Source organism: Prauserella halophila (genome assembly GCF_024171895.1).
Lineage (GTDB): Bacteria > Actinomycetota > Actinomycetes > Mycobacteriales > Pseudonocardiaceae > Prauserella > Prauserella halophila.
This window is the reverse complement of record NZ_JAMTCQ010000011.1, coordinates 171348-400160: the sequence shown is the minus strand read 5'-3', so window position 1 is coordinate 400160 and position 228813 is coordinate 171348. Positions and strand designations below refer to the sequence as shown.

Below are 228813 nucleotides of genomic sequence, written 5' to 3'. Positions count from 1 at the left end.
GTGGGCCTGCTCGGGGTCGCGCTGCCGGAGCAGGCCGGTGGGGGAGGCGGGGACTTCCTCGACGCGCTCGTCGTGACCGAGGAGATCCACTACGCGGGCGGGTCCGGCGGCCTCGTCGCCTCGCTGCTGACCTGCGGCATCGCCGTGCCGCACATGGCGGCCGTCGGCGATCCGGACCAGCTCGAGAACTGGGTCAAGCCGGCGCTCGCCGGTGACAAGGTGTGCTCGCTGGCGATCACCGAACCCGACGGCGGCTCCGATGTGGCCGGCATCCGCACCACGGCGCGGCGCGACGGCGACGAGTACGTCATCAACGGCGCCAAGACGTTCATCACCTCCGGCTGCCGCGCCGACTTCGTCACCACCGCCGTGCGCACCGGCGGCGACGGTGCACACGGGCTCTCCCTCATCGTCGTCGAGAAGCCCACGCCGGGGCTCACGGTGGGCCGCAAGCTCGACAAGATGGGCTGGCGCTGCTCCGATACCGCCGAACTGTCCTACGAGGACGTCCGCGTGCCCGCAGCCAACCTGGTCGGCCCGGAGAACAGCGGGTTCTTCCAGATCGCCACGCAGTTCGTCAGCGAACGGTTGTCGCTGGCGATCCAGGCCTACGCGACCGCGCAGCGGGCGCTCGACGTGACCGCCGAATGGTGCCGCACGCGCGAGACGTTCGGCCGTCCGTTGATCTCCCGCCAGCTGGTGCAGCACAAGCTCACCGAGATGGCGCAGAAGGTCGACGTGGCGCGCACGTACACGCGCGAGGTCGCGACACGGCACGCCGCGGGTGAGGACGTGATCACCGAGGCGTGCTTCGCCAAGAACACCGCCGTCGAAACCGGTGAATGGGTGGTCAACGAAGCGGTGCAGCTGCACGGCGGGCTCGGCTACATGAGCGAGTCCGAAGTGGAACGCCATTACCGTGACATCCGCATCCTCGGCATCGGCGGCGGCACCACCGAGATCCTCACCGGACTGGCGGCCCGGCAGCTCGGCTACACGAGCTGACAGCCCGTTCCGGTGCCGCCCTCGCACCGCTTCCGGACGATACGACACCCGCACGGGCTCCGGCACTCACCGGACGGAACGCATTCCCGGCCCGTCCCACACGCAGGAAGGAAACCGCACATGGTGGGCTTCACCGAATCCGAGGAGCGACAGGCACTGCGGCAGGCCGTCTCGGAGCTGGCAGGCAAGTACGGCCACGAGTACTACCTCGAGAAGGCCCGCGCGGGAGGGAAGACGGACGAGCTGTGGAACGAGGCGGGAAGCCTCGGCTACCTCGGCGTGTCGGTACCCGAAGCCTACGGCGGAGGCGGGGCCGGCATCGGCGATCTCGCCGCGGTGTGCGAGGAGTTCTGCGCCGCGGGCACGCCGATGCTGCTGATGGTGGTGTCGCCGGCGATCTGCGCGACCGTCATCGCCCGCTTCGGCACCGAGGAGCAGCGTCGCACGTGGCTGCCTGGATTCGCCGACGGCAGCGTGCGGATGGCGTTCGGCATCACCGAACCGGACGCCGGCTCGAACTCGCACCGCATCACGACCACGGCCGCCAGGGACGGCGAGGACTGGATCCTCAACGGGCGCAAGGTGTTCGTCTCCGGTGTGGACGAAGCCGATGCGGTGCTGATCGTCGGCCGCACCGAGGACGCCAGGACCGGCAAGCTCAAACCGGTGCTGTTCATCCTGCCCACCGACACGCCCGGGTTCGAGTACAAGGAGATCCCGATGGATCTCGTCTCGGCGGACAAGCAGTTCGGCCTGTTCCTCGACGACGTGCGGTTGCCCGCGAACGCGCTCGTCGGCTCCGAGGACGCCGCGCTGGCGCAGCTGTTCGCCGGACTCAACCCGGAACGCATCCTGGGCGCGGCCTTCTCGGTCGGCATCGCCCGCTACGCCCTCGACAAGGCCGCGGCCTACGCGAACGACCGCAACGTGTGGGGCGCCCCGATCGGCTCGCATCAGGGAATCTCGCACCCGCTGGCCGAGGTCAAGATCGAGACCGAGCTGGCCAAGCTGATGGGGCAGAAGGCCGCGGCACTGTACGACGCCGGTGACGACCACGGCGCGGGCGAGGCGGCGAACATGGCAAAGTACGCGGCGGCCGAAGCCGCGACCCGCACCGTGGACCAGGCCGTGCAGACACACGGCGGTAACGGCCTGGCCTCCGAGTACGGCCTGGGTACGTTGCTCGCCGCCGCGCGGGTGGGCCGGATCGCGCCGGTCAGCAGGGAGATGGTGCTGAACTTCGTCGCCCAGCACAGCCTGGGCCTGCCGAAGTCGTACTGAGACACGGAGCGATCCCACCCACGGGAGACGAGGAGCCGATGCCGATGAACGCGGCCGCGGAGGCCGGACCTGTCCCCGCAGCCGGAGCCCCGGACGACGGAGCCCCGGACGACGGGCCGGCAAGCGACACCGCCGGCGGCGAACCGGCCGCGGCCGACGGCCGCAGGCGGCAGGCCCGCGGCCGCACCACCCGGCGCAAACTCATCGGCGCGGCCGTCGAGTCGCTCGCCGAACGCGGCTGGCACGCCACGACGATGCTCGAGGTCGCCGAACGGGCAGGCGTGTCACGCGGTGCGGCGCAGCATCACTTCCCGACCCGCGAGTCGCTCGTCGTCGCGGCCGTCGAACAGCTGGGGGAGGAGCAGATCGCCGAGCTGCGGCGGCGGGCGGACGAGCTGCCGCAGGGGCGGGCGCGGACGCCGGTGGTGGCCGAGATGCTGCTCGACCTCTACACGGGCGTGAAGTTCCGCGCCGCGCTGGACCTGTGGGTGGCCGCCTCGCACGACCCGGGGCTGCGGGAGGTGCTGGTGCCGCTGCAGGCCCGCGTCGGCAGGGAGGCGCACCGGGTCGCCGTGGAGCTGCTGGGCGCGGACGAAACCCGGCCCGGTGTACGCGAAGCCGTGCAGGCCACGCTCGACCTGGCGCGCGGGCTCGGGTTGGCCAACCTGCTCACCGACGACGGCCCGCGCCGGGCACAGATCGTCCGGCAGTGGGCCGGCATGCTCGACGCGGCCGTGTGATCCCGGCTCGGGCCCGGCGGACCTCCAACAGGAAGCAGCCGTGCTTCACGGCGCGCACGGGGACGGCGATGCGCTCCGGCTCGACCGCCGCGGCAGGCCTCGCTGCGGCGCGCGAGGTGGTCAGCCCTCGTCGGCAGGCGTGCCGATGTCCTCGAACCACAGGGCGGGCCGCTCGCGGATGAACGTCTCCATCAGGGCGGTGCAGTCGACGTCGTCGAGGATCGTGACGTCGACGCCCGCCCCGGCGAGCCAGTCGTGACCGCCGGAGAACGTGGTGGCCTCGCCGATGACGAGCCGGCCGATGCCGAACTGGCGGACGAGTCCGCTGCAGTACCAGCACGGCGAGAGCGTGGTGACCATGATCGTGTCCCGGTAGTGCGGCCGTCGGCCCGCGTTCCGGAACGCCGCCGTCTCGGCGTGCATGATCGGGTCGTCGTCCTGGACCCGCCGGTTGCGGCCGCGGCCGAGCAGGGTGCCGTCGAGGTCGAACAGGGCGGCGCCGATCGGTATCCCGCCTTCGTCGGCGCCGGACCGGGCCTCGGCCTTCGCGGGAACCAGTAGCGCGTGCGGGTCCGGCAGCGGGTTCGCGTGCGGGGCCATGGGCTTTCCTCGGTACGTCGACGGGGCGGCGGTGCGTCCACTCCGGACCAGGGGTGAGGGCGGATACACCAGGGTAGGTCAGGGTGCGGTCCGGTCGTGAGGTCGATGCCGACCTGCCCTGGTGCATCAGGTGAGCGGTTGCTTAGGATGGGGCGTACGGACCGCGACGACAGTGCTGTCGCAGAACTCGGGAGGTGAGCGGTCGTGACTCGGACGCGGGCGACTCGCCACCGGCCTCACGGCCGTTCCCCGGTCGCCGCACCGAGCATGCGCAGGACGAGGTGGCCGTACTCACGGCCGAGCTCCTCCGGGGTGAGCCGCGACCGGTCGGTGTACCAGCGCGCGACGTCCACGCCGAGCGAGAGCACCGCACGCGCCGCCGTACCGGCGTCGCCGACGGTGAACACCCCGTCGGCGACGCCGCGGTCGAGGACGTCGCGCACCAGCCGTTCGATGTCCTTGCGCAGGCTCGCCACGACGCCGTACTCCTGCTCCGGCAGCGCCTCCAGCTCGTACTGCACCACACGCGCGATCGTGTGCCGCTGCGCATGCCAGGTCGTGAACCGCTCCACGAGATCGTGGATCGCCGTCGCGGGGTCGCCCGCCTCGTCGATCGCCTGCTGCGCCAGGCCCAGCACCTGCTCGTGGCCGCTGCGGCTGATCGTGAACAGCAGCGCCGCCTTCGACGGGAAGTGCACGTACAGCGCCGCGGGGCTCATCCCCGCCGTCGCCGCAATATCGCGGGTGGTGGTGGCGTGGTATCCGCGGCGCGCGAACGACTCGACGCCGGCCAGCATGAGCCGGCGCGCCGCATCGGGTTGCACCTCCGGCCACAGGTCGGCCGGTTGCGGGCCGGCGGACGGGATCCCAGACATGTCAGCAGTGTAAGCGAGCGCTCAGCGCGGATTGGAGAACGACATGACGAGCACCGCAGGGTCGGGCGATCTCACCGGCACCGTTGCCGTGGTGACCGGCGCCAGCAGAGGCATCGGCCTGGGGATCGCACAGGATCTGGTGGATCGCGGCGCGAAGGTGTGCATCACCGCGCGCAAACCGGATCCGCTGGCCGAGGCGGTGACCCAGCTCGGTGGTGAGGGCGTCGCGATCGGCGTGGCGGGTCGCGCCGACGACGCCGAACACCGGCAGGAGGCGGTCTCCCGGACGATGGAGGCCTTCGGCCGGATCGACTACCTGGTCAACAACACCGGCATCAACCCGCACTTCGGCTCGTTGCTCGACTGTGACGACGACGCCGCCGCAAAGACCTTCCAGGTCAACGTGCTCGCACCGCTGGCGTGGATCCGGGCGGTGCGCGATGCGTGGATGGGTGAGCACGGCGGATCGGTCGTCAATGTCGCGTCCGTGGCGGGTATCCGCACGTCACCGGGCATCGGCATGTACGGCGTGAGCAAGGCCGCGGTCATCCGTGCGACCTCGGAGCTGGCCGGGGAGCTGGGCCCGAACATCCGCGTCAACTGCGTGGCCCCCGCGGTCGTGAAGACGCAGTTCGCCACGCAGCTCTACGAGGGCAGGGAGGCGGAGGTCGCCTCGTCGTACCCGCTGAAGCGCCTAGGCGTGCCCTCGGACATCGCGGGCGCGGTGACGTTCCTGCTCTCCGATCGGGCGGCGTGGCTGACCGGCCAGACGCTCGTGCTGGACGGCGGCGTGACGCTCGGCGGTGGCTTGTGAGCGTCGAACTGCAGAATGCGGGCGTGGTGGTCACCGGTGCAGGCCGCGGCATCGGTGCGGCGCTCGCGCGGAGCTTCGCCGCCGAGGGCGCCCGCCTCGTGCTGGCAGATACCGACGGTGCGGCCGTCGAATCGGTCGCGCGGGACCTCGGGGTGGTGGCCGTACCGGGCGACGCCGCGAGCGAGGACGGGGTCCGAGCCCTCGTCGAACGTGCCCGTGAGGAACTCGGCGAGGTCGACCTGTACTGCGCGAACGCAGGTGTCGCCGAGCACGGCGGACCCGAGGCACCGGAAGAGGCGTGGGCCCGGTCGTGGGAGGTCAACGTGATGGCCCACGTGCGGGCGGCCAGGGAGCTGGTGCCGCACTGGCTCGAGCGCGGCAACGGTCACCTGCTCGTCACCGCCTCGGCGGCCGGGCTGCTCACGAACCTCGGCTCCGCGCCGTACTCGGTCACCAAACACGGCGCGGTGGGGTTCGCGGAATGGCTCGTGGCGACCTACCGGCACCGGGGTGTCGGCGCGCAGGTCGTGTGCCCGCAAGGGGTGCGCACGGCACTGTTGGAGGACGCCGGTGCGGCAGGGCAGGCGCTGCTCGGCGCCGGCGCCGTCGAACCCGAGGACGTCGCCGCGGCCGTCATGGAGGGTCTGCGGGACGGGCGGTTCCTGATCCTGCCGCATCCGGAGGTCGCCGAGTACTACACGAAACGCGCCACCGATACCGACCGGTGGCTCGGCGGGATGAACAAGCTGCAGCGGCAGCTCGAGGACGCCGTCGGCGGGCCGGCTTCGTGACCGAGTGGTGACAGCGGTCCCGGGGAGCGGTTCCCGTTCCCCGGGACCGCTGTTCTCGGTCCTGCGGTTCCCGGCCCACTACTCCCGGGCCTGCTGTTCCCGGTCCTGCTGCTCCCCGGCCCCGCTTCCCCGGCCTCCTCGCTGTCCGGCCACGGCCGCCTAGGGTGGGCGCATGACTCACGAACACGTCGTCGTCGTGACCACCACCGATTCCGAGGAGGCCGCCCGGGGCCTGGCCGCCGCGGCCGTGGAGGCGAGGCTCGGCGCCTGCGCGCAGATCGTCGGCCCCATCACCAGCGTGTACCGCTGGGAGGGCGCGATCGAGACCGATTCGGAGTGGCGGGTCGAGGTGAAGACCGCGGGCGACCGGTCGGAGAGTCTCGTCGCGCTGCTCACCGAGCGCCACACCTACGACGTGCCCGAGGTGATCGTCACGCCCGTCACGGGTGGCCACCCGGATTACCTGTCCTGGCTGGTCGACGAGACCCGCTGACGACCACGACGCGCGGGTGGAGACGCTCCACCTCCCGGAGCGTCTCCACCCGCGCCGGCAGGTCAGGCGGGCAGGTCCACGAGATCGCCCAGCACCGCCCGGTGCCTGCCCGGAGCGCCGAAGGCGACCTGACTCGCCTTCGCGCGCTTGAGGTACAGGTGTGCCGGGTGCTCCCACGTCATGCCGATGCCGCCGTGGAGCTGGATGCACTCCTCGGCCGCGTGCACGGCCGTCTCGGCGCAGTACGACTGGGCAGTGGCCACCGCGACGGGCGCGTCGGCGTCACCGCGGGCCAGCGTGTCCGCGGCGTACCGTGCCGCCGCCCGCGCGCCGACCAGCTCCAGCCACAGGTCGGCCAGCCGGTGCTTGAGCGCCTGGAACGAACCGACCGGCCTGCCGAACTGGTACCGGTTCTTGAGGTACTCCACGGTCTCGTCGAGACACCACTGAGCGAGGCCGAGCTGTTCCGACGCCAATAGCCCGGCACCGGTCAGCAGGGCTCCGGTCACCGCATCGGGGGCGCGGTCCGGTCCTGCCAGGCGGGTCGCCGCGGCACCGTGGAACGTGACGTCGGCGATCGGGCGGGTCAGGTCGAACGAGACCGGCGCCGAGACGTCGGCGGCGGCCGCGTCGACCGCGTACAGGCCGGGACCGTCCGGGCCGGTCGCCGCGACGACGAACACGTCCGCGGCCGTGCCGTCGGCGACGGACCGGACGGTGCCGCTCAGCGTGCCGTCGGCGCCGGCCGTGACGTCACCGGGGAACCCGGCGTCGGTCATCGTCGACAGCGGCACGGCGAGGGCGCCGACGGCTTCTCCCGTGGCGAGCCTGCGCACGAGATCCGCGACCGCGTCCGCCGCCGTGTCACAGCCGAGCAGCGCCGACGTGGCGAGCACGGCACTGCCGAGGAACGGCACCGGCGCCGCCGACCGGCCGAGCTCCTCCAGTACGAGCGCGACCTCGCGCGCCGACGCGCCCTGACCGCCGAGCTCGTCGGGCACCGCGAGCCCGGCGGCGCCGAGTTCGCCCGCGAGCGTCCGCCACAGCGCCCGGTCGTACGGCTCGTCGCTCTCCACCCTGGCGAGCAGGGATGCGGGCTCGCAGTGGTCCGTGAGCAGATCGCGCACGCTCGCGCGCAGGTCGGTCTCGACATCCGAGTAGAGCAGGTCGGCGTCGGTCATCGGGGCAGGTCCTTCCAGGCGACGTCCTTGTCGGTGCGCGGTTCTGCCGGCAGGCCCAGCACCCGCTCGGAGATGATGTTGCGCAGCACCTCGGAGGTGCCGCCCTCGATCGAATTCCCCTTGCTGCGCAGGTACCGGTAACCGGCTTCGCGGCCGGTGAAGTCGACGAGCTCGGGTCTGCGCATGGACCAGTCGTCGTAGCGCAAGGCGTCCTCACCGAGGATTTCCAGTTCGAGCGCGGCGAGTTCCTGTGCCACGGTGGCGAACGCCAGCTTCATGCCGGAGCCCTCCGGACCGGGCTGGCCGACGGCGAGCTGCTGGCGCAGTCTGCTGCCGGCGAGCCGGAACGCCTCCGCCTCGGCCCACAGTTTCACCAACCGGTCGCGCAGCTCGGGTGTGCGCAGTTCGGGCCGGTCGCGCCAGGTCCCGGCGACCTTGCCGGCCATGCCGCCCTCCCGCGGCTGGGCGTTGCCGCCGATCGCGACGCGTTCGTTCATCAGCGTGGTCTGGGCGACCTGCCAGCCCGCACCGACCTCGCCGAGCCGCTGCGCGTCCGGGATCCTCGCGTCGGTCAGGAACACCTCGTTGAACTCGGCCTCGCCGGTGATCTGGCGCAGGGGCCGCACCTCGACGCCGGGCTGGGTCATGTCCAGCACGAAGTACGTCATGCCCCGGTGCTTCGGCACGTCCGGATCGGTGCGGGTGACGAGAATGGCCCACTGGGCGGTGTGGGCACTCGAGGTCCACACCTTCTGCCCGTTGACGATCCAGTCTCCGGTTCCTTCGTCCCGCACGGCACGGGTGGCGAGTGCGGCCAGGTCGGACCCCGCCCCCGGCTCGGAGAACAGCTGGCACCACACCTCCTCCCCGGTCCACAGCGGACGGAGGAGTCGCTGTTTCAGTTCCTCGCCGCCGAACTTCAGGATGGTCGGTGCGGCCATGCCGAGGCCGATCCCGATGCGGCGCGGGTTGTTGTCCGGCGCGCCGGCCGCGGCGAACTCGGCGTCCACGGCCGCCTGCAGCTCCCGCGGAGCGTCCAGCCCGCCGAGGCCGACGGGGAAGTGCACCCAGGCCAGGCCGGCGTCGAACCGTGCCCGCAGGAACTCGAGCCGGTCGGTCGTGGCGGGATCGTGGGTGGCCAGGACGTCGGCGACACGGGCGCGCAGGCCCTCGGCGTCGAGGCTCTTCTCGGAGATCGTCAAGATTGGTACCTCTTCAGTTCTCGGCGGGCGAGGGAGCGCTTGTGCACTTCGTCGGGGCCGTCGGCCAGCCGCAGCGTGCGGGCCGAGGCCCACAGCGAGGCGAGCGGGAAGTCCTGGCTCACGCCGCCGGCTCCGTGCAGCTGGATCGCCTTGTCCAGAATGGACTCGACGGCCTGCGGGGTGGCGATCTTGATGGCCTGGATCTCCGTGTGTGCGCCCTTGTTGCCCGCCGTGTCCATGAGCCACGCCGTCTTCAGCACCAGCAGCCGCAGTGATTCGATGGTCACGCGGGCCTCGGCGATCCACTCCTGTACGACACCCTGCTTCGCCAGGGGAGCGCCGAACGCCTCCCGCTCGGCGGCGCGGGTGCACATGAGCTCCACCGCCCGCTCGGCCATGCCCAGCAGCCGCATGCAGTGGTGGATGCGGCCCGGTCCCAGGCGGGCCTGGGCGATGGCGAATCCGCCGCCCTCCTCGCCGATGAGGTTCTCGGCGGGCACGCGCACGTCGTCGAAGACGACCTCGGCGTGCCCGCCGCCGGAGCTGTCGTCGTAGCCGAACACCTGCATGCCGCGCTTGACGTGCAGCCCCGGCGTGTCCCGCGGCACCAGGATCATGCTCTGCTGCCGATGCGGCTCGGCGTCGGGGTCGGTCTTGCCCATCACGATGAAGATGCGGCAGTTCGGGTTCATGGCCCCGGAGATGAACCACTTGCGTCCGTTGAGGACGTAGGTGTCGCCGTCCTTGTCGATGCGGGTGGCGATGTTGCGGGCGTCGGACGAGGCGACATCCGGCTCGGTCATCGCGAACGCCGAGCGGATCGTCCCGTCCAGCAGCGGCTGCAGCCACGTGCGCTGCTGTTCGGCGGACCCGAACATGTGCAGCACTTCCATGTTGCCCGTGTCCGGCGCCGCACAGTTCAACGCGGCCGGCGCCAGTTCGGGACTGCGGCCGGTGATCTCCGCCAGCGGCGCGTACTGGAGGTTGGTGAGCCCGCCGCCGTCGGATCCGGGCAGGAAGAAGTTCCACAGGCCGCGGTTACGTGCCTCGGCCTTGAGATCCTCGACGACGGGCGGAACCGACCACGGATCGCTGCGCTCGGCGAGCTGTTCGTGCAGCACCGGCTCGGCCGGATAGACGTGGGAATCCATGAATTCGCGAAGTCGCCCCGCGAACTCCTCGGTGGTGCTGTCGGCCGCGAAATCCATCAGTTCCCTTTCAGCGCGGCGTTACCGCGCGCGACGAGCGGGGCAACGCCGGCCCCGATACGGTCGAATCCCTCGCCAACGGTCTGGCCGTGGCTGTAGCGGTAGTAGATGCCCTCGAGGATCACCGCGAGCTTGAACAGCGCGAACCCGAGGTACCACCCCATCGCGGACACGTCGCGGCCGGAGGCGCGGGCGTAGGCATCCCCGAGCTCCTCCGGCGACGGGTGTCCCGGTGCGGCCCCGACGTCGCTGACCGTGTCGAGGTCGAGCGTGTGCAGCTGTGAGTAGGCCAGGAGCAGCGCCACGTCGGTGAGCGGGTCGCCGAGTGTGGACATCTCCCAGTCGAGTACCGCGGCGATGCGGTCGTCGGAGTCGACGAGCACGTTGTCCAGGCGGTAGTCGCCGTGCACGATCGAGGGTGCGGGCGAGTCGGGAATGCGGGCCGCGAGCCGGTCGTGGAGTTCGTCGATACCCGGAACGTCGCGGCTGCGGGAGGCGGCCAGCTGTTTCGACCAGCGCCGGAGCTGGCGTTCCAGGAAGCCGTCGGGTTTGCCGAAATCGCCGAGTCCGACGGCATGCGGATCCACGGCGTGCAGATCCACGAGGGTCTCGACGAGCCGGCCTGCGATCGCCCTCGTCCGCTCCTCACCCCGCGGCTGCAGCTCGTCCGCGGTCCGCAGCGGCGATCCCTCGACGAAGTCCATGACGTAGAACTGCGCGCCGAGGACGTTGTCGTCGGTGCACAGCGAAAGGGCGCGCGGAACCGGCACCGCCGTCTCGTGCAGTCCGCTGATGACGCGGTGCTCCCGGCCCATGTCGTGGGCCGTCGGCAGGACATGGCCGAGCGGTGGACGCCGCAGCACCCACCGGTGCGTGCCGTCACCGATGATGTATGTGAGATTCGACCGGCCGCCTTCGATCAGCCGTGCCGTCAGTGGGCCGGTGACGGCTCCCGGCAGTTCGCGGTCCAGGTAAGGGCGCAGGCGCGCCAGGTCCACGCCGGGGGGATCTGCGTCGCTCATCCGACCTCCTTGTGCTCGAGCGAGTGTTGTGCCGGCTCGGAGTGCCGGCTCGGGGTGCGGGGACGGCCGGTGCCTCACGGCACCAGGATGCTGACCGTCTCCGCGATGCAGGCGGGTTTCGCTTCGCCGTCGATCTCGAGCTTCCACCGCACGACGGCTTGCGTGCCCTGATCGACGGGGGTGACCTCGGCGAGCTCGGCACTCGCGCGGATCCGCTGGCCGACCTTCACCGGTTGCGGGAACCGCACCTTGTTGAGGCCGTAGTTGATGCCCATGCTCAGCCCGTCGATCCGGTAGATGTCCTTGGTGAGCCGGGGGATGAGCGAGAGCGTGAGGAACCCGTGGGCGATCGGCGCGCCGAACGGTCCCGCCGCGGCGCGCTCGGGGTCGACGTGGATCCACTGGTGGTCGAGGGTCGCGTCGGCGAACAGGTCGACCTGCTCCTGTGTGATGGTGTGCCACGCGCTGTGACCGAGGTGCTCGCCGACGACGGCGGTGAAGCTGTCGAGGTCGGGGAAGACGCGGGCGGGTTCGGGCGAGTTCGTGGATTCGGCTGCGCTCATGCCTTCGGCCCTCCCGCGACGTAGATCACCTGACCGGACACGAACCCGGCACCGTCGCTGACGAGGAACGACACGGTGTGGGCGATGTCCTCGGGCTCGCCGACCCGGCGTACCGGGATCTCCTTCGCCGCGGCGGCCTTGAAGTCGTCGAAGCCCATGCCCAGCCGCTCGGCGGTGGCGGCGGTCATGTCGGTGGCGATGAAGCCGGGTGCGATGGCGTTGGCGGTGATGCCGAACTTGCCGAGCTCGGCGGCCAGCGTCTTCGTGAAGCCCTGCAGCCCGGCCTTCGCGGTCGAGTAGTTGGCCTGGCCACGGTTGCCGAGCGCCGACGTGCTCGAGAGGCTCACGATCCGGCCCCAGCCCTGGTCGGTCATGTGCTTCTGCACCGCACGCGACATCAGGAAGGCACCGCGCAGGTGTACGCCCATCACCGAATCCCAGTCGGATTCGGACATCTTGAACAGCAGGTTGTCCCGCGTGATGCCGGCGTTGTTCACCAGCACGGTGGGCGGTCCGAGTTTGTCGGCCACCGTGGCGACGACGCGTTCGACCTCGTCGGCATCGCTGATGTCGGCGGCCAGTCCGACCGCCTTTCCGCCCGCGGCGGTGATCGCGTCCGCACTCGCCGTGGCGCCGGCCTCGTCGAGATCGATCAAAGCGACTGCGAATCCGTCCTCGGCGAGCCGCCGGGCGATCGCGGCTCCGATACCGCGGCCTGCGCCGGTCACGACGGCAACGCGGGACGGAGAGTTGGGAACAGGGTTGTCCACCGACACGAAAGTCCTCCTCATCGAGTAAGCGTGCGCTTAGGAAGTTACCAGCCAGGAGGCCGGTGCGGGAGAGGCGAGGACCGCGGGAGTCGAATGCCGGCCCGGCGCCGGGTGTCAGCTCACGACCTGGGCGAGCACCGTGCGGAAGGCCCGGACATCCACAGTGGAGGGATCCTCGGCCAGCCACGCCCCGGCATCGCGGACGAACCGTTCCGGGGTCAGCACGGCGACGTCGGCCCCGGCCGCGTCGAAAGTGTCGGTGGGGGCGACCGTGATCGTGCCCGCGCGACTCGGATAGAGCACCAGCGCACCGCGGACGTCGATGCCGGGAAGGAGGTCGTCGAACGCGTCGAGCGCCTCGGCGAGCCTGCTTCCCCCACCGCCGAATCTGCGCCCGTTGCGCAGGAGGACGCCGCCGTCATCGGTGGTGTAATGGCCGGGAAGCCAGCGTTTGGACTCGACGAGCAGGAGCCGCCGCCCGCACAGGACGGCGTGGTCGATGTCGGCGAACACCGAACCGGGCCAGGCCAGTCCGTGGAAGATGCGTGCCCCGGGCAGGCGGGTCAGATACCGGCCGAGCAGGTCCGCCGTGCGGCGTTCGGCGATCTGGTCGTCATCGGCGCCGGGGCGGCCGAACACCAGGGTCCGAACCTCGGCGCGGGCGGCGCGCAGGGCCACGTGCCGCTGGCGGAGGAACGCCGCGGCGAATCCGGTCGCGGCGACGGCGGCCGCCACTCCGGCGACGAGTGCCGGTGCCGGCGCGCCGGCGAGGACGAGGAGCGTGGCCGCGGCGACCGTGAGGGCCGGGACGAGCAGCGGTACGGCGTGTCCAGGGGCCTTGCCGGGGGAGAGGTGGGTCCGGGGGTCCGTGGCCGCAGGCTGCCACCAGGGGATCGTCGCGGGGTCGAGCCGCACGCGCGGCGGCCGGAACGACGGATCGTCGCCGAAGGCGCGGGTGCGTGGCGGGCCCGCTCCGGGAGCCGTCGCCGCGACGGGGCCGCCGGGAACGACCGGGTCGCCGTCGCCCGGTTCGTCGCCGCCGGGGTCCTCGTCCGGGTCGGTACCGTCGTAGACGGCGCGCCGCGCCGGGTCGGTGAGGGTGTCGTAGGCCTCGCGCAGCAGCGCGAACCGGTCCGCGTCGCCGCCGGCATCGGGATGCCACGACCGTGCGCGGGCGCGGAACGCCGATTTGATCTGCGCCGGTGTCGCGTCGTCGGCTACGCCGAGCAGTGCGTAGAAGTCGACGTCGTCGGCGTCCGTCACGTCTGTGCCCGTCCCCTCTCCGTCGGCCACGGCATCCCGGGCGGCGGGCCGCAGCGGTCGTCGTCGGCCATGCCGGACCTCCTGCAGCCGCCTCTCGGATACCGTCCGGATCACCCGCGGATCCGCCCACCGTCGGCGCCATACTGTAGGCCGCCGGATGCGGTCGGTGACGCCTCCCCGGGGTGCGGAATCGCGGGGGCCGGGGCGAGCGGGTGACCGTCGTCGGAGTGAGCTGCCGTCACCCCGACGAGGGGCATGCGAACCCGACGCGACGAAGCGGGCGGGCGCGGCGACCCGGCCCCGAAGCGGTGACACCGGCCGGTCGGGACGACACGGGAGGTCACCGCCGACCCCGCCGTGGTGTGTCCGGACAGTGGTCAGCGCGGGGATGTGACAGCGTGTCAAGAGGCTGACCGGACCACTGGCTCCCTCGACCGGGTGGTCCACCGGGGGTCAGCCCGAGTGTGGTTCGGGGGTGGCTCGCGGGCGGATTCGGCCTGCGGAAACGGCGGAGATTGCGAAACTGGTTCGGAACTGCGGGGTATCCCCCGATCGGGGACAGTGGGCGATCTCGAAAGGCGCCCCGCTAATGCGCGTGTGAGCCTCATTTTCCGGGTAGTCCGCAACCACCCGGAAAGGATGGTACCGGCGATGAATATTGGTGATTCATTCCGCAACGTCTTGGACACGGTGATCAACTTCCTGCCGAACCTCGCCGTGTTCTTGGTGATCCTCGTCGTCGGCTGGATCGTGGCGAAGGCGCTGCGCAAGGTCGTCGACATGGTGCTCGAGCGGCTGCATTTCGATCGCGCGGTCGAGCGCGGTGGTATCAAGCGGGCGCTCGCACGCTCGAAGTACGACGCGAGTGATCTGATCGCGGCGATCGTCTACTACGCCGTACTGCTGATCGCCCTGCAGATGGGCTTCGCGGTCTTCGGCCCGAACCCGGTGAGCACGCTGCTCGCCGATGTGGTCGCCTGGCTGCCGATGGCCGTGGTCGCGATCGTCATCGTCGTGGTGGCTGCCGCGATCGGTAACGCGGTCAAGGACATCGCGAGCGCCGCGCTCGGTGCGTTCAGCTGGGGCAACTTCGTGGCCCGGTTGGCGCAGGTCTTCGTCGTCGCGCTCGGTGTGATCGCCGCACTGAACCAGATGGGCGTGGCCACCACGGTGACGACGCCGGTGCTGGTCGCGGTGCTGGCCACGGCCGGTGGCGTGATCGTCGTCGGTGTCGGCGGCGGCATGGTGCGGCCGATGCAGCAGCGGTGGGAGCGCTGGCTCGGCCGGGCCGAGTCGGAACTGCCCGCGGCGGCCGGTTCGGACGAGGCGTACCAGCGTGGTCGTGAGGACACCGCGCGCGCCCAGTCCGGTGCGGCCGCGACCGCCCAGCACGAGCCGGCGACCGGGCCGATCCCGACGGCGCAGGGCGCCTCTGGGATGCAGTCCGAGCAGCCCCGGCCCGACACGGGTGACTACCCCGGGTAAACGTCGACGAGTAGTTCCCTCATCGCGGCGGGTGCGTCCTCGGCAGGATCGAGGCGCACCCGCCGTCGTGTGTGGAGGTCGCCGTGCGCGGAGGTTGCCGTGTGTGGAGGTTGCCGTGTGTGCAGACCGGTGAGCCCGCGCCGTACTCGCGGTGCGGCGCTCCCGGCGGCAGGATCCGGGTCAGGAGAACAGCGCGGGATCGAGGTCCGCGCCCATCGCGGCGCCCGCGGTCGCCAGTAGGCAGACGGCTGCCAGCCGGAGAACGACCCAGTCCGTGGCCGCGCCGTCGGCCGACGGCGGGGTCCAGCCGGCGTCGCGGGCGGCGTCGTGTACTCCGCGGGCGTAGTAGGCGAGCTGAGCCTGGGAGAGGCCGCCCGCGCCGAGGGTCAGAATGTCGCGGATCGCCGCCGCGTGCTGATCGACCGCCGCCAGCCTGCCCGCAGGCAGGAGAGCGGGTGTTGCACCCATCCGGCCGAGCCGGTCGGTGAGCGCGGTGAGTTCCCGCCTGGCGGCAGACTCCCGCCACGTGTTCATCAGCCAACCCATGGCCCCGTAGTCTATCCACCCGTTCGGGTGGATCTTCAGGCAGTTCGTGACACCCGGTCGTCGTCGGATGCGGCCGCCGCCGGGCCCGGTGAGGGCGGAGGGGCGCCCCGGTCTTCCGTGTGAGGTGCAGTCCGCTTACCCGGTTGTGCCGTGCGCGGCGGCGCGGGCATCTACGCTGTGGCGGACCATGCAGATCCTGCCAGCTCGCCGGAACCCAGGAGCCGCCGTTGAGTGACGACGAAGGCCGCTTGATTGCGGAGCGTTACCGCCTGCACTCCAGAATCGGTACCGGCGCGATGGGCGTGGTCTGGCGGGCCGTCGACGAACGGCTCGACCGGACGGTCGCGGTCAAACAGCTCCTCCTGCCTCCCGGCCTGAACCAGCGCGAGGCGGAGACCACGCGACAGCGCGCATTCCGCGAGGGGCGGATGGCCGCCCGGTTGCAGCACCCGAACGCCATCACCGTCTACAACGTCGCCGAGGACGCGGGTCAGCCGTTGCTGGTCATGGAGTTCCTGCCGTCGCGGAGCCTGGCCGACCTGCTGTCCGAAGGGCGGCTGCTCGCGCCCACCGAGGTCGCGCGGCTCGGCGCACAGGTCGCCTCGGCGCTCGGTGCCGCGCACGCCGCCGATGTGGTGCACCGGGACGTCAAGCCGGGCAACGTGCTCATCGCCGAGGACGGGACCGCGAAGATCACCGATTTCGGTATCTCCCGAGCGGCCGGAGACGTCACCCTGACCAGCACCGGCTTGTTCGCCGGTACACCCGCGTACCTGTCACCGGAGGCGGCCCGCGGGGCGGACCCGGGGCCGGCATCCGACGTGTTCTCGCTCGGCGCGACGTTGTACTCGATGGTCGAGGGCGAGCCGCCGTTCGGCACGATCGACAACGAGATCGCGCTGTTGCACAAGGTGGCCACGTCCACAGCCGCCCCACCGCGCCGGGCAGGGCCCCTGGCGGGGCCGCTGCAGGCGATGCTGCACCAGGATCCGGCTCGGCGGCCGTCGATGGTGCAGGTGGAGGCCACGTTGCGGGAGGTGGCCACCGGAGTCGCTCCGCAACTCGAGCCGCCGACGGTCCCGGCCGTCGCTCCCGTCACCGCCGGCCCCGTCACCGCGCCGATTCCGGTGGTCGCGGATGCGCACGCGGCCGCTCCGGCGGGCGGACCCGCGGCGGAGCAGCGGCCTGCCACCCGGATCGGACTGCCGGCCGTCGCGCAGGAGGCACCCGCAGGCCGGAGGCGGGGCGCGATGATCGCTGTTGCGGTCGTGGCCGCCGTCGCGGCCGGCGTGCTGGTGTCCGAGATCCTGGTACGCACGCTCGGCGCATCCGGTTCGGAAGCCGAGGCGGCCCCGGCCACCGCGTCCGCCCCGGCCACGACGTCCCCGCCGACCTCGACGACGACTGCGCCGACCTCGACGACGAGTACCCCGCCGCAGCCGTCGCGGGCGGAAATGGAGGCGGCCGTCGCGCACTACTACGCGCTGGTGCCGTCCGACCTCGACGCGGCGTGGGGCTCGCTCGGCCCGTCACTGCACGCGCAGGGCAAGGAGCAGTACGAGGAGTTCTGGGACGGCATTGCGACGGTGAGGATCAGCGGGGGACCCCGGGCGGTCGACGACGAGACCGTCAAGGTGCGGTTGGACTTCACGACCTCCGACGGAGAGCGGACCCGCGAGATGCACCGATTGGGGGTGACCGTCCACGCATCGGGCAAGCCGTTGATCGACACCGACGAGGTCCTCAACACCCGCGAGCTCGGCGGGCGGGGTGACGGCAAGAAGGACGACAAGGGCACAAAGAAGGACGACAAGGGCACAAAGAAGGACGACGAGAAGGGCAAGGACGACGAGAAGGGCAAGGACGACGAGAAGGGCAAGGACGACGAGAAGGACGACGAGGAATACGAGGACGAGGACGAATAGCGGTGGCGCGCGAGCAGGCGAGGTGCCTGCGGTCGTCCTCGCGCCCTGCGGTAATTTTGTCCCGATTGCCGCAGCTGACCCCTGCAGAGGAATGCCTTGGCCCACGACGACGACTCCGTGACTCCCGACCCGGTAACGCCCGACCCGGTAACGCCCGACCCGGGTGACCGTCCGGACCGGACGCCGAGTACCGGGTCGACGTCCGGTGAAGTGTCCGGTGAAGTGCCGGAGGCGACCGAGACCGACGTCACGCCGCCCGCCGTCGACCCGGGCCCGGCCGAGCCCGCGTGGCCCTCGGAGAGCGACGCCGCGGCCCTCGGGGTTGCCGACGGCCCCGTGGTCGATGGCCCCGCCGTCGATGGCCCCGTCGCCGAGGGCACCGCCGCCGAGGGCACCGCGGCCGACGATTCCGAGGCCGACGCGGACGGTGCCGTCACCGGTGATGCCGACGATGCCGTCACCGAGCCCACTGCCGGAGCGTCCGGCAGCCGGTTTCCGGTTGCTGTGCCGTGGCGCAGAGTCGGTGTGGTCGCGGCGGCGGTGGTCGGTGTGCTGGTGGTGCTCTACGGCCTCGATCTACTGATCAGCCAGGGTGATGTCGCGCGGGGCCGCACGGTCGCCGGGATCGACGTCGCGGGCCAGAGCCGGGACGAGGCCGAGCGGACGCTGCGCAGCGAACTCGACTTGTCCTCGCCGGTCGACCTCCGCGGGGGCGGTGAGCACACGCTCGACCCCGAGTCGGCCGATCTGGCCGTGAACTGGCAGGCGACGCTCGACACGGCCACCGACCAGCCGCTGAATCCGTTCACGCGCCTGGCGTCGTTGTTCACCAGCGAGGACATCGGCCTCGTCTCGACCGCCGACGCGGCGCAGCTCGACGTCGAACTCGAACGTGTCCGCGGCGACATCGACCGGAAGGCGTCCGAAGGCACGGTGCGGTTCGAGGGCGCGACACCGGTGGCGGTGGACCCGGTCGAAGGCCGGGAACTCGACGTGGCGGGTGCGAAGTCGGCGATTCTCGCCCGCTGGGCCGCGCCGGGCGCGGTCGACGTGCCGGTGCGGACGCTCGAGGTGCGCTCGACACCGGAGACGGTGCGTGCCGCGGTGACCGCCCTCGCCGCCCCCGCCGTCTCCGGGCCGGTGACGATCCGGGGTGAGGGAGCGGAGGCCACGGTGCGGCCGCGGGGCATCGCGCGCTCGCTGACGTTCGAGGTGCGCGACGACGGCTCGCTCACGGCGGGGATCGACGAGGAGACGCTGCGCGAGGTCGCCGGGTCGCAGCTCGCCTCGACCGAGGATCCCGGCAGGGACGCGCGATTCACGTTCGAGGGCGGGGAGCCGAACATCGAGCCGTCGACGGACGGCTACGGCGTCGACTGGGCAGCTGTGGCGAAGGAGCTTCCCGACGTGCTGACCGGTGACGGCGAGCGGGCGGTGACGGCGCCCTACGGTGACCAGCCCGCCGAACTGACCACCGAGGAGGCCGAGGGCCTCGGGATCGAGGAGGTCGTCGGGGAGTTCACCACCTCCGGGTTCGCCTACGATTCGGGCCTCAACATCAAGCAGGTCGCGAAGGAGGTCGACGGCGCGGTCGTCGAACCGGGCGAGACCTTCAGCCTGAACGAGTACACCGGCCCGCGCGGTACCGAGCAGGGCTACGTGGCGGCGGGTGTCATCTCGGGCGGACAACCCGACCGGGCGGTCGGCGGGGGCATCTCCCAGTTCGCGACCACGCTGTACAACGCCTATTACTTCGCGGGCCTCGAAGACGTCGATCATCAGGAGCACAGCTACTACATCAGCCGTTACCCCGTGGGGCGTGAGGCCACGGTGTACCAGAAGGCGGACGGCTCGAGTCTCATCGATCTGAAGTTCAAGAACGACTCGCCCGACGGCATCGTCATCCAGACGATCTGGACGCCCAGCGACATCACCGTGAAGCTGTGGGGCACCGAGCGGTACGAGATCGACTCGGTCAACGGTGGCAGGTACAACTACACGGCGCCGCCCACCGAGGTCGTGCCCGCGAGCGAGTCCTGCGTGCCGAGCAGCGGTTCCAGCGGTTTCAGCACCGACGACACGCGGATCTTCAAGGACCCGGACAGTGACGAGGTGCTCCGCAAGGAGAAGCGGGACGTCAGATACCGGGGCCAGACCGCCGTCGTGTGCCTCGAGCCCGAACCCGAGCCCGACCCCGGACCGTCCGACGGCGGCGACTCCGGTGACGATGGCGGCGACTCCGGTGACAGCGGCGACGGCGATGGCGGCGATGGCGGCAGTGACGGCGGTGGCTCCGGCGACAGCGGCGGCGGTGGTGACGGCAGCGACGGTGGTGACGGCAGCGGCGACGGTGGGTAGCGGTGCCCGCGGAGCCGACTGCGGCGAGAGCGAGTCCGGTAGCCGGGGACAGAGCCGCGTGTCCCGGGCGGGGCCCGGCCGGACCTGCGGGACGCCGGGACGCCGGGACGGATCAGCGCACGACGACCGTGTGCTCCCCGCGCGGCCGTAGCTCGCCGATGACGGGTGCTCCCGGGATCTCGCCCGCGACCACCAGGCCGCCGGAGGTCTGCGCGTCGGCCAACAGCAGTGCCGTGTCACCGTCCACGCCGGACAAATCGGTGTGCGGGCGCACCCAGTCGAGATTGCGGGTGCTGCCACCGGGAACGAACCCGTCGGCCAGTGCCTGCCGGGCACCGTCCGCGTAGGGCACCGCCGCGGCATCGATCACCGCGGTGACACCGCTGGCCCGCGCGAGTTTGTGCACGTGCCCGAGGAGCCCGAATCCCGTGACGTCGGTGGCACAGCTGATGCCCGCGTCGAGTGCGGCGCGGGCGGCTGCGTCGTTGAGGGTGGTCATCACGGCGACCGATTCGGTGTTGGGCTCGCCGGTCGCCTTGTGGCGTGCGTTCAGGACTCCCAGGCCGAGCGGTTTCGTCAGGGAGAGCGCCGTGCCGGGCGTGCCGGCGTCGTTGCGCAGCAGTCGGTCGGGGTCGGCGAGGCCGGTCACGGCGAGTCCGTACTTCGGTTCCGGATCGTCGACGCTGTGCCCGCCCGCGAGGTGACACCCCGCGGCCGCGCAGACGTCGGCTCCGCCGCGCAGCACCTCCGTCGCCAGTTCCGGTGCCAACAGCTCGCGGGGCCAGCACAGCAGGTTCAGCGCGAGGAGCGGTGTGGCGCCCATGGCGTAGAGGTCGGACAACGCGTTCGTGGCCGCGATACGGCCCCAGTCGTAGGCGTCGTCGACGACGGGCGTGAAGAAGTCCGTCGTGGCGACGATCGCCTGTCCGCCGGTGATGCGCACCGCCGCGGCGTCGTCACCGCTGTCGAGCCCGACCAGCAGGTCGCCGGCGGCGCCGGTCGGGCCCGAGGTGCCGAGTCCGCGGACCATGTCCTCGAGTTCGCCCGCCGGGATCTTGCAGGCACAGCCACCGCCGTGGGCGTACCGGGTGAGTCGGAGAGTCATACCCCGATCCTGCCCGTGCGGGCCGTGATCGTCCTTGCGAGGATGACGGCATGTCGGCGATCGCGGCATTACTGCAGGGAGGCGCTTCCGGCCTGGTGACCGGCCCGGTCTTCAACACCGCGGAACGGCAGGCACTGTCGTTGGCGGGTTCGATTCCCGTTCGCCTCCGCCGGGACCGGTGCGGGGATGCGTCGTGACCGATCCACGGCGGCGCATCCCCCGCACCGACGTCCTGCTCGCCGATCCTCGGCTGGCGAAGGCCGCCGAGGAGCTGGGCCGCGAGCCGGTGAAGGCGGCGATCGTGACTGCGCAAGACCGCGTGCGGGCCGGTGACATCGTGCCGGAGGCCGTGGCCGACGTCGCGCTGGCTGCGGTCGACGAGCCGGCACCGCATGCGACGAGTCTGTCCCCCGTCGTGAACGCGACCGGTGTCGTCGTGCACACCAACCTGGGCAGGGCGCCGTTGTCGGACACCGCGCTCGAGGCGGTGCGCACCGCGGGCGGCTACACCGACGTCGAATTCGATCTCACCGGCGGGCATCGCGCCCGCAGGGGTAGGGGAGCGCTGGCCGCCCTCGCCGACGCGGTGCCGGATGCCGGCGACGTGCACGTGGTGAACAACAACGCGGCGGCGCTGCTGCTGTGTGCCCTCACGCTCGCGCCCGGCAAGGAGATCGTCCTGAGCCGGGGAGAGCTCGTCGAGATCGGCGACGGGTTCCGGATCCCCGAGTTGCTGACCGCGGCGGGCGCGAGACTGCGGGAGGTCGGCACGACCAACCGGACCGGCGTGGCCGACTACGCCGCGGCGATCGGCCCGGACACGGGCTGTGTGCTCAAGGTGCATCCGTCGAACTTCCGGGTCACGGGCTTCACCGCGGAGGCCTCGATCGAGGAGCTGACGGAGCTCGGCGTCCCCGTCGTCGTCGACGTCGGTTCGGGCCTGCTGCGGCCGCATCCGCTGCTGCCGGAGGAACCGGATGCGAGCACGGCGTTGCGTGCGGGCGCGGCCGTGGTCACGGCGAGCGGCGACAAGCTGCTCGGCGGTCCGCAGGCCGGTCTGCTGCTGGGCGACGCCGCGCTTCTCGAACGGCTGCGGCGGCATCCCGCCGCTCGGGCGCTGCGGGTGGACAAACTGACGCTCGCCGCGCTGGAGGCCACGTTGCTCGGCGAAGCCCCGCCGGTGGCGGCGGCGCTGGACGCCGATGTATCCGTCCTGCGGTCGCGGGCGGAACGGATCGCGGCCGAGCTGTCGGCGCGGGGCGTGACGGCGAGCGCGGTCGAGTCGGTCGCCGCGGTCGGGGGCGGGGGAGCCCCCGGGGTGGAGCTGCCGAGCGCGGCGGTGAGCCTGCCGGAGCCGTACGCCGAGCCGCTGCGGTCGGGGTCACCGGCCGTCGTCGGCAGGCTCGATCGGGGCCGGTGCCTGCTGGATCTGCGGACCGTGCCGGACAGCGACGACCGCGCGCTGGTCGAGGCGGTGCTGGGATGCGCGTCGTAGCCACCGCAGGCCATGTCGACCACGGCAAGTCGACGCTGGTCCGTGCCCTGACGGGAATGGAACCCGACCGGCTGGCCGAGGAGCAGCGGCGTGGCCTGACCGTGGAACTCGGTTTCGCGTGGACCACGCTGGAGGCCTCCGGCGACGGGAGCGACGGTGCCGCCGGGGCCGGCGAGGCGGTGGCGTTCGTCGACGTGCCGGGGCACGAACGGTTCGTGCCGAACATGCTCGCCGGCGCAGGGCCGGTGACGGCCGCGATGTTCGTGGTGGCGGCCGACGAAGGGTGGCAGGCCCAGTCGGCGGAGCACCTCGCCGCGCTGGACGCCTTCGGGGTCTCGCGTGGACTGCTCGTCGTCACGAAGGCGGACCGGGCCGATCCGGGAGAGGTGATCGCCGACGCCCGGGCGCGGCTCGCCGTCTCCACCCTCGGCGACGTTCCCGCGGTGGCGGTGAGCGGGCGGACCGGCGCGGGGCTCGCCGAGCTGCGGCACGCGCTCGCGGAACTCGTGCGCGACCTGCCCGTACCCGATACCACCGCGGATGTCCGGTTGTGGGCCGATCGCGTGTTCACGATCCGCGGGGCGGGCACTGTCGCCACGGGGACACTGGGCGCGGGCAGGATCACCGTGGGCGACGAGCTCGAGGTGTCCGGTTCGGGCAGTCGGGTGACCGTGCGCGGGGTGCAGGCACTCGGGCGCGAGCGTGGTTCGGTGGATGCGGTCGCGCGGGTGGCGGTGAACCTGCGGGGCGTCGACCGGTCCGGGGTGGGCAGGGGCAGGGCGCTGTTGACTCCGGGAGCATGGCGGCCCTCGTCGGAGGCCGATGTGCGACTGCGCGGTGACGGGGCGGCCGAACTGCACCGCGAGCTCGTCGTGCACGTCGGTGCGGCCGCCGTGCCGTGCCGGGTGCGTCCGCTCGGCGACGACACGGCACGGTTGACGCTCCGCGAACCGTTGCCGCTGCGCCGTGGTGACACCGGACTCCTGCGGGATCCCGGTGAGCACCGCGTGCCCGCGGGCGTGGAGGTCCTCGATCCGGACCCGCCGGCACTGCGCAGGCGTGGTGCGGCCCGCGAACGGGCGAGGGAACTCGACCGGGCCGAGCCCGCCGCGGCTTATCTGCGCCGCCGTGGGGTGGTGCAGACAGCCGAGCTGCGCGCTCGCGGGTTCCACCCGGACGCCCCGGTGCTCGGCGGCCTGCACGTCGATGCGGAGCTGCTCGCCGCACTGCCTGCGCGAGCGGGTGACCAGGTCGACGCCTTCGCGGCATCGGATCCGCTCGCCGCCGGGATGCCGGTGGAGGCGCTGCGGCGTGCCCTCGCTGTTCCGGCGGTGCTGGTGCCCCGCATCGCCGACGACGCCGGGCTGGAGCTGTGCGACGGGCTGGTGCGCAGGCCGGGGTCCGGTACCCTTCCGGCGGTGGTCGACCGGGCGGTGAGGGCGCTCGAACAGCGTCTCGCCGCGGAACCGTTCCGGGCACCGGAGGCCGACGACCTGGCCGGGCTCGGACTGGGACCGCGAGAGCTCGCCGCGGCGGAGCGGTCGGGCAGGCTCGTGCGCCTCACCGACACCGTGGTGCTGGCGGCCGGTGCGCTCGAACGCGCCGCGCGGGAGCTGGCAGAACTCGACCCGCCGTTCACCGTCAGCGGGGCGCGCCGGGCGTGGGGAACCACGCGCCGGGTTGCGGTGCCGCTGTTGGAACGGCTCGACGCCGACGGAGTCACCAGGCGGCGCGACGACGGCACTCGCGAGCTGTCCTGACCGCCCGCGCATGGTCACGGTCGCCGGGTCGTGGAGTCATCGCACGCCGCGGGGCCGGAACTGGACGCTGATGCGCGGTCCGACCGGCTTGGACGTCTTGGGAACGGCGTGTTCCCACGTTCGCTGGCACGAGCCGCCCATCACGACGAGGTCACCGTGTCCCAGCCCGTAGCGGGTGGTGGCGCCGCCGCCCCGCGGACGTAGCAGGAGCGGCCGGGCCACGCCGACCGACAGGATCGCCACCATCGTGTCCTCCGTGCGCCCGCGGCCGATCGTGTCGCCGTGCCAGGCCACACTGTCGGAGCCGTCGCGGTAGTAGCACAGGCCGGCGGTGCGGAACGGTTCGCCGAGTTCGGCGCCGTAGTACGCGGACAGCGCCTCGCGAGCCTCGGCGAGCACGGCATCGGGCAGCGTGTCGTGCTCGTCGTAGAAGCTCAGCAGCCGGGGAACGTCGACCGTCCGGTCGTACATCCGCCTGCGCTCCGCATGCCACGGCACCCCCGTTGCGAGTGCGCGGAACAGGGTGTCGGCACCGGACAGCCAGGCGGGCAGCACGTCGATCCACGCGCCGTGGCCGAGCTCCGTGCGGTGCACGTCCGTCAGCGGCCGGAGCGACGGCGCGCCCGCGGTATCGGACGACTCGGTGCCGGATGTGTCGGTGCCGGATGTGCCCGTACCGGACGATCCGTCGCCGGAGGTCGTGTCGAAGAGTGATCCCTGCAGTGCCAGGTCCATGTGCCCGACAGTACGGCATCTCGAACGGGTGTTCTACCCGCGTTCGGGTGGCGACTCGATCTTCGCCGTTCAGTGGTCCCGTGGATGCGCCCGGACGCCTACAATCAAGCCATGCATCGACCTCGACCGGTCACCGAGGTTCCCGACGTGGTCGGCCTCGGCGCCGAGGACGCGTGTGACATCGTGCGGCGTGCGGGCCTGGTTCCCGTCGGGCCGGACGGTGCGCCCGCGCCGGGGGCGGGTGTCGTGTCGGCGCAGCGGCCGATCGGTGCGGCCGGTGCCGAGGAAGGGGCGAAGGTGACCTTGTGGACCCATCCCGGCAAGGATTCCGCCGAGGCGCTCGTGGGGCCGAGTCCGAGGGAGTCGGCCGACCTCGACCCCGTGTGATCGGGAGGGGTCGGCGCAGCGCACATCCTGGGGTGCCGCCGCCGGGCCGGTGGCGTCGACGTGCCGATCGGGAACCGGGCAGGGCCGTTCCGCCTGCGCGGGTCGAGTGACCGCGCGGATCCGGCCGCACGCGGGCGTTTCCGGAACTCGAGCGGGTCAGCTGGGCTGCGAGCGACGTCGGGGCGGTGCCGGGTGGTCCGGTCCAGTGCGGTCCGGACATCGCCGGCAGCCGCGTCGCGTGGTTTCGCCGCAGCCGGTGCGGGTAACTCGAGGGCATGACCATGGCGCCGGAAGCGAGTGGGACGACTGCCGGGGTGTTCGGGCCGGTGCGGCTGGTGGGTGAGGCTGCGGCGCGCGTGCTCCACGGGCAGGGGTGGCGAATCCGGGTGCTGTCGTCGTACTCGGTATCGGTGGGGCAGGGGAGTGCGGAGCTGCACAGTCTCGCCGACGTCGTGGAGTTCGTCTGCGCGCAGTGCCTGGAATGGTGCGAGGCGACGCTCGTGGCGATCCGGCGCCGGTATCTCGTGTGCCCGGGTTGTTTCGGGGAACAGCCACAGTCGCTCGCGCCGGAGCCGGCCACGATTCCCGCGTCGACGGCGGGTGTCTCGATGGCCGGGGCGCGACGCGCGCCGTGGAGCGTGCACGCCGCCCGTCCCTGCCGGCGGGAACGCACGTAGGCGACGCGGCTGTGTCACGGCATGCCCTGGCACAGCCGGCCCGGCGCGTGGCGGCCGGTCGTCGAACCGCCGCGTCGACCGGATCGAGCGGCCGAGGAGTGATGTCGTGGCGGGACGTGGACGCCCGCGGCGCTTCGACAGGGAAGCGGCACTGCGAACGGCGATGGTGCTGTTCTGGGAGCACGGCTACGAGGGCGCTCGATGAGCATGCTCACCTCGGCCATGGGCATCACGGCCACGAGCCTCTACGCGGCTTTCGGCTCCAAGGAGGATCTCTTCCGGGAGTCCGTCGAGCTGTACAACTCGGCCGAGCAGTCGCCCACCGCGGCCGCGCTCGAGGAGGCGACTGCTCGCGACGTGGTCGAGGTGATGCTGCGGCGGAATGCCGACGACATGCTGGTCGAACACCTGCAGCGCGCCGAGCAGGCGCCGTCGGGCGAGACGAGCGGGTGACCGAGTGAGACGGGCGAACAGCCGGGCCAGCCGTATAACGTCCTATACGGAATCGCTCATGTGCAGGCTTCCCTCACCCTCGCCCGGGTGCCGCCACTCACCGACATCGCGCGGAGGCCGGGAAAAATCGCTGGGCGCGCCACGCAGTGGGCTGCCAAGGTCGACGCATGCCGTCACCGACCCTCGTCTTCGTTCCTGGTTCGAACAGTAACTCCTTCTCGGCGGCGCCGTTGCTGCGGGAGCTGACTCTGCTGGGTGTGCGTGCCCTCGCCGTCGACCTTCCCGGTCACGGCTTCGGCAGCACGCGGCCCGTCGCGTACCAGGCGCCGCAGGACCCGTCGGCGCTCGGCGCCGTGCCGTCGCAGGCCGCCGGGGTGACGGTGGCCGGTGCGGCCGAGCACCTCGCGGCGACCGTCCGCCGGGCACGGGAGCACGGGCCGGTGGTCGTGGTGGGGCACAGCCGGGGCGGGCTGCCGCTCACAACCCTGCTGAGCACCGAGCCGGAGCTGGTCGACCGGGCCGTGTACATCTCGGCGTGGTGTCCGGTCGCGGCGACGGTCGCCGAGTACATGGCCACGCCCGAGTACGCCGCCAGCGCGCTGAACAACCTGCCGAACGTGCTCGTCGCCGATCCCGCGCAGCTCGGCGCGCTCCGGATGAACTGGCGCACGGCCGACCCGGACGTGCTCGCAGCGCTCAAGGACGCGATGCTCGCCGACGTCACCGACGACGAATTCCTCGCCTACCTGGCCCTGCTCGACCCCGACGAGATCCTCGACCCGGGTGAGCCGGCAGACATCGGCCGGTGGGGGAGCGTGCCGCACACGTATGTGCGGTTGGCGGCGGACACGTCGATGCCACCGGCGATGCAGGATCGGCTGATCGCCGACGCGGACGCCGTGACACCCGGCAACCCGTTCGACGTGCACACGTTGCCCGGCAGTCACGCGGGATTCCTCGCACGACCCGAAGCGACGGCAGAAGCGGCCCGGCTGTTGGCACGGCTGGCGGAGGCTCGTTCGTGAGAACGCCACGGTTGTCCGGAGCTGCTGTCCACAGTGGACTCCAGTGGCCGGCTGCACGGTCACTGTGGGTATCGTCAGCCCGGAGGCCACTCCATGCCGCGCCCGCCGAGGACGTGACAGTGGGCGTGGAACACGGTCTGCTGGCCGTCCTTGCCGGTGTTGAACACGAGCCGGTAACCGGCGGCGTCGACCCCGTCTGCGGCGGCGACCTGACCGGCGACGTCCAGTACCCGGCCCGCCAGTGCCGGATCGGTGGTGGCCATCGACGCCGCGTCGGAATGGTGCGCCTTCGGGATGACCAGCACGTGCGTGGGCGCCTGCGGGTTGATGTCGCGGAACGCCAGCACGGAGTCGGTTTCGTGGACGATCGTGGCGGGTACGGACCGCAGGACGATGCTGCAGAACAGGCAGTCGGAACTCACGGGGCACACTGTAGATCGTGCGGCCGGCGGTGTGACAGCGCGGCAGGCACGTCGTCAGCCGGCGACCGGATGGTCGACCGCGTCGCCGGGGCGGGCGGTGCCGCCGGCGACCACCTCGGCATACACGCCCATCTCGTTGTGGCCGAACTCCTGATGGAGGCGTCGCGGCAGGTCGATGTCGCGCTCGGTGGTGTCCGGGTTGACCTCGGTCGCGGCGCAGCGCTTCGTGGCGAGCACACCACGGAGCCGGAGATCGCCGACCGTGATCTCCTCGCCGACGAGGTCGCGCTCGCTGAAGGCCGGCAGGCCGTCGTAGTAGAGGTTCGCCCGGAACCGGCGGGGGTCGAGTTCCGTGCCGAGACGTTCGCCGAGGGCACGCACCGAGGCGAGGTTCACCAGCGAGACGGCGTTCATCATCGCGTCGGACACGACGGAGACGTCGGTGAACCGCCTGCCGTCGACACGGGCCAGCACGGGCGGAGTGGACAGGCCGAGCACCTCGGCGAAGAATGTGGTCACGGCCGCGGCGCCGTCGTCGGTGGTGAGGGTCGCCTCGAGCACGGTGCGACCGTCCCGCTCCGCACGCAGTACACCGGTCTCCGGATCGAATCGGGTGCGGTAGCCGGCGAGCGACGCGTTGCGGGCGAGCATGAAGAACTGGGTCTTCGGCAGCGGTTCGGACGAGCCAGGGGTGTATCGGCCGTCGGGCCGGGCGAGCGCGAACGCCCGGTCGTACGGCACGCCGCGACCGGGTTCGAGGGTGACCGACGACAGCTTCTGTGGGCTCAGCCCTTTCACGGGGTAGACGTACAGTTCGCGGATCTCGCCGTCCATGTCGCGTGCCCTTCTTCCGGTGAGGTCGGAATGTGCAGGGGCAATCTAACCGTTCACCGCAGTGCGGTTCGTATCCGGGAACCGGTCACCCCGGTGCGGGTGTGGCGAAAGGGGAAGCAGTGACAGTATCGACCGCTCCGGCCATCGAGACGTCCGGCCTCGTCAAGGTCTTCGGCAAAACCCGCGCGGTCGACGGTATCGACCTGCGCGTGCCGGAGGCGGCCGTGTACGGGATTCTCGGGCCGAACGGAGCAGGCAAGACGACGTTCGTGCGCATGCTGGCCACCCTGCTGCGGCCGGATGCCGGGCACGGCACCGTGTTCGGGCGGGACATCGTCGGCGACGCCGCGCTCGTACGCAGGCAGGTGAGCCTGACGGGCCAGTACGCGTCGATCGACGAGGACCTGACGGGCACCGAGAACCTGGTGCTGCTGGGCAGGTTGCTGGGGCACGGCAAGTCCACGGCGAAGCGGCGATCGGGGGAACTGCTCGAGGCGTTCGGCCTGACCGATGCGGCGGACCGGCAGGTGAAGAACTACTCCGGCGGCATGCGCAGGCGAATCGACATCGCCGCGAGCATCATCTCCACGCCCCGGCTGCTGTTCCTCGACGAACCGACGACGGGGCTCGATCCGCGCAGCCGTAACCAGGTGTGGGACATCGTGCGGATCATCGTCGAGCAGGGCACCACCGTGCTGCTGACCACGCAGTACCTCGACGAGGCCGATCATCTCGCGGGCCGGATCGCGGTGATCGACCACGGCACGGTCATCGCGGAGGGCACGCCCGGCGAGCTCAAGTCGTCCGTGGGTGCAGGGTCGGTCCACGTGCGGCTGCGCCGCGGCGAGGAGCGGGCCCAGGCCGAACGCGTGCTGGCCGCGGAACTGGGTACCCAGGTGCACTTCGACGCCGACCCGGTGGCGCTGACGGCCCGGATCTCGGGTGGCGAGTCCGGGCGAGGGGCGGCCGAGCACGCGTCGCGTGCGCTCGCGCGGCTGGCTCAGGACGGCATCACCGTCGACGACTTCTCACTCGGCCAGCCGAGCCTCGACGAGGTGTTCCTGGCTCTGACGGATCGGAAGGAGACCCGGCCATGACGAGCACGTCGAGCGCGGAACGCGCCGAGGCCGACGGCTACACGCCCGTCGCGGACAATCTGGGCGCGGTGCTGGCCAGCGGCGAGCCGCCGACGCATCCGAGCGCGTGGTCGGCGTCGGTGACGTTCGCATGGCGAGCGATGCTCAAGATCAAGCACGTGCCGGAGCAGCTGTTCGACGTCACGGCGTTCCCGGTGATCATGACGCTCATGTTCACCTACCTGTTCGGTGGTGCGCTGGCGGGATCGCCCGAGGAGTACCTGCAGTACCTCCTGCCGGGCGTGCTGGTGATGAGCGTCGCGATGATCACGATGTACACCGGTGTCGGGTTGAACGCCGACATTCAGAAGGGCGTGTTCGACCGGTTCCGCACGCTGCCGATCTGGCGGCCGTCCGCGCTGGTGGGCGCGGTGATCGGCGACGTCTGCCGGTATTCGCTGGCCTCGGTGGTGATCATCGTGCTGGGGCTGGTCCTCGGGTACCGGCCCGGCGGCGGCGTGCTCGGCGTGCTGGTGGGCATCGGGTTGCTGCTGGTGTTCTCGTTCGCGTTCTCGTGGATCTGGACGTTGCTCGGCCTGGTGTTGCGCTCGGAACGTTCGGTGATGGGTGTCAGCGCCATGGTGCTGTTCCCGTTGTCGTTCCTCAGCAACGTGTTCGTCGACCCGCGGACGATGCCGGAGTGGCTGCAGGGGTTCGTGGACGTCAACCCGATCGCGCATCTGGTCGCGGCCGTGCGCGGCGCGCTGAGCGGGCAGTGGGACGGCTCGGCGACGCTGTGGATGTTCGTCTCGGCCGGGATCATCCTGGCGATCTTCGGCCCGCTGACGATGCGGCGCTACAACCGCAAGTGACGCCGGCGACCGTGTGGCGCGCCGAGCAGGGTGGCGTGGCGAACAGGGTGCCGTGCCGAGCAGGGTGCCGTGGCGAACAGGGTGCCGTGGCGACGCGCTCGGTCACGAGTGCAGGACACACGGGTCTGAGTGCAGCGCCGGCCGCGGTCAGGCGCTGCGGAAGAACCGGTCGAGCACGCGGGTGCCGAACTTGAGTGCGTCCACCGGAACCCGTTCGTCGACGCCGTGGAACAGGGCCGAGAAGTCCAGGTCGGCCGGCAGCTGCAGGGGAGCGAACCCGAAGTTGCGGATGCCGAGCCGCTGGAACGCCTTCGCGTCCGTGCCTGCCGAGAGCATGTAGGGCAGGGTGCGCGAGCCGGGGTCCTCGGCGGTGACGGCCGCGCTCATGGCGTCGACGATCGCGCCGTCGAACGTCGTCTCCACCGGCGGCAGTTCCATCCATTCGCGTTCCACGTCGGGGCCGAGCAGGTCGTCGAGTTCGCGGTCGAAGGCCTCCAGCCTGCCGGGCAGGATGCGGCAGTCGACGGACGCCTCGGCCACGGACGGGATGACGTTGGCCTTGTAGCCGGCCGTGAGCATCGTCGGGTTGGCGGTGTCGCGGAGCGTCGCGCCGATCATGCGGGAGATGTTGCCGAGCTTGGCGACACTGCCTTCGAGGTCGTCGTCCGGGAACTCCCAGCCGGTGATCTCGGTGACGCCGTCCAGGAACTCGCGCACCGAGTCGGACACGACGAGCGGGAAACGGTGGTTGCCGAGCTTCGCGACGGCCTCGGACAGTTTGGTGACGGCGTTGTCGCGGTGGATCATCGAGCCGTGGCCCGCCGTGCCGCGCACGCGCAGCGTCATCCAGCGGATCCCGCGCTGGGCCGTCTCGACCAGGTAGGCGCGCACGTCGTCCTTGAGCGTGATCGAGAAGCCGCCGACCTCGCTGATCGCCTCGGTGGCGCCCTCGAACAGCTCGGGCCGGTTCGACACGAGCCACTGGGCGCCGTACTTGCCGCCCGCCTCCTCGTCGGCCAGAAACGCGAAGATCATGTCGCGGGGCGGGACGATGCCCTCGCGCTTGTAGTGGCGCGCCAGGGCGAGCGTCATGCCCACCATGTCCTTCATGTCGACGGCGCCGCGGCCCCAGACGTAGCCGTCCTGCACCGCGCCGGAGAACGGGTGCACGGACCACTCGGCGGGGTCGGCGGGCACGACGTCGAGGTGGCCGTGCACGAGCAGTGCGCCGCGTGACGGATCGGCGCCGGGCAGCCGCGCGACGACGTTGTGCCGGTTCGTCCCGCCCGATTCGACGTAGCTGACCTCGTAGCCGACCTCGGTGAGCTTCTCGGCGACGTACTCGGCCGCCGCGCGTTCGCCGACGACCGTGTCGGGGTCGCCGGTGTTGGTCGTGTCGATGCGGATGAGCTCGCTGGTGAGAGTCACGGCCTCGTCGGCGGCCGCCTCGATGAGGTTGTCGGTCACGGGGACCTTCCTATCACTGAGACCTATCACTGAGACCGTTGGTGCAGGTGAGACATGTGGGGTCAGGAAGGCGGGACCCCCTGTGTGCGAGGGCCGCCGTGTCCGCTACTCTATTCGCCAGCAAGTCCGAGTGGCGGAATGGCAGACGCGCTAGCTTGAGGTGCTAGTGCCCGTAACGGGCGTGGGGGTTCAAGTCCCCCCTCGGACACAATCCGATCTTCTCCGGGAGATCGAGAACGGGTCGGACCTGCGGGTTCGGCCCGTTTTTCTGTCGTCCCCCTGTTCTGTCGTCCCCCTGTTCCGGGGACGTGTTCCGGGAAGAACCATTTGTTCCACGGGTTTCCCGTGGCGAGGTGGTTCGCTCGGCGAATACGGTTCCCGATCCGATCCGATCCGTGTCGTGTGTCGGCGCGTGGTTGTCCGGATCGGGCGGCTGCGCGCCGAGTGCTGCTGTTCGGCTGTTGCGCCGCTCTGCTGCTGTGCCATTCGGTGTCTGCGGGAGGTCGTCCCCCTGTGTGTGCGTCGTGCGGCGTCCGGTAACCTTTCCTGCAGCAGGTCCGAGTGGCGGAATGGCAGACGCGCTAGCTTGAGGTGCTAGTGCCCGCAAGGGCGTGGGGGTTCAAGTCCCCCCTCGGACACCATCTTCATCGATCGGGTGCTCGTCATCCGGGTGTTCATCGGCCCGATTGCCTCCGCGGCACCCGCCGTGCCGAGTTGTCCCACTCGGTGCATGTGAGCGTGCCGTCCGGGTGCAGGCGCGCCTTCACCATTCCGGTGTTGTCCAGGTCAATGACGGCGTTCGCCGGACCAGATCACGGCGGCGTGTTCCCGCGGCGCTGGTTCGGGAAGAGCGCTTCGGTGATGCGCCGTACCTGAGCCAGCAACAGGGGGCTGGTGCGTTCCGGCGACAGGTCCTGCAACCCTGCCAGCGAAATCGCCGCTGCCGCCCCCGACGGTCCCGGCACCGGCGCGGCGATCGACTCGATGTTCGTGGTCGGATGCGGCGGAAAGTGCACGACGCCGTGACGCTGCCGTGCGGTCGCCAGCTCGCGATGGAGTGCCGTGATGCGGTCGGCGTCGAGTCGCCCGCCGAGTGCCTGGTCGACGTACTCCGGCGAGCAGGTCGCGAGCAGGGCACACCCGCTGACGGTGTCGGAGGCGAGCAGCCGGGCTCCGACCCTCGACGGTACGGACCGGGCGGCGGGGCCGCCGATCTTGTCCAGGTAGTGGACCCGGTCTCCCTCCAGGACGGACAGATGGGCCACGGCACCCGTGATCGCATGCAATTCGTTGAGGTGGGCGGAGGCGGCGACCCGCACCTCCTCGTGCCGGCCGGGCTGGCCGACCAGTGTGGGCGCCTGCGGGCCGAGGCAGTAACCGCGAGTGTCGTGTTCGAGCCAGCCCTCGTCGACGAGCTGGCCGAGGATGCGGAAGGCCGTCGAGCGGGGGAGCCCGGTGAGCAGCATGATGTCCTCGAGCATGAGTCGGCCGGGGGCCTCGCTGAAGGCGTCCAGGACGCGGGTCACCCGACCCACGACGCCGAGCGGGATGCGGCGGTCGGTGGGGACGTCGGCTGCGGCGATGTCGGTGGGGATGGTCATGGCACTCCTCGAGTTGGACTACCCCGGAGTGTGCTGACCGTCACGATCGAAATCAAGTGGATGATTGGCACTTATCTTCTTTCGAGATCATCCGTGAGGTCGGCCGATCACGGGCGCGTCGCCGTCGACGTCCCGGTGTTCGATAGCTGATTCCGGTGTTGAACAGGGGAAATGTGGCTCGCGGGGGTGTCGACGACCGGTCTCGTCACTCGGGCGAAGGTAGTGGACCGAATGCACGAAAATCTGTGGTTCGGAGCGGCTGGGCACGCTGCCGATCGCGTTGCCGGACACACTGCCGGTCAACGGAGTGGCGTAGGCGCAAGAGGCGCCGAGTCGAGGGTGGCCGGCGGTTCAGGAGTGCGGGCACGGCGGTGGGCGATCCGGTCTTTCGGGATCGTGATGGTGGCCGGGGTTCTGCGTCGCCGCAGGTAACGCCGGTTGGCTGCGGACGAGTAGGCCTGACGCCGTGTCCACTTCGGATGCCGTCCTGCCTGCGGTCGAGGCGGGAGGACGCGTTGACATGCTCGCCACTGCCGGTCCGTGAGGTCCTGACGCGCCCCGGCCGATACACGGCCCATCGAGGTCTCCGGTAGTTGATCTTCTTGGTCGTTGATCCCTCTACCGGAGACCTCTCCTCATACCCACAGCGCCCCCTCGTTCCTGAACAGCTCCTGAAACGGTGGGTTGTCGTCGTCCTGGCGTTCCGGGTCGGTGGCTTCTCGCTCCGGTTCTACTCGGCGGGGTGGCGGTGTGCGGCGGTGCGGCGTGTCGGCGCCTGTCGTCCCGGGTCCTGTCGTCCCGGGTCCTGTCGTGTCGGGGCTGTGCGTCCCGGGTCCTGACGTCTCGAGTCTTGTCGTGCCGGGGCGTCGCGTGCCGGGGCTTGTCCCGTCGGGGTGAGGACGGGGTGGCGGTGTGCGGTGTAGGTCGCTCCGTGTGGTGTCGTCACGTGGGTGATGCCGTGGACGGGGTTGTAGCGGGTGTTCCAGTCGGGGTGGTCTTTGAGTCGGTGGTGTCGTCGGCAGCGGGGTCCGCCGTTGGCGACTGACGTCGACCCACCACCGTCACTGTCACTGTCACTGCTGCTGGTGGTCCAGGGGTGTTCGTGGTCGTGGTCGCAGTGCCGGGCGGGCCGGTGGCACCAGGGCATGACGCATTCCCGGTCGCGTACCCGTACCAACTCGCGGATCACCGCACTCGGCCGCCGCCTCCTGCGCCCCAGATCCACCGGCTCACCCGTGCCCGGGTCGCACAACACCGCACGCCAGATACTCCGCTCGTTCGTCATGATCTCCCGCGCGATCGGCGCGGGGATCGGCCCGTACCCGTCCAGTTCGCACCCGTTGTTGGACAGTGACAGGGCCGCGTCGACGGGTATGTGGAGGTAGACCATGGCTGCCGCTTCCGGCGGGGAGACACCGGGGTCACGTCCCAGTAGCAGGTCGGCGGCTACGTCGGCGCGTAGCTGGTCCAGGGTGCGGCGGTCACCACCGTGCCGCAGCGACCGGGCCATCGCATCGACCCGCGAATAACAGGCACCCGCCGTCTCGGACGGCAGACTCACCTCCAGCGACGACATCGCGTGTTCGCCGGGCGTGAGTTCGACCTTGCGTTCCGCCCGCGCCCGCCGGGCCCGTTCGGTCTGCCCGTCGGGGTCGGTCTTCTCGACGAGTCTGCGTACGCGTTGTGCGAGGTTGCCCGGCTGCCACGCCGTCTCCGGCGCATCCGTCAGCCTCTCCGCCAGGAGACCGTCGACCTGGCGGGCGGTGTCGTCATCGAGCGGATCAACCACGGCCAATACTCGCCGCGCCCCGTACGACTCGACCTCACCGGACTGCATCGCCGCGTGCAGCTGCGGCATCCGCCGCACCACCGACCGCCCGTCCTCGATCCGCCGCTCCACCTCGCGCGTCGACACCCGCAACACCGGCGTCAACTCCTCCACCACACCCCGATCGTCACTCACATCCGCCGCGATCTCCGCCAACAGTTCGAGTTCTTCGGCGTCGAGCCGCGCCCGCCGAGCCCGGACAACACCGACCCGCTCGACCTTCTCCCTCACACCATCCATCGTGTCGATGATATCGAACTAAAGTTCGATATAACCATGACACAACAGTGTGACGAGAATCCGGTGGGACGTGTCTGAACCACCACCTGCACCACGGGGAACACAACAGTCACACCGTCACCACAGTCCAGGCATGCCGCCTCGTCACGCCGTAGAACCGCACGAGCAACCGACGACGGACCGACCCAGCACCCGGCCGGCCTGCCCAGCGAACGATCGACCGGACCGGCTCACACCCCGGCCGGACCACCCGCGACTGGCTGACCCCGGCCGACTCACCCCGGCCGACTCACCCCCAGGGAACTCGACCCGCACATCGACCTCCACATCAACTCGACAACACGCTCCGAAAACACACTCGGAAGTGGGACGACGAAACCGTGGAGACCTCCCCGCATCCAAACAACAGGAACCGTTCCTGAACCGCTCCCAGAGGCTCGTCGCCTCAGAGACTCGGAGTCCGAGATTTCCGGAGCGCTGGAGGCTCCGGAGCACTGGAGGCTCGGGAGTGCCAAGGGACCGGAGTGCCAGGGAACCGGAGTGCCAGGGAACCGGAGTGCCAAGGGACCGGAACCCACGAGACCGGAGTGCTGGAGATTCGAGATCGATAGGGGTTCGAGAGGCCTACGGGTTCAGCAGGAGGCCCTGCTCGGTCAAGGTCGTGAGGTAGCGGTGCATGAGCTCGGTCCACTGCGCGCGCCGCGTCGGCTCCACGGGGCCGACGGCTGCCTCGAGGTCGCCCAGCTGTTCGTCGGCGAGGTGCCGCACCAGCGCCGTTCCCCGACGGGAGCAGCGCACCAGGCTGCTGCGCCGGTCGAAGGAGTCCACGGCCCGTTCGACCAGGCCGAGTTCGTCGAGCCGACTGATCCGCTTGCTCGCCTGGGTGTGGTCGACCCAGGTGATCTCGCCGAGTTTGGCAACGGGAAGGGGCCCTCGCCGCTCGATCGCGCACAGACTGAGGAACGTCTGTTGCCCCAGGGGCACCGACCGGCTCTCGAGGAGGTATTCGAACCAGCGTGCCTGGGATATCCACGTGAAGACCAGGATCGCGGTTTCGCCCAGCTCCAGCTGTGCGGCCGAGTAGTCGGACCCGTTCGCGACCAGGCGTCGCCACACCCGTCCCGCCTGTGACGTGGGCCGATCGGGAAGCCAGCCGGTCAGGCCTCGATACACGTGCTGCAGCCATTCGTTCAGATCGCTGACGTCCGTGTCGGCCCAGTTCGCGGTCATCTGGAGGTAGCGATCGGTGAAGCGCAGGAGCGAGGTGTTCATAACCGTCTGGGCCTCGGCCGTTAGGTGGAGCAGTGTTCGCCTACCGTCGACCGGGTCCGGTTCCCGCCCGATGTAGCCGACGCGTTCGAGCCGGCGGACCAGGCGGCTCGTGCGGGAGGGGTCGATGACGAGTGCGGTCGCGATCGTGCTCGCCGGCACCGGATCGCGTCCACTGAGGTACTCGAGCAGCCGTATCTCGGAGGTCGGCAGGGCGACGCCGGTCAGCTGTTCGAAGAAGCTCGAGTGTTCCCTGCTCAACGAGGTGCTGGCGAAGTCGTTGAGTAGCGACAGAGTCACGAACTCCAGGCTGGAGGTGGACTCCGAGGTCACCGCGAACTCCGATCGTGTCACCGAGGTCTGCATGTTCCGCATTCACTGACTCCCTACCCGCATTGTGCCGCGCCACCGGGCACGGCCGCTCAACGGGAGGCGTGCGGAGTGCCGGGCTGCGATCCCGTTCGGCGGGAGTACGTCGGTGCCGGACCCGTCGCCTTTGCGACGGTGCAGCCCGGTCGCGAGCTGCGATCAGGAGGAGGCGAATCATGGCCAATGACGTACTTGCCGCCATTGACGAGCGCGCCGATCGGATTGCGGCCACCGGCGCGGCGAGCGAGCAGCGCGGACAACTGGACGAGCGAGCGGTCGACCTGCTGCGGGAGACCGGTGTCATGCGCATGTTCCAGCCCGCGAAGTACGGCGGCGCGGAGGCACATCCGGCCGACTTCGCCGAGTCGGTGATGGCGGTCGCGGCAGCAGACGGTTCCGCCGGATGGGTGGCGGGCATCGTCGGCCTCCATCCCTGGGAACTGGCGATGGCCGACAACCGGGTGCAGGAGGAGGTCTGGGGCGAGGATCCCGAGGTCTGGATCGCCTCCCCGTACGCGCCGATGGGTATGTTGCGTCCCGTCGACGGCGGCTACCTCTTCTCCGGCCGGTGGCAGTTCTCCTCGGGCACCGACCACTGCAACTGGATCTTCCTCGGTGCCACCGTGGCCGGCTCCGACGGCAACCCGGACCACTCGGCCGGGATGCGGCACGTGATCCTGCCGCGGTCGGACTACGAGATCGTCGCCGACTCGTGGGACGTGGTCGGTCTCCGCGGCACCGGCAGCAAGGACATCGTCGTCGAGGACGTGTTCGTCCCCGAGTACCGAGTGCTCGCCTACGACCGGCTCGTCGACGGCTCCGCGCCCAGGGACGCGGGGATCGACAACCCGCTTTACCACATGCCGTTCACCACGGTGTTCCCCGCCGGGATCACCTCGGCCGTGATCGGCATCTGTGAAGGCGCGCTGGCCCACCACCTCGCCTATCAGCGTGATCGGCTGCAGATCACCGGCACGAAGGCGCGCGAGGACCCGTACGTGCTGTCCGCCGTCGGCGCCGCCGCGGCCGAGCTGCGGGCCTCCCGGATCGCTCTGCTGGACAGCATGCGGTGGTCCTACGACGAGGCGGCCGCAGGTAGGGAGCTCGCATTCGCCGACCGGGCGCGCAACCGGGAGACCCAGGTGGCCGCCGCGTGGCGGGCCGTGCGGGCGATGGACGACGTCGTGGCCCGTTCCGGTGGCAACGGCCTGCGCAACGACAACCCGATGCAGCGTTTCTGGCGGGACGGCCACATGGGACTCGCGCACGCGATCCACGTGCCGGGCGCCGTTTTCCACGCCTCGGCACTCGGCCGGCTGGACATCGTGCCACCGCCGGGGCCCCTGCGCTCGATGATCTGACGACGAAAGGAACCTCGATGACCCGCAACGAACGTCATATCCGCGGTCTCGGCTACATCCGGATGCAGAGCCAGGATCTGTCCCGCTGGCGCGAGCTGACCGTCGACGCGCTCGGCTTCCAGGAGGTCGCGGGCCCCGACCCCGACAGTCTCCACCTGCGGATGGACGAACGGGCCGCGCGGCTCGTCGTCTCGCCCGGCGCACCCGACCGGGTACTCGCCATCGGCTGGGAGGTGCGGGACCACCTGGCACTCGCCGCGGTGACCCGCGACCTCGAGGCGGCCGCCGTGGCGGTCAAACCGATGACCGCGGAGGAGAAGGCGGAACGCCGCGTCGAGGACGGCATCACGTTCACCGACCCCGGCGGCATCCCGACCGAGATCTTCTTCGCGCCCGAACTCGACCACAGCCCGGTCCTGACGGGGCTGGCGCAGCGGTTCGTCACCGGCGACCAGGGGCTGGGCCACGTCGTCGTGCCGACCATGGCCCCGGAGGAGAGCCTCGCCTTCTACACCGAGGTGCTCGGCTTCCTCAACCGCGGCGCGATGAAGGCGGGCCCGCCGACGGAGAGCGGCTACCAGCCGCGCGTGCGGTTCATGGGTGTCAACGAGCGGCACCACAGCCTCGCGCTGATCGGTGCCCCGCGGGGCGAGGTGCCGGGCGTCGTGCACTTCATGGTCGAGGTCGACACGCTGGACGCGGTCGGCAGGGCGCTCGACAGGGTCGACGAGCGCGGCTTCTCGTTGTCGTCCACGCTGGGCCGCCACACGAACGACCGGATGGTCTCGTTCTACGTCCGTGCCCCGGGCGGCTGGGACATCGAGTACGGCACCGACGGGATGCGCGTCGACGAGAGCCACTACACGGCCGAGGAGATCACCGCCGACTCCTACTGGGGACACGACTGGTCGGGGTCCGAACCGCTGGCGGCGTTCGCTCCGCCCGAGTGAGCCCGAGCGCGTAACGACCACAGCGGGCACGTGGCGACATCCCCCGGTTCGAGAGGAACCGGGGGATTCGTCGCGTGTCACCTCAGGCAGCCGGCGGCAGCGGTGCGGTGCCGCCTCTCAGCCGGCAGGTCAGCTCCAGACGTCGTTCCAGCCGAAGAGATCAGGCAGGGCGTGGGCGCTGTCGTCCTCGATCCCGAACCGTCCTTTGTAGAAAACCAGCGGGGAGGCGCGCCGGGGCGTTTCCAGGCCCGACACCCGGCCGATCACGACGTCGTGATCCCCGGAGGCGTGCACCGCCTCCACGGCGGCGTGGACCCGGCAGAGCACGTCGGGAAGCAGTGGCGTCCCCCACGGCGATGCGGTCCATGGCAGGCCGTCGAACTTGGTTCCGGCCGCGGAACCGAACCGCCGGCAGAGGTCGGCCTGGTCGTCGCCGAGGACGTTGACGCAGAAGTGCCCCGCCTCCCGGATCCGGGGCCAGGCGCGGCCACGGTGGTCCGCGCAGAACAGCACCAGGGGCGGGGCGAGCGACACCGAGGCGAACGACTGGCAGGCGAAGCCCGTCGGCCCGGCGTCGTCGGCTCCGGTCACGATGGTGACTCCGGTGGCGAAGATGCCCATCGTGTGGCGCATCGTTTGCGGGTCGGGCGTGAGGACCACCGGTGGCGTGTGCGCGGACACGGCCGCTTCGGACATTCGTCGTGCTCCTCCCGTCGCGGGGTCGGTCGCGTGGACCGTACGGCCGCCGGTGCGCGGCAGCCGTCGCTCCTCCCGGGCAGCGGGATCGATCCGGCGGTGGCACCGGGCCGGCACCTAACGTGCCGATCCATGGACCCGACTGCTACGACGCTCGATGCCACGTCGCACCTGCGCGAGTTGCCCACCGAGCAGGGGGTACTGCGCTACCACGAGATCGGGGAAGGACCGCCACTGGTGCTGCTGCACGGCTCCGGTCCGGGCGTCACCGGGTGGCGGAACTTCTCCGGCAACCTGGAGACGTTCTCGCGCCACTTCCGGTGCCTCGTCCTCGAACTCCCCGGTTTCGGCGTCAGCCACCCCACGGACCGGCCGCTACTGCCTGCCTCGGTCGAGGCCGCGACCCGGCTGTTGGACGGACTCGGTCTCGACCGGGTCGACGTCGTCGGCAACTCGATGGGCGGTATCGCAGGCGCCATCCTCGCGACGGAGCGACCGGACCGGGTGCGGCGCCTGGTCACCGTCGGTGGTGTGGGCCGCAACCTGCTTTCCCCCGGGCCCGGCGAAGGCATCAACCTGTTGATGGACTTCACCGACGATCCGACCCGCGAACGGCTCGTCGACTGGCTGCACTCGATGGTCTACGACCGCAGCATCATCACCGAGGAGATGATCGAGCAGCGCTGGCAGCAGGCCACGGAGCCGGCCACGCTGGCCGGCGCGCGCGGCATGTACGGGCGGGAGGCCTTCGAAGCCACGGCGGCGGCGATGGCCGACTCGGACGCCGCGCCCTACTGGGCCATGCTCCACAAGATCAAGGCCAAGACGCTCATCACGTGGGGACGTGACGACCGGGTCAGTCCCGTCGACATGGCGTTGTTGCCGATGCGCACCATCCCGGATGTGGAACTGCACATCTTTCCGGACTGCGGCCACTGGGCGATGATCGAGCAGAAGGATGCCTGGGAGAGCGTCGTGCTCGCCTTCCTGACCCGGCCGGACGCGTCATGACCGGCATTCGACTGCGGGTCGTCGACGTCGTCGCCGAGACCGAGGACGCCTGCTCGATCGTCCTGGCCGCCGCCGACGGATCCGCCGTCCGCTACCGCCCCGGGCAGTTCCTCACCTTCCGGGTTCCGGCCGCGGACGGCGGGGCGGGGGAGAGCGGGTCGCACCTCGCCCGCTGCTATTCGCTGAGCAGTTCGCCCCACAGCGATCCGGATCGGCTCGCCGTCACGGTCAAGAGGATCCCCGGCGGCCGTGGCTCGTCCTGGATGTGCGACCGCCTCGCCGTCGGCGACGTCGTCGACGCATTGCCACCGGCCGGTACCTTCACCCCGCGGGACCCGGACCGCGACCTGCTCCTCGTCGCCGCAGGCAGCGGGATCACCCCGGTCATGTCCATTCTGCTCGCGGCGCTGGAGATCGGCACCGGCCGAATCACGCTGGTCTACGCCAACCGCGACGAGTGGTCGGTGATCTTCGCGCGCCGCCTCGCCGAACTGGAACGGCGCCACCCGGACCGGTTGGTGGTGCTGCACTGGCTGGAGTCGCTGCACGGGACCCCGGGCGCGGACATGCTCGCGCCCAGACTGGCGCCGTACCTCGACCGGGAGACGTTCGTCTGCGGGCCCGGCCCGTTCATGGGTGCCGTCGAGAAGGCCGTGACCACCCTGGGGATGCCCGCCGAACGCTGGCACAAGGAAGAGTTCGTCTCGCTCACCGGAGACCCGTTCGCCGCGCCGGACGTACCGTCGGGCGCCGACGAGGAGTCCGGCGCCGTCGCGTTGGAGGTGGAGCTCGACGGCACCACCCACGCCCTCGGCTGGGAACGCTCACGCACGCTGCTCGACGTGCTGCTCGCCGCGGGCGTGGCGGCGCCCTACTCGTGCCGCGAGGGCGCCTGCAGCGCGTGCGCCTGCGTCGTGACCGAAGGGGAGGTCGAGATGGAGTCCAACGAGGTGCTCGACGATGCCGACCTCGCCGACGGGCTCGTCCTCTCGTGCCAGGCGCGGCCCGTCGGCGACCGGGTGCGTGTGAGTTACGACGGGTGACCGACGAGAGTCCGAACCCCGAACCCGAACCCGAACCCGAACCCGAGACCGAGTCGGGGCCCGGAGCCCGGGGCCACAGCCCCCGTTTGCCGCGGCTCGGCAACCACGAGGGCCGGTGAGGTCCCCGCCGCCGGGCGGCGGGGACCTCACCGGCCCTGACAGGTGCCTCACCGATGAGCCGGCGCCGAGGATCACTCGCTCTCGGTGAGTACCGGCAGCGCGCCGCGGTCCACAGCGTGGCTGAGGGTGTTGCGCAGCGCCGTGCAGCCACGGAAGGCGGTACCGGCGATGGTCGGCGGTGGGGCCGCCCGGCGCTCGAGACAACCGTCGAGGTCGCCGTGCCACTGGATACTGGTCTGCTCCCAGCTGCTCTTGCGCGCCTCGACCGTGATGCCGCAGCTCTCGCACGAGACCGGCACCATCGGAGCGGTCTCCAGCCGGACGTCGGGACGGACCTCGGGCCGGTCGGCCTTCTCGTTCCCGGGGGTGGTGGTGCGGATGGCCATCAGTGCGCCCCGGCGGCTTCGTCGCGACGTGCCACGTTGTCGGCGACCTCCCGGGACCATGCCTCGGCGGGCCGGGTCATGTCGAGTTCGAACTCGAACCGGTCGGTCATCTCGGCCTGCACGTCCGCGACGTCGGTGTAGAACTGCTGGTACCAGCGCCGCAGCTGGTAGACCGGCCCGTCCTCCTCGCACAGCAACGGATTGTCGATCCGGGCCTTGTTCTGCCAGATCTCGACGTCCTGTTCGAACCCGGTCTTGATGAAATCGCCCATCGTCTTGGCCGAGGCCGCGGCGTGTTCGTCGGAGACGCCCTGCGGCTTCTTGACGATGATGCCGTACTGCAGCACGAAGGAGTTGGTGTCGATCGGGTAATGGCAGTTGATCAGGATCGATTCGAAGTCGCCGGTGTCGAACTCGTACACCAGATCGTCGATCATGAACGACGGGCCGAAGTACGACGCGGTCGACCGGATCTCCAGCAGCTCGGCGCCGTCCTCGCTCGGGATGGCGACGTCGGCCCGTTCCGCGCCGTTCATGTACTGGGTGGCGACGTGGCCCTCGAAGACGTTCTTGAAGTAGGTCGGCATCGAGTAGTGGACGTAGAAGAAGTGCGCCATGTCCACGACGTTGTCGACGATCTCGCGGCAGTTGGAACCATCGATGCGGATGCTGTACCAGTGCCAGTCGGTCCACTCGTCACTGGTGGCTCCCGGGATCCTCGGGATGGCCTGCTCCTCGATCGGCGGGTTGCCCTCGGGGTCGTTCCAGACGAACAGCATGCCGTCCTGGTCCAGCGTGGGCCAGGACGAGGTCCGGGCCCGCAGCGGCACCCGGCGCGAGTACGGGATCTGTTTGCAGCGGCCGTCACCGCCCCAGCGCCAGTCGTGGAACGGGCAGGCGATGTTGCCGTCCTTGACGGTGCCCTGGGTCAGGTCCCCGCCCATGTGGCGGCAGTAGGCGTCGAGTACGTGGATCTCGCCGTCGGCGTCGGCCCACACGACGAGCTTGGTGCCGAAGGCCGTCACCTGGTGGGGCGAGCCGTCGCGGTAGTCGTCCGACAGACCGAGGCAGTGCCAGCCTCGAGCGTAGCGTTCGGCGACGGGGTCGGTTTCGATTCGGCGGGGGACGTCGGGAACGGTCGTCATGACCTCGGTCCTTCCTGCGGTCTGCTGCATGGTTCGGGCGGAGCTCGACCGTAGGGAGTGGTGGGCGGGACACACCGTGCTTCTCCCGTTGCGCGGCACTGTGCGTCGTCGGTGCCCCGTGACGACGCCGCACGAGCGGCCGCACTCCCTCTGAGCGGGAGGTGCCTCGCGCGGCGAGCGAGAACGTGGTGGCGTGCGCTTGCAGCACGCCACCACGCCGATGTCACCCGCGAGGAGACTCGATGTCCGACCGCAGCACGCTGACGCCCGCACCGGCCCACGACACGACCGTCGACCTGGTCGTGATCGGCTCCGGTACCGGGATGGCCGCGGCCCTCGCGGCCGACGAGCTGGGCCTGGAGACGGTGATCGTGGAGAAGACCGGGTACGTCGGCGGGTCGACGGCCCTGTCGGGCGGTGCGTTCTGGATCCCGGCGAGCTCGCTGCTCGCCGGCGAGGGCGCGGTCGATTCGCGCGAGCGTGCCGAGGACTATCTGCGTGCCGTCGTGGCAGGCACCTCGCCGGACGAACGGTGGCAGAGCTTCCTGCACCACGGTGAGGAGACGGTCCGGCTCCTGCAGCGCACCACGCCGATGCGGTTCATATGGAGCAAGGGGTACTCGGACTATCACCCGGAGCTGCCGGGAGGATCCTCGGCAGGCCGGAGCTGTGAATGCCGGCCGTTCGACCTCGCCACGCTCGGGGCCGAGCGGGCGCGGCTGCGTCCCACGGTGTTGCAGTCCCCGATGCCCATGCCGATCACCGGGTTCGACTACAAGTGGATGAACCTGATGGCGCGGATGCCCCGCCGCGGGGTGCCGCGGGTGGTGCACCGGGTCGCACAGGGCATCGGCGGGAAGGTCCTCGGCCGCGAGTACGCCGCCGGTGGCCAGGCGCTGGCCGCCGGGCTGTACGCCGGCGTGCTGCGGGCGGGGATACCGGTGTGGACGGAGACGTCGTTGCAGCAGCTGATCACCGACGGCGACCGGGTGACCGGCGTGGTGCTCGAACAGCACGGTCGCGAGGTGACGGTGCGGGCGCGCCGGGGCGTGGTCCTGGCTGCCGGCGGTTTCGACCACGACATCGCCCTGCGCCGCGAGTTCCAGTCGCCTGCGCTGGAGCCGGGCTGGAGCCTGGGCAGCGAGGGCAACACCGGCGACGCGATCCGGCTGGGGCGTGCAGCGGGCGCCGACGTGGCCTCGATGGATCAGTCCTGGTGGTTCCCGGCGGTGGCACCGTTGCCCGGTCGCTCGCCCGCGGTCCTGCTGGCGGAGCGGTCGCTGCCCGGGTCGTTGATCGTGGACCGCCACGGCCGCCGGTTCGTCAACGAGGCGACCGACTACATGAGCATCGGCCAGCGCATCCTCGAACGAGAGCGCGCAGGGGACCCCGTCGGGGACATGTGGATGGTCTTCGACCAGCGCTACCGCAACAGCTACGTGTTCGCCGCCGAGCTGTTCCCGCGCATGCCGATCCCGGACAGCTGGTACGACGCGGGCATCGCGCACCGGGCCGAGGGTCCGGCCGATCTGGCCGGCCGAACCGGGCTGCCGGTCGAGGCGCTGACCGCGTCGGTGCACCGGTTCAACACGCTCGCCGCGGCCGGGGTCGACGACGACTTCGGGCGGGGCAGCAGTGCCTACGACCGCTACTACGGCGACCCGACCGTGACCCCGAATCCCAATCTGCGGCCCCTCGACGGGCCGCTTCACGCGGTGCGGATCGTCCTCGGCGACCTCGGAACCTGCGGCGGACTGGCGACCGACGGGCAGGCGCGGGTGCTGCGCGAGGACCGCACCCCGTTCGGTGGGTTGTACGCGATCGGCAACACCGCGGCGAACGCCTTCGGTGCCGCCTACCCCGGAGCCGGAGCGACGATCGGGCAAGGCCTGGTCTACGGCACCGTGGCGGCCCGGCACGCGGCCGCTCACGGCGGGGTCGACACGGAATCGGCGGCCCCGGTCCACTGACGGCGCCGTGGCCGGTGTCGCCGCGATGCTCGCGAGCACCGACGGGGCGTTCCTCACCGGGACCGAGATCCGCATCGACGACGGAACCCACTACTGAACCCGGAGCCATGGGCGATGACCACGACACCGCAGCGATTCGGCCGCGGAACGGCGGTGGTGACCGGCGCCGGATGCGGTCTCGGTGAGGCCCTCGCCGAGCAGTTGTGCGGGCACGGCATGGCCGTCGTGGTCGCCGACGCCGACGCGGGCCGCGCGGGGACCGTGGCGCGGCGGCTGCGTGCCCACGGAGGACGTGCCGAGGCCCGTACGGTCGACGTCGCCGACCCGGCGGCGGTCGAGGACCTGGCGGTGGCGACGTACGCCGAGCACGGCAGCGTCGATCTGCTCCTCAACAACGCGGGCGTCGAGCTCGGCGGTCGGGTCTGGGAGATCGACCCCGTCCGCTGGCGCAGGCTGATGTCGGTCAACATCGACGGTGTCTTCCACGGCGTTCGCGCGTTCCTGCCGCGGATGCTGACCCGGGGCGCCCCCGCGATCGTCGCCAACGTGGCGTCCGTCGGCTCCGTCACGACGCCGCCGCGGCAGAGCGCGTACGTCGCCAGCAAACACGCCGTCCTCGGATTCACCGAATGCCTCCACCGGGAGCTCGCCGAGATCGGCGCGCCGGTGCAGGTCTCGGCCGTCCTTCCGTCCTGGGTGCGCACCCGGATCTTCGAGGACGCCCTGGCCGCGGGACCGGCCGGTGCTGCCTCGTCGCACGAGCACCTGTCCGGAATGAGTGCGTCGATGGCTGCGCAGGGCCTGGCGCCGGCGGACGCTGCCGCGCGGATTCTCGACGGGATCGCGCGGGGCGATTTCTGGGTCTTCACCGATCCGCAGCGAGGTCCCGAACTGCGGTCGGCACGGGGCAGGCTGCTCCTCGACGGCGAACCGCCTGCCGGCTGAGACCTGTTCCCGGGTTCCGTGCCGTGGAACTTCCCGGACCGGACATCCCGCCGCTGAGCCAAGGTCGGGCCGATGTACGAGCTGGTGCCACACGGACGAGGAGGTAGGGATGAGTGAGGCCGGCGCTGAGGCGACGTCCCGGGTCGGGCCGATCACCGGTGCCGTCGACCGGATGCGGACCGTCCTCGAGGAGGGATTCCCGCCGGTGTGGGAGATGACGGGGGAGCAGGCCCGCGCGGCGATGGACGCGCGCGTCCAGCCGGTCGCCAACCTCGACGACGTACGGTCCGCCACCGACCGGTGGCTTCCGCCCGATCCCGGCCAGGAGGCGCTGCGGGTGCGGGTCTACGAACCGCACGGGCAGCCGCGACCCCGCGCCGGGGTGGTGTTCTGCCACGGCGGGGGATTCGTGTTCTGCAGCGTCGAGAGCCACGACGGATTCTGCCGCCGGATGGCGCGGGATCTGGACGCGGTGGTCGTCTCCGTCGACTACCGGCCGGCCCCGGAGCATCCGGCGCCGGCGGCCGCAGAGGACGCGTACCGGGCCACCTGCTGGGCCGCCGACAACACCACGGCGCTCGGGATCGATCCCGAGCGGCTCGTGGTGGCCGGCGACAGCGCGGGCGGCAACCTCGCCGCCGCCGTGGCCCTGATGGCGCGCGACCGGGACGGTCCGCGGGTGGCCGCGCAGGCACTGCTGTACCCGGTGATCGAACCCGACTTCACCACCGAGTCCTACCGGCGCTATTCGACCGGCCAGGTCAACACGCTCGCGGCGATGCAGTGGTACTGGCAGCAGTACGTGCCCGGCGACCTGCCGGAGCCGGGCGAGTACGTCGTGCCGTCCCGTGCGGCCACGCTGGCCGGATTGCCTCCTGCGGTCGTCGTGAGCGCCGCCCGGGATCCGTTGTACAGCGAGGGCGAGGCGTACGCGACCGCGTTGCGCGGCGCCGGCGTTCCGGTGCGCCGTCGCACGTATCCGGAACTGTTCCACGGGTTCCTGACCATCCTCCCGTTCGCACCCGCAGCCTCGGCGCGCGACCTGCTCTGGGCCGACCTGCAGGCACAGCTCGACCGACCGACCTCGAATCAGGAGACCCGCCGATGAACCGGACCGTGACCGATCCCGACACCGTCCCGGAGACTCGGGACGTCCCCGACCCCGACGGCGGCCTGCTCGACACCGTCGTCGTCGGGGCCGGATTCGCCGGGATGTACGCCCTGCACCGCATGCTCGACAGCGGCCGCACCGCGGTCGCGTTGGAAGCCGGTCACGGCGTCGGCGGGGTGTGGTACTGGAACCGCTACCCCGGCGCCCGGTGCGACGTCGAGAGCGTCGACTACTCCTACTCCTTCGACGAGACGTTGCAGCAGGACTGGGTGTGGAGCGAACGGTACGCGACCCAACCCGAGATCCGCCGGTACTGCGAGTACGTCGCCGACCGGTTCGGCCTGCGGCCGCACCTCCGCTTCGGCCGCCGGGTCGACCGCGCGCACTTCGACGACCGGGACGCGGTCTGGACCATCGGCACCGAGGACGGGGAGCGGTACCGAGCCCGCCACGTCGTGCTCGCCACCGGCTCGCTCTCGGCTCCGAACCTGCCGGATCTGCCGGGGCGCGACTCGTTCGAGGGCGAGGTACTGATGACCGCCCAGTGGCCCGCGGAGGGCGTCGACCTCACCGGCAACCGGGTAGGCGTCATCGGTACCGGGTCCTCCGGGATCCAGGCGATTCCGCTGATCGCCGAGGCGGCCGAGTCGCTCACGGTGTTCCAGCGTTCGGCCAACTACACCGTTCCCGTGCTCAACCACGAGTTCACCGACGACGACTGGGAACGTCTCCAGGCCGGCTACCCCGATCGCCGCGCCGCGTCCTGGCGTAGCGGAGCGGGGTCTCCGCACACCGCGTACCCGAAGGACTTCTGGGAGATCGACGAGCAGGAACGCGAAGCCGCGTTCGCGGCCCGGTGGGCCGAGGGAGGCGTGCTGTTCGGCAAGACCTTCGACCGGCAGACGGTCGACCCGGAGATCAACCGGGCGGCGCGCGACTTCGCCGAACGGAAGATCCGTGAGATCGTCCGCGATCCGCAGACCGCCGCGGATCTGACGCCGACCGACCATCCGATCGGCACCAAGCGGATCTGCACCGACCGCGGTTACTACGAGACCTTCAACGCCGACCACGTCAGCCTCGTCAACCTGCGGCGTGACCCGATCGTCGAGGTCACCCCGTGGGGCGTGAAGACGGAGGAGGGCATCCACGAGCTCGACGTGCTGGTCTACGCCACCGGTTTCGACGCCATGACCGGTGCACTCACCCGGATCGACATCGTCGGCCCCCGCGGCGACCGCCTGGCCGACACCTGGTCCGGTGGCCCGCTGACCTACCTGGGCGTGGGCATCCCCGGCTTTCCCAACCTGTTCGCTCTCAACGGGCCGGGCAGCCCGTCGGTACTGATCAACATGGTGCTCGCGGCAGAGCAGCAGGTGGACTGGGTGATGGAGTTGCTCGACCACTGCGACGCCCACGGCCACACTCGGGTCGAGGCTCGTCACGACGCCGCCGAGACCTGGACCACGCACGTCGACGAGCTGTCCCGCACGACCCTCTTCCCCGAGGCACCGTCGTGGTACATGGGTGCCAACATCGAGGGCAAGAAGCGGGTCTTCATGCCCTACATCGGCGGATTCAAGGGATACATCGACAAGTGCGCCGAGTGCCGGGACAACGACTACGCCGGCTTCGTGCTCGGCTCGTGACGGCTGCGGGAGGGTTCCGGGTCGTCCGTGATCCGGAACCCTCCCGCGGGTGCTGGGATCGCCCGCTCGTCAGTGATCCCCCTGTTCGCCAGTGATTCCCGCTCGTCAGCGGCACCGGATCGTCAGCGGCACCGGATCGTCAGCGGCCCGCGGCGGCTCGACCGGCTCTGCGGCCGAAGAAGGTGCCGTCGCCGAGTGAGGTGCCGCTGATGTAGCCCCAGGAGTGGAGCCCGGAGGTGGCCCGGCCCGCGGCGTACAGGCCCGCGACGGTTCCGCCGTCGAGGTCGAGGACGGCTCCGTCGCCCGTGGTGTGGAGCCCGCCGAGGGTGAAGACCTCGGCACCACCGCCTCCGGCATCGCCGTGCTCGGGCGGGGTGATACCGCGGCGCACGTCGATCGCGGCCAGGGGAGGGTTCAACGGCCGCAGCCAGCGCGCCGTTTTGTGGAAGTAGGGATCCTCGCCCCGGGCGGCGTGCCGGTTGTACTCGCCGATGGTGGTCCGGAGCGCACCGTCGGGCATGCCGATCTCCCGTTCCAGCTCGTCGGCGGTCTCGGCCACGAAGTGCGGGACGACGCCCCAGCGCTGGTCCTCCGGGACCTCCTCGTAGGCCTGTTGGTCGAGGATCACCCAGACCTTCAGGCCGTGGTGGAACAGCGCGGCCTGGCCGACCAGTCCCGGGTAGGTGTCCTCGTTGACGAAACGCTGCCCCTGGTCGTTGACGATCATTCCTCGCACCATCATGCCGGGCACGAGCGCGATGCCGACCTGCCCGGCCGACATGTGCCTGACCGCGGCGCCGACGGCCTGGGCCATCACGATGCCGCGGCCGTCGTCGCCGCCGTCGCTGTTGGCCGGAAGTCCGACCAGTTGCGGCGCGTGCTGGGCCACCATGTCGGCGTTGTCGGCGAAACCTCCGGTGGTGAGGACGACGCCGTGCCGTGCCCGGTAGGTCACCGTCTCTCCGAAGTGGCGTGCCACGACGCCGACGACGCGGGGCCCGTCAGCGCTACCCCGGTCGGAGCTGCTCCGGTCGGTGCTGTGTCTCGCTGTGTTGTGGCGCTCGACGATCAACCGCGTGGCGCCGGTGTCGGTGTGGACTGCGACGTCGCTGGCGGCGACGGCATCGCCCAGCACCGACATCAGCACCCTGCCGCCGAATCCGTCAGCGGTGACGCGGTGTCCGCGTGGCGCAGGAACGGCCACGTCGCAGTGTGGATGGGCGAATTCGCCCATCCACATCAGACCGTCGTCGGTCGGCGGCACCCACGTCGGGGTGTCCCACAGCGACGGTTTGAAGGGGACGCCGAGGCCGGTCAGCCAGCGGTAGTGCTCGAGGCTGCCCCGGCAGTAGAGCCCGACCTTCTCCGCATCGGCGTCGGGACCGAGTGCGCTGAGGAGGAACTTCTCCATCTCCTCGGCGGTGTCGGCGAAGCCGCACGCCGTTTGGATCGGCGTGCCGCCGCCGAGGTAGATCTCGCCACCGGACATCGCGGCGGACCCGCCTCCGCCGCTCTGCCGTTCGAGCACGGTGGTGCGGGCGCCGGCTGCGTGGGCCTCCAACGCGGCGGCAGCCCCGGCGCAGCCGAAACCCACGACCAGCACGTCCGTCTCGTGGTCGAACGAGTCGATCTCGGCGACGTCGAGCGCGGACACGGGTGTCTTCTCACTCATCGGTTCGTCCTCTCGGGAACGTGCCGGGATCCTTGCGGTCGCAGGCGCGCAGGTACCGGTGCTTCAGGGGTCTTGATCGCTTCCGTGGCCTCCACGGCGCGCGGTCGCGCCGCCAGGTCGGTGTCGGGCATGCACAACCCTTTCGGTGCGGACGGTCGGGACCACCGCCGTGCAGTGACCTGCATCACTCTCCGGTGTCGGTCGAGGCTGACACCGAAGCGGGCGCCGATGGGGCCGTACTCCCGCTGGGCGGCAGTGCCTCTCGTCCGGCGATCCGGCCGGTGTGCTCCCGGGCGGCCGGAGCGTTCCGGCAGCGGTCTGGCCCGCGGGGCGTGCGACCACGCGCCGGCGTCAGACGCTGTACCCGCCGTCGACGTCGAGCTTCTGCCCGGTGATGAATCCGGCCTCGTCGGAGGCGAGGAAGGCGACCGCCGCAGCGATGTCGTCGGCGGTGCCGAACGTGCGTAGCGGGATGGCGGCGCGGGCCGCGTCGAGCGCGCGGGTGTCGAGATCGCCGGAGCCGATCAGGCGCTGGGCCATGCCGGCGGTGAGCATGCCCGGTCCGACACAGTTCACCCGGACGCCGAATCGGCCCTCCTCGGCGGCGAAACCGCGGGCGAGGGCCTCGACCGCCGCCTTCGGGGCGGTCGAGAGCCCGTCCCGTACCGGGTGACGACGGGTGGCGGCGGTCGTGACGGCGGTCATCGATCCACGGGTGCGGCGTAGCGACGGCAGCAGCGCCTGCATCAGGTTGAAGAACGCGTCGACGTCCTGGTCGAGCTGGCGGGCCAGCTGCTGCGAGGTGACGCGGGACAGGTGCACCATCGGCACGTGGGGTCCCGCGGTGTGGACCGCGGTACGGACGTCGCCGCAGCTCTCGAGAGCTGCGGCGAGCGCGGCGTGCGTCGCGTCCGGGTCCGCGAGATCGACGGCCGCAGTATGGACCACCCGATCGCCGAGTTCGGCGAGGAGGTCGTCGGGTCTGCGGGTGTGATGGAGCACGGCCAGGCGAGAGCCGGTGGCGGCGAGGCGGCGGCAGACGGCCCGCCCCAGTCCGCCGGAGGCTCCGGTCACCAGGGCCGCGCCGGCCGCGTCCGCGCTATTCATGCGTCCGGTCTCCGTTCGCTCGCCTCGTCGGGACTGGGCTGGTCGGGACGGGGGCTGGTGGCGTGGGGCATGCCAGCGAAACTAGCAAGCGCTTGGTTTCCCGACAACGAACTGAATGAACCTAGCGCTTGCTTGGTATTCCGGGTAGGCTGCGGGCACCGACACGGGAAAGGGTGCACGTGACGTACGAGATGGACATGACCGACCGGGTGGTGCTGGTGACCGGGGGCGGCCGCGGCGTCGGGGCGGGGATCGCCGAGGTGTTCCTCCGTGCCGGCGCGTCCGTGGAGATCTGCGGACGTCGGGAACCGGAGAGCGCGATCGAGGTCGACGAGCGCCGCACGCACTTCTCGGCGGTCGATATCCGCGAGGCCGACCAGGTGGCCGACTGGATCGCCGATATCGAATCCCGCAGGGGGCGCCTGGACATCGTGGTCAACAACGCCGGTGGGGCGCCGTTCGCGGAGTTCGGCGACGGCTCCCCCCGCTTCCACGCCAAGATCAACGACCTCAACTTCATGGGTGTCGTCCATGTCGCCCACGCGGCATATCCGCTGCTGCGGCGGTCCGGGAGTGGGGTGATGCTCAGCGTCACGTCGATCTCGGCCCGCAGGCCCAGTCCGGGCACAGCGGTGTACGGGGCGGCGAAGGCCGCCGTGGAGAGTCTCACCACCAGTCTGGCCGTCGAATGGGCACCCGGGGTGCGGGTCAACGCGGTCAGCTGCGGCCTCGTCGCCACCCCCGGGTCCACCGGCCACTACGGCAGCGACGAACAGGCGGCCCGGGTCGCCGCCACCATTCCCCGCGGCGTCCTCGCGACCCCGCAGGACGTCGGGCAGGCCTGCCTGCTGCTCGCGTCGCCGCTGGCCGAGCATGTGACCGGCGCCGTGCTGGACGTCGACGGTGGCGGCGAACGGCCCGCGTTCCTCCAGCACACCCCGAACGCCGGACGGTCCTGAGCGGCCGTGCCCATCGGGGCGCCGCCGCGGTCCCGCTGGCCGGGATCGGCGGGCGGACGAGGCCCGGCTCCTCCCTAGGGTCGCGGCCACCTGCTTCCGTGGATCGACAAAGGAGGGCACCGTGACCGAGTGGGACCGTGAGGCCGACGTCGTGGTGGTGGGGTCGGGTGGCGGCGGCATGGCCGGGGCCTACACCGCGGCCCGCGAAGGGCTGGAGGTCGTCCTCGTCGAGGCGACCGATCACTTCGGCGGGACCACCGCGTACTCGGGCGGAGGCGGTGTCTGGTTCCCGGCGAATCCGGTGCTGCAGCGGGCCGGGGCCGACGACACCGTCGAGGACGCGCTGGAGTACTACCGAGCCGTCGTCGGTGACCGTACGCCCGCCGCGCTGCAGGAGACCTACGTGCGAGGCGGCGCCGGTCTCGTCGAGTACCTCGAGTCCGACGAGCGGTTCGAGTTCATGGCCTACCCGTGGCCCGATTACTTCGGCGCGGCCCCGAAAGCCAGGACGGACGGCTACCGCCACATCGTGCCGGCACCGCTGCCCGCCGCCGAGATCGGCGAGCTGCGGGACGTGCTGCGGGGGACACTCGACGCCGAGCGGCTGGGCGCAGCCCTGCCGGACCCGCTGGTGGGCGGCCAGTCGCTCATCGGCCGGTTCCTCACGGCGCTGGCCGATCACCCGAAGGCGAGCCTGTGGCGGAACTCCCCGCTGGTGGAACTGGTCGTCGAGGGAGGTGCGGTCGTCGGGGCCGTCGTCGAGCGGACCGAGGGGCGCGAGACGCAGCGCCTGCGGCTTCGCGCCCGCCGCGGCGTCCTGCTGGCCGCAGGCGGCTTCGAACGCAACGACGAGATGCGCCTCGCGCACGGGGTGCCCGGTGCCGCGCGCGACACCATGGGACCAGCCGGCAACGTCGGGGGCGCCCACCGGGCCGCGACGGCGGTGGGCGCCGACGTCGACCTGATGGACCAGGCGTGGTGGTCGCCGGGACTGACGCACCCGGACGGACGTTCGGCGTTCGCCCTCGGATTCACCGGAGGCATCTTCGTCGACGCCGGGGGCAGGCGATTCGTGAACGAGTCCGCGCCGTACGACCGGCTGGCGCGGGAGGTCGTACGGCAGCTGCCGCCGGGGGAGCGCACCATGCGCTTCTGGATGATCTACGACGACCGCGACGGCGAGGTGCCGCCGGTCCAGGCTCCCAACGTCTCCTTCTCGCCGACCGAGGACTACCGGGCCGCCGGGCTGTGGCACACGGCCGGCACGCTGGCGGAACTGGCAGACCGGATCGGCGTTCCTGCGGGCGAACTGGAGGCGACCGTGGCCCGGTTCAACGCCATGGTGGAAATGGGTGAGGACCGCGATTTCCACCGCGGCCGGGAGGCGTACGACCGTTCCTTCTCCGGCGGCGGGTCACCCCTCGTACCGATCGAGAAGGGTCCCTTCCATGCGGCGGCGTTCGGACTGTCCGATCTGGGCACCAAGGGCGGACTGCGTACCGATACGGCGGCGCGTGTGCTGGACGGCAGCGGCGAGCCCATGCGCGGGCTCTACGCGGCCGGCAACACGATGGCCGCGCCGAGCGGGGAGGTGTATCCGGGCGGTGGCAACCCGATCGGCACCAGCATGCTCTTCGCCCACCTCGCGGTGCGGGACATGGCAGCCGCGGGCGGCGAAGGGCGCGCCGGCGCGGACACGCCGGCGCCGGAGGCGGTTCGCGCGACCGTCGAGAGCTATCTGGCCGCGATCGCCTCCGCGGACGGGGCGAGGATCGCCGCGCTGTACACGGAGGACGGAACGATGGAGGATCCCGCCGGCAGCGATCCGCTGGTCGGCCGCGGCGCGATCGCCGGGTTCTTCGAGACCATGGCCGGGGCGCGGGTGGAGACCGAGCTGCTGCACCTTCGCGTCGCCGGCCGGGAGGCGGCGTTCCATTTCCGGGTCACCGCGACCGCGGAGGGCCGATGCACCACCATCTCGCCGATCGACGTGATGACCCTCGACGACCGGTGCCGGATCGTCGCACTGCGGGCCTTCTGGTCACCCGATGACGTGGCCGTGCGCTGATGTGACCGTGCGCTGATGTGACCGTGCAGTGACGTGACTGTGCAGTGACGTGACTGTGCGCTGACATCCGGCACTTGGCGGCGGGCCGCACTCACTCCGTTCCGGGGATTGGGGTGAGGGGTACCGGCGTGGCGTGAGTGCGGCCCGCCGCGACACGGGACGAGCCCACACCGGCGTGCACCGGTGTGGGCTCGTCCCGTGTGCCCGGCTGTTACGCGGGGCCGGTCAGTTCCCGCTTGAGCACCTTCCCGCTGGCGTTGCGGGGCAGTTCGGTGAGGGCGATGACCTCGCGCGGCACCTTGAAGTTGGCCAGCCGTTCCCGGCACCAGGCGATCGTCGCGTCCTCGTCGACGGTCACCCCGGCGCGAGCGACGAGGTAGGCGCGGGGAACCGACCCCAGCCGGTCGTCGGGAATCCCCACCACGGCAGCCTCCACGACGTCGGGATGCGTGCTGAGCACGTTCTCCACCTCGGCCGGATAGACGTTGAAGCCGCCGACGACGATCATGTCCTTGAGCCGGTCGGTGATCGTCAGGCAGCCGTGTTCGTCGAGCCGTCCGACGTCGCCGGTGTGCAACCAGCCTCCGGAGTCGATCGCGTCCGCCGTGGCCGCCGGATCGTCGAGGTAGCCGAGCATCACGTTCTCGCCCCGCAGCAGTACCTCCCCGTCGGATCCGGCCGGCAGGTCGTGTCCGCCGGTGTCGACGATGCGCACCTCGATGCCGTCGACGGCCGGGCCGCAGCATTCCGCGATGTGGCGGGGGTCGTCATCGGCGCGGGAGTGGGTCGCGACCACGCATTCGGTGAGTCCGTACGGCTGGGCGACCCGGTCGATACCGAGGACGTCGATCATCTGCTCGAAGAGGTTCGCCGGTACGGAGGTGGCTCCGGCGACGGCGTAGCGCAGTGACGACAGGTCGTGGTGCGGCAGCCGTGGGTGGTTGATCAGGGTGGTGAAGATCGTGGGCGGTCCCGGCAGGACGGTGATCCGCTCGGCCTCGACGAGCTGCAGCAGCTGTTCGGCGTCGAAGGTGGCCAGCGGATAGATCGCGGTGCCTGCGGTGAGCGAGGTGAGCAGTCCGGCCTTGTAGCCGAAGCTGTGGAAGAACGGGTTGACGACGGCGTACCGGTCCGTCTCGGTCAGCTCGGCGCCCCGGGCCCACACGTGTGCCACGCCGAGCGTCTGCCGGTGGCCACTCATGACGCCTTTCGGCAGTCCGGTGGTGCCGGAGGTGTACAGGATGTCGCACACGGTGTCGGGGGTGACGGCCTCCGTCGCCGCGGCGAGGTCGGTGTCGGGGACCGTGGCACCACGTGCGAGGAAATCCGGCCACGACAGCGTGTCCGCTCGGGGGGTCGTCCCCACGTCGACGACCGTGTGCAGGTCGGGGAGGCCGGGGATCGGGCCGGTCGTGCCGGCGTCCGGCCCGGCCGAATCGATCAGCAGCTGGACCCGGTCGGCTCCGAGGAAGTCGCCGGCGACGACGAGTGCACCGGCTCGGGAATGCGCCAGGATGTGGCGGGCCTCCTGACCGCGATAGCGCGTGTTGAGCGGCACGACGGCGGCGCCGATGAGCTGGGCGCCGAGCAGTGCGACGATGAACTCGGTTCCGTTGGGGGCCCAGATCGCGACGCGGTCACCGGGACGCACGCCGATGGCGAGGTGGCTCCGTGCGGCGTGCCGTGCCCGGGCGGCCAGTTCGGCATAGCTCAGCGTGTCCTCCCCGTCCACGACGGCGGGCCGGTGCCCGAAACGGCGCTCGCCGGCGGACAGCAGGGCGGGAATCGTGAGTGGTCCGGTCACTGCAGCCTCCCAGGAAGCAAGTGCTTGTTCGGTATTCTAGTAGGGTCGGCCCCGGCGGACCACGGTGCGATCCGTCCACGTGGCGCTGGGCGTCGGTCGGCAGGAGGAGAAGCGATGACGGAGAGCACGACGAAAAAGCCCCGGAAGCGTCCCGGTAACGGTGCCGGGTCGGCGCGGCGCGCGGAGCTGTTGGAGATCGCGGCCCGGCTCTTCGCGACCCGGGGCTACTCGCAGACAACCGTCCGCGACATCGCCGACGAGGCCGGAATCCTCTCCGGAAGCCTCTATCACCACTTCAGCTCCAAGGAGACGATGCTCGAGGAGATCCTCCGGGGTTTCATGGACGGTCTGCTCGAACGCTTTCACGAGATCGTCGCCGGGGCCGCCACGCCGCGTGAGGCACTGGACGGCCTGGTCCGCTACTCCTTCACCGCGATCCACGAGCAACAGGCCGCGGTGTCGCTGTACCAGAACGAGATCGCGCTGCTGAGCCGGCTGCCCGACTTCGATTTCGTGGAGGAGAACAGTCGCCGGGTCGAGGCGATCTGGATCGCCGTCCTCGAGGAAGGGCGGCGGACCGGTGACTTCCGGGAGGATCTGCAGCCCGCACTGGTCTACCGCTTCGTCCGGGACGCGGTCTGGTCCTCGGTGCGATGGTACAACCCCGACGGGACGATGCGGCACGACACGCTCGCCGAGCAGTGTCTGCTCCTTCTCCACACCGGCCTGCTGGCCGGCTGACCCGGTTCGGGCCGGCCGGCAGGCAGGCCGGGTGCGGGACGTGCTCAGCCCCGCACCTCACGCTCGCGCATCCCCGTGGGGTCCAGCACGGTGCGGATCAGCTCCAGCTCCCTGGCGTCGGGCAGGCGCGTGGTTCCCGCGCCGCTGGTGTCGATCTCGAAACCGGTGGCGTCGCGGACGTCCGCCGCGGTCACCCCGGGGTGGAGCGAGCGAACCGCGAGGTGCCCCTCCGGGTCGTAGCCCAGGACGGCGAGGTCGGTGATCACGACGCCCAGGTCGTGGAACCGCAGGCTCTGCGTCGGGTGCCGGCGCGCCCGGTCGTTGCCCACGCCGCAGACCACGTCGACGGACTCGGTGAAGATCCGCGTGCTGTGGTGCGCGATCCAGTAGTCGGTGCGGTGGTTGACGGTGTTGCCGGGTGCGCCGCGGACGCCGATCAGTTGCCGGGTCGGAGTGCGCCGATCGCCGATCGAGGAGATGTTCTGGTTGCCGTACCGGTCGATCTGACTGGCGCCCATCATGCTGTGCCGCTTGCCGCTGTTGAGGATGTCGAAGATCAGCCGGAACGGCACCCAGCTCTCGACGACGCCGCCGGCAGCGGCGGTTTCCCCCAGCGGCGGCGCCTCCGCCATGAAGAAGCACTCACCGTCGTTGACGACCAGCTCGGGGGAGTGGGTCAGCCGGGCGAGGCGCGCGCTGATCATCGGCACGATCCCGACCGCGTGCGCGAGCACCTCGCCGGAGTCGCGCCAGGCGTCGCTGCACGCGGTGATGCAGACCTCGGCGCGGGTGGCGCCGGTGCCGGTCGGCTCGCCGGTCGTCCGGTCGTCGATGCTGACGTTCATGATGCCTGCTCCTTGTGGGACGAGTGGAAATCCGCCACCGCGGCGAGGTAGGACGCCTCGTCGCCGGTCAGAAAGGTGCGGGTGAACCGCTGCCAGGACTCGGGGTCCTTGGCCGCCGTGGCGTAGTGCTGCTGGAACGCCTCGTCACGTCCGTAGTCCGGCTCGCAGCCGGTGAAGTGTGCACCGTGCGGCGCTTCGATGACACCGTCGACGAACATGCGGCTCAGCAGCAGTGATTGCGGCGGCCCACCCGCGCCGAGTTCGGGAGTCGGCACGACCTTCTCGGTGGACAGGAAGGTCGTGTCCGAGGCCATCGCGAACAGGTCGTCGAAGTACGGGTCCGGGCCGAGGTACTGGCCGTTGCCCGCGGCGTCGCTGCGATTGAGGTGGATCAACGCCACGTCCATCCGCACGCCGGGCACGGCGACGTAGTCCTCGTCGGTGTAGGGCGAGGTGACGGTCTTCAGTTCCGGATTCATCGCCATGACGTCGCTTTCCAGGCCCGCCCTCGTGGGCAGGAAGGACAGCCGGTTGGCCCCGGCCCGCAACGCGGTGACGAACATTCCCTCGTCGTATTCGGACGTGTCGATACTTCCGGATTCCCGCGCCGCCCGGAAATGCGGGTCGAGCGGAATGCTGTCGAGCGAGACGAATCCGTAGACGAGCTTGCGCACCTTGCCCGCCGCGCACAACAGGCCGACGTCGGGGCCGCCCAGGGTCACGACCGTCAGATCGGTGACGTCGCTGCGCAACAGCTCGCGTACCGCCGCCATCGGTTTGCGGCGCGAGCCCCAGCCGCCGATGCCGAGCGTCATGCCGGATTCGATGTGCCGGGGCAGTTCGGTCAGCGGCATCGTCTTGTCGCTCATGTGCCTGCCTTCTCGTAGCGCTGGTTTCGAGGTGGTCGGTTGTGCTTGCCGCGAGGGGGAACGGAACGTCACTCGCGTCCGGAGTGCGGCCGTCCGGCGGGACGGGTCACGCCGCTTGCCCGCCGTCGACGACGAAGTGCTGCCCGGTGCAGTAGCCGGCCGCCGAGCTGAGCAGGAACGCGACCATGTTGCTGATCTCCTCCGGCCTCGCGGGCCTGGGGATCGGGATGTCAGCCACGGCACCGCCACCACTGCGCGTCGCCTCCGAGATCATGGCGGTGTCGACCGCGCCGGGGCACACCGCATTGACCCGGATGCCGTCCGTGCCGAGGTCGAGGGCGGCCGAGTGGGTGAGGCCGAGTACGGCCCATTTGGACGCGGCGTAGGCGGCGGCCGTGGCGTGCCCGGTCAGTCCGGCGATCGAGGAGATGTTCACGATCGCGCCGCCGTCGGACCGCATCGACGGCTGGACCGCCTGCATGCCGTAGAGCGCGCCGTGGACGTTGACCCGCAGATGCAGATCGAGCACCTCCTCGGTGGTGTCCATGATCGAGGCGAGTCCGTAGGCGCCGGCGTTGTTGACCAGTCCGTCGATCCGGCCGTAGCGATCGGCGGCGGTGCCGACGACCTCGGCCCAGTTCCCGGGCGAGGTGACATCCAGGGCGAGTCCGATCGCGTCGCCGTCGATCTCGGCCGCCACCTTCCCGGCGGGTTCGGCGGCGAGGTCGGTGACGACCACCGACGCGCCCAGTCCGGCGAGTGTCCTGGCGTGTGCGGCGCCGATGCCCTGGCCCGCTCCCGTGACGATGACGACGTGATTCTCGAGATCGACGAGGGGCTTCATGGCATCTCCTTCGCTACTCGACCGCGTGACAAGCAAGCGCTTGGTTCTGAACGCTAGCAGCTGACCGCCCCCCGCGTCACCCGTCGTGTCCCGCACGTCGGCACCGCTCGTCGTGAGGAGACGTCATGTCCGGCCAGGTCGGAGTCATCCATCACGTCGGGATCACGGTCGGCGACATCGAACGGTCGCTCGCCTTCTATGTCGATTTGCTCGCGGGCCGGCGGTTCGGGCCGTGGCGGCGCAGTGGTCCGAGGGTCGACGCGGTCACCGGTTATCCGGGTGTGGTCGTGCATCGGGCCTTCGTCGACCCGCCGGGTGCACACTGGGCCGATAAAGCAAGCAAGTGCTAGGTTTTTGTCATGGAACTCGAAGGAACCAGTGCCGTCGTCACCGGAGGAGCTTCGGGACTCGGGGCCGCCGCTGCCCGCAGGCTCGCCGCCGCGGGCGCGCGGGTCGTGATCGCCGATCTGCAGGAGGACCGGGGCGGCCTCGTCGCCGACGAGATCGGCGGGACGTTCGCGCGCGTCGACGTCACGCGCGCGGACGAGGTCGGCCGGGTGGTATCCGAGGCCGCGGCCGCGGGGCCGCTGCGCGCGGTGGTGACCGCCGCGGGCGTCGGGTGGACGGAGAGCACCGTCTCCGACGACGGCCACGCACACGCCGGTGAATCCTTCGAATGGGTGGTTCGGACCAATCTGCTCGGCACTTTCGAGGTCGTCCGCACGGCCGCAGAGGTCATGGCGGCTCAGGAGCCTGCCGACGACGGCGAGCGCGGGGCGATCGCGATGCTGTCGAGTGTGGAGGCCTTCGACGGGCAGGAGGGTCAGGTGGCGTACGCCGCGGCGAAGGCGGCGATCGCCGGCATGACGCTGCCGCTGGCCCGTGACCTGGCCGCGGTCGGCGTGCGCGCGACCGGCATCGCACCCGGGTTCATCGACACCCCGATCTTCGGAACCGGCGACGAGGCCGACGTGTTCAAGGCGCGAGTGGCCGAGGACGTGCCCTTTCCGCGGCGCATGGGCTCGCCGGACGAAGTCGCGAGCCTGATCCTGGAATGCCTCACGAACCCGTATCTCAACGGCGAGACCGTCCGGATCGACGGCGCACTCCGGATGCCTCCGCGGCTTCCGGCCCGTCCGGATCGGAAGCGCTGACGTCCGGCCACGAGAGCGCTTCCGGTCCACCTCGTCCGAAGTGGACCGGAAGCGCTCCTGGCCCGGACTTGCAGGGTCGGCGGGATCAGATCGGTGCGAGAACGCGCAGGTGCTCGTCCGCGGACCCGAAGAGGTGGGACGTGGCGTGGGCGCGCTTGAAGTACAGCTGGGCGTCGTGCTCCCAGGTGATACCGATCCCGCCGTGCAGCTGGACCATCTCGCCTGCAGCGTGTGAGAAGGCCTCGCTGCACCACGCCTTGGCGCGGGCCGCTTCGGTGGTCAGGTCGGGCGCGTTGCGGGCTGCAGCCCAGGCCGCGGCCCAGGAGATCGAGCGGGCCGTCTCGACGGAGACGAGCACGTCGGCCACGCGATGTTTGAGAGCCTGGAACGAGCCCAGAGGGCGGCCGAACTGGGTGCGTTCCTTCAGGTGGGCGACGGTGTCGTCGAGGGCCCGCTGGGCGCCGCCGACCTGCAGTGCGGTCACGGCGACGGCGGCGCGGGACCACAGCTGTGCGAGCGCGGCGCCTGCGTCGAGGGAGAGCGCTGTGGCGGGGACGTCGTCGAACTCCACGGTGGCGAACCGGAGTGTCGGATCGAGCGCAGGAGTGGGGGTTCGGGTGAGCCCCGCGGCGTCCGGTGCGACTTCGAAGAGGCCGGCCCCGGTCGGGGTCGTCGCCACCACCAGCACCACATCGGCCGCGGCTCCGTCGAGGACCAGCCGGGCGGAACCGGACAGCCGCCAGCCCTCGCCCGGCGCGGCCGCGTGGACGTCGGAACCGTCGAGGCGCCACCGTCCGGCGGTGTCCGCCCAGGCCAGGGCGGCGATGCGCTCGCCGGTCGCCATCGCGGGCAGCAGCCGTGCACAGTCGGCGGGTGCCGCTGCCAGGAGCAGCGCCTGCGTCGCCAGGACCCCGGAGCCGAGCAGCGGCGACGGGGTGAGGGCGGCGCCGAGCACCTCGAGCACCAGATGGGTTTCGAGAGACGTGAAACCGCCGCCGCCGTACTCCTCGGGCACGGCCAGCGCGGCGGCTCCGATCTGCTCGGTCACCGCCCGCCAGAGGTCGTCGTCGTATCCGCTGCCGTCGGCGACGACGCTGCGGAGATCACGGTCGGCGGCGCGGCGCTGGACGAGCGTGCGCACCGCGGTCATCAGCTCCTGCTGTTCCTCGGTGAGGCCGAACTGCATGGTCATGTCCTCGTCAGGTCGTCGAGTACCCGGCCGCGGTGGTGGGCGGGCGTTCCCCACGCGCCGATCAGGGCACGGCTGCGCAGCAGCCAGAGGCTCAGGTCGTGCTCCCGCGTGTAGCCGATCGCGCCGTGCACCTGCAGAGCCGTCCGGGCGGCGCGATGGGCCGCGGTGGACGCGGTGACCTTGGCGGCCGAGACCGTGCGCCGTGCCGTGGGAGAGCCGGCGGCGAGTTCGCGGGCCGCGCCGAGGACCAGCGGCCGCGCGAAGTCGAGGCCGACCTTCACGTCGGCGAGCTCGTGCTTGACCGCCTGGTACTCGCCGATCGCGCGGCCGAACTGGTGCCGCTGCCCGGCGTACGCGGTCGTGAGCGCCAGCATCCGGTCGCCCGAGCCGACCAGCGCGGCGGCGCAGGCGAGTGCGCCCTGGTCCAGGGCGCACTCGAGGGCGTCCTCCGGCAGCGGGGACGGCTGTTCGGCTGCGGTCACCGGGTGCAACGTCCGGCTGGGGTCCAGCGACCCGTGACCGGGGCCAGGCGTCGCAGTCGCCAGGCCGTCGTCCCTGGCCAGGACGACGTGCGTGGCGGCCTCGGCGTCCACGGCGTACGGGGTGACCGGCGGTGCCGCGAGGGTCACGCGGGCGGTGCCCTTCGCGATCCCGCCGAGCAGCTCCTCGTACGGCGTTCCGGCCAGCAATGCCGGCACGACCGCGACCGATTCGATCCAGGGTCCGGGTACGCAGTGACGGCCGAGCGATTCCGCGGCGACCGCGAGGTCGACCGGTCCCGCACCGGAGCCACCCGCCGCCTCGGGAACGGTCAGACCCGCTACACCCAGCTCGGCGAGCCGCTCCCACAGCTCGAGGCCAGGGGATCGGTCGCCGGAGATCCAGGCGCGGGTCACGGCGGGGACGTCGGCGTCGGAGAGCAGGTCGTCCAGCGCCGAGGCGAACTGGTGCTGCTCCTCGTCGAAAGAGAACTTCAACGTCGAGCCCTTCCGTTGTCGCCGCGAGGAAGCCCGAGGAGCCGCTCGGCGACGATGTTGCGCTGGATCTCGTTGGTACCGGCGTAGATCGGTCCGCCCAGCGAGAACAGGTAGTCGTCGGTCCAGCGGCCGCACAGCTCGGCCTCCGGCCCCAGCAGGTCGAGGGCGGTCTCGTGCAGGTCGACGTCGAGCTGCGACCAGAACAGCTTGTTGACGCTGCCGTCGGCGCCGACGTCGCCGCCGCGCTGCAACCTGTCGACGACGCCCCAGGTGTAGTACCGATAGGCCTCCGCGCCGATCCAGGCGTCCGCCACCCGGTCACGCAGGTGCGGTGCGGCTGCTCCCCGCTCCTGCCACAGGTCCAGCAGGCGTTCTGCGGCGGCGCAGAACCGTCCGGGCGCCCGCAGCGACAGGCCGCGTTCGTTGCCCGCGGTGCTCATCGCGACCCGCCAGCCGTCGCCCACGGTGCCGAGCACGTCGGAGTCGGGGACGAACACGTCGTCGACGAAGATCTCCGCGAACCCCGTGTTCCCGTCGAGCTGTTCGATCGGGCGAACCGTGATGCCGCTCGCGTCGAGCGGGAACAGGAAGTACGTCAGTCCCCGGTGCCGCTCCGCGCCGGGATCGGTGCGGAAGAGCCCGAACCCGCGATCGGCGAACGGTGCGCGCGAACTCCAGATCTTCTGTCCGTTGAGGACCCAGCCGCCCCGGGTGTCGTCGCGGACCGCGTGGCTGCGGATGCCGGCCAGGTCGCTGCCGGCCTCGGGTTCGGACCAGGCCTGGGCCCACACCTCGGTGCCGCCGGCCATGGCCGGGAGGATCCGCTGCTGCTGCTCCGGCGTTCCGTGCGCGAACACGATCGGCGCCAGCAGGGAGATGCCGTTCTGCGCGATCCGGGTCGGTGCGCCGCTGCGGTAGTACTCCTCCTCGAAGACGACCCACTCGGCGAGTGAGGCGTCGCGGCCGCCGAACTCGGCCGGCCAGGCCACGACCGACCAGCGGCCGTTCGCCAGGGTGCGTTCCCACTCGCGGTGCGCCCGGGCGCCCTCCTCGGTGTCCATCGACGGCAGCCGGCCCGGGTGGTGCTGCGCCAGCCAGGCCCGGGCCTCGGCACGGAAGGCCTGCTCCTGCTCGGTGAACTCCAGCGCGCCGGAGACGCCCGCGCTCGCGGGCGTCATTCCTGACTCGCCGTCGTGTTCGCTTCCGCCATCGCACTCGCGTCGAGACCGGAGAGGGAGTCGGCCGCGGTCTCGGCGTTGTGCGCATGCGCGGCGTGGTGGAGGCCGAACACCGAGTCCATACCGGTGCGCATCCCCATGGCGTCCTCGGCCTGGTTGACGGCCTTCTTGGTGAGAGCGAGGCCGAGGCGCGGCATCGCGGAGATCCGTTCCGCCATGTCGAGGACCGTCCGTTCCAGGTCCTCGCGCGCGACGACCTGGTTGACCATGCCGAGCTCGCGGGCGCGCGCGGCCGGGAAACGGTCGCCGGTGTAGAGCAGCTCCTTGGCTGCGCGCGGGTTCATGACCCACGGGTGGGCGAAGTACTCGACACCGGGGATGCCCATCCGCACGACCGGGTCGGCGAAGAAGGCGTCGTCGGAGGCGACGACGAAGTCGCAGGACCAGGCCAGCATCAGGCCGCCGGCGATGCAGGCGCCCTGCACCATCGCGATCATCGGCTTCGGGATCTCGCGCCAGCGGCGGCACATGCCGAGGTAGACCTCGGACTCGCGGGCGAAGCGGGAGTCCACTCCGTGCTTGTCGGTGTGATCCCAGTGGATGACGGCGCGGCGTTCGAAGGCCTGGTCGATGTCGCGGCCCGGCGTTCCGATGTCGTGGCCGCCGCTGAAGTGCTTGCCGGCGCCGGCGAGCACGATCACCTTCACGCGGTCGTCGTCGACGGCGCGCGTGAACGCCGTGTCGAGGGCGTAGGTCATCGCCGAGTTCTGGGCGTTGCTGTACTCCGGCCGGTTCATCGTGACCAGCGCGATGTGCCCGCGTACCTCGTAGGTGACGACCCGGTCGTCCTCGGGTGGCTCGGTGGTCGGATCCGCGTGACTCATGCCGCTCCTCTGTGCCCGGGGGTGTGCTGCATCGATGCTACCAAACAAGTGCTTGGTTTGGTAGGTTGCCGGTGTCACGACCGGAACGGCAAGGAGATGCTGTGGATCTGACCTACTCGGCCGAGGACGAGGCTTTCCGCACCGAGGTGCGGCAGTGGCTGGCCGACAACCTGGTCGGCGACTTCGCCGCGCTCAAGGGTCGCGGCGGATCCGGGCGGGAACACGAGTGTTACGAGGAGCGCGTCGCCTGGAACCGGCGTCTGGCCGAGGCGGGCTGGACCTGTCTGGGCTGGCCCGTCGAGTACGGCGGCCGCGGACTCAGCCTTTTCCAGCAAGTGATCTTCCACGAGGAATACGCCCGCGCCGGCGCTCCCGCCCGGGTGAACCATCTCGGGGAGGAGCTGCTCGGGCCGACCCTGATCGAGTTGGGCACCGAGCAGCAGCGGCAACGGTTCCTGCCGGGCATCGCCGACGTCACCGAGCTGTGGTGCCAGGGCTACTCCGAACCCGGCGCGGGCTCCGACCTCGCGGGGGTGCGCACCCGTGCCCGGCGGGAGGGCGACGAATGGGTCCTGGACGGGCAGAAGGTCTGGACCTCGCTGGCGCAGCACGCCGACTGGTGTTTCGTCCTCGCGCGCACCGACCCCGGCTCGACGCGCCATGCCGGCCTGTCCTACCTGCTGGTGCCGATGGATCAGCCGGGTGTCCGGGTTCGGCCGATCGAACAGCTCACCGGCACGTCGGAGTTCAACGAGGTCTTCTTCGACGGTGCCAGGACCGGCGCGGAGATGGTCGTCGGCGAACCCGGTGACGGCTGGCGCGTCGCCATGGCGACCCTCGGCTACGAGCGCGGCGTCTCCACCATCGGCCAGCAGGTCGGCTTCGCCAAGGAGCTCGACGGGATCGTCGCGACCGCCCGCGCGAACGGCACCTACGACGATCCGGTCGTGCGTGCCCGGCTCGCCCGCGCCCGGCTCGGCCTCGACGTGATCCGCACCCACGCCCTGCGCACCCTCAGCTCCGTCGCCGCAGGCACGCAGGGTCCGGAGGTCTCGGTCAGCAAGCTGCTGTGGGCGCGTTGGCACCGTGACCTGGGCGAACTGGCGATGGCGGTGCGCGGGGCCGACGCACTCACCGTCGCCGGGGCGCCGTACGCGCTCGACGACCAGCAGAGTCTCTACCTCTTCAGCCGCGCCGACACGATCTACGGCGGATCCGACGAGATCCAGCGCAACATCATCGCCGAGCGGGTGCTCGGCCTACCGAAGGAGCCTCGCCCATGACCCGACCGCCGACCACGCCGGAGCAGCCCGTCCCCGAGTACGTGCCCGGTCACGACCTGCTCGCCGGCCGGGTCGTGGTCGTGACCGCGGCGGCCGGTGCCGGGATCGGCGCGGCCGCGGCCCGCAAGGTGCTCGAGGAAGGAGCGGCCGCGGTCGTCATCGGTGACGCCCACGAGCGACGCCTCGGGGAGGCGCACCGCACGCTCGCCGAGGAGTTCGGGGAGGACCGCGTCGGTGCGCGGGTCTGCGACGTCACCGACGAGGAACAGGTGACGGCGCTGCTGGACGCGGCCGAGCCGTTCGGCGGCGTGGACGTCCTGATCAACAACGCCGGGCTGGGCGGTACCGACGACCTCCTCGAGATGCCGGACGAGCGCTGGAACCTGGTCCTCGACGTCACTCTGACCGGAACCATGCGCTGCACCCGCGCAGCCGGTCGCCGCTTCGTCGCGGCGGGCAAGAAGGGCGTCGTGGTCAACAACGCGTCGGTCGTCGGCTGGCGTGCCCAGGAAGGGCAGGCGCACTACGCAGCCGCGAAGGCGGGCGTGACGGCCCTGACCCGCTCGGCGGCGATGGATCTCGCACCGCACGGCATCCGGGTCAACGCCGTCTCACCCAGTCTGGCCATGCATCCGTTCCTGGAAAAGGTCACCAGTCCCGAGCTGCTCGCCGAACTCAAGTCCGCGGAGGCGTTCGGCCGCGCGGCCGCACCGTGGGAGATCGCGAACGTGATGGTCTTCCTCGCCAGTGACTACGCCTCGTACCTCACCGGCGAGGTCCTGTCCGCCAGCAGTCAGCACGCCTGAGCCGGCGATTCCGCGTCGCGTGTGCAGCGACCCGCACCCTGAGGAGACCCATGTCCGAGGCCTACATCATCGATGCCGTGCGCACCGCCGTCGGCAAACGCGGCGGCTCCCTTGCCGAGGTCCACTCGGCCGACCTCGGTGGCCATGTGCTGGCCGCGGTGGTCCGGCGCGCCGGGGTCGATCCGGCCGCGGTCGACGACGTGATCCTCGGCTGCACCGACACGCTCGGTTCGCAGGCAGGCGACATCGCTCGCACGGCATGGCTGGTCGCCGGCCTGCCGGAGACGGTGCCGGGCGTGACCGTCGACCGGCAGTGCGGCTCCAGTCAACAGGCGCTGCACTTCGCCGCGCAGGCGGTCATGTCGGGGACCCAGGACCTGGTCGTCGCCGGTGGGGTGCAGAACATGAGCGCCGTCCCGATCTCGGCGGCCATGCTGGTCGGCCAGCAGTACGGTTTCTCGACCCCGTTCGCCGAGTCGCCGGGCTGGCGCACGCGGTACGGCGACCAGGAGATCAGCCAGTTCCGGTCGGCGGAGATGATCGCCGAACGGTGGGACATCCCACGGGACCGGATGGAGGAGTTCGCGCTCGCCTCCCACGAGCGTGCCCACGCGGCGACAGCCGAGGGGCGCTTCTCCCGGGAGATCGAGCCGCTCGTGCTCGACGACGGCAGCGCGTTCGCCACGGACGAGTGTCCACGTCGGACATCGCTGGAGAAGATGGCAGGACTGGAACCGCTGGCGCCGGGAGGCAGGATCACCGCCGGGGTCGCCTCGCAGATCTGCGACGGCGCGGGCGCCGTCCTCGTCGCCTCGGAACGGGCCGTCGCCGAGCACGGGCTGCGGCCACGGGCGCGCGTGCACCACCTCACCGTGCGCGGGGACGATCCGGTGTGGATGCTCACCGGGCCGATCGCCGCGACCGAACACGCCCTGGCGCGCGCCGGCATGAGCATCGACGAGATAGACCTCGTCGAGTGCAACGAGGCGTTCGCCTCCGTGGTCCTGGCCTGGATGGCGGAGATCGGTGCCGGGCACGAGAAGGTCAACGTCAACGGTGGTGCCATCGCACTGGGTCATCCGATCGGCGCCACCGGCGTGCGGTTGATGACCACGCTGCTCGGCGAACTGGAACGCAGCGGGGGCCGGTACGGCCTGCAGGTGATGTGTGAGGGCGGCGGCCAGGCCAACGTGACGATCATCGAACGGCTCTGACGGCGAACGGCGTATCCATGGCGGGCGACGTGTCCATGGTGGACCAGGTGTCCACGGTGGGCGATGGCGCCGCCTGCCGTCACCGGCGGGCGGCGCCGTCACGCCGCCGGGATCCGGGGACGGCCGGCCGGCCGGATCGGGGACCGTCAGTCGGCCAGAGTTGCGCTGCTCGCGGCGATCCGCTCGACGGCCTGGGCGACGATCCGGTCGACCAGCTCCTCGCAGCTCGGCAGGTCGTCGATCACACCGACGACCTGCCCGGACGCCAGCATGCCCGCCTCGGTGTCCCCGTCGACGAGTCCGGCGCGCAGCAGCATCGGGGTGTTGGCGGCGAGCGTCATCTGTGACCACGTGCGACCGGAGGCCCGCTTCATCCGCCAGCCGTCGCGGACGAACTCCGGCCAGCTCACGCCGCTCATGCGCTTGAACTCCGCGGCCCGGCGGCCCGCGGACAGGAGCCGCTTGGCCGCGTTGCCGTCCTCCAGTCCCGCCACGAAGTCCGTTCGCAGCAACCGATGCGGCACCCCGTCGGCGCGCGCGGTGACGACGGTGCCGTCCAGCCCGTGGGACAGATACAGGCGCCGGATCTCCTCGGGCACGGTGCTGTCGCTGGTCAGCAGGAATCGCGTCCCCATGCCGATGCCGGCCGCGCCGTAAGTGAGGGCGGCGGCGAGCCCGCGGCCGTCGAAGAACCCGCCCGCGGCCACGACCGGGATGTCGACGGCGTCGGCCACCGTGGGCAGCAGCAGCGTGGTGGGGACCGATCCGGTGTGCCCACCGCCCTCGCCGCCCTGGACCATCACCAGGTCGGCACCCCACGAGGCCACCTTCTGCGCATGGCGCGCGGCGCCGACCGACGGCATCACGACGACGTCGTGCTCCTTGAGACGTGCGATCAGGTCCGGTGTCGGAGCGAGCGCGAACGAGGCGACCCTGACGCCGTGCTCGATGAGGAGGTCGACCCGCTGCGCAGCGTCCCCGGCATCGGCGCGGAGGTTGACCCCGAAGGGCCGGGTGGTGCGGTCCTTCACCTCGAGGACGGCCTTCTCCAGCTCGTCGAGGGTCATCGTGGCGGAGGCGAGGATGCCCAGTGCGCCCGCGCGTGCCGTGGCGCTGACGAGCCGCGGTCCGGCGACCCAACCCATCCCCGTCTGGACGATCGGATGGTCGACGCCGGTGAGCTCGGTGAGCGGTGTGCGCAGCCGCGACGGTGTGGTCATCGGTTCTCCCGTTCTGCGTCGGCCTGCTCACGTGTTGCGGACGAAGGTGTCGCGGCGTTCGTCGGCGACGCCGGCGAGGTTGAGCTCGAAGGTGAATCCCTGTTCGAAGCGGTAGCTCTTGTTGACGTCCATCGGGTCGATCCCGTTGAGCGCCTCCTTGGCCGCGCGGATCACGCGGGGATCCTTGTCGTTGATCTCGCGGGCGATCGTGAGGGCGGTTTCGTCCAGCTGGTCGTGAGGAACGACGTCGAACACCGAGCCGAAGCGGAGCAGGTCGGCCGCCGGGACGGTGCGGGCCGTGAAGTAGAGGGTGCGCATCAGATGCTGGGGCACCAGGCGGGCCAGGTGGGTGGCGGCGCCGAGGGCGCCCCGGTCGACCTCGGGGACGCCGATGTAGGCGTCGTCGGCGGCCACGATCGTGTCGGAGTTGCCGATCAGGCCGACCCCGCCGCCGAGACAGTGGCCGTGGACGGCGGCGACGACGGGCACGGGGGACTCGTAGACGGCCTTGAACGCTGCGTAGCAGCCGTGGTTGGCGCCCAGCAGCGCGTCGAAGCCGTCGGTGTGCTGCATCTCCTTGATGTCGACGCCCGCGTTGAAGCCCCGCCCCTCGGCGCGCAGCACCGTGACGTGGGCGCCCTGCTCGGCGGCCCCGCGTACGGCGTCGGCGACCGCGTACCAGCCCGCCACGGGCAGGGCGTTGACCGGCGGGTGCGCCATGGTCACGACGGCGATGGTCCCGTCGACGAAATCCGTGCTGACAGTCATGATGATCCTAACCTAGCGTTTGCTTGGTACTCTAACCCTGAACGGTCCCGATCGGCCAGTGGATCCGCGACGTCACCGGAGCGTTGTCGCCGCGTCGCCGGCCGGTCCAGCCCAGCAGATCCGAAGGAGCAGCACCGATGACAGGAATCCTGGAAGGCCGTGTCGCCGTCGTGACCGGTGCCGGACGCGGTCTCGGGCGCGAACACGCGCTCGAGCTGGCCCGCCACGGCGCGCGCGTGGTCGTCAACGACTTCGGCGTCTCGGCCGCGGGGGAGGGGACCGGCGAGACACCCGCGGAAGCGGTCGCCACCGAGATCGTCACTGCGGGAGGACAGGCCGTGGCCAGCGGTGCGGACGTCGCGGACTTCGAGCAGGCGGCCGCGCTGATCGAGCAGGCGGTCGACACCTTCGGCGCCCTCGACGTCCTGGTGAACAACGCCGGCTTCCTCCGGGACCGAATGCTGGTCAACGTCGAGGAAGCCGAGTGGGACGCCGTCGTCCGCGTGCACCTGAAGGGCCACTTCGCGATGCTGCGGCACGCAGGCGCCTACTGGCGCGCCGAGGCCAAGGCGGGGCGGGCCCGCGCAGCCCGGGTCGTCAACACCACCTCGGGTGCCGGCCTGCAGGGCAGTGTCGGACAGGGTGCGTACTCGGCGGCCAAGGCCGGCATCGCCGGCCTCACCCTGGTCGCCGCGGCGGAACTGGAGCGCTACGGCGTCACCGTGAACGCGATCGCCCCGGCGGCCAGGACCCGGATGACCGAAGGGGCGTTCGCGGACGCGATGGCCGCGCCCGCCGACGGGTTCGACGCCATGCACCCGGGCAACGTGGCGCCGGTGGTCGCCTGGCTCGCGAGTGCGGACGCGGCGGACGTGACCGGCCGGGTCGTCGAGGTCGAAGGCGGCCGGATCTGCGTCGAGGACGCCTGGCGGCACGGTCCGAGTGTCGACCTCGGGAGCCGCTGGGAGGCTGCCGACGTCGGCGGAGCGGTACGCGCTCTGCTGCCGAAGGCCGCCGCACCCGAACCGGTCTACGGGGCGTGAGGCGATCCGACCGCCCGACCGCCCGGCCGTCGCCGGCCGGACGGCGCGTTCGACGTGCACTCGAGCCGGGAGCCCGCCCTCACCGGGGTCCGGGCCGAGTTCGGCTGACAGATTCGGCCGACACGGGAGAAACCCGGTCGGGTAGTGGCCGTTTTGTTCCCGTGAGTCACACGGAATAGACTCTGCCGATATGTGTGGACCGTGCGCCGGAGTCGACACCGAGGAGGACCGATGACCGACAAGGCCGGCTCGGAGCCGGGAGTACAGGTCGAGGAGACCCGGCGCGGCGGGTTCACCAGCCGACGCGTGTTCATCCTCGCCGCCATCGGGTCCGCGGTGGGGCTCGGCAACATCTGGCGGTTCCCCTACGTCGCCTACGAGAACGGCGGCGGAGCGTTCATCCTGCCGTACCTCGTCGCGCTGCTGACCGCGGGAATCCCGTTCCTGCTGCTCGACTACGGACTGGGGCACCGGTTCCGTGGGTCGGCGCCGCTGTCGTTCGCCCGCGCTCGCAAGCGCTCCGAGGCGCTGGGCTGGTGGCAGGTTCTGATCTGCTTCTTCATCGCCGTCTACTACGCGGCCGTGCTCGCCTGGGCCGTGCGGTACACGTTCTTCTCGGTGAACAAGGCCTGGGGTGACGATCCGGAAACGTTCTTCTTCGAGGACTTCCTGCACGCAGGTGATCCGGGCGTGGCCATGGAGTTCACGCCCGGTGTGCTGGTGCCGCTGCTCGTGGTGTGGGGCGCGTTGATCGTGATCATGGCGCTGGGCGTGCAGCGCGGCATCGGCGCCGTCGCGATGGTCTTCATCCCGATCCTGGTGATCGCGTTCCTCGCCCTGGTGGTGCAGGCGTTGTTGCTGCCGGGTGCCGGCGGCGGGCTGAACGCACTGTTCACCCCGGACTGGGCGGCTCTGCTCGAACCCGGCGTCTGGGCGGCCGCCTTCGGGCAGATCTTCTTCTCGTTGTCGATCGGATTCGGCATCATGATCACCTACGCGTCCTACGTGAAGCGCAAGACCGACATGACCGGGTCGGCGATGGTCGTCGGCTTCTCCAACTCCGGCTTCGAACTGCTCGCCGGTATCGGGGTGTTCGCCGCACTGGGGTTCATGGCCCAGGCCTCCGGTGTGGCGGTGGGCGAGGTCGCCTCGGACGGCATCGGCCTGGCCTTCGTCGCGTTCCCGGCCATCATCAGCGAGGCCCCGGCGGGGGCGGTGCTCGGCGTCCTGTTCTTCGGCTCGCTGGTGATCGCCGGGCTCACGTCCCTGATCAGCGTGATCGAGGTCGTGATTTCCGGCGTGCGGGACAAGTTCGAGCTCTCCCGCATCACCGCCACGCTCGCCGTGGCGATCCCGACCGCGCTGATCAGTCTGGTGCTGTTCGCCACGACCAGCGGGTTGTACGTGCTCGACATCGTGGACCACTTCATCAACCGGTTCGGCATCCTCGCGGTCGCCGTGGTCAGCATGCTGGTCCTCGCATGGGGTGTCCGCCTGTTGCCGGAGCTGGCCAGGCACCTCAACCACCACGGCTCGATCACGTTGGGCCGAGCGTGGCGGGTGCTGGTCGGGGTGGTGGCGCCGCTGGCGCTGCTGTACGTGCTGATCCGGCAGCTCGTCACCGACATCTCCGCGCCGTACGAGGACTACCCGGCCTGGATGCTGGCGACCTTCGGGTGGGGAGTCGTCGTCGGTGTGGTCGTCCTGGCCGCACTGGCGTCGCTGGCACCGTGGAAGAGCCGGACGAAGATGGAACTGACCGAGGAGGAGGTGCGCTGATGGGCATCTCGGCGGTGTTGATGATGCTGCTCGCCATCCTGGTGATCTGGGGCGGTCTCGCGCTCGCGATCGTCAACCTGGTCCGGCGCAGTCCCGAGAACCGAGGGGAATAGCGCGCGGCGAGCCGGTGGTCAGCGGTCGTCGGCCGCGTGTCGCGGTCCGGCATTCCGCCGGCCATCGGGGGAGGCGGCGAACCAGGCGGCGAACCAGGAGACTGCCCGTGCCCGGAACTGTTCCGGATCGAGAGCGCCGGCGCCCTCCGGAAGTGCGGCGACGACCGGTACTCCGGTGATGCGGGGCAGTTCGGTGCGGTTGCACTGCGCGGCGAGGCCGGACTGTTCCGGAACGGCGCCGAGCACGAGCCCCGCCGGTTCGATGCCGCGGGCACGGAGCGCGTCGACGGTGAGCTCGGTGTGGTTCAGCGTGCCCAGGGCAATGCGGGTCACGACGAGCACCTCGACGTCGTGATCCCGGACGAGATCGGCCGCGAGGTCCGTCAACGTGCCGCCGCCGGTGTCGAGGCGGACGAGGAGTCCGCCGCTGCCCTCGACGATCACGCGGCGGTGGCGGCGGGCGAGCTCGCGGATCCGGGCGGCGTGCGCCTGGACCGCGGGGAGGTCGAGGCCGTGCAGCCGGGCGGCCGTGCCGGGAGCGAGGGGATCGTCGAGCCGCACGAACTCGGTGACCTCACGGGCCGCGAGGCGCCGCACCACGGAGCAGTCGGGTTCGTCGGTGCCTGCTCCGGTCTGCGCGGGCTTGACGACGAGCGTTCCGGGGCCGCAGCGCACCGCCAGCGCTGCGGTGGCCACGGTCTTGCCGACGCCGGTGTCGGTCCCGGTGACGATGGTGATCACGTTCGGCACCGGTCGACGGCCGCGGTCAGGACGGCGAGCGCGTGGTCCCAGCGCTCGTCGTCGAGTCCGATGTGGGTGGTGATCCGCAGGCGGGAGACTCCGTCCGGTACCGACGGCGGACGGAAGCAGCCGACGCGGACTCCGGCGGCCAGGGCCTCGGCTTGCGCGGTCAGTGCGGCCCGCGGGGACGGCATCGGTACGGACAGCACCGCACCCGCCGACCGCGGGACGTCGAGCCGTTCGGCGAGTTCGGCGCCGCGCCGGTGGATCCGTGCCGGGCCGACCTGCCGGTCCCGCAGTAACCGCAGGGCCGCCAGCGCCCCGGCCGTCGGTGCGGGGGCGAGGCCGGTGTCGAAGATGAAGGGGCGGGCGCGGTTCACGAGCTGGTCGACCAGGGCTGCGGAGCCGAGGACGGCACCGCCCAGCGCGCCGAGGGATTTCGACAGCGTCGCGGTCACGACCACGTGCGGGTGGCCCGCGAGACCGCGGGCGTGCACCGCTCCGCGCCCGTCCTCACCGGCCACGCCGAGCCCGTGCGCCTCGTCGACCACGAGCAGTGCGTTCGCCGCCGTGCACGCGTCGACGAGCTCGGGCAGCGGGGAGGTGTCGCCGAGGACCGAGAAGACCGACTCGGTCAGCACCACGGCGCGCCGGTCCCCGGCGTCCGCCAGCGCCTCGCGGACCGCGCCGACGTCGTTGTGCGGGACGACCGTGACCGCGGCCTTCGAGAGCCGCGCCGCGTCGATCAGCGACGCGTGAACGTGCTCGTCCGAGACGATCAGCGAATGCCGGTCCGCCAGTACTGTCACCGCGGACAGGTTGGCCTGGTAGCCGGTCGAGCAGACCAGCGCCGCTTCGTGGCCCGTGAACTCGGCGAGCTCCCGTTCCAGGTCGGCGTGCAACGTGGTCGTGCCGGTGACGAGGCGGGAGGCGCCCGCGCCGGCACCCCACGTGAGGGCGGCGTCGGCGGTGGCCCTGCACACGTCGGGGTGCGTGCTCAGGCCCAGGTAGTCGTTGCTGGCGAGATCGATGATGTCCTCGTCTGCCTGCCGCGGCCGCAGGGTGCGTTGCAATCCCGCGGCCTCGCGGGCCGCGCGCTGCTCGGCGAGCCACGTCGCCCATGCGTTCATGCCGCCTCCACCGCCGCCGCGATTCCGGAGCAGATGGTCGCGATGTCGTCGTCGGTGCACACGTAGGGCGGCATCGTGTAGATGAGGTCGCGGAACGGACGCAGCCACACACCCTGGGCGAGTGCCGCTTCGGCCGCGGCGGACACGTCCACGTCGCGGTCGAGCTGGACCACGCCGACCGCGCCGAGGACACGCACGCCGGCACCGCCGATCCCGTGCAGGGCCTGCAACCCGGCGTTGATCCGCCCCACGTCGCTGGCCCAGTCGCGTTCGGCCAGCAGGTCCAGACTCGCAGTGGCGATCGCACAGGCCAGTGGATTGCCCATGAACGTGGGGCCGTGCATGAGCACGCCGGAATCGCTCGCGGAGAGGCCGCGGGCGATGTCGGCCGTGCACAACGTGGCCGCCAGCGACAGGTAACCGCCGGTGAGTGCCTTCCCGACGCACATCACGTCCGGGGCCACACCGGCCGCGTCGGCGGCGAAGAACGTTCCGGTGCGGCCGAACCCGGTGGCGATCTCGTCGAAGATCAGCACCAGCCCGTGTTCGTCGGCCACCTCGCGAAAGACCGGCAGGCACTCGGCGGGGTAGGGGTGCATACCTCCGGCGCCCTGCAGCAGTGGCTCCACGATCAGGCCGGCGAGTTCGTGGCGGTGCTGCGCCGCCAGCGCGCGGAAGCCGTCGGCCCAGGCATCGACGTCGCCGCCGAGCGGGGGAGGCTGTTCGCCGAACACCTGCCGCGGCAGGAGTCCCGACCACATCGAGTGCATGCCGCCTTCCGGGTCGCACACGCTCATGCAGTCGAAGGTGTCGCCGTGGTATCCACCTCGGACGGTCAGGAACCGGCAGCGCTGCGTCCTGCCCCTGCCGCGCTGGTACTGCAGCGCCGTTTTCATCGCCACCTCGATGCTCACCGATCCGGAGTCGGCGAGGAACACCCGGTCGAGGTCGCCGGGTGCGAGGTCCACGAGACGACGGGCGAGCTCGACCGCGGGTTCGTGGGTGAGACCTCCGAACATCACGTGTGACATCCGGTCGAGCTGGCGGCGCGCGGCCTCGTCGAGCGCGGGGTGCCGGTATCCGTGAATGGCCGACCACCAGGACGCCATCCCGTCCACCACCTCGCCGATGCCGTCGAGGGTGATCCGGCTGCCCGATGCGCCCGTGGCCAGCTGCACGGGCGCCGGACTGGTCATCGACGTGTACGGGTGCCACAGGTGCTCGCGATCGAACGCGAGCAGCTCTTCGGCCGGGGGCATCACGCGTTGGGGAGGACGTCGGTGCCCGCGCCCCGGCGGCGGATCGCCGGATCGGCCGGTTCCTGCTCGCCGGCCCGCTGGGACGGGTCCTGCTCGGAGCCCAGGACGACGAAACCGTTGTCGCGGATCATGTCCAGATCCGCCCGGGCGTCCTGGCCCTCGGAGGTGAGGTAGTCACCGAGGAACAGCGAGTTGGCGACGTGCAGTGCGATCGGCTGCAGCGACCGCAGATGCATCTCCCGCCCGCCTGCGATGCGGACCTCCTTGTCGGGGCAGATGAAGCGGGCGGCCGCGAGGATCTTCACGCAGCGAGTGGGGGTGAGTTCCCAGGTGTTCTCGTGGGGCGTGCCCTCGAAGGGCATCAGGAAGTTCACCGGGATCGAGTCCGAGTCCAGCTCGCGGAGGGCGAACAGTGCCTCGGCCAGCTGCTCGTCGGATTCACCGAGCCCCGCGATCAGTCCCGAGCACGGGGAGATCCCCGCGTTCTTGGCCTTCTCGACGGTGTCGATCCGGTCGTCGTAGGTGTGGGTCTGGACGATGTTGGCGTGGTTGCTCTCGGCGGTGTTGATGTTGTGGTTGTAGGCGTCGACTCCGGCGGCCTTGAGTTTCTCGGCCTGGCCGTCGCCGAGCAGCCCGAGGCACGCGCACACCTCGACGTCCGGATACTCCGCCTTCAGCGACTCGACCATGTCGGTGACCTTGTCCACGTCCCGGGTGGAGGGTCCTCGTCCCGAGGCGACCAGGCAGACCCGGCTCGCGCCACCACGCAACCCCGCGCTCGCCTGGGCGATGGTGTTGTCCTTGGACAGCCACGAGTACTTCAGGATCTGCGCGTCGGAACCCAGCGCCTGCGAACAGTAGTTGCAGTTCTCGGGGCACATCCCGGATTTCAGGTTCACGAGGTAGTTCACCTTCACCGTGTTGCCGAAACCGGCGCGGCGTAGCCTGCCTGCGGCAGCGACGATCTGCATCAGCTCGGCGTCATCGGCACGCAACACGGCGAGTACATCGTCGGGGGTGGCCGGGGTGCCGGCAAGGATCGCGTCGGCAAGCTGCTGGAAGGTGTTGCTCATCGCGTCTCCGGTATCGACTGTCGGGTGACTGACCTGTCGGGTGGCTAACCTGAACAGCGTTCAGTTGAACAGCGTTCAGGTTAGACTGGTCGTGGCCGGGCGGTCAACGGAAAGGACCTCGCTTGCGTTATCACCGGGGTGACGTCGTGGCTCGCGCACTCGACGTGCTCGACGAGTACGGCTTGGAGTCGTTGACGATGCGGCGCCTGGCCGCTGAGCTCGGCGTGCAGCCGAGCGCCCTCTACCATCACGTGCCGAACAAGCAGGCGCTGCTGGCCGCGGTCGCCGACGAGATCCTCGCCCGTGCCAGGCGCGTCCGGGCGGCCGAGAGCTGGGACCGGCGTGTGGTCGAGAGCTGCACCGAGCTCCGCGACGCGATGCTGGCCTACCGCGACGGTGCCGAGGTGGTCGTGACCGCCTACACGTTCAGCCTCGGCGCCGCCGAACCCGCCGACGAGCTGCGCGCGGCATTGCGGGACGGCGGCCTCGCCGAAGATCTCGTCGACAGCGGCACCCGCGCCTTCCTGCACCTCGTGTTCGGTCACACGGTGGAGGAGCAGACCGCCATGCAGGCCGCCAGTGCCGGGGCGATCGATCGGACTCCGGATAACTCGGCCGACTTCGAGCGAGGGATCGAGCTGCTGCTGGACGGGGTGCGGTCACGCTTGGCTCCGCGCGGGCAGTACGGACGGTGCGGCACCGGCGAGTGATTCCGCGACTCTGACCGGCATCGGTCCGCGACACCGCTGTCGGCGTTCGCGACCTGCTGTCGCCGCTGTGCCGTTGCCGCCGCTGTGCCGTTGTCGCCGTTGTGACGCTTCGTATTCGAACCCCGGCTCGGATTCACAACTCGACGCCGGGCCGAGCTTATCGATCGCGGAAAGATGACGATCGGTCGGTGGTGGCGGGGTTAACCGTGTGCTAGGTCGAGGTGGCATGCCGGTCATTCGATCGGGTACCGAGACGAGGAGCGACCGAAGTGGAATCGACCCGCCGAAACGATCATCACCGCGACCGCAGTATTTCCGAATCCGATGACGAATACGAGAACGAAACCGTGTGTTCCCTGATCGATCGGTGGGTGCGGGACCATCCCGGCCGGACGGCAGTCGTCGACGGTGACGTCGAGATCGATTACGCGTCACTGTCGGCCAGGGCCGACACCGTTGCCCAGGAGCTGCTGGCACGGGGCGTGGCGCACGGTTCGCTGGTCGGGGTGTGTGTGGCGCGGACGTGGGAGCTGGTGGCGACGCTCCTCGGCGTGCTGCGTGCCGGATGTGCCTATGTTCCGCTCGATCCCACCTACCCGGAGGCCCGGATGCGTGACATCCTCGACCATTCCGGGGCGGCTGCAGTGGTGGTCGACGATCGCGACGGAGCAGCGCTCTGTGCCGGCACCGCCGAGCTGGTGTGGCTCGGCAGCGTGACGCGGACGCCGCGTGCCGGGGTGACGGCACCGGCAGCGGAGGACCTGGCGTACGTGATCTACACGTCGGGCACCACGGGCAGGCCGAAGGGCGTGGCGGTCGAGCACCGGAGCGTCGTGGCGATGAGCCGGTCTATGGGCGTGCTGCTCGACGAGACGGAACGGTCCGGGGTGATCGCCGCGACGTCCGTCTGTTTCGACCCCTCGGTGATGGAGATTCTCGGCACCCTGTCCCTCGGTGGCACGGTCGTCCTGGTCGCCGATGCGCTGGCGGTGCGCCGGCTTCCGGAACGAACCCGCGCCCGCACGGTGATCACGGTTCCGTCGGCCATGCAGGCATTGCTCGCAGGCGACGGCCTCCCGTCGGCGATCACGTGCGTGGTCCTGGGAGGTGAGGCGTTGAAGCGGTCGCTCGTCGAGGATCTCACGAGCCGGGACCGGCCACCCCGTGTGATCAACGTGTACGGGCCCACCGAAGCGACCGTCTTCGCGACGGCCGCCGACATCGTATCGGCCGCCGAGCCGGTCACGATCGGCGAACCGGTGCACACCACGCGCGCCTACATTCTCGACACCGGCGGAAACGTCGTACGGAACGGTGTGGCGGGGGAGCTGTACCTGGCGGGAGGGCAGCTCGCACGTGGATACCTGGGCGATCGGAAACAGACGACGGAACGGTTCGTCGAATTCGGCAGTCACCATCCCATTCCGGAAAGCAGATTGTACCGGACCGGTGATCTGTGCCGGTTCGACGAACGGGGAAGAATCGAGTTCCTGGGCCGGGTCGACGACCAGGTGAAGGTTCGTGGGTTCCGGATAGAACTCGGCGAGATCGAGTCCGCGCTGGAGTCGATGGAGGCCGTCGACCGGGCAGCGGCCACGGTGTGCGACGGGCCGGGCGGAGCGCAGTACCTCGCCGCCTACGTCACGTGCCGCGGCGGCTCGGTCGCCGGCCGGGATGCGCGGCGGCACCTCGGGGAACTGCTGCCCCGCCACCTGGTCCCGGGGGTGGTCACGGTGGTGGACGACATCCCGGTCCTTCCCAACGGAAAGCTCGACCGCTCGAGCCTGCCGCGCCCGGACGTCCCGGCGGCGGAACCGGCGGATCGGCACGCGCCGGAGTCCGTCTCGCTTCCCGCCCTGACTCCTGCCCCGGCTCCCGCCTCGACTCCGGCCTCGGGGGCCGAGCATTCCCGGACCGTGTCCCTCGTCCGCCGGGAGGTGGCGCTGATGCTCGGCCTCTCCGGTCCCGGCGACGTGCCGCCGGACGTGGCCCTGGACACGCTCGGGGTGGACTCGCTGTCGGTCGTCGAACTGGGACGGCGGATCGAGACGGCCGTGGGCCGGCGGATGGACGCGGCGGACCTCGCCGAGGACGCGACCGCGACGGCCCTGGCCTCCCGCGTCCTCGCCGCGGTGGGCGCGACCGAGAACGACACGCAGGCGGACCGGTGCCCACCGGCACGCGGCGGCGACGACCTTCAGCGGTTCCAGGAACGGATCCGGTCGGGGTATGCACCGTTCCCGGCCGCGAAGGCGTTCGCCTGGTCGTCCCGGGACAAGGCGCGCGTGGTCGGCGCGTTGAAGGCGATGCTGGCCCGCCGCGGTCACGATCCGCACAGCAGATTCGTGCGCAGCGGCAGCGCGACCGCCGGAACGGTGGCGGATGTGCACACCGGCGAGGAGCGTGAGTCCGTCGTGTGGACCACGAACCTGTACCTGGGCCTCAACCGGGACGAAACCGTACTCGACGCGTCGCGATCCGCGCTGGAATGCTTCGGGTCCGGAATGGGAACGTCGGCGACGGCATCCGGAACCATCGACCTGCATTTCGAGTTCGAGAAGACGTTCGCCGACGCCGTCGGCATGTCTGCGGCATGCCTCTTTCCGACGGGCTTCACCGCGAACCTGGGCGTGATCGCCGGTGTTCTCGGCGCACACGATGCGGTCGTGATGGACCAGCTCTGTCACGCCTCGATCGTCGACGGCGCCCGGCTGTCGGGAGCCACGATGCGCACCTTTCGGCACAACGACGAAACCGACCTGGCGGACGTACTGCGGAGCGAGGTGTCGCCGTACCGGACGACTCTCGTGGTGGTCGAAGGTGCCTACAGCATGGGTGAGGGCACCGCGCGCATCCGCGAGGTCGTCGACACCGCACGGGCGTACGGAGCGCTCGTCCTGGTCGACGAATCGCATTCGTTCGGCATCTACGGTCCGCAGGGCGCCGGCATGTGTGCCGCCGCCGGGTGTTCGCAGCAGGTCGATTTCGTGATGGCGACGCTCAGTAAGGCAATGGGGAGTCTCGGCGGCGTCGTCGCGGCAGGGGAGGAGGCTATCGACCTGCTGAAGTCGTCGGCGAACGCGTACATCTTCCAGGCGTCGTCGACGCCGGCGGACATCGCCGGGGCGCTGGCGGCGTTGCGGCGGCTCGGTAGCGACGACAGTCTCCGGGAACAGCTCTGGGACACCACGGCATATATGAGGACCCGGTTCACAGCGGCCGGGTACGACCCCGGCCCCGGCGACGGCCCCATCATCACACCCCGGATCCGGGACGAGGAGGTGCTCTACCTGACGGCTCGGGGGTTGAGCGCGCGCGGTGTCCACACCTCGGCCGTCACCTATCCCATCGTGGAGCGTGGTCAGGGTCGCCTGCGGTTCATCTGCTCGGCTTCCCACACGCGGGAGGACGTCGACGTCACCGTGTCCGCGCTCGTCGCCGCTCACGAGGAGGCGGATGAGGTGCGGAGAACCGGTGCGGGCGGGCCGCGCATTCCGGCTGCCGGTGCGGGTGTCCCGGCCGTGCGCGATCACGGCATCGACGACGTGCAGGTGTGGGCCGACGAATTCTGCGGATACGTGAACAAGACCCTGACCGCCGTGCCGGGGCCGATCCCGCAGCTGGCTGTGTCGATCGACGTTCCGGGAGGCGACGACGCCGTGGTGGTCGCGTTCCGCGACGGCACCGCAACCGTGGCGAGCCGGACCCCGCCGGGTGAGGCGTACTGCTCGCTGCGGTTGACCGACGATGCCGCGATCGCGGCACTGGTCGCGAACGATGCCGAGGGCTTGCTCGACAGTGTGATCAGCGGTGCGTGCGCACTGAACGGGCACACCGGTCCGTTCGTGTGGTTCGTGGCACGACTGTGTGAACGCGGCGACGCCCGGCACCCGTAGCCGCGCCGGCGCCCTCCGAGCGCCGGCCGTGCCGCGTCACCGTCGTGGCAACGCCCGGAGTCGGTTCCGGGCGTTGCCACGACGGCTCACCGGGGGTGCCGGCCGCCTTTCCGTGTACCGACGGTTCAGGAGGCAGCCGGCGTCGTGTCGGCTTCCGCCTCCTGCTCCTCGGCGGCGAGTGCTTGCACGGCCGGTTTCGTGATGACGACCGCCAGTGCGATGGCGAGCAGACCGCCCACGAGCTTGCCGATGAGCAACGGCCCGATGAGGTTCGGCTGGAAGTTCGCGGTGAACGCCAGGTGATCGCCCACGAGGAAGGCACTGCAGACGGCGAACGCGATGCACAGCACCCTGTCCTTCGGGGGCATGTCGCGGATCAGGCGGAACAGGGCCAGCACGTTGGCCACCGCGGCCAACAGGCCCGCCGTGCCCGCCGAACTCATCCCGACACGGCGGCCGAGTGCTCCCAGCGGCCGGGCGAGTCCCTTGCGCAGCATGTAGACCATGGGGAAGGCCCCGGCGAGCATGATGCCGATGTTGCCCGCCACCTCGAGCGCCCGGTACTGGTCCTGGGAGTCGGCGATGATCGGGTCGAAGCCCCAGCTGCCGAGTACGGCGGAGAACACACCCGTGAAGTGCTCGATGATGCTCACCGCGAGCACGAGCTTCAGGGCCGCATCCAGGATGCGCCCGAACCAGATGAACAAGCGGATCATGAACTTCGGCGCGAACCACAGCGCCGCGGCGAGCGCCACGACGAACACCGCGAGCGGAAGCAGGTTGAGCAGCATCGAACCGGCATCCAACCCGGACAGTGCGGCGTCCGAGGCGCTGTCTGCGGACACCTCACCGCGCACCGTCGTCGAGGTGGCCATGAGGATGGTCGTGGTGACCAGCACACCGATGGGGATCGCGAGGACGCCCGACATCACGCCGAGCGCCATGTAGCGATGGTCCCTGCGGTCCAACATGGCCAGACCGACGGGGATGGTGAAGATGATGGTGGCACCGGCCATGTAGCCGACGACGGTGGCCATGATCCAGCCACCGGTACTGGCCGCGGTTTCCTGCGCCAGTTGGTAGCCGCCCATGTCCACGGCGATCAGGCTCGTCGCGGCGATCGCCGGATCCGCGCCGATCGCGTCGAACAGCGGCCCGGCGACGGACTCGACCAGGGCCGACAGGTACGGGATGGCGGCCATGATCCCGGCGACGGGGATGAAGATGGCGCCGATGGAGTGCAGGCCTTCCTTGAATTCCTTGCCGAGGCCGTGCTCGTCGTCGCGGATCGACGCCACGGCGCCGATCACGACGAACACCATCATGATGTAGATGATCAGGTTCCCGAAGGACTCCACGCGTCCTCCTCCTTCCGGTGGGGGACGGGGTCAGCGCAGGAGCGGACGCAGGTGGTCGTTCAGGAACACACCGTCCGGGTCGAACTCCCGGCGCACGGCGAGGAACGTGTCGAACTCGGGGAACAGCTCGCCGAGCCGGTCCCGCGTCATGAAGTGGATCTTGCCCCAGTGCGGGCGGGCCTGGTACGGCTGCAGCCGCTGGTCGACGGCGCGCAGGAACGGCCAGTAGTCCGTGCCGGGCGCGCCGGAGACCGAGATCACCATGGTGTCGCGGTGGTAGTTCGGCGACAGGTACGCGTCATCGGCGGCGGTCCAGCGCACCTCGATCGGGTAGAGCTGATCGGGGAACTCGTCGAGCATCAGCCGCCGGATCGTGTTGAGCGCCTCCAGGCCGCAGGAGGCGGGCACCATGTACTCCATCTCGTGGAAGGGCTCGTCGTAGCCGCCGGGGTAGACCCGGTAGGCACGATCGGTCCGGTTCCCCACGTCGTCGGAGACGAGCCCGTCGGGTTCGGTGACCTCGGCCTCGTCGTAGATCTTGACGTAGCAGTGGTTGCTCATCGGCTGGTCGGGAGGTGCCGGGAGCTGGTACAGGTCGACCGAGTGGTCGGCGGGGCACCAGAAGAACGAGAAGTGCCGGTGGTTCGCGATCAGCTCGTCCCAGGACTCCTCGATCTCCTGCCACGGCCGGTAGCTGATCTCCTCGGCGATGTAGTACTTGGGGGAGACCTCGAGTTCGACTTCGAGCATCACGCCGAGCGTGCCGAGGGCGACCTGCGCCGCGCGCAGCTCGCGCATCCGGTCCTCGCCGATCTCGACGACCTCGCCGCGACCGTCGACCAGGCGCACCCGGCGCATCGCGGCCGACATGTTCGGCAGCTGGATGCCGGAGCCGTGCGTGGCCGTGGCGAGCGCCCCGGCGATGACCTGCTTGTCGATGTCGCCCTGGTTGGACAGCGACAGCCCGGCCTCCCACAGCGGCTCACCGAGCTCGCCGACCGTGGTGCCCGCCAGTGCCGAGACCCGCAGCCGCTGCGGATCGGTCGCCGTCACGCCGCTGAGCTGCGTCAGGTCGAGCATGAGGCCGCCGGTGGGCACGATCGGCGTGAACGAGTGGCCCGTTCCGGCGACCCGCACGTTCATGCCCTGCCGGATCGCGTACCGGACGGCCTCGACGACTTCGGCTTCGTCCCGGGGCCGGGAGTACATCGACGCGGTGACGGTGTGGTTGCCCGCCCAGTTGGTCCACACCCGGTCGTAGCTGGTGGGTGCGGACAGCGATGGCTCGGTCACGTGAATACTCCGATCTTGTGCAGCGGATCTCGGTCGGCGGCCGTCCCCCGCCCCCTGCGGGCGGCGCGGGCGTGACAGCGCTGGTCGTCGCGGGTCGTCATCGGCACCCGGTGATTCCGGGGTCGCTCCGGGCGCGTCGACCACGACGTGCCGCGTCCGGGAGCGGGCGTCGAGCGGACACCCGCGAGCTCTGCCGAGGGTCCTGTCCGCACGCGGGGATCGGCCCGTGCGTGCCTGCGGCCCGACTGCGTCGTCATGGACCTGCTCCCGAAGGCTCGTCGAAGGCGCGCACCGGCCGGTGAGGTTCGACGCTGAACGCTGCCGGCGGCACCCCGAGTGAACGGCGGCTGAGGAAACATAAAACACTCAAATTTAAATGACAAGTCGGTGTGAAGTCGGGTGACGCCGGGCGGTGGGTCCGGTGCCGTACCGTGACGGGCGAGCGATTCGTGCACATCCGCACGTCGAGCCCGCCTGGACCAACTTCGTGAGCAGAGGAAACCCAACGGTGTCGAGTTTTGCTGCGTATCTGCGGTTGGACGCCACCGAAGGCCCGGGTCTTCCGCAGAACGTGGCCGGGCAACTGGAGACCGCGGTCGCCGTCGGGCTGCTCAGCCACGGCGACCGGTTGCCCCCGGAGTCCGAACTCGCAGCCGAGCTGGGGGTTTCCACCGGAACGCTCCGGCAGGCGCTGGAGACCCTGCGCCAGCGCGGCGTCATCGAAACCCGGCGTGGCCGCGGCGGCGGCAGCTTCGTGCGGAGCGCCTCGAAACCACCGCCCGAAGCCGTGATGAACCGGCTGCGTGAGCGCAGCGCCGACTCGCTTCGTGATCTCGGTGACGCCTGCGCCGCCGTCGTGGGTGGCGCCGCGTATCTCGCCGCCCGGCGCGCGGCCGGCGACGACGTGACACACCTGCGATCGCTGGCCGGGCACTTCCGCGGCGCCGAGACCGCGGACGAGCGGCGCCGGGCGGACAGCCGTTTCCACATCGAGATCGGTGTGATTGCGCACTCGGCCCGGCTCACGCAGGCCATCGTCCATCTCCACGACGAGCTGGCGTCACTGTTCTGGATGGTCGGCGGCGAGGTCGACCATCACCCGGTGACGGAGAGCGCGCATGCCGGGCTCATCGCGGCGATCGAGGGTGCCGACGCGGACACCGCGCGGGCCGTGGTGATGCGGCACGTCGAAGATCGCGTGCAGCACCTGCTCGATCTGCACCTGGACCTGGTGGTGCGCGGTGAATCGTCGATGACGGCGACGCACAGGCGAGAAGGGGAAGGAACGTGACCGACGAAGATCCGGCGTCGCTGCGCCGCCCCGCGGAACGCATCAGGGAGCGAGTCGATCGCGTTCTCGGTGACCTCGGTGCGACGGCGGGGGACGTCGTCGGCACCCTCGCACCGCTGCGGCGACCACTGCGACGGTCCGACCTCGCGGCGGTGCAGCCCGCGCTGGTGCAGGTGATCGACCGGCACCGGGACTTCGTCCAGGGCGTCGGTATTGCGTTCGACGACGGCCACCTCGGTGACGCGTCACGCTGGATCGAGTGGTGGCGCAGCGAGGACGGCGAACCGGCCGAGTTCGTCCGCCACAACCTCGACCCGGAGCACAACCACTTCTACGACTACGCCGGCAAGGAGTGGTTCGCACTGCCCCGGACGATGCGCAGGCCGACGGTCACGGGCCCGTTCGTCGACTTCGCCGGAACCAACGAACACACCATCACCCTGGCCGTTCCGGTGGTCCACGACGACGGGTTCGTCGACGTGCTGGGCGCCGACGTCGCGGTCGAGGGTGTCGAGCGGTTGCTGGTCGAGTCCGTGCAGTCGCGATCGCCGGACACCGTGCTGCTCAACGAACACGACCGCGTCGTGGCCTCGACCGGTGTCCGCTGGTGGAGCGGAACCCTGCTACGCCGTGACGATCCCGGCCCGGACTGGTCGGAGGCCGTCGATCTCGGCGGTGACCTGCGCTGGCGGGTCGTCCGGGCTCACGGCTGACGGCGGGGTCCCACCCGACACGGCGTTCCGCCGCACCCGGGACCGGACTCCGACCGGGTGACGGCCGCCATGAGAGTCCCGTCACCATTCCCGCCCGGACTGCCGGTCGAGGGGGCACCGTTCTCGCCGCTCATCGGCAGGAGACGCCCTGCCGAACCTCGCAGCGGCCGATCGGGTTTCCGCCGCTGCCGGGGCCGGTTCGGTACGTTGCCGCTAGTGTGGCCGAACGCCACGGTCCGGTCGGGGCGTGTTGTCGCCTGGTTGTGGAGGAAGGGTGAGCGAGCTCGTGCACGAAACGTTGGAGCCCGTCTACGAACAGGTGGTCGGACGCAATCCCGGCGAGGTGGAGTTCCACCAAGCCGTGCGGGAGGTGCTCGACAGCGTAGGGCGCGTCATCGGCAAGCACCCGGAGTACGCCAGGGCGAAAATCATCGAGCGAATTTGTGAACCGGAACGGCAGATCACCTTCCGGGTTTCCTGGATGGACGACCGGGGCGAAGTTCATATCAATCGTGGTTTCCGGATCGAGTTCAACAGTGCTCTCGGTCCGTACAAGGGTGGACTCCGGTTTCATCCGTCGGTCTACCAGGGAATCGTGAAGTTCCTCGGGTTCGAGCAGGTGTTCAAGAACGCCCTGACGGGCCTGCCGATCGGCGGGGGCAAGGGTGGTTCGGACTTCGACCCGAAGGGCCGCTCGGACCGGGAGATCATGGCGTTCTGTCAGAGCTTCATGACCGAACTCTACCGGCATCTCGGCGAATACACCGACGTGCCCGCAGGCGACACCGGTGTCGGAAGTCGCGAGCTCGGATACCTGTTCGGGCAGTACAAGCGGATCACGAACCGTTACGAATCCGGCGTGTTGACCGGCAAGGCAGAGGCGTTCGGCGGATCCCACATCCGGACCGAGGCGACCGGATACGGTACCGCGTTTTTCGTCAAGGAGATGCTGGCGGCGCGTGGCCGGTCGCTCGAAGGAAAGCGTGTCGTCGTCTCGGGTTCGGGCAACGTGGCGATCTACGCCATGGAGAAGGCGCGAGAACTGGGCGGAGTCGTCGTGGCCTGTTCCGACTCGGACGGGTACATCCTCGACGAGGACGGTGTCGACGTCGAGCTCGTCCAGCAGATCAAGGAGGTCGAGCGCGGGCGGCTGTCCGAGTACGCGCAGCGCAGGCCGAGTGGCAAGTACGTGCCGGGTCGCCAGGTGTGGGAGGTGCCGTGCGAGGTGGCGATGCCGAGCGCGACCCAGAACGAGATCACCGGTAAGGAGGCTGCGCTTCTCGTGCGCAACGGCTGCATCGCCGTCGGCGAGGGTGCCAACATGCCCACCGCCCCCGAGGGTGCCCAGGTGTTCCGTGAAGCCGGTATCGCCTTCGGTCCCGGCAAGGCGGTGAACGCCGGCGGGGTCGCGACGTCGGCGCTGGAGATGCAGCAGAACGCCTCCCGTGATTCCTGGTCGCGCAAGTTCACGGAACGACGGCTCGAACAGATCATGGTCGGCATCCACGAGCGCTGCTACGCCACCGCCGAGGAGTACGGCGTTCCCGGCGACTACACCACCGGCGCCAACATCGCCGGGTTCAAGAAGGTCGCCGACGCCATGCTGGCCCTGGGACTGGTATGAAGCATGCGCCTCCGGCTGCTCCGGAGGACCGTCGGCGGGCTCGCGGTGTTCGCCCGCGCGGGTGCGGGCGCGATCGCTATCCGGGCACTGATCAACCCGTTGTCGGGGCGCCGCGCGGGGCGTATCCGCCCGCACCGCAGGCGCTACGCGCCCGTGGTGGGGGCCAGGACGATGTCGAAGTGGGCCTTCGTCCACGTACGCCCGCCCAGGTCGCGGCCGTCCGGTGTGGGGATGTCCGCGGCCTGTTCGTCGAAGTGTTTCACCAGCGAATCCTTGACGCCGAACACCGAATCGCCGATATCCAACTGCGGGTCGCCGTCGACGAAGATGTGTGTGACGAGTGTGCGCAGGTTCGCCGCGGTCACCATGAAATGCAGGTGCGCCGCGCGGACCGGTGACCGGCCCGCGGCCTCCAGCAGCCGCCCGACCGGACCATCGTGCGGTATCGGATACGGGGTCGGCGTCAGACACCAGAACCGGAAGCTCCCGTCCGGTTCGGTGAACAGGTGCCCCCGGCCGGAGACCCGCTCGTCGTCGTACTGCACGTCGTAGAAGCCGTCCTCGTCGGCCTCCCACACCTCGATGCGCGCACCCGGCACGGGTGCGCCGTCGGTGTCGCGCACGGTCCCTTCCACCCAGCACGGCTGGCCGGGGGCGTCGCCGGCGAGGTCACCGCCGTTGCCGACGAGCGGTGCGCCCTCGACGAAGAACGGGCCGAACACGGTGGCCTCGGTCGCGTCGCGGTACGCCTCGTTGTTGACCGCGATGGTCTGCATCGACGCACCGAGCACATCGGACAGCAGGATGAACTCCTGGCGTTTGTCGTCGGTGATGTGGCCCGTGTCGGTCAGGAAGTCGATCGCCCGTTTCCACTCGTCCTCGGTGAGCCGGACGTCACGGATGAACCCGTGGAGGTGTCGCGTCAGCGACTCCAGCACCTCCCGTAGCCGAGCGTCGCCCGCACCCGCGAACGAGGCCACGACCTCCTCGATCAACCGCTCCTCGATCCGTCGCTGCGCCTCGGACTCCGCGTGCCCGTCGGATGCCGCGGCTGCGCCGTCGGTGGTGGTCATGCGTCGACTCCTTTTCGATTCGAACAGGTGTGAACACGGCCGGCCCGTTCCTCGGTGGGCGCCGTGCGGCTCATGAGCTCGCGGCGTCGCCGTCTCGGTCGAGGATCCGGCTCAGCACCGTGGCGAGTTCGCGCTCGGGGTCCTCGACGAGATGATGACTCCGCCAGCCGACGTGCTTGTCCGGCCGCACGAGCACGGCGCCGTCCTCGGCCACGCCGCACAGCTCGGCCCAGTCGAAGTACAGGTCGGTCACCTCGCGGCCGGGCCCGATCACGACGGACTCGACCCTCACTCCCAGCGCGTCGGCGGCCTTCTGTGCCGCGGTGACCCACGGCTGACCCGTGATGCCGGTCAGCAGCGTGAACCCGTCGTAGCCTGCCAGGTCGTGGGTCGACAGTTTGCGCAGGCTGTCGCCCACCCAGGCGTGGGGCAGCCGCGCGCCGGGATGGGTCGAGGGCTGGTAGTACAGCTCGGGATCGCGGGTCGGCTCGGGCGGCGGCGTGCCGTCGCCGACGACGGCGCCGGAGTCGTAGTGCTGGCCCAGTTCCACGCCGTGTGCGTTGAACTCGTAGTTCTTCAGCTCCATGGCCTCACGCACGGCGGCGCGTTTCGCGGCGCCCTCGGGGGTGTCGTCCTTGCGTTCCTCCAGCCGCGCGTGCATCTGCTCGGCGTCGGATGCCGTGTCGAGGCCGAGCGCGGAGAACAACGCGCCGAACTCGCGGGCGGACGTGTTGGCACGTACCACGATCTGCCGCGCCACGGGAGCGCGTTCGGCGGTGTAGGTGTCGAGCAGGCCTGCACCGGCCTGTCCCCGCAACACCGCGGCGATCTTCCACGCCAGGTTGTAGGAGTCCTGCACCGACGTGTTGGAGCCGAGCCCGTTGCTCGGCGGATGTTTGTGGACGGCGTCGCCTGCGCAGAACACCCGGCCCTGCTGCAGGTTCGTCGCGTACTGCTCGTTGTTGCCCCACAGCGAGACGCCGGTGATCTCGACGTCGAGCTGCTGATCGCCCACGAGGTTGCGCACGATGGCGACGGCGTCCTCCTCGGTCACCTCGGGCGGGCCCTGATCGATGTCGAACCCCCACACGATGAGCCACTCGTTCCACGGGCGCACCATGCGCACGAGGCCGGCGCCGATCCCACCGACGTCGGCGCCCGGTTGGATGACCCAGTACAGCACCGACGGCCGGTGACCGCAGAGCGCGGAGAGGTCGGCCTTGAACGTGATGTTCATCGACCCCGCGATGTCCATGCGCCCCTCGTACGGCAGCCCGATGTCGGCGGCGACCTGCGACCGTGCACCGTCGGCACCGATCAGGTAGCGGGCGCGGATCGTGTACTCACTGCCGCTGAACCGGTCGAGCACGCGGACGTTCACGCCGTCGGCGTCCTGCGTGTGGCCGAGGTACTCGGTGCTGAACCGGGTCTGCGTGCCGCGCACCGTGGCGCCGCGCACGAGGATCGGTTCCAGATAGGTCTGCGGGATGTCGCAGTTCAGGGACGGCGAGGCCAGCTCGTAGTCGGCCCGGCGCGCCGGATGGTTGCCCCACGTCAGGATGCGCCCGATCTCTTCACCGGCGATCGCCGTGCAGAAGACCGTGTCGCCGATCAGGTGGTGCGGCGTGGCATCGGCGAGAACCCGGTCCTCGATGCCCATGTCACGGAAGATCTCCATGGTCCGCTGGTTGGTGATGTGGGCCCGCGGGGTGTTCGCCGTCCATCGGTACTTGGTGATCATGGTGTTGCTGATACCGAGGGTCGACAGGAACAGCGCCGCGGACGCCCCCGCGGGCCCCGAGCCGACGATCAGCACGTCGGTCTCGATCACGGTGGTGGTCGGCTGCGCGGTCTCGGCGAGTCCGTCGTCGAAAGTCACCATGGTTCCTGGCCTCCGTAGTCGGCGTCCGGCCCTCGTTGCCGGAACGTGGCCGACACGGTGCCACCGGCCGGGAGCGGGATGGGCGATCGCGGGTTCCGATGGCGGAAACGAGCAAAAATCGCGGGCGGCGCGTCAGTCGGCGCAGGCGTCGCGGCGGTCGCGGAGCGGGGTGGTGCCGAAACGCGCGCGATAGCTGCGGGAGAAGTGCGCCTGCGACGTGAACCCGTGGCGGGCGGCGATCTCGGCGAAGGTCATCCTGCGTGCGGTGGGGTCGGCGACAACGGCGCGCGAGGCGTCGAGCCGGGCGGCGAGGACGGCCTGTGGCACGCTGTGGCCCGACGCGGCGAACACGCGGGAGAGATGCCGCTCCGACACGCCGACCGCCCGGGCGATCCGGCTCGCGGACAGGTCCGGATCGGCCAGGTGCCTGGTGATGAACGCGCGGGCCGTGGCGAGGTGACCGCCCGTAGCAGCCTGCTCACCCACGACCGCCGGAAGTAACTCGAGCATGTCCGCCTCGAGGGCGTCCCAGTCGCCCGCACCGCGGAGTGCAGTCGCGACGAGTGAGCCGAGCGCATCGCCGTGAGGGGAGTCGGTGCCGATCACCCGCGGCTGCGCGAGTCCGGAGCGGCCGGTCGTCTCGCGCAGTACGTCGCGGGGCGTCTTGAGGACGAGTTCGGTCAACCCGCGGGAGAAACTCCGGCGGAACGGCTGGTCGGCGTCGCACACGAGCGCCTGCCCCGGAGACAACAGCCGGCGGCCGTCGCGGTGGTGGAACCACCCTTCGCCGGACAGGGGGAAGTACACGACGACACCGTCGCCGGGACACGTCGCGATCTGCCCGGGATCGCGCTCCACGACGTGCGGTGACCCCGTGACCTTCGCCAGCTGCAGGCGGGAGAGCGTGAGGTTCAGCTCGGTCCCGCTGAACGGCCCGTCACCCACCGGCCGGGCGCGGAGTCCGAGGAGCGAGCGCACGTTGTGGTCCTCCCACGCGGCCAGCCTGCGGGGTTCGGGCACGTCGGCGGTGTGGAAGTGGGTCAGGCCGTGCACGATCACGGGCGTCCTCCGTTCGCGGGGGAGGCGCGGGCTGGCCCGCGGACAGGGTTCGGCGTGGGGGAGCGGTCGCTCATTCGTCGCCGGTGCCGCCGGCCAGTGCCCGCCTGCGGAACTGGGCGGGCGCGAGACCGGTCTCGCGTTTGAAGACCTGGCCGAAGTGCGACGGTCCGGCGAACCCCCAGCGGGCGCCGATGGCCGACGCGGGCACCTGCGCGAGTGCGGGGTCGGCCAGGTCGAGCCGGCAGCGTTCGACGCGCCGCTGCCGGATGTAGCGCGCCACGGTGGTGCCGGTCCGTTCGAACAACGCGTGGAGCGAACGCGGGGACAGGAAGTGCGCCGCAGCGATCCGTCCCGGGTCGAGATCGGCATCGGACAGGTGGGCGTCGATGTGGTCCAGGATGTGCTCGAGTTGCTCCTCGTCGGGCCTGCTCGGCGGAGCGTGCTGGCCGAGCTCGCCCAGCAGCATGGTGCCGACGAGGGTCATCAGCGAGTGCACGGTCGTGTGCCCGTGGACGCCGAGCGATTCGAGGTTGCGGTTGACGCCCAGAATCGTGCTCCACACGGCGTCGTTGAGTCCGGGTGCGCACGCCATCGGCCGTGCGGTGAGCTCGGCGAGACGATCACCGTGGTGGGACGCGATCGCCGTCTTCGGGAACCGGATACACGTCGACCGGTAGTCCTCGCCGACCGTGAGTACCGCTGGCCTGCTCGAGTCGTAGAGCGCGAACAGTCCGGGTTCGAGGGCGGCGACACGCTCGTCCTGCTCGATGTGGATCCGGCCGTCGAGCTGCAGGGTGAGCACGTAGAAGCCGGTGTCGTCCTCGCTGATCGCGGTGTGGTCGCGGTAGGCGGCGTGGGGACCCGAGGTCATGTCGATGAAGCTGACCCCGTGCAGGTACCGCTCTCGCACCGTGCCGGTGAACCGGTCGGGTCGGGCGCAGTCGAACTCGAAGCTCAGCACGCTGCGCCGGACGGCGTCCTTCCAGGACGGGAACGTGACCGGGTGCGGCGACGGCCCGGTCATGTCGAATTGCTCCGTGAGCGACGTAAGTGACATCGTTGTCATCTCCACAGCTGGCGACTGCACGTCGGTCGGGCCACACTACCCAGCGGTCGCGTCACACACCATCACCGCACGGACTCGGGTGGCAGCACCGCGCCGCAGGCGGGTGGCGGTGCGCGGGTTCGACATCGTCGTGCGCTCTGACGTCACACACCGGCGGGCGGACGTTCCTACAGTTCGCCTCAGCGGATTTCTCAGTGTGGAGGAGCCATCGATGACATACGTGACAGGGTCGCACCATGTGACACTCTCCGTGGCCGACGCCCAGGAAGACGTGGATTTCCACGTCAAGGTCCTCGGGATGCGCTTCATCAAGCGCACCGTGCTGTTCGACGGCTCGCTGCCCGTCTACCACCTGTACTACTCGAACGCCGCCGGCGATCCGTCGAGTGTGGTGACGACGTTCCCGTGGGCCCAGGCCGGGTTCTACGGCAGGCGCGGCACCAACCAGGCGCGGGAGGTGCTGCTGTCGGTGCCGGATCACTCCCTGGACTTCTGGTACGACCGGCTCACCGGTCACAGCATCGAGGTGGCGAACGTCGAACGGTTCGGCAAGCGCAGGCTCGCGTTCCGGCACCCCTCGGGAATCGAGTACGTGTTCGTCGGCAACAGCGGTGACGAGCGGATCGGCCACCCCGGGTACGGGGTGCCGCAGGAGCACGCGATCCACGGCATCCACGGCGTGGGCGTGCACATGGCCACGCCGGACCGCATGGTCGAGTTCGCCGGCGAGTCCTTCTTCGCCCAGGAGGGCCTCACCGAGGAGGGCTCGGTGCTCGGGATGCAGATCGGCGACGCGAAACACGGCAACCACCTCGAGATCACGGTCAACCGCAGCGACGACCAGGGAACGTGGGGCTACGGTGCCGGCACCTACCACCACTTCGCGTGGAATCTCGACACGCTGGACAACCAGGACGCGGCGAAGTTCGGCATCGAGGGGCGCGGTTACACCGACATCTCCGAGCTCAAGGACCGCAAGTACTTCAAGAGCGTCTACGTCCGCACGCCGAGCGGAGCGCTGTTCGAACTCGCGGTCACACACGCCGACGGCGGGTGGACGTGCGACGAGTCGCCGCGCGAGCTGGGCAGCCGGTTCCAATTGCCCGAACAGTTCGAGCACCGCCGCGACGAGGTGCTCAGCCGGCTCGAGTCGATCGACATCTGAGTGCGGACGGAAGGACGGTGAGGTGCTGACATGACGGCACCGCATGTGGCGGGCGGCCACGAGTTGACTGTCCGCCGTGGACAGTTCTGGATCCCCGGCGAACGCGTCGCGACCGAGCACGGCACCGTGCAGCGGGCTCCGATGTTCGTCTCGTGGGAGGCACCGCCGGACGGGGCTCATGCCCCTGCGCTCGTGCTCGTGCACGGCGGCGGCGGGCAGGGCACCGACTGGACCGGCACGCCGGACGGCAGGCCGGGATGGGCCACGCGCTTCGTCGAGGCGGGTTTCGCGGTCTACGTGGTCGACCGCTGCGGACACGGGCGGTCGCCGTACCACCCGGACGTGGTCGCACCGATGGGCGCGCAGTTCCCGTACGAGGCAGCGCGGGCGCTGTTCCTGCCCGACGAGGCGAGCGAGCACCAGACACAGTGGACTTTCGAACGCGAGGTCGGCTCCGGTCACCTCGACCAGCTCGTGTCCCCGATGGGGCCGCTGCCCGCGGACCTCGCCGAGTCGCAACGGCTGGACGCGGAGCGGCTCGGCAGGCTCCTCGACATCGTGGGCGAGGCCGTGCTCGTGACGCATTCGGCGGGCGGGCCGGTCGGCTGGCTCACCGCGGACGCTCGGCCCGAGCAGATTCTGGGCATCGCCGCGATCGAACCGGTCGGGCCACCGTTCGCGGCGATCCCCGGGCTCGGCGCTTTGACGTGGGGCCTCACCAGCGCGGAGATCACCTGCGAACCGCCCGCAGGCGCCCCGGAGGAGGTCCCGGGACGGCGGATCCCGGCACTGGCGGACACGCCGGTGGCGGTGGTGACCGGCGGTGCCTCGGCGTTCGCCGATTTCGCGCCCCGGGTCGTGGACTTCCTGGCCGATGCAGGCGCCGACGCCCGGCGTATGCACCTGCCCGACTTCGGCATCACCGGCAACGGTCACGGACTGATCTTCGAGGCCAACTCGGACGAGACCGTCAAGCCGGTCATCGACTGGATTCTGACCACCGTCGAGCCGCGAGCGACGGCCGCGGAACCGATCCAAGGACGGACATCATGAACGATCTGCACGTCAGCGAGCACTTCGACGCGCTCATGGAGCGTCTCGACACCATCACCCCTGTCCTGGAGGAGAACGCCGACCAGGGCGAGGAACTGGGCCGGTTGTCCGACGAGGCCGCGAAGGCGCTCTGGGAGAGCGGGGTCTTCAAGGTCGGCATCCCCCGCGAACTCGGCGGTTACGAATTCTCCCCGCGGCAGGTGATCGACACGATCGCGAAGGTGTCCTACGCCGACGCGTCCGCGGGGTGGGCGTTCATGGCACTTCAGATGGTCACCGGGACGACCGCCGCCTATCTGGGCCCGGACGCCGTCGCGGAGCTGTTCCCCGACCCGGCCGGCGACGGCCACGCGCTCATCGCTGGTCAGGGCACCAAACTCGGGACGGCCGTGAAGACCGACGGCGGGTACCGCATCAGCGGGCGCTGGCACTTCGCGTCGGGGATCTCGATGGCGACCCACATCCACACCGCCGCCCTGTGCGAGGAGACCGGCGAGGCGCTGATCTTCACGCTCCCCAAGGAGCAGGCGACGGTGATCGACAACTGGGACGTCATGGGACTGCGGGGGACGAGTAGCCACGACTACGTGTGTGAGGACCTGTTCGTCCCGGACAGCCATGTCTACGACATCGCCACGACGACCACGCTGCACGGTGGGGCGATCTACCGCATGGGGCTGGCCAACATGTCGGGTATCTGCCACACGGGGTGGGCGCTCGGTGTCGGCAGGCGGATGCTCGACGAGCTGAAGGCCTTGGCCGCCAAGAAGACGGGCGGTCCGAACGCATCGGTGGACACCCAGCAGTTCTACGCGGAGTACGCCCAGGCCGAGGCGAAACTGCGGTCGGCGCGGGCGTGGGCGATGGATGTCTGGGACGACAACGAGGCCACGTTGGACGCCGGCGAACCGCTCGGCACCGAGCAGGAGACGCTCACGCGGTTGATGCTCAACAACACCACGTGGTCGGTGCACGCGGTGGGGCAGACGGTCTACAAATGGGCGGCTACTGCGGCGCTGCGACGAGGCGTACTGCAGCGGTTCTTCCGCGACCTGCACGCCGGTACCCAGCACGTCACGTCCGGGCCGGTGGTGCTGCAGAATTGCGGCAAACTGTTGAGCGGCCTGGCGCCGAACGCGCACTGGGTGTTCCTGGATCTGCAGGAGGCACAGTGACGACGGAGTGGGACGACGCCTTGGCCGAGCGGTTCGCAACCGCGTTCCGCACGCATCCGGCCGGGGTCTCGATCATCACGGCCGACGACGGTGCGGGACCTGTCGGCCTCACGGCGACGTCGGTCATCTCGCTCAGTGCTCGTCCTGCGCTGCTGGCGTTCTCGTTGTCGGCACGGTCGTCCGCGTCGCCGCGCATCGAGGCGGCGGGCACGGTCGTCGTGCACCTGCTGGCCGCCGGGCAGGTCGACCTGGCGAAGCGGTTCGCCACGGGTGGTATCGACCGGTTCGCACCGCCGTGCCGGTGGCACCGGCTGCCGACCGGTGAACCCGTGCTGTCGTCCGTGGCCACGTGGTTGCGGGGCCGAATCGTCGATCGGCTGACGGTCGGCGATTCGACACTCGTGGTGGTTGACGTCGCGGAGATCGGTCCGGGCGGCACGGCCGACGCACCCCTCGTGTATCGGGACCGCACCTGGTACGCGCTCGACGAGCGCGCGATGACGGCATGAGCGCGCCGCTGCAGGAGTGGGGCGTCCCGGCCGAGCGGGCGGAGCTGGCCGTGCTCGCGGTGCACGGCCGGGGCCAGGATCCGGCGTTCATGCGGGACACGTCGGAGCGGTTCGGGCAGGCGCCGGCGCGGTTCTTCGCCCCGGAAGCCGACGGCAACACCTGGTATCCGCTGTCGTTCCTGGAACCGGCCGAGCGAAACGAACCGGCGCTCGGCCGGTCCTTGCAGGCCATGGAGGACGCCCTCGCCCGGATCGCGCGGGCGGGATTCGATGCCCGGCGCGTCGTGCTCTGGGGCTTTTCCCAGGGTGCGTGCTTGTTGTCGCAGCTGATCCTCGCCGCACCGCGCCGGGTGGCGGGCCTCGTGTTGTTCACCGGTGGGTACATCGGTACGGAACCACCGACGCCGGGCGAGCGGTCACTGCACGACGTCCCCGCCCTGGTGCGGAGCATCGAGCACGACCCCTGGGTGCCGCGGGGCCGGGTCGAGGCGACGACCGGCCTGCTGCGCGGTGCGGGCGCGGATGTCGACTCCCGGATCGACCCGGGTGAGGAACACATCATCACCGACGAGGCGTGCCGCTCGGCCACCGAGCTGTTCGCGACCACGGCCGCCCGCGTGTCGTCGGGTGACGGCCGGGGGTGAGGACCGCGATCGTCCCCGGTCGCCGTGGATCCGCGGCCGGTGACGATCGCCTGCCTGCCCGGCGGCGACGGCACGCGGAGCGGCCGAGCGGCCGAGCGGCGCACGATCGGGTGAGATATAGCTGCTGCGAGCGGTGATCGAGAGATGTCCCGGCCCGGGGGTGCTGCGGAGGTCTGCCGGCCCGCCGAACCGCTGCCGGTGCGTTTCGCGTGGTGAGGCAGCGCGTGTGCGCCCGGTGGCCGGTTCCGCACGGGCCGTGACGCGACCGGCCGGCCCAGGTGTCCCCCATGCTCGGCGAGCGTTACTGTGAGCCGACCACGCCGTAATCGACTCGTGATAGCGACGTCGGTGGCGGTCGAAACGGCCGATCCGGTGACACCACGCGGAATACGGTCACAGCACCGAATACGGCCACAGCGCCGGAATTCGGCCACAGCACCGAATACGGTCACGGCGCCGAAAGCGGTCACGGCGGCCGTCGGCGCCACCCTCACGGTGGGCATTTCCTCGTCCGTCCGGGCAGGTGGATGCCGGCGCTTCCGTGGCCCGCCCGCACAGCAGATCATTCGGGGATCTCGCCCCGCAGGAGGTATCGACACCGTGCTCGAGAAGAAGCGCCACCAGGCTGAGGAAATGGCCCGCGGTGTTTACCGCACCATGAGGAACCGGTCGCGCGCACGGGACACCGAACGGCTCGAGGCCGAGGTCGCAGCCCTCCGCAACGACGTCGCGAGCCTGCGCAACGACGCCGCAAGCCTGCGTAACGACATGAAGCGTGTGCTGGACCGGGTCGTGGAGTTCGAGATCCGGTCGCGGCGCGACACCGTCTACGCGGGCGACCAGGAGGCGGCACTCGAAAGTCACCACTTCGCCAGGGAGAACATGATCGGCGCGCAGCATTTCCGGATGCCGGCGGAAACGCTGCGGCACGCGGTGTCGCTGGCCCCGGCCGGGGGAATGGCACTCGAGTTCGGTGTGGCCACCGGAAACACTCTCCGGCTGATCACGAAGATGCGCGACGACAACCAGATCTTCGGTTTCGACTCGTTCCAAGGGCTTCCGGAACCCTGGCTGGTCGGGATCCAGGCAGGCACGTTCGCACGAGAGGACCTGCCGGACGTTCCCGGAGCGGAGTTGGTCGTCGGCTGGTTCGAGGACACACTGCCGGAATTCCTCGAGCAGCACCCGGGTCCGGTGGACCTCCTCCACGTCGACAGCGATCTGTACAGCTCGGCGAGGACCGTGCTCGACCTCGTCGGCCCGCGTCTGCGGCCGGGCAGCATCGTCGTGTTCGACGAGTACTTCAACTACCCGGGCTGGCAGGAGCACGAACACAAGGCCTGGCAGGAGTACGTGGCGCGCACGGGCACCGAGTTCACCTACGAGGCCTACACCTACGCGGACCGGCAGGTCGTCGTGCGGATCACCGGCTGATGCCGGGTCCTGCGATTCACGACGTCGTGGTGGCTCCGCGCAGGTAGGTCGCCACAGCACGGCGGGAGGCCGCCGCGCGCGGTGCTGCCGGGTTCGGGCGGTGTCACCGCACCGCTGCCGCACCGCTGCCGGGCACTGCCGGGCGTTGCCGGGTGGCGCGGGGTGGTGATGTCACGCGGCGGGTCAGTGGGGTGCGGCCGTCTCGCCGAGGGCGCGCACCTCGGCGAGGCTGTCGGCGAGGGTTCGGCTGCCGAGTACGTCGAGGACCGCCTGTTCGGTGTCGGCGCTGAGCCTGCTGAAGAACTCGGCGGTGTTCGCGGTCACCTCGCAGGACGCGGCGACGTCGGGTCGGCAGGCCCACAGGGGTTTGTCGCCGACCGAGCACCGGTAGATCTCGGCGAGAGTGACCTCCTCGGCCGGTTTGGCGAGCCGGGCTCCGCCCGTGCGGCCCTTCGTCGATTCGACCAGGCCGCCCTGGACCAGTGGCACCAGGAGCTTGCGGACGAGGCTCGCGTTCGTCGCCAGGACATCGGCGAGCTGTGCCGAGCTCGACGTCGGCGGGTCGGCCGGGTCTCGTTCCGCCGTGGCGGCGAGGTAGAGCAGAGCCTTGAGTGCGCTCGAAAACCTGATGTCCAGCACGTGCTCGTTCACCGCCCTCCCGTGTCGCTGCTCCAGCGTACCGGTGCCGGGCCGCCGAGCCGTGCCCGCGCACCGAATGGTATTCGACACAGTTACAGTTTCGGCGTGGATGTGTATGTTTGACGGGAGCAATTTTGTTCCGGGGATTCGGGTCGCGATGGCGTCCCCGACGGCTCGTCCGGCCCCGGCAGTGCACCGTCGAAACGCAGTAGGAGCAGCATGTCCACACGCGCGGCACAGGCCCTCGCCCGCCCGTTCACCCTGGGATCGGCGGAGCTGCCGAATCGGATCGTCATGGCGCCGATGACGCGGGCGTTCTCGCCGTACGGAGTCCCGGGCGAGGACGTCGCGGCCTATTACAGCAGGCGCGCCGCGGCCGGCACCGGACTGATCATCACCGAGGGCACGTACATCGACCATCCGTCGGCGGGCGACATCGGCAAGGCACCGCAGTTCCACGGCGAGGACTCGCTCGCCGGCTGGCGCCGCGTCGTCGACGCCGTGCACGCCGAGGGCGGCACGATCATGCCGCAGCTGTGGCACGTCGGGATCCAGCGGGTGGCCGGAAAGCCGCCGCATCCGGAGGCGCCGTCGGTCGGCCCGTCCGGGGTGGCGCTGGACGGCACCGAGGGTGCGGGCGAGTCGCTGACGTCGGCGGACATCGATCGCATCATCGAGGCGTTCGCCGAGGCGGCTGCGCAGGCCGAGCGGATCGGTTTCGACGGTGTCGAACTGCACGGCGCCCACGGCTATCTGATCGACCAGTTCCTGTGGGAGCGGACCAACCGCCGCACCGACGCCTACGGCGGTGACGCGGCCTCCCGGACGAGGTTCGCCGCCGACATCGTCGAGGCCGTACGGGAGCGCGTCTCGCCCGAGTTCCCCGTGCTGTTCCGGTTCTCGCAGTGGAAGGCCGACAACTACGACGCGCAGCTCGCGGCGACGCCGGACGAGCTGCAGGCGGTGCTCGGCCCGATCTCCTCGGCCGGCGTCACGGCGTTCCACGCGTCCGGCCGTCGTTACTGGGAGCCGGAGTTCCCCGAGTACGACTCGGCGCTCAACGTCGGGGGCTGGGCGCGCAAGGTCACCGGCAAGCCGGTCATCACCGTCGGGTCCGTCGGCCTCGACGCCGTGTTCAGCCCCGAGACGTTCCGCGGCGAGGGCGCCGGCGTGCAGAGCATCGAGGGGCTGCTCGAGCGCTTCGAACGGGACGAGTTCGACCTCGTCGCCGTCGGCAGGGCCCTGCTCGCCGATCCGGACTGGGCGCGCAAGGTGCTGTCGGGCCGGGAATCCGAGCTCGTCCCCTTCACGAAGGACGCGGTCGCACAGCTCCACTGAAGGTCGCACAGCTCCACTGGCGGCCGAATTCCCGGCAGGCGTGACCGCCCGGCGAGTACGCCTTCCCGGCCTCACCCGCCATCGCGGTGTACAACATGGTTCCTCTTGTCGAGGATGGTTTACAGAAGATAGTGTTCTGTAAACCATCCTCGAGGAGGTCTGCGATGAGCGACGAGAAGGCAACGGTGCCCGTCGGCTCGACGGAGCGATGGACGGACCGCAAGCGGTACCTGTGGTTGATCGGTCTGGTCGTGCCGTCGCTGGTGTTCCTGGCGATCGGCTTGCACGCGGCGACCGGCTGGGGCGTGTGGCTGTGGCTGGGGCCGATCGTGATCCTGGTCGTCGTACCGCTGCTCGACCTGGCGGCCGGGCTGGATCGGAGCAATCCGCCCGACGACGTCATCGAGCGACTCGAGCAGGACCGGTACTACCGCTGGATCACCTACGCCTACCTGCCCATCCAGTACGCGGGATTCGTCGTCGCGTTGTGGCTGATCATGCGCGGCGAGCTGTCCGTCGTGGACAAGGTGGGCCTGGCGATCACGGTCGGGTGCGTCGGCGGTATCGGCATCAACACCGCACACGAACTGGGCCACAAGAAGGAGAGCCACGAACGGTGGCTCTCGAAGATCGCGCTCGCCCAGAGCTTCTACGGGCATTTCTACATCGAGCACAACCGCGGACATCACGTGCGAGTGGCCACGCCCGAGGACCCGGCCAGCAGCCGGGTGGGGGAGAGTTTCTACCGGTTCTGGCCCCGGACCGTCGTCGGTTCACTGCGCTCGGCCTGGCGGCTCGAGCGCAAGCGTTACGCCCGGCGCGACCGGCACCCGTACCGGATCGGCAACGACGTACTCAACGCGTGGCTGATGTCGGCCGTGCTCTGGTCGGTGATGATCGGCTGGCTCGGCATCGGTGTGCTGCCGTATCTGCTGATCCAGGCCGTGATCGGGTTCTCGCTGCTCGAGGTCGTGAACTACATGGAGCACTACGGCATGCTGCGGCAGATGCGGGGAACACCCGGGCGGCGCCGCTACGAGCGTGTCGACCCCAGCCACAGCTGGAACTCCAACAACGTCGCGACGAACGTGCTGCTCTACCACCTGCAGCGGCACAGCGACCACCATGCGAACCCGACCCGCCGTTATCAGACGCTGCGTGACTTCGAGGAATCGCCGGTGCTGCCCACCGGCTACGCGGGCATGATCGTGCTCGCCCTGGTGCCGCCGCTGTGGCGGCGCGTGATGGACCGGCGCGTACTGGACCACTTCGACGGCGACATCAGCCGTGCCAACATCCGGCCGGGCAAGCGGGCGAAGATCCTCGGGCGGTACGCACAGGCACCCGCGCCGGACGTCGCGACAGGGGCACCTGCGCCGGAGGTCGGCGACGGGGCCGTCGCCGCCGCCCGCGGCGCCGCGGGCGGCGGGCGGTGTCCCGGTTGCGGGTATGTCTACGACGAGAAGGTCGGGGATCCCCGGGAGGGCTTTCCCGCGGGTACACCGTGGTCGGCGATCCCGGACTCCTGGTGCTGCCCGGACTGCGGGGTCAGGGAGAAGATCGACTTCGTTGCCCCGGGAAGGGTGCGCGCCTGATCCGGATCGCTGCGGACCGGGCGGCGGGGCGGGCGTCTAGAATGGTGATCATGAGAGACGCTCTCGCGGCCGGACCGGCGGTCGGTGGTCAGCACCGGCAGCCGATCATCGCGGCGGCCATCGAGATCACCGCACGCGAGGGCTGGGCGGCGGTCACGATGGCCCGGTTGGCCGAGAACATCGGCGTCAGTCGCCAGACGGTCTACAACGAGGTCGGGTCGAAACCCGCGCTGGCCGAGGCCATGGTCGCCCATGAACTGGACCGGTTCCTCGCCCTGGTCCGTGGCGCGTTCGACCGCCATCCCGACGACCTGCCGGGTGCGGTCTACGACGCCGTCCAGGGCGTTCTCGACCTCGCCGCCGACAACGTCCTGCTGCGCGCCGTCGCGTCGGCCACTCACGGCAGCGACACCGAACTGTTGCCGCTGCTGACCACCCAGGCCGACACCCTGATCACGGAAGCCAAGGTGATTCTCACCGAGCGGGTGCGGTCCTACCGGGCCGCGCCCGCTGCCGAACAGATCGACGTGGCCGTCGACGTGATCGTGCGTGCGGTCCTCAGCCACGTCATGCAGCCCTCGGACACGCCGGCGCGGACGGCCGACGGCCTGGCCTGGTTGGCCGGCCGGGTTCTCGGCGATGGTGCGTCGGCTCCGCCCCTGCGTTACAGCGGGCGGTGAGGCGCGCACGCCGGAGCTGCGCTATCCGGCCCAGTGGTAACGGTGTTCCGGGCGTCCGGCCGATCCGTAGCGCATGCGCAGCTCGGCACGGCCGTCGGCGCACAGGTGCTCGAGGTACCGGCGCGCGGTGACGCGCGCGATGCCTGCTCGTTCGGCGACCTCGACGGCCGACAGGTCCGATCCGGCGGTACGCAGCGTGTCCGCGACGAGCCGGGCCGTTTCGGCCGTCAGCCCCTTCGGCAGCTCCTGCCGGGTGGTGGGCCGGTGGATGCCGAAGACGTTGTCCACGTCGCGCTGTGTGACCTGGTCGAGTCCGCTGAGCTTGTCCCTGGCCGCGGCGAAGCGTTCGAGTTGTCCGCGCAGCGTGCTCAGATCGAACGGCTTGATCAGGTAGTACAACGCGCCGCCGCGCATGGCCGCGCGGACGCTGTCGATGTCGCGCAACGCACTGATGACCAGGACGTCGACGGGTTTCGAGCCGTTCGCGCCGGTGACGTCCCGCAGGCGTTGCAGCACGTCGAGGCCGGACATGTCGGGCAGGTAGAGATCCAGAAGGACCAGGTCGGGGCGGTGCGCGGAGACCGCCTCCAGCGCCGCCGTGCCGGTGTGCACGACGTCCGCGACGATGAATCCCCGCGTCGAGGTGATGCAGTCCGCGTGGTTGCGAGCCACACGTGCGTCGTCGTCGACGACGAGCACCGACAGCACTCGGGCCACCTCATCGTAGTTCTCGGCGGTTCGGGTCGCTGCGTCCCGAGTGACCGGGCACGCTACCGCGCATCCTCTCGTACGGGCAGGTACGCGCTGAACACGGTCTCCTCGGCTGGGTCGACGTCGACCCAGCCGCCCCATCTGGTGCACGCCTGGCGCACGAGTGCCAGTCCGAGTCCCCGTGCGCCGTCTCCGCCCGGTGTGCGGTCCTTCGTGCTCACGCCCGCGGTGAACACGTCGTCGCCGAGCTCGGGGTCGATGCCGGGCCCGGAGTCGGTCACCCGTACTTCGAGCAGGTGGTGCTCGTCGTCGTGCAGGCGGACGAACAGCTCGATCCAGCCGGTGCTGCCGACGGCGTCGAGCGCGTTGTCGACCAGGTTGCCGACGACGATCAGCGCGTCGTCCCGCAGGCGTTGCGGCAGCTCCGCGGGCACGTCGCTGAGGGCGGCGAGTTCGAAGTCGACGCCCTGCTCGGCGGCTTGCGCCGATTTCGCCAGCACGAGCGCGGCCAGCGCGGTGTCGGCGAGGTGCTCCGACACGCGGGTCGACGCCTCGGTCGTGGTGGCCGAGAGTTCCGCCAGGTACCGCCTGGCTTCCGGCACGGCACCCAGTTCGAGCATCCCGCTCACGGTGTGGATCCGGTTGGCGAACTCGTGGGTCTGTGCCCGCAGTCCGCCGACCATGGTGCGCACGCCGTCGAGTTCACCGCCGAGCCGGACGAGTTCGGTGTGGTCGCGCAGCGTGACGAGCGTGCCCGTGCCCTGGTCGCCGATGCGCACGGCGCGGTGCTCGCACACCAGCAGGCGGTCGCCGACGGGCAGGAACAGCTCGCCCTCGGTGTCGGCCGTGTCCGTCAGCATCGCGCCCAGGCGCGGGTGCAACCCCAGTTCGCCGGGGCTGCGGCCCACGCAGTCCTCGGGCAGAGCGAGCATCGCGCGGGCCGAGTCGTTGGCCAGCAGCACCGCGCCCTCGGAGTCGGCCGCGAGTACGCCCTCGGAGATCGCGTACAGGAGGGCTTCCCTGCTTTCGAGGAGTTCGGTGATCTCGCGCGGTTCGAGTCCGTGGGTCTTCGCCCGGATCCGGCGCGAGACGAACCACGCCCCGCCCGCGCCGGCGACGAGTGCGAGCAGCAGCCCCGCGCCGATCGTGGGCAGCGTGCCGGTCGCCGCGAGCGACACCCGTGAGGACAGCACGCCGACCGACACGTAGCCGACGACCTCGCCCGCACCGGATTCCACGGGAACCCGGGTACGCAGCGTCAGCCCGGCGGGACCCCACTCGGTGCCCGTCCACGTGTTGCCCGCGAGGACCGGTGCGGGGTTGGTGTGCGGCCGCCCGCCGATCGCGTCGGGGTCGGGATGGGAGTGGCGGATGCCGTCCGCGTCGACGATCACGACGTACCGGACCTCGGCGGCGCGGCGGATGCGCTCGGCGAGCGGGGCGATGTCGCCGGGATGCCGCTGATCGGCGAGGTAGTCCCGCACGGTCGGCAGCTCGGCGACGGACTGGGCGAGGGTCAGCGCGCGCTGGGTGTATTCGTCGCGCACCTCGCGGTACTGGTTGACCGTCCACAGTGTCCCGGCTGCGAGCAGGGCGCCGAGCAGCAGCAGTGTGATGGACAGGAACAGATACCCCGTGAGCGACAGCCGGGGCCGCCCTCGCCGGGCACGGCGGGCCATCACGGTGCCCGCTCCGCGCCGGTCGCCGGTGACGCGGGCGAGACCAATACGACCACTACCGATCCAATGCACACAACGCTCGTGGGCGCAGCCACGCCCGGTTCATGATGTCGCACATCGCCGTACACCCGGATGAAACACCTCCCGGATTCTTGCGGCGGGCGAACTCGGTGACCAATGGAGGCAGGAGAAGCGCCCATGCTCAGTATCGTCGGCTTCGGGGTGATCGCAGCGATATCGACGCTGCTGATCCTCGGCCGCATCGCCCCTGTCGTGGGCCTGACCGTCATCCCGACCGCCGGTGCCTTCCTGGCGGGGTTCAACGCCGAGGAGATCGGCGAGTTCTTCGAATCGGGGCTCGCCTCGGTGCTGAACGTGGCCGTGATGCTGGTGTTCGCCATCCTGTTCTTCGGCATCATGAACGATGTCCGCCTGTTCAACCCGCTGATCAACGTGATGGTGCGGATGAGCCGTGGCAACGTCGTCGGCGTCGCCATGGTGACGGTGATCATCGGCGTGGTCTGTCACCTCGACGGTTCCGGTGCCACGTCGTACCTCATCGCGATCCCCGCGCTGCTCCCGCTGTATCGCCGGCTCGGGATGAGCCCGTACCTGCTCATGCTGTTGCTCAGTACCAGCATGGCCATTCTGAACATGCTGCCGTGGGGCGGTCCGGTCGGCCGGGCCGCCGCGAGCACCGGCCACGATCCGATCGACCTGTGGCAGGGCCTGATCCCGCTGCAGCTCGTCGGTGTCGTGCTGCTGCTCGGCATGGCCGCACTGCTCGGACTGCGGGAGAACCGGCGGATCGCATGCGCCGCCCCGGTGACCGATCCCGAGTCCGAGCCGGCCCTCACCGGTGCCCGGTCGACCGGCACCGGCGGCGCCGATCACGCCGACCGCACGCCCGGTGGTTCCGGTGACTCGACGGCGGGCGGGCCCGCCGACACCGGCGGAGCAGACACGGGCGGAGCAGACACGGGCGGAGCAGACACGGGGGACGGGCAGGTCCGGACGGTGACCGGGAAGCCGTATCGTCCCTGGTTCAACGGACCGCTCGTGGTGGCCCTGCTGGGGGTCCTCGTGGCGGACGTGCTGCCGGCCGGACTGGTGTTCATGCTGGGCCTGAGTGCCGCGCTCGTGGTGAATTACCCGAAGGTCCCGGATCAGATGGAGCGGATCCGTGCGCACGGTGGCGGCGCGCTCGGGACCGGCGCGATCATTCTCGCGGCCGGATGCTTCCTCGGGGTGCTGGAGGAGTCCGGGATGCTGCGGTCGCTGGCGACCGACCTGATCGCCCTGCTGCCGGACTCGGTCGTGCCGCTGTTGCACCTGATCGTGGGCGTGCTCGGGATGCCGCTCGAACTGGCGTTGAGCACGGACGCGCACTACTTCGCGTTGCTGCCCCTCGTGCACGACGCGGCGACCCAACTGGGCGTCAGCTCGATCACGGTGGTGTACGCGGTGCTGATCGGCAACGTGATCGGGACGTACGTCAGCCCGTTCAACGCCTCGGTGTGGCTCGGGGTCGGGCTCGCCGGCGTGGACATGGGCAAGCACATCCGCTACTCGTTCCTCCCGATGTGGGGCTTCAGCATCGCGATGCTCGCGGTTGCCGTGCCGCTCGGCATCATCGTGCTGTAGTCGCGCCACGATGTCGGCTCGTCAGGCCAGGGCCTCGACGGCGTCGCGGGCCGCGGCGCCGACGGCGAGATCGACGTCCTGCTGGATCCTGGCTGTGCGTTCGGAGGTGGTGAGCGCGGCGATCGCCACCCGGGACGTGCCGTGTTCCACGACGCCGATCTCGTGGCGCAGCGTCAGGAACGAGCCGGTCTTGCCGGCGATCCGGATGTCGTCGGCCTGCAGGTCGGCGCCGATGCGTGGGCTGAGCAGCTGGCGGGACATGGCACCGCGGACCGCGGCGGTGGCCTCCGGCTCGGCGATCCCGTCCGTCCAGATGCGGCACAGGAGGTCGACGAGGGCGACGGCAGATCCCACGGTCGCCCGGTGCACGTCGAGCGAATCGATCACGTGGCCGCCCATCGGGCGGGCGCCTTCCACGGCGAGGCGGCGGCCGAGGGTGAAGTCGGGGCCCGCGACCCGCGTCGCCGCCTCGTACATCAACTGCATCGGATGACGCACGTGGATCGCGTCGACACCCCACTGCCGGAGCCGGGACGTGACCTCCGCCGGTGGGACGAGCTCGAACAGTGCGTCCGCAGCGGCGTTGTCGCTGACGGTGATCATCTGGAGCAGCAGGTCGTCGATCGCGCACGTCGCGGGATGGCGGAACGCCGACAGCCCCGTGGGACCGTAGCTGCGTTCCGCCGGGTCGAGGGTCACCGTCGCATCGCCCGCCAGCTCGCCCCGTGCGATGCGGTCGGCGACCACGAGGCCCAGCGGAACCTTGGCCACGGAGGCGAGCGGCCACGGCCGGTCCGGGGCGACCCCGAACTGCCGGCCGGTGTCGACGTTGCGGGCCACGAATCCGCCCTGGACGCGGACCTCGCGCCAGCGGCGCCACACGCGGTCCGCCGCCTCGAGGAGTTCGGGCGAATCGCCCGACATCGGCGGCGCGGTCACGTCCGGCCCTTCGATCGCCCTGCCTCGTCGGGCCCTGTTTCGTCGGGCCCTGTCTCGTCGGGCGCTGGTGCGCCGGCGTCCGCCGCTGCGGTGGCGGCCGAGGGGGTGGCCGAGGCGGTCGCCGAGGCGGAGCGGCCGTCCGCAGGGGAGTCCGGTTCCGACGAGACGGCCTCGCCGAGCAGGCGCAGGCACCGCGTCCGCAGCGGACGGCCGGCGAGCGCGGCCGGTAGCGGTTCGCGCTCGACGAGCCGGTACCCGCGCAGCAACGGCGGATCGGCCAACGGCGCCCAGGACAGGCCGTGTCTCCGGGCTTCGGCCGCGGTGCAGAGCAGGATCGCGCGGCCGGCCAGCGCTTCGGCGAACGCGGTGTGAGGCGGACTCGCCCGTATCAGCGCAGGGGACAGCCCCGCGGCGTCGGCGGCGGCGTGGACCCGCTCGCCCTGCGGAGGGTCGAGGTCGTGCGGTAGCACGAGGAGCGGACGTGCGGGGCCGCCGCGCCGCGGCCGCAGCCCGCTCATGCGGCAGGGCCGGTCGCTCCCGCCGGGCGCGGGCGAGGCACCGAGCCGCACGGTCCACCGGGCCGACGCGGGCTCACAGTTCGACACCGTCCACGAGTGGTCGGGACGCGGTTCGTCCCCGTCGGCCGAGGTGAGGTGCACGGCCAGCTGCGCGTCGTCGAGGAGGGACAGCAGTCGGGCGAGTACGGCGGGATCCGACTCAGGGGGAACCGCCAGGGTGACCGTCGCCGGGTCGGCGTCGCGGACGGTGCGCACGAGATGGTCGGCCTGCTCGACCAGATGACGGGCACGCGGCAGCAGTGCGGCGCCGTCCGGGGTCAACGCGATCTGCCTGCGCGCCCGGTCGACGAGTTCGACGTCGAGTTCGCGTTCGAGCGTACGCAGCCGACGGCTCAACAGCGGCTGGTCGAGACCGAGTCGCAGTGCCGCCTCCGACACGCTCAGCTCCTCGGCGACGGCGACGAAACCGCGCAGATGCAGCACCAGATCCACAGTGTGCAGTATCGCGCACGGCCGGAACCACGTCGTATGTCGCGTCGACATGGGGCCATGCGTGCTCGTCCTTGGACGGGGACGCAGTGGCGGTGCCATCGTTCGCCTCGAACGGACAGGGAGGAGACGACGGTGGACAGCAGCGATGGGCTGAGCAGGCGTGCCGTGCTCGCGGGAGCGGCGGCCGGAGCGGTGACGGTGGGCCTGCCGGGAACGGCGGAGGCAGGGAGCCGGTCGGCGCGGGACGCGGGCGGTGACGGGCGCGTGGACGAGGAGTTCACGGCGCTGGAACGCACCTACCGGCGGCGCCTCGGTGTGGTCGCGTTCAATGCGCGGACGGGTGCGGGGCTGGAACATCGGCCCGATGAGCGGTTTCCGATCTGCTCGGTGTTCAAGGTCCTGCTCGCGGCGCGGATCCTGCGTGACTATCCGGCGGCCGCGTTGGAGCGCAGGCTCACGTGGACCGCCGACGACCTGGTGATGAACTCTCCGGTCACCGAACCGACCGTCCGAAATGGCCTGACCGTGGCGCAGCTCGCCGAGGCGGCCGTCACGGTCAGCGACAACACCGCGACCAACGTGCTCATGCGGGAGTTCGGAGGACCCGCCGGGGTCACCGGGTTCGCCCGGTCCCTCGGTGACCGGGTGACGCGGATCGACCGGTGGGAACCCGAGATGAGTACGGGCACTCCCGGCGACGTACGGGACACGACGTCGCCGCGGGCGATCGCGCGGACGTTCCGAACACTCGTGCTGGGCCACGCGCTCCCCACCGCCGATCGGCGGCAGCTGACCACGTGGATGCTGGCCAACCGGACCGCCGGGCCGGTGTTCGGGTCCGGCGTACCCGCCGACTGGACACTGGCGGACAAGACGGGTGCGGGCTGGTACGGCGTGCGCAACGACGTCGGCATCACGTGGACCCCCGACGGCGCTCCACTGGTCGTCGCGGCGTTCACCCGGGGGCAGCACCACGAGGACGACGTGCTCAGCGAACCGCTGGCCGCCGTCGCCGAATCCGCGTGCCGCCGGCTGGCCGGCGATCGGCCGTAGCGGCGAGCGGATCAACGCAGGCGTCCGAACAGGCGGCGTTGGGCGGACGAAGGTGCCCGGCGGTGCTAGCGTGCAGCGTTATGTCCCACGTTGGCGCCCCGGCATCATCGCGCCGGATCTACCTGATCGGGCCCGCAGGCCTGCCCAACTTCGGTGACGAACTGATCGCCGCGACGTGGCTGCGGTATCTGGCGCGGACCGCGCCGGACGCCGAGGTGTGGCTCGACTGCCACACGCCCGGCACCGCCCAGGTGATGCTCGCCGGGCTGCACCCCGGTCTGCGCTGTACGAACACGCTGTGGCGGCTGGCCGTCGAAGCTCCGGCCGAGGAGCCGTGGGCCGTGGCGACCTGGGTCCGCAAGGCCGTCCACGACCCGGGGCTCGCCCCGTGGTGCCGGCCCGGTATCGAACTGCTCGCGACCGCGGACGTGATCCACCTGATCGGCGGGGGCTACGTCAACGCGTTGTGGCCGCAACACCTGGGTCTGCTCGCGGGTGCCGTCGCGGCGGGCAACCGTTCGGGTGCCCGGCTGGCCATGACCGGACAGGGCTTGGTTCCCGCCGCGCCGGACGTCGCGGAGCTGCTGTACTCGCTCGCGGGCCGGTTCGACGTGGTGGACGTGCGCGACCGCGACTCCGCCGATCTGCTCGCGGTGGCGGTGCCTGCCGAGTTCAGCTGTGACGACGTGTTCCTCGACGTGCCCGGGACCGCGGTGTCCGACTACACCCGGCCGGTCATGGTGTGTGTGCAGTCCGACATCGGCGAACTCGGGCCACCTGCGCTGGCCGGCCGCGTGAAGGGAATACTGCGCAGCTGGGAGGTCGACCCGGCCGACGTCACGTTCGTCGAGGCCATACCGCGCGTCGACCGAGCCGTGCACGACCTGCTCGCGTCGGATCTACCGGGTACGGCGTTCATGCCGTTCTCGGAACTCTGGCGCGACGGTGTTCCCGCGGTCGACGGGCAGATCTGGCTCTCCACGCGATTCCATCTGCACCTGACCGCCGCTGCGGCGGGCGCGCGGGGCGTCGCGATGAGCGTGTCGCCGGACTACTACGGCACGAAGCACCGCAGTCTCGTCGAACTCGGCAGCGGCTGGACGATGCTCGACGCCGCGGGCACCGAGGTTCCCGGCGTTCCGGAGAACGGCGGCTACCCGGCGGACACGGTGAAGGAGCTGGGGATCCGCAAGGCCCGCGTGGCCGAGCGCATCTACCCGGAGTTCTGAGCGCGCACGTCCGAACGGGCCTGCGCGACACCGGTGACGGCCCGGGCTGCCGGTGCCGGCGATCACGCTGTGCCGGTGCCGGTGATCACGCTGTGGGGGTGCCGGCGAGGGGAGCGGCTTCGTCACGGCGGTGATCCGATTCCGGCCGGCTACCCCCGATCGTGTGGTTTGCGTTGTGCCGCTGTGCCACGTCGCTCCGAGCCGCCGGCGCCGGCCGGAGTTTTCGCAGGTGGAAGCGCGATTTTCGGCTCGTGAACCACTTGACGTGTCGTAGGTCACGGCGCATGCTGAAAGCACGCAGTTTAGTAATGCAGAACTCGTTGCGTATGACACAACCGGCATCGGTGCCGGTGGGCAACTGCGTGAAGGCAACGAGGCGGCGGGCACTCGCCCATTTCTCGAAGTAGATCGAACGGGCCGGAGAACCGAGGTGGCCCCCATGACCGATATGCTCAAGACCGCCGCCTGGCCGGACATCTCGCGCGAACCCAGCGCGGTCGTCGACCGGCCCGCGGTGATGCTCTACACGCGACTGCGCAAGTCCCCGTACTTCTGGAAATCCCGGGCCTGCGGTGCCGCGAGTTACAGCGTGTACAACCACACGTACCACCCGCGCCACTACGGCGACCCGGTCGGCGAGTACTGGGCCCTGCTCGACGGCGTCACGATTTGGGACGTCGGTGTCGAACGGCAGCTCGAGATCTCGGGCCCGGATGCGTTCGACTTCACGAACATGCTCGTGCCACGGGATCTCACCAAGTGCGACGTCGGCAAATGCAAGTACGTGTTCATCACGGCCCCCGACGGCGGAATCATCAACGATCCGGTCCTGTTGCGACTCGAACAGAACCGGTTCTGGCTGTCGCTGGCCGATTCGGATGTCGGCCTGTGGGCGATGGGCCTGGCGCATGCGGGCGGATGGAACGTCCACATCGCCGAGGCCGACGTCGCGCCGCTCCAGGTGCAGGGACCACGGTCCAAGGAGGTGCTGCACGACCTGTTCGGCGATGCGGTCCTGGACGTGCCGTACTACGGCCTGCACGAGTTCACTGTGGACGGAATGCGCGTCGTCGTCAGCCGCACCGGATACTCCGGCGAGATCGGCTACGAGCTGTACCTGCGGGACGCCTCGCGTGATGCGGAACGCCTGTGGGACGCCGTGTGGCAGGCCGGGCAGCCGTACGACATGCGCCCGATCGGGCCCTGTCACATGCGGCGGATCGAGGCCGGCATGCTCGCCTACGGCTGCGACATCACGCTCGGCACCAACCCGCTCGAGGTCGGCTACGACTACCGCTGGATGGTCGATCTCGACCAGGAGGCGGACTTCATCGGCAAGGCGGCTCTGGCGCAGGCGCGGGCCGATGGCGTCTCGCGGCTCATGGTGGGCATGGAGATCTCCGGCGAACCGCTCGGCACCTACAACGACGGGTCCATGATCGAACCGTTCGAGGTCTACGACGGTGCGGGACCACCGGTCGGCCGGGTGACGAGTGCGTGCCGTTCGCCGCGGCTCGAACGCAACATCGGACTCGCCATGGTGCCGGTCGGACTCAGTGAACTCGGCACGACCCTGCAGGTGCGCACACCCACCGGCGTGCGTGAGGGAACGGTCGTCGAGAAGCCGTTCATCGATCCGCGGAAGGAAACCCCGAAGCGATGAGGCGCACGCGGGAGCCGGGAGACGGGACGGTGCCGGGGTCGGCACCGTCCGGGATCCTGGCGCGCCCGCGCCTCGAGGTGCTGCCCCTGAGCGGCGTGCTCGAGGAGACGGGCGCGTTGCCGGAGGACACGGTCGTCACCGTGACGGCGTCGCCGCGCCGCGGGACCGGTGCGACCGTCGACCTGTGCGAAAAGCTGGCGGCCCAGCGGCTGCGTCCCGTGCCGCATCTGGCGGCACGGCAGCTCACCGGGAACGGCGAGCTGACCGACGTGCTCGACCGGCTCACCGGTGCCGGCGTGGACGACGTCTTCGTCGTCGGCGGCGACACGTCCGAGCCCGCCGGACCGTTCCCGGACGGCGGATCGCTGCTGCGGGCGATGGCCGAGCTCGGCCGGCTTCCCGCACGGGTGGGCGTTCCGTCCTATCCGGAGGGACACCCGTCGATCGACACCGCGACGCTGTGGTCGTCGCTGCGGTCCAAACAGGACCTGGCGACCTACACGGTGACGCAGCTGTGCTTCGACCTCACCGCGATCCGGGAATTCCTGCGGCAAACGGGCGAACACGGCATCACGCTGCCCGTCGTGATCGGTGTTCCCGGCGCTGTCGACGTCGCGACGCTGGCGCGCGTGGGCGCCCGGATCGGGGTCGGCGACTCACTCCGGTTCGTCGCGTCCCATCGGTCGATCGTCGGACGCCTGCTCCGGCCGCGGCGCGGGCGGGACAGCGTGCTGCGCGGCGTCGTCGACCTCGCAGAGCAGCACGGCGAACCCGCTCCGGCGGGACTGCACTGCTACACGTTCAACAAGGTGCGGGCCACCGCCCGCCTGCTCGCCGAGCTTCCGGCCGCGAACCGCGGCCGGAACGGATCGGCACCGAACCCACGAGGGGAGGGCTGAGACATGCCGTCGATGCCGTCGGACCTGGAGATCTCCCGCGCCGCGGTGCGGAAACCGCTGCTGGACGTGGCCGGGGACATGGGGATCGAGTCACGACTGTTCGAGCCGTACGGTCACTCCGCGGGCAAGATCTCGCTGGAAGCGATCGACGAGCTCGCGAACCGGCCGCGGGCGAAGTACGTCGTGGTCACCTCGATCACCCCGACACCGCTCGGGGAAGGCAAGACGACCACCACGGTCGGACTCGGCCAGGCGTTCGGCCACATCGGCAAACGCGGTGTGATCGCGGTCCGGCAGGCGTCGATGGGACCGACGTTCGGCATCAAGGGCGGCGCGGCCGGCGGCGGCTACTCGCAGGTCGTGCCGATGGAGGCCGTGAACCTGCACCTGACCGGTGACCTTCACGCCGTCACGTCGGCGCACAATCTGCTCGCCGCCATGGTCGACAACCACCTGCACAAGGGCAATGCGCTCGACCTCGACCCGCTCGCGATCGCCTGGCGCCGGGTGCTGGACGTCAACGACCGCGATCTGCGTCAGATCGTGACCGGCCTCGGCGGGCGGCAGGACGGGCTGCCGCGGCAGACCGGATTCGACATCACGGCGGCCAGCGAGGTGATGGCGGTGCTCGCGCTGTCCCGGTCGCTGCGGGACCTGCGTGCCCGGCTGGGCCGCATCGTGGTGGCCTACGACCGGAGGGGCGAGCCGGTCACGGCCGAGGACCTGCACGCCGCGGGTGCGATGTGCGTGCAGCTCCGCGACGCGCTGAAACCGAACCTGCTGCAGACGACGGAACAGACTCCCGCCCTGGTCCACTGCGGACCGTTCGGCAACATCGCCCACGGCAACTCGTCGGTCGTGGCCGACCTGATCGGCATTCGCTGCGGGGACTACCTCGTCACGGAGGCCGGGTTCGGGGCCGACATGGGGGCGGAGCGGTTCTTCAACATCAAATGCCGCTCCTCGGGGCTCACCCCCGACGCGGCGGTGGTGGTCGCGACGGTCCGTGGGCTGAAGGCGCACACGGGACGGTACCGCGTGATCGCAGGCCGGCCGCTGCCGGAGGAGATGCTGGCCGAGAATTCCGAGGACGTGCGGGACGGGGCGGAGAATCTCCGCAAACAGATCGCCAACGTCCGGGCGCACGGCGTGACCCCGGTCGTGGCGGTCAACGCGTTCCCCGGCGACCACGACAGCGAGAAACAGGCCATTGTGGACGTCGCCGCCGAGGAGGGTGCGCGGGCGGCGATCACCACGCATGCCTCCGAAGGTGGCAAAGGTGCGGCGGAACTCGCCGAGGCCGTCGCGGAGGCGTGCGCGGAGCCGGCCGGCTTCTCCTATCTGTACCCGGACGAGGCAACGCTGACGGAGAAGGTCGAGGCGATCGCGCGGCGGATGTACGGCGCCGACGGCATCGAACTCGGCGCCACCGCACGCAGGCAGCTCGACGACTACGAGCGGCACGGATTCGGCCGGCTGCCCGTGTGCGTGGCGAAGACGCACCTGTCGCTCTCGGCCGACCCGTCCCGCAAGGGAGCTCCCGGCGGCTGGATGCTGCCGGTGCGCGAGGTGCGCCTGTCGGCAGGCGCGGGGTTCATCTACCCGATCTGCGGTGACATGCGCACCATGCCGGGCCTGTCGTCGGAGCCTGCGGCCGAGCACATCGACATCGACGAGGCAGGCCAGGTCGTGGGGCTGTCGTGAGGAAGTGATCGAGATGACGGAGATTCCCGAACGCGCCGACATCGTCGTTGTCGGAGCCGGCATCGTGGGCAACTCGGTGTGCCATCACCTCGCCGAACTGGGGTGGCGGAACATCGTGCTGATCGAGAAGGGGCCGCTGCCCGATCCCGGCGGGTCGACCGGGCACGCCTCGAACTTCATCTTTCCCGTCGACCATTCCCGCGAGATCACCGCATTGACGACGGATTCCATGCGCCAGTACGAGAAGCTGGGCACGCTCATCAGCTGCGGTGGCGTCGAGGTGGCGCGGGAACCGGCGCGGGTCGAGGAGCTGAAACGGCGGATGGCCTCGGCGCGGGCCTGGGGCGTGGACGCCGAGCTGATCGACCCGGGGCGGGTCGCGGAGCTCGTGCCGTTCGTGGATCCGGACATTCTGCTCGCCGGCTTCTGGACCCCGTCGGTGGCGGTCGTCGACCCGCTGCGGGCAGGGGCACTCATGCGCGAACAGGCGATCGCCGACGGCGCGCTGACCGTGGCGGCGAGCACCACGGTGACCGGCATCCGCACCGACGGCGGGCGCGTGCAGAGGGTGTGCACCGACGCCGGGGACGTCGAGACTTCGCTGGTGGTCGTCGCATGCGGCGTCTGGAGCCCGCGGATCGCGCGGCTGGCGGGTGGGCAGATCCCGCTGACTCCGGCGGTGCACCAGATGATGGACGTCGGGCCGATTCCCGAGTTCGAGGCGAGCGGGACGGCGATCGCCTATCCGATCGTGCGGGACATGGACGCGCTCATGTACGAGCGGCAGAGCGGCGCCGATCTCGAGATCGGGTCGTACGCCCACCGGCCGATCCTGCACGAACCCGACGAGATCCCGTCGCTGGCGGCGGCCGCACTGTCACCCACCCAGCTGCCGTTCACCTCCGAGGACTTCGACCCGCAACTGGAGCAGGCGCTCGAATTGTTCGGCAGCATCCTCGACCGGCCGGATGCCGGGGTGCGGCACGCGATCAACGGACTGCTGTCCCTGACTCCCGACGGTGCGCCGGTGCTGGGGCCGAGTCCGGAGGTGGACGGGCTGTGGTCGGCGGCCGCGGTGTGGATCAAGGAGGGTCCGGGCGTGGGCCGGATGATGGCGGAGTGGCTGACCCACGGCGACTGTGAGTTCGACATGCACGGCGCCGACATCGCGCGGTTCTACCCGCACCAGCGCACGCGCGAGCACGTGCGTGCCCGCGCGAACGAGGGCTTCAACAAGACCTACGGCATCGTGCACCCGCGCGAGCAGTGGGAATCGGCCCGTGGCCGGAAGCTCTCGCCGTTCCACGCGCGTGAGCGCGCGGCCGGTGCGGTGTTCTTCGAGGTCGGCGGCTGGGAACGGCCGCATTGGTACGAGTCCAACCGCGACCTGCTCGAGGAGTTCGGCGACCGGATTCACGACCGTCCCCACGAGTGGGACGCCCGGTGGTGGTCGCCGATCGTGGAGGCCGAGCACCTGGCCCTGCGGGAGCGGGCGGCGATGATCGACCTGACGGCGTTCGCCCAGTTCGACGTACGCGGACCCGGAGCGCTGGACTACCTGCAGCGGATGACGATGGCGCAGCTCGACCGGCCCGTCGGCAGGATCTGCTACACACCGGTGCTGACGCCGGGCGGCGGCTTCCGCAGTGATCTCACGGTCGTGCGCCTGGCCGAGGACCGGTTCCGGGTGATCACCGGTGGCGCCGACGGAGCGCGGGACCGGTTCTGGTTCGAGAGCCACCTGCCCGCTGACGGCTCGGCGTCCCTCGTGGATGTGACGTCGGCGGTGTGCACGCTCGGGCTGTGGGGCCCGCGCGCCAGGGACATCCTCGCGGCGACGACCGAGGACGACGTGTCCGGCGAGGCGATCCCGTTCGGCACGGCCCGGTGGATCGCGGTCGACGGGATACCCGTGCTGGCGCTGCGGGTGTCCTATGTGGGCGATCTCGGCTGGGAGCTGCACGCGCCGTTCGAACAGGGGCAGGCGCTGTGGGACGCGATCGCCGAGGCGGGCAGGCCGCACGGCATCGCGCCTGCGGGCATCGGCGTCTACGGCACGACCGGACGGCTCGAGAAGGGCTACCGGCTCATGGGTGCCGAGCTCGACGCCGAGTACGACCCGGTGGAGGCCGGCCTGGCACTGCCCAAGGTGAAGGCGGCGGATTTCATCGGCAAGGACGCCTACCTCGCGGCGCGGGAGGGTGACCCCGCGGCGACGCTGTGCACCCTCACCGTCGACGACCACCTCGGCGCCGAGGGCATCCCGCGGTACCCGCAGGGTGGCGAGCCGATCGTGACACCGGCAGGGGAGCGGATCGTCGACCGCAAAGGCCGTGGTTCGGCCGTCACCAGCGCCGGGCCCGCGCCGTCGGTGGGCCGCCATCTGCTGATGGCGTACCTGCCGCCGGAGTTCGCCGTCGAAGGCACATCGCTGCAGGTGGAGTACATGGCCGAGCGGTATCCGGTCACGGTCGCACGGGCGGGCCGGACACCGCTGTTCGATCCGGACGACACGCGAATGAAGGCGTGATCCGCCCGGCAATGGCAGTCGAGCCGCCGGAAGGGAGGCGGACGTCGTGGACATCGTGGTCTGCATCAAGCGGGTGCCTGCGTTCGGAGCGCAGGTGCCGCTGACCGACGACGGACTGGCGGTCGATACGCGGCACCTCGGCTTCACCATCGGCCCGCACGAGGAATGCGCGGTCGAAGAGGCGGTGCGTCTCGCGGCCGCGCACGGCGGCCGGGTGACGGTGCTGACCGTGGGCCCGGAGGAGGCGGGCGAACAGCTCCGGTACGCGCTGGCGATGGGCGCCCACCAGGGGGTGCTCGTCGACACGGGCACGACGGACCTCGATCCGGAGGCGACCGCGACGGCCGTCCTCGCGGGACTGGCCGACGAGCCTGCGCCGGACCTGCTGCTGTTCGGCGACGCCTCCGCCGATGCGGGCCACGGACAGGTCGGCGTGCGCGTCGCGTTGGCGTGCGGCCTTCCGATCGTCGGCGGGGTCACCGGGATCGAGGCGGAGAGCGGGGCAGTGCCGGAGAACGGGGCAGTGGCGGAGAACGGGGCAGTGACGGAGAACGGAGCGACGCTGCGCGCGACCCGCGACACCCCCGGCGGCACCGAGGTGTTCGGGTTGTCGGTGCCTGCGGCCGTGGCGGTGAAGGAGGGCTTGAATCTGCCCCGATACCCGACGCTGCCGGGAAGGCTCAAGGCGAAGAAGGCGGCGCTGCGGACGGTGACGTGCGGTCCCGAACCGGGTGGTCTGCGCACCCTGGGCCTGCGCAGGCCCGCGGACGACCGTGCCGGTGCGATTCCGCTGGGACGCGGGGCGGATGCCGCGCCCGCGGTGGTCGACGTGCTGGCCGAGCTGGGGAAGGTGTGACGACGATGCAACTGATCGTGGTGGCCGACGGCCAGGTGGTTCCGGAACTGCCCGCGGTGGCACGGTCGCTGGCGAGCCGCGACGAGCCGGTGGAGGCGGTGGCGTTCGCCGGAACCGGGGTTCCGGCCGGCGACGTGGCCGGAGAGCTCGGCGGCTACGGCGTGAGCAGACTCCACGTCGTACGGCACGAGCTGCTCGACGAGTACGGGCCCGAGGCGTGGGGGAGCGCGCTGGCGACCGTGATCGACTGGCTCGGCCCGGCCGGTGTGCTGGCCTCGGCGTCGCACCGCGACACCGAGGTCCTCACCCACGCGGCCGCGCGTGCGGGCCTGCCCTTGGCGACGAACTGTGTGCGCCTCGCCGGGGAGGAGGACGGCTCCGGTGCCTGGCGACTGACCAGGACCCGCAGTGGCGGGGTGCTGCTGGAGGACGCCGAACTGACGGCGCCGGTGAAGCTGGCGACGGTGGCCGCGGCCGTCGAAACCCCGCAGGTGCCGCTCCAGCCGGCCGACTGTGAGGTCACCGAGTCCGCAGTGGACGTTCCGCCGGAGCTCGCCCGCACGCGCGTGGCCGAACGGGTCGCGAGCGAGACCGGGCTGTCGCTGTCGACGGCACCGGTCGTCGTCTCGGGTGGCCGGGGCGTCGGCGGTGCGGAAGGCTTCGTCGTCCTCGAGGAGCTGGCCGAGCGACTGGGCGGCGTCGTGGGCTGCTCGCGGGTGGCCACCAACAACGGCTGGCGGCCGCATCGGGACCAGGTGGGCCTCACCGGCACGAAGATCGCGGCGGACCTCTACATCGCGTGCGGGATCAGCGGCGCGACCCAGCACTGGGTGGGCTGCATGGATTCGGCGGCGATTCTGGCGATCAACACCGATCCCGAGGCGCCGATGATGCAGCGAGCCACCTACGCCGTCGAAGGTGACGTGCACGAGGTGGTGCCCGCCGTGCTCGCCGAGATCCGGCGGCGGGCCGACGGCGCAGCCGGATCCGGCCGGTCCGGGGTCGAGGAGCCCGCGCCGGCCGGGTCGTCGCGCCGATGATGTACCGCATCCGGTTTCGTCCCGCCGGGCTCGACCCCGAGTACGCGCGTGGCCCGGTGGCCGGTTTGCTCGACGCGAAGAACGGGGTGGAGTACGAGGCGCCGCGACGAATGCTGCGGAGTCGCTCGGGCTCTGCAACCGGCGCTGCCGGCTCTGCCGCCTGCGCTGCCTGCGCTGTCGGCGCTGTCGGCGCAGGCACCGCAATGTCCTCAACGGCTCCTTGTCGCGCGGTGGTGCGGCGTCGGGAATAGCCGTCGGGCGGGCCGGGTACCGCTGTGATCTGTCACACCCGGCGTGTAGGTCCCGGATGCGGCATTCGTGCGCGCGACGGCGAGTTATGCCCGGTCGGGTGGTGGTTGGGCACGCGCAGTGACCTCGCGGGGTGCCGTCACGCTGTCGGGGTTCGCACCGTCTGGTCATGTATGATGAGCTGCATGCCATAAGATACGAGCCGTATCTTATGGCGAGGTGTTGACCGATGTGCCTGCCGAGGTCATCGGCCGGGGGAGTGTCGTGACGGATACGTGGCCCGGACCACGCACCGTGGTTGCAGCACGCGTTGCGCCGCGGGTTGCCACGTCGTCCGTGTGTCCTCCCCTGGACCGGTGGTCGTGCCGAGGCGGGTGCGGGAGCAGCACCCGAACCGACCGCATGCGGCAGCAGCGGGCGGATTCGTGCCGATCGTTCCGGCAACGGCGCCGGTGACCGTGCGACACGAGCCCCAGTCCGTCACGTATCCAGGAGCCGAAACCACGCATGGCCAAGCTACTTTTCCGCCTCGGCAGGACCGCGTACCGCCGGTGGCCCTTCTTCCTGATCGCCTGGCTCGTCGTGCTCGCAGGCGTGGGCACGTTCTCCGTCACGCAGTCGCAGCCGATGTCGGATCAGTTCACGATCCCCGGCATCGAATCGGTCGAAGCCGCGGAAACGCTGCCGGAGATCATGGACGGGCAGGACTCGCCGATGGATGCGGCGAACGTCCAGGTCGTCGTGCAGGCTCCCGAAGGCGAGCAGCTGGCGGCCCCGCAACATGTCCGGGCCGTCGACGAGCTGATCGCCGACCTGCGCGACGTCGACACCGTGCCGCAGGGTGAGCAGGCCGTCCTCGGCCCCGTCCAGGCGGATGCGGGCCTCGAACAGCAGGCACTCCAGCAGGCCCGGCAGCAGGCCGAGGCCCAAGGACAGCCGTTCGACCGCGAGGCGGCGCTCGAACGGGCCGCGCCGCAGCTCGCCGCGTCCTCGCCGCTGTCGGAGGACGGACGCACCGGCCTGGTCGACTTCGCCCTGGACGTCGAGCAGGTCACCGACGTCGAACCGGAGACGCAGCAGCAGATCCTCGACGTCGTCGAGCAGCACGCCGACTCCTCGGATCTCGCCATGGAGGTCCGCGGCTCGGGCATGCAGGTGATGGAGATCGGTGGTGCGACGGCCGAGCTGATCGGCATCGTCATGGCGCTGATCATCCTCGCGCTGACGTTCGGTTCGCTGGTGTCGGCGGGCATGCCGGTCGTGACCGCCGGTATCGGGGTCGCGCTGGGCTCGATGGGTATCACGGCGATGACCGTGTTCACCGACATCTCGTCGACCACGCCGATCCTCGCGACGATGATCGGCCTCGCTGTCGGCATCGACTACGCCCTGTTCATCCTGGCGCGCTACCGCAGCGAACTCGAGCACACCGACGACCGGCCGACCGCGCTCGGCATCGCCGTCGGCACAGCCGGCTCCGCCGTCGTGTTCGCCGGCCTGACGGTGATCATCGCGCTCGCGGCACTCAGCGTCGTCGGGATTCCGTTCCTGACCACGATGGGCCTGGCCGCCGCGGCCACGGTCGCGATCGCGGTGCTCGTCGCACTGACGCTGTTGCCCGCCGTGGTCGGCATGCTCAAGGGCAAGACGTTCGGCCTGAAGTTCCGCAAGTACAGCCCGAAGCGCGAGGAGTCGGGACTCGTGCTGAACAACGGGGTGCGCTGGTCCCGCTTCCTCGGCAAGAAGCCGCTCGCCTGGACGCTGCTGGTTGTCGTCGCGCTCGGCGCACTGGCGATCCCGTTCAAGGACCTGCGCCTCGGCATGCCGAACGATGCGACGGCGCCCAGCGACTCGTCGCGCAGGCAGGCCGCCGAGATGATCGGCGACGCCTTCGGCCCCGGCAAGCTGGACCCGCTGATGCTGGTTGTCGACGCCCGGGGGATTTCGGACGACCCGCAGGCACAGCAGGCCGCCTACCAGGAGGCCCAGCAGTGGGCCGCCGAGCAGGACGGCGTCAGCCATGTCGTGCCGGCGCCCGGCAATGACAAGGGCACGATGGTCATGCTGCAACCCGAGTTCGGACCGGACGACCCACGCACCGCGGAGTTGCTCGAGAGTCTCCGCGCGGGCGAAGCCGGGTTCGAGGACAGCACCGGAGTGGAGCTGGGCATCACCGGCACCGTCGCGATCATGGAGGACATCTCCCAGCAGCTCAACGACGCGCTCGTGCCGTACCTGGCCACCGTCGTGGGCCTGGCGTTCGTCCTGCTGGTGCTGGTGTTCCGCTCGCTGCTCGTGCCGCTGACCGCGACGCTCGGCTTCCTGCTGTCGGTGCTGGCCACGCTCGGCGTGACGGTGGCACTGTTCCAGGAGGGCTGGTTCGGCATCTTCGAAGGCGGGCCGATCATCAGCTTCATGCCGATCATCCTGGTCGGCGTGGTGTTCGGGCTGGCGATGGACTACCAGGTCTTCCTGGTGACGCGGATTCGCGAGGCCCACGTGCACGGGGCGTCGTATCAGGACGCCATCGTCGACGGCTTCCGCAACTCGGCCCGTGTCGTGACGGCCGCTGCGCTGATCATGACCTCGGTGTTCGCCGGATTCATGCTCATGGACGACGTGATGATCAAGTCGATGGGCTTCGCGCTCGCCGTGGCGGTGGTGTTCGACGCGTTCGTGATCCGGATGCTGCTCATCCCGTCGCTCATGTACCTGATGAAGGACAAGGCGTGGGCGATGCCGAAGTGGCTGGACAGGATCGTCCCGAACGTCGACGTCGAAGGTGAGAGCCTCGAGCGTCCAGGCGCCGCTCGGGACCACTCCGATTCGGATCGCGAACCCGCGAACGCGTAGCTCCGCCCTCGTAGGTGGGTGGGACGGAAGAGCGCCCCTCGGACACGTCGGTGGCCGAGGGGCGCTTCCGCGTCGGAGGGAGGGGTGCCGTGGCCGAAGGTGCTGTGCCCGAGAAATGGCGACGGACAGCCCCGTGCTGCCGGATTGCGTCGTGGCGGTCTCAGACCCGGCGGGTCAGCAGGGGCAGGCAGATGCGGTCGACGATGTCGGCGACCGCGGCCTCGTCGACGTGCCCGATGGACAGCATCTCGTGGTGCCACAGCGCCAACGGCAGCATCGCGACGCGGTCCGGCAGCGGCTCCGGGCCCAGTTCGCCCCGTGCCCGTGCGGCGTCCAGCGCCCGCTGCAGCGCCTGTTCCGCGGGCGCGGTGGCGAGTTCGGCGAGTTGCGGCAACAGATCATCGTCCACGTCGGCGATGAGCCGGCGCACCGTGGTGATGCCGATCTGCTCGAACCGCCTGCCGAGTGCGAGACCGAGCGCCATGAGATCGGATCGGAGGTCGCCCGCGCTGTCCGACGGCAGATCGGCGGGCGCATGCCGGATGAGCGCGTCCAGGACCATCCGGGCGCGCGTCGCGTACCGGCGGTAGATCACCGGCTTGCTGGTGTGCGCACGGTGCGCGATGCCGTCGAACGTCACCCCGGTGTAGCCGCGTTCGAACAGTTCGCACAGCACGGCATCCAGGATCGCCTCCCGCAGCTCCTCGCCGCTGCGGCGGGTCGTGCGCGCCGGATCACTGTGCTCATTCATGCCGATCCAGCACTGTACCGGGCCGGGTACGATGCGGCTCCTGGAAGGCCCGGCGCGGGCCGTCGGCCCCGCAGCCGAGCCTTCCAGGATGCGACCGGAGGGGCTCACATCCGCGTTTCGCCGTCCCGGATGGCCTCGCGAATGCGGGTGTAGGTGCCACAGCGGCAGATGTTGCGGATGCCGTCGAGGTCGGCCTCGGTGACCGTCCTGCCCTCGTCGCGGACCTTGCGCACCAGCGCCACCGCCGCCATGATCTGACCGGGCTGGCAGTAACCGCACTGCACGACGTCCCGTTCGAGCCACGCCTCCTGCATCGGATGCAGGCCGTGCTGTCCGCGCGACTCCTCGGCGGCCTGCGCGGGCAGCCCCTCGATGGTGGTCACCTCGTCGTCGGCGGACAGTTCGCCGACGGGCACCGCGCAGGGATTGAACGCCTTGCCGTTGATGTGCGATGTGCAGGCCTTGCAGACGTTGATGCCACAGCCGTACTTGGGGCCCGTGACGCCGAGCAGGTCGCGCAGCACCCACAGCACCCGCACGTCGCCGGAGACGTCGACCGTCACCCGCTCACCGTTGACGACGAAAGTCTGTTCAGACATCTGGGTTCTCCGTGCTTCCCGTAGGTGCTGGTCAGTAGGTGTGGTCGAGGCCGTCGGTCGGCGATTGCGGCACCGGCGGTGCGTGCGGCTTCGGATCGAACGACAGCGTCTGGTGATTGATCGGGAACTCGGTCGGCATCGTGCCGGTGGCGCGGGCGTAGGCGCACGCGGCGGCCGCGGCCGCCGCGGCGACGCCCGCCTCGCCGACACCGCCGGGTGGCTCGGTGGAGTCGAGTACGACGACCTCGAGTTCCGGCGGCGTGTTCCACTGCCGGGTGTAGAAGTAGTTGTCCCAGCTGGCTTCCTGGAAGTGCCCGTCTCGCAGGTGGAGGCTGCTGGTGAGCGTCATCGCGATGCCGTCGTTGACGCAGCCCTGCATCTGCGCCTCGATGCCGCGCGGGTTGATCGCCTTGCCGCAGTCGATCACCATCGTCGCCTTCGTGACGCGCGGCCCGGTCACGGCGTTGCGGACCTTGCGGCCCACCGTCTCCGGACGGCAGTCGATCTCCATGATGCAGGCGGTGACGCCCTTGTACTCGACGTGCACCCCGATGCCCTGCGCCATGCCCTCGGGCAGTTCCTTGCCCCATTCGGCCTTTTCGGCGGCGGTCTCGAGTGCGGAGCGCAGCCTGCCGTTGCGCAGATGCGACAGCCGGAACTCCAGTGGATCGCTGCCCGTCCGCTGCGCGAGCTGGTCGACGATCAGCTCGTTCGCCGTGCGCACGTCGGGCGAGTAGATGTTGCGCATCGAGCTGGTGTTGAACCGCGTGTCGGTCTCGGCGAGCGACTGGCCGACGGCGCCGAAGTCGTAGGGCAATATCGTCGTGAGTTGGAAGATCACCTGGGAGAACGGGAGGTTCCCGAGTCCGCCGGGTAGGTCGGCGGCCTTGGCGGTGATGATGTCGCCCAGCCCGTGCCGGAAGTCGGTCTCGACGCTGGTGTGGGCCTGCTGGAGGCCGAGCACCGTATCGCCCGAGTAACAGGCGCGGATGCGGGAGGTGGCCAGCGGATGGGTGCGGCCGACGCGGGCGTCGTCGGCGCGGTGCCACATGAGTTTGACCGGTACGCCCATCGCCTTGCTGATGCGGGCCGCTTCGATGGCGGGATCGGAGAACAGCCGCCTGCCGAACGAACCGCCGCCCTGCACCACGTTGACCGTGACAGCGGCCTGCGGAATGCCGAGTGCCTCGGCGATGAGTCCCTGGGCGACGTTCGGGTTCTTCAGGCTCGCCCAGATCTGGGCGCTTCCGTGGCGCACGTCGGCGACCGCGCTGTTCGTGTCCATCGCGGAGTTGCTGCGGAACCAGAAGGTGAAATCGCCCGAGACGGTCTCACCGACGGGCAGGGCCGGTATCGGTGCCTCGGCGGAACGGACGCCGGCCAGGGCGTCCTCGTCGGACATGCCTGCGACCGGACCGTCGTTCCAGGACACCTCGAGTGTGCGGACCGCGTCGATGCACTGGCCGAACGTCGAAGCCCGCACCGCGACGCCGGTCGGGATCGTCGCCACGTGCGTGACGCCCGGCATCTCGCGCACCCGGTCCGCGTTGTGCACGGCCTTGGGCGTGCCGTTGAGCGTCGGGGCCCGGCACACCATCGTCGGCAGTGCCGCGGTGACGTCGAGATCGGTGGCGAACTGCTTGGCACCGGTGACGGCGTCCAGCGCATCGATGCGGTTGACGGGTGTGCCGACGACCGCGTGCGAATTCTCGTCCTTGAGCGCGACCTCGACCGCTTCGGGCTGCTCCTTCGCCGCGAGCGCGGAGAGCTTGCCGTAGTCGACGCGGCGTCCGTCGGGCGCGACGATGTGGCCGAGGTGCGACGTCAGTTTGTTCGCGCTGTCGCCGAGCAGCGTGGCGGCGGCCTGCAGCAGCGCGCCCTTCGCGATCGCGGCGGCCACGCGGATCGGCGTGTACATCGCGTGCATCGTGTTGGACCCGCCGGTGATCTGGTTGAACAGCAGCTCGGGCCTGCCGGGTGCCAGCGTGACGTGGACCTTGTCGACGGGCAGGTCGAGCTCTTCGGCGATCAGCATCGCGGCTGCCGTCGTGATGCCCTGGCCGACCTCGGCGCGGGGCAGCGCGAACGAGGCCGTGCCGTCGTCGTTGATCGTGACGGTGATCAGCTGCGACGTCGGCGCCGCGGCGAGGGTGAGCAGGTCGCTGAGGTCGGCGATCTCTGCGGGCTGGGGAAGGGTGGGCAGTTCACCGGGCGCGGCGTCGGCCGTGGCGCCGCGCCCGAACATCCCGAGGTCGGCGGCGGCGACGACGGTCGCACCGCCGAGCAGGTAGCCCATGAACTTGCGCCGGTTGACCGTGCGAGGGCCGTCGGTGGTGGTCACGAGGCACGCTCCTTTGCGTGGTTTCGTGCGGTGTCGGGGCGGTACGGGAACTGACGCGGCGCGGGATCGGCGCCACCCCCTGGGCCCCGTCCTGGTACGCGTGTGTACCGGAGCGGGACGGTACAGACGCGTACCATCGGGTGGCAAACACCGTCATCCGTTAGGGGAGGGACACTGTCTTCCACCAGTGGGGCCGGGGGCGTGGCCGGTCCGGTAGCCGCGAGTCCGGCCGACCGGGGCCCGCCCGGCACCGGAGGGGCCGGCGAGCGAAGCGTCGGCCCGGTGTCGTTCCGCAGGCGCCTGCTCGACGGCCTGGCCGCCGAGATCGCGGACGACAGCTACCGCAGCGCCACGGTCGCCGGGATCGTGCGCCGTGCCCAGACGTCGCGCCGCACCTTCTACGAGCATTTCGCCGACCGGGACGAGTGCTTCGTGGCGCTGATGGCCGAGACCACGGGCGAGATGGTCCGCTACGTGTCCGGTGCGGTCGACGAGACGGCGCCGTGGCCCGACCAGGTGCGGACCGCAGTCGAAGCGTGGTTCGCCTATGCCGAGGCCGAACCGGCGATCGTCGTCAGCTGGATCCGTGACGTACCCGCTCTCGGTGACAAGGCGCGGCAGCTGCAGCGGATGCAGCTCGAAGGCTTCGTGACGCTGGCCCAGGGGCTCGAGAGGCAGGCCGAGCGCCGAGGTGCAGGCCCACCCGTGCCGCGGGAGAGCGTGATCATTCTGCTCGGCGGGTTGCGCGAACTCGTGGCCACGACCGTCGAGGACGACGGGAGTCTCGACGCCGTGGTCGAATCGGCCGTCCACGCGGCCGTCTCCCTGCTGACACCCCGGTGACGCGACAATGCGTAGTGGCCGTGATGACAGCACGGCGACGGCGACGAACGAAAGGATCGCCCATGTCCGGCACACAGACACCGCTCGGCCTGTTCGGCACCGAGGACCTGATCGGCGAGGACGACCGGGCGATTCGCGACACGGTGCGGGCCTTCACCGCAGACCGGATCCGGCCCCACCTGGCGGACTGGTTCGACAGTGCCTCGATCCCGGCGCGGGATCTGGCACGTGAGCTCGGCAAGCTCGGCGTACTGGGCATGCACCTGGAGGGCTACGGCTGCGCGGGCACCACCGCGACCGCCTACGGCCTGGCGTGCATGGAGCTCGAGGCGGCCGATTCGGGCCTGCGGAGTCTCGTGTCGGTGCAGGGCTCGCTCGCCATGTTCGCGATCCGGCGCTGGGGCTCGGAGGAACAGAAGCAGGAGTGGCTGCCGCGCATGGCCGCGGGGGAGGCGATCGGCTGCTTCGGCCTCACCGAGCCGGACTTCGGGTCGAACCCGGGTGACATGCGGACGTACGCACGGCGCGACGCCGGCGGCGACTGGGTGCTCAACGGCACGAAGATGTGGATCACCAACGGCTCCGTGGCCGACGTCGCCGTGGTGTGGGCGCAGACCGATGACAAGATCCGCGGCTTCGTCGTTCCCACGGACACGCCGGGGTTCTCGGCGCCGGAGATCACGAAGAAGCTGTCGCTGCGGGCGTCGGTGACCAGCGAGCTCGTGCTGGAGGACGTCCGGCTCCCGGCGTCTGCGATGCTGCCGGAGGCGCGCGGCCTGTCCGGTCCGCTGTCGTGCCTGAACGAGGCGCGCTACGGCATCGTGTTCGGCGCGCTCGGCGCGGCCCGCGACTGCCTCGAAACGGCGATCGCCTATTCGCAGGAACGCGACATCTTCGGAAAACCGCTGGCCTCGTACCAGGCCACCCAGCTCAAACTCGCCGACATGAGCCTCGAACTCGGCAAGGGCATGCTGCTGGCACTGCACCTCGGCGGGCTCAAGGACGCGGGGACGCTGACGTCCGAACAGGTCAGCACCGGCAAGCTCAACAACGTGCGCGAGGCGATCGCGATCGCGCGCGAATGCCGGACGATTCTCGGTGCCAACGGGATCAGCCTCGAATACCCCGTACTGCGGCACGCCAACAACCTCGAATCGGTGCTGACCTACGAGGGCACGTCGGAGGTGCACCAGCTCGTGATCGGGCAGGCGGTGACGGGGCAGTCCGCATTCCGATGACCGCAGTCCCCGGCCTGTGAGCGAGGTCTCCCCGGTTGCAACGGTGCAGGCCGGCGCCGATTCCGGAGTGTGGAGGCGCCCGCCGCGGTGCCGTCGGCGAGCGCGGACGCGGCCACCCTGGGGCTAGGGTGGCCGTGCTGGTGGTTCACCCGCGTCCGGCCCGCACGGGCCTGCCGGGTGAGGCAAGAGAGAACCCGGTGCGAATCCGGGACTGCCCCGCAGCGGTGAGCGGGAACGACCGCCGTCAACGGCACTGGACCCCGGGTCCGGGAAGCGACGGCCAGTAGGACCTCCGGCCCCGGCCGGGAGAGCCCGCGAGTCCGAAGACCTGCCACCGGCGCGCGCACCACCCGGTGCGCGCGGGTCCGAGGTCTCGTGGGTGGACCGGGCGGACGGGCCGGGCAGGTGCGCCCCGGCCGGCCTGCGCCCCTCCGGCGAGACCGTCGGCACCCGTGTCGACGAGCTCGCGAGGAGAGAGCATTGACCGGCAGCATCGGTTCCACCGTCCTGGGATACCCCCGGATCGGCCCCGGCAGGGAGCTGCCGCGGGCACTCGAACGTTATTGGACCCATCGCGCGGACGAATCCGAACTCCGTGCCGTCGCCAGGGAACTGCGGGCGCGCGCGTGGCGGGAGCTGTCCGCCGCGGGCCTCGATTCGGTCCCGGGCGGCACCTTCTCGTACTACGACCACGTCCTCGACACGGCCGTGATGGCCGGCGCCGTGCCCGAGCGGTTCCGCGCGCTGGGTCTCGACCCGCTGGAGACGTACTTCGCCATGGCGCGGGGCACCGACTCGGTGCCGCCGCTGGCCACCGCACCGTGGTTCGGCACGCCCTACCACCACGTCGTGCCGGAGATCGGCCCGGACACGCCGCTCACGCTGGCCGACCGGACCCCGGTGCGCGACCATCTCGAGGCGTTGCGCCTGGGGATCAACACCCGTCCGGTGCTGCTCGGCCCCGTGACGTTCCTGCTGCTGTGCGCCCCGGAGCCGGGTTCGCCGCCGGGCTTTCAGCCCCTGGACCGCCTCGGCGAGCTGCTCGGGGTGTACGCCTGGGTGCTCGCCGAACTGCAGGCGGCGGGAGCCGACTGGGTGCAGCTCGACGAACCGGCGTTCGCCGCCGACCGGACCGATGTCGAGCGGGAGGCGCTACGGGATGCCTACTCCGTGCTGGGTGCCCGGACGCAGCGGCCCGCGCTGCTGACCGCCGTGCCGTACGGCGATCCGGGTCCGGCGCTCGGTGCGCTCGCCGCCACGCCGGTCGAGGGCGTCGCGGTCGACCTCGTGTCGGAAACGTCCACGGTGAACACGGTCGTCGCCACGCCGGGACTGTCGGACAAGACGCTCGTGGCCGGTCTGGTCGACGGGCGCAACGTGTGGCGTACCGATCTCGACGCGGCGTTGGTCACGGCGGCCACGCTGCTCGGTTCGGCACGGGAGGTGGCGGTGAGCACGTCGTGCTCGCTGCTGCACGTGCCGTACGACGTCGACCGGGAGACCGCACTGGACCCGGAGATCACACCGTGGCTCGCGTTCGCGTCGCAGAAGGTGCGCGAGGTCGTGACCCTGGCCACGGCGCTGCGCGGCGGTCCGGACACTGTCGCCGGGGAACTGACGTACGCGCGGGAGATCCTCGGCGGCCGCCGGGCGAGCCCGCCGGCCGACCGCCGGGTGCGGGCACGGCTGGCCACCCTGCGGCCCGCACATCTGCGGCGCTCGGCATACGCCGACCGGCGCGCGGCGCAGGAGCGCACCCGCCGGTCGGCCGACGACCCGACCGAGCCGACCGACCCGATCGACCCGCTCGTCGCGGCCGTCGACCGGCGGGTGCGCACGGGCCCCGGGAGCGACGAGTGTTACGGCGAACGGATGCGCGCGGGCCTGCACGACGTGGTGCGCCTGCAGGAGGTGCTCGGACCGCAGGCCGCCGACCTCGCCGCGCCGTCGGCCGACCAGCGACGGCACGACGATCTGGTGCGCTTCGTCGCCGAGCGGTTGTGCGGTATCGCGGTGCCCGAGCACGGCTGGGTGCAGCACAGCGGCGCCTACTGCGTGCGGCCGCCGATCGTGGCAGGGGACGTGAGCAGGCCCGCGCCGATGACGGTCGACTGGGTCGCGGCCGCTCAGCGGCTGACCACGGCCGTGGTGAAAGGGGTGCTGCCCGGCCCGGCGACCGTGCTCGCCGGGGCGTTCGTGCGTGACGACGTTCCGGTGCCGGACACGGCGGCGCAGCTCGCGCTCGTCCTGCGCGACGAGGTGCATGACCTGGAAGCGGCCGGAATCCGCGAGATCCAGGTGGACGAGCCCGCGTTGTGGCGGCGTCCGCCGCTGCGGGAACGCGCGCGCCGCGACCGGTGGACCTGGGCGACCGAGGCGTTCCGGTTGGCGACGTCGGGCGCGGCGGCCTCGACGCGGATTCGCACCCAGCTGGGCGACGCGGGGATCGACGAGACGCTGGAGACGACGGCGGCGCTCGACGCCGACGTGACGACGACCGCTCCCGCGACGGCGTCGGTCCGTGCACACGCCGACGCCCTGGCGATGGTGCGGAACGCGGCGGCCGGCCCCGAGGCGGCCGGCAGGTCGTTGCCGTAACACCCGCCGACACGAGTGGTGCCCGGCTCCACGCTCGCAGCGCGGGGCCGGGCACCACTCGAACCGGGTCAGCGTCGCGAACGGGCGGGCCCGCGGGTGAGCGTCAGCACGATCAGGCCGAGCACGATCAGTGCTGCGGCGAACACGATCATGCGAGGCAGGTCCTGCGCGGCGCCGGTCTCGGCGAGCTTGTCCGGACCCTTGCCCTGCCGCGGAGCCTGCTCGGCGTCCTGCCGCGGGGCCTCCTGGAGGACGAGCCGTTCGGTGCCGTCGGACCCGGCGTCCCCGGACTCGGTGCCGTCGGACCCGGTGCCGTTGGATTCGGTGCCGTCGGCCCCGGCGTCCCCGGACTCGGCGTCGCCGGCGGTTCCGGCCGGGGACTCGTCGCCCTCGGCCTCGCCGCTGGTGTCGCCTGCGGCGGCATTGCGGTCGGAGGCCACCTGATCCGGCGTGCCGCTCGCACCGTTCTCGCCGGCATCCGAGGTGCCGTCCTGGCCCGCGTCGCCGGCGGTCGCCCCGGTCTGCGAGTCGCCCGGCTCCTCGTCGGCACCTGTGGCCGTGTCCTCATCGGACGGGGAGGACGATGCCTCGTTCTCCGGCGACTCCGGGATGGACGGTTCCGGTTCGGGACTGGGCTCCGGGCTCGGCTCCGGCTCCGGGCTGGGATCGGGATCGGGTTTCGGGTCGGGCTCCGGCTCCGGCTCCGGCTTCGGGTCGGGTTCCGGCTTCGGTTCGGGCTCCGGCTCGGGTTCCTGCTTGGCCTCGCCGCCGAGGGCCAGTCGCTTCAACTGTGCCATGGAGCCGTTGAACGTGTTCTGGTCGCCGGGCATCGGTCCGTGGTCGTTGTACTGCCACAGCGTGTAATGGGGCCAGCCGTTGGGCAGCTCGCCGACGCGATCGTTGTAGCGGGCGATGAACAGCGGGTGGTCGCTGCCGAATCGGGGAGTGTTGCCGGTGCAGGTCTTCCACCAGTCCGTGGTCGTGTAGATCATCGGCCAGCGGCCGGTCTTGGAGTGCAGCTGCTTGGAGAAGTTCTTGATCCACCGGACCATGCCGTGTTCCGACCGGCCGTAGCAGGGGTCCGCGCCGTACGGGTTGTACTCCATGTCCAGTAGCGGTGGCAGTGTCTTGCCGTCCGCCGACCAGCCACCGCCGTTGGCGACGAAGTAGTCGGCCTGCGGCGCGGCCGGGCCGACGTCCGGGCGCGCGAAGTGATAGGCGCCGCGGATCATGCCGACGTCGTAGGCGCCGTTGTACTGCTGGGCGAAGTAGGAGTTGGTGAACCCGGTGCCTTCGGTGGCCTTGACGTAGGCGAACCGCGCGCCCGTGTTCCACGCGTGCTGCCAGTCGACGTTCTCCTGATGTCCCGAGACGTCGATCCCCGGGACGCTCTCGGGTTCGGCCGCGGCCTGCGAACCGCCCAGCAGTGTCAGTGATCCGAGCAGCATGGCCGCCAGTGCGGTCAGGGTCAGCGAGATCCGCGATGCGGTGCGCAGGCCGTTCGCCGGCATGGTGTCCTCCCAGGCCGCGCGCGATGGTTTCGGGCGCGGCGTTCGGTTCGGACCGCGCTCGGCAACTGCGCGGCCCTGGTCTGCACAAGCGCCCTCAGGATCGGTTCACATGGTGCTGGTGTAAATATGTGGGTCGGGTGTGACAGGTGTGAATTCTGTGATTTACGCAGGTCAGGTGACCCTGCGAGATGTCGCAGCGCAGGTGAAGTCACCTTCGTGGGTGACTTCTACGAGGTGACGGTGATTTCTCGGCCGAGGCACATCCCTTCCCTCCGTGTGTATCGCTACGTTCCCTGCGCGTCGGTACTGCTTGCGTGTCGGTACTGCCTTGCGTGTCGCTGTCACGGGAAGCGGCACCCGGCGATGTCTGACGAGTTCGTGACATCCGGGCCACCATCGGCGCGGTGGCCGCGCGCCGCCCCTACGGTGTCGGCATGCGCGTTCTCATCACCGGTGGCGCCGGGTTCGTCGGATCTCACGTGGCGGACGTACTGACCGAGCGGGGACACGAGGTGCGGTTGCTCGATCTGCTCGTCGACACCGCGCACGCGGGTAGCGAGCCGCCGCCGTGGGTGCGTGGCTACGAGACGATTCTCGGCGACGTGCGCTCCGACGAGGTCCTCGAGTCGGTGCTGTCCGATGTGGATGTCGTGTGCCATCAGGCCGCGGTGGTCGGGCACGGTCTCGACCCGTCGGACGCGCCGCGCTACACCGCCCATAACGACCACGGCACGGCTGTCCTGCTCGCCGCGATGTATCGCGCCGGAGTGCCACGGCTGGTGCTGGCGTCGTCGATGGTCGTGTACGGCGAGGGTCGCTACGCCTGCCCGGAACACGGCGTGACACCGCCGGCGCCGCGGCGGGCCGACGCCGTCACCGGTGGCCGGTTCGAACCACCGTGCCCGCGATGCGGTGCCGAGCTGGAACCGTTGCTGGTCCCGGAGGATGCCCCGCTCGCCCCGCGCAGCGTGTACGCGGCGTCGAAGGTGGCGCAGGAACATCTCGCGAGTGCGTGGGCACGGCAGACCGGCGGCGACGTGTGGGCGCTGCGCTACCACAACGTGTACGGCCCGAGGATGCCGCGTGACACCCCGTACGCGGGTGTGGCGTCGTTGTTCCGTTCGTGGCTCGAACGCGGGGAGGCGCCGGTGGTGCTGGAGGACGGCGAGCAGCGGCGGGACTTCGTCCACGTGCGTGACGTGGCGCTGGCCAACGCGCTCGCGGTGGAGCGGCCCACCGAGGGCCTGACGCCGGTCAACGTGTGTTCCGGCGAGCCGCACACGGTGGGCGAACTCGCGGCGGAGCTGTCGCGTGCCATGGCCGGGCCGGAGCCGCGGATCGCGGGCGGTGCCCGGCCCGGGGACGTGCGGCACGTCGTGGCGGATCCGGCACGCGCACGTGAGCTGCTGGGGTTCGCCGCCTCCGTGCCGTTCGCCACCGGGGTGGCCGCGTTCGCCACCGATCCGCTCCGCTCGTCGGCCGGGCTGGGCTGAATCGCGCCGGGCGCGCCGGGCGCGCCCGGCGCGATTCAGCCGGCGAGCGGCAGGCGTACCTCGAACCGGCAGCCCGGCCCGTGATTGCGGACGTCGATCCGCCCGGAATGTGCTTCGACGAGGCCTTTCGCGATCGCCAGGCCGAGGCCCGCCCCGGCGGGCTGGTCGCCGGATTCGGGCGTGCGCGCGGAGGTGCCGCGGTAGGCCACGTCGAACACCTTCGGCAGGTCCGATTCGGCGATGCCGCCGCAGGCGTCGTCGACCGCGAGCACTCCCTGCCCCTGGTCGACACCGGCGTGCACGACGACGGTGCCGTCCTGCGGGGTGTGGCGGACGGCGTTGGACAGCAGGTTGCGCACGACCCGGCCGAGCTCGGGGTCACTGCCGAGGACAACCGGCCAGACCACGGCATCGGTCCGGATGCGGATCCGTTTCCTGTGGGCGATCGGACCCTGCGCGGCGAGCGCATCCCCGACGACGTCGTGCAGCGGTACCGCGGCCGGCGTGAGCTGCAGCGGGCCCGCCGTGATCCGGGAGAGCTCGAACAGGTCGTCGACCATCCCGGACAGCCGGCCGCTCTCGGTGCCGATCCGGCCCGCGTAGTCGGCGACCTCCTCGGGCCTGCTGACGACGCCGTCGGCGAGCGCCTCGGCCATGGCGCGGATGCCGGCGAGCGGACTGCGCAGGTCGTGACTGATCCATGCGACGAGTTCGCGGCGGGACTCCTCGGCCGCCCGTTCCCGGTGCCGTGCCTCGCGCTCCCACACGCTGCGCCGGGCGATGACGCGTCCGAACAGGACGGCCAGCGGCACGGTCACGAGCGCCACCAGCAGGCAGACGAGCCACATCGTGGCGAGGGTGGCGTCGAACATGAACCCGCTGATGCCCAGCACGCCCGCGAACACGGCGGAGACGGGGATCAGCACCAGTACGGTCATCGTCGTGGCGAGGGTGCGGCGGCGCACGGCGCGGAGCACGAGCGCACCGGCCGCGACGACCGGGACGACGAGTGCGACGGCGACGGGCAGGATGTGGAGCGCGTGCTCCAGCATCGCGGCGAAGGATTCGTCGGGCGTGATCACGAGCCGGGCCCCGTCCGGTACTCGGCCGAGCCTGCGTCGTAGCGGTATCCGACGCCCCACACCGTGGTGATCCGCGCGGGTTCGGCGGGGACCCGTTCGATCTTCTCCCGCAGCCGCCGCACGTGGACGGTCACGGTGGACCGGTCGCCGAAGTCCCAGCCCCACACGCGCTCGAGCAGCTCGTCGCGTGTGAACGCCGTGCCGGGGTGGGTGAGGAAGAACCACAGCAGGTCGAACTCCCGTGTGGTGAGGGCGAGCCCGGCGCCGTCGGCGGTGGCGGTGCGCGCGGCGGGATTCAGGGTCAGCGGCCCGTCGGTCACCACCCGCGCGTCGGCCACGGGCCCGGTGCGGCGGAGCACCGAGGTCACCCGGAGCGCGAGTTCGCGCGGACTGAACGGCTTCGTCACGTAGTCGTCCGCGCCGAGCTGCAGCCCGGCGATCCGGTTCTCCTCCTCGCCCAGCGCGGTCAGCATCACGACCGGTACGTCCGCGGCCTCCGGCGCTCCGCGAATCCGGCGGCACACCTCGAGTCCGTCGAGGTCCGGGAGCATCAGGTCGAGTACGACGAGATCGGCGGGGCGCTGTTCGTGGGCCCGGAGTGCCTCCTGTCCGGTCCCGGCCAGCGCGACGGTGTAGCCGGCCAGTTCGAGATACCGGCGGACCACGTCCCGGACCGTCACGTCGTCGTCGACGACCAGTACCGCTCCCGCGGTGCCGGCCGGGGTGTCCCCGCTCGTGGTCATGGCACTCCTCGTCCGTGGCACGGGTGGTGTCCTACCAATTGGTCAGGAACAGGTGGTTCACCGCGAGCGCGGTCGCGGCCTGACACGCCAACCACCAGCGTGCACTGCGGGCCGGAAGCAGTGCCGTGGCCGCGAGCAGCCACACGGCGAACGGCAGCCAGATGCGCTCGACCTCGGCCTTGGACAGACCGGACAGATCCGCCGCGGCCACGGTCACGACGGCGCCGGCGATCACCGCGACGAGCCGCGGTGCGGTTCTCGCGCTGCACGCGGCCCGGCGGAGTGCAGGGCCGATGGCCGGTCCGGTGGCCAGCGCCAGGCAGCCGAGGTTGGCCCACACCCAGAAGGAGTACGGGCGGTCGGCGCCGATGCCGTCGTAGTACCGGTCGACCACGGCATGGTAGCCGTCGAGCCACCAGAACCCGGCGAGCGCGAACACTCCCACGACGACGAGGGCTCCGGCGACGGCGAGGCCGAACGCCCGCCAGGCTCTGGTCACCAGGACGAGCGCGAACGCGATCGCTCCCAGCGTGATGAGGCCGTACGAGAGGAAGATGCCGAACCCGAGGATCGCGCCCGCAGGGAGGGCCCAGGCCGCGTGGCGGACCGCAGCGAGCGCCAGCAGTGCGATCCCGGTGGCCGTCACCCCGGCGAACAGCGCGTCGGCGGAGACGCCGAGCCACACGGCACCCGGGAACAGCACCAGCAGCGGCAGCGCGGTGCGGGCGGAATCCCGGTGCCCGAGGAGCGACACCGTCGCCGGGACGGCCACCGCCACGAGCGCGCCTGCCAGCACGCACACCACCGACGCGGCGACGCCGCCGCCGAGCCCGACGCGGTCGAGCCAGACGAACACCAGCGTCGCGCCGGGCGGATGACCGGCGACGTGGACCGTCCAGGAATCGGCTTGTCCGTGGGCGATCCGGTCGACGAAACCGGCGAGCATCGCAGGGATGTCGGTGATACCGGGGACCTCGGCGAGATACTCGGTCCCGGGAGTGAGCCGCTTGGCGAAGCCGGACTGCCAGCCGTCGACGAGAGCGAGCGCGGTGATCCATCCGACCGCGGTGATGTATCCGAGCAGCAGAGCCCGGCGCCAGGGCAACCGCCTCGAGAGGGTGGGGCCGTAGAGGACGGCGAGGAGTGCGAGCAGCACCGCGGGAACGGTGCCGGGCCCGGTGTGCGGGAACGGCGTACCGAGGATCGGCCATTCGCCGAAGTTCTCGGGAGCACCTTTGAACGAGCTCGGGCCGAGCTGCCTGCCCGGGTTCCACCAGAGAGTTCCGGCCACCGACGCGCCGACGAGCGCGAGAACCACCGCGGCTGCGGCGAGGTCGGCGGGTGGCACGGGCCTGCTCCGGGTGGCGGTGGCGCCGGGGCACCCGTCACCGGAGTCGTCACGCGGGTCGGGGGTCATCGACGTCGAATCTAACGGTGCGGCAGCCGCCGGCCCAGCCGGCGTGACGCGACGTCAGGACTTCGTAAGACGCCGCGCGGTTTCCGCGGCGTGGTGGACGGGCCTAGCGTCGGAGACGTGGACGACGACAGGGCCGGCGACGATACGGACAAAACGAACACCGACGGCGCAGAAGGAACGGGTGACACAGAAGGGACGGACGGCACAGACGTCGTGAATCAACCCCACGGCGGGGGCGAACACGTCCGGGGCCGCGCTGCCGGGCCGACGGTGGACGTGATCCTGCCGTGCCTGAACGAGGCCGCGGCGCTGCCGGAGGTGCTGGCGCGGGTGCCCGCCGGGTACCGCGCGCTCGTCGTGGACAACGGTTCGACGGACGGTTCGGCCGACGTGGCGCGCCGCGGCGGTGCCGTGGTGGTGGCCGAACCGCGCCCGGGATACGGCGCGGCCGTCCACACCGGACTTCTGGCGGCCTCGGCAGACGTCGTGTGCGTGATGGATGCGGACGGTTCGCTCGATGCGGCGCGCCTGCCGGAGCTGGTGTCCGACGCCGCGCCGGGGCGGCTCGTCGTGGGGGCGCGGCGGCCGGTCACCGCGGCGGCCTGGCCGTGGCACGCGCGTGCCGGAAACCGGGTGATCGCAACCGTGCTCCGGCGGCGCGGGGTGCCGGTGACCGATCTGGGGCCGATCCGCATCGCGCACCGGACGTCGCTGCTCGAACTGGACGTGCGCGACCGGGCGTTCGGATACCCGCTCGAGGTGCTGCTGCGGGCTGCCGAAGCGGGCTGGACAGTGGTGGAACGGCCGGTCGAGTACTACGAACGTGCGGCGGGGACCCGCAGCAAGGTGACCGGTTCGGTCCGCGGCACCTGGCGGGCCGTCCGCGACATGGCGAGGGTGCTGTGAGCGCAGGCGTGGTGCTCGTGGTGGCGAAGGCGCCCGTGGCGGGGGTGGCGAAGACCCGGCTCGCGGCGTCCGTGGGCGGGCTCGCGGCGGCGCGGATCGCGGCGGCCTCGCTGCTGGACACCCTCGACGCGGCGCTGCGCACTCCGGCCACGAGGACGGCCGTGGCACTCACGGGCGAGATGGGGCCGGCCGAGGCGAGGTCCGACCTGGCGGAGCTGCTCGGCCGCTGCGACGTGTTCGGCCAGCGAGGAGTCGGGTTCGCCGAACGGCTCGCGGCCGCGCACGCGGACGTCCGCGAGCGGTACCCGGGTGCACCCGTGGTGCAGATCGGCATGGACAGTCCCCAGATCACGCCGGACCTGCTCGCAGCGGCACTGTCGCAGCTGGACACCGCCGACGCGGCGCTCGGCCCTGCGGCGGACGGCGGATGGTGGGCACTCGCACTGCGGGATCCGGGTCACGCCGCAGTACTGTCCGGCGTTCCGATGTCCACTGCCGACACCGCACGGGCCACTCGTGAGGCGCTGGCGGCCCGCGGTCTCGAGGTGTCGCCGTTGCCGGTGCTGTCCGATGTGGATACCGAGGACGACGCGCGCGCGGTGGCGCTGACCGTGCCCGCGGGCCGCTTCGCGCGGGCCGTCGATGCCGAACTCGCAGGGGCGGGCTCACGGTCGGGCGAAGGGGCGAGTGAAGCGGCGAGTGAAGGGCCGGGGGAAGGGGAGCGGTGAACGGATTCGAGACCGGTCTGCGCGGGAGCCGGGCGTGGCTCGACGTCGAGGGAGGCTCTCCCGTCGCGCTGCCCGCGGAACGCTGGCACGCCGCCCCCGCCGACGGCGACGAACTGCTGCTCGATTCGTGCACGGGCCCGACCGTGGACGTCGGCTGCGGTCCGGGGCGGCTGAGCGCCGCGCTCCACGACCGCGGCGTGCCGGTGCTGGGGGTGGATTCGTCACCGGTCGCGGTGGAGCTGACCCGGCAGCGCGGAGCACCCGTCCTGCAGCGCAGCGTATTCGAGCAAGTGCCGGACGAAGGCCGATGGCGGCACGCACTGCTGGCGGACGGCAACATCGGCATCGGTGGCGATCCGGTGAGGCTGCTGACCCGGGTTGCCGCGCTGTTGGCCGAGGGTGGCAGCGCGCTCGTCGAACTCGACCCGCCCGGCGGCGGGCTGCGGCGTGGCCGGGCGCGGATCGCGACCGGCCACGAGGCCCGCGGGGACTGGTTCGACTGGGCATGGGTGGCGGCCGAGGTCGCGGGGGACGTCGCGGCGGGAGCGGGGTTGCGGCTGACCTGGGTGACCGGTCACGGCGGCCGGTGGTTCGCCGAACTGCACAAACCCGGACGGGAGCCGGAACACGTCGGAGCGGGCGGCGGGCCTTCGCCGCGCTGAGACCGGGGACGGGCGGCGCGGTGGAGGCTTGTCGCCCGCGTCGCGGCGGCGCTACCGTCGCTGCGGAGCGAGTGTGCCCGGCCTGCGGGCATCGGTGGGGCCTGGCGGGCAGCGTGACCCAGAAGGCATTCGCCTCGTCGGCGGATCTCGACGAGAAGGAACGGACCCTCGACGTTCTCGCCGATGGTGTGTATGCGCTCGCCGCCGAAGGCGATCCGAACGTCGGCGCGATCGAGGGCGAGGACTTCCTCGTCTGCTTCGAAGTCTTGACGACGCCCGTCGCCGCCCGCGAATCGGGTGCTGTTGAGGAGTGGGTCCCGCCGTCGGGATGCGGGAGGATCCACGGTTTCGCCGGTGCTTTTTCGGAGTGTGTTTCCGGGCCGGTGTGTGGGTCGAGTCGTCCGGGGCAGGCCGGTCGGGTGCTGGGTCGGTCCGTCGTCGGTTGCTCGTGCGGTTCGGCGGCGTGACGAGGCGGTATGCCTGGACTGTGGTGACGGTGTGACTGTTGTGTTCCGCGTGGTGGAGGTGGTGGTTCAGACACGTCCCACCGGATTCTCGTCACACTGTCGTGTCATGGTTATCTCGAACTTTAGTTCGATACGGTCGGTGTTGTGGATGGGGTTAGGGAGAAGATCGAGCGGGTCGGTGGTGTTCGGGCTCGGCGGGCGCGGCTTGATGCCGAAGAACTCGGGCTGTTGGCGGCGATCGCGGCGGATGTGGGGGACGATCGTGGTGTGGTGGAGGAGTTGACGCCGGTGTTGCGGGTGTCGACGCGCGAGGTGGAGCGGCGGATCGAGGATGGGCGGTCGGTGGTGCGGCGGATGCCGCAGCTGCACGCGGCGATGCAGAATGGTGCGGTCGAGTCGTACGGGGCGCGGCGGGTATTGGCCGTGGTTGATCCGCTCGATGACGACACCGCCCGCCAGGTGGATGGTCTCCTGGCGGAGAAGCTGGTGGATGCGCCGGAGACGGCGTGGCAGCCGGGCAACCTCGCGCAGCGGGTGCGTCGGCTCGTGGAGAAGGCCGACCCGGACGGACAGACCGAACGGGCCCGGCGGGCGCGGGCGGAACGCAAGCTTGAACTCACGCCGGGCGAGCATGCTGTGTCGTCGCTGGAGGTGAGTCTGCCGGCCGAACGGGCGGGTGCGTGTTATTCGCGGGTCGATGCGATGGCCCGGTCGCTGCGGCACGGTGGTGATCGCCGCACGCTGGATCAGCTACGGGCCGATGTGGCCGCGGACCTGCTGTTGGGGCGTGATCCCGGTGTCTCCCCGCCGGAGGCGGCGGCCATGGTGTATCTGCACGTGCCTGTCGACGCGGCCCTGTCACTGTCCAACGACGGGTGTGAGTTGGACGGCTACGGGCCGATCCCCGCGCCGATTGCGCGGGAGATCATGACCAACGAGCGGAGTATTTGGCGTGCGGTGTTGTGTGATCCGGGCACTGGTGAGCCGGTGGATCTGGGGCGCAGGAGGCGGCGGCCGAGCGCGGTGATCCGGGAGTTGGTCCGCGTGCGCGACCGCGAATGCGTCATGCCCTGGTGCCACCGCCCCGCCCGGCACTGCGACCACGACCACGAACACCCCTGGGCCACCAATGACAACGGCGGTGACGGTGACGGTGACGCTGGCGGTAGCGGTGGTGGTGCCACGTCGGTCGCCAACGGTGGACCGCGGTGCCGACGACACCACCGGCTCAAAGACCACCCCGGCTGGAACACCCGCTACAACCCCGTCCACGGCACGCGCCACGGACACGGGAATCCACAATGGATGGTTCCACACCGGCAACCCGCACGCGCCCCGCACGACCCCGCGCAAGCCGCAGTTCTCGCGTGACCGCCACGAAAGGGGCTGGCGTCACGTCGTCCGATGTCGCATTCTCGATGACCGCCGCGCCCCGCCCTCCGGGAAGGTCCGGCACACCGGGCAGGTGACCGCCTCCCGGCATGGTTCGAACAACGGAGTTCACATGGAGCCGCAGTCCCCACCACACGGATCTCCACCGCACGGATCCCCACCGTACGAGGAGCGTCGGCAGGCCCGGCGCAAGCTCACGACCGGTGAACGGCGGGTGCTGGCCAGCACCCTCGCCGGAACGTCCATCGAATGGTTCGACTTCTTCATCTACGCGCAGGCCGCCGGCCTGGTGCTCGCGCCGCTGTTCTTCGGCCCGCTCAGCGAGGCGTCGCCCGGCCTCGCAGCGGTCGTGTCGCTGGCGACGATCGGCATCAGCTTCCTGTTCCGGCCGCTCGGCGCGATCATCGCAGGCCGGTACGGCGACCGGTTGGGCCGCAAGAAGATGCTGGTGCTCACGCTCGTCACGATGGGCGGCGCGACGTCGCTGATCGGCTTGCTGCCGACGTACGCCGACATCGGTGTGGCCGCCCCGATCCTGCTGATGCTGTTGCGGATCCTGCAGGGGTTCTCGGCAGGCGGGGAGTGGGGCGGGGCCGCCCTGATGTCGGTCGAACACGCCCCCGTGAACCGGCGCGGGCTGTTCGGCTCCTACCCGCAGATCGGCGTTCCCATCGGACTGATCCTCGCCACCGGCATGTTGTGGGCGGTCACCTCGGCGACCACTGCGGAGCAGTTCGAGGCGTGGGGCTGGCGGATTCCGTTCCTGTTCTCGGTGGTGCTGGTCGGAGTCGGCTATGCGATCCGGCGCGCCGTCGAGGAGAGCCCGGTGTTCCAGGAGATGGTGAAGCGCCGGAAGGAATCGTCCGCCCCACTGCGAGACCTGATGCGCAGCAACAAGCGGGAAGTGCTGTTGACCGCACTGATCTTCGTGGGCAACAACGCGGCCGGCTACCTGGTCATCGCGTACTTCCTGACCTACGGCGTGAACGTGCTCGGGTTGGAGAGGTCCGCGATCCTGACGGTGATCGTCATCGCCTCCGTCGCCTGGCTGGCGTCCACCCTGTGCGGCGGGATGCTGTCGGACCGTATCGGCCGGGTACGCACGTTCCAGTTTGGCTACGCGTTCATGTTCCTCTGGATGTTGCCGATGTTCCTGCTGGTCGACACCGGTGACCTCGTGCTGTTCGGTGCCGGCATCGTGATCCTGGCCCTGGGACTGGGCTTCTCGTACGGCCCGATGTCGGCGCTCTACGCCGAGATGTTCCCGGTGAGCGTGCGCTACTCGGGGGTGTCGATCGGGTATGCGCTCGGCGCGATCCTCGGCGGTGCGTTCGCGCCGACGATCGCGGAGCTGCTGGTGCAGGGCACCGGCTGGGGAGGCTCGGTGGGTCTGTACATCATGCTGCTCGCCGTGATCTCCGGCGGCGCGGTGTCGCTGGTGAACGAGCCGAAGGGCACCGACCTCGGCGTGGCTGCGACCGGGCGGACCTCCGCCGACCGGGCAGACAGCTGAGGAGCGTGCCGTCGTGGCCCGTCCGAACGGAGGACGGCGGACGGAGGACGGGCCACGACGACACGGACACGTGACGCGGCTGCTCAGGCCACGAGGACCCGCCAGGTCTTCGGTCCGCACAGGCCGTCGACGTAGAGCTGGTTGACCGACTGGAACTTCTCGATCGCCTGCTCGGTCACGGGGCCGTAGTCGCCGTCGACCAACAGCCCGTGGCTGTGTTTGTTGAGTGCCACCTGCGCGGCCTTGACCTGCTCGGAACCGGCGTTTGCGTTGACGCTCCGGATCAGGTTGGGCCACGTCACCGGTCCCACCTGGCCGTCGGTGACCAGCCCCTTGTTCTGCTGGAGCTTCTTGACGGCGCTCGTCGTCACCGAGCCGTAGTCGCCGTCGATGCGCAGGTCGGCGATGTTGCGGCTGCGCAGCAGACGCTGGATGATCTTCACCGACTCACCCGAGGCACCGGGATCGAGCGTGGACCAGCCGCCGCCGAGGTCGATGCCGCGGTTGCGCATGAACGGCACCGGGTCGGTGATCGAGTGCAGGCCGCCGCTGTGCACCTCGAAGTGCAGATGCGGGCCGGTCGAATTGCCCGTCGTGCCCATCAGGGCGATCCAGGCACCCGCGCCGACGGACTCACCCTTGGAGACGTACAGCTTGCTGAGGTGACCGTAGTAGGTGTAGCTGCCGCTGCCGTGCGACAGGATGATCCCGTAGCCGGTTCGGCCGCTCAGGACGTTCCAGCCGGCGGCGTAGACGGTGCCGCCCCTCGCCGCGTAGATGGCCGTGCCGGAAGGACCGGTGATGTCCTGGCCCGCGTGCGACACGCTGCCGCGGTCGGCCCCGAAATGCCCGCCGCTGGGGAAGTAGCCCTGGGCAGGGTTGCACCACAGGCCGTTCTTCAACGAGGCGGCTTCGGCCGAACCGGTACCGAGGGTGAGGCCGACCGCTGCGGCGCCGACTCCCGCTACCGTGCCGAAGAGCATCTTGCGCCGCGAGACACCGGCGATGCCCGGTGCTGGACTCCCGTCATGCATGTTCGAACGTTCCCTTCGTCTGGAGTATCCCCCGTTCGCGACGCTACGAGTTCGACGGCGATCGCCAATACCGACCAAGGGAGGTCGTCGCGTCGATCGAGGAGGGCCCCGCGCCGGTCCAGACCGCAGCGGCCCTGCGTCACGCGTCCGTGGTGGCGTCGCCGGGGCGGCCTTCGACGATCTCGGGCGGGTCGAACGCGCGGACGGCGGGAACGTCCGCGCCCGCCGGTTCGATTTCGACGAGCGTGGTACCGGAGGTCGGCCCCTGGGCGAGCCGGGACGTCCCGGCGTCGCGGGTCAGCACGTTCGGGTTGCCGTGCCGGCAGAGTCCGTCGGCGTCCGGGTCGTACCACGCACCGGTCGCCAGCACCGCCACACCGGGCCGCACCGCATCGGTGAGCCGTGCCCCGGCGAGACAGGCGCCGCGGTCGTTGTGGATCCGCACGGTCTCGCCGTCGGCGATCCCGCGGGCACGGGCGTCCTCGGGGTGCAGATCGACGGGCTCGCGGCCGCCGACCTTCGACTCCCGGCTGGTGCGGCCGCCGTCGTACTGCGAGTGCAGGCGGGTCTTCGGCTGGTTCGACACCAGGTGCAGCCCGTGGCGCTCGGCCGCCTCGGTGCCGAGCCGCTCGTAGGGTTCGAGCCACACGGGCATGCCGGGGCAATCCGGATAGCCGAACGCGGCGACCGTGTCGCTGACCAGTTCGATCCGCCCCGACGGGGTGGCGAGGGGAGCGGCCGACGGGTCGGCGCGCAACGCGGCGAACGAACCGCCGTCGGGCGACATGTCCTTCTCCGGCAGCGTCGCCGAGCCCGCGTCCCAGAACTCGTCGAAGCCGGGCAGGTCGATGCGCTCGTCGCGGAGCCGGTCGCGCGTGCGGTCGTAGAGTTCGCGCACCCACTGCCACTCGGAGCGGCCTTCGGTGAATCGCTCACCGAAGCCGAGCCGTTCGGCGAGCCCGGCGAACACCGCGTGATCGGTGCGCACGTCGGCCGGCGGCGGTACCGCCCGGTGCATGGCGGTGATGGTGGAGTCGGCGGAGCCCAGCGCAACATCGTCCCGTTCGAGCGAAGTGGCCACCGGGAAGACGAGGTCGGCACGTGTGGCCGTCGCGTTCCACCACGACTCGTGGACGATCACCGTGTCCGGCCGCTGCCACGCCCGGTCGAGCCTGCCGAGATCCTGGTGGTGGTGGAACGGATTGCCGCCCGCCCAGTACACGAGCCGGGTGTCGGGGAACGTGATGCGCTCGCCGTTGTAGTCGATCGTCTCACCGGGGGACAGCAGCATGTCGGCGATGCGCGCCACCGGGATGCGGGCCACGACGCCGCCAGGAGGCTGGGGCAGCGACGCGATCCGCCACTGGCCGCGCGTGCCGTGCTCGGCGATGCCCAGTCCCGCCGCGGGGCCACCGCCCGGCCTGCCGCACGACCCGGACAGCGCCGCCAGCGCGATGCCCGCCCAGCACGGCTGCTCACCGTGATCGTGCCGCTGGATCGACCACGCGAGGTTGATCACTGTGCGGTGCGCGGCGATCGCGCGGGCGAGCTCGCGGATCTCACCCGCTGCGACGCCGGTGATCCCCTCGGCCCACTCGGGATCCTTCGCCGTCCCGTCGCTGCGCCCGAGCACGTGCTCGCGGAACCGGTCGAAGCCCGTGCAGCAGCGGTTCGCGAAGTCGGTGTCGGCGAGCTCCTCGGCGAGCAGGACGTGGGTGAGAGCGAGCATCAGCGCGGCGTCCGTCCCGGGGCGCAGCGGAAGCCACTGCGCCCCGAGCTCGTCGGCGGCGTCGTCGCGGACGGGGGAGACGTTGACGAAGCCCACCCCGGCGCCGGCCGCCGCGCGCTGCCACGACGTCTGTGTGTGCCGGCTCGGTCCGCCGGACACCATCTGTGCGTTCTTGACGGCCATGCCGCCGAACGACACGACGAGACCGCCGTGCTCGGTGATCTCCCGCCACGACGGGCCACGCTCGTGCAGGCTGGTCGGCCCGCCGCCGATCACGTGCGGCAGCACGACCTCCATCGCCGCGAAGCTGTAGGTGTTGACCGATGCGGTGTAGCCGCCCGCCATGGCGAGGAAGCGGTGGATCTGGCTCTGCGGATGGTGGAATCTCCCCGCGCTGCCCCAGCCGTACGAACCGCCGTAGATCGCCGTGGGCCCGTGCTCGTTGCGGACCCGGGCGAGCTCACCTGCCGCCAGATCGAGCGCGCGGTCCCAGCTCACGGCGACGAACCGGTCCCGCCCGCGCACCGGGTCGCGGTCCCCGCGGAGCCAGCCTTCACGCACCATCGGGCGAGTGATCCGGTACGGCGCGTGGTTCACCTCGGGCACGCCCGCACCGACCGGGGACGGATCCGGATCGCCCGGATGCGGCTCCAGCGCGACGACCCGGTCACCCGAGGACAGGACGTCGTAACGGCCCCAGTGGAATGTCGTCGGGGTGCGGGTGGTCCCGCCTGCCGAACTGTCGCCACTCACACCGGTAACCGTACTCGTGAGCGCTGCGGACGCCGCTGATGCGGCGGCGGGGCGAACCGCGCAGCGCAGCCGAGTGCACTGCCGACCCCGGTGGTCACGAGTAGTCTCCGATTCAACGGTGGGACGTGACGAGTTTCATGCGGACCCAGGGGCGGTCGGCAGTGCACACGCGAGGGGAGCGCAGTTCATGGCGACGATCGTGGCAGGAATCGACGGGTCGGTCTCGGCGAGGCACGCGGCGGTATGGGCCGCGCGGGAAGCCGAACGGCGCGGGGACACGGTGCGGCTCGTCTTCGCCTACTTCGTGCCATCGGGCGCCTATCCGGCGTTCGTGTACTCGGTGCAGAAGGTGCGAGAGGGCGTCGAACAGCAGGCGCAGGCAGCGCTGGACGCTGCCCGGACCGAGATCGCCCAAGCCGTGCCGGGCGTCGAGGTGGAATCACTGCGGATCGAGGGCCAGCCGGTCCACGCGCTGACGAGGGAGTCGCGCGGTGCGCGGTGTGTGGTGATCGGCTCGCGCGGCCTCGGCGGGTTCACCGGAATGCTCGTCGGTTCGGTGGCGGTGGCGCTGGCCGCACATGCGCACAGTCATGTCGTCGTGGTCCGCGGCAAGCGCCACGACGATCCACCGCCGACGGCCGGACCCGTGGTCGTCGGCGTGGACGGGTCGGAGCAGGCCGAACAGGCACTGTCATATGCGTTCGACGCCGCGAAGCAGCGCGGTGTGCCACTCGTCGCAGCGCACACCTGGAACGATGTGATCGCGACCGAAGGTCCCTATGCATATCCGTTCCCGACGGATCTGACGGAGGCTGAGGCCGCGGGACGCAAGCTTCTCGCCGACACCCTCGCGCCGTGGCGGGAACGCTACCCCGATGTCGGGGTGCAAGAGGCCGTCGAAACGGGGCGACCGGTGCGTGCGCTGCTGCGGCACGCCGAGGATGCGCAGCTCGTGGTCGTCGGCACCCGCGGCCGCGGCGGATTCGCCGGCATGCTGCTCGGGTCGACGAGTCAGGCGCTCGTGATCCATGCGCCGTGCCCGGTGGTCGTCACCCGGACGGAGGGGTCGGGGTCCTGATGCGATGCGGGCCCGAGACGCGATGACCGGTCCCGCAGACATCGCCGTGCGCGCCGGCATCCGCGCCCCGTCGCAGCACAACACTCAGCCGTGGCTGTTCCGGGTGCTCGGCGACGGCGTCGAGGTGCTGAGGGACACCAGCCGGGCACTCGAACACGGCGACAACGACGGACGTGGCGCCGACCTGGCCTGTGGTGCCGTCCTGTGCAACATGCGGACCGCCCTGGCGGCCGCCGGGCACGCGTGCACCGTGGAGGTGCTACCCGACCGGCAGCGCCCCGAACTGGCGGGCACAGTGTGGTTCACGGGTCCGCACCGTCCTGGTCCGGAGGACGTCGCGCTGGGTACTGCCGTCGCGCGCCGTGCCACGAATCGCAGGCCGTTCGCCGACCGGCCGGTCCCGTCGTCGCTACTGCATCGGCTCACCGGAGCGGCCGAGAGCGACGCCGCCCGACTCGTGATGCTGTCGGGTGGCGAACTCGACATGTTCGCCGCATTGTTGCGTCGCGCCGATCACACGCTCGCCCGAGATGCGGCCTATCGTGCCGAGCTGGCCGCATGGACCCACGACGGCGAACGCCCGGACGGGGTGCCCGCCTCCGCGGGAGGGCCGCGGGCCGAGGCGGGAACGCTGCTTGCCATGCGCGACTTCGGTGCAGCACGGCGGACCGACGACAGCCCGTCGACCGCCGAACGCGCCTTCGAGCGCGACCCGGTCGTTGCGGTGCTGACCAGTACCGGCGATACCCGCAGGCACCGGATCGGTGCGGGCATCGCGCTGGAACACGTGTTGCTCGCCGCGACCTCGCGCGGGTTGAGTGCGTCGTTCCTCCCGCAGCCGGTGGAGGTGGAATCCACTCGTGTCGAGCTCACGACTGCACTGGGCCGGCGTGGGTATCCGCAGACCGTGTTGCGGCTCGGCCACGGATATCCCGGTGCGACGACGCCGCGACGGCCGGTCGAGGACGTGACGAGTTACGCCGGGTGACGGTCGCGTCCGGTTACCTCGAAAGGAGCGTCAGGTATGGACACCGACCCGCCAGTGCTGCGGGACGGCCCGGTGGTGGTCGGAACCGACGGGTCGGAGGGCGCGGAGCGCGCGCTGGACTGGGCCACCGACATGGCGGTGCTGAGCAACCGGCCGCTGCGGATCGTGCACGCCTTCACGTATGTCCAGGGGTTCTACGGCGGCGACCTGCCCGCGAGCCCGGAGGTGTACCGGGCGATGGAGGACGAGGGGCGCACGTTCATGGACGATGCCCGGACTCGCGTGACGGCCCGCGCGCCGGAACTGCGCGTGGAGACGGACATGCTGTTGCAGGGCTCGGTGCCGATGCTGGTGGACGAGTCGGAGCGGGCGAGCATGCTGGTCGTCGGAACCTCCGGGCGCGGTGGTTTCACCGGGATGCTGGTGGGATCGACGTCGGTGTCGCTGACCGCGCACGCTCACTGCCCGGTGGTCGTCGTGCGGGGTGACAGCGAGGCGGCGAGCGACGGGCCGGTGGTCGTCGGGGTCGACGGCAGCGGCGTGAGCACGGCGGCGGTGACGATGGCGTTCCGGGAGGCGTCCCTGCTCGGTGCGCCCCTGGTCGCGGTGCACGCGTGGGCGGACGTGGAGTACGAGCCGGGCCTGCCCGAGATGGCCGAGGGATCGTCGCGGGAACAGTCCGAACAGATCGTGCTGTCGGAGGCGCTCGCCGGGATGCCCGAGCGGTACCCGGACGTGCGCGTCGAGCGTGTCGTGGTGCCGGGCAAGCCGCGGCAGCAGTTGCTGGAACGCGCAGCGGGTGCGCGGCTTCTGGTGGCCGGCAGCCGCGGGCGCGGGGGTTTCCGCGGGATGCTCCTCGGATCGACGAGCCAGGCGCTCATCCATCACGCCGCATGCCCGGTGATGATCGTCCGCCCGGATCGGCACTGACCGGGTCCGCGCCCCACCGCTGGTCACCCCGAGGCACGGACGTGGGCGGTCGTGCCGGAGCGCAGGGCCGCCGCCACGTCGGTCCACAGTGGACCCGAACACCACCACCCGGGGGAAAGTGACGGAAGTCACACACTTAGGGTCGAGGTGTGACGGCCGCATGAACGGAGTGCTCGAAGGATTCCTGGTCATCGGGCTCGTGGTCGCGGTCGGATACGTCCTCGGCCGCACCGGTGCGCTGGGTGGATCGGCCATGCAGGTGCTCTCCCGCACAGCGTTCTTCGTCGGCAGCCCGGCCTTGCTGTTCAGTACCCTCGCCCGCACCGACGTCGGCGCGGTCTTCTCCACGGCGCTGCTCGTCACGGCCGTCACCAGCACTCTCGCGTGCGCGTTGTACCTGCCGTTCGGACTGGTGCGGCGCAGGGCGGCCGGTGAGCTCACCGTCGGCTCGATGGCCAGCGGCTACGTCAATGCGGGCAACCTCGGCATTCCCATCGCGACGTACGTCCTGCACGGCGTGGCCGACGTGGCACCGGTACTGTTGTTCCAGCTGGCGGTGCTGACACCCGTATTCACGTCGGTGCTCGACGTGTTGTCCGAACGTGCGGGCGGCGGCAGTCCGAACTGGCTGCGGGCGTTCGGCGCGCCACTGCGGAACCCACTCGCCCTGGCGAGTGCCGCCGGTATCGCCTGCTCCGCGACGGGCTTCCTGCCACCCGAGGCCGTGATGGACCCGATCGACCTGCTGGGGGATCTGGCCGTGCCCGCGATGCTGCTGGCGTTCGGCATCTCGTTGCACGCCTCGATCCTGCCCGGCCGGGACCGTGACCTGCGCCCGTCGCTGATCACGGTCGTGACGGTGAAGAACCTCGTCCATCCGGTGCTCGCGTGGCTGCTCGCTACGGCGGTCGGCGCGGGCGAACACGCGATGCTCGCCGCGGTGGTGTGCGCCGCGCTGCCGACCGCACAGAACGTCTTCGGCTATGCGGTGCGGTTCGACCAGGGCGTGCAGCTCGCCCGCGACGCTGCGCTCACGACGACGATCGTCTCGTTGCCGGTGCTGTTCGGGGTCGTGGCGCTCGTCGGCTGACGGATCGCGGCGACGTGTGCCCGGCGCGGGCGGTCGCGGTCCGTTGCGGTCCACGCCGCCGCCCCTGCCGGCCCGCGCAGCGGTCACCCGGCGCCGGCGTACGAAGCGCCGGAACGGCTCCGGCGTGGTACAAGAGAAGACCCGACGTGCACACGGCTTGGTGACGGAGAGCAAATGGAACTGGTGATCACGGCCGACCGAAGCGACGACGCGTTGTTCGTCCGCGCGAAGGGCGAAGTGGATCTGGGCACGGTGGCTCAGCTCGACTCGGCCCTGGACGCCGCGTGCGACGAGGTGTCGCCTCCGATGGCCGTGGTCGCCGATCTCAGCGGCGTCACCTTCCTGGCCTCATCGGGGCTGAGTGCCCTCGTCCGCGCCCACGAACGCTGTGACCAGGCCGGAACACCGTTGCGAGTGATCGTCGGCAACCGCGCCGTGCTGCGCGGCTTCGAGATCACCGGTCTGAACACACTGCTCGACCTGCGTGAGAGCGAATAGCGCGCGCGGCGCATAAGGTGTCGGCCATGGCGATCTACTACGACGTACATCAGGAAAATCCTCAGCCGCGGTCGGTCGGTAAGGTCGTCGACCTTCTCCGCTCCGGCGGGCTGATCGCCTATCCCACCGATTCGTGTTTCGCGCTCGGCACCTCGCTCGACAACCGCGAGGGTCTCGACCGCATCCGGAGCATCCGCAAGCTCGACGACAAGCACCACTTCACGCTCGTGTGCCAGGATTTCTCCCAGCTGGGACAGTTCGTCCACGTCGACAACAGCGTGTTCCGTGCCATCAAGTCCGCGACCCCCGGCCAGTACACGTTCATCCTGCCCGCGACGAAGGAAGTGCCGCGGCGGCTGCTGCACCCGAAGAAGAAGACCGTCGGCGTGCGCATCCCGGACCACGTCACGACACAGGCGCTCCTGGAAGGCCTCGGCGAGCCGCTCGTGTCGAGCACCCTGCTGTTGCCTGGCGAAGAAGAGCCGATGACCCAGGGCTGGGACATCAAGGAGGCGCTCGACCACGTGCTGGACGCGGTGATCGACTCGGGCGACTGCGGGGTGGAACCGACGACCGTCGTCGACTTCTCCGGGGACGATCCGGAGATCGTCCGTGTCGGCGCCGGCGATCCGTCTCGATTCGAGTAGGGCGCCCTGGTGCTCACTCGGGTGGCGCGAGGACGCACCGCGTGCGGCGGTAGATGGTCGGCATGCACTTGTTGCAGTGCACGCACAGCGAACGGTGCTGCGGTTCGGACCGCAACCGATTCGGCAGGTCGGGTTCGCGCAGCAGCGCTCTGGCCATCGCGACGAACGCGAAGCCGTGGCGCATCGCCAGGTCCATCGTGTCGCGACCGGTGATGCCGCCCAGCAGGACAAGCGGAAGTTCGAGGGCGTCGCGGAACTGGAGTGCGCGTTCGAGCAGGTAGGCGTCGCGGTAGGGGTAGCTGCGCAGAAAGGCCGAGCCGGCCAGCCGGATGCCGGTCCGCAACGGTTGCCCGAACGCGGCCGCGAACTCGGGGACGGGGGCGTCGCCGGTGAACAGGTACATCGGGTTCAGCAGCGAACTGCCGGCGGTGAGTTCGAGCGCGTCGAGGGTGGCGTCGGCTTCGAGCCACCGCGCGACCTGCAGGCTCTCCTCCAGCCAGAGCCCGCCCGGCACCCCGTCGTCCATGTTGAGCTTGGCGGTGACGGCGATACGGCCGCCCACGGCTTCGCGCACCGCCGCGGCCGTGTCCCTCGCCAGTCGTGCGCGGCGTGCGAGTGACCCGCCGTAGCCGTCGGACCTGCGATTCAGTTTCGGGCTGAGGAACGAGCTGATCAGGTAGTTGTGGCCGAAATGGAGTTCCACGGCATCGAACCCGGCGGCGACCGCCACCCGCGCCGCGTCGGCGTGCGCGGCGACGATCCCGTCGAGGTCGGCCTCGCTCGCGCGGCGTGTCATGCGCATCCCGAGCGGGCTGGGCAGCCTGTGGGGTGCGAGCGCGGGCAGCCGGTTGGACGCGCCATTGGCGACGGGCCCCGCGTGGCCGAGCTGGGCGCTGACGGCGGCACCTTCGGCGTGTACCGCCTCGGTGAGCCTGCGCAGATCCGGCACGGCCTCGGGCCGCATCAGGATCTGGTGGCGGTCGGTCCGGCCCTCCGGGGTGACCGCGCAGTAGGCCACGGTGGTCATGCCTGCGCCCCCGCGGGCGACGCGGGCGTGGAAGTCGACGAGGTCGTCGGTGACGACGCCCTCCGGAGTGCGGCCTTCGAACGTCGCCGCCTTGATGATGCGGTTCCGCAGAGTGACGGGCCCGAGTGTTTCGGAGCCGAAGACGTCCGGAACTGTGCTCATGGTTCCTCCAATGCTGCCGGTGCGGAGCGGCCCGCGGGAGGGCCGGGGCGGTTCACCGCTGCGGTGCCGAGAGCCCGGCAACGGTGAATGCACGTAACGAGCGGAAGTCGTCGCGTGTGGGAGGTTCGGCGGGGCCGGGTGCGGAGAGGGTGTGAAGGACGAGGTCGAACGCCAGCCGCAGCCGGTGCTCGGCGTCGGCGCCGCCGAGTCCGGGCACCGCGCCGCGCAGGAGTGCGGCCCACGGCCGCAGTCCGAACCAGCCGGAGGTGAACCCGACGTCCCGCCGCGCCAGTACGACCCGAGCCAGCAGGCGCAGCTGCAACCGGCCGTGCTCGGTGCGGGTGAGCTCGCCGAGCGGGGTGAGTACGACGTCGACGAGTTCACCGACGGTCGGAGTGTCGCCCGCACGGTGCCGCGTGGTGAGCCGGGTGAGGCCGTCGTGCCACAGCGGTGCCAGGCGTCGTTCGAGGAGCGCACCGATCAGGGCGTCCTTCGAACCGAAGTGGTAGTGCACGGCGGCCGGGTTCATGCCCGCGGCGGCGTTGATGGCGCGAATGGAGACCTCGTCGATGTCGCGCGCGAGCAACAGGGATTCGGCCGCGTCGAGCAGCCGGCAGCGAGTACTCGGCCGGTTCCCGTCGGCTGCGGGCACGGAAAGGGTCGAGGATGCAGCCGTCGTTGGCATGCGGCCAGTAGAACGTAGTGGTGGCCCGGCCTCAAGTGGCGTTTCAATCAGTGATGGGACACGGTCGCTCGCCCGTCGAACCCTCGCCGCCGGGCCGGTGGGCGACTATCGTCACAGGCATGTGCCGGAACATCACGCCCCTGCGGGGACTCGAACCGTCGGCGACGCCCGCGGAGATCGAGGCGGCTGCGCGACAGTACGTGCGGAAGGTCAGCGGCGTGCAGAGCGTCTCCGAGGCGACCCGCGAGCCGTTCGAACAGGCCGTCGCCGAGGTGACGGCCACGACGGCGCGCTTACTCGCGCAGTTGCCCGAGCGTCGGCGACCGCCGCGCACCGTGCCGCCGCTACGTCGTCCGGACGTGCAGGCCAGGGAAGCGGCCAAGCGGAGCTGACGGGTGCGACCCGCACGGTGAGGCCGGAGTCGGCGAGGGGCACGTCGAAGGCGTGCTCGGCGGCCGGGTCGAGTTCGTGGGCGACGGTGCCGCCGGGTGGAGTCAGGCTGTGAGCAGGTCTTCGAGTCGGCGTGCCGCGCGGAGGGTGGCCTGCGCGGCGCGGTCGGTGTCGAGGCCTTCGATCGCCACCACGCCGACCGATCGCTCCGCGTGCCCGAGGGCCTGCCTGCCTTCGGGCACGCGAACGCCCGCTGCGACACCGACGGCGCCGCGTTCGAGTTCGCCGCGGGTGAGGCTGTACCCGTCGTGGCGGGCGCGCACCACGGCGGCGTCGTCGCCGGGCTGCTCGGGTCGCGCGGCGAGAATCGCGATGCCTGCGGCACCCTTCGAGAGCGGATGCCTGCTGCCGACCCGGTAGCCGACCGTGAGAAGCTGCGCGTCCGGCTCGGCGACCTGGAGTGCGACGCAGTCGGCGCCTTCGGCGGCGGACAGGAAGGCGGTCGCCTGCGTCTCGTTCGCCAGTTCCCGCAGCAGTGGCCGTATGTCGTGGTGGAGCTGGGGTTCGAACCGGGCGGCGAGTACCGACACCCCGACAGCGAGGCGGAGTTTGCCGTCGTCGGTCTTCGCGATGAGCTGGTGCTCCTCGAGTGTGGACACGATGCGATAGCAGATGGCCCGGTGCACCTCGAGTCGGCGGGCGAGCTCGGCCACTGACAAGCCGCTCGGCTCCTGGGAGATCACGTCGAGCGCGCGCAGGCCCCGGTCGAGAGTCTGCAGCGTGCTCATCGGGTGCCCCTTCGTCGGCGCCGACGCGATAGTGCCGACAGGTGTGTGCCGGCGAGTGCGTTTCCGGTGTGGTGGTGCCCGAGCGTAACGGCGACGGACTCGCTGGTGGTCGCTGCCGGTCAGCGCGCTGCCGGTCGACGCGCCGGCTGCCCCTCCGGATCGGCTCGTCAGAGCAGCCGCGCCGCCGACGTGCGGTCGTGGCCGCCGACGTCGGCGGCGGCCACCGCCGACGCCAGCCGCCGGGGCAGGTCGGGCAACGTGGCGAATTCGGGCGGGTCGAGGTGCCGGAGCATCGCGCCGTCGAGGAGCCGGTGTGCGAACCGTGCCACCCGCTCCGGTGAGGGAACCGGGTGGGTGCCGCCGAGGTAGGACACCATGAGCAGGTCCTCGCCGGAGTGGGTCTCGATCGCACCGCCCCAGCCGTGGCGCTCGTCCCAGATGAGGGCGACGTCGCGGTCGGGGAAACCCGGCAGCCTGCCGTCCATCGCGATGTACGCGCCCGCGGGTGTGGTCGAGGCATCGCAGGTGTACTGAGCGGGAGTGCCGTCGGCCTGCGCGAGCGCGGCCGCGACGGCCGAGATGTAGGCGTGCAGTGTGGTTTCGGTCGAGTGCTGACCGTAGATGTCCACTGATGATCACCTCGATTCGTCCTGGCCGGCGTGCGTGTCGCGCCGGCGATTCACACTCCGTGGCCGGCCTCGCCGGGTTCGCGCGATGCGGCGGCGCTCGCGGTCACGGCACTCGCGATCACCCGTCGGATGCCGCGCCGCCGGGCGGGTCCCCGAGTTGCGTGCGGAGCGCCGCGATCTCCCGGCGGGCCTCGTCGAGCTCGTGTTCGAGTGCGAGGATGCGCTGAGCCGCCTGGAGATTCATGCCTTCGTCGAAGAGCGTGCGCATGCGGCTCGCCCGGCCGAGCTGATGGCGGGAGTAGCGCCGGTGGCCGCCGCCGGACCGTTCCGGGGAGACGACACCGGCCGTGTCGAGACTCCGCAGGAACGGTTGCTCGACGCCGAGGAGGTCGGCCGCCTGCCCGGTGGTGAACGTGGGCCGGTGTTCGTCGTCCAGGTCGTGCAGGGTCATGCGCTCTCGCTTCGAAAACCTGATCTCGTGGTATTCGTCTTGGTAACCCAGCTGATACAACGAATTTTTAGTCAACACTGCATGTTTCGTCAAGCAGGTCATGTGGGGTCGATCGGGGTTCGCGCGGGCCGCCTGACGATGGCGCCGCATTCGGGCGATCGGTAGCGTCGAACCGGTCGGGTGGTGCCGGTGCCGCCCGGAAGCGGAGGAGGGTCATGCCCGCCGAACACGTCGACGTCCTCATCGTGGGTGCAGGTCTGGCAGGTGTCGGCGCGGCCTGCCGGATGCGGCAGCGGCATCCCGGCCGCACGGTGGCGGTGTTGGAGGCGCGCGGCGCGATCGGGGGCACCTGGGACCTGTTCCGCTATCCCGGGGTGCGGTCCGATTCGGACATGTTCACGCTGGGCTACGGTTTCCACCCGTGGCGCCGGGCCGAGGCGATCGCCGACGGGCCGTCGATCCGCCAGTACATCCGCGACACCGCGCGCGAGTACGGGGTCGACGACCACGTCCGGTTCCATCACCGGGTCGAATCCGCGTCGTGGTCGAGTGACCGGGCGCTGTGGACGGTCACCGCGAGCCGGTCGGACACCGGCGCGCAGGTCACGCTGACGTGCTCGTTCCTGTACGTCTGCTCCGGGTACTACCGCTACGACGAGGGGTATACACCGCAGTTGCCCGGCGTGGACCGGTACGAGGGCACGCTCGTCCACCCGCAGCACTGGCCCGAGGACCTGGACCACCGCGGCCGTCGGGTCGTGGTGATCGGCAGCGGCGCCACCGCAGTGACCCTCGTCCCCGCCATGGCGCCCGAGGCGGCACACGTGACGATGCTGCAGCGGTCGCCGAGTTACGTCATGGCGCTGCCCTCGGTCGATCCGCTCGCCCGGCTGCTGAAGCGTGTGTTGCCGGACCGCGTGACGTTCCCCGTGGTGCGCTGGAAGAACGCGCTGACCATGGGCCTGTTCTTCCGGCTCAGCCGGCGGGCTCCCGGCCTCGTGCGGAGGCTGATCGAGCGTGGCGTGCGGTCGGCGCTGCCCGAGGGCTTCGACGTCGACCGGCACTTCTCACCCGAGTACCGGCCGTGGGACCAGCGTCTGTGCTTCGTTCCCGACGGCGATCTGTTCGCCGTGCTGCGGCGAGGTGACGCCTCGGTCGTCACCGACACGATCGACACCTTCACACCCGACGGCATCCGGCTCACCTCGGGCGCAGAACTGCCCGCCGACATCGTCGTGACGGCGACGGGGCTGAACCTCCTCGCGATCGGCGGCATCGCCCTCGACGTCGACGGTGAACAGGTCGATGTCGGGAAGGCCGTGACCTACAAGGGCATGATGCTCGACGGCGTACCGAACTTCGCGATGACGATCGGGTACACGAACGCGTCGTGGACCCTGAAGGCCGACCTCGTCGCCGAATACGTGTGCAGGTTGCTCACCCACCTCGACGAGCACCGCCTCGACCGGGCGACACCGGTGCTGCCACCGGGCGACCGGCCCGCAGAACCGCTCATCGACCTGCAGGCCGGATACGTGCTGCGCAGCATCGACCGGATGCCGAAGCAGGGACACGCGGCGCCCTGGCGGCTGCACCAGAACTACGTCCGCGACGTACTGCATCTGCGCCACGGCAGCGTGACCGAGGAGATGGACTTCGACGTCGCGGCGAACCGGCGTCAGTCGTCACTGAGCGGCGGTGGCGCGGAGCGGTAGGACGGCGGAGTCCTCGACAGGCCGATCGGGTTCCGGGGAAGGTGCACCTCGGTGCCGTCGGCGCGCGGGATGCCGACGACCGGATCGAGCCCGAGCTCGGCCGCGAGGTGGAACGCGCCGGCCACGTCGTTGACCACGCCCGCGGGCACGCGAGCCTCGGTGAGCAGGTCGGCCCACGCGCGGGCGTCACGCGCCTTCAGCAGCCGGACCAGGTGCTCCCGCAGCTCCTCCCGGTGATCGACCCGCGCGGTGTTGGTCGCGAACCGGGTGTCGGTGCCGAGCTCGGGTTCGCCCAACCGGTCGCACAGGGCACGGAACTGCCGGTCGTTGCCGACGGCCAGGACCAGTTCGCCGTCCCCGCACGGAAGCACCTCGTACGGAGCGACACTGGGGTGGGCGTTGCCCATCGGCTGCGGGACGACCCCGCCCGAGGTGTAGGCCGATCCCTGGTTCACCAGGGCCGCGAGCAGTGACGACAGCAGGTTCACTTCCACGAGCTGCCCCTCGCCGGTCGCGTCGCGGTGCCGGAGGGCGGCGAGCATGCCCACCGTGGCGAACTGCCCCGACAGCACGTCGACGAGTGCGACGCCGGCCTTCTGCGGTTCGCCGCCGGGCTGTCCCGTGACGCTCATCAGTCCGCCGAGCGCCTGGATCAGCAGGTCGTACCCGGGCAGTTCGGCCCCGGCGCCGGAGCCGAACCCGGTGATGGAGCAGTAGATCAGCCGCGGGTTCTCGACACGGAGGTCGTCGTAGGCGAGGCCGAGCTCGGACATCAGTCCCGGACGGAAGTTCTCGACCACGACGTCCGCGCCGGCGGCGAGCTCCCGGGCACGGGCGATGCCCTCGTCGGTGCGCAGATCGAGCGTCACCGAATCCTTGTTGCGGTTGACCGACTGGTAGTAGGTCGCCTCACCGCGGTCGTCGTAGGGCGGGCCCCACGCACGGGTGTCGTCGCCGGTGCCGGGCCGCTCGACCTTGACGACGGTCGCGCCGAGGTCGGCCAGCAGCATCGTGGCGAACGGCCCGGCGAGAACCCGGGAGAAGTCGACGATGCGCAGGTCGCCGAGGGAGGAGGACATCGGGGGTAGCGCTCCTTCGCGGGGACGGACCGGGTGCTGGGCGGTGCAGTGGGACGTGTGTCAGGCGTCGGTGTGCTCGCCGGGGGCCGTGGCTGCCGTCGACGTGGGACGGCGGGCCCAGAACGTCGCCAGCAGCGCGCCCGAGAGGTTGTGCCACACCGAGAACAGCGCGCCGGGAAGCGCAGCCGCCGCGGTGAAGTGCGTTGTGGCCAGGCTCGAGGCGAGGCCCGAGTTCTGCATACCGACCTCGACGCTGACGGCTCGGCGGGCCGATTCGTCGAGACCCGCGAGACGGGCGGCGCCGTACCCGAGCGCCAGGCCCGCCGAGTTGTGAGCGACGACCGCCAGCATGAGCAGTGCACCGCTCTCGGCGATCGTGCCGGAGTTGGCGCCGACGACAGCCGTCACGACCAGCGCGACACCGAGCACCGACACCAGCGGCAGATAGGGCAGCACCCGCCGGACGTAGCGGTCGGCGAGCGCACGCAGGACCAGGCCCGCCACCACCGGAAGCAGCACCACCTGGGCGATGGAGACGAACAGGTCGCCGAAGCCGACGGGCAGATCGGATCCGGCGAGCAGCAGCACGAGCAGCGGCGTGAGCAGTGGTGCGAGCAGCGTCGACACCGACGTCAGCGTCACCGACAGCGCCACGTCGCCCTTGGCCAGGTAGACGACGACGTTCGAGGCGGTGCCGCCCGGCGCGGACCCGACCAGCACCATGCCCACCAGCAGTGCCCCCGAGAGTCCGAACAACTGGCCGATGCCCCACGCCGTGAGCGGCATGACGAGGAACTGCGCGACGAGGCCGAACAGGATGGCGAGCGGGCGACGGGCGACGAGGGCGAAGTCCGCCCCTCGCAGCGTCAGTCCCATCCCGAACATGATCACGCCGAGCAGCAGCGGCACGTGGTCGACGAGTGCCGCCGACTGGTCGGGCGCGAGCAGGCCCGCGGCCACTCCGAGGACGACGAGCAGCGCGAACCACCGGCTCGCCGCTTCCGCCAGCCTGCGCACTGCACCGTGTCGCTGCGCCATCTCCGCCTCCTGCTCGTGTCTCCGGCGCACTGTAGGCGACGGCGCGGGTCCGGACGCGGCAGTGGTGTCACGCGACACTCCTCCTCACGGCGGTGTCCGGCACCGCCGGGCGTGCGGACCGGGCATCGGGTAGGCAGGGCGCGTGCACATTCCCGCGGAGACGGTCGACGCCGTCGTCATCGGAGCCGGGCCCAACGGGCTCGTCGCCGCGAACCTGCTGGCCGATGCAGGCTGGGACGTCGTCGTGCTGGAGGCGACGTCGACGCCCGGTGGCGCAGTGCGCAGTGCCGAGGCGATCGAACCCGGCTTCGTGACCGATCTGTTCAGCGCCTTCTACCCGATGGCGGCCGCCTCGCCCGTGCTGGCCGGACTGGACCTCGAGCGGTACGGGCTGCGCTGGCGGCACGCACCGGCCGCGCTGGCGCACGTGCTGCCGGACGACCGGGTGGCGCTCGTGTCCCGCGACGTCGAGGAGACGGCGGCGTCCCTCGGCGGATTCGCGTCCGGCGACGGCGAGACCTGGGCGGCGGAGACCGAGCTGTGGCGGCGGATCCGCGGGCCGTTGCTGGACGCGCTGTTGTCGCCGTTCCCGCCGGTGCGCGCGGCCGCACGGCTGGCGCGCGCGGCGGGCACGGCGGACGGAATGCGGCTCGCACGGATGGTGGCGATGCCGGCGACGACCTGGGCGGGGGAGCGGTTCCGCGGCGCGGGCGCTCTCGCGGTGCCCGCCGGGAACGCGCTGCACACCGACCTGGGTCCCGCGCAGGCGGGGAGTGCGGTGTTCGGCTGGCTGCTGTCGATGCTGGCGCAGGACGTCGGGTTTCCGGTGCCGGACGGCGGCTCGGGGGCGCTCACGGCCGCGCTGACCCGGCGGCTCGCGGAGCGCGGCGGGCGCGTCGAGTGCGGCAGGCCCGTAACGCGGGTGCTCACGGCGGGCGGCAGGGCGATGGGGGTGCTGGCCGACACACCCGTGCGGGCGCGCCGGGCGGTGCTGGCGGCGGTGCCGGCGCCGCTGTTGTACGGCCGCATGCTCGACGACGGGGTGCTGCCCGCGCGTGTTCGCGGTGATCTCCGCCGATTCGGCTGGGACGCCGCGACCGTCAAGGTGAACTGGACACTGTCCGGGCCGATCCCGTGGGCCGCACCCGAGGCGGCCGGGGCAGGCACGGTGCACCTCGGCGGCGACGTCGCAGGCCTCGCCCGGTACGGACTCGACGTCGAGCTCGGCACCGTGCCCGAGGACCCGATGCTGGTGATCGGGCAGATGGCGGTGGCGGATCCGTCGCGGGCACCGCACGGCTGCGAGTCGGCGTGGGCCTACACCCATGTGCCGCGCGGGCTCGACTGGGACGGCGACCGGTTACGCCGCTTCACCGACCGGATGGAGGCCCTGCTCGAACGGCACGCCCCGGGGTTCGGGGCGCGCATCCGCGGCAGGCTCGTGCAGGGGCCGCGTGAGCTGGAGCAGGCGAACCCGGCGCTGGTCGAAGGCGCCGTGGGTGGCGGTAGCGCGGCGATGCACCAGCAGCTCGTGTTCCGGCCCGTTCCCGGCCTCGGCCGGGCCGACACCCCGGTCGACCGGCTGTTCCTGGCGGGGGCATCGGCCCACCCCGGTGGCGCGGTGCACGGCGGTCCCGGGGCGAATGCGGCACGGGCCGCGCTGGCACGTGCGGGTGTGGGCGGCGGCGCCTACGCTGCCGCGATCGCAGGCCTGCACCGTCTCCTGCACACCTGAGGGCCGTGCCGTCCCGCGACCTTCCCGCGGCGTTACTCGGGAAGGTCGCGGATCGTGTCCTCGGCGGCGGTGCGCATGGCGTGGCGGATGCCCTGGGCCGCCGCGCGGCGCCGGCGCTGCGCACCCGACCCGTCGGCGACCACGCGGCGGGCCAGCGAGTCGACGAGGTCGGCATCGCCGAAGCGCTCCAGGGCGGGCCGGACGTGGTCGAGCAGGTCCTCGACGAGCTCCGCAGCCGGGCGCGTCCGGCCGGTCCACGGGTCGACGGCGCGGCCGCCGAGGCCGTACCGGGCTGCCGACCACACCGCCGCGGGAAGCACGTCGTCGACCGGATCCGCCGGCGCGGCCGCGCCGGCGGAGGGTGCGGGTGCCGCATCCACCAGGGCCGTGTCCACGAGAGCCCTGGACAGCAGGGCCTGCAGCACGGCCTCGTCGGGGGTCGCCGCGGTGTCGGCGACCCGCACCTCGACGGTGGGCAGCACGGGGGAGGGGCGCGCGAACCAGAACGTCGTGTACTGAGCGCCGAGTGCCCCGGCCGCCACGAGCCGGTCGACCAGTGCGTCGTGCCCGGCGGCACCCGCGAACCGGGGTGGAATGCCTGCGGTGGGGAAACGGGAGTGCTGGATCGTCCGCCAGCTGGCGTACCCGGTGTCCTGGCCCCGCTCGTACGGCGAATTGGCCGACAACGCGAGCAGTGTCGGCAGCCACGCGCGCAGGTGGTTCACGGCCACGACCGCGGCCTCGCGGTCGGGCACGCCGACGTGTACGTGACAGCCGCAGCCTTCGTAGTCGCCGATCAGCCCGCGGTAGAGACCGTCGAGCTCGGTGTACTGCGGATCCGGCCCGAGCGGTACGGCCGGGCTCGCGAGCGCGGGGGTGCCGGACGCGACGAGGGCGAGCCCTTCGGCCTGCGCCGCCTCCGCGAGGCGGTGTCTGCCGGTGACCAGCTGCCGGCGGAGCGCCGTGGCCGTGGTGCAGACTCCCGTCGCAGCTTCCACCTGGCTGGCCCGCAGCTCGGCGTGCCAGGTCGGGTCCCGGACCTCGTCGTCGGTCAGACCCGGACCGTCCGCGTCGGCCGCCGAAGCCGGCAGGTGCGCGAGCACGTCCTCGGCGGCGGGGACGGTCTGCCAGGTGTCGGGGTCGGCGAGCAGGAATTCCTCCTCGACCCCGATGGTTCGCGTGGCGGACACTGGATCGGGCCTTCCGGGTCAGCGCCCGGTGAACCGGGCTTGGCGGCGCTCGACGAAGCTCTGCAGGCCTTCGGCCGCGTCGTCGCTGGCGAGAATGCCGGGCAGGAGATCGCGCAGGTGGTCGGCCGCGGCACGTTCGTTCTCGAGCCGCTGGGCGACCCGTGCGTTGGCCAGCGTGCCCTGCACCCCCAACGGCGCCTGCTGGCCGATCACCCGCGCGACCTCGGTGGCCCGTTCGAACTGGGTGCCGGGCGCGACGACCTCCTGGAGCAGGCCGATCCGGTGCGCGTCCTCGGCGCCGAACTCCTCACCGGTGAGCAGGAAGCGCATGGCGTTGCCCCACCCGAGCTGGGTCGTGGCGCGGACCGTTGCGCCGCCGAACGGGATGATGCCCCGGCCGATCTCCAGTTGGCGGAACCGGACGTCGTCGGCGCCGATCACGATGTCGCAGGCGAGTGCGAGCTCGACGGACAGGGTGAACGAGATTCCCTGGACGGCGAGTACGACCGGTTTCGGCACCGGCGGCTTCCAGAGGCCGAACGGGTCGTAGGCACCGCCGCCGGACAGTGTGCCGGGCCCCTCGTCCTGCACGGAGGGCCAGACGTCGGCCAGGTCGAGGCCGGCGCTGAAGTGGTCGCCGTGGCCGTACAGCACGCCGACGCGAGCCTCGGGGTCCTCGGCCAGCCGGTCGTAGGCGAGACCGACCTCGTCGATGACGCGGCGGTCCCACGCATTGCGCTTCTCGGGACGGTTCACACCGATGAGCAGGACGTGGCCGTCACGTTCGACGGTGACTCGCGGCGACACGGGGCCTCCTTGGCTGGGTGAGCACGGTCGATGATCACGGAGCAGCGTGCCACACCCCTCAAGCATGTATAATGCCCTATACAGCGTGGCGTTGATCGGCGCACATTCCTACACCTCGCCACCGCGCGGTCACCAGCAGAAACCGCTCAGGACACGACCGGATTCTCGGAGTTCGCCGCGTCGTCGACGTACTCGACGACGCCGTGCTCGCGGAGCAGTTCGAGGATCCGGTCGGCGGCCGCTTCCGGGGAGCCCGTGCTCGTGTCGATCCGAAGGTCGGGCGTCTCCGGGTGCTCGTAGACGTCGTCGACGCCGGTGAGGCCCTTGACCTCGCCCGCGGCCGCACGCGCGTAGAGCCCCTTGGGGTCGCGGCGGGCGCATTCCTCCAACGGGGTGCTCACATAGACCTCGAAGAAGGCCGAACCACGCTCGGCGTGGTGCGTGCGGACCGCGTCGCGCGTCTCGGAGTACGGAGCGATGACCGGCACGAGGGTGAGGACCCGATGACGCGACAGCAGCTCGGCGATGAAGCCCACGCGCTGCCCTTGCTTGTCCCGGTCCTCGCGGCTGAACCCCAGGTCGCTCGAGATCGTGCGGCGGACCTCGTCGCCGTCGAGCACCTCGACCTCCGCGTCGGTGTTGTCACCGGCCACGAGCGTGGCGACGGCGCCGGCCACCGTCGACTTGCCCGCACCGGACAACCCGGTCAACCAGACGGTCGCACCGCGGGTGAGGCGAAGGGACCGGTCCGCAGTCATAAGAAGCTCCTCCAGGAAACCGTTACCGACCTGATGGTGGTGCACGGGACATCATCCGTGCGGGAAGAAAAACTCACCGTGAAGGCCACAGCAAACCATCCGATGTGACCGAGTACGCTCCCGGGGCCATGAGCTCCGCAACACAGCGTGTGTACCTGCACATCGGGCTACCCAAGACCGGAACGACATCGCTGCAGGAACTGTTGTGGCACAACCAGGGCACCCTCACCGCCGACGGCGTGTCGTTCCCCGGTCACGACCTGGGGGCGCATCACCGGGCGGTCGCGGACGTGCATCCCGGTCGCTACGGCAGCTGGAAGGAGAAGCGCACGCCCGGCTCGTGGGACTGGCTGGTCGAACAGGCCAGGGCGTTCGACGGAGCGACGCTGATCTCCTCCGAACTGCTGGCGCCTGCGAGCCCCGAAGAGGCTGAACGGGTCGTCTCCTCGTTGTCCTTCGCCGAGGTGCACATCGTGTGCACCGTGCGCGACCTCGCGCGCCAGATCCCGTCGGTGTGGCAGGAGAACGTCAAGACTCGCCAGAGCACGTCGTACCCCGACCTGCTGGCAGCACTCCGCAGCGCCGAACTGGACCACACGGCACGGCTGTTCTGGGACTACCAGGACCTGCCGCGCGTGCTGAGGACCTGGGGGGCCGGAATCCCGGCCGACCGCGTCCATGTGGTCACGGTTCCGCCCCGCGGCGGCCGTCCGGACGTGCTGTGGGAACGGTTCGCCGGGCTGCTCGGCCTCGACCCTGCGAAGTACGAGACGGACATCCCGCACTACGGCAACTTCTCGCTCGGCTATCCGGAGACGGAGTTCCTCCGCCGGATCAACGCGTCGCTGCCGGACCGGTTCCCGTGGCTGCAGTACGCCCGCAGGGTCAAGGACGACTTCGCCGCGCACACGCTCAGCGCACGCAGCGGCCGCGGCAGTATCCCGTTGCCGAAACAGGACCAGGACTGGGTGCATGACACCGCCGAGCGCCACATCGCGGAGGTGCGCGGCGCCGGCTACGACGTCGTGGGCGACCTCGAGGACCTGCGGCCCGTCGCGCCGCGCGGCGACGAGCCCGCTTCGGCCGACGAACTGACACCGACCGAAGCGGAGATCGGCGAGATCGCGATGGAATCGGTCACCGATCTGCTCCGCCATCCCGCCGGGTCGCGCCGGATGATGAAGCGCAAGCCGCCGCAGCCGGCGAAGGCGCTCCGGCTGCGGCAGTTCGTGATGCGCATGTCGGATCAGTACCCCCAGGTCATGGCGGCACGCCGGACGTACTGGCGGGTGCGCGCCAAGCTCGGTCGCTGACCGGTTCGAACACCTCGCGAGCCCGCAGCAGGCACCGGCGGGCGGGATGGAGCACGTGGCATGAGCAGAGTGGCGCTCACCGGCACGGATGGCCGATGGACCCTCACCCTGACCGATCCGGACCGGCGCAACTGCCTCGATGACGTCACCTGCCGTGAGCTCGGCGAAGCGATCGACACGGTCGCTGCAGCCGACGACGCGCGCACCCTCGTCGTGGCGGGGGAGGGGAAGGCGTTCTGTGCGGGTGCCGATCTGCCCGCGCTGTTCGGTGATGCCTCCGAACGTGCGGTCGGTGAACTGCGCAGGCACCTGCACTCGGTGTACGACAGCTTTCTGCGCCTGCGCCGGCTGGAGATCCCGACGGTCGCAGCCGTGCAGGGCGCGGCCGTCGGGGCCGGCCTGAACCTGGCGATGGCGTGTGACATCCGCGTCGCGAGCCCGCACGCGTCGTTCGCTGCGACGTTCTCGCGGATCGGACTGCACCCGGGCGGCGGATGCACGTGGTTCCTCGTCGATGCACTGGGGCCGCAGCGGGCGATGGCGTTGCTGCTCGACGGTGCCGCGCTGGACGGCCAGGCGGCCGTCCAGCAGGGCCTGGCGCTGGAACTCGCCGAGGATCCGCTCACGCGGGCCCACGAGCTGACGGACCGCTGGGCCGAGCACGATCCGGCGCTGACGCGGGACATCAAGACGGCCGTGGGGATCGCCGCGAGCGGCGATTTCGACGCCACGTTGGAGTTCGAGGCGTGGGCACAGGCCTCCAGCGCAACGGGGCCGAAGATCCGGGAGGTCGTGGAGCGCTTCCGGCAGTGAGCGGCGCCGGCGGTGAGCGCCGGCGAACCGGTCAGGCCACGAAGTCCGGCGAGGTCAGCAGGTCACGGTTGCGACGGCGACGCCGCAGCCACACCCGGCGCGTGCCGTCGGAGTAGAGCCGCACGGTGGACAGTTCCCAGCCGGTGAACTCGGCCTGGACGGCCAGCTGCACGGATGCGGTCACGCGGGAGACACCCGGCGGGAGCTGGACCCGCTGGTACTCCCAATCGTCGTCGACCACCGCTTCCGCACTCGTCATGGCGTGATCACCTGGATACCTTCCCCGGCTGCCGAACCGATGACGACCTGCGACGTCCGTTCGTCGACGGTAACGGAATCGGGCTGGCGAACGGTGGGGAGCCGGAACTTTTCCTCCGGTTGTCCGCCGCGTACGTCGTAGCCGACGACCTCGTTGCGCTCGGTGAGCGTGACCCAGGCGAGGTGGCGGCGGGAGTCGTAGGCGATGCCGTAGGCGCCGCCGTCGACCGGGTGCCGCTGGCGCAGCAGCAGCGGTTCGGTGTCGAAGGCGAGGAGTGCGCCGTTGCGGGCGTCGGTGACCAGCACGCGGCCGTACTCGTCGGTGGTGGCTTGGGCCGCTCCCTGGCCGGCCCTGAGTCCCTCGCCGATGGTGGCGTCGGTGACGTCGACCGAGAAGGCGGCGGTGCGCAGCCGGTCGAGTACGAGCGCGTCGCCGTCGCCGACGAGGACGTCGTCGGCGCTGTAGAGCTCTCCGCGGATGGTCCGCAGCGGCCGGTCGTCGGCATCGAGCACCTGGACCGCCTTCGCATCGCGCAGCGCCACGAGTGTCCGGTCGCCGTGAGCGGCGACGCCCGTGGGGGCGCCGTCGAGCTCGACGACGTCGGCCTCGGCCACGGCGGCGTCGATGCGGGCGAAGGCCCCGGCATCCGGCATGGTGGCGACGATGTCGCCGTCGATGGCGCGCAGGCTCGTGACCTCGCCCGGCAGTGACACGGTGCGTGGTTCGGCGCCGAGCCGGCCGAGGTCGTAGAGCTGCACGGCATCCTGCCCCGTCAGCGCCGCGGCGAGCGTGCCGTCCGCGGCAGCCACCGCGGTGACGTCGCCGTCGGCCGGTACGACCCGGCCCGTGGGCTTCTCGGTCGTTGCGGGCGAGGATGCGGCGGCTGCCCGTTCCGGGTTCTCGACGACCTGCAGCTGGTCGCCACCTGCGTCGGAGCAGCCGGTGAGCAGGAGCGCGGCGGCGATCGTGAGGGCGGCCGGCCGGCGCCGGCGCCGAGGTGCTCCGGCGGGGTCCGGTCGGCCGGCCTGCGACGGGTGGTATGCGGGTGCGGCGGTCACGGGGAGTCCTCGGTGGGGTCGGCGGGTTCGGACGCGCCCGGCCGTGCGGAGGTGCTGTCATCGGCGGGCCTGCTGACGTCGTCGAGCGCGCCGCGGATGGCGTCCGGCAACGTCAGTTCCTCGGCGGCGAGGGATCCGGCGAGCTGGATGGCGTCACGGGCGCCGACGACGGGAGCGACGACGCCGGGCCGGTCGCGGACCCAGGCCAGTGCGACCGCCAGGGGCGAGGTGCCGAGGCCGTCTGCCGCCGTCGCGACGGCTTCGACGATGCGGCTTGCACGGTCGGTGCGGTGGTGGTCGACGTAGCCGCCGTACGTGGTGGAGGCGCCGCGGGAGTCGGCGGGAGTGCCGCCGCGGTACTTGCCGGTCAGTACGCCGCGTCCGAGCGGTGCCCAGGGCAGCAGGCCGATGCCGTGGTGGCCCGCGGCGGGCACGATCTCCCGTTCGGCAGTGCGCTCGAGCAGGGAGTACTCGCTCTGGGTGGACACGATGCGCGTGGTGCGCAGGCCGCACGCCGCGGTCGCCAGTTGCCAGCCCGCGTAGTTGGATACGCCGACGTAGCGCACCTTTCCGCTGGTGACGGCGTCCTCGAGAGTGGAAAGCGTTTCCTCGAGCGGGACGGCCGGGTCCCAGGCGTGCACCTGCCACAGGTCGATGTGGTCGACCCCGAGGCGCCGCAGCGAGCCGTCGAGTGCGGCGAGCAGGGAGCCGCGGGACGCGCCGCCGCCGAACGGTCCGGACTCGCGGCGGGCGGCGGCCTTCGTGGCGAGCACGATGTCCTCGCGGGGAACGAGGTCGGCCAGCAGGGAGCCGAGGACGCGTTCACTCTCGCCGTCCCCGTAGACGTCGGCCGTGTCGACGAGCGTGCCTCCCGCGTCGACGAAGGCCACGAGCTGGTTGGCGGCTTCTTCGGCGTCGGTGCCGGTGCCCCAGGACAACGTGCCGAGGCCGATGCGGGACACCTGCGCGCCCGAGGCGCCGAGCGGGCGACATTCCATGGCTGCCCAGCGTAGTCATCACCCGTACGGGAGATTGACCAAGGCGCCATCGGCGGCCCGTCCGGCCACCGATAGTGTCGCTGCCCGTGCGACTGGGTTTGAACCTCGGCTACTGGGGCGCCGGGAACGACGCGAGCAATCTGACACTGGCGAAGCATGCCGACGAGCTGGGCTTTTCCGTCGTGTGGGCGGCGGAGGCGTACGGCTCCGATGCGCCGACCGTGCTGTCGTGGGTGGCGGCACAGACGTCGAGCATCGATGTGGGCAGTGCGGTGCTGCAGATCCCCGCGCGGACGCCGGCGACGACCGCGATGACCGCTGCGACGCTCGACTCACTGTCCGGCGGCCGGTTCCGGCTGGGACTGGGGGTGTCGGGCCCGCAGGTGTCGGAGGGGTGGCACGGCGTGCGGTTCGCATCGCCGCTGGGCCGAACGCGCGAGTACATGGACATCGTCCGCACGGCGCTGCGCCGCGAGCGAGTCTCCTACGAGGGCGAGCACTTCCGGCTGCCGTTGCCGGACGGGCCGGGCAAGACGCTGCGGCTGACCGTGCACCCGGTGCGCGAGCACGTCCCGATGTATCTGGCCGCCATCGGCCCGAAGAATGTCGAGTTGACCGGTGAGCTCGCCGACGGCTGGCTGCCGGTGTTCTTCTCGCCCGAACACGCCGGTGACCAGCTCGCGCAGCTGCGGGCGGGTGCGGAGAAGTCGGGCCGCGATCTGTCGTCGTTCGACATCGCGCCGACCGTGCCGCTCGTGCCGGGCGAGGACTGGCGGGTGTGTGCCGACTCGGTGCGCGCGTACGCGGCGCTGTATCTGGGCGGCATGGGCAGCAAGGAGAAGAACTTCTACAACCGGCTCGCGGCGCGGATGGGCTTCGAGGCCGAGGCGGCCGAGGTGCAGGAGAAGTTCCTGGCGAAGGATCATGCGGGGGCGATGGCGGCGGTGCCCGCCGAGTTCCTGGATGCGACGTCGTTGCTCGGGCCGAAGGAGCGGATCGCCGAGCGGCTGGCCGCGTTCGCCGAGGCCGGTGCGACGACGGTGAGCCTGTCGCCGTTCGTGGCCCCTGAGCAGGGTGCCGACGCGCTGCGCACGGCCTCCGAGGCGCTGGAGCTGGCGGGGGTGGCCTGCTGATGGGGTGGTTCGAGGCTCTCGTTCTGGGCATCGTCCAGGGGCTGACCGAGTTCCTGCCGGTCTCGTCGAGTGCGCACCTGCGGGTGACGGCGGCGTTCGCGGGCTGGGGTGACCCGGGTGCGGCGTTCACCGCGGTCACGCAGATCGGCACCGAGCTGGCGGTGCTGCTGTACTTCGGGAAGAAGATCGGCAGCATCCTGAAGAACTGGTTCTTCTCGATCTACAAGGCCGAGTACCGCCGCCATCCGGACGCGCGGATGGGCTGGCTGATCATCGTGGGTTCGATTCCGATCGGCGTGCTGGGCCTGCTGTTCGAGGAGCAGATCGGGCATGTGTTCCGTGACCTGCGGCTCATCGCGACGACGCTGATCGTGTTCGGCATCTTCCTGCTGCTCGCGGACCGGATGGGCAGGCAGGATCGTGATCTGGACCAGCTGACCGTCAAGCACGGTCTGACGTACGGGTTCTTCCAGGCGCTCGCGCTCGTTCCCGGGGTGTCCCGATCCGGTGGCACGATCACCGGTGGCCGGTTGATGGGCTACAACCGTTCTGCGGCGGCGGAGTACTCGTTCCTGCTCGCGGTGCCCGCGGTGCTCGCGTCCGGTTTCTACAAGCTCGCCGACATCGGCGACGGGCAGGGGCCGGCGTGGGGACCGACGCTCCTCGCCACTGCCGTGGCGTTCGGCGTGGGGTTCGCCGTGATCGCGTGGCTGATGTCCTACATCAGGCGGCATTCGTTCCTGCCGTTCGTGATCTACCGCGTGGCGCTGGGCCTGCTGCTGTACGTGCTGGTGTTCACCGGCGTACTCGACCCGAACGCCGGTCCGGTGGAGAGCTGATCGACAGGTGGTGTCGGCGTAGGGTGACGGGCGTGGGAACCGTCATTCTGTTGCGGCACGGCCGGTCGAGCGCCAACGGCTCGGGCGTGCTCGCCGGGCGCATGCCGAGGGTCGGACTGGACGACACGGGGCGCGGGCAGGCACAGCAGCTGGTGGACCGTCTCGCGGACGTGCCGCTGGCCGCGCTCGTGTCGTCGCCGTTGCTGCGGTGCAAGCAGACGCTCGAACCGCTCGCGAAGGCGCGCGGGCTCACGCGGGTGGCCGAGTCGCGGTTATCCGAAGTGGACTACGGCGACTGGACCGGCCGGGAGCTGAAGACGCTGGCGAAGGAGCCGCTGTGGCGGGTCGTGCAGGACCACCCGTCGGCGGCCGTGTTTCCCGGTGGGGAGGGTCTGGCCGGCGTGCAGGCCCGCGCGGTGGCGGCCGTGCGCGAGCATGACGCGCGGCTGACCGCCGAGCACGGTGAGCACGTCGTGTGGGCGCTGTGCAGCCACGGCGACGTGATCAAGTCGATCCTCGCCGATGCGCTCGGCCAGCATCTCGACGGGTTTCAGCGCATCGTCGTCGACCCGGGTTCGCTGTCGGTCGTGCGCTACAGCGAGACCCGGCCGTTCGTGGTGCGCATCAACGACAACGCGGGCGATCTCAGCGGCGTCGTTCCCCCGAAACCCACCAAGCGCGGCCGCAGGCGCGGGAGGAGCGCGGGCACTTCCGACGCCGTTCCCGGCGGCACCACTGGACGAAAGGACAACGCGTGACCGACAACCCGCTGCTGGCGCCGAGCGACCTGCCGTACGGGCTGCCGCCGTTCGATCGCATCTCCGACGAGCATTTCCTGCCTGCCTTCGAGACGGCGCTGGCCGAGCACCGGGCGGAGATCGGGGCGATCGCCGGTGATCCGGAGCCGCCGACGTTCGAGAACACGATCGTCGCGCTCGAGTGTTCGGGACAGTTGCTGCACCGCGTGTCCCAGATCCTGTTCAACCTGACCGCGGCCGATGCCACGGATGCGCGCCGGGAGGTGCAGACCGAGGTGGCTCCGCGGCTGGCGGTCCATTCGGACGAGATCCACCTCAACGCCGCGTTGTTCGCTCGCGTCGACGCGGTGCACGCCCGGCGGGAGGAGCTCGACCTCACCCCCGAGCAGGACTGGTTGCTGCACCGCACCCACATCGCGTTCCGCCGTGCCGGTGCGGACCTGGCCGACGACAAGCAGACGCGGCTGCGGGAGCTGAACGAGGAGTTGTCGCGGCTGGAGACCCGGTTCCAGGACAACTTGCTGGCCGACACCAACGAGTTGGCCGTGCTGGTGTCCACACGTGACGAACTGGCGGGCCTGTCCGAGGACGCGATCGCCGCGGCGGCCGAGGCGGCCACCGCGCGGGGTGAGGACGGCAAGTACCTGCTGACACTCGTGCTGCCGTCGGCCCAGCCGGTACTGGCTTCGCTGGAGAACCGGGAGTTGCGCAAGCGGGTCTTCCGCGCCTCGGTCTCGCGGGCCGGGCGGGGTAACGACCACGACAACAAGGACGTCCTGACGACGATCGTGCGGTTGCGGGCCGAGCGCGCAGCCGTGCTCGGCTACCCGCACCACGCGGCGTACATGATCGAGGATCAGACCGCCGGGTCGTCCGATGCCGCGGTGTCCATGCTGGAGCGGCTGGCACCGGCCGCGGTCGTCAACGCGAACGCCGAAGCCGCCGAGCTGCAGGAGGAGCTGACCGCCGACGGCATCGAGGGCGAATTGCAGCCCTGGGACTGGGCCTATTACGCCGAGCGGGTCCGCAAGCGCAAGTACGACATCGACGAGGCCGCGCTGCGGCCGTACTTCGAGCTGGAGCGGGTGCTGGTCGACGGTGTGTTCCATGCCGCGGGCAAGCTCTACGGGCTCACGTTCGCCGAGCGGCGGGACCTGTCCGGCTACCACCCGGACGTGCGGGTGTGGGAGGTGTTCGACGCCGACGGCGAGGCGCTCGGCCTGTATCTGGGCGACTACTTCACGCGGGACGCCAAGCGGGGCGGGGCGTGGATGAACAATCTCGTCGAGCAGTCGCGGCTGCTGGGGCAGCGTCCGGTCGTGGTGAACAACTTGAACATCACCAAGCCGCCGGAGGGTGAGCCGGCGCTGCTGACCTACGACGAGGTGATCACGCTTTTCCACGAGTTCGGTCACGCCCTGCACGGACTGGTGTCCGATGTGGAGTACCAGTCGCTGGAGGGCACGAACGTGCCGCGCGACTTCGTCGAGTTCCCGTCGCAGGTCAACGAGATGTGGGCGTTGTGGCCGGAGGTGCTGGCGAACTACGCGCGCCACCACCGCACCGGTGAGCCGCTGCCGCAGGAGACGGCGGCGAAGCTGGAGGAGGCGAGCCGGTACGGCGAAGGGTTCCGCACCACGGAGTACCTCGCGGCCGCGTTGCTCGACCTCGCGTGGCACACGCTCGGCGCGGATGCCGAGGTGGCGGATGCCGACCGGTTCGAGGCCGAGGCGTTGCAGAAGGCGGGCGTGGCGCTGGCGACCGTTCCACCGCGCTACCGCAGCACCTACTTCGCCCACGTGTTCAGCAACGCCTACTCGGCCGGCTACTACTCCTACATCTGGTCCGAGGTGCTCGATGCGGACTCGGTGGAGTGGTTCCGTGGCAGCGGCGGGCTGACGCGGGAGAACGGCGATCGGTTCCGCACCGAGCTGCTTGCCAAGGGCGGCAGTGTCGACCCGATGGAGGCGTTCCGCGCCTTCCGCGGCCGTGATCCACAGCTGCAGCCGCTGCTCGAACGCCGGGGCCTGACCGCCGCATGACCCGGTCGCAGTGAATCGGCGTCCCGTTGCCGACGCTGGAGTGAACAGCTCTGCGCTCGAGTGACCGGGTATTCGACACGGCCGCACAACGAGAGCCGCACCACGAGAAAGGGGCCGCCGGAACGGTGAGTCGTTCCGGCGGCCCCTGTGCGGGAGACGCGATCAGACCAGTCCGAGCTGCCTGACCGTGTCGCGCTCCTCGGTGAGTTCCTTGACCGACGCGTCGATCTTGCCGCGGGAGAACTCGTCGATCTCCAGGCCCTGGACGATCTCGTACTTGCCGCCGGAGGTCGTGACCGGGAACGAGGAGATGATGCCCTCGGGCACGTCGTAGGACCCGTCCGACGGGATGCCCATCGAGACCCAGTCGCCCTCGGAGGTGCCGTTGACCCAGTCGTGGACGTGGTCGATGGCGGCGTTGGCCGCCGACGCGGCCGACGAGGCGCCACGGGCCTCGATGATCTCCGCGCCGCGCTTGGCCACGCGCGGGATGAACTCGTCCTCGAGCCATGTCTGGTCGCCCACGGCCTGCGCGGCGTTCTTGCCGTCGACCTCGGCGTGGAAGATGTCCGGGTACTGCGTGGCGGAGTGGTTGCCCCAGATCGTGAGCTTCTTGATGTCGGCCACGCCCACGCCGAGCTTGGTGGCCAGCTGCGCCGCGGCACGGTTGTGGTCCAGCCGCGTCATCGCGGTGAAGCGCTCCTTGGGCACGTCGGGTGCGTGTGCCTGGGCGATCAGCGCGTTCGTGTTGGCGGGGTTGCCGACCACGAGGATCTTCACGTCGTCGGCGGCACCCGCGTTGATGGCCTCGCCCTGCGGCTTGAAGATGCCGCCGTTGGCCTCGAGCAGGTCACCGCGCTCCATGCCCTTGGCACGGGGACGGGCGCCGACGAGCAGGCCGACGTTGGTGCCGTCGAAGGCGTCCTTCGCGTTGTCGAAGATGTCGACACCGGCCAGCAGCGGGAACGCGCAGTCCTCGAGCTCCAGCGCGGTGCCCTCGGCCGCCGTCACTGCCTGCGGAATCTCCAGCAACCGCAGCTTGACCGGCGTGTCCTGGCCGAGCAGTTGACCGGACGCGATGCGGAACAGCAGCGCGTAACCGATCTGGCCGGCGGCGCCGGTGACGGTGACGTTGACAGGGGCCTGGGTCATAACGTTCTCCTGCTGATGAGTTCATTCAGTGCGTGTACCCGGGATGCTATCCGGGGGTTTCGCCGTCCGGTGGGTGCGTCGCCTCACCTGTACCGATTGAGCCGGGCCGAGGTGTGACGCCGAACGCTTTTCCGAGTGCTCCGACGGCGTCGTCGAGCTTCGCGAAACTCGCGAGCACGACCCGGACCGTAGGCTCGTCCTCAGGGCGGACGATGTCGTCACCGGGCGGTGGTTCGATGTGGCCAGGGGAGCCGGGGGAGCGGATGGCGTCGAGCAACGTGTCGATGTTGAGGATGATCCTGGTCTCGACACCGCCCAGCCGGTCGTCGAGCGCGAGCAGGCCCGGCCGGGCACGGGCCGCGATGTGCCGCGCCCGGAACGCGACGGCATCGAGGGTGTCGAGCACGTACCAGCCGTAGTCGCGGCGTGCCGCGCGCAGGCTGATCGGGTGGGTCAGCGGTTCGACGGCCGCGCGGACCTGTTCGACGTCCCGGTCCAGCGTGCGCGACAACTCGATGACGTTGACGTTGTCCACACCGGTCAGCAGGGTGTGGGCCTGCGTCACGTACTCCCGCAGGTCCTCGAGCGTGGTCGCGACGTCGTCGAGCATGACCGCCCTCGTGCGGACCGGCACGATCACGACGGCCGCCAGTACGCCGGCCACCGCGCCGACGGCCGTCTCCGCGAGGCGGACGCCGAGCACGTCGATACTGAACGTGCCGAGGATGCTGTAGAGCAGGCCGAGCATGGTCGTGATGAAGAACGTCATCACGATCTGTGACGTGCGTGCGAAGAACATCATGCCGAACACGCACACGAGGACCAGCACGATCGTCGCGGGCACGTTCCCGGCCACGGTGATGGCGCACAGGGCGCCCGCGAAGATCCCGACGACCGTGCCCACGACGCGGCGCGCGCTCTTGACCAGCGTCGCACCCGCACTCGACGTGCCGAGGAAGACGACGAACACGGTCAGCACCGCCCAGTACCACCGCTGGTGTGACACCAGTTCGCCGCCGATGACGGCCAGGCCACCGCCGAGCACCGCCTGGATGGCACTGCGGGTCTGGTTGTCGTAGGCGAACACCCGGGTGCGTTCCGGCTCGCCGGCCTCCGGTGATTCGGGTTCGGCCGAGAAGTCGCGTTCGGCGATGCGCTGGGCGTTCAGATCGGCAAGGGCGAGTTCGGCGATCGCCCGGCGCACGTCGTCACCGGGCTCGGTCCGGTCGCCCAGCCTGCTGCCGCTGACGAGCAGTTCGCTGAATTCCTCGGTGTCGCTGATGATCGGCAGTTCACGCGGATCGCGTTCGATGAGGGAGCGGAAACGGTGCAGCCGCGTGACCAGGTCGTCGCGCACCGCCTCGTCGAGGTTCTCGCCGCACACCCTGCGCGTGATGAGCGCGAGCCACTGCGCACCCAGTTCGACCTCCAGCGCCCGCCTCCGCAGCAGCGCTGCCGCCTGTGGATCGTCGAAGACGTCGCCGATCGTGTCCTCGATGAGCAGAACGGACTCGTGCAGCCGGTCGCCTGCGCGGCGGAGCTGCTTGCCGGTGCGCTGCGTGCCGCCCGCGGCGAGGTGGTTCGCAGTGGCCGCGACGCAGGCGCTGAGCCTGGTGCGGAACGACCGGCGGACCGCGAGCAACTCGCGGTCCGCCCTGCGCGGCAGCAGCACGAAACGCACGATCGCGTTCGCTCCCAGGCCGACGGCGAGCGCCAGCAGCAGCATCGGCACCTGGTCGAGCCGCGTCTGCAGGAACATCGCGAAGAAGAACAGGAAGAACGGGGCGGACCCGAGCGCGATGCCGCGGGGGCCGAACCGCTGCGCGTAGACCGCCACGAAGATCAGCAGTACGAACACGACACTGTCGAGCGGTGGTACGGCCTGGCCGAGACTCGCGGACGTCAGCGCGAGAGAGCCGACGACGAGCACGAGCCCGAGCGACACGGCCTGCCCGGCGGGCTCCGGATCGCTGATCGTGAACGCCGCCATCAGCGCGCCGACCGAGCCGACGAGGACGACGGGCAACGGCGGGCCGAGCACAGCGAGGACGGAGACCGTGATCCCGATGCCGAGCACCGCCGACAGTGCGCGGCGGCCTCGGCTCCATCCGGGATCCGAGGCGCGGAGCCGGTCGACCCCGGTCTCGAGCACCCGGCCGATCATCGGCACCGTCCCGGGGACACCGCACGGAGGCCACCACCTCCGCACGCGTCGGCGCTCTTCCTGCAACGGGAACCGATGTGAGCCACGCGCCACACCGTAGACCGCAGGCGGCCGGGTCCCGGCGACACCGCCGCCGGCCCGCGTGAACGTCCCCTGATGGAGTACTTCCCCTGATGGGATGCAGCGTCGAGTCGCGGGATCGCTGCGCTGCGTTTACCGTCAGTCATGGTGAGCAGCTACTACGGATCCGACGGCTACGAGTCCCACGGCGGGTACGGCGACTACCGCCACTCCGACTCGGCGAAACCGCACGTGAACGCCGGCACGCTGTGGGCGGGCGGGGCCGCGACCGCGCTCGTCGCCGCGCTGGTCGGGGTCGTCGCCACCCTGGTCGTCACGGGCGTCTTCGACATTCCCGTGATCGCTCCGGCCACCGCCGACGGCGCCGTCGACTACATCGGCGCGGTCTGGCTGGCCGGCTTCGGCGTCGTCGGTTCACTGCTGGCCACCGCCCTGGCGCACCTGCTGCTGCTCGTCGCACCGCGGCCGATGGCGTTCCTCGGCTGGATCGTCGGCCTCGTGACGGTCGTGTTCGCCGTGTGGCCGTTCACCATCGCCGTCGACATCGAGGTGCAGGTCGCCAGTGCGCTGGTGTACGTCGTCATGGGTATCGCCATCGGCTCGCTCGTCACCGGCATGGCCACCAAGGCACTCGACGACTGACGCGTGCGTCGCCCGCTGCGGCGCGGTCGGCCGGGCCGCAGCGGGCGTTCCGCCTCAGCCGTACTTGCCCTGCACCGCGCCGTCGGCGATCGAGGTGACGACCTTGAACGCCTTCATCGCCTCGGTCATCGTCTCGGCCTCGAACGCGATCCGCCGCAGTCCGGTCTCGGCCACGGTCGGCACCGCGGCGGCGGCCTGTGCGAGATGGCTGGCGTCGAACTCGATCTCGATCCGGTGCCGGGAGACGACCGGTTCGGCCCGTCCCGCACGGCGCATCGACCGCTCGGCGGCTTCGGCGATCCGGGCTGCGGTGACCGACGGCGGGTCGCACACCGCGGCGTAGCGGCTCACGCATTCCTTGACGACGACGTGCTCGGCCTCGCGCGCGTACTCGGCGGCATCGGCACACGCCCGGTCGTCGCCGGTGACCACGAGGATCGGCACCCCGTACTCGGCCGCCAGCGCCGTGTTGAGCCTGCCTTCGCTGGCGGGCGCTTCGTCGAGCCACACGCCCGTGATGTGCGCGGGCAGATAGGTGTGCGACAGCACGCCCTCACAGCCGGATCCCGCGTGATAACCGAGCAGGACCGCGCCGTCCACACCGGAATCGATGCCCTCCATCATGGACAGGGGCTTGTGCCTGCCGGTCAGCAGCCGCGCGCGGGTGTCGAGGTCTTCCAAGAGCAGATTCCGCTGCGACAGATGCGCCTCGTTGACGAGGACTCCGCCGGCTCCGCCTGCGCACGCCCCGGCGACCGTGGCGTTCACGTCGCCGGTCAGCATCGTGCGGAACCGCTGCCATTGTTCGGTCCCGGGTACGACGTCGTCGGTCCACGTGACGCCGGTGACGCCTTCCATGTCGGCGGAGATCAGGACGCTCGGCCCCGCGGTGCGGCCGGACTCGTTCGCGGGCACAGGCTGTGTCATGGGCACAGGCTACGACGCCGACGGACGCGAAAGGATCATGCCGTCCGCGGTGTCGGATTCGGCGCGAATCGGCCTATCCTGGAGCATGCCTGCCGGCGTGCTGGTGCACGCTGCGATCTTCGTTGCGCCGACGATCGTGGTCCTGCTCATCCTGTGGCTGCCGGGAGCGGCCCGGCGGGCCGCCCTCCGGCACCGGGCGGCCGGAGGCTGGTTCCCGCGCCGCCGTGCCGTCGAGGTGGTGGCCGCCGACCTGCGCCGCGCCCACCGCGACCTCGAGGACCTCGATTCCGACGCGTCCCGTTCCCGGTGGAGCAAGGCCTGTGCCCGCTACGACGCGGTGCTGGCCGAGGCCTGCGCCATCGCCGACGTCCCGTGCGACCGGCTCCACGACACCACCGGACTCGACCGCGACATCGCACGCCTCGAGCTGGAGGAGGCGCTCATCCGGCGCGGCCTGGCCCCGCACTGACGCACCAGCGCGTCGAGTGCCGCGCCGGAACGGTTCCGGGACGGCTTTCCTACTTCCGTCTGCTTCCGCTGGGCAACCCGTGTGGAAATCGTTGACAGCACATTCGTGGGAGTGGTTACTTTCCCGCTTCGGGCAAATCCTCCACAAACAACTCCCTCCCACGACAACCCTCCGGCAAAAACAGCAACCCTCCGGTGATAACGAGGTGCAACAGTGCGATTCAGTCGTTCTCGGCGTGGCCGAGCCGTATTCGCCGCCCTCCTGACGCCCCTGCTGGTCGCGGGGCCGTTCACCCCCGCCGCCGGTGCGCAGGAAACCGACGACGGTGACGAGTCGGTGCTCCGTGTCGCGTTGGTACAGGAGATCGATCACCTCAACCCGTTCACCGCGAGCTTCTCCTCCAGCGCGATGATCGGCCGGATGACGTGGGAGTTCATGACTCCGCCGTCCGCCGAGGACGCCACGCCCACCCCGGGTGTGGCCTCGGGGTGGGAGTCGTCCGAGGACGGCCTGACGTGGACGTACACGATCAATCCGGATCTGACGTGGTCCGACGGTAAGGACGTCACGTCCGAAGACGTGAAGTACACCTTCGAGAAGATCATGAACGACCCGGTGGCCGCGGAGGCCAACGGCAGCTACGTCGAGAACTTCGAGGAGGTCACCGCGCCCGACGAGGACACCGTGAAGGTCCGGACCTCCGAGCCGCAGGCGAGCATGACCGCGCTCGACATCCCGATCGTGCCCGAGCACATCTGGTCCGGGGTGGAGGACTTCTCCGCCCCGAGAACCGACACCCTCGAATTCGTCGGCGTGGGCAGCGGCCCGTTCGTGATCGGCGAGTACCAGCCGAACCGCTTCGTCAAGCTCGAGGCGAACGAGCATTTCTGGCGCGGCGAGGTCGCGGTCGACGAACTGCAGTTCATCCGGTTCGAGAACGCCGACGCCGCGGTCTCGGCGTTGCAGAGCGGAGAGGTCGATTTCGTCAACCGCCTCACGCCGGCACAGTTCGAGACGCTGGAAGGTACCGACGGCGTCACGACGAACTCCGCCAACGGGCGCCGGTTCAGCGAGCTCATGATCAACCCGGGCGCCGAGAACCAGGCCGGCGACCGGATCGGCAACGGCCACCCGGCGCTGCGGGAGCAGAAGGTGCGCCAGGCGATCGCCTACGCGATCGACCCGGAGACGCTCGTCGACCGTGTGCTGGGTGGATACGGCCAACTGCCCGGCGGCCTCGTTCCGCCGATCTACGAGAAGTACCACTACGAACCGTCCGACGAGGACAGGTACACGTTCGATCCGGACCGTGCGAACCGGATGCTGGACGAGGCCGGCTACGAGAAGGGACCCGACGGCGTCCGGCGCGACGACAGCGGCGACCCCCTCGAACTGCGTCTGACCGGGCGCTCCAGTGAGGACTTCGACGTCCGCGCGGCCGACTTCATCGCGGGCTGGCTCGGCGACGTCGGCATCCGTGTCACGAAGAATCTGGTGTCCGACAACCAGGTGGACGAGCAGACGACCGCCGCCGATTACGACCTCGCGCTGTCCGGCTGGGGTACGAGCCCCGACCCGGACTACATCCTCGCGAAGCAGACGTGCGACGCGCTGCCCACGTCGGAGGGCAACAGCAACAGCAGCGCGTTCTACTGCGACCCGGCCTACGACGAGCTGTACCGCCGGCAGCTCGCCGAGATGGACACCGCCAAGCGGGCCACGCTCGTCAAGCAGGCCCAGGAGATGTACTACGAGGCCGCACCGAGTGTGATCATCGGCTACGAGCAGGCGCTCGAGGCCTACCGCTCCGACCGGTGGGACGGCTTCCCGCGCCAGCCCGAGGGCGAGGGCGCGATCATGGAGCAGAGCGGGTACTGGGGCTTCGCCGGCGCAGAGCCCGTCGAAGGCGGCGGCGACGGCGGCGGCATGCCGACCGGTGCGTGGGTGGCCATCGGCGCGGTCGCGCTGATCGTGGTCGCCGGCGGCGGCACGGTGCTGGCGCGCCGCAAGGGTTCCGCGGAAGACCGGGAATAGGTAGCGCCCGGTGACCACGAGCCCGACCGAGCAGCACGCCGCCGACCCCGACGAGCGACGCAGCGGCACCTCCACGGTGCGGTACGTCGCAGGCAAGGTCGGCGGCGCGCTGGTCAGTCTCGTCTTCGTCGTGGCGCTGGGCTTCTTCCTGTTCCGGATGATCCCCGGCGACCCGCTCGTGACGATGACCCGCGAACGTCCGACCGGCCCGGAACAGCTGGCACACCTGCGCGAGCGGTTGGGACTGGACCAGCCCGTCTGGCAGCAGTTCCTCGATTACGTCGGCGGGCTGGTGCAGGGCGATTTCGGCACGTCCTACATGCACCGTCGGCCGGTGGCCGAGATGATCGCCGAACGAGTCGCGCCCACGCTGTTGCTGGTCGGCACCGCGACGGTGCTGGCCGTGCTGCTGGGGCTCTGGCTCGGGGTGCGGGCGGCGTGGCGCCGGGGCGGCATGTTCGACCGCACGCAGACCGGTATCGCGCTCGCGCTGTGGTCGATGCCGCAGTTCTGGCTCGGCCTGCTGCTGCTCATCGCCACCCAGGGCGTGTTCCCGAGCCGGGGCATGACCTCGGTCGATCCGCCGGACGGCTTCGCGCTGCAGGCACTCGACGTCGGCTGGCATCTGACGCTGCCCTGCTTGACGTTGTTACTGGTGATATATGCCCAGTACATGCTGGTCATGCGTTCGTCCCTGCTCGAGGAGATGGGCGCCGATTATCTGCGGACGGCCCGTGCCAAGGGCCTGCGCGACGACCTGGTGCGCAGGCGGCACGCCGTACCCAACGCGTTGCTGCCGACGATGACGCTGATCTTCCTGCAGTTCGGCATGGTCGTGTCCGGCACGGTGACCGTCGAGGCGGTGTTCTCGTGGCCGGGGCTGGGCCTGCTCACCTACGAGTCGTTGCGCGGGCCTGATCTGCCCGTGCTGCAAGGAGTGTTCGTGATTCTCGCCGGTTCGGTGATCGTGATGAATCTGGTCGCCGACCTGCTGTACCGCGTCGTCGACCCGCGGGTGCGTGCCTCGTGAGCGCGCCGGTGTGGGCGCGCAGGCGCGCAGCCGCGGTGCAGGCGTGGCGGGAGTTCCGGACGAACACCGGCGGCCTGCTCGGAGCCGCGTTCATCGCGCTGCTGGTGGTGTTCTCCCTCCTCGCCCCGCTGCTGATCGACCAGGACGGACTGAACGTCGTCACGGCCACGGGAAGCCCACTCGAACCGCCGAGCGGTGCCTACTGGCTCGGGACGGACGAATCCGGCCGGTCGGTGCTGCTGCTGACGCTGTGGGGCGCGCGGGTGTCACTGCTGGTCGGGTTCGCGGCGACGCTGCTGTCGGTGGTCGTGGGCACGCTCGTCGGTGTGGTGTCGGCCCACTTCGGCGGGTGGATCTCGGCGGTGCTGATGCGCATCACCGACTTCTTCCTGGTGCTGCCTGCGCTGGTGCTGGCGGCCGTGCTGATGGCCGTGCTGCCCAAATCCATGTGGACGGTGATCATGGCGATCGGCGTCACCTCGTGGCCGACCACCGCGAGGCTGGTGCGCGCGCAGACGCTGTCGGTGGAGAGCAGGCCGTACATCGAACGGTCGAAGGCACTCGGCGGCGGGCACACGCACATCATCGGCAAACACGTGCTGCCGTCGGTGCTGCCGCTCGTGTTCGCGAACACGACCCTCGTCGTCGGCGGGTCGATCATCGCCGAGTCGACGCTGGCGTTCCTCGGCATGTCCGGGCCCGAGATCTCCTGGGGTTCGATGCTCGACCGTGCCAACCAGTCGGGCGCGGTGACGGCGGGGGCCTGGTGGTACCTGCTGCCGCCCGGTGTCGCGATCGTGCTGGTCGTGCTCTCGTTCACGCTCGTCGGACGTGCACTCGAAACCGTGCTCAACCCGCGCCTGAAGGGGGACCGGTGACACCGTTACTCGAACTGCAGGACCTCGGTGTCACGTACCGGACCGCCGGCGGTGAGGTGGAGGCGGTGCGCGGCGTCGACCTCGCCCTGGAGCCGGGCGAGACGGTCGGCATCGCGGGCGAGTCCGGTTCCGGCAAGTCCACGGTCGTGGCGAGCGTACTGCGGCTGCTGCCGAAGTCGGCGAAGGTCACCGGCCGGGTGCTGCTCGACGGCGAGGACGTCGGTGCGATGCGCTGGGGCAGGTTGCGGGCCGCGCGGTGGTCGGAGGCATCGGTGGTGTTCCAGGGCGCCATGCACGCGCTCAACCCGGTGCGGCGCGTGGGCAAGCAGATCGCCGAACCGCTGCGGCTGCACACCGGGGCGAGTGCGGCCGAGGCCGAGGCACGCGTACACGAACTGTTGGCGCAGGTGGACCTGTCCGCGGCGAAGGCGAAGGCGTACCCGCACGAGCTGTCGGGCGGGCAGAAGCAACGCGTGATGATCGCGATGGCGCTGGCCTGCGCCCCGCAACTCGTCATCGCCGACGAACCGACCACCGCGCTGGACGTGATCGTGCAGGCACAGGTGCTCGACCTGCTCGGCAGGCTGGTCGAGGAACGCGGCATCGGCCTCGTGTTCATCACGCACGACCTGTCGGTGCTGGCCGCGACCTGCAGCCGGATCGCGGTCATGTATCAGGGGCTGATCGTCGAGACCGGGAACGCGAAGGAGGTCATCACCGCACCGCGGCACGAGCACACGAAGGCGCTGGCTGCTGCCTTCCCCGAGGTCGGCGACCCGGTGTCGCGGTACGCGCCCGCCACGGCGGAACCGCTGCCGGAGGAAGGGGAGCGGGACCCGCAGTCGCCGGTGCTGCTGTCGGCGCGGGAGCTGCGGGTGCACTTCCGCGACCGCGCCGGGTCCGCCGTGGCCGCGGTGGGCGGTGTCGACCTCGACGTGCGGCGGGACGAGATCGTCGCGCTCGTCGGACAGTCCGGCTCGGGCAAGACGACGCTCGCGAGGACACTGCTCGGCCTGCAGAAGCCGACGGCGGGCGGCGTGTACTACGACGGTGGACCCGTGCCGACGTCCGCGTCCGGGCTGCGGGACTACCGGCGCCGCGTCCAACTGGTGCTGCAGGATCCCAACAGCGCGCTCAACCCGCGGCACACGGTGTACGAGTCGGTGGCCGAAGGCCCGCGCATTCACGGGCTGGACGCCGATGAACCCGGCACCGTGGTGGCCGCGCTCGAGGCCGCCGAACTCAGGCCCGCCGAGCAGTATCTGACGCGGTTGCCGCACGAGCTGTCCGGTGGGCAACGCCAGCGTGTGGTCATCGCCGGTGCACTGGCGCTGAACCCGAGCGTGCTGGTGGCCGACGAACCGGTCGCGTCGCTGGATGCCTCGGTGCGCGGCGAGATCCTCGGGCTGTTGCTGCGGCTGCGCAGGCAGCTGGGCCTCGCGGGCCTGGTGATCACGCACGACCTCGGCCTGGCGTGGAACATCGCCGACCGGGTGGCCGTGATGTACCGCGGCGAACTCGTGGAGGTCGGACCGGTGGAGCAGGTGCTGCTCGAACCGCGGCACGACTACACCCGGGCTCTGCTCGCGGCGATGCCCTCGCCCGAGCCCGACGACGTGTGGCCTGCGGGGTGAGCCGGGCGGCGGCCCGTGCGACCGGAATACGCCGATACGCGTAGTGACTCCGGATACATCGGGTGATATCAGGGAGCCCGAGCGTGGTGTGTAACCTCAAAACCTAGTATGGCGACCACCACCGACCCCGTGCCCGGCGCCGGAACCCGGACCGGGAAGGGCCTTGCGGACACGTTCATCCCGGCCGACCCGGAGAGCGGCACGGGACGGTTTCCGCTGCGCACAACGCTCATGGGCGTGGTCGGCAGCGTCCTGGTCCTGATCGCGTCCTTCGGTGCGGCCGGGGTACTCGTGCACGACCCGGTGCTGAGCCAGGGCCCGCTGTCGTGGATCCGGTACGGCCACGGCAAGGTCCTCATGACAGGGCTGCTGTACGTCGGGTTCGGTCTCGTCGTGTGGGCGTGGGTCCGGCTCGGTCGGCACGTGCTGGCAGGCCGGGTCGGTGCGCGCCCGGTGGTGATCGCCGCGCTGTCCTGGATGGCGCCGTTACTGGTCGCGCCGCCGCTGTTCACCCGCGACGTCTTCTCGTACCTCGGCCAGGGGGCACAGCTGCTGCACGGGCTCGATCCGTACGCCTACGGCCCGGCCGCGCTCGACACCCTGCCCACGGTCGTGGAGAACGTACATCCGTTGTGGCAGACGACCCCGGCACCGTACGGTCCGCTGTTCCTGTGGATCTCGCAGCACATCGTGGGTGCCACGGGCGAGAACGTCATCGCCGGCGTGATCGTCACCCGGCTGGTACTGCTGGTGGGCCTGGCCGCAGTGCTGTGGGCACTGCCGAAGCTGGTCCGCAAGCTCGGCGGCAACCTCGCCGTGACGATGTGGCTCGCGGTGGCCAGCCCGATGATGGTCATCCACCTCGTCGGCGGACCTCACAACGACCTGCTGATGCTCGGTTTCCTGGCCGTCGGCGTGCTGCTGGCCCTCGACCGCAAGCACGCGCTCGCGGTCGGGCTCGTGACCGTGGGGATGCTGATCAAGCCGACGGCCGCGATCGCCCTGCCGTTCCTGGTGTGGATCTGGGCGAACCACCTGCCGGCCGAACGCAGTCTGTGCCGGCGCTTCGTCGCGGCCGTGACTCCTGCGCTGGGCATCTTCGGCGCGGTGTTCGTCGCCGGAACGTGGGCGTCGCTCGGCTCGTTCAACCTCGGCTGGTTCGCGGGCTTGTCCGCGCCGCAGATCATCGTCAACTGGCTGAACTTCCCGAGTGGCGTCGGCGAGGCCGTGCACACCCTCGTCAAGACGATCGTCGACGTCCCGCCGGGTCCGTTCGTCGACGTCGCCCGCGGCCTGGGCTGGCTGGCGCTCGCCGCCATCGCGGTGCGGCAGTGGTGGCTGGCACGGCACGGCGACGACAACACGACGATTTTCCGGATGGGGATCGCGCTGCTGACCGTGGCGATCTTCGCGCCGCCGACGCTGCCGTGGTACCTCACCTGGGGTTTCGTGGTCCTGGCTCTGTTCCGCTGGAAGCGCACGCACCTGGCGGCGGTTGTCGGGATCAGCGTGTTCCTCGTGCTCGTGTACTACCCGACGGGTGAGCAGAGCCTGTACCACTGGTGGTTCATCGTGGGCGTCGTCGCGGCGAGCCTCTACGCAGCCGCGTCGCTGCTCAAACCCGATCCGCTGGGGCTCGTCGCCGCGTGGCGGCGGCCGGACGTGCGCCGCCCCGAGCTGCCGCTCAGCTCGCCGACCAGCCGCTCCAGCCGCTGACGGCGATCACCACGACCGGCCCCTGCGGCGGCGTGTCCTCGTACTGCGGGTAGCGCGCCGTCAGGGCACGGATCGCGGGCATGCGGTCGGCCCCGTCGTCGTGCACCGTCGCCGTGCCGTCGGCCCGCGCCCACCAGAGCCTGCGCCAGTCGTCCTCGTAGTGATCGACCAGCAGCGACACCCGCGGATTCGCCGCGATGTTGCGCAGCCGCCGCAGGTTCGACGTCGACTTGGGCTTGTCGTCGATCGCGAACACCACGGTGTCGCCCTCGACCGCGAACGTCACCGGCACGAGGTGGGGCACGCCGTCGACGTCGGCGGTGGCCAGCGTCGCCACCCGGGCCGCGGCGAACCGGGAACGGGCATCGACCGGATCGAGTTTCATACCCCGAGAGTAAGGCCGGTCGGCACCGGTCAGGGATGGACCACCAGGTGTGCGGCGTCGGCGTCCAGTTCCGCAGGGGCGCCGAGCGGGAGTGTCAACGCGCCCCGGTGGTGGCCGAAACCGAGCTCCCACACCATCGGTACGTCGAGGTGGCCGAGCCGTTCCAGGAGGAGTGCTTCGACCTCCCGCGGGTCACCGCACTCGGCCCACGACCCCAGGGCGATCCCGGCGACGCCGTCGAACCAATCGGATCGCAGCAGCTGCGTCAGCATCCGGTCGATCCGGTAGACCTCCTCGCCGACGTCCTCGAGCAGTGCGATCGCTCCGGCCGCGTGCTGCTGCTCGGGTGTGCCCGCGCTCGCGGCGAGCAGGCTGAGGTTGCCGCCGACCGTGTGGCCGGTGGCCGTGCCGCCGAGGAGCGTGCGCGCGTCCGGACCGCGGATCGTCCGCGTGGCGGCGGGATGGAACAGCGCCTCGCGCAGGCTCTCGGCGGCGACGGAGTCGAAATGGGCCGAGGCCGGCATGGTCGAGAACACCGTCGGGCCGCCGAGGTGGTGGGCGAGGGCGGCGTGCAGTGCGGTGATGTCGCTCGACCCGGCGAAGAGCTTCGGGCCGGCCGCCCGGACGGCGTCCCAGTCGACCAGGTCGATCATGCGCTGGGCGCCGTACCCACCCCGTGCAGCCACGACCGCCGCGACGTCGTCACGCGTCCAGGCGCTGGTGAAATCGGCCGCGCGCTGCTCGTCCGTTCCCGCGAGGTACGGATACCGCGGATGCCGCGCCCGTACCCCGTCGAACACGTCGACCCGCAGTCCCCACGCGGTGAACGCAGTGACCGCCTGATCCACGAGCTCCCCACTGATGGGCCCCGACGGGGCGACCAGCGCCACGGTGTCACCCGGCTGGAGGGCGCGCGGCGTCATCGGCGCAACTCCAGCGCCGGAACGTCGGGGGTGCCGAAGCCGAACACCTGCCCGTAGAACGCCAGCTCCGCCTCCAGTGCGGCGACGATCGTCGCCGCACTGCGGAAGCCGTGTTGCTCCCCCTCGAACGGGAGATAGGCGTGCGGGATTCCGCTGCCCTCCAGCGCCGCGATGAACCGTTCGGCCTGATCGGGCGGGCAGATCTCGTCGTCGAGACCCTGCAGCATCAGCACCGGGCCGGCCAGGTCGTCGAGGTGGTGGAGAGGGGAGCGGTCCCGGTACCGCCGGATCGTCTCCGGCAGCGGCCCGACGAGCCCGTACACGTACTGCGCTTCGAAATCGTGCACCTCGCCGCCGTCACCCGTCCACTCCGCCAGATCGAGGATCGGGAACTTGACCGTCGCCGCACGATAGGTGCCGGTCGTCGTCATCGACGCCGCCGACGTGAACCCGCCTGCACTGCCGCCACGGATCGCGATCCGCTCCGGGTCGGCCGTGCCCTCCTCGACGAGGGTGCGGGCGACGGCGGCGCAGTCGGCAACGTCCACCACGCCCCACTGCTCGCGCAGCCGCTCCCGGTAGTGCCGGCCGTAGCCGACGGACCCGCCGTAGTCGACGGCCACGACACCGATGCCCCTACTGGTGAAGTAGGAGAAGTCCAGGTCGAGCACCGCGTAGTTGCGGCCGGTCGGGCCACCGTGGGCGTGCACCAGGTACGGCGGGCGTTCGTCGTCCGGGCCCGCACATTCCGGGTGCCGCGGCGGGTAGACGTAGGCCGGCACCGCGTGGCCGTCGGCGGTGCGGAACGTGCGCTCCTGCGGCACCGACAGGTACTCCGCGGGCGGCAGCTCCGGCTCTGGGGTGAGGTGTTCGACCGTGCCGTCATCGGGCCGCACGCGCACGACGGTGTTCTCCGTGTGGGGCCCCGCCGCGATACCGACGACGTCACCGCCGGCGACCGCGAGCGACGGTGCCCACGCCGTCAGTTCCGGGGCGACGGGGGTGAGCGTCCCCGAGGTCGTGTCGAGGACGGCCAACCGGCCGGACGCCAGCACCGCATACCGGTCCCGGTCGAGCGGTGCCAGCCAGCGCGCGCCCGTCTTCCACAGCGCCCCGCCGAGTTCGGCCTCGACCGGGGCGATCGCCTCGAACCCGGTGCCGCCGGCGGCACCGGCCAACGACACCCGGTGCAGGTTCCACCAGCCCGACGGATCGGCCAGTGCGAGCAGCTCGCCCGCAGGCCCCCACGTCAGTTGGCACACCGACACGCCGTCGCCGCCCGCCACGACGCGGTGCGGTCCCAACGCGCCGTCGCCGTCGACCTCGGCCACGCACACGGCCGTCTCGTCCCACGGCATCGACGGGTGGTCCCAGCCCAACCAGGCGGCGCGGCGGCCGTCGGGGGAGAGCTGCGGTGCGGTGAGGAAGTGGTGGGTGGCGGCCAGGGACCGGACCTCACCGTCGCGGCTCACGGCGATCAGGTCGCGGGAGACGTCGGTACGGCGGGATCCGGTCGCGGTCTCCCGTACCGCCCACACGGCGCCGTCGGCTCCGGGGCGCAGGTCGCCGTACCGGACGCCGTGCGGGACGGCGGGCTCGGGCGTCAGCGGCCGCACCCGGCCGTCGGAGTCGGCACCGGCGGAACCGCCCGGTAGCGGCGCCGCATAGATGCGCTGATCGTCCCAATGGGTGAACGCGAGTGTGTCGCCGACCACCGTCCACGGCCTGCCGCCGTACTCGTGGAGGCGGTTCCGGACGTTCCACGGCGGCGCCAGCACGTCCTCGGCGCGGCCGTCGTCGCCGATGCGCACCAGCGCGACCCTGCCTCCCTCGGCAGGCCGGGCCTCGGCCCACCACACCGCGGGGCCCGCACCCGTGTCCCGGTCGCCGTGCACCGGGCCGGGTCCGTGCACGACATCGAGCCACTGGGGTGTCGCACCAGCGGCGGCGACGGCGGCGGCGGTGATCGGGGACGGCCAGGTACCGAACGGAGCGATCGCAGGCATGAGCGCCACTGTAGGGCAACGACCGGCGCAGTCGGGGCAGGATCGTGCGATGATCCGCCCCCGGGCGAGACCCGGTGTGGAAGTTGGCTTAAGGTCGGGGGTGCCATGGCTCGTGTCATCCACGTCTTCCGCCAGCCCGACCGGTTCGTCGCAGGAACCGTCGGGGAACCCGGCGATCGCACCTTCTACCTGCAAGCCTCCGAGGACACGCGCACGATCAGCGTGACCATCGAGAAGCAGCAGGTATCCGTGCTCGCCGAACGTCTGAGCTCGCTGCTCGAGGAGATCGCCAGCAGATTCGACGCCGAGGTGCCGGAGGAGGCCCCGGACGAACTGCTCGACAACGAACCACTCAACGTGCCGGTCGAGGAGGAATTCCAGGTCGGCACGATGGGCCTGGGCTGGGACGCCGAGAGTCAGGCCGTCGTGGTCGAGCTGCTCGCCGTGACCGAGGGCGAAGTCGACGAGACCGTCGTGCTCGACGACACCGAGGAAGGCCCGGACGCCGTGCGGGTGTTCCTGAGCCCGCCCGCGGCACGCGCGTTCGCGGCCCGCGCCGACCGGGTCGTCAGCGCGGGCCGGAAACCGTGTCCGCTCTGCAGTGAGCCGCTCGACCCCGCCGGCCACATCTGCCCGCGGCAGAACGGCTACCGGCGCGATTCGGAACTCACCGACGAGAGCTGAGCCGAGGTGGCAGAGGCGCACAGTGAGCCCGGCCGGCCCGTCGACCCGGCGGACCCGGCCGTCGCCGAGCTGATCACACGCGGGGACCTCGAAGTCCGGGGCCGGATCGTCGACGCGTCGAACCTGACCGTGTTCGGCACCGTGGAACTCGACGGTGCCGTCGCCGATGTGGTGTACAAGCCGGTGTCGGGTGAACGGCCCCTCTGGGACTTCCCCGACGGCACGCTGGCAGGCCGGGAGGTCGCCACCGCACTGATCGCCGAGGCCGCCGAGATCGGCCGGGTGTCGCCGACCGTGTTGCGCGACGGCCCGTTCGGCGAAGGCATGGTGCAGCTCTGGATCGACGTCACCGAACGCGAACTGGTCGACGTCGTCGCCCCCGAGGAGTTGCCCGACGACTGGCGCGTCGTCCTCCGGGCCGAGGACCAGGAGGGGCAGCCACTCGTCGTCGCGCACGCCGACGACCCCGAACTGCGCGAACTGGCGATCCTCGACATCGTCGTGAACAACACCGACCGCAAGGGTGGCCACATCCTGCCGGGACCCGACGGGCGGATTTACGGCATCGACCACGGCATCTGCCTCCACACCGACCCGAAGCTGCGTACCGTGCTGTGGGGCTGGGCGGGCGAACCGCTCGGCGACGACGTGCTCGACAAGCTGCGCAAACTCCGCTGGGCACTCGACCGCGACCTGGGCGCCTCGCTGTCGCAGCACCTGACGCGCGAGGAAGTCACGGCGCTCACCACGCGGGTCGACGGCCTGGTCGAGGCCGGCACGTTCCCGGTCCCCAGCGGCGCCTGGCGCGCGATTCCCTGGCCACTGTTCTGAAACGGCCACCGTTCTGAAACGGCCACCGTTCTGACCTGGCCGCTGTTCTGACCTGGCCGCTGTTCTGACCGGTCCACTGTTCTCAGCCGACCCGCCCCGACCGCGGCCCGTCGATGCGGAGCCGGTTCCGGAACGGAGCGCCGCTTCCGGAAGCGGGGAGGGCGTGGCGCTCCCCGGATTCCGGCGGCCGAGCCGCTAGGTTTCCCGTTCGTGCGTTCCCATTCCTACGGCGACATCATGTCCGGTTCCCGCAAGCGCAAGGTCCCCGACGTGCCCGCGGAGCCGGGCCTCGTCGTCGAAGATCCGGCCAGCGGATTCTGCGGCGCGCTCGTCCGTCTCGAGCACGGCAACGTGGTCCTGGAGGGTCGGGACGGCAACCACCGGGTCTTCCCCCTCGGTCCCGCTGCGTTCCTGCTCGAGGGCAAGCCCGTGACGCTCGTGCCCACGCGGACCCCGCAGCCCGCGACGCCGCAGCGTACGCAGTCGGCGTCCGGATCCGTGCACGTCGACGGTCTGCGCGCCCGGGTGGCGCGCGACTCGCGCATCTGGGTCGAAGGCAAGCACGACGCCGAGCTGGTCGAGCGCATCTGGGGTCACGATCTGCGGGTCGAGGGCGTGGTCGTCGAACCGCTCGACGGTGTCGACGTGCTGTCCGATGCGATCGCCGAGTTCGGCACCGGCCGGGGCCGCAGGCTCGGTGTGCTGGTCGACCATCTGATTCCCGGCAGCAAGGAGTCCCGGATCGTCGAGGGGATCACCGACCCGCAGGTCATGATCACCGGCCATCCGTACGTCGACATCTGGGAAGCGGTCAAACCCGATGTCCTCGGGATCGAGGCCTGGCCCCGGATTCCGAAAGGGGTCGAATGGAAGCGTGGCGTCTGCGATGCGCTCGGCTGGGGCGAGACCTATGAGGGCTGGCAGCGGGTGCTTGCCGCGGTCGGCAGTTTCCGCGACGTCGAAACGCCACTCATCGGGGCGGTCGAACGGCTCATCGACTTCGTCACCGAGCCCGACGGCTGAGGGGGACCCTCCGATTCCGCAGTGCCCGTCTCACTCCTGCCGCACCACACCCGCCGCAGAAGTGAGGCGGCGAGGTCGCAGTCGAGCCGGATGAGGTCACACCTCGATCACGTACTGTGATCCGGTTCATCTCACCGATACGGATCTGGGAGCATGAGCCCATGACAGCGGCGCTCATCTGGCTCATCATCGGCATCGTCCTGATCGTGGCCGAGGTGCTGTCGGGCGACTTCGTCCTGCTCATGCTCGGCGTCGGGGCGCTCGCCGCGGCCGGGGCCGACGCGATCACCGGCAACATCTACGTCGACGTCGCGGTGTTCGCGATCGCCTCGACGGGCATGCTGGGGCTGGTCCGTCCCGCCCTGAAACGCCGCTTCCTGTCCGGTCCCGGCATCAAGACGAACGCCGAAGCGCTGGTGGGAAGTCAAGCGGTCGCGATGTCCGACGTGGACGCGCACGGCGGCCAGGTGAAGCTGGCCGGGGAGCCCTGGTCCGCAAAAGCCCTGACCGAAGGCGACGTCATCGAGGCGGGCGCGCACGTGACCGTCGTGGAGATCCAAGGGGCGACGGCCATCGTGTCCGCCGCGATCTGACACAGGGGCCGCGTCCGGCGCAGCACCTGGAAGTACGGACCGACCCGGCGCCGGTCCGCAAAATCGAACAGCCGCCGATCGGGACGGCGCACGCGCCGCGCGTGCACCCCGCAACCCGGTCCGCACCGTGAAGGGGAGAAACCAGGTGGAGCCAACAGGACTGATTGTTGTCGCCGTCATCGCGTTGCTCGTGATCGTCGTGGTCGCGAAGGCGCTGATGGTGGTGCCGCAATCACAATCGGCCGTCATCGAGCGGCTCGGGCGGTTCCGGATGGTGGCCGGCCCCGGTTTGAACTTCCTCGTGCCGTTTCTGGACAAGGTGCGCGCGAAGGTCGATCTCCGGGAGCAGGTCGTCTCGTTCCCACCGCAGCCGGTCATCACGCAGGACAACCTGACGGTCTCGATCGACACGGTCGTGTACTTCCAGGTCACCGACTCCCGCGCCGCGGTGTACGAGATCTCCAACTACATCGTCGGTGTCGAGCAGTTGACCACGACGACGCTGCGCAACCTCGTCGGCGGCATGAGCCTCGAGGACGCGCTGACCTCGCGTGATCAGACCAACCAGCAACTCCGCGGCGTCCTCGACGAGGCGACCGGCCGCTGGGGCATCCGCGTGGCGCGCGTCGAGCTGAAGGCCATCGATCCGCCGCCATCCATTCAGGACTCGATGGAAAAGCAGATGCGCGCGGACCGGGAGAAGCGCGCCATGGTGCTGACCGCCGAGGGCGAGCGCGAGTCGGCCATCAAGACGGCCGAGGGCCAGAAGCAGAGCCAGATCCTCGCGGCCGAGGGTTCCAAGCAGGCTTCGATCCTGTCCGCGGAAGCGGAGCGGCAGTCGCGGATCCTGCGGGCCCAGGGTGAACGTGCCGCCCGGTACCTGCAGGCACAGGGCCAGGCGAAAGCCATCGAGAAGGTCTTCGCGGCCATCAAGGCGGGCAAGCCGACGCCGGAGGTGCTGGCCTACCAGTACCTGCAGACGTTGCCGCAGATGGCGCAGGGCGACGCGAACAAGGTCTGGATGATCCCGAGCGAGTACGGCCAGGCCCTCGAAGGCTTTGCCCGCAAGCTCGGCGCTCCGGGCGAGGACGGCGTGTTCCGGTACGAGCCGCCCAAGGATGACGACACGGAGATGCCGCCGCTGGAGGACGAGGAGGTCGCGTCCTGGTTCGACACCAAGTCGGACCCGAGTGTCGCCGAGGCCGTGCGCGAGGCCGAGAAGGTCGCGCGCCAGGAGGTCGGCCCGCTGCACGGCACTCAGCAGGCGCCCACCCCGCCGCCCGCGGCGCTGCAGGCACTCGGCGGCGGCGCTTCGTCGCCCGCTCAGCCGGAAGCCGCTGAGAAGGACGAGGCGCCGGAACTTCCTCCGGTGCCCCCGGCCCAGCCTGCCGCGCCGACCCCGCCGCCGCAGCAGGCTCCGCAGCAGCAGCCGCCCGCGGGACCGTCCGGCGGAAACCCGGGGCAGCAGCCGCCGCAGCAGGGTCCGCAGGCGGGTGGACCGCCGCCGCGCCAGCAGTAGGCACAGGCGACTCGCACGAAGGCCGGTTTCCACGTCACCCGTGGGAACCGGCCTTCTGCGTCCGCAGTGGACGTGTTCGCGTCGCCCGGATCGGTCAACGGCGCACCCGGTACCGCAGGTGAAGCACCCGGTTCCCCTGGATCACCACGTCGGGATCCTCGAGCAGGTGCTGGGCCTCGACCGACCCGAAGTAGCGCTTGCCGGACCCGAGCACGACGGGTGCGACGTCCATGCGCACCTCGTCGACCAGGCCCGCGGCAAGCACCTGGCCACCCACGTCGCCCGCGGCGATGTTGACCGTGCGGTCACCCGCAAGGTGCTGCGCCGTGGTCACGGCCGCCTCGATGCCGTCGACGAAGTGGAACGGCGCCTCGCGATCCCACCCCTCGGGTGCGGGCCGGTGCGTCACGACGACCGCGTGGTCCACCCCGCCCGGAGACTCTCCGCCCCAGCCACCGGTCATGTCGAAGACGTGGCGGCCGAAGATCGACGCTCCGATCTCGTCCCAGTACGACCGGATGTACTCGTGGGACGTCCGCGACACCGTGAGTTCTCCGCCCTCGTCCAGCGGGACGTCACCGTTGAAGTACCAGTCGAACAGCGGTCCCGGCCGGTCGTTCTCGTCCGCGACGAAGCCGTCCACCGACACCACGTTGTACATGACCACCTTGCCCACGGGGCTCTCCTTTCCGCTGTCTCGGGACGGCCCCGAAACTAGGTGTGTCGGGAGGTACCGCGCTTGTACGAAATCAATCGGCGGGCAGCGGCCAACCGTCCAGTGCGTGACCGGGATGGTCACGCAGGAACTGCCGCCGGGCTTCCAGATACCGGGTAGGAGTGAGCCCGGTGAACGCCCGGAACTCGTGGCCGAAGTGGGCCTGGTCGAAATAGCCTGCGCCGGCGGCGAGTTCTCCCCAGTCGATCGGTTCGGCGGGGTCGATCGGGAACGCGGTGGAGAAGAAGCGGTAGGTGCGAGCCAGCCGCTTCGGCGTGACGCCGACGAGCTCCTTGAACCGCTGTGCCAGATGAGTGCTGCTGACACCGGCCGCCGCTGTCAGGTCACGGATCGCCACCGTCCCGCCGGTCGCCGCGACGGCATTGCCCGTGTGGCGGACCAGCCCCAGGCCGACGGTCTCGCACAGCCGTCGCATGAGCTCTTCCTCGAGGAGTGTCAGCATCTCGTGCGGCCCGCGAGCCGTGGCCAGCCGCTCCTGTAGTTCAGCAACGGCGGGCCGACCCCACACCTGCTCCACCGCCACCGGCCGGTCCCGCAGCTCGGCCGCGGGCATCGGCAGGAACGGCGCCGTCCCCCACGGCTTGAAATGCACGCCGACGGTGCGGGTCCGAAGTGGGTAGCCGAACGCCCACGCGCGGGTGGGCATGGTGACCACGCAGCCGTCGGCATACTCGGCCGTATCGATGTCGGCACCGGCGCGGATGCGCAGGTGGTCCCCGAGGTTGAGGACGAGCAGCGCCGACGGCGCGGGCGGCAGCGTCAGCCGGGCGTACGGCGGCGCGCCCTCCAGGTAATAGAGGTCGTCGATCAGCCCGTCCAGCGGCGGCCGAGGCACTCTGGACACGTACTCCACGTCCACAGCATCGCCGACCGCAGCCGCGACGGTCCACCCGCGCCGCGTCCGCGGCATCTCCCCGGTGGAGACGGTGGCCAGGGAACCGCCGTCCGGCCCGCCATGCGCTACGGTCGATCCCGATGAGCGAGCATCCGGTTCCCCTCACGCAGTCGGTGTGGGCCGGGACCGATCCGTGGCCCGGGACGTCCGATCCGGCAGCGTTGCTCGCGGCGATCGCGGACTGGCTCACCGGGTACGGCAACGTGCAGACCCGCCGGACCTACGCCGAGGGCCTGGGGCTGCCCGTCACGAGCGCCGACGTCGAGCAATGGGTCCGGACCACCGAGACCGGCACCACTGAGACCACCACACGGACCGGCGTCGACACGCCATCGCCGACGGTGTCCACACCGGACACCGCACCCCGGGATTCCGAGCTCCCGCACTTCACGGCGCCGGGGAACGGCTCGCCGGGACATGACTGGCGCGCTGCGGTGGCTGCCTATGCGGCGGCCCTGCAGTTGACGCCGCACGGTGCCGACGGTCCGGTCCGGCGTCCGCCCCCGGCACCGCGCGGCCGATTGCGTGCGGTGCACTGGTTCCGGTGGTGTGCCTCCCGACAGCTGGATCCGGTGCAGGTCACGAGCGGCCACGTGAAGGCGTGGCTCGAGGCCGTGGCCACCGCCGGCGCGGCACCGTCCACTCGCGACCGTCTGCTCGCGACCGTCAAGACGCTGTACGCCTCCTTCGCCGAGGCCGGCCTCGTCACGGGGAATCCCGCGGCGCTGAGCAGACGGCGACTCGGCCTGACCACGGCGGCAACGAGCACCTCGGCCACCGTCACGTTGACCGGCAGGCAGGTACGCGCCCTGCACACCGCGGCCGCGGCGCCGCGCAGGGGAGCGGGCGCCGTCGACACCGCCCGCGCGGCCGCGATCGTCGCGCTGTTCACCCTGGGGCTGCGGGTGAGTGAACTGTGCGGGCTCGACGAGTCCGATCTGCACGTCACGCGCGGGCGCCGGGCGCTGCGGGTGCACGGCAAGGGCGGCAAGACGCGCATCGTGTACCTGAGCGAACCCGCCGACGCCGCACTGACCGAATACCGGCTGCGCGTGCGGGACGCCGCAGCTTCGAGGGGGACGTCGGCGTCCCGCGAGACGGCGCTGCAACGGGAGCACACCGGCACCGCCGACGACCGGCCGTTGCTGTGCACCCGCACGGGGCGGCGGTTCCAGCGGCAGGCGATCTGGCAGCTGCTGCGCCGGGTCGCCGTGTCGGCGGGTCCGGAGCTGGCCGAGGTCGCCGACGCCATGCATCCGCACGCACTGCGGCACTTCTACGTCACCACCGCGGTCGAAGCCGGTGCAGATCTCGCCCACGTGCAGGGCGACGTCGGGCACAGCAGCATCGACACCACGCGCAAGGTCTACGACCACGCCGCGCCGGATCCCCAGCGCAGCGCCGTCGACCTCGTGGCAGGCACCTGGTACGAGGGATCCGAGCGGGACGTCGCATCCGACGACGGCGAGGCGGAACCGGACCGACCGTCGGCATGACCACGACGCCCTGGCTGCCAACGTCGGCCGAGCTCGCGTCCCACACGAAGGTGAGCACGGAGCTCGTGGCCGCTGCCGAATCGCTCAACAAAGCTGCACTGCTGCTCAGCGACTGCGGAATGGCCGACCGTGCCAGAGAGCTGTGCTGGCGCCAGTTCGACCTGTTTCGCTCCCACAGCCCTCTCGCGCCGCGAACAGCGAAGCTCGCCCTGCAGCCACTGGTCAATATCGGGCGACTCCAGATCCGCACCGGGGACGAGCATCGCGCACACGAGCTGTTCACCGGCCTCTATCAGGCCATGCGGGGCGGCGCTGCCATCCGCATCGACGACCGGGTCGTCGACACCGCAAACCTCCTCGACGACCGGGAGCGGCGGTCGGAGCTGGTTCGGTTCCTGTGGACGGTGCTGCTCGCCGACGGCACGCGCGCACTGACTCGCGCTGGACGATGGGAACACGCACTCGCGCACATCGAATGCCACCGCGGCATCGGTGAGAGACTGCTCAACGGCAGACAGGTCGCCATCATCACCGGCATCGTCAACGGTGACCACGACCATGCGCTCGAACTACTCGACCGCAGCGGCACACACGAACCCTGGGAACAGGCCATCGCCGACTGCCTGGCCACCCTGTGCCTCACACTCGCGGGCCGCGACACTCAGCTGGCCGAGCACCGGATGCTCGAGCACTACCTCGACCTCGGCACCACCCCTCCAGTGTTCCGATGCCGGCTCGGTCTCGTGGTACTCGACCTCCTTCGTCACGCACCGGCCGCCCCAATCGCTGCCAACATCACCCAGCAAGCGATCAGCGCGGGCGATGCCTACGTTGCCCGTGACGTAGACACACACCGCACCTGCATGGTCGGCACTTCCGCGGCGACCCGACAGCAGATGTCCACCATCGTCACGGATGGCGGCCTCGGCCACGACCCCTACCTCCCCGCAGCCTTACTCGACACGATCACCGACGCCGCGGCCGCCAGTGAGGAAGGTATGTCCCGCTTCCTGCGTGGCGGTTGCCGATGACACTGCTGGATGCCGGATCGCCAGCCAGTTCGCCACCCACTGATCCGGTTGCGAAGCCGCACCATCCACCCGAACGCAACGATGCCGGTGTCCCGCATGCGGGACACCGGCATCGTTTCCGTTACTTGGAAGTCAGGCGAGGTATTGGTCGTAGTGGCCGGCCTTCGCGTCGGCCACGAACGCTGCGAGTTCTTCGGGCGTGTAGACCTGTGTACGCGCCCGGCGTTCCTCTGTGGGGAGCTTGTCGTCCTGGAAGCTGATGAACCCACCCGCGGACGCGACCGTGATGCAGCTACCGCTGGCCCCGCTGGCCAACGGCTTGGCGTGCGGTGCGTGTACGAGCTGGGCGTAGAGCTCGTCCGTCAGCTGCTGGTAAGGGTTGTGTGTCATTCCAATTCCTTCTTTACGGTCTGCAGCCTGTCCAGGGTTGCCCGTGCCGACAGGGCCTGGGCGAGAGCTGCATTGTGGGTGTATGTCACCGACTTGATCGACTCTTTGTCCTCGTAGATCGCTGCACCGAGATCACTGTCGACTTGCGCTACCTCCGCGTCTTCGTCGTCAGGGAACCCGAAGATGACGAAACCTCCGATGCCAGGCCATGGCCCCGACTCGAAGGGCAGCACGTGAACCGCCTGGTGACCTTCCTCTGCTACCTCGCACAACTTCTCGAGTTGCGCTCGTAGCACGTTCGGGCCGCCGACCTGGTGATACAGCGTGGATTCCGCCAACACCGCGGTCAGGCGCCCGAAGCCTTTTTCGGCCAGTCGCTCCTGTCGGCGCATGCGCAGCTCGACCAGATCCTCGACAGCTGTCGGCCGGATCCACGCACGGGCCGACTCGACCACAGCCCGGGCGTAGTCCTCGGTCTGCAGCAGGCCCTGCACGAACACCGCGTCGTAGGTGCTCAACGTTGTTGCATCGTCGCCGAGCTCGACCATCAGCTCGAGTGATGACGGCAGGTACGGGTTGTACTTGCTCCACCATCCAGGTGTTTCGGCCGAAGCTCGCAGGTCCTCGAGTTTCTCGACCGTCTCGTCCGGCATGTCGAGGACGAACATGATCCGTGCGAGCTGGTCGGCGTCGAGCCGCGCGTTTCCCGCCTCGATCTTGGAGATCTGGCCCTGGCTGATGCTGGTTCTCTTCGACTGGTCAACGTTGAGCGCTTCGCAGGGTTGACCTTGGCTGAACCCGGCAGACTCGCGGATCTTGCGCAGCTGCTGCCCCAGCCTTCTGGCCCGGATCGTCTTACGCGCCACCTCGTGCTCCTGCTCTCTCACGTGATCACCCACTCCTGCCTGTCAACAGACTCACCCAGTTGGCCGACTGGCGGCGCTGGAATAATTCCGACATGATTCCACATGTGGCCGGAATGGGTCTGGTCACAGAGTAGCGCCGGGTGGCTCACAGGGGAGGACCTCCCCTCACTCCACTGGTCGAGCCACCCCGGTGCCGCAAGAGAAGCGGCGCCCTGGCCGTGACCCCGACACCGGCCAGGGCGCCGTACACCACGGAGAGAAGTCGCATGGGTGAGACCGACGAACCGCAGGGCAGTGGCGATGAGCGTGTGATCAGCACGCCCGAGGAATTCGCGGCCGCCGTCGGCAACTGGATGTCCGACCGGAACACCAACGATGCGGACATCAGCCAGTTCATCGCCAACACGGTCGCTGAGGTTCGACAGTGGCGGGACCAGCGCTACCAGCACCAACGCCCGGTCGGTGAGGACCTCGGAACGTCACAGGTGGGCGGTGACGACGACCTTCCTCGGCGCGCCTCCTTCTCCGGCGTGCTGCTGCCACAGCCGCTCGAGCCGCTGCATTTCGAGACCAACCCCGACGTGCTGCAACGCGTGCTCGAGGGGCTCTACAACCTGCCGATCGATCCCGGAGGTGCACCGTGACCACCCTCGACCTGTCTGTTCCGAACACCGAGTTCCCAACGCTCGACCTCGACCTGGACCAGGCACCGTTAGCACCGGCGCTCTATCTGTCCACGTTCGAAGCCCGGGATTGGCCGGCCGCGCTGGCGGTCGCGCTGCCTGACGTGGTGTACGCGGCCCGTACGACGGGCCGGTCCTGCGCCCAGCACGAGTTCATCGACACAGCGACGTTCGCGGCGGTGAGACTGGTGCTCACCTACGACGTCCACGACCGCCAGGTCGTCGCCGCTGTCGCTGAGGCCGGCACGGGAGGGTTGTGGGACCGCATCGTGGCTGCGGCAACGGACTGGAATCAGGCTGGACGCCCACCGGCCGAGGTCTGGTCTCCGCGATGACCTGCGCGGCATGATCAGTTCAGGAACCCGGTGAAAGGAGACCGGCGTGCGCCGTCGCCTCGCTGCTGGACTACTCACTCTGCCGCTCGTCGCGGGCGTAACCAGTGCTGTGTATCAGCAGCTGGCCGAACGCCGGGATTCTCGACGATTTCCTCCGCCTGGCGAGTTGGTCGATATCGGCGGCCGGCGCCTGCACATCATTCGGTCTGGGACGGGGAGTCCCACGGTGGTGGTGATGCCAGCGTTGAGCACCCCGGCTGCCGAATGGGTCCGTGTCCAACGCGCTCTGAGTCGGCAGACCGACGCAACGGTCGTCCTGGTCGACCGGGCGGGCATCGGTTGGAGCGACCCAGGCCCGTGGCCGCGCAGCCTGAGCGCGATGGCCGACGAACTCGACGCCCTGATCACGGCACTGGACCTCGACGATCCGGTGGTTCTGGTGGGGCATTCCGTGGGCGGGTTGATCGCGCGGTTGTTCACTGCTCGACATCCCGAACGTGTCGCACACCTGGTCCTGTCCGATTCCAGTCATGAGGACCAGAACCGGCGTCTCCGCGAAGCCGACCCCAGCGTCGGAGATCACGAGCTCTGGGCACACGCCGCCCGGTGGCGCCTTCGGGCACTGGGGTGGCACCGACTGCGCCTCGCGCTCGGCGGACGGCCCGAGATCCGACAGACCGCACGGCGCGAAGTCCCGCCTGACCTCGTCGACGCCCACCTCGCCCTCTCGCTCACCGGCCGACACCGGCGCGCCGTCGTCCAAGAGTTCGCCGGCCTGCTCCTCGGCCGGAAGTCGATGGCCGCAGCCCGCGATCTGGGTGACCTCCCGATCACTGTGATCACCGCTGGTCCGCATGGCCGGGAGGTCTGGTACCCGGTCTGGCGCGACCTTCAGTCCGAGTTCCTGACGATGTCGCACGCCAGCCGCCTGATCGACACGCCCCACACCGGCCATCACATCAACCATGACGATCCGACCCTGCATGCCCAGCTCATCCGCGAAGCGATCGACGAAACCCGGCGTCGCCGGACCGACAGGCCAGGAGACAAGGGATGACTGTCGACGCAGCCCGGAGTGGACGGCCGCGGATCGAACGGTCCGGCGGCGTTCAGGAAGCGGCGACGGTCGACCACATGCCGTTCGATTCCGGTGCGTGATGGGTGACGGTCAACCCGGCGGCCTCGATTCGCTGGACGAGCGTGTCCGGTGCGATCCGCAGCTTCGGATAACTGCTCTTGTGCAGTTCCCAGCCTTCGGCAGTGCGGGTGTAGACCAGGTCGTTGACGGTCACGGTCTCCGGGGTGTCGTAGTCGAGGGCGCACAGCATGATCCGCTCGTCGTCGCTGCGCACCGGCAGAAATCGGTCGGTTCCGGCGAGCTCCTGGGTCAGGTCCCGGTACGTCAGCAGGAGCTTCCCGCCGGTGGCCAGCGACGAAGCCACGCGAGTAAGAAGCAGGTCCACCGCGTCGAGGTCGGACAGATGCAGGAGCGTGTCGCGCATGCACACGACGACGTCGACGGAACCGCGCGCGGCCATCTCAGGGAGCGCGTCGAGAAGGTCGCCGTGACGCGTCCGTACCGCAGGACGTGAGCGGGCAAGGTGGGCGAGCTCGTCGAGGAGTTCCTGACTGGTGTCGACCCCGACGACGGTGCCGAATCCCATGTCGGCCAAGGCCAGGGTCTGCGGGCCCGGGCCGCACCCCAGGTCTACCGCCACGCTCGCTGCGGATGGCGCGCCGAGCCCGAGTTTCTCGAGCAGCTGACGGTCCTGGGTTGCGACCTGCTCGATGTCACCACCCAGCATCCAGCTGTAGTGCGAAGCCAACAGATCACGATAGTGAGCGGCTACACCCATGGTCCCTCCCAGATCATTCGAACGCCGCCGCCACCGTAATGGGACACCGGACACCGAAACACCCACACGCCGCCGCCTGGACACGTCCGTCGCTCCACACCGGTTGCCGACGTTGTTCGTCGACGCGAATGGTCGCCACTGATCACCGGAGCCGACACACCGACGCGGGACGGAATCGTGGCCGTCAGCGACGAGTGGTGGCGGCGGGCCGGTCGCCCGGATGCGAGGTGTGACGGGGGCGGACGGCCAGCGTGATCACGGGCAGCAGTGCGACGGCCAGTACACCTCCGGCCAGGGACAGCACGGTGTAGCTGCCGGTGGCCACGACCAGACCGGAGGCCAGACCGCCGCCGGCTCCCGCGACGGCGATGGCGACGTCGACCAGGCCTTGAGTCTTGGCGCGGGTGGCCAATGCCGTGTTGTCGGTGATGATCGCGGTGCCGCTGACGAGTCCGAAGCTCCACCCCAGTCCCAACAGGCCGAGTGCGACCGACAGCAGCGGGACCGACTCCGGTGGCGAGAACCCGGCGACCAGTCCTGCCGCCAGGAGGGTGAGGCCGGAGGCGCGGGCGAGGGGCATCCGGCCGTAGCGGTCGACGAGGTATCCGCTCAGCGGTGACGGCAGGTACATCGCGGCGACGTGGACGGCGATGACGACTCCGGCGGCGCCGACGGTGTGGCCGTGGTGCTGCATGTGGATCGGGGTCATGGTCATGATCGCGACCATGACGAGTTGGGCCAGCACCATCACGGCGGCGCCGAGCAGAATGCGGCGCCGGTCGTCGCCGCCACGGCCGGTGGCCGCGACGTCCGGGTCCGGGAGGTCGTCGGGGGCCGGGTCGGCCAGGGCACGCGCGGTGAGCAACGGGTCGGGGCGTAGCAGTGCCCAGAGCACGATCGCAGCGGCGCTGTAGGCGACCGCGGCCAGCAGGAAGGGTCCGGCCAGCGATGGAATGTTCCAGGTCTGCGCCAGTGTGCCCAACGGTGTGACCAGGTTGGGGCCGACGACGGCACCGAGCGTCGTGGCCACCAGCACGGCGCTGAGGGCGCGGGCACGGTGCGCGGGTGTCGCCAGGTCGGCGCCGGAGTAGCGGGCTTGCAGGTTGGTGGCGGTGCCCGACCCGTAGAGCAGCAGTGCGGCGAACAGCAGCACGACGCTGTCGACGGTGGCGGCGACCACGACGCCCACGGCGCCGAGAGCTCCGACCGCGTAGCCGGCCGCGAGGCCCACACGGCGTCCCCGACGTTGGGAAGCGCGTCCGATCAGGGCGGCGGCCAGTGCCGAACCCGCGGTGAACAGGGCGGTGGGCAGGCCGGACAGGCCCGTGGTGTCGAGCATGTCTTCGGCCAGCAGCGCCCCGACCGTGATGCCCGCCGCCAGCCCCGCACCGCTGAGAATCTGCGCAGCGACGAGGACGGCGAGGACGCGTCGTTGGGCAGGGTGCAGCGCGGCCGCGGTCGCAGAACTCATCCCGCTCCCTCCGGGGAAAGTGGTGGATCAGGAAGCGGTGACGGGCATACCGTCGCGGCGCCATTCGAGGATGCCGTCCTCCAGTAGCGCGGCGTCGTGCCCGCGGTCCTGCAGCAGCCGGACCGCGTCGTAGGACAGCACGCAGTAGCGCCCGCGGCAGTACGCGACGACCTCGACGTCCGGCGGGATCTCGGCCAACCGTTCGGCCAGCTCCGCGAGCGGGATCGAGACCGCTCCGGGCACGTGTCCGCCGCGGTACTCCTCGACCGGGCGCACATCCAGCACCAGTGCCCGGCCCTCCTCGGCGGCGCGGAGCAGTTCCTCGCGGCCGACCGTTCTGATGTTCTCGGTGTCGAGATACGCCCGGCGAACGGACTCGACCTCGGCACGGTGGTTGTCGGCGACCTCGCACAAGACCGACAGCAATCCGGCCACGTCGGCACCGGCCAGCCGGTACCGGACGCTCGTTCCCTGTCGGCGGGTGGTCACCAAGCCGGCTTCGTGCAGTATCTGCAGGTGAGCCGAGGCGGTGGTGAGCTTGAGCCCGGCCGCCTCGGACAGCTCCCGGACGGGACGTTCGCCCTGGGCGAGCAGTTCCAGCAGTTCCAGGCGCTTGCCGTGCGCCAGGGCCTTACCGGTGCCGGCGACGGCGTCGTACAGATCGGTCTTGTCGATGGCCATACGTGGCATTGTTCCATAAATCCATGGAACAATGCCACATATGGCCTCGAACCTGCACCAGGACCAGCAACGCCACTGGCAGTCGGTCTACACGGAGAACCCGGAGATGTACGGCTGGCACCCCTCCGAGCCCGCCCGGCACGCGGCCGAGTTCTTCGGTGCCTCGGGTGCCGAGTCGGTACTGGAACTCGGGGCCGGCCACGGCCGGGACGCACTGCACTTCGCGCGTGCGGGCTTCACGGTGCACGCCACTGATTTCAGCGGCACCGGGCTGGATCGACTCCACGCTCAGGCCGCCCACGACGGAGTTGCCGAGCGGGTACGGACCACGGTGCACGATGTCCGCGACCCGCTTCCGTTTCCCGATGCGTCAGTGGACGGCGTGTTCGCGCACATGTTGCTGTGCATGGCGTTGTCCACGCAGGAGATCCGCTCCGTCGTCGCCGAGATCGAACGGGTGCTGCGACCGGGGGCAACCCTGATCTACACCGTCCGGCACACGGGCGACGCCCACTACGGCGCCGGCACCTCTCATGGCGACGACATCTACGAACACGGCGGCTTCGCCGTGCACTTCTTCTCCCGTGAACTGGTCGACGACCTGGCTCGCGGCTGGCAACTGCGCGAGGTTCAGTCCTTCACCGAAGGGGAGTTGCCGCGGCGGTTGTGGCGGATCACCCAGACCAGGCCGCGGCTTGGCCGGTGAAGCAAGGCTGTGCACCGTAGCGGCCCCGTCCCGCTACTCAGTCTTCATTCCTGGTCCTGCTTCGGGACCAACGGCTGGCGCCTCGGGTGTAGACACTGATGGCTGCGCTGAGCAGACACGCGATGCCGGCGGCCAGCCAGTGCGGGTCCGGGGCTTCGATCCGTCCCAGTGGGATGACGACCTGTGCGGCTTCGGGGGCGAGGTTTTGGACGAGGCAGCCGCCGAGGAACACCAGCAGGGTGAGTACTGCGCCCGTCGTGGCGCCGAGCAGCGAGGCCAGTGCACAGGCAACTGCCGTGATGATCACGACGTTGGCGGGAACGAATTCCCAGGGCACACGTTCGGGTAGCCAGGTAGCGGCGACGAGGACGGGAAGTACGGCTATGGCGGTAGTGGCTAGTGTCAGCATCCCGCACAACAGGCCCACTCGACGGGTGGCCAGGTGTTCCCATTCGTACATGCGTGGCCGGAGCAGGCCCGCCACGATGCATGCGGTGACGATGGGAACGAACTCGATGATCGGAAGGTCTCGAGCTTCGTGAAACCGTGCAAAGTCGACCGGGATGGCACGTCGGGCGAACAGGAGCGACACTACGGTCGCCGCCGCCCACAAAGTGCTGATTGGTAGCGCGGCTCGCGCCCGGAGAAAGAGTCGCAAACCGCCCACTACGCGGCCCCTTGCAACGGCTCACAGTCTGCGAGTTGCTGTCCATGGGCGGCGAGCCAGGCCTGTACCGCTCGTGCGGTGTTCGCCCCGTCGAGAAACTCGCCTGCGGAGGCGGGAAGCCGTTCATCGGCCAATCCGGCACGCTGGCGCAGCCAGATCGCGAGCGCGTGGCGCTCGGCGGATCTGGTTTCGTACTCGTGGAACCTGATTCGGCCGGAATTCAATGCCTTACTGCACGATCTGATTCCTGCGAGATGGCTCGCCACGCTCGACGCTATCGCCCTCTTCAGCGGCGCCGTGGTGTACGGCTGGAATTCCGCGATCGTGTCCGCGTCCGGCGCAGGCAGGCTCGACCCGTACGCAGCAGTCAGGTATTCGGGGCGGCTACCGTATGCCTCGACGAGTGCGCGCACCACGGGCACGGCCGTGTCCAGCATTCGTCGGTGTCCTTGGTGCAGGCAGACGTCCACGCCTTTCACGGACCGGCACGCTTGAGGTGAGGTGTCATCGGCCAGCACGATACGAGGGGGACTGGCGAACGGAACCGAGACCAGCAGCACGACAGCACCCAGTGCGCCGCCAACGCGCCAGCTGACCAACTCGTTCGGCCGGACCCGTCGCGCGAGCATCCCCGCCAGGCCGAGGGTGAACGCGGTGAGCACCAACATGGTCACCAGTCGGTACGCAACAAGAACCGGATTCTCCACGACTCCCAATCTCACCGGACTGCCGAGCGTGGGCACAAACGCAGCGGCTGCGGGTTCCGCGACATTCGGCAGCTGGAACAGCAAGAACACCAGCACCGCAGCTGCCGGCGCCAGGACGGGATAGGGAAGTGCCGTACCCAAGACAGGCCCCAGGGCGACAGCCAGACCCATTCCCACCGGGCCAGTGAGCGCGGCAAAGACATCGATGCTTCCGTAGCTCGCTGTCGCGGTCATGTACACGAACAGCGGAATGAACGGCACCAGATACGCCGCAAGCATCCAGATCAGTAGGAGCGTGAAGCTGCGCAGCACTGATACGTGCCCTACGCGGGTTGCGGTCGGCAGCGCCAGTAACACCCTGCGCCCCGCCAGGTTCGAGCAATAGAAATACGACGCCATGGTGGCGATCGGACCGGCCAGAAGCAGTTGGTCGTGCACCGCCGCCGACACGCTCGGCCATCCCACCGGCATGTCGAACAGCCCCACCAGTCCGAAGGCAACCATCACCGCGATTGCGACAGCCGGTAGCAGCACACTCAGCAGCGGCATCGGCCATGCGGCGGATCCAGTGCGTCGTGTCATCCTTCGGGCCACCCATGCCGGAGAAAATGATCGTAGGCACGTTCCAGCTTCGAACCGCGAGCGCTGTCGCTAGGAGCGTCGTCGATCATGGCTGTCAGCTTGTCCGCCGAGCCGGAGAACTGCATCTGTCCGTCATCGATAATGGCCACTTCATCGCACAGGTGTGCTACGTCCTCGACCAGATGCGTGGACAGCACGACGGTTCGGTCACGACTGACCTCGTGGATCATTTCCCGCAACTGGAGACGTTGGCTCGGGTCGAGACCGACGGTCGGCTCATCCATGATTACAACGGCTGGATCGTGTGCCAACACTGCCGCGATTCCGAGTCGTTGCCGCATACCACCGGACAACGCGCGAGCTCTGGAGCGTTCCCGTTCGGCGAGCCCGACGCGGTCGAGAGCGCGCCTCGCGGCAGGAAGGCACTCGGCGTACGGCACACCGTTGAGCCAGGCCGCATACGCCACCGTGTCACGCACGCGCATGGCGGCAACCAACGAGAACCGCTCGGGTAGATAGCCGATAACTTGACGCGCCCCTTGGCGACCCGCAGGGCTGCTCAAGTCATGTTCGCCGACCAGCACCGAACCCGTGCGAACCCGATTCATCGTGACCAGCAGCGATAACAGAGTCGTCTTACCCGCCCCGTTCGGCCCCAGCAGGCCTGTGATTCCGGGGCGTACGTGCCACGTCAAACCCGACAGGACCTGACGTGTCCCGTACGCATAGCTGACACCCTCTACTCGGATATCCACACGCGATCCTTCTGCTGGGGCCGAACTGTCCGCAGATGGGCAGACACCCATCCATCGTGCTCCACTCCTGCCGGTTATGTGGCGGATCACCCAGACCAGGCCGCTACGGCCCTGTCCTGCGGGCTGACCTGCGCCCGCCTGCAGTCCGGAGCAGGTCAGGATTCGTCTCCGTCCGATGGTTCGCCGTCCGATGGAGCTCCGTCCGGTGACGTGTCATCGGGTGATGCGCTGCGGGAGAGGAGTTCCCGCAGCACGAGCTCGCGGAGGGTGGCCGGATCGTCGCCGGCGTCCAGCACCGCGGTGTGCACGCGTCGGAGTACGCCGTCCACGGCCACACGCTGCCGGTCGGCTTCGGCCGCCCGGGTCCGTAGCCGTTCCGCGCCGCCGCGCACGTCCGCCAGCTCCGCGCGCACGGCGGCGAGGTCCTGCTCGGCCTGCTGCCGTGCGGCCGCGGCGTCGTCGAGTCGCTGCACGAGGTCCTGTTCTCGCTGCGCGGTCTCGCGCAGCGCGGCGCGGGTCTCGTCGAGCTGGGTGGTGGCGGTCGTCAGCCGCTCGGTGAGGCTCTGTTCCAGATCACGGCTGCGCGCCCGATGTTCGTCGAGCGCCGCCTGCGCGGTGTCCCGTTCGCCGGTGCGCTGCGCCAGTTGTCCGCGCAGGTCGTCGAGGCGTTCCGTGAGCTCCTCGACCCGGGCGCGGACGACCTTGTTCTGATCCTCGGCGGTGCGGGCCCGCTCGGCGGTCGCTTCGACCGTCGCCTCGGCCCGCGCCTGCGCGAGCGCGGCGGCTTCGGCGGTCGCGGTGGCCTGCTGCGCGGTGTCCTGCGCCGCATCCGCGGTGTCCTGTGCCGCGTCCGCGTCGGCCCGTGCCCGATCGGCCTCGGCGACGGCCTCGTCCCGGAGGCGATCGGATTCGGCCGCGCGTTCCTCCGCGTCGGCCTGCGCGGTCCGGGCCTGTTCGGCGGCACTGTCCGCCTCGTCGGCCCGGGTGGCTGCGGCTGTCAGTTCGTCCTGCACGCGTGCCGTGACGTCCTCGAGCGCGCCGCCGAGTGCTTGCAGCGGCTCCAGGATCTGCCCGGCGGCTTCGGCGAACGTGTCGGTCGCGTCGCGCAACGCCGTCGGGGGATCGGTGTCGCCGAGTGCAGTGCGGAGCGCGTGTTCGGCGGCCGCCAGTTGCTTGCACGTCTTGTCGCCCGGCCACCGGCGGTCCGGGCAGAACTCGTAGGGCCGTCCGCCGCGTGGCCCCGGCGGCGGCAACGGCCGCCGGCAGTGCCGGAAGCCGCACTGCGCCGTCTGCGGGTCCGTCACGTGCACCGTCACACTTTCCGCGCTCATACAGCCACTCTAGTTGTCGATTATCTATCACTTAACTCGGGTTCTGGTTTAACTAACCGCAACACAGGACAGCTACAGAAGATATATTTTGTAGCTGAGTGAACTGACGGTTCGTAGACCGCAACCAGAGGCGTGCAGAACCCCTCGATGGACGGGGAACGGGCCCCACTCAGCCGGTACGAACGCCGCCTCGCCGGCAGGCAGCCAAGGCAGGGCAGGGCAGGGCCGCCGTCCCGGACGTGGTGTCCCGTGGGGCAGGGAGCCGCTCCCGCCGCGAACGTCAGGCGGGGACGAACTCCTCGGTCATGGCGCGGCCTGCGGCCGGAGCATCCGAAGCTCCACGAGAGTTGCCGCTGCACAGGACGCAGGAGGAAACAAGACTCCGGGAGCCGGCCCGATAGAACGGGCTCGGCTCAACCGGCATGAAGAATTGGAGTTGCAGCAGGCTGTGGCCGCCGCTTCGATGTGCGCCCGGTGGCGGGCAGCGTGGTCATGTCGGCGAGCGTGCTGCCGGACCAGATCGATTCGGCCCGTCTCAACCGCACCGCATAGTGGCGAGCGCGGGAGTTGTGTCCGGTGACACCGCAATTCCCGGCCCGTACGCGAGGTACGGGCCGGGAAGACACTCAGCGGAGTATCAGGCCACGCGCACGACGTCGGCCTGCGGGCCCTTGGGGCCCTGGCTGACGTCGTAGGTCACCTGCTGGTTTTCCTCGAGGGTCCGGAAGCCGGCCGCATCGATGGCCGAGTAGTGCACGAACACGTCCGGGCCGCCCTCGTTCGGGGCGATGAAGCCGAAGCCCTTTTCCGAGTTGAACCACTTCACAGTTCCGTTTGCCATGACTGTCTCCTTCGGGAGCTGGGGGTATGACGGAGCAACCACACTGTGTGGAGGCCCGGGCCGTGGATCTCAGACGGCGGCTTACTCCAGCTACAACCAAAGAAAGAAACTCGCCCGCATCAACATCCTGCGAGCATGCACAGAACACGAACCCAGAAAAACAACGACCGCCGTTCACACTACACGACTCGCGTGCCGTCAGCACCCCTGCTTGTGCCCGAGGAGTCTCGCGACCTACGATCAGGACAGTCGTACAGGGCGACTGCTCAGGAACCGGTTCAGTCATCGTACTGTGCAGTCATTGTGGGGAAGTGGGTGAACGATGGCCTCTCCGGCGGCGGAGCGCGGGCACGAGGTGCGGCAGCGACTGCTGGCCGCGGCTGCCGAGCTCATTCCCGAGCGTGGCTGGGCGGCAGTGAGCACCCGGGTCCTGGCCGAACGGGCGGGGGTGACGCCCAGCGTGGTGCACTACCACTTCCCGTCCCTGCCGGCGTTGCTGAACGAGGCTTCGGTCGGTCTCCTGCGGCAGGTACTGACCGAGGTGGAAACACGGCTGGACACGGCGAGCACTCCCGCCGAAGCGGTTGACGCGATGCTCGCGTCGGCCGACGCATACACCGGGGCCGATTCGATGTCGCGACTGGCTGTCGAGGCCTACCTGGCCGCAGGCCGGGACGAGAGTCTGCGCGAACAGCTCGTCGGCGTGGTCGAAGGATTCCGGCAGCGGTTGGGCCGTCGGCTGGGTGAGCAGGGGGTGTCCGCACCCGACGAGACCGCCGCTGTCCTGCTGGCCGCGGTCGACGGCCTGTTGCTGCATCGCGGATCGGGTGCCGGCCCGGACGCCGGGCCCGTGGCGCCGGTGCTGCGCAGGCTCGTCAGCTAGGCACTCGTCAACCAGGCAAAGGAGCCGGCGTGGAGATCGTCAAGAAGGTTCAGCCCCCGAAAGGGCTGGCGCGGATCCTGTTCCGCCTACCGCTGCAGCTCTACCGGGTGGGCCTCGGGTGGCTGTTCGGCGGCCGCCTCATGGTGGTCAACCACGTCGGCCGGGTCACCGGCAAGCGACGGCAGGTCGTCCTCGAGGTGATCGCCCGCAATGTGAACGACGGCAGCTATGTGGTCGCGTCCGGGTGGGGACCGGCGGCGGCCTGGTACCGCAACCTTCTCCACACGCCGGACGTCACCATCCAGGTCGGCAGGCACACGATCCCGGTGACGAGCGTGCCGCTGGCCAGGGACGAAGGAGCGGACATCATGGCGCACTACGCGTCCCGGCACCGCGTGGCGGCGAAACACCTGCTTCCTCGCCTGATGGGCTTCAGGGTCGACGGTTCCGAAGCCGATTTCCGGGCCGTCGGGCAGCACATGCCGTTCGTCCGGTTCGTCCCGCGGGCCTGAGCGCGCCTCCTGTATCGGCCATCGGCAGAGGAACTGGTGCGGACCGAACGACTCGGGCCTCGCGGAAAGCCTGCCGCACAGGTACACAGGGGATCGAGATAGGAGGCCGGGGTGCGAGTCCTTCTCTTCACGCATGGCACTCGGGGCGATGTCCAGCCCTTCGTCGCGTTGGCGACAGGTTTGCTCGCCGCGGGGCATGAACCGGTACTGGCAGCGCCTGCGGCGTTCGGACCCTTCGTCGAACGGCATGGAGTGCGCTTCGCGGCGTTGGACGACGGTCCGAACCGGATGTTGGACGAGCCCGGGCGCCTGGAGCCGGTGCTCACAGGCAAGGGCGGGAACGGGCGACGGGTCGCGACGATGCTGCGTGTCATGCGGGAGGCCAAGCCGGCCATGGCTCGCGTGCTCACGGACATGGCTTCCGCGGCCGATGGTGGTGCCGATCTCGTGGTCCATCAGGCCAACAGTCCCGCCCATCACATCGCCGAGTACCTGGGCGTGCCCGCGGTTCCGGTCGGTCTGCAGCCTGTCTGGGCGCCCACGCGTGCGTTTCCGAACCTGATGCTGCCGATGCGGGTTCCCGCGGTGTGCAACCGCATGTCCTACCGGCTCACCGCGCTGGCGTTGCGCTCGTTCGCCGGTGCGATCGACAGGTGGCGGCGCGACACCTTGGGGCTGTCCCGGCGCCGCTGTCGCCACGACTCCCTGCGGCGCCCGGACGGCACGCCGGCCACCCTGTTGCAGGCCTTCAGCCGGCACGTCGTGCCACCGCCCGCCGACTATCCGTCCTGGGTGCACACCACGGGGTTCTGGTTCCTGGACGCGGGCGAAGACTGGGATCCCTCGCCCGAGTTGACCCGGTTCCTCGCGGCAGGGACACCACCCGTGTTCATCGGCTTCGGCAGTATGCCCAACACCGATCCGGCTCAGGTGGGACGACTGGTCACCGAGGCCGTACGCCGGGCCGGGGTGCGTGCGATCCTCGCCTCCGGCGGGGGCGGCCTACGACTGGAGGAGCAGGCCGACGACGTGCTGGTCGTCGACCAGGTGCCGCACGACTGGATCTTCCCCCGCGTCGCCGCTGTCATCCATGCCGGTGGTGCCGGCACCACCGGCGCGGCGGCTGCCGCCGGTCGTCCTCAGGTCGGTTGTCCCTTCCACGTGGAGCAACGGTTCTGGGCGCAACGTCTGCACGCCATCGGTCTCGCCCCGGAGCCCGTCCCGGTGCGAGATCTCGACGTCGACGCACTGTCGGAAGCCATCCGGCGCGCTGTCACCGACGACGCTCGGACGCAACGTGCGGAGGAAGTGGCACGGCAGATCCGGGCCGAACGCGGGCTCGCCCGAGCCGTCGAACTACTGGAGTCGGAGGCGGCCGGTACATGACGGCAACCGAGGCCCACCGTCGGCACGGATCCTGTGCGGCGGGGTCAGGCGGGTGCGAATTTGTCGGTGGCCTCCAGCAGGACGTCGAGCGTGCCCGGTTCGTCGAAGGCGTGGCCGGCGTCGGGCACGATGACCAGTTCCGAGTCGGGCCAGGCCCGGTGCAGGTCCCACGCGCTGATGGGCGGTGTGACCACGTCGTAGCGGCCCTGCGCGATGACGCCGGGAATGCCGGCCAATCGGTGTGCGTCGCGCAGTAACTGGCCGTCCTCCAAGAAGCAGCGGTGGCGGAAGTAGTGCACCTCGATCCGCGCGAGCGCGGCCGCGTGGTCGGGGTCGGTGAAGCCGGTGATGAACTCCCGGTTCGGTTGCAGGTAGGCCGTGTCGGCTTCCCACTGTGCCCAGGCGATGGCCGCCGATGTGCGGACCGATTCGTCCGGGTCCGACAGCATCCGGTGGTAGGCCTCGATCAGATCGTCGCGTTCGTCGTGGGGGACGGGCTCCAGGAGCTTCTCGAACCGGTCGGGAAACAGGAATGCGGAGCTGCCGCGGTAGCCCCAGTCGAGTTCCTTGCGGCGTGCTGTGAACACACCGCGCAACACCAGTTCGGTGACGCGGTCGGGGTGCCTTTCCGCGTAGGCCAGCGCCAGTGTGCTGCCCCACGAACCGCCGAACACCTGCCATCGATCGACGCCGAGGTGCTCGCGCAGGCGTTCCATGTCGGCGACGAGGTGCCAGGTCGTGTTCCCGGTCAGGTCGGCGTCGATCCGCCCGGCGTTGGGCGTGCTGTTGCCCGCGCCGCGTTGGTCGAACAGCACGATCCGGTATCGCTCGGGGTCGAACAGACGTCGATGGCCGGGCCTGCACCCTGATCCCGGGCCACCGTGGAGGAACACGACGGGCTTACCCGCGGGGTCACCGCACTCTTCCCAGTAGAGCTCGTGGCCTCCACCGACGGGGAGCATTCCCGTGGTGTGCGGCTCGAGGTGCGGATACAACTCACGCATCACATCTCCCATTCACGATTCTGCCCCGGGCGCCTGGACCACCCGGGTTCCCGCGGCGCGGTCGTGCAGGGCCCGGCGCAGCGGGTCGCGCCAGGCCATCACGATGCTCACCAGTGGGATCACCAGCGCCAACGTATACGTGACGCCGACTGTGACAGGTGCATCCACGGCCAGGATGAGCCTGGCGACAGCGAGGTGCGCGAGTTGCCACGGAAGCAGCTTCACCGCGTTCCGCACCGCGACCCGGCCGTAGGAGGCACGGCCGCCACCCGCGTCCACCACGCGGAGCCGCGCGCGCCGTTTGCCCCAGCCGGCTCCGGCACGACCGCCCTCACCGATGGTGAAGTACAACCACACGGGGAACACGGTCAGCAGCAGCGCCGCGGCATCGACCGCCCCGAGCGGAGGGGACGGCGACACGAGCGCCGGTCCGGACACCGACCGCACGAGGAATCCCAGCACCGTCAAGCCGGCCAGCCATCCCACGATGGCGGCGTAGTCCCACAGCGAAGCACGCCACCGAGCACCGCCCGGTGCTCGACGGACCGGGATCTCGGCGCTCGCCATAGGCGCAGGGTAACGGCGCGGCACTGCTCGCGGTGGCACTTCCGCGGCGAACGAGCGGCGCCGTCGGCGGCGCGCGGGCAGTGGATCGGACCTCAGCGGGGTGTGACCGGCTCCGGGGTGGGCCGCTTCGGGGTGATGCCGTCGCCGGAGGAGGTGCCGGTCAGCCTGCGGTGGATCCAGGGCACGACGTGGCTGCGGATCCACCGCAGGTCCTCGCGCCGCCGCTGGGCAGGGGCCGCGGCAGGGACGGGCGGCAGCTCGGCCGGTCGCGGCAGGTCCCGGGCGCCGAGGACGTCGAGCACGGCCGTGGCCACGGCCCGGTGGCCGTGCGGGCCGAGGTGGATGCGGTCGTCGGACCACATCCGGCGGTCCCGCAGCTCCCGCATCGCCCACATGTCCACGACGAGTGCGCCGTGCTGCGCGGCGATGAGCCGGACGTGTTCGTTGTAGACCGCGGTGCGGCCCCGCATCTTCCGGAACACCGGGTCCTCGACCCCGTCCACACCGGTGAACAGCACGACCGTCGCCCCCGAGGCGGCGAGTTTGCCGACGGCTTCGTCGTAGGCCTCGGCCAGGCGGTCGACGTCCGGTCGTGGCCGCATCAGGTCGTTGCCGCCCGCATAGAGCGTCACCAGGTCCGGGCGCAGCGCCAGCACGGGGTCGAGCTGTTCGGCGAGCACCTGCTCGAGCAGCCGGCCCCGCACAGCCAGATTCGCGTAACCGAGGGCCGGGGTCGCCGCGGCGAGGGATTCGGCCACGCGGTCCGCCCAGCCGCGGACCCCGTTCGGGTAGGCGGGGTCGTCGTCGCCGACCCCTTCGGTAAACGAATCTCCGACTGCGACGAACCGTTCGAACATGGCGCCGACTGTACTCAGCGGGCGCCTGTGACCGGACACCCACCGACCCTACCGGCGGAGGTTCCTTCCGCGGCCGCCGTCACCGTTCTCGTGGCGCAACCACCGGTTCAAGAAGCTCGCCTCGGGCTACAAGCGGACGCATCCCGATGCGCGTCCGGCTGTAACACCGTCGTCGCACCGATGCCGGGTGCCGGGCTCACGGGCGAGCCCGGCACCCTCTCGTGTGGTCACGGCCGAACCGGGTCAGACCGGCAACAGCTCGAAGTCGCCGAAGTCGAAGCCGGGGGAGACGATGCACGACACCAGCGCCTCGGTGTCACCGGCGGGCCTGGCGGTCTGCCACACGCCCGCGGGCACGAGCACCTGCAGGTGCTGGCCGTCCTCGACGGCCGGTCCCAGTGTGTAGGTCTGCGGCGCGGAGCCGGGTGCGTCGCCGGCACCGCCGAGCTCCACGGTGAGCGGCCCGCCGCGGTGCCAGAGCCACAGCTCGTCGCTGCGGACCCTGTGCCACGCCGATTCCTCTCCCGGGGCGAGCAGGTAGTGGATGCCGGTGGCCGCGGCGCGGTCGCCGGGATAGCCCTCCGGGCGGAACGTGTGTCCGGCGACCCAGGTCTGCCGGTACCAGCCGCCTTCGGGGTGGGGTTCGAGGTCGAGGGCCGCGGCGAGCGGCGGTCGTTGCGGAGTCGACATGGCCGCGGAGTCTAGTCCGTACCCCGAGGGGCGGGACGGCTGCGAGAGCCGTCCCGCCCCTCGGGGTGGCAGCCGTGCCGCTGGCTTCGATCAGGCCCGCGGCGCGTCCGAGTCACCGGCAACACCATCACCCGAGCCTGCTTCGCCGGGGGCCGTATCGCCGGGGACCGTGATGTCCCGGGACCGGCGGTTCCCGGGACCGTGCCCTGACGCGGGACCGCCGTCGGTGGAGTAACCGAGGTCGAAGTCCTGCCTGCCCTCGTCGGCGCCCACGCGGACCGTTGCCGTGGCGGGGCCGTAGCCACTGGCGATGACCGTGTAGTGGCCGTGTTCCACGTCGTCGAACCGGTAGGTGCCGTCGGAGGCGGTCATCGTCACCGCGGCGACCTCGCCGAGCTCGTCGAGCAGGACCACGCGGGCCTCGGCGACCGTCGCCCCGCTGAGCTCCGAGCGCACGGTGCCGTCGAGCCGGCCCGCGGCGCTGAGTTCCACATCCTGGGTGACGCGCTCGCCGGTGGCCAGGCGCACCGGGGCGGCCTGCGGCCGGTAGCCCTGCGCCGTCACGGCCAGCGTGTAGGTCCCGCCCGTCACGTCGGGGAAGCGGTACCAGCCGTCGCCGCCGGTGAGGCTCGCGTCGAGCACGTCACCGCCGACGTCGGTCAGCACGACCGTCGCTCCGCCCACGGGCCGGGCCTGCGGGGTGCGCACCCGGCCGCTGACCTGGCCGGAACCGGCCAGCGCGATGTCGCGCTGCAGCGGGGTCGCACCGAGTTCGACCGACTGTGCCGAGGGCTGCAGCTGCTCGGCGGCCGCGATGAGGATGTAGCGCCCCGGTTCGCGCGCACCGACCCGGAACGTGCCGTCCTGTCCGCTCCGGGACAGGTCCACCTGCGTGCCCGAGACGTCGGTGAGCGTGAGCGTGGCCCCGGCTGCCGGTGTGCCCGCGACGGTGACGACACCGTGCACCGCAGCGGGCCGGTCGGCGGTGGACCCGTTGCGCCCGGCGGCCGCGAGCGGCGACGTGAGCGGTTCCGGTGCCGGGCGCGTTGTGGGGGAGTCGTCCGCACCGGCGGCTCCCGTCGCGGCGACCGGAACCGCGTCGTGGGCCGGACTCTCCGCCTCGCCGGTTGCGGTGCCGTCCTGTGATTCGGTCGGCTGTGGCTCGTCCAGGTCCAGTGTGCTGCGTAGCGGTGTCTCCTTGATGAACACCACGGCGAGGAACGTGACGACCGCGACGGCGGCACCGATGAGGAACACGTCGCCGATGGCGTCGCCGTAGGCCGACCGCACGATCGCCTGCACGGGTGCGGGCATCGCCTCGACGTCGAGGGTGGTCCCGCCCGAGCCGCCGGTGGCGCCGCCGCTCATCGGCATGCCGCGTGCGGCCGCCGCCTCGGCGATGTAGTCCGACACGTTGTGCGCGAGCACCGCGCCGAGCGCGGACACGCCCGCTGAGCCGCCGAGGGTGCGGAAGAACGTCACCACGGCGGTGCTGGAGCCGACGTCGCGCATGCCGACCGTGTTCTGCGCGACCAGCACCAGGTTCTGCATGAGGCAGCCGGTGCCGATGCCCATCAGCGCCAGGTAGACGCCCATCTGGGCCAGGTTGATCTCGCTGTCGATCGTGCCGAGCAGGCTCAGCGCGACGACGAGGATCAACGCACCGCCCACCAGGAACGGCTTCGTCCTGCCGATGCGGGACACGACCTGGCCGGAGATCGTCGTCGACAGGAACATGCCGAGCACCATCGGCATGGTCATCAAGCCGGCTTCGGTGGGCGAGTAGCCGCGCGCGATCTGGTAGTACTGCGCCAGGAACACCGCGCCGCCGAACATCGCCGTGCCGACCGCGAGTGTGCCGATCACCGTGAGCGAGAAGGACCGGTTGCGGAACAGCCTCAGCGGCACGACCGGTTCGGCGACCCTCGACTCCACGAACACGGCGAGGATCAGCGCGACGGCGGCTCCGCCGAGGAATGCGGCGGTCGTGGGCGACCACCAGTCGAACTCCTTGCCCGCGAGCGAGACCCAGATCAGCACCAGGGCGACACCGCCGACGATCAGCGTCGCGCCGAGCCAGTCGATCTTCACGTCCCGCTTGATCACGGGCAGCTTGAGTGTCTTGCCGAGCACGATCAGCGCGATCACGGCGACGGGCACGGTGACCCAGAAGCACCAGCGCCAACCGAGTGGCGAGTCGACGATGATGCCGCCGAGCAGCGGGCCCGACACCGTGGCGACGGCGAACGTCGCGCCGATGTAGCCGGAGTAACGGCCGCGCTCCCGCGGCGAGATCATCGCCGCGATGACGGCCTGGATCAGTGCCTGCAGGCCGCCCATGCCGATGCCCTGGACGGCACGGTAGGTGATCAGTTCCGGCATGGACTCGGCGAAACCGCCGAGGACCGAGCCGACCGTGAAGATCACGATCGCGAGCTGGTACAGCAGCTTCTTGCTGAACAGATCAGCCAGTTTTCCCCAGATCGGCGTGGTGGCCGTCGAGGTCAGCAGCATCGCGGTGATCACCCAGGTGTACTGGCTCTGGGTGCCCTCGAGATCGGCGATGATGCGGGGCAGGGCGTTGGAGACGATCGTCGACGAGAGGATCGCGACGAGCAGCGCGAGCAGCAGGCCGGTGAAGGCCTGCATGATCTCGCGCTTGGACATCGTGGCGTCGGCATCCTCGACGGTCTGGGCGTGCGCGGACGTGGTGAACCCCCTGAGTACGGACAGAGTTGTGACGACGAGCGTCGTAAGTCGGTTGATTCAACATAGCAAATAACTTGATTGATGCAACTATGTATTCCCGTCCGGGGCGTCCGCTAGCCCGGTCAGGGGACGCGATTTGCACGGTTCGTGTCGAAATCGGGGCCGCGGGCGTGCGGCACCTCACGCCTGCACACCGGAGGGGCCGCACACCCGAAGGACCCGCACCCGCCGTGGGTTCGGTCAGCCGGCCGCCTCGAATGCCGTGTCCCGCGCGGCCGGTGCCCAGACGTCCAGCTGCTCGCGCTGGCGCGCGAGCTTCTGCCCGATCCGTTCGACGGCTTCGGGCCCCAGGGGCAGCCGGAGCGGAGGTTCGGCGGAGTCGACGGCGTCGAGCAGGATGTCCGCCGCCCGGGCCGGGTCGTTGGGCTGACGGCCGTCCTGGTCGGCGAATCGTGCGCGCAGTGTTCCGGCGGGAGTTGCCTCGTATGCGTCGATCGGGGCCGCGTAGCGCATCGACGAACCCGCGAACTCGGTGCGGAACGGTCCTGGCTCGACGATCGTGACACCGATCCCGAACGGGGCGACTTCGCCAGCCAACGCCTCGGAAAGGCCTTCGAGCGCGAACTTCGACGACGCGTAGGCCGCGTGTCCGGGATTGCCGACCACTCCGCCCACGGAGGACATCTGCACGATGTGCCCCCGGCCGCGGGTTCGCATGTGGGGGAGTACGGCGCGGGTGACCCGGTGAACGCCGAGGACGTTGGTTTCCCACACGGCGCGCAGCTCGTCGTCGGCGAGTTCCTCCACGGCTCCGACCAACCCGTGTCCCGCGTTGTTGACGAGGACGTCGATGTGACCGTGCAGGTCGATCGCGGTCGCCACCGCATCGTGCACCGACGCCTGGTCGGTCACGTCGAGCCGCAACGGGTGCGGCAGATCGGCGATCGTCCGCGGATCGCGAGCGGTCGCCACGACGGTCTCACCGGCCCGAGCCGCCCGCTGGGCGATCGCGCGTCCCAGGCCGCGACTCGCGCCGGTGATCAGCCATACCTTCGTCATGTCTTCCTCCAGAGATGTCTTGATAATCAAGGCAATGATAGCTTGACTATCAAGGTTTTTACGGAGGTGAGCCCGATGGACTCGTTCGGCGACGAGCGGGAGCAATGGCTGGCGGTGATGCCCCCGGTCGCCCCCGAGGTCGAAGCGGCCCGGCAACGGATCGGACGGGTGTCACGACTGTTAGCCCGCGTCCTCGACCGGGTCGCGGCCGAACAGGGCATCACGGTCGGCGACTGGGAGACGTTGTCCGCGGTGAAACGCGCAGGCGGCTCGGCGACCCCGACGTTCATCGCCGAACGCCTGTCGCTGACGTCCGGCACCGTCAGCGTCCGACTGCGGCGGATGGTCGCCGCAGGCCTGCTCACCCAGCGGCCGAAACAGGCGGACGGCGACGCACGAAGCCGTCCGATCGAACTCACACCGCACGGCGAACGGGTATGGCGCCAAGCCACGGAACGCCGCGTCGCCGTCGAGCACGACTACTTCGCCGCCATCGGGCAGACCGGACTCGCGGCGCTGAATTCGGCTCTCGCGGACGTCCTCGCCGAGCTCGAACAAGACTTCGGCATTCCGTCACCGCACGACGCATCCCGGTGACGACCGCGTCGGACGTCGCCGGCTCCGCGCCCGTCGGACAGTCGACCCGGGCATCGACGTCGCCGGTTGACCTCTACTGCGCTCGAGGTGTGAAGCTGGATCCATGGCAGCGCAGACCACCGCACCCGACGGCTCCCAGGCCCACGCCGAACCGGCCGACCCGTGGGGCGTCGACGTCCTCGACCTCGACGCCTACCTCGCACGGATCGGCCGCCCCGCGGAACCGCCGTCGCCCGAAGCCCTCACCGCATTGCACGAGGCGCACGTGCGGACCATCCCGTTCGAGAACGTCGACTCACTCTCCGGCAGGTCCCCGGCACTCGACCTCGAGACGATCCAGGCGAAACTGGTCACCCGCCACCGCGGCGGCTACTGCTACGAGCACAGCCTGCTGTTCGCCGCCGCACTCGAACGTCTCGGCTACGGCGTCACCCGGCTGACGGCCCGAGTGCAGCCGCACCGCAACGGGCCGAAGTCCCACATGAACCTCCTGGTCACCGTCGACGGCGCGTCGTATCTCGCCGACGTCGGTTTCGGCGCCGGTGTCCTGCACCCCATGCCGCTCGCGGACGGGACCGTCGTCGATCAGGCGGGGTGGACGAACCGGATCTCGCACCGCGACGGTGTGTGGACCCTCGAGAAGCGGACCGCCGACGGGTGGGAACCGCTGCACGCGTTCGACGAGACGCCCCAGCGCCCCATCGACTACGAGGTGTTCAACCACTACGTCGCCACCCACCCGAAGTCACCGTTCGCCGGCGGGCTCATCGTGATGCGCCTCGAGCCCGGAGTCAGCAGGAAACTCCTCGGACGCAAGCGCGTCGTCGAGCGCCCCGACGGGAGCAAGGACGAGACACTGCTGGACCACGACGAGATCATCGGCGAACTGCGGGCGCTGGACGTCGTGCTCACCGACGACGAGGCGGCCACGCTGATCGAGGCGATGAAGGCCACCGAGTGATCCGGCCCGCCCATCCGGGCCGGATCACTCGGGCAGCAGTCGCGTCACCAGCCGGGACAGTTGCCGGATCGTGCGACATTCGAACATCGGCACCTCCCGCGCGTACCGGTACGCCTCCGAATCGCCGGTGCCCCACGACGACTCGCGCTCGGGGTTGAGCCAGTAGACGTGCCGGGCGCGCCCGGCGATCTCCCGCAGCGCGGTGAGGTTCGGGGGAGCACCGTTGGTGCGGCCGTCACCGAGAACGAGCACGCTGGTGCGGGGACCGAGCACGTCGCCCCAGCCGTCGGCGAACGTCTGCAGCGCCCCGTCGTAATCACTGCTCATGCCGACCTTCGTCAGGGCCGCCTCGGAGACGATGCGCTCGGCGAGGTGTTCGGGCTCGTCGCGTCCCGCCCGCACCAGTTCGGTGATCTCGTCGGTGCGCGAGACGAACGCGAAACTGCGGACCTTCGAGAACTGGTCGCTCAGCGCCTGCGTCAGCAGCAGGGTGAACTGGGCGAAGCCCGCGACCGAACCGGACAGGTCACACAGCAGGACGAGTTCGGGACGTCCGGGACGGCGCCGTCGCATGACCGGCCGCATCGGCACGCCGCCGGTGCCGAGCGATCGCCGCACGGTGCGGCGCAGGTCGATGCGGCCGCGAGTCGCCCGCCTGCGCCGCGCCGCCAACCGTGTGGCCAGCTTGCGCGACAGCGGCGCCGCCGCGCGGCGCATGTCGGCGAACTGCTCCGCCGTCGCACTCGTGAACGACACGAGGTCGGTCTGCGGCGCCACCGCGTACTGCGCGACCCGGTCACGACCGCGCAGCTCGGCGGTCCGCCTCCGTGCCTCCGCGCGCACGTGGTCGGTGAACGCCGCGATCCCCGCGGTCGCCTCACGGTCGGCGAGCGCCTCCGCCGACGCGCCGTCCAGGCCGTCGTCCCTGGCCTCGCGGATCGCGTCCCGCAACCGCGCCCGTAATGCCTGGGGGCGCACCTCGGACAACGCCTGATACGCCGACCAGCCGCTCAACCGTGGCGCCGCGCTTCCGCTCCCGCCTGCCGCGCCGGCGTTGCCCTGCGCTCCCTCGCCACCTTGTCCGCCCTCGCCGCCCGGTGCTCCCTGGCCGCCTTGCCCGCTCTGCCCGGCCGCGCCGTAGCCGCCGAACAGGTCGATCCCCGTGGCGGCCAGCGCACGCACGCGCGCGTCGTCGCCGGACACGAGCGCGTCGAGGAGCTGATCACGCAGCTGTGCGGGAGTGGCGGGCTCGTCGACCGTGGTTTCCGACGTGCCGTGTGCAGCGGGGAAGTAGAGGTCGAAGACACCGTCGAACACGGGCCGCTGGGCTGCGCCCCGCAGCACACTCGCGGAGAGGGCTTCGCGGAGCCGCTCCCGGTCGGCGAACCCGACGGCCTCGGCCGCCGCCGCGGCATCGACCGTCTCGCCGGTTCCGACGGCGATGCCGTGTTCGCGCAGCGCGTGCGCGAACGTGACGAGCCTGCCGGCCACGGCGTGCGCCGTCATGACACGGTGCTTCCGGGCGACACGTGTCCGGGTGACGCCGTTCCTGCGGCGACCGTCGCGGCGCCGTCGGTGGGGGAGAGCACCCGGTCGAGCCGCAGCTCGGACAGCGCCTTCCGCTGGTCGGTCTCGTACTTGAGGATCACGCCGAGGGTCGCGCGCACGACCTCCTCGTCGAGCGTCTCGGCGCCGAGCGCCAGCAGCGTCCGCGCCCAGTCCACCGACTCGGCGATCGACGGCGACTTGCGCAGCTCCAGCTCCCGCAGCGCTCCGACCACCCGCACCAGGGAGGCGGCCAGTTCGCGATCGAGCTCCGGCACGCGCAGTGTGACGATGTCGCGCTCCAGCTCGGCGGGCGGAAAGTCCAGGTGCAGGAACAGGCACCGGCGTTTCAGCGCCTCGGACAGCTCTCGAGTGGCGTTGGACGTGAGCACCACCAGCGGCCGCCGCGTCGCCGTGATCGTGCCCAGTTCGGGGACCGTGACCTGGAAGTCGCCCAGCACCTCCAGTAGCAGGCCTTCGACCTCGACGTCCGCCTTGTCGATCTCGTCGATGAGCAGCACGGTCGGGTGCTCGTTGCGGATCGCCGTCAGCAACGGGCGCGAGAGCAGGAACTCCTCGCTGAACACGTGCTCGCGGGTGGCGTCCCAGTTCTCGTCCTTGGCCGCCGTGATGCGCAGCAGCTGACTGGCGTGGTTCCACTCGTACAGCGCACGGGATTCGTCGATGCCCTCGTAGCACTGCAGCCGGATCAGCTCGCTGTCGGTCGCGGCCGCCATGGCGCGGGCCAGCTCGGTCTTGCCGACCCCGGCAGGGCCTTCGACCAGCAGTGGCTTGCCGAGTCGGTCGGCGAGGAACACCGTGGTCGCCACGGCGTTCGACGCGAGGTATCCGGCCCCTGCCAGGCGTTCGACGACTTCGTCGACCGAGGCGAACACCGACTCCTGCCCGGACGGCTGCGGCGTGGCCTGCGACGTCGATGGCTCTGTCACAACGGACTCCTTGGGGTAAGCGTCCGCTCATTCTCGCGTTCGTGGGCGCGTCGTCGCGAGGCCCGTGGCTCAGCTCACGCGTTTCGTCGGGGGTACGTGAGACAACGATTCGCAACAGCGGCGGTCGTCCACGGCGAACCCGGTCGGCCTGAAGAGCCCGCACGCACGAACTCGACCAGAGGAGTCACCGTGTTCCATGGCATGAGCACCGTCAGCCTGTTCGCCGACGACGTGCCGGCGGCGAGCGACTGGTACGCCGACCTGCTCGGCATCCAGCCGTACTTCGTACGCCCCGTCGACGGCCCGCCCGCCTACATCGAGTTCCGGATCGGGCCTGACGACCACGAACTGGGCATCATCGACGCGCGCTACGCGCCGCACCGACTCGGGGACGGCGGCATCGTCCTCTACTGGCACGTCGACGACGCCCACGCAGCCTACGACGACCTGCTCGCGCGGGGTGCAACCGAACACCAGGCGCCGATCGACAGGGAAGCCGGGTTCGTCACGGCGTCGGTCCGCGATCCGTTCGGCAACATCGTCGGTGTCATCCGCAACCCGGACGCCCGCCCGGACACCGCCGGGTAACCGGCCGCGGACCCGGCCCGGCGGCGGATGCGCCCCGCCGGGCCGGCCTGCCACCGCCGGAACCCGGATCAGCGTGCGGCCGTCTGTGTCGAGGGCGTTCTCCTGCGCTGGTTGGCCTGGAACCGTGCCTTCTTCTGGCGGTTCCCGCACGTGTTCATGTCGCACCATTTGCGGGTGCGACTCTGACTGGTGTCAAAGAAGGCCGCGCGGCAGGTCGACGATGCGCACAGGGCCAGTTTCCCGTCACGTTCGCCCGCGATGATGCCGATCGCGTCGGCAGCGATCACGCTGAGGGCGTCGTCCACACTCGCCGTCGAGCCGAGCTGCCATTCCCGGTTCCGCTCGGGGGTCAGGACGGCCGCTGCCCGGCCGCGAATGCTGCAGTCGTTGATGATCCGGAGTGCCTGCGCCGGCAGTACGTCACCGATCGCGGCCGCCGTCGCGGTGGTGTGAATCGCTTCCCGCAGTTCCCGCGCGAGTTCGAGCTCGGCGGCGCTGCAGGACTCCACGGCCAGGCCGTGCACCTCGAACCAGTCGACGAGCCGTTGCGGCGTGGGAATGCGTTCCACGGCGTCGCCGCACCGTTCGGTCAACGTCGCCGTGAAGCTCGTCGCCAGCATGTTGCCGAGACGGAAGTCGGGATACCCAGCACGCATGGAACCAGCTTAGCCGGTTGTCGCCGACCTCACGCCGTGCTAGAACCGGCATAGCTGGTTCTATCCTGGTCAGGAGGCCTCATGTCCCGCCCCACCGACGATGTGCACACCTTTCGAGCCCACACGACCGACGCCGACCTCGACGATCTGCGCACACGGTTGGCTGCGGCGCGCCTGCCGGAACCGGAGACGGTTCAGCGCACCGCGCCCGGCCCTCGCCGATGGGACCAGGGCGTTCCGCTCGCCGACCTCGTCGCTGTCGTGGACCACTGGCGCACCGACTACGACTGGCGATCGTTCGAGGAGCGCCTCGACCGGATCGGCCAGTTCCGCACGACCATCGATGACGTGGGGATCCATTTCCTGCACCGCCGGTCGGCGCGCGCGGACGCCACACCGCTGATCGTGACGCACGGCTGGCCGAGCAGCGTCGCCGAGTTCGTCGACGTCGTGGACGAACTGGCAGACCCCGGCGACGCCGGCGCCCCGGCGTTCCACGTCGTGGTCCCGTCACTGCCGGGATTCGGTTACAGCGACAAGCCGGCCACCACCGGGTGGGGAACCGAGAAGATCGCGTCCGCGTGGGTGGAGCTGATGAGACGGCTCGGCTACGACACGTTCGCAGCCCACGGCGGCGACTGGGGAGGCCCCATCACCACGATCCTCGGCGGTAGATTCCCCGAGCACGTTCTCGGTATCCACACCGCATTCGCGACGGCGCCGCCCGGGTTGAGCACGGACGGACTGACCGCGGCCGAGCGCGGCTGGGTCGAGGAAACCCGCCATTTCTGGCGCCACCGCGCGGCGTATGCCAAGCAACAGGAGACCCGGCCGCAGACCATCGGCTACTCGCTCGTCGACTCACCGGTGGGGCTGCTCGCCTGGATTCTCGACAAATTCGCCGAGTGGTCGGACACCGACGACAGCCCGTTCGAGACGATCTCCCGAGATCGCGTTCTGGACACCGTCACCCTCTACTGGCTGACGCGAACCGGCGCATCGGCGGCCCGCATCTACTACGAGAGCCACAACTCGCTCGACCCGGAACTCCGGGTGGACGTCCCGTCGGCGATCACCATGTACCCCCGCAACATCGAGAAGTGCCCGCGCCCCTGGGCAGAGCAGCGGTACCGGCAGCTCGTCCGATGGCGATCGCCCGGCACCGGAGGCCATTTCCCGGCATTGGAGGTTCCCGGGCATTTCGTCGACGACCTGCGGAACGGCCTCGCGGCGGTCCTGGCCACCGGCCGGTGAAAGCGACCCGATGAAGGCGACCGGGGACGTGTCCGACCGCTACTCGGCCGGTCAACGACCACCCGCTGTTCGAC

At 70.5% G+C, this 228813-nt stretch carries 206 protein-coding genes, 3 tRNA genes, 1 pseudogene and 1 riboswitch (1 of these 211 cut by a window edge); of the genes and pseudogenes, 113 read left to right on the top strand and 97 right to left on the bottom strand.

Going from position 1 to position 228813, the window contains the following annotated elements:
• From LY41_RS16715 to LY41_RS16705, 3 genes are all read left to right on the top strand, one after another.
• Positions 1–1005, top strand: partial view of an acyl-CoA dehydrogenase family protein gene (locus tag LY41_RS16715; protein ID WP_372493299.1) — the 3' portion only. It extends 150 nt beyond the left edge of the window; the window shows 1005 of its 1155 coding nt (coding positions 151–1155); its start codon lies off the left edge, out of view; the stop codon is at positions 1003–1005.
• 123 nt (positions 1006–1128) lie between these two features.
• Positions 1129–2286 (top strand): acyl-CoA dehydrogenase family protein, encoded by a 1158-nt coding sequence (locus LY41_RS16710; RefSeq protein ID WP_253865067.1) that lies wholly within the window; start codon positions 1129–1131, stop codon positions 2284–2286.
• A 44-nt stretch (positions 2287–2330) separates the two neighbouring features.
• A complete protein-coding gene (locus LY41_RS16705; RefSeq protein WP_253864955.1) occupies positions 2331–3026 on the top strand; it encodes a TetR/AcrR family transcriptional regulator in 696 nt (231 codons plus the stop codon).
• A 120-nt stretch (positions 3027–3146) separates the two neighbouring features.
• Here the strand turns inward: LY41_RS16705 and LY41_RS16700 are convergent, their stop codons facing one another.
• A complete protein-coding gene (locus LY41_RS16700; RefSeq protein WP_253864954.1) occupies positions 3147–3626 on the bottom strand; it encodes a nucleoside deaminase in 480 nt (159 codons plus the stop codon).
• A 236-nt stretch (positions 3627–3862) separates the two neighbouring features.
• Positions 3863–4501: a TetR/AcrR family transcriptional regulator gene (locus LY41_RS16695; RefSeq protein ID WP_253864953.1), complete on the bottom strand. Its 639-nt coding sequence runs from the start codon at positions 4499–4501 to the stop codon at positions 3863–3865.
• 43 nt (positions 4502–4544) lie between these two features.
• On the opposite strand from LY41_RS16695, the gene LY41_RS16690 reads away from it, so the two are divergent.
• The 3 genes from LY41_RS16690 (at position 4545) to cutA (ending at position 6599) form a co-directional block, all read left to right on the top strand.
• A complete protein-coding gene (locus LY41_RS16690) occupies positions 4545–5315 on the top strand; it encodes an SDR family oxidoreductase (RefSeq protein ID WP_253864952.1) in 771 nt (256 codons plus the stop codon).
• Positions 5312–6106, top strand: a complete 795-nt coding sequence (locus LY41_RS16685; RefSeq protein WP_253864951.1) for an SDR family oxidoreductase — start codon at positions 5312–5314, stop codon at positions 6104–6106. Before LY41_RS16690 ends, LY41_RS16685 begins: the two co-directional genes overlap by 4 nt.
• Positions 6107–6278: 172 nt before the next feature.
• Entirely contained in the window at positions 6279–6599 is a 321-nt protein-coding gene (gene cutA, locus LY41_RS16680) for a divalent-cation tolerance protein CutA (protein ID WP_253864950.1), read from the top strand.
• Between the two features lie 62 nt (positions 6600–6661).
• Here the strand turns inward: cutA and LY41_RS16675 are convergent, their stop codons facing one another.
• From LY41_RS16675 to LY41_RS16645, 7 genes are all read right to left on the bottom strand, one after another.
• Positions 6662–7780 carry an acyl-CoA dehydrogenase family protein gene (locus tag LY41_RS16675; RefSeq protein ID WP_253864949.1) on the bottom strand — a complete coding sequence of 373 codons (1119 nt, stop codon included), beginning with the start codon at positions 7778–7780 and terminating at the stop codon, positions 6662–6664.
• Positions 7777–8976, bottom strand: a complete 1200-nt coding sequence (locus LY41_RS16670; RefSeq protein WP_253865066.1) for an acyl-CoA dehydrogenase family protein — start codon at positions 8974–8976, stop codon at positions 7777–7779. The genes LY41_RS16675 and LY41_RS16670 overlap by 4 nt, the downstream gene beginning before the upstream one ends.
• 2 nt (positions 8977–8978) lie before the next feature.
• On the bottom strand, positions 8979–10190 hold the full coding sequence (locus LY41_RS16665; protein WP_253864948.1) for an acyl-CoA dehydrogenase family protein: 1212 nt from the start codon (positions 10188–10190) through the stop codon (positions 8979–8981).
• The gene (locus LY41_RS16660; RefSeq protein ID WP_253864947.1) at positions 10190–11212 is read right to left on the bottom strand and encodes a phosphotransferase family protein; all 1023 of its coding nucleotides are present in this window, start codon (positions 11210–11212) and stop codon (positions 10190–10192) included. The genes LY41_RS16665 and LY41_RS16660 overlap by 1 nt, the downstream gene beginning before the upstream one ends.
• A 74-nt stretch (positions 11213–11286) precedes the next feature.
• Positions 11287–11775: a MaoC family dehydratase gene (locus tag LY41_RS16655; protein ID WP_253864946.1), complete on the bottom strand. Its 489-nt coding sequence runs from the start codon at positions 11773–11775 to the stop codon at positions 11287–11289.
• Entirely contained in the window at positions 11772–12566 is a 795-nt protein-coding gene (gene fabG, locus LY41_RS16650; RefSeq protein WP_253864945.1) for a 3-oxoacyl-ACP reductase FabG, read from the bottom strand. The genes LY41_RS16655 and fabG overlap by 4 nt, the downstream gene beginning before the upstream one ends.
• Positions 12567–12659: 93 nt before the next feature.
• Positions 12660–13808 carry a DnaJ domain-containing protein gene (locus tag LY41_RS16645; RefSeq protein WP_253864944.1) on the bottom strand — a complete coding sequence of 383 codons (1149 nt, stop codon included), beginning with the start codon at positions 13806–13808 and terminating at the stop codon, positions 12660–12662.
• 651 nt (positions 13809–14459) lie between these two features.
• Here LY41_RS16645 and LY41_RS16640 point away from each other — a divergent pair.
• A complete protein-coding gene (locus LY41_RS16640) occupies positions 14460–15293 on the top strand; it encodes a mechanosensitive ion channel family protein (RefSeq protein WP_253864943.1) in 834 nt (277 codons plus the stop codon).
• Positions 15294–15473: 180 nt separating this feature from the next.
• Here LY41_RS16640 and LY41_RS16635 read toward each other — a convergent pair whose 3' ends face one another.
• Positions 15474–15839: a DUF6401 family natural product biosynthesis protein gene (locus LY41_RS16635; RefSeq protein WP_253864942.1), complete on the bottom strand. Its 366-nt coding sequence runs from the start codon at positions 15837–15839 to the stop codon at positions 15474–15476.
• Between the two features lie 227 nt (positions 15840–16066).
• Between LY41_RS16635 and LY41_RS16630 the strand changes: the two genes are divergently transcribed.
• Together LY41_RS16630 and LY41_RS16625 are read left to right on the top strand one after the other, a co-directional pair.
• On the top strand, positions 16067–17764 hold the full coding sequence (locus LY41_RS16630) for a serine/threonine-protein kinase (RefSeq protein WP_253864941.1): 1698 nt from the start codon (positions 16067–16069) through the stop codon (positions 17762–17764).
• 96 nt (positions 17765–17860) lie between these two features.
• The gene (locus tag LY41_RS16625) at positions 17861–20122 is read left to right on the top strand and encodes a VanW family protein (protein ID WP_253864940.1); all 2262 of its coding nucleotides are present in this window, start codon (positions 17861–17863) and stop codon (positions 20120–20122) included.
• 112 nt (positions 20123–20234) lie between these two features.
• Here the strand turns inward: LY41_RS16625 and selD are convergent, their stop codons facing one another.
• Complete coding sequence (gene selD, locus LY41_RS16620) at positions 20235–21227, bottom strand: selenide, water dikinase SelD (RefSeq protein WP_253864939.1); 993 nt, start codon at positions 21225–21227, stop codon at positions 20235–20237.
• A gap of 77 nt (positions 21228–21304) precedes the next feature.
• Between selD and LY41_RS16615 the strand changes: the two genes are divergently transcribed.
• From LY41_RS16615 to selB, 3 genes are all read left to right on the top strand, one after another.
• Positions 21305–21396, top strand: a tRNA-Sec gene (locus LY41_RS16615).
• Between the two features lie 24 nt (positions 21397–21420).
• Positions 21421–22722: an L-seryl-tRNA(Sec) selenium transferase gene (gene selA, locus LY41_RS16610; RefSeq protein WP_253864938.1), complete on the top strand. Its 1302-nt coding sequence runs from the start codon at positions 21421–21423 to the stop codon at positions 22720–22722.
• Positions 22710–24482, top strand: coding sequence for a selenocysteine-specific translation elongation factor (gene selB, locus LY41_RS16605; protein ID WP_253864937.1), 1773 nt, complete (start codon positions 22710–22712; stop codon positions 24480–24482). The genes selA and selB overlap by 13 nt, the downstream gene beginning before the upstream one ends.
• 36 nt (positions 24483–24518) lie before the next feature.
• Here the strand turns inward: selB and LY41_RS16600 are convergent, their stop codons facing one another.
• On the bottom strand, positions 24519–25217 hold the full coding sequence (locus LY41_RS16600) for an alpha-ketoglutarate-dependent dioxygenase AlkB (protein WP_253864936.1): 699 nt from the start codon (positions 25215–25217) through the stop codon (positions 24519–24521).
• Positions 25218–25328: 111 nt separating this feature from the next.
• Here LY41_RS16600 and LY41_RS16595 point away from each other — a divergent pair, with 111 nt between their 5' ends.
• From LY41_RS16595 to LY41_RS16580, 4 genes are all read left to right on the top strand, one after another.
• Complete coding sequence (locus LY41_RS16595; protein ID WP_253864935.1) at positions 25329–25604, top strand: PASTA domain-containing protein; 276 nt, start codon at positions 25329–25331, stop codon at positions 25602–25604.
• Positions 25605–25879: 275 nt separating this feature from the next.
• Positions 25880–26281, top strand: a complete 402-nt coding sequence (locus LY41_RS16590) for a hypothetical protein (RefSeq protein ID WP_253864934.1) — start codon at positions 25880–25882, stop codon at positions 26279–26281.
• A 201-nt stretch (positions 26282–26482) separates the two neighbouring features.
• Positions 26483–26734, top strand: coding sequence for a TetR/AcrR family transcriptional regulator (locus LY41_RS16585; protein ID WP_308292263.1), 252 nt, complete (start codon positions 26483–26485; stop codon positions 26732–26734).
• Positions 26735–26901: 167 nt separating this feature from the next.
• Positions 26902–27759 (top strand): alpha/beta fold hydrolase, encoded by an 858-nt coding sequence (locus LY41_RS16580; protein ID WP_253864933.1) that lies wholly within the window; start codon positions 26902–26904, stop codon positions 27757–27759.
• Positions 27760–27833: 74 nt separating this feature from the next.
• On the opposite strand, the gene LY41_RS16575 is transcribed toward LY41_RS16580, so the two are convergent.
• Positions 27834–28181, bottom strand: coding sequence for a histidine triad nucleotide-binding protein (locus LY41_RS16575; RefSeq protein ID WP_253864932.1), 348 nt, complete (start codon positions 28179–28181; stop codon positions 27834–27836).
• A gap of 54 nt (positions 28182–28235) precedes the next feature.
• Positions 28236–29015: an MOSC domain-containing protein gene (locus LY41_RS16570; protein WP_253864931.1), complete on the bottom strand. Its 780-nt coding sequence runs from the start codon at positions 29013–29015 to the stop codon at positions 28236–28238.
• A 119-nt stretch (positions 29016–29134) separates the two neighbouring features.
• On the opposite strand from LY41_RS16570, the gene LY41_RS16565 reads away from it, so the two are divergent.
• Together LY41_RS16565 and LY41_RS16560 are read left to right on the top strand one after the other, a co-directional pair.
• Positions 29135–30112, top strand: coding sequence for an ATP-binding cassette domain-containing protein (locus tag LY41_RS16565; protein ID WP_253864930.1), 978 nt, complete (start codon positions 29135–29137; stop codon positions 30110–30112).
• A complete protein-coding gene (locus tag LY41_RS16560) occupies positions 30109–30963 on the top strand; it encodes an ABC transporter permease (RefSeq protein WP_253864929.1) in 855 nt (284 codons plus the stop codon). The genes LY41_RS16565 and LY41_RS16560 overlap by 4 nt, the downstream gene beginning before the upstream one ends.
• Before the next feature lie 147 nt (positions 30964–31110).
• On the opposite strand, the gene LY41_RS16555 is transcribed toward LY41_RS16560, so the two are convergent.
• On the bottom strand, positions 31111–32430 hold the full coding sequence (locus LY41_RS16555; protein WP_253864928.1) for a M20/M25/M40 family metallo-hydrolase: 1320 nt from the start codon (positions 32428–32430) through the stop codon (positions 31111–31113).
• A gap of 124 nt (positions 32431–32554) precedes the next feature.
• Here LY41_RS16555 and LY41_RS16550 point away from each other — a divergent pair.
• Positions 32555–32638: transfer RNA gene (locus tag LY41_RS16550), tRNA-Leu, on the top strand.
• 347 nt (positions 32639–32985) lie between these two features.
• Positions 32986–33071: transfer RNA gene (locus tag LY41_RS16545), tRNA-Leu, on the top strand.
• 171 nt (positions 33072–33242) lie between these two features.
• On the opposite strand, the gene LY41_RS16540 is transcribed toward LY41_RS16545, so the two are convergent.
• From LY41_RS16540 to LY41_RS16530, 3 genes are all read right to left on the bottom strand, one after another.
• Positions 33243–34031 carry an IclR family transcriptional regulator gene (locus LY41_RS16540; RefSeq protein WP_253864927.1) on the bottom strand — a complete coding sequence of 263 codons (789 nt, stop codon included), beginning with the start codon at positions 34029–34031 and terminating at the stop codon, positions 33243–33245.
• A 730-nt stretch (positions 34032–34761) separates the two neighbouring features.
• The gene (locus LY41_RS16535) at positions 34762–36099 is read right to left on the bottom strand and encodes a DUF222 domain-containing protein (RefSeq protein WP_253864926.1); all 1338 of its coding nucleotides are present in this window, start codon (positions 36097–36099) and stop codon (positions 34762–34764) included.
• A 624-nt stretch (positions 36100–36723) separates the two neighbouring features.
• Positions 36724–37743 (bottom strand): MarR family winged helix-turn-helix transcriptional regulator, encoded by a 1020-nt coding sequence (locus LY41_RS16530; protein ID WP_253864925.1) that lies wholly within the window; start codon positions 37741–37743, stop codon positions 36724–36726.
• A gap of 170 nt (positions 37744–37913) precedes the next feature.
• On the opposite strand from LY41_RS16530, the gene LY41_RS16525 reads away from it, so the two are divergent.
• Positions 37914–39098, top strand: a complete 1185-nt coding sequence (locus tag LY41_RS16525; RefSeq protein WP_253864924.1) for an acyl-CoA dehydrogenase family protein — start codon at positions 37914–37916, stop codon at positions 39096–39098.
• Between the two features lie 17 nt (positions 39099–39115).
• Complete coding sequence (locus LY41_RS16520; protein ID WP_253864923.1) at positions 39116–40048, top strand: VOC family protein; 933 nt, start codon at positions 39116–39118, stop codon at positions 40046–40048.
• A 129-nt stretch (positions 40049–40177) separates the two neighbouring features.
• Here the strand turns inward: LY41_RS16520 and LY41_RS16515 are convergent, their stop codons facing one another.
• The gene (locus tag LY41_RS16515; protein WP_253864922.1) at positions 40178–40744 is read right to left on the bottom strand and encodes a flavin reductase family protein; all 567 of its coding nucleotides are present in this window, start codon (positions 40742–40744) and stop codon (positions 40178–40180) included.
• A gap of 132 nt (positions 40745–40876) precedes the next feature.
• Between LY41_RS16515 and LY41_RS16510 the strand changes: the two genes are divergently transcribed.
• Together LY41_RS16510 and LY41_RS16505 are read left to right on the top strand one after the other, a co-directional pair.
• The gene (locus LY41_RS16510; RefSeq protein WP_253864921.1) at positions 40877–41755 is read left to right on the top strand and encodes an alpha/beta fold hydrolase; all 879 of its coding nucleotides are present in this window, start codon (positions 40877–40879) and stop codon (positions 41753–41755) included.
• Positions 41752–42798 (top strand): ferredoxin--NADP reductase, encoded by a 1047-nt coding sequence (locus LY41_RS16505; protein ID WP_253864920.1) that lies wholly within the window; start codon positions 41752–41754, stop codon positions 42796–42798. The genes LY41_RS16510 and LY41_RS16505 overlap by 4 nt, the downstream gene beginning before the upstream one ends.
• A gap of 191 nt (positions 42799–42989) precedes the next feature.
• On the opposite strand, the gene LY41_RS16500 is transcribed toward LY41_RS16505, so the two are convergent.
• Both LY41_RS16500 and LY41_RS16495 read right to left on the bottom strand, forming a co-directional pair.
• Positions 42990–43304 (bottom strand): ferredoxin, encoded by a 315-nt coding sequence (locus LY41_RS16500; protein ID WP_253864919.1) that lies wholly within the window; start codon positions 43302–43304, stop codon positions 42990–42992.
• Positions 43304–44449, bottom strand: a complete 1146-nt coding sequence (locus LY41_RS16495) for a 3-ketosteroid-9-alpha-monooxygenase, oxygenase component (protein WP_253864918.1) — start codon at positions 44447–44449, stop codon at positions 43304–43306. The genes LY41_RS16500 and LY41_RS16495 overlap by 1 nt, the downstream gene beginning before the upstream one ends.
• A 242-nt stretch (positions 44450–44691) precedes the next feature.
• Between LY41_RS16495 and LY41_RS16490 the strand changes: the two genes are divergently transcribed.
• The 4 genes from LY41_RS16490 to LY41_RS16475 all read left to right on the top strand — a co-directional run bounded on the left by LY41_RS16490 (position 44692) and on the right by LY41_RS16475 (position 50124).
• Positions 44692–46419, top strand: coding sequence for a 3-ketosteroid-delta-1-dehydrogenase (locus LY41_RS16490; protein ID WP_253864917.1), 1728 nt, complete (start codon positions 44692–44694; stop codon positions 46417–46419).
• Positions 46420–46533: 114 nt separating this feature from the next.
• Positions 46534–47364: an SDR family NAD(P)-dependent oxidoreductase gene (locus LY41_RS16485; RefSeq protein WP_253864916.1), complete on the top strand. Its 831-nt coding sequence runs from the start codon at positions 46534–46536 to the stop codon at positions 47362–47364.
• A 109-nt stretch (positions 47365–47473) separates the two neighbouring features.
• A complete protein-coding gene (locus tag LY41_RS16480; RefSeq protein ID WP_253864915.1) occupies positions 47474–48472 on the top strand; it encodes an alpha/beta hydrolase in 999 nt (332 codons plus the stop codon).
• Positions 48469–50124, top strand: coding sequence for a flavin-containing monooxygenase (locus tag LY41_RS16475; protein ID WP_253864914.1), 1656 nt, complete (start codon positions 48469–48471; stop codon positions 50122–50124). The genes LY41_RS16480 and LY41_RS16475 overlap by 4 nt, the downstream gene beginning before the upstream one ends.
• A gap of 139 nt (positions 50125–50263) precedes the next feature.
• On the opposite strand, the gene LY41_RS16470 is transcribed toward LY41_RS16475, so the two are convergent.
• Both LY41_RS16470 and LY41_RS16465 read right to left on the bottom strand, forming a co-directional pair.
• Entirely contained in the window at positions 50264–51796 is a 1533-nt protein-coding gene (locus LY41_RS16470) for an FAD-dependent oxidoreductase (RefSeq protein WP_253864913.1), read from the bottom strand.
• Positions 51797–52147: 351 nt separating this feature from the next.
• Positions 52148–52903, bottom strand: a complete 756-nt coding sequence (locus LY41_RS16465; protein ID WP_301297169.1) for an SDR family NAD(P)-dependent oxidoreductase — start codon at positions 52901–52903, stop codon at positions 52148–52150.
• Between the two features lie 179 nt (positions 52904–53082).
• Between LY41_RS16465 and LY41_RS16460 the strand changes: the two genes are divergently transcribed.
• Together LY41_RS16460 and LY41_RS16455 are read left to right on the top strand one after the other, a co-directional pair.
• Positions 53083–53862: an SDR family oxidoreductase gene (locus LY41_RS16460; protein WP_372493296.1), complete on the top strand. Its 780-nt coding sequence runs from the start codon at positions 53083–53085 to the stop codon at positions 53860–53862.
• Positions 53863–53983: 121 nt separating this feature from the next.
• Positions 53984–55930, top strand: coding sequence for an FAD-binding protein (locus tag LY41_RS16455; protein ID WP_253864912.1), 1947 nt, complete (start codon positions 53984–53986; stop codon positions 55928–55930).
• 211 nt (positions 55931–56141) lie between these two features.
• On the opposite strand, the gene LY41_RS16450 is transcribed toward LY41_RS16455, so the two are convergent.
• On the bottom strand, positions 56142–57734 hold the full coding sequence (locus LY41_RS16450; RefSeq protein ID WP_253864911.1) for an AMP-binding protein: 1593 nt from the start codon (positions 57732–57734) through the stop codon (positions 56142–56144).
• 114 nt (positions 57735–57848) lie between these two features.
• Here LY41_RS16450 and LY41_RS16445 point away from each other — a divergent pair, with 114 nt between their 5' ends.
• On the top strand, positions 57849–58475 hold the full coding sequence (locus LY41_RS16445) for a TetR/AcrR family transcriptional regulator (RefSeq protein ID WP_253864910.1): 627 nt from the start codon (positions 57849–57851) through the stop codon (positions 58473–58475).
• 44 nt (positions 58476–58519) lie between these two features.
• Here the strand turns inward: LY41_RS16445 and LY41_RS16440 are convergent, their stop codons facing one another.
• The 3 genes from LY41_RS16440 to LY41_RS16430 all read right to left on the bottom strand — a co-directional run bounded on the left by LY41_RS16440 (position 58520) and on the right by LY41_RS16430 (position 61033).
• The gene (locus LY41_RS16440; RefSeq protein ID WP_253864909.1) at positions 58520–59320 is read right to left on the bottom strand and encodes a CoA-transferase subunit beta; all 801 of its coding nucleotides are present in this window, start codon (positions 59318–59320) and stop codon (positions 58520–58522) included.
• Positions 59317–60189: a CoA transferase subunit A gene (locus LY41_RS16435; protein ID WP_253864908.1), complete on the bottom strand. Its 873-nt coding sequence runs from the start codon at positions 60187–60189 to the stop codon at positions 59317–59319. The genes LY41_RS16440 and LY41_RS16435 overlap by 4 nt, the downstream gene beginning before the upstream one ends.
• A 106-nt stretch (positions 60190–60295) precedes the next feature.
• Positions 60296–61033, bottom strand: coding sequence for an SDR family NAD(P)-dependent oxidoreductase (locus LY41_RS16430; protein WP_253864907.1), 738 nt, complete (start codon positions 61031–61033; stop codon positions 60296–60298).
• 125 nt (positions 61034–61158) lie between these two features.
• On the opposite strand from LY41_RS16430, the gene LY41_RS16425 reads away from it, so the two are divergent.
• Together LY41_RS16425 and LY41_RS16420 are read left to right on the top strand one after the other, a co-directional pair.
• Positions 61159–61383, top strand: a complete 225-nt coding sequence (locus LY41_RS16425; RefSeq protein ID WP_253864906.1) for a VOC family protein — start codon at positions 61159–61161, stop codon at positions 61381–61383.
• A 9-nt stretch (positions 61384–61392) separates the two neighbouring features.
• Complete coding sequence (locus LY41_RS16420) at positions 61393–62187, top strand: SDR family NAD(P)-dependent oxidoreductase (protein WP_253864905.1); 795 nt, start codon at positions 61393–61395, stop codon at positions 62185–62187.
• 85 nt (positions 62188–62272) lie between these two features.
• Here LY41_RS16420 and LY41_RS16415 read toward each other — a convergent pair whose 3' ends face one another.
• Genes LY41_RS16415 through LY41_RS16400 form a run of 4 tightly spaced genes read right to left on the bottom strand, consistent with a single transcriptional unit; the run spans position 62273 to position 66418 of the window.
• Complete coding sequence (locus tag LY41_RS16415) at positions 62273–63379, bottom strand: acyl-CoA dehydrogenase family protein (RefSeq protein WP_308292262.1); 1107 nt, start codon at positions 63377–63379, stop codon at positions 62273–62275.
• Positions 63376–64356 (bottom strand): acyl-CoA dehydrogenase family protein, encoded by a 981-nt coding sequence (locus LY41_RS16410; RefSeq protein ID WP_253864904.1) that lies wholly within the window; start codon positions 64354–64356, stop codon positions 63376–63378. The genes LY41_RS16415 and LY41_RS16410 overlap by 4 nt, the downstream gene beginning before the upstream one ends.
• Positions 64353–65534 carry an acyl-CoA dehydrogenase family protein gene (locus tag LY41_RS16405; RefSeq protein ID WP_253864903.1) on the bottom strand — a complete coding sequence of 394 codons (1182 nt, stop codon included), beginning with the start codon at positions 65532–65534 and terminating at the stop codon, positions 64353–64355. Before LY41_RS16405 ends, LY41_RS16410 begins: the two co-directional genes overlap by 4 nt.
• Positions 65531–66418, bottom strand: a complete 888-nt coding sequence (locus tag LY41_RS16400) for an enoyl-CoA hydratase (RefSeq protein ID WP_253864902.1) — start codon at positions 66416–66418, stop codon at positions 65531–65533. Before LY41_RS16400 ends, LY41_RS16405 begins: the two co-directional genes overlap by 4 nt.
• 101 nt (positions 66419–66519) lie before the next feature.
• Between LY41_RS16400 and LY41_RS16395 the strand changes: the two genes are divergently transcribed.
• From LY41_RS16395 to LY41_RS16385, 3 genes are read left to right on the top strand one after another with little or no spacing between them, the layout of a single operon-like run.
• Positions 66520–67701 carry an acyl-CoA dehydrogenase family protein gene (locus LY41_RS16395; protein ID WP_253864901.1) on the top strand — a complete coding sequence of 394 codons (1182 nt, stop codon included), beginning with the start codon at positions 66520–66522 and terminating at the stop codon, positions 67699–67701.
• On the top strand, positions 67698–68507 hold the full coding sequence (locus tag LY41_RS16390) for an SDR family oxidoreductase (protein WP_253864900.1): 810 nt from the start codon (positions 67698–67700) through the stop codon (positions 68505–68507). The genes LY41_RS16395 and LY41_RS16390 overlap by 4 nt, the downstream gene beginning before the upstream one ends.
• 50 nt (positions 68508–68557) lie before the next feature.
• Complete coding sequence (locus LY41_RS16385) at positions 68558–69721, top strand: acetyl-CoA C-acetyltransferase (RefSeq protein WP_253864899.1); 1164 nt, start codon at positions 68558–68560, stop codon at positions 69719–69721.
• A 146-nt stretch (positions 69722–69867) separates the two neighbouring features.
• Here the strand turns inward: LY41_RS16385 and LY41_RS16380 are convergent, their stop codons facing one another.
• Both LY41_RS16380 and LY41_RS16375 read right to left on the bottom strand, forming a co-directional pair.
• The gene (locus LY41_RS16380; protein ID WP_253864898.1) at positions 69868–70941 is read right to left on the bottom strand and encodes an NAD(P)H-dependent flavin oxidoreductase; all 1074 of its coding nucleotides are present in this window, start codon (positions 70939–70941) and stop codon (positions 69868–69870) included.
• A 27-nt stretch (positions 70942–70968) separates the two neighbouring features.
• Positions 70969–71709: an enoyl-CoA hydratase family protein gene (locus tag LY41_RS16375; RefSeq protein WP_253864897.1), complete on the bottom strand. Its 741-nt coding sequence runs from the start codon at positions 71707–71709 to the stop codon at positions 70969–70971.
• 137 nt (positions 71710–71846) lie between these two features.
• Between LY41_RS16375 and LY41_RS16370 the strand changes: the two genes are divergently transcribed.
• The 3 genes from LY41_RS16370 to LY41_RS16360 all read left to right on the top strand — a co-directional run bounded on the left by LY41_RS16370 (position 71847) and on the right by LY41_RS16360 (position 74644).
• Positions 71847–72752: an SDR family oxidoreductase gene (locus LY41_RS16370; RefSeq protein WP_253864896.1), complete on the top strand. Its 906-nt coding sequence runs from the start codon at positions 71847–71849 to the stop codon at positions 72750–72752.
• 231 nt (positions 72753–72983) lie between these two features.
• Complete coding sequence (locus LY41_RS16365; protein WP_253864895.1) at positions 72984–74531, top strand: sodium-dependent transporter; 1548 nt, start codon at positions 72984–72986, stop codon at positions 74529–74531.
• Positions 74531–74644 carry a methionine/alanine import family NSS transporter small subunit gene (locus LY41_RS16360; RefSeq protein ID WP_253864894.1) on the top strand — a complete coding sequence of 38 codons (114 nt, stop codon included), beginning with the start codon at positions 74531–74533 and terminating at the stop codon, positions 74642–74644. The genes LY41_RS16365 and LY41_RS16360 overlap by 1 nt, the downstream gene beginning before the upstream one ends.
• 18 nt (positions 74645–74662) lie before the next feature.
• Here the strand turns inward: LY41_RS16360 and bioD are convergent, their stop codons facing one another.
• The 4 genes from bioD to bioB are packed head-to-tail and all read right to left on the bottom strand — an operon-like array spanning position 74663 to position 78847.
• Complete coding sequence (gene bioD, locus LY41_RS16355; RefSeq protein ID WP_253864893.1) at positions 74663–75385, bottom strand: dethiobiotin synthase; 723 nt, start codon at positions 75383–75385, stop codon at positions 74663–74665.
• Positions 75382–76515, bottom strand: coding sequence for an 8-amino-7-oxononanoate synthase (locus LY41_RS16350; protein WP_253864892.1), 1134 nt, complete (start codon positions 76513–76515; stop codon positions 75382–75384). The genes bioD and LY41_RS16350 overlap by 4 nt, the downstream gene beginning before the upstream one ends.
• Positions 76512–77774 carry an adenosylmethionine--8-amino-7-oxononanoate transaminase gene (locus LY41_RS16345; protein WP_253864890.1) on the bottom strand — a complete coding sequence of 421 codons (1263 nt, stop codon included), beginning with the start codon at positions 77772–77774 and terminating at the stop codon, positions 76512–76514. The genes LY41_RS16350 and LY41_RS16345 overlap by 4 nt, the downstream gene beginning before the upstream one ends.
• Positions 77774–78847 carry a biotin synthase BioB gene (gene bioB / locus LY41_RS16340; RefSeq protein ID WP_253864888.1) on the bottom strand — a complete coding sequence of 358 codons (1074 nt, stop codon included), beginning with the start codon at positions 78845–78847 and terminating at the stop codon, positions 77774–77776. The genes LY41_RS16345 and bioB overlap by 1 nt, the downstream gene beginning before the upstream one ends.
• A 122-nt stretch (positions 78848–78969) precedes the next feature.
• Here bioB and LY41_RS16335 point away from each other — a divergent pair, with 122 nt between their 5' ends.
• Together LY41_RS16335 and LY41_RS16330 are read left to right on the top strand one after the other, a co-directional pair.
• A complete protein-coding gene (locus LY41_RS16335; RefSeq protein WP_301297168.1) occupies positions 78970–79557 on the top strand; it encodes a TetR/AcrR family transcriptional regulator C-terminal domain-containing protein in 588 nt (195 codons plus the stop codon).
• A gap of 347 nt (positions 79558–79904) precedes the next feature.
• A complete protein-coding gene (locus tag LY41_RS16330) occupies positions 79905–83453 on the top strand; it encodes an amino acid adenylation domain-containing protein (RefSeq protein ID WP_253864886.1) in 3549 nt (1182 codons plus the stop codon).
• 125 nt (positions 83454–83578) lie between these two features.
• Here LY41_RS16330 and eutH read toward each other — a convergent pair whose 3' ends face one another.
• Together eutH and LY41_RS16320 are read right to left on the bottom strand one after the other, a co-directional pair.
• Positions 83579–84811, bottom strand: coding sequence for an ethanolamine utilization protein EutH (gene eutH, locus LY41_RS16325; protein WP_253864885.1), 1233 nt, complete (start codon positions 84809–84811; stop codon positions 83579–83581).
• A 30-nt stretch (positions 84812–84841) separates the two neighbouring features.
• The gene (locus tag LY41_RS16320) at positions 84842–86104 is read right to left on the bottom strand and encodes a D-arabinono-1,4-lactone oxidase (RefSeq protein ID WP_253864884.1); all 1263 of its coding nucleotides are present in this window, start codon (positions 86102–86104) and stop codon (positions 84842–84844) included.
• A 508-nt stretch (positions 86105–86612) separates the two neighbouring features.
• On the opposite strand from LY41_RS16320, the gene LY41_RS16315 reads away from it, so the two are divergent.
• The 3 genes from LY41_RS16315 to gdhA all read left to right on the top strand — a co-directional run bounded on the left by LY41_RS16315 (position 86613) and on the right by gdhA (position 89732).
• Entirely contained in the window at positions 86613–87395 is a 783-nt protein-coding gene (locus LY41_RS16315) for a FadR/GntR family transcriptional regulator (RefSeq protein ID WP_253864883.1), read from the top strand.
• Positions 87392–88108 carry a cache domain-containing protein gene (locus LY41_RS16310; RefSeq protein WP_253864882.1) on the top strand — a complete coding sequence of 239 codons (717 nt, stop codon included), beginning with the start codon at positions 87392–87394 and terminating at the stop codon, positions 88106–88108. The genes LY41_RS16315 and LY41_RS16310 overlap by 4 nt, the downstream gene beginning before the upstream one ends.
• Before the next feature lie 274 nt (positions 88109–88382).
• Positions 88383–89732 carry an NADP-specific glutamate dehydrogenase gene (gene gdhA / locus LY41_RS16305; protein ID WP_253864881.1) on the top strand — a complete coding sequence of 450 codons (1350 nt, stop codon included), beginning with the start codon at positions 88383–88385 and terminating at the stop codon, positions 89730–89732.
• Between the two features lie 143 nt (positions 89733–89875).
• On the opposite strand, the gene LY41_RS16300 is transcribed toward gdhA, so the two are convergent.
• From LY41_RS16300 to LY41_RS16285, 4 genes are all read right to left on the bottom strand, one after another.
• The gene (locus LY41_RS16300) at positions 89876–90805 is read right to left on the bottom strand and encodes a hydroxyquinol 1,2-dioxygenase (protein ID WP_253864880.1); all 930 of its coding nucleotides are present in this window, start codon (positions 90803–90805) and stop codon (positions 89876–89878) included.
• Positions 90806–90875: 70 nt separating this feature from the next.
• Entirely contained in the window at positions 90876–92687 is a 1812-nt protein-coding gene (locus LY41_RS16295) for an FAD-dependent oxidoreductase (RefSeq protein ID WP_253864879.1), read from the bottom strand.
• Positions 92688–92819: 132 nt separating this feature from the next.
• Positions 92820–93746, bottom strand: coding sequence for a helix-turn-helix domain-containing protein (locus tag LY41_RS16290; RefSeq protein ID WP_253864878.1), 927 nt, complete (start codon positions 93744–93746; stop codon positions 92820–92822).
• Positions 93747–93816: 70 nt separating this feature from the next.
• Positions 93817–94770 carry an AraC-like ligand-binding domain-containing protein gene (locus LY41_RS16285; RefSeq protein WP_253864877.1) on the bottom strand — a complete coding sequence of 318 codons (954 nt, stop codon included), beginning with the start codon at positions 94768–94770 and terminating at the stop codon, positions 93817–93819.
• A 253-nt stretch (positions 94771–95023) separates the two neighbouring features.
• Here LY41_RS16285 and LY41_RS16280 point away from each other — a divergent pair, with 253 nt between their 5' ends.
• The 6 genes from LY41_RS16280 to LY41_RS16255 all read left to right on the top strand — a co-directional run bounded on the left by LY41_RS16280 (position 95024) and on the right by LY41_RS16255 (position 100792).
• Complete coding sequence (locus LY41_RS16280) at positions 95024–95977, top strand: VOC family protein (protein WP_253864876.1); 954 nt, start codon at positions 95024–95026, stop codon at positions 95975–95977.
• A gap of 30 nt (positions 95978–96007) precedes the next feature.
• Positions 96008–97030: an alpha/beta fold hydrolase gene (locus LY41_RS16275; RefSeq protein WP_253864875.1), complete on the top strand. Its 1023-nt coding sequence runs from the start codon at positions 96008–96010 to the stop codon at positions 97028–97030.
• A complete protein-coding gene (locus LY41_RS16270; RefSeq protein ID WP_253864874.1) occupies positions 97027–98205 on the top strand; it encodes an acyl-CoA dehydrogenase family protein in 1179 nt (392 codons plus the stop codon). Before LY41_RS16275 ends, LY41_RS16270 begins: the two co-directional genes overlap by 4 nt.
• Positions 98202–98714 (top strand): flavin reductase family protein, encoded by a 513-nt coding sequence (locus LY41_RS16265; protein WP_253864873.1) that lies wholly within the window; start codon positions 98202–98204, stop codon positions 98712–98714. Before LY41_RS16270 ends, LY41_RS16265 begins: the two co-directional genes overlap by 4 nt.
• The gene (locus LY41_RS16260; RefSeq protein ID WP_253864872.1) at positions 98711–99358 is read left to right on the top strand and encodes an alpha/beta hydrolase; all 648 of its coding nucleotides are present in this window, start codon (positions 98711–98713) and stop codon (positions 99356–99358) included. Before LY41_RS16265 ends, LY41_RS16260 begins: the two co-directional genes overlap by 4 nt.
• A 600-nt stretch (positions 99359–99958) precedes the next feature.
• Entirely contained in the window at positions 99959–100792 is an 834-nt protein-coding gene (locus LY41_RS16255; protein ID WP_253864871.1) for a class I SAM-dependent methyltransferase, read from the top strand.
• A gap of 183 nt (positions 100793–100975) precedes the next feature.
• Here the strand turns inward: LY41_RS16255 and LY41_RS16250 are convergent, their stop codons facing one another.
• Complete coding sequence (locus LY41_RS16250) at positions 100976–101443, bottom strand: RrF2 family transcriptional regulator (protein ID WP_253864870.1); 468 nt, start codon at positions 101441–101443, stop codon at positions 100976–100978.
• Positions 101444–101650: 207 nt separating this feature from the next.
• Here LY41_RS16250 and LY41_RS16245 point away from each other — a divergent pair, with 207 nt between their 5' ends.
• The 3 genes from LY41_RS16245 to LY41_RS16235 all read left to right on the top strand — a co-directional run bounded on the left by LY41_RS16245 (position 101651) and on the right by LY41_RS16235 (position 105044).
• Entirely contained in the window at positions 101651–102769 is a 1119-nt protein-coding gene (locus tag LY41_RS16245; protein ID WP_253864869.1) for an NADH:flavin oxidoreductase, read from the top strand.
• Between the two features lie 164 nt (positions 102770–102933).
• On the top strand, positions 102934–104364 hold the full coding sequence (locus LY41_RS16240) for a fatty acid desaturase (RefSeq protein WP_253864868.1): 1431 nt from the start codon (positions 102934–102936) through the stop codon (positions 104362–104364).
• Positions 104365–104405: 41 nt separating this feature from the next.
• Positions 104406–105044, top strand: coding sequence for a TetR family transcriptional regulator (locus LY41_RS16235; protein WP_253864867.1), 639 nt, complete (start codon positions 104406–104408; stop codon positions 105042–105044).
• Between the two features lie 21 nt (positions 105045–105065).
• Here LY41_RS16235 and LY41_RS16230 read toward each other — a convergent pair whose 3' ends face one another.
• Positions 105066–105752 (bottom strand): response regulator, encoded by a 687-nt coding sequence (locus LY41_RS16230; RefSeq protein ID WP_253864866.1) that lies wholly within the window; start codon positions 105750–105752, stop codon positions 105066–105068.
• Positions 105753–105814: 62 nt separating this feature from the next.
• Positions 105815–107434, bottom strand: coding sequence for an ATP-binding protein (locus LY41_RS16225; RefSeq protein WP_253864865.1), 1620 nt, complete (start codon positions 107432–107434; stop codon positions 105815–105817).
• A gap of 198 nt (positions 107435–107632) precedes the next feature.
• Here LY41_RS16225 and LY41_RS16220 point away from each other — a divergent pair, with 198 nt between their 5' ends.
• A complete protein-coding gene (locus LY41_RS16220) occupies positions 107633–109078 on the top strand; it encodes a CitMHS family transporter (protein WP_253864864.1) in 1446 nt (481 codons plus the stop codon).
• Between the two features lie 21 nt (positions 109079–109099).
• Here the strand turns inward: LY41_RS16220 and LY41_RS16215 are convergent, their stop codons facing one another.
• On the bottom strand, positions 109100–110017 hold the full coding sequence (locus LY41_RS16215) for a serine hydrolase (RefSeq protein ID WP_253864863.1): 918 nt from the start codon (positions 110015–110017) through the stop codon (positions 109100–109102).
• A complete protein-coding gene (locus LY41_RS16210) occupies positions 110014–111027 on the bottom strand; it encodes a LysR family transcriptional regulator (RefSeq protein ID WP_253864862.1) in 1014 nt (337 codons plus the stop codon). The genes LY41_RS16215 and LY41_RS16210 overlap by 4 nt, the downstream gene beginning before the upstream one ends.
• Before the next feature lie 132 nt (positions 111028–111159).
• Between LY41_RS16210 and bla the strand changes: the two genes are divergently transcribed.
• From bla to LY41_RS16165, 9 genes are all read left to right on the top strand, one after another.
• Positions 111160–112080: a class A beta-lactamase gene (bla, locus tag LY41_RS16205; RefSeq protein ID WP_253864861.1), complete on the top strand. Its 921-nt coding sequence runs from the start codon at positions 111160–111162 to the stop codon at positions 112078–112080.
• A gap of 80 nt (positions 112081–112160) precedes the next feature.
• Positions 112161–113309 carry a polysaccharide pyruvyl transferase family protein gene (locus LY41_RS16200; RefSeq protein ID WP_253864860.1) on the top strand — a complete coding sequence of 383 codons (1149 nt, stop codon included), beginning with the start codon at positions 112161–112163 and terminating at the stop codon, positions 113307–113309.
• Between the two features lie 517 nt (positions 113310–113826).
• The gene (locus LY41_RS16195) at positions 113827–114972 is read left to right on the top strand and encodes a glycine cleavage T C-terminal barrel domain-containing protein (RefSeq protein WP_372493304.1); all 1146 of its coding nucleotides are present in this window, start codon (positions 113827–113829) and stop codon (positions 114970–114972) included.
• Positions 114969–115871 carry a methylenetetrahydrofolate reductase gene (locus tag LY41_RS16190; protein ID WP_253864859.1) on the top strand — a complete coding sequence of 301 codons (903 nt, stop codon included), beginning with the start codon at positions 114969–114971 and terminating at the stop codon, positions 115869–115871. Before LY41_RS16195 ends, LY41_RS16190 begins: the two co-directional genes overlap by 4 nt.
• Positions 115872–115883: 12 nt before the next feature.
• Positions 115884–117575 carry a formate--tetrahydrofolate ligase gene (locus LY41_RS16185; protein WP_253865062.1) on the top strand — a complete coding sequence of 564 codons (1692 nt, stop codon included), beginning with the start codon at positions 115884–115886 and terminating at the stop codon, positions 117573–117575.
• Between the two features lie 13 nt (positions 117576–117588).
• Positions 117589–120105 (top strand): GcvT family protein, encoded by a 2517-nt coding sequence (locus LY41_RS16180; protein WP_253864858.1) that lies wholly within the window; start codon positions 117589–117591, stop codon positions 120103–120105.
• Between the two features lie 46 nt (positions 120106–120151).
• Entirely contained in the window at positions 120152–120961 is an 810-nt protein-coding gene (locus tag LY41_RS16175) for an electron transfer flavoprotein subunit beta/FixA family protein (protein WP_253864857.1), read from the top strand.
• 5 nt (positions 120962–120966) lie between these two features.
• The gene (locus tag LY41_RS16170) at positions 120967–122001 is read left to right on the top strand and encodes an electron transfer flavoprotein subunit alpha/FixB family protein (protein WP_253864856.1); all 1035 of its coding nucleotides are present in this window, start codon (positions 120967–120969) and stop codon (positions 121999–122001) included.
• Positions 122002–122757: 756 nt separating this feature from the next.
• Positions 122758–125103, top strand: coding sequence for an MMPL family transporter (locus LY41_RS16165; RefSeq protein WP_253864855.1), 2346 nt, complete (start codon positions 122758–122760; stop codon positions 125101–125103).
• 160 nt (positions 125104–125263) lie between these two features.
• On the opposite strand, the gene LY41_RS16160 is transcribed toward LY41_RS16165, so the two are convergent.
• From LY41_RS16160 to LY41_RS16150, 3 genes are all read right to left on the bottom strand, one after another.
• A complete protein-coding gene (locus LY41_RS16160; RefSeq protein ID WP_253864854.1) occupies positions 125264–125854 on the bottom strand; it encodes a TetR/AcrR family transcriptional regulator in 591 nt (196 codons plus the stop codon).
• Between the two features lie 104 nt (positions 125855–125958).
• Positions 125959–126453 carry a (2Fe-2S)-binding protein gene (locus LY41_RS16155; RefSeq protein ID WP_253864853.1) on the bottom strand — a complete coding sequence of 165 codons (495 nt, stop codon included), beginning with the start codon at positions 126451–126453 and terminating at the stop codon, positions 125959–125961.
• A 31-nt stretch (positions 126454–126484) separates the two neighbouring features.
• Complete coding sequence (locus LY41_RS16150; protein WP_308292261.1) at positions 126485–128794, bottom strand: molybdopterin cofactor-binding domain-containing protein; 2310 nt, start codon at positions 128792–128794, stop codon at positions 126485–126487.
• A 282-nt stretch (positions 128795–129076) separates the two neighbouring features.
• Here LY41_RS16150 and LY41_RS16145 point away from each other — a divergent pair, with 282 nt between their 5' ends.
• The 3 genes from LY41_RS16145 to metE all read left to right on the top strand — a co-directional run bounded on the left by LY41_RS16145 (position 129077) and on the right by metE (position 133473).
• On the top strand, positions 129077–129637 hold the full coding sequence (locus tag LY41_RS16145) for a TetR/AcrR family transcriptional regulator (RefSeq protein ID WP_253864852.1): 561 nt from the start codon (positions 129077–129079) through the stop codon (positions 129635–129637).
• 62 nt (positions 129638–129699) lie between these two features.
• Complete coding sequence (locus LY41_RS16140; protein WP_253864851.1) at positions 129700–130875, top strand: acyl-CoA dehydrogenase family protein; 1176 nt, start codon at positions 129700–129702, stop codon at positions 130873–130875.
• Positions 130876–130999: 124 nt separating this feature from the next.
• A riboswitch (cobalamin riboswitch) is annotated at positions 131000–131225 on the top strand.
• A gap of 130 nt (positions 131226–131355) precedes the next feature.
• Positions 131356–133473 (top strand): 5-methyltetrahydropteroyltriglutamate--homocysteine S-methyltransferase, encoded by a 2118-nt coding sequence (metE, locus tag LY41_RS16135; RefSeq protein WP_253864850.1) that lies wholly within the window; start codon positions 131356–131358, stop codon positions 133471–133473.
• Positions 133474–133541: 68 nt separating this feature from the next.
• Here the strand turns inward: metE and LY41_RS23900 are convergent, their stop codons facing one another.
• The gene (locus LY41_RS23900; protein WP_308292260.1) at positions 133542–134984 is read right to left on the bottom strand and encodes a GH25 family lysozyme; all 1443 of its coding nucleotides are present in this window, start codon (positions 134982–134984) and stop codon (positions 133542–133544) included.
• Between the two features lie 434 nt (positions 134985–135418).
• Between LY41_RS23900 and LY41_RS16125 the strand changes: the two genes are divergently transcribed.
• On the top strand, positions 135419–136477 hold the full coding sequence (locus LY41_RS16125) for an NAD-dependent epimerase/dehydratase family protein (RefSeq protein WP_253864849.1): 1059 nt from the start codon (positions 135419–135421) through the stop codon (positions 136475–136477).
• A 35-nt stretch (positions 136478–136512) separates the two neighbouring features.
• Here the strand turns inward: LY41_RS16125 and LY41_RS16120 are convergent, their stop codons facing one another.
• The 3 genes from LY41_RS16120 to LY41_RS16110 are packed head-to-tail and all read right to left on the bottom strand — an operon-like array spanning position 136513 to position 139719.
• The gene (locus LY41_RS16120) at positions 136513–137559 is read right to left on the bottom strand and encodes a sensor histidine kinase (protein ID WP_253864848.1); all 1047 of its coding nucleotides are present in this window, start codon (positions 137557–137559) and stop codon (positions 136513–136515) included.
• Positions 137556–138302, bottom strand: a complete 747-nt coding sequence (locus LY41_RS16115) for a response regulator transcription factor (protein ID WP_253864847.1) — start codon at positions 138300–138302, stop codon at positions 137556–137558. Before LY41_RS16115 ends, LY41_RS16120 begins: the two co-directional genes overlap by 4 nt.
• Before the next feature lie 31 nt (positions 138303–138333).
• Entirely contained in the window at positions 138334–139719 is a 1386-nt protein-coding gene (locus tag LY41_RS16110; protein ID WP_253864846.1) for a 6TM ABC transporter family protein, read from the bottom strand.
• A gap of 270 nt (positions 139720–139989) precedes the next feature.
• Between LY41_RS16110 and LY41_RS16105 the strand changes: the two genes are divergently transcribed.
• The 6 genes and pseudogenes from LY41_RS16105 (at position 139990) to LY41_RS16080 (ending at position 145387) form a co-directional block, all read left to right on the top strand.
• The gene (locus LY41_RS16105) at positions 139990–140625 is read left to right on the top strand and encodes a glycosyltransferase family 2 protein (RefSeq protein WP_253865060.1); all 636 of its coding nucleotides are present in this window, start codon (positions 139990–139992) and stop codon (positions 140623–140625) included.
• Positions 140622–141353, top strand: a complete 732-nt coding sequence (locus LY41_RS16100) for a TIGR04282 family arsenosugar biosynthesis glycosyltransferase (RefSeq protein WP_253864845.1) — start codon at positions 140622–140624, stop codon at positions 141351–141353. The genes LY41_RS16105 and LY41_RS16100 overlap by 4 nt, the downstream gene beginning before the upstream one ends.
• On the top strand, positions 141350–142015 hold the full coding sequence (locus tag LY41_RS16095) for a methyltransferase domain-containing protein (RefSeq protein WP_253864844.1): 666 nt from the start codon (positions 141350–141352) through the stop codon (positions 142013–142015). Before LY41_RS16100 ends, LY41_RS16095 begins: the two co-directional genes overlap by 4 nt.
• Positions 142016–142128: 113 nt before the next feature.
• Positions 142129–142308, top strand: a pseudogene (locus LY41_RS16090) (MBL fold metallo-hydrolase); the annotation flags it as partial.
• Positions 142309–142626: 318 nt separating this feature from the next.
• Positions 142627–143853: a DUF222 domain-containing protein gene (locus LY41_RS16085; RefSeq protein ID WP_253864843.1), complete on the top strand. Its 1227-nt coding sequence runs from the start codon at positions 142627–142629 to the stop codon at positions 143851–143853.
• 133 nt (positions 143854–143986) lie between these two features.
• Positions 143987–145387, top strand: coding sequence for an MFS transporter (locus tag LY41_RS16080; RefSeq protein ID WP_253864842.1), 1401 nt, complete (start codon positions 143987–143989; stop codon positions 145385–145387).
• Positions 145388–145470: 83 nt separating this feature from the next.
• Here LY41_RS16080 and LY41_RS16075 read toward each other — a convergent pair whose 3' ends face one another.
• Entirely contained in the window at positions 145471–146421 is a 951-nt protein-coding gene (locus LY41_RS16075) for a peptidoglycan-binding protein (RefSeq protein ID WP_253864841.1), read from the bottom strand.
• A 139-nt stretch (positions 146422–146560) separates the two neighbouring features.
• Positions 146561–148903: a molybdopterin-dependent oxidoreductase gene (locus LY41_RS16070; protein ID WP_253864840.1), complete on the bottom strand. Its 2343-nt coding sequence runs from the start codon at positions 148901–148903 to the stop codon at positions 146561–146563.
• A 187-nt stretch (positions 148904–149090) separates the two neighbouring features.
• Here LY41_RS16070 and LY41_RS16065 point away from each other — a divergent pair, with 187 nt between their 5' ends.
• The 6 genes from LY41_RS16065 to LY41_RS16040 all read left to right on the top strand — a co-directional run bounded on the left by LY41_RS16065 (position 149091) and on the right by LY41_RS16040 (position 154134).
• Positions 149091–149981: a universal stress protein gene (locus LY41_RS16065; RefSeq protein WP_253864839.1), complete on the top strand. Its 891-nt coding sequence runs from the start codon at positions 149091–149093 to the stop codon at positions 149979–149981.
• Between the two features lie 22 nt (positions 149982–150003).
• Positions 150004–150969 (top strand): Acg family FMN-binding oxidoreductase, encoded by a 966-nt coding sequence (locus LY41_RS16060; RefSeq protein ID WP_253864838.1) that lies wholly within the window; start codon positions 150004–150006, stop codon positions 150967–150969.
• Positions 150970–151005: 36 nt separating this feature from the next.
• Positions 151006–151899, top strand: coding sequence for a universal stress protein (locus LY41_RS16055; protein ID WP_253864837.1), 894 nt, complete (start codon positions 151006–151008; stop codon positions 151897–151899).
• A 160-nt stretch (positions 151900–152059) separates the two neighbouring features.
• On the top strand, positions 152060–152989 hold the full coding sequence (locus LY41_RS16050; RefSeq protein ID WP_253864836.1) for an AEC family transporter: 930 nt from the start codon (positions 152060–152062) through the stop codon (positions 152987–152989).
• Positions 152990–153163: 174 nt separating this feature from the next.
• Positions 153164–153487 carry an STAS domain-containing protein gene (locus tag LY41_RS16045; protein ID WP_253864835.1) on the top strand — a complete coding sequence of 108 codons (324 nt, stop codon included), beginning with the start codon at positions 153164–153166 and terminating at the stop codon, positions 153485–153487.
• 26 nt (positions 153488–153513) lie between these two features.
• Positions 153514–154134: an L-threonylcarbamoyladenylate synthase gene (locus LY41_RS16040; protein ID WP_253864834.1), complete on the top strand. Its 621-nt coding sequence runs from the start codon at positions 153514–153516 to the stop codon at positions 154132–154134.
• A 13-nt stretch (positions 154135–154147) separates the two neighbouring features.
• On the opposite strand, the gene LY41_RS16035 is transcribed toward LY41_RS16040, so the two are convergent.
• Entirely contained in the window at positions 154148–155323 is a 1176-nt protein-coding gene (locus LY41_RS16035) for an NADH:flavin oxidoreductase (RefSeq protein ID WP_253864833.1), read from the bottom strand.
• 52 nt (positions 155324–155375) lie between these two features.
• On the bottom strand, positions 155376–156008 hold the full coding sequence (locus LY41_RS16030; RefSeq protein WP_253864832.1) for a TetR/AcrR family transcriptional regulator: 633 nt from the start codon (positions 156006–156008) through the stop codon (positions 155376–155378).
• 119 nt (positions 156009–156127) lie between these two features.
• Between LY41_RS16030 and LY41_RS16025 the strand changes: the two genes are divergently transcribed.
• Positions 156128–156400: a DUF2277 domain-containing protein gene (locus LY41_RS16025; protein WP_253864831.1), complete on the top strand. Its 273-nt coding sequence runs from the start codon at positions 156128–156130 to the stop codon at positions 156398–156400.
• A gap of 102 nt (positions 156401–156502) precedes the next feature.
• Here the strand turns inward: LY41_RS16025 and LY41_RS16020 are convergent, their stop codons facing one another.
• The 3 genes from LY41_RS16020 to LY41_RS16010 all read right to left on the bottom strand — a co-directional run bounded on the left by LY41_RS16020 (position 156503) and on the right by LY41_RS16010 (position 158266).
• A complete protein-coding gene (locus LY41_RS16020) occupies positions 156503–157186 on the bottom strand; it encodes an IclR family transcriptional regulator (RefSeq protein ID WP_253864830.1) in 684 nt (227 codons plus the stop codon).
• Between the two features lie 167 nt (positions 157187–157353).
• Entirely contained in the window at positions 157354–157815 is a 462-nt protein-coding gene (locus LY41_RS16015) for a DUF6292 family protein (protein ID WP_253864829.1), read from the bottom strand.
• Between the two features lie 118 nt (positions 157816–157933).
• The gene (locus LY41_RS16010; RefSeq protein ID WP_253864828.1) at positions 157934–158266 is read right to left on the bottom strand and encodes a MerR family transcriptional regulator; all 333 of its coding nucleotides are present in this window, start codon (positions 158264–158266) and stop codon (positions 157934–157936) included.
• Between the two features lie 215 nt (positions 158267–158481).
• Here LY41_RS16010 and LY41_RS16005 point away from each other — a divergent pair, with 215 nt between their 5' ends.
• Positions 158482–159981 carry a flavin-containing monooxygenase gene (locus LY41_RS16005; protein WP_253864827.1) on the top strand — a complete coding sequence of 500 codons (1500 nt, stop codon included), beginning with the start codon at positions 158482–158484 and terminating at the stop codon, positions 159979–159981.
• On the opposite strand, the gene LY41_RS16000 is transcribed toward LY41_RS16005, so the two are convergent.
• Both LY41_RS16000 and LY41_RS15995 read right to left on the bottom strand, forming a co-directional pair.
• A complete protein-coding gene (locus LY41_RS16000) occupies positions 159945–161060 on the bottom strand; it encodes a CaiB/BaiF CoA transferase family protein (protein WP_253864826.1) in 1116 nt (371 codons plus the stop codon). The genes LY41_RS16005 and LY41_RS16000 overlap by 37 nt on opposite strands.
• A 60-nt stretch (positions 161061–161120) precedes the next feature.
• Positions 161121–162098 carry a bile acid:sodium symporter family protein gene (locus LY41_RS15995; RefSeq protein WP_253864825.1) on the bottom strand — a complete coding sequence of 326 codons (978 nt, stop codon included), beginning with the start codon at positions 162096–162098 and terminating at the stop codon, positions 161121–161123.
• A gap of 148 nt (positions 162099–162246) precedes the next feature.
• On the opposite strand from LY41_RS15995, the gene LY41_RS15990 reads away from it, so the two are divergent.
• Positions 162247–163833: a phytoene desaturase family protein gene (locus tag LY41_RS15990; RefSeq protein ID WP_253865059.1), complete on the top strand. Its 1587-nt coding sequence runs from the start codon at positions 162247–162249 to the stop codon at positions 163831–163833.
• Positions 163834–163865: 32 nt separating this feature from the next.
• Here LY41_RS15990 and LY41_RS15985 read toward each other — a convergent pair whose 3' ends face one another.
• The 3 genes from LY41_RS15985 to cysC all read right to left on the bottom strand — a co-directional run bounded on the left by LY41_RS15985 (position 163866) and on the right by cysC (position 166588).
• Positions 163866–165023, bottom strand: a complete 1158-nt coding sequence (locus LY41_RS15985) for a carboxylate-amine ligase (protein ID WP_253864824.1) — start codon at positions 165021–165023, stop codon at positions 163866–163868.
• An 18-nt stretch (positions 165024–165041) separates the two neighbouring features.
• The gene (locus tag LY41_RS15980; protein ID WP_253864823.1) at positions 165042–165830 is read right to left on the bottom strand and encodes a crotonase/enoyl-CoA hydratase family protein; all 789 of its coding nucleotides are present in this window, start codon (positions 165828–165830) and stop codon (positions 165042–165044) included.
• 146 nt (positions 165831–165976) lie between these two features.
• Complete coding sequence (gene cysC / locus LY41_RS15975) at positions 165977–166588, bottom strand: adenylyl-sulfate kinase (RefSeq protein ID WP_253864822.1); 612 nt, start codon at positions 166586–166588, stop codon at positions 165977–165979.
• 128 nt (positions 166589–166716) lie between these two features.
• Here cysC and LY41_RS15970 point away from each other — a divergent pair, with 128 nt between their 5' ends.
• A complete protein-coding gene (locus LY41_RS15970) occupies positions 166717–167901 on the top strand; it encodes a hypothetical protein (protein ID WP_253864821.1) in 1185 nt (394 codons plus the stop codon).
• Positions 167902–167961: 60 nt separating this feature from the next.
• The gene (locus LY41_RS15965; RefSeq protein WP_253864820.1) at positions 167962–168714 is read left to right on the top strand and encodes an enoyl-CoA hydratase; all 753 of its coding nucleotides are present in this window, start codon (positions 167962–167964) and stop codon (positions 168712–168714) included.
• A 31-nt stretch (positions 168715–168745) separates the two neighbouring features.
• On the opposite strand, the gene LY41_RS15960 is transcribed toward LY41_RS15965, so the two are convergent.
• From LY41_RS15960 to LY41_RS15950, 3 genes are all read right to left on the bottom strand, one after another.
• Entirely contained in the window at positions 168746–168973 is a 228-nt protein-coding gene (locus LY41_RS15960; protein ID WP_253864819.1) for a DUF5703 family protein, read from the bottom strand.
• On the bottom strand, positions 168970–169938 hold the full coding sequence (locus tag LY41_RS15955) for a YncE family protein (RefSeq protein WP_253865058.1): 969 nt from the start codon (positions 169936–169938) through the stop codon (positions 168970–168972). Before LY41_RS15955 ends, LY41_RS15960 begins: the two co-directional genes overlap by 4 nt.
• Positions 169939–170027: 89 nt before the next feature.
• Positions 170028–171029 carry an aldo/keto reductase gene (locus LY41_RS15950; RefSeq protein WP_253864818.1) on the bottom strand — a complete coding sequence of 334 codons (1002 nt, stop codon included), beginning with the start codon at positions 171027–171029 and terminating at the stop codon, positions 170028–170030.
• Between the two features lie 86 nt (positions 171030–171115).
• Here LY41_RS15950 and LY41_RS15945 point away from each other — a divergent pair, with 86 nt between their 5' ends.
• From LY41_RS15945 to LY41_RS15930, 4 genes are read left to right on the top strand one after another with little or no spacing between them, the layout of a single operon-like run.
• Entirely contained in the window at positions 171116–172162 is a 1047-nt protein-coding gene (locus LY41_RS15945) for an LLM class F420-dependent oxidoreductase (protein WP_253864817.1), read from the top strand.
• Positions 172162–173001: an undecaprenyl-diphosphate phosphatase gene (locus LY41_RS15940; RefSeq protein WP_253864816.1), complete on the top strand. Its 840-nt coding sequence runs from the start codon at positions 172162–172164 to the stop codon at positions 172999–173001. The genes LY41_RS15945 and LY41_RS15940 overlap by 1 nt, the downstream gene beginning before the upstream one ends.
• Positions 173002–173033: 32 nt before the next feature.
• Positions 173034–173759, top strand: coding sequence for a histidine phosphatase family protein (locus LY41_RS15935; RefSeq protein ID WP_253864815.1), 726 nt, complete (start codon positions 173034–173036; stop codon positions 173757–173759).
• Positions 173756–175801, top strand: a complete 2046-nt coding sequence (locus tag LY41_RS15930) for a M3 family metallopeptidase (RefSeq protein ID WP_253864814.1) — start codon at positions 173756–173758, stop codon at positions 175799–175801. The genes LY41_RS15935 and LY41_RS15930 overlap by 4 nt, the downstream gene beginning before the upstream one ends.
• Before the next feature lie 162 nt (positions 175802–175963).
• On the opposite strand, the gene LY41_RS15925 is transcribed toward LY41_RS15930, so the two are convergent.
• On the bottom strand, positions 175964–176953 hold the full coding sequence (locus tag LY41_RS15925; protein WP_253864813.1) for a malate dehydrogenase: 990 nt from the start codon (positions 176951–176953) through the stop codon (positions 175964–175966).
• Between the two features lie 46 nt (positions 176954–176999).
• Entirely contained in the window at positions 177000–179117 is a 2118-nt protein-coding gene (locus tag LY41_RS15920; protein ID WP_253864812.1) for an FUSC family protein, read from the bottom strand.
• A gap of 228 nt (positions 179118–179345) precedes the next feature.
• Between LY41_RS15920 and LY41_RS15915 the strand changes: the two genes are divergently transcribed.
• Entirely contained in the window at positions 179346–179840 is a 495-nt protein-coding gene (locus LY41_RS15915) for a DUF6069 family protein (RefSeq protein WP_253864811.1), read from the top strand.
• 54 nt (positions 179841–179894) lie between these two features.
• Here the strand turns inward: LY41_RS15915 and LY41_RS15910 are convergent, their stop codons facing one another.
• On the bottom strand, positions 179895–180767 hold the full coding sequence (locus LY41_RS15910; protein ID WP_253864810.1) for a M55 family metallopeptidase: 873 nt from the start codon (positions 180765–180767) through the stop codon (positions 179895–179897).
• Here LY41_RS15910 and LY41_RS15905 point away from each other — a divergent pair.
• From LY41_RS15905 to mptB, 6 genes are all read left to right on the top strand, one after another.
• On the top strand, positions 180766–181236 hold the full coding sequence (locus tag LY41_RS15905) for a hypothetical protein (RefSeq protein ID WP_253864809.1): 471 nt from the start codon (positions 180766–180768) through the stop codon (positions 181234–181236). The genes LY41_RS15910 and LY41_RS15905 overlap by 2 nt on opposite strands.
• 213 nt (positions 181237–181449) lie before the next feature.
• Positions 181450–183270: an ABC transporter substrate-binding protein gene (locus LY41_RS15900; protein ID WP_253864808.1), complete on the top strand. Its 1821-nt coding sequence runs from the start codon at positions 181450–181452 to the stop codon at positions 183268–183270.
• Positions 183271–183280: 10 nt separating this feature from the next.
• Positions 183281–184300 (top strand): ABC transporter permease, encoded by a 1020-nt coding sequence (locus tag LY41_RS15895; protein WP_253864807.1) that lies wholly within the window; start codon positions 183281–183283, stop codon positions 184298–184300.
• Complete coding sequence (locus tag LY41_RS15890) at positions 184297–185178, top strand: ABC transporter permease (RefSeq protein ID WP_253864806.1); 882 nt, start codon at positions 184297–184299, stop codon at positions 185176–185178. The genes LY41_RS15895 and LY41_RS15890 overlap by 4 nt, the downstream gene beginning before the upstream one ends.
• Positions 185175–186812, top strand: a complete 1638-nt coding sequence (locus LY41_RS15885; RefSeq protein ID WP_253864805.1) for a dipeptide ABC transporter ATP-binding protein — start codon at positions 185175–185177, stop codon at positions 186810–186812. The genes LY41_RS15890 and LY41_RS15885 overlap by 4 nt, the downstream gene beginning before the upstream one ends.
• A gap of 108 nt (positions 186813–186920) precedes the next feature.
• On the top strand, positions 186921–188528 hold the full coding sequence (mptB, locus tag LY41_RS15880) for a polyprenol phosphomannose-dependent alpha 1,6 mannosyltransferase MptB (protein ID WP_253864804.1): 1608 nt from the start codon (positions 186921–186923) through the stop codon (positions 188526–188528).
• Here mptB and LY41_RS15875 read toward each other — a convergent pair.
• Genes LY41_RS15875 through LY41_RS15865 form a run of 3 tightly spaced genes read right to left on the bottom strand, consistent with a single transcriptional unit; the run spans position 188497 to position 191842 of the window.
• Complete coding sequence (locus LY41_RS15875; RefSeq protein WP_253864803.1) at positions 188497–188913, bottom strand: TIGR03668 family PPOX class F420-dependent oxidoreductase; 417 nt, start codon at positions 188911–188913, stop codon at positions 188497–188499. The two genes, mptB and LY41_RS15875, sit on opposite strands and share 32 nt — an antisense overlap.
• Positions 188914–188942: 29 nt before the next feature.
• Positions 188943–189836, bottom strand: coding sequence for a S66 peptidase family protein (locus tag LY41_RS15870; protein ID WP_253864802.1), 894 nt, complete (start codon positions 189834–189836; stop codon positions 188943–188945).
• Positions 189833–191842 carry an alpha/beta hydrolase family protein gene (locus LY41_RS15865; protein ID WP_253864801.1) on the bottom strand — a complete coding sequence of 670 codons (2010 nt, stop codon included), beginning with the start codon at positions 191840–191842 and terminating at the stop codon, positions 189833–189835. The genes LY41_RS15870 and LY41_RS15865 overlap by 4 nt, the downstream gene beginning before the upstream one ends.
• A 105-nt stretch (positions 191843–191947) precedes the next feature.
• On the opposite strand from LY41_RS15865, the gene LY41_RS15860 reads away from it, so the two are divergent.
• The 5 genes from LY41_RS15860 (at position 191948) to LY41_RS15840 (ending at position 196492) form a co-directional block, all read left to right on the top strand.
• Positions 191948–192526 carry a DUF3090 domain-containing protein gene (locus tag LY41_RS15860; RefSeq protein WP_253864800.1) on the top strand — a complete coding sequence of 193 codons (579 nt, stop codon included), beginning with the start codon at positions 191948–191950 and terminating at the stop codon, positions 192524–192526.
• 6 nt (positions 192527–192532) lie between these two features.
• Positions 192533–193357 (top strand): SCO1664 family protein, encoded by an 825-nt coding sequence (locus tag LY41_RS15855; protein WP_253864799.1) that lies wholly within the window; start codon positions 192533–192535, stop codon positions 193355–193357.
• 210 nt (positions 193358–193567) lie between these two features.
• Entirely contained in the window at positions 193568–194380 is an 813-nt protein-coding gene (locus LY41_RS15850; protein ID WP_253864798.1) for a DUF3097 domain-containing protein, read from the top strand.
• A 161-nt stretch (positions 194381–194541) separates the two neighbouring features.
• A complete protein-coding gene (locus LY41_RS15845; RefSeq protein ID WP_253864797.1) occupies positions 194542–194973 on the top strand; it encodes an NfeD family protein in 432 nt (143 codons plus the stop codon).
• A gap of 217 nt (positions 194974–195190) precedes the next feature.
• On the top strand, positions 195191–196492 hold the full coding sequence (locus LY41_RS15840) for an SPFH domain-containing protein (protein WP_253865057.1): 1302 nt from the start codon (positions 195191–195193) through the stop codon (positions 196490–196492).
• A 94-nt stretch (positions 196493–196586) separates the two neighbouring features.
• Here the strand turns inward: LY41_RS15840 and LY41_RS15835 are convergent, their stop codons facing one another.
• Entirely contained in the window at positions 196587–197168 is a 582-nt protein-coding gene (locus LY41_RS15835) for a dihydrofolate reductase family protein (protein WP_253864796.1), read from the bottom strand.
• Between the two features lie 73 nt (positions 197169–197241).
• Positions 197242–198063 carry an AraC family transcriptional regulator gene (locus LY41_RS15830; protein WP_253865056.1) on the bottom strand — a complete coding sequence of 274 codons (822 nt, stop codon included), beginning with the start codon at positions 198061–198063 and terminating at the stop codon, positions 197242–197244.
• 140 nt (positions 198064–198203) lie between these two features.
• Here LY41_RS15830 and LY41_RS15825 point away from each other — a divergent pair, with 140 nt between their 5' ends.
• Both LY41_RS15825 and LY41_RS15820 read left to right on the top strand, forming a co-directional pair.
• A complete protein-coding gene (locus tag LY41_RS15825) occupies positions 198204–199619 on the top strand; it encodes a tyrosine-type recombinase/integrase (protein WP_253864795.1) in 1416 nt (471 codons plus the stop codon).
• On the top strand, positions 199616–200650 hold the full coding sequence (locus LY41_RS15820) for a hypothetical protein (protein WP_253864794.1): 1035 nt from the start codon (positions 199616–199618) through the stop codon (positions 200648–200650). Before LY41_RS15825 ends, LY41_RS15820 begins: the two co-directional genes overlap by 4 nt.
• A 132-nt stretch (positions 200651–200782) precedes the next feature.
• On the opposite strand, the gene LY41_RS15815 is transcribed toward LY41_RS15820, so the two are convergent.
• The gene (locus tag LY41_RS15815) at positions 200783–201040 is read right to left on the bottom strand and encodes a hypothetical protein (RefSeq protein ID WP_253864793.1); all 258 of its coding nucleotides are present in this window, start codon (positions 201038–201040) and stop codon (positions 200783–200785) included.
• Positions 201037–201927 (bottom strand): helix-turn-helix domain-containing protein, encoded by an 891-nt coding sequence (locus LY41_RS15810; RefSeq protein WP_253864792.1) that lies wholly within the window; start codon positions 201925–201927, stop codon positions 201037–201039. The genes LY41_RS15815 and LY41_RS15810 overlap by 4 nt, the downstream gene beginning before the upstream one ends.
• 245 nt (positions 201928–202172) lie before the next feature.
• On the opposite strand from LY41_RS15810, the gene LY41_RS15805 reads away from it, so the two are divergent.
• The 3 genes from LY41_RS15805 to LY41_RS15795 all read left to right on the top strand — a co-directional run bounded on the left by LY41_RS15805 (position 202173) and on the right by LY41_RS15795 (position 203981).
• Positions 202173–202550 (top strand): hypothetical protein, encoded by a 378-nt coding sequence (locus tag LY41_RS15805; protein WP_253864791.1) that lies wholly within the window; start codon positions 202173–202175, stop codon positions 202548–202550.
• On the top strand, positions 202547–202924 hold the full coding sequence (locus LY41_RS15800) for a hypothetical protein (RefSeq protein WP_253864790.1): 378 nt from the start codon (positions 202547–202549) through the stop codon (positions 202922–202924). Before LY41_RS15805 ends, LY41_RS15800 begins: the two co-directional genes overlap by 4 nt.
• Positions 202925–203090: 166 nt before the next feature.
• Positions 203091–203981: an alpha/beta fold hydrolase gene (locus tag LY41_RS15795; RefSeq protein WP_253864789.1), complete on the top strand. Its 891-nt coding sequence runs from the start codon at positions 203091–203093 to the stop codon at positions 203979–203981.
• 52 nt (positions 203982–204033) lie between these two features.
• Here LY41_RS15795 and LY41_RS15790 read toward each other — a convergent pair whose 3' ends face one another.
• From LY41_RS15790 to LY41_RS15780, 3 genes are all read right to left on the bottom strand, one after another.
• A complete protein-coding gene (locus tag LY41_RS15790; protein ID WP_253864788.1) occupies positions 204034–204780 on the bottom strand; it encodes a class I SAM-dependent methyltransferase in 747 nt (248 codons plus the stop codon).
• A 184-nt stretch (positions 204781–204964) separates the two neighbouring features.
• Positions 204965–206251: an MFS transporter gene (locus LY41_RS15785; RefSeq protein WP_253864787.1), complete on the bottom strand. Its 1287-nt coding sequence runs from the start codon at positions 206249–206251 to the stop codon at positions 204965–204967.
• 27 nt (positions 206252–206278) lie between these two features.
• Entirely contained in the window at positions 206279–206932 is a 654-nt protein-coding gene (locus LY41_RS15780) for an ArsR/SmtB family transcription factor (RefSeq protein ID WP_253864786.1), read from the bottom strand.
• Positions 206933–206972: 40 nt separating this feature from the next.
• On the opposite strand from LY41_RS15780, the gene LY41_RS15775 reads away from it, so the two are divergent.
• Entirely contained in the window at positions 206973–207638 is a 666-nt protein-coding gene (locus LY41_RS15775; RefSeq protein WP_253864785.1) for a class I SAM-dependent methyltransferase, read from the top strand.
• Between the two features lie 37 nt (positions 207639–207675).
• On the opposite strand, the gene LY41_RS15770 is transcribed toward LY41_RS15775, so the two are convergent.
• The 5 genes from LY41_RS15770 to LY41_RS15750 all read right to left on the bottom strand — a co-directional run bounded on the left by LY41_RS15770 (position 207676) and on the right by LY41_RS15750 (position 212521).
• Positions 207676–208230, bottom strand: coding sequence for a hypothetical protein (locus LY41_RS15770; RefSeq protein WP_253864784.1), 555 nt, complete (start codon positions 208228–208230; stop codon positions 207676–207678).
• A gap of 74 nt (positions 208231–208304) precedes the next feature.
• Entirely contained in the window at positions 208305–209561 is a 1257-nt protein-coding gene (locus LY41_RS15765; protein WP_253864783.1) for a hypothetical protein, read from the bottom strand.
• Between the two features lie 29 nt (positions 209562–209590).
• Positions 209591–210349, bottom strand: coding sequence for an ABC transporter ATP-binding protein (locus LY41_RS15760; protein WP_253864782.1), 759 nt, complete (start codon positions 210347–210349; stop codon positions 209591–209593).
• A gap of 155 nt (positions 210350–210504) precedes the next feature.
• Positions 210505–211680: a coiled-coil domain-containing protein gene (locus tag LY41_RS15755; protein ID WP_253864781.1), complete on the bottom strand. Its 1176-nt coding sequence runs from the start codon at positions 211678–211680 to the stop codon at positions 210505–210507.
• Positions 211681–212317: 637 nt separating this feature from the next.
• Positions 212318–212521, bottom strand: a complete 204-nt coding sequence (locus LY41_RS15750) for a cold-shock protein (RefSeq protein ID WP_253864780.1) — start codon at positions 212519–212521, stop codon at positions 212318–212320.
• 322 nt (positions 212522–212843) lie between these two features.
• On the opposite strand from LY41_RS15750, the gene LY41_RS15745 reads away from it, so the two are divergent.
• The 3 genes from LY41_RS15745 to LY41_RS15735 all read left to right on the top strand — a co-directional run bounded on the left by LY41_RS15745 (position 212844) and on the right by LY41_RS15735 (position 215302).
• Positions 212844–213404, top strand: coding sequence for a TetR/AcrR family transcriptional regulator (locus tag LY41_RS15745; protein WP_253864779.1), 561 nt, complete (start codon positions 212844–212846; stop codon positions 213402–213404).
• 29 nt (positions 213405–213433) lie between these two features.
• Entirely contained in the window at positions 213434–213916 is a 483-nt protein-coding gene (locus LY41_RS15740; RefSeq protein ID WP_253864778.1) for a nitroreductase family deazaflavin-dependent oxidoreductase, read from the top strand.
• A gap of 111 nt (positions 213917–214027) precedes the next feature.
• Positions 214028–215302 carry a glycosyltransferase gene (locus LY41_RS15735; RefSeq protein WP_308292258.1) on the top strand — a complete coding sequence of 425 codons (1275 nt, stop codon included), beginning with the start codon at positions 214028–214030 and terminating at the stop codon, positions 215300–215302.
• Between the two features lie 44 nt (positions 215303–215346).
• On the opposite strand, the gene pip is transcribed toward LY41_RS15735, so the two are convergent.
• From pip to LY41_RS15705, 6 genes are all read right to left on the bottom strand, one after another.
• On the bottom strand, positions 215347–216306 hold the full coding sequence (gene pip / locus LY41_RS15730; RefSeq protein WP_253864776.1) for a prolyl aminopeptidase: 960 nt from the start codon (positions 216304–216306) through the stop codon (positions 215347–215349).
• Between the two features lie 12 nt (positions 216307–216318).
• On the bottom strand, positions 216319–216873 hold the full coding sequence (locus LY41_RS15725; protein ID WP_253864775.1) for an RDD family protein: 555 nt from the start codon (positions 216871–216873) through the stop codon (positions 216319–216321).
• Between the two features lie 92 nt (positions 216874–216965).
• The gene (locus tag LY41_RS15720; RefSeq protein ID WP_253864774.1) at positions 216966–217730 is read right to left on the bottom strand and encodes an SGNH/GDSL hydrolase family protein; all 765 of its coding nucleotides are present in this window, start codon (positions 217728–217730) and stop codon (positions 216966–216968) included.
• Between the two features lie 243 nt (positions 217731–217973).
• Positions 217974–218420 (bottom strand): cupin domain-containing protein, encoded by a 447-nt coding sequence (locus LY41_RS15715; RefSeq protein WP_253864773.1) that lies wholly within the window; start codon positions 218418–218420, stop codon positions 217974–217976.
• A 90-nt stretch (positions 218421–218510) separates the two neighbouring features.
• Positions 218511–221087, bottom strand: a complete 2577-nt coding sequence (locus LY41_RS15710) for an MFS transporter (protein WP_253864772.1) — start codon at positions 221085–221087, stop codon at positions 218511–218513.
• Positions 221088–221369: 282 nt separating this feature from the next.
• Positions 221370–222188 (bottom strand): oxidoreductase, encoded by an 819-nt coding sequence (locus LY41_RS15705; protein ID WP_253864771.1) that lies wholly within the window; start codon positions 222186–222188, stop codon positions 221370–221372.
• A gap of 75 nt (positions 222189–222263) precedes the next feature.
• Here LY41_RS15705 and LY41_RS15700 point away from each other — a divergent pair, with 75 nt between their 5' ends.
• Positions 222264–222785 (top strand): MarR family winged helix-turn-helix transcriptional regulator, encoded by a 522-nt coding sequence (locus LY41_RS15700; protein WP_253864770.1) that lies wholly within the window; start codon positions 222264–222266, stop codon positions 222783–222785.
• 103 nt (positions 222786–222888) lie between these two features.
• A complete protein-coding gene (locus LY41_RS15695; protein WP_253864769.1) occupies positions 222889–223746 on the top strand; it encodes an arylamine N-acetyltransferase family protein in 858 nt (285 codons plus the stop codon).
• Positions 223747–223770: 24 nt separating this feature from the next.
• Here the strand turns inward: LY41_RS15695 and LY41_RS15690 are convergent, their stop codons facing one another.
• Positions 223771–225252, bottom strand: coding sequence for a VWA domain-containing protein (locus LY41_RS15690; protein WP_253864768.1), 1482 nt, complete (start codon positions 225250–225252; stop codon positions 223771–223773).
• Positions 225249–226241, bottom strand: coding sequence for an AAA family ATPase (locus LY41_RS15685; RefSeq protein ID WP_372493287.1), 993 nt, complete (start codon positions 226239–226241; stop codon positions 225249–225251). Before LY41_RS15685 ends, LY41_RS15690 begins: the two co-directional genes overlap by 4 nt.
• A 201-nt stretch (positions 226242–226442) precedes the next feature.
• On the opposite strand from LY41_RS15685, the gene LY41_RS15680 reads away from it, so the two are divergent.
• On the top strand, positions 226443–226829 hold the full coding sequence (locus LY41_RS15680) for a VOC family protein (protein ID WP_301297163.1): 387 nt from the start codon (positions 226443–226445) through the stop codon (positions 226827–226829).
• A gap of 68 nt (positions 226830–226897) precedes the next feature.
• Here LY41_RS15680 and LY41_RS15675 read toward each other — a convergent pair whose 3' ends face one another.
• Complete coding sequence (locus tag LY41_RS15675; RefSeq protein ID WP_253864766.1) at positions 226898–227485, bottom strand: CGNR zinc finger domain-containing protein; 588 nt, start codon at positions 227483–227485, stop codon at positions 226898–226900.
• A gap of 81 nt (positions 227486–227566) precedes the next feature.
• Between LY41_RS15675 and LY41_RS15670 the strand changes: the two genes are divergently transcribed.
• On the top strand, positions 227567–228739 hold the full coding sequence (locus tag LY41_RS15670) for an epoxide hydrolase family protein (RefSeq protein ID WP_253864765.1): 1173 nt from the start codon (positions 227567–227569) through the stop codon (positions 228737–228739).
• Positions 228740–228813: the final 74 nt, after the last annotated feature.

Coding starts and splice junctions, on each gene's coding strand:
- LY41_RS16705 (WP_253864955.1), top strand. CDS start 2,331: ATGAACGCGGCCGCGGAGGCCGGACCTGTCCCCGCAGCCGGAGCCCCG.
- LY41_RS16700 (WP_253864954.1), bottom strand. CDS start 3,626: ATGGCCCCGCACGCGAACCCGCTGCCGGACCCGCACGCGCTACTGGTT.
- LY41_RS16695 (WP_253864953.1), bottom strand. CDS start 4,501: ATGTCTGGGATCCCGTCCGCCGGCCCGCAACCGGCCGACCTGTGGCCG.
- LY41_RS16690 (WP_253864952.1), top strand. CDS start 4,545: ATGACGAGCACCGCAGGGTCGGGCGATCTCACCGGCACCGTTGCCGTG.
- cutA (WP_253864950.1), top strand. CDS start 6,279: ATGACTCACGAACACGTCGTCGTCGTGACCACCACCGATTCCGAGGAG.
- LY41_RS16675 (WP_253864949.1), bottom strand. CDS start 7,780: ATGACCGACGCCGACCTGCTCTACTCGGATGTCGAGACCGACCTGCGC.
- LY41_RS16665 (WP_253864948.1), bottom strand. CDS start 10,190: ATGGATTTCGCGGCCGACAGCACCACCGAGGAGTTCGCGGGGCGACTT.
- LY41_RS16660 (WP_253864947.1), bottom strand. CDS start 11,212: ATGAGCGACGCAGATCCCCCCGGCGTGGACCTGGCGCGCCTGCGCCCT.
- LY41_RS16655 (WP_253864946.1), bottom strand. CDS start 11,775: ATGAGCGCAGCCGAATCCACGAACTCGCCCGAACCCGCCCGCGTCTTC.
- fabG (WP_253864945.1), bottom strand. CDS start 12,566: ATGAGGAGGACTTTCGTGTCGGTGGACAACCCTGTTCCCAACTCTCCG.
- LY41_RS16640 (WP_253864943.1), top strand. CDS start 14,460: ATGAATATTGGTGATTCATTCCGCAACGTCTTGGACACGGTGATCAAC.
- LY41_RS16635 (WP_253864942.1), bottom strand. CDS start 15,839: ATGGGTTGGCTGATGAACACGTGGCGGGAGTCTGCCGCCAGGCGGGAA.
- selD (WP_253864939.1), bottom strand. CDS start 21,227: ATGACTCTCCGACTCACCCGGTACGCCCACGGCGGTGGCTGTGCCTGC.
- selB (WP_253864937.1), top strand. CDS start 22,710: ATGCGCGTCGTAGCCACCGCAGGCCATGTCGACCACGGCAAGTCGACG.
- LY41_RS16600 (WP_253864936.1), bottom strand. CDS start 25,217: ATGGACCTGGCACTGCAGGGATCACTCTTCGACACGACCTCCGGCGAC.
- LY41_RS16595 (WP_253864935.1), top strand. CDS start 25,329: ATGCATCGACCTCGACCGGTCACCGAGGTTCCCGACGTGGTCGGCCTC.
- LY41_RS16590 (WP_253864934.1), top strand. CDS start 25,880: ATGACCATGGCGCCGGAAGCGAGTGGGACGACTGCCGGGGTGTTCGGG.
- LY41_RS16585 (WP_308292263.1), top strand. CDS start 26,483: ATGAGCATGCTCACCTCGGCCATGGGCATCACGGCCACGAGCCTCTAC.
- LY41_RS16580 (WP_253864933.1), top strand. CDS start 26,902: ATGCCGTCACCGACCCTCGTCTTCGTTCCTGGTTCGAACAGTAACTCC.
- LY41_RS16570 (WP_253864931.1), bottom strand. CDS start 29,015: ATGGACGGCGAGATCCGCGAACTGTACGTCTACCCCGTGAAAGGGCTG.
- LY41_RS16560 (WP_253864929.1), top strand. CDS start 30,109: ATGACGAGCACGTCGAGCGCGGAACGCGCCGAGGCCGACGGCTACACG.
- LY41_RS16540 (WP_253864927.1), bottom strand. CDS start 34,031: ATGACCATCCCCACCGACATCGCCGCAGCCGACGTCCCCACCGACCGC.
- LY41_RS16535 (WP_253864926.1), bottom strand. CDS start 36,099: ATGGATGGTGTGAGGGAGAAGGTCGAGCGGGTCGGTGTTGTCCGGGCT.
- LY41_RS16530 (WP_253864925.1), bottom strand. CDS start 37,743: ATGCGGAACATGCAGACCTCGGTGACACGATCGGAGTTCGCGGTGACC.
- LY41_RS16525 (WP_253864924.1), top strand. CDS start 37,914: ATGGCCAATGACGTACTTGCCGCCATTGACGAGCGCGCCGATCGGATT.
- LY41_RS16520 (WP_253864923.1), top strand. CDS start 39,116: ATGACCCGCAACGAACGTCATATCCGCGGTCTCGGCTACATCCGGATG.
- LY41_RS16515 (WP_253864922.1), bottom strand. CDS start 40,744: ATGTCCGAAGCGGCCGTGTCCGCGCACACGCCACCGGTGGTCCTCACG.
- LY41_RS16510 (WP_253864921.1), top strand. CDS start 40,877: ATGGACCCGACTGCTACGACGCTCGATGCCACGTCGCACCTGCGCGAG.
- LY41_RS16505 (WP_253864920.1), top strand. CDS start 41,752: ATGACCGGCATTCGACTGCGGGTCGTCGACGTCGTCGCCGAGACCGAG.
- LY41_RS16500 (WP_253864919.1), bottom strand. CDS start 43,304: ATGGCCATCCGCACCACCACCCCCGGGAACGAGAAGGCCGACCGGCCC.
- LY41_RS16495 (WP_253864918.1), bottom strand. CDS start 44,449: ATGACGACCGTTCCCGACGTCCCCCGCCGAATCGAAACCGACCCCGTC.
- LY41_RS16490 (WP_253864917.1), top strand. CDS start 44,692: ATGTCCGACCGCAGCACGCTGACGCCCGCACCGGCCCACGACACGACC.
- LY41_RS16485 (WP_253864916.1), top strand. CDS start 46,534: ATGACCACGACACCGCAGCGATTCGGCCGCGGAACGGCGGTGGTGACC.
- LY41_RS16480 (WP_253864915.1), top strand. CDS start 47,474: ATGAGTGAGGCCGGCGCTGAGGCGACGTCCCGGGTCGGGCCGATCACC.
- LY41_RS16475 (WP_253864914.1), top strand. CDS start 48,469: ATGAACCGGACCGTGACCGATCCCGACACCGTCCCGGAGACTCGGGAC.
- LY41_RS16470 (WP_253864913.1), bottom strand. CDS start 51,796: ATGAGTGAGAAGACACCCGTGTCCGCGCTCGACGTCGCCGAGATCGAC.
- LY41_RS16465 (WP_301297169.1), bottom strand. CDS start 52,903: ATGAATAGCGCGGACGCGGCCGGCGCGGCCCTGGTGACCGGAGCCTCC.
- LY41_RS16445 (WP_253864910.1), top strand. CDS start 57,849: ATGACGGAGAGCACGACGAAAAAGCCCCGGAAGCGTCCCGGTAACGGT.
- LY41_RS16440 (WP_253864909.1), bottom strand. CDS start 59,320: ATGAACGTCAGCATCGACGACCGGACGACCGGCGAGCCGACCGGCACC.
- LY41_RS16435 (WP_253864908.1), bottom strand. CDS start 60,189: ATGAGCGACAAGACGATGCCGCTGACCGAACTGCCCCGGCACATCGAA.
- LY41_RS16430 (WP_253864907.1), bottom strand. CDS start 61,033: ATGAAGCCCCTCGTCGATCTCGAGAATCACGTCGTCATCGTCACGGGA.
- LY41_RS16425 (WP_253864906.1), top strand. CDS start 61,159: ATGTCCGGCCAGGTCGGAGTCATCCATCACGTCGGGATCACGGTCGGC.
- LY41_RS16420 (WP_253864905.1), top strand. CDS start 61,393: ATGGAACTCGAAGGAACCAGTGCCGTCGTCACCGGAGGAGCTTCGGGA.
- LY41_RS16415 (WP_308292262.1), bottom strand. CDS start 63,379: ATGACCATGCAGTTCGGCCTCACCGAGGAACAGCAGGAGCTGATGACC.
- LY41_RS16405 (WP_253864903.1), bottom strand. CDS start 65,534: ATGACGCCCGCGAGCGCGGGCGTCTCCGGCGCGCTGGAGTTCACCGAG.
- LY41_RS16400 (WP_253864902.1), bottom strand. CDS start 66,418: ATGAGTCACGCGGATCCGACCACCGAGCCACCCGAGGACGACCGGGTC.
- LY41_RS16390 (WP_253864900.1), top strand. CDS start 67,698: ATGACCCGACCGCCGACCACGCCGGAGCAGCCCGTCCCCGAGTACGTG.
- LY41_RS16385 (WP_253864899.1), top strand. CDS start 68,558: ATGTCCGAGGCCTACATCATCGATGCCGTGCGCACCGCCGTCGGCAAA.
- LY41_RS16380 (WP_253864898.1), bottom strand. CDS start 70,941: ATGACCACACCGTCGCGGCTGCGCACACCGCTCACCGAGCTCACCGGC.
- LY41_RS16375 (WP_253864897.1), bottom strand. CDS start 71,709: ATGACTGTCAGCACGGATTTCGTCGACGGGACCATCGCCGTCGTGACC.
- LY41_RS16370 (WP_253864896.1), top strand. CDS start 71,847: ATGACAGGAATCCTGGAAGGCCGTGTCGCCGTCGTGACCGGTGCCGGA.
- LY41_RS16365 (WP_253864895.1), top strand. CDS start 72,984: ATGACCGACAAGGCCGGCTCGGAGCCGGGAGTACAGGTCGAGGAGACC.
- LY41_RS16360 (WP_253864894.1), top strand. CDS start 74,531: ATGGGCATCTCGGCGGTGTTGATGATGCTGCTCGCCATCCTGGTGATC.
- LY41_RS16350 (WP_253864892.1), bottom strand. CDS start 76,515: ATGAACGCATGGGCGACGTGGCTCGCCGAGCAGCGCGCGGCCCGCGAG.
- LY41_RS16345 (WP_253864890.1), bottom strand. CDS start 77,774: ATGCCCCCGGCCGAAGAGCTGCTCGCGTTCGATCGCGAGCACCTGTGG.
- bioB (WP_253864888.1), bottom strand. CDS start 78,847: ATGAGCAACACCTTCCAGCAGCTTGCCGACGCGATCCTTGCCGGCACC.
- LY41_RS16300 (WP_253864880.1), bottom strand. CDS start 90,805: ATGACCACCACCGACGGCGCAGCCGCGGCATCCGACGGGCACGCGGAG.
- LY41_RS16295 (WP_253864879.1), bottom strand. CDS start 92,687: ATGGTGACTTTCGACGACGGACTCGCCGAGACCGCGCAGCCGACCACC.
- LY41_RS16285 (WP_253864877.1), bottom strand. CDS start 94,770: ATGACCGGGCCGTCGCCGCACCCGGTCACGTTCCCGTCCTGGAAGGAC.
- LY41_RS16280 (WP_253864876.1), top strand. CDS start 95,024: ATGACATACGTGACAGGGTCGCACCATGTGACACTCTCCGTGGCCGAC.
- LY41_RS16275 (WP_253864875.1), top strand. CDS start 96,008: ATGACGGCACCGCATGTGGCGGGCGGCCACGAGTTGACTGTCCGCCGT.
- LY41_RS16270 (WP_253864874.1), top strand. CDS start 97,027: ATGAACGATCTGCACGTCAGCGAGCACTTCGACGCGCTCATGGAGCGT.
- LY41_RS16260 (WP_253864872.1), top strand. CDS start 98,711: ATGAGCGCGCCGCTGCAGGAGTGGGGCGTCCCGGCCGAGCGGGCGGAG.
- LY41_RS16245 (WP_253864869.1), top strand. CDS start 101,651: ATGTCCACACGCGCGGCACAGGCCCTCGCCCGCCCGTTCACCCTGGGA.
- LY41_RS16240 (WP_253864868.1), top strand. CDS start 102,934: ATGAGCGACGAGAAGGCAACGGTGCCCGTCGGCTCGACGGAGCGATGG.
- LY41_RS16235 (WP_253864867.1), top strand. CDS start 104,406: ATGGTGATCATGAGAGACGCTCTCGCGGCCGGACCGGCGGTCGGTGGT.
- LY41_RS16225 (WP_253864865.1), bottom strand. CDS start 107,434: ATGGCCCGCCGTGCCCGGCGAGGGCGGCCCCGGCTGTCGCTCACGGGG.
- LY41_RS16220 (WP_253864864.1), top strand. CDS start 107,633: ATGCTCAGTATCGTCGGCTTCGGGGTGATCGCAGCGATATCGACGCTG.
- LY41_RS16200 (WP_253864860.1), top strand. CDS start 112,161: ATGTCCCACGTTGGCGCCCCGGCATCATCGCGCCGGATCTACCTGATC.
- LY41_RS16195 (WP_372493304.1), top strand. CDS start 113,827: ATGCTCTACACGCGACTGCGCAAGTCCCCGTACTTCTGGAAATCCCGG.
- LY41_RS16190 (WP_253864859.1), top strand. CDS start 114,969: ATGAGGCGCACGCGGGAGCCGGGAGACGGGACGGTGCCGGGGTCGGCA.
- LY41_RS16185 (WP_253865062.1), top strand. CDS start 115,884: ATGCCGTCGGACCTGGAGATCTCCCGCGCCGCGGTGCGGAAACCGCTG.
- LY41_RS16180 (WP_253864858.1), top strand. CDS start 117,589: ATGACGGAGATTCCCGAACGCGCCGACATCGTCGTTGTCGGAGCCGGC.
- LY41_RS16170 (WP_253864856.1), top strand. CDS start 120,967: ATGCAACTGATCGTGGTGGCCGACGGCCAGGTGGTTCCGGAACTGCCC.
- LY41_RS16165 (WP_253864855.1), top strand. CDS start 122,758: ATGGCCAAGCTACTTTTCCGCCTCGGCAGGACCGCGTACCGCCGGTGG.
- LY41_RS16160 (WP_253864854.1), bottom strand. CDS start 125,854: ATGAATGAGCACAGTGATCCGGCGCGCACGACCCGCCGCAGCGGCGAG.
- LY41_RS16155 (WP_253864853.1), bottom strand. CDS start 126,453: ATGTCTGAACAGACTTTCGTCGTCAACGGTGAGCGGGTGACGGTCGAC.
- LY41_RS16140 (WP_253864851.1), top strand. CDS start 129,700: ATGTCCGGCACACAGACACCGCTCGGCCTGTTCGGCACCGAGGACCTG.
- LY41_RS23900 (WP_308292260.1), bottom strand. CDS start 134,984: ATGCCGGCGAACGGCCTGCGCACCGCATCGCGGATCTCGCTGACCCTG.
- LY41_RS16125 (WP_253864849.1), top strand. CDS start 135,419: ATGCGCGTTCTCATCACCGGTGGCGCCGGGTTCGTCGGATCTCACGTG.
- LY41_RS16115 (WP_253864847.1), bottom strand. CDS start 138,302: ATGACCACGAGCGGGGACACCCCGGCCGGCACCGCGGGAGCGGTACTG.
- LY41_RS16110 (WP_253864846.1), bottom strand. CDS start 139,719: ATGACCCCCGACCCGCGTGACGACTCCGGTGACGGGTGCCCCGGCGCC.
- LY41_RS16080 (WP_253864842.1), top strand. CDS start 143,987: ATGGAGCCGCAGTCCCCACCACACGGATCTCCACCGCACGGATCCCCA.
- LY41_RS16075 (WP_253864841.1), bottom strand. CDS start 146,421: ATGCATGACGGGAGTCCAGCACCGGGCATCGCCGGTGTCTCGCGGCGC.
- LY41_RS16065 (WP_253864839.1), top strand. CDS start 149,091: ATGGCGACGATCGTGGCAGGAATCGACGGGTCGGTCTCGGCGAGGCAC.
- LY41_RS16060 (WP_253864838.1), top strand. CDS start 150,004: ATGACCGGTCCCGCAGACATCGCCGTGCGCGCCGGCATCCGCGCCCCG.
- LY41_RS16055 (WP_253864837.1), top strand. CDS start 151,006: ATGGACACCGACCCGCCAGTGCTGCGGGACGGCCCGGTGGTGGTCGGA.
- LY41_RS16050 (WP_253864836.1), top strand. CDS start 152,060: ATGAACGGAGTGCTCGAAGGATTCCTGGTCATCGGGCTCGTGGTCGCG.
- LY41_RS16045 (WP_253864835.1), top strand. CDS start 153,164: ATGGAACTGGTGATCACGGCCGACCGAAGCGACGACGCGTTGTTCGTC.
- LY41_RS16040 (WP_253864834.1), top strand. CDS start 153,514: ATGGCGATCTACTACGACGTACATCAGGAAAATCCTCAGCCGCGGTCG.
- LY41_RS16035 (WP_253864833.1), bottom strand. CDS start 155,323: ATGAGCACAGTTCCGGACGTCTTCGGCTCCGAAACACTCGGGCCCGTC.
- LY41_RS16030 (WP_253864832.1), bottom strand. CDS start 156,008: ATGCCAACGACGGCTGCATCCTCGACCCTTTCCGTGCCCGCAGCCGAC.
- LY41_RS16025 (WP_253864831.1), top strand. CDS start 156,128: ATGTGCCGGAACATCACGCCCCTGCGGGGACTCGAACCGTCGGCGACG.
- LY41_RS16020 (WP_253864830.1), bottom strand. CDS start 157,186: ATGAGCACGCTGCAGACTCTCGACCGGGGCCTGCGCGCGCTCGACGTG.
- LY41_RS16010 (WP_253864828.1), bottom strand. CDS start 158,266: ATGACCCTGCACGACCTGGACGACGAACACCGGCCCACGTTCACCACC.
- LY41_RS16005 (WP_253864827.1), top strand. CDS start 158,482: ATGCCCGCCGAACACGTCGACGTCCTCATCGTGGGTGCAGGTCTGGCA.
- LY41_RS16000 (WP_253864826.1), bottom strand. CDS start 161,060: ATGTCCTCCTCCCTCGGCGACCTGCGCATCGTCGACTTCTCCCGGGTT.
- LY41_RS15995 (WP_253864825.1), bottom strand. CDS start 162,098: ATGGCGCAGCGACACGGTGCAGTGCGCAGGCTGGCGGAAGCGGCGAGC.
- cysC (WP_253864822.1), bottom strand. CDS start 166,588: ATGACTGCGGACCGGTCCCTTCGCCTCACCCGCGGTGCGACCGTCTGG.
- LY41_RS15970 (WP_253864821.1), top strand. CDS start 166,717: ATGAGCTCCGCAACACAGCGTGTGTACCTGCACATCGGGCTACCCAAG.
- LY41_RS15965 (WP_253864820.1), top strand. CDS start 167,962: ATGAGCAGAGTGGCGCTCACCGGCACGGATGGCCGATGGACCCTCACC.
- LY41_RS15960 (WP_253864819.1), bottom strand. CDS start 168,973: ATGACGAGTGCGGAAGCGGTGGTCGACGACGATTGGGAGTACCAGCGG.
- LY41_RS15950 (WP_253864818.1), bottom strand. CDS start 171,029: ATGGAATGTCGCCCGCTCGGCGCCTCGGGCGCGCAGGTGTCCCGCATC.
- LY41_RS15940 (WP_253864816.1), top strand. CDS start 172,162: ATGGGGTGGTTCGAGGCTCTCGTTCTGGGCATCGTCCAGGGGCTGACC.
- LY41_RS15925 (WP_253864813.1), bottom strand. CDS start 176,953: ATGACCCAGGCCCCTGTCAACGTCACCGTCACCGGCGCCGCCGGCCAG.
- LY41_RS15920 (WP_253864812.1), bottom strand. CDS start 179,117: ATGATCGGCCGGGTGCTCGAGACCGGGGTCGACCGGCTCCGCGCCTCG.
- LY41_RS15905 (WP_253864809.1), top strand. CDS start 180,766: ATGGGCACAGGCTACGACGCCGACGGACGCGAAAGGATCATGCCGTCC.
- LY41_RS15910 (WP_253864810.1), bottom strand. CDS start 180,767: ATGACACAGCCTGTGCCCGCGAACGAGTCCGGCCGCACCGCGGGGCCG.
- mptB (WP_253864804.1), top strand. CDS start 186,921: ATGGCGACCACCACCGACCCCGTGCCCGGCGCCGGAACCCGGACCGGG.
- LY41_RS15875 (WP_253864803.1), bottom strand. CDS start 188,913: ATGAAACTCGATCCGGTCGATGCCCGTTCCCGGTTCGCCGCGGCCCGG.
- LY41_RS15870 (WP_253864802.1), bottom strand. CDS start 189,836: ATGACGCCGCGCGCCCTCCAGCCGGGTGACACCGTGGCGCTGGTCGCC.
- LY41_RS15865 (WP_253864801.1), bottom strand. CDS start 191,842: ATGCCTGCGATCGCTCCGTTCGGTACCTGGCCGTCCCCGATCACCGCC.
- LY41_RS15860 (WP_253864800.1), top strand. CDS start 191,948: ATGGCTCGTGTCATCCACGTCTTCCGCCAGCCCGACCGGTTCGTCGCA.
- LY41_RS15845 (WP_253864797.1), top strand. CDS start 194,542: ATGACAGCGGCGCTCATCTGGCTCATCATCGGCATCGTCCTGATCGTG.
- LY41_RS15840 (WP_253865057.1), top strand. CDS start 195,191: ATGGTGGTGCCGCAATCACAATCGGCCGTCATCGAGCGGCTCGGGCGG.
- LY41_RS15825 (WP_253864795.1), top strand. CDS start 198,204: ATGAGCGAGCATCCGGTTCCCCTCACGCAGTCGGTGTGGGCCGGGACC.
- LY41_RS15820 (WP_253864794.1), top strand. CDS start 199,616: ATGACCACGACGCCCTGGCTGCCAACGTCGGCCGAGCTCGCGTCCCAC.
- LY41_RS15815 (WP_253864793.1), bottom strand. CDS start 201,040: ATGACACACAACCCTTACCAGCAGCTGACGGACGAGCTCTACGCCCAG.
- LY41_RS15805 (WP_253864791.1), top strand. CDS start 202,173: ATGGGTGAGACCGACGAACCGCAGGGCAGTGGCGATGAGCGTGTGATC.
- LY41_RS15790 (WP_253864788.1), bottom strand. CDS start 204,780: ATGGGTGTAGCCGCTCACTATCGTGATCTGTTGGCTTCGCACTACAGC.
- LY41_RS15785 (WP_253864787.1), bottom strand. CDS start 206,251: ATGAGTTCTGCGACCGCGGCCGCGCTGCACCCTGCCCAACGACGCGTC.
- LY41_RS15780 (WP_253864786.1), bottom strand. CDS start 206,932: ATGGCCATCGACAAGACCGATCTGTACGACGCCGTCGCCGGCACCGGT.
- LY41_RS15775 (WP_253864785.1), top strand. CDS start 206,973: ATGGCCTCGAACCTGCACCAGGACCAGCAACGCCACTGGCAGTCGGTC.
- LY41_RS15765 (WP_253864783.1), bottom strand. CDS start 209,561: ATGCCGCTGCTGAGTGTGCTGCTACCGGCTGTCGCAATCGCGGTGATG.
- LY41_RS15755 (WP_253864781.1), bottom strand. CDS start 211,680: ATGAGCGCGGAAAGTGTGACGGTGCACGTGACGGACCCGCAGACGGCG.
- LY41_RS15750 (WP_253864780.1), bottom strand. CDS start 212,521: ATGGCAAACGGAACTGTGAAGTGGTTCAACTCGGAAAAGGGCTTCGGC.
- LY41_RS15745 (WP_253864779.1), top strand. CDS start 212,844: ATGGCCTCTCCGGCGGCGGAGCGCGGGCACGAGGTGCGGCAGCGACTG.
- pip (WP_253864776.1), bottom strand. CDS start 216,306: ATGCGTGAGTTGTATCCGCACCTCGAGCCGCACACCACGGGAATGCTC.
- LY41_RS15725 (WP_253864775.1), bottom strand. CDS start 216,873: ATGGCGAGCGCCGAGATCCCGGTCCGTCGAGCACCGGGCGGTGCTCGG.
- LY41_RS15720 (WP_253864774.1), bottom strand. CDS start 217,730: ATGTTCGAACGGTTCGTCGCAGTCGGAGATTCGTTTACCGAAGGGGTC.
- LY41_RS15715 (WP_253864773.1), bottom strand. CDS start 218,420: ATGTCGACTCCGCAACGACCGCCGCTCGCCGCGGCCCTCGACCTCGAA.
- LY41_RS15710 (WP_253864772.1), bottom strand. CDS start 221,087: ATGTCCAAGCGCGAGATCATGCAGGCCTTCACCGGCCTGCTGCTCGCG.
- LY41_RS15705 (WP_253864771.1), bottom strand. CDS start 222,188: ATGACGAAGGTATGGCTGATCACCGGCGCGAGTCGCGGCCTGGGACGC.
- LY41_RS15700 (WP_253864770.1), top strand. CDS start 222,264: ATGGACTCGTTCGGCGACGAGCGGGAGCAATGGCTGGCGGTGATGCCC.
- LY41_RS15695 (WP_253864769.1), top strand. CDS start 222,889: ATGGCAGCGCAGACCACCGCACCCGACGGCTCCCAGGCCCACGCCGAA.
- LY41_RS15690 (WP_253864768.1), bottom strand. CDS start 225,252: ATGACGGCGCACGCCGTGGCCGGCAGGCTCGTCACGTTCGCGCACGCG.
- LY41_RS15680 (WP_301297163.1), top strand. CDS start 226,443: ATGAGCACCGTCAGCCTGTTCGCCGACGACGTGCCGGCGGCGAGCGAC.
- LY41_RS15675 (WP_253864766.1), bottom strand. CDS start 227,485: ATGCGTGCTGGGTATCCCGACTTCCGTCTCGGCAACATGCTGGCGACG.
- LY41_RS15670 (WP_253864765.1), top strand. CDS start 227,567: ATGTCCCGCCCCACCGACGATGTGCACACCTTTCGAGCCCACACGACC.